The organism is Bacillus sp. FJAT-27245 (genome assembly GCF_001273955.1).
In the GTDB taxonomy this organism is placed as follows: domain Bacteria; phylum Bacillota; class Bacilli; order Bacillales; family Cytobacillaceae; genus Bacillus_D.
Genome location: NZ_LIGI01000001.1, coordinates 4,196,982 through 4,427,667, shown reverse-complemented (window position 1 = coordinate 4,427,667; position 230,686 = coordinate 4,196,982). Strand labels below are relative to the sequence as shown.

Below are 230,686 nucleotides of genomic sequence, written 5' to 3'. Positions count from 1 at the left end.
TGAGCTTATTAAGACAATGCATTGAATGGAATAATCAAAGTTGAGATTAAGATTCAATTGAAAAGCTCTATTGGACCATAGTTAAGACATAGTACGCTGTTTTCACCCCCATTTTGCCGAATTCCTCGACATTATTCGGGGAATGGAAGGCTTAGGGTGCCCCCGGAAGGACACCCCATTTCTATGCTAAAAGCTGTTGAATGACGAGATTAGTAAGATTCGGCACCACTTCAAGAGAATAGGTCATTTCCATTCTTTCGAGTTTTTTATGGGCATCCACCCCATAAGGGCCGATATTTATTACCGGTACATTTAGATCACGGATGTCTTGATACTCGACGTAATGCTTCGTTCCCCAGCCGGGATTATTGTTTGAAACAGCTTGGATTCCTTCTTCATCGTCGCTTAAGGCCACAAAGCTCATGTCCGATATATACGGGAAGAAATTCCGCGTCACAATCGGGTATGGATATGATGGCTGAATGGTTTCCACAGCCTGATTTAACGCATCAATTAACGATTGTTCCTGGACGGTCTTGCCGGATAGCTCAATTCGCGGGGAATAGAGGGATGAGTAAAACACGATAATTGCAGGGTTTTTATCCTTCATCCATTTCCATGCTTCCTCAACGACTTTCGCTGCAAACATTCTTGTGTCCAGTTCCTTATCGAGCATCAGCACTTCTTTAAATTGATCCATATGCGCCCCGAACGCATCACCATGCTCCTGCACCAACAAATCTTCCATTTCCTCGTAAGTGAGCACTCTAGGTTCCCATAGATGTTTTACATAAGGTTCCCCGCTTAGGCTGCTGTACTGTTTGTATCGTTCATCAAAGGAATTCAATGCCTTCTCAAAAGCAATTTGGGCCTGTTCTTTCAACTTTATCAGCACATCTTTTGGAGACCAGGAATGGATGAAAAAGTTGTAGTAAACATAGGAAGCCAAGGCAGTCTGGACCGTATAGGACGGTTTTAGGTCCATCTGCTTTAAAGACACTGGCGGGACCGTCATTTCCCCAAGGGCCTCGTTACAAAGCTCAGGATTATAATCGATTTGTTTTGTCAGCTCGGCCGCAATAAAATTGGGATCTAGCCCTTCAAAGCAGGAGCCTACATGTGTTTCCGCCCCGGTAATAAAAAACGACGGAAGCAGCTTTCCGACAGTTCCCATATAAATATAGCGATTTTCATCGCCCTGATGGCGCGGAGACACAAAATCGGCATTAATCGCCGCCACATAGTCAAAACCATGCTCCTGTTTCCAATTTTTCAATACCTTTAATGCAGATAGAACCCCATGGGAGCTGTCCTCTTCATCACATTCAGCCAAAAAGACAATGTTTCCATCCAACTCTTCCGGATGCTCAGAATAGTGTTTTAGTAGATAAATATTACTGGCGACCCCGCTTTTCATATCAAGGACGCCTCTGCCAAACAGCCAGTCGCCGGAATCTAAATGTTCCTTAGCCGAAGCAGGCAGTTCCTCGCTTTTTAATGCTTCCATCAGTTGATCCGGAAAACATGCATATTCCTGAAGCTGAGTAAAATCATCGGTACCAACCGTGTCCATATGTCCCATCAGGATTACCGTACGGTTGCTGCTTCCTTTTGTACCTTTGACAAAAGCCATCACATTGTATCTTTCATGTTCATCCTGTATGGTTTGCGGCAGCAAAATGTGTGAAGGATTTTTCGAAAAATAGGGAAATGAAGAAATAAGTGTGTATAAGGAATGGGCAAGTGCCTTTTCACCCTTTGTATTTACTATACTCTCAATATTCACGAGTTGGTTCGTGAATGCCAATACATCCTCGCGGCATTGCAGCATGGTTCTAGCTCCTTTTTTAAAAGATTGATATTGTAGAAAAATGTATACCAATTGATAAATATTAGTCAAGCTTTTTATAATGGTTAAAAAACCAAGTAATTTTATACTTGCAAGTGTATAAATATTAATCTATACTGAATGCTATCACAATAAACTGAATAATAAAACCTCATCTTTTCGGGCATTTGAGATGAGGTAGAGGTCGCGATTTAAAGGAGTATCCTATTGGAGATTCAGTGAAATCTATGAAAATAGGAAAAAGGATAAATCGCCGAAGCTTCTGATATCACTGTTTTCAGAGAGCTGGGGCTGCACTCGAAAGGGGCAGAACTGTCACAATTTCAACGAATTGTGGAGAACTATCTTTTCCAAAGCTTTGAATGAGGGTGTCAGGCACCGTCACATACAAATGGGACGGTGTTTTTTATTTTCAAAAAGGAGGAAAGCACCATGAGAAAACTTATGATTATCGCGGTTTCCGCACTATTGGTGATTTTATCAGCATGCGGAACGAAGGAAAGCAGTAAAGCAGGGCAAGCCAAGGGTGAAAATTTGCATTTAATAAAAGAAGGTACGCTTTCATTTGCGATGAGCGGACAATACCCTCCATTAAACTTCAAAAAGGATGGGAAACTAACCGGCTTTGATGTCGAAATTGGTACGGAAATAGCAAAAAGAATTGGAGTAAAAGCAAATCCAGTCACTAATCAATGGGAAACAATCATTCAAGGGTTAAAAGCCAAAAAATACGATGCCATTATCGGGAGTATGACCGCAACACCGGAGCGTGATAAGCAGGTTGACTTCACGGAACCATATTATTTATCGGGTGCGCAAATTTTTGTCGCTGACGGCAATAATAAGATTCTTTCAAAAGAAGATTTAAAAGGAAAATCCATTGGTGTCATCCAAGCAAGCACCTGGAAGGACATGGCCCTTGAATTATCCGACAAGGTAAAAGGATATCCATCTGATGTCAATGCCCTTCAAGATTTAGAACTAGGCCGTTTGGACGCCGTAATTACCGATAAAATCGTCGGCGTAAGTGCTAAAAATGATAAAGGTTTAAAAATCAAGGCTATAGGCGACCTATTGAACGAGGATCGCGTTAGTGTAGCCGTTTCAGAAGGAAACAAAGAGCTTGCTGAAAAAATCAACAAAGCCCTTGCTGATATGCAAGAAGATGGCACATATGAAAAGATCAGCAAAAAGTGGTTCAACGAAAACATTATGGAAAAGTAACATTCAACCAATAATCGAGTGACGTAAGCTTTAACGAGGTTACGTCCTTCTTTAAAGGAGGCAGCGCTAAATTCATGGCTTTTTTGCAAAATACTATCGGAATCCTAAGTGAACATGGCCTAGCATTCTTGCAAGCCTCTTGGATGACGATTTCCATCACATTTATTTCCCTTCTAATTGCAATGATGATTGGAATCATCGTTGCAGGGTTTAAAATTTCATCCATCAAATTCCTTAATCGGATAGCAGATCTCTATATAGGCCTTATCCGGGGAACTCCGTTAATTGTTCAAATCATGTTTCTGTATTATGGTATCGCGAATATTATTACTCTGAACAGCTTTACAGCCGGGGCCTTGGCCTTAAGCATTCATACAGGGGCCTATATCGCCGAAATATTCAGGGGGGCTGTCCAATCGATTGACCGCGGCCAAATGGAAGCTGCAAGGTCTTTAGGGATGAGCTATCCCCTTGCGATGCGCCAGGTTATTTTTCCGCAGGCATTAAAACGGGCGATTCCTCCACTTGGGAATCAGTTCATCATTAGCTTAAAGGATTCTTCCCTTGTGGCCTATATTGCGGTGACAGATTTATTTAATACAGCCCTTACAGTCCAAGGGGAAAACTATATGCCGTTTGAAACGTATTTTGTCGTGGGGCTATATTATTTAATCATCGTGCTAATTTTTACTTGGTGTTTCAACCGATTGGAGAAAAGATACGATGTTAGTAAACCGAAGGAGGCGGCACTCGCATGATTGACATTCAAAACCTTTCCAAATCCTTCGGTTCACTTCAAGTTTTGAAAAATATCGATTTAACCGTAAAAGAAAAAGAGGTTGTTGTCCTGATTGGTGCGAGCGGTTCGGGGAAAAGTACGCTGCTGCGCTGTTTGAATTTTTTGGAAACGACCGATTCCGGCGACATTATGATTGGAAATGAAAAAATCGAACCGGCAAAAACAAATCTCAACAAGATAAGAGAACAAGTAGGGATGGTGTTTCAGCACTTTCATTTATTCCCCCATATGACGGTGTTGGAAAATATTATCGCGGCACCCGTTCATGTAAAAAATGTAGCGAAAGACGAGGCTATCGCAAACGCGATGAACCTTCTTAAAAAAGTAGGCTTACAGGATAAGGCTCACTTTTACCCTGACCAATTATCAGGCGGACAAAAACAGCGTGTCGCCATCGCCAGAGCATTGGCGATGGAGCCAAAAGTCATGCTGTTTGATGAACCTACATCGGCTTTAGACCCGGAGCTTGTCGGCGAAGTGCTCCAAGTCATGAAGGATTTAGCCCGTGAAGGAATGACGATGGTGATTGTGACGCATGAAATGGGCTTTGCCAAGGAAGTCGCCAGCCGCATCGTTATGCTGGCGGATGGCCATATTATTGAAGAAGGGCATCCGGATGAATTCTTTGCAAATCCCAAGCATGAACGAACCCAGAGGTTCTTAAACCAGATTTTATAGGATAAATATAAATAGGAAGAAAACGAATACGGCCCTAGTGTGGCCACGTGACAAAGAAGGAATACGAATGTGAAACGGGGGCTTTCAAAGGTCTGTTAGCGGACTATTTGATAGCCCCCCTTAAATCATCACGATGTACCGCATCGTAAGAAAATAAGGATTTTCCTGAGAAAACTGGAACCAACATTATATGTTTCCTGAAAGCAAGGCCCAACTAGGGAGAATTATTAGTTGGTTTTTTTTTCTTTAAAGCTCGCCTTTTGTGAGTTAGTTGAGAGAAGTACTCGAATGAAAGTAGAGTTGCATTGGCCTATGTGTATTTAATAAATTGTGTATAAAAAGAAGTGAAACAGGAAATGTTTTATAAATGATTTACTGAATTTTCCGTTGATTCCCTCGTTTTATCCTGCTAAAATCTAATTATTATTTTTTTAAAATAGTGGTATTAAAACGAAAATATTTTCATAATAATTCAATTTATTTTAAAAATATTAATAATAGGAGCAGAGACATATGACCAAGTATACAGATTTAAATGTCCCACTTAGAACAATTATGACACCTGGGCCGGTCGAAGTCGATCCAAGAGTATTGAGGGCCATGGCTACCCCAATTTTAGGACAATTTGATCCTGCATTTACGAATATCATGAATGAAACGATGGAAATGCTCCGGGTCGTATTTCAAACAGAGAATCGCTGGGCATTCCCGGTTGATGGAACTTCCCGATCAGGTATTGAAGCTGTCCTGTGCAGCATTATTGAACCCGGAGATAAGGTCTTGGTTCCCATTTTCGGTCGATTCGGCTATCTTTTAACAGAAATCTGCCAGCGTTATGGAGCAGAGGTTACGACCATGGAGGCTCCTTGGGGAGAGGTTTTTGACCCGGAAATAGTTATCAATAAAATTCAGGAGGTTTCTCCTAAAATTGTTGCCATCGTTCATGCCGAAACATCAACTAGCTGCATGCAGCCGTTAAAGGAAATTGGGGAAGCATGCCGGAATGCAGATGTTCTGCTGGTTGTCGATGCTGTAGCATCATTGGGCGGAGTCGACCTCAAGGTGGATGAACTAAAGCTTGATGCAGTCATTGGCGGTACGCAAAAATGTTTATCTGTTCCATCCGGATTAGCTCCAATCACGTTTAACAAACGGGTTGAAGAAGTTATTAATAAAAGAAAAAGTATTGAGTTGGGCTTAAGAGCATTTAACAGCGAGCCTTCCAACAATCGTATTGTAAGCAATTATTTTGATTTAGGACAGCTTATGGATTATTGGAGCCCTGTCCGCCTTAATCATCATACTGAAGCGACAAGTATGCAATACGCTTTAAGGGAAGGACTTCGTATCATTCTTGAAGAAGGACTTGAAAACCGCTTTGCCCGCCATAAGTTAAATGAAGAAGCATTGGTGGCAGGAATTAAAGCGATGGGCTTAAAGATATTTGGAGACGAAAAGCACAAGCTTCCTGTTGTTACGGCAATTGAAATCCCTGAAGGAATAAACGGCGATGAGGTCCGTTCCATGATGCTGGAGGATTTCGAAGTTGAAATTGCCAGTTCTTTCGGGCCGCTCCACGGTAAGATTTGGAGAATCGGAACGATGGGATATAGTTCACGTAAAAAGAATATTCTCCATGTTTTAGCTGCATTAGAAGCAACGCTTATTCGGAAAGGCTTTAATCTGCATAGAGGCGAAAGTTTACAGGCGGCATTAAACGTATATGATGAATATAAAAAGCGGAATCTTGAAGTAGTCGAAGCAAACTAATATTTGCGATTGGAACAGGATAAAATAATTGTGCCTCTTGAACAACATAAATCGTTCATGAGCTTTATAAAACAAATAACACGTCGTGCGAATGATATGGGAACCGCACGGCGTTTTTCCTTTAAAATAGAAATTTCAGTCACCCAGCCTACTTTTTAATATCAATCAGGCCTCTTTTTGATTTGTTCCGGAATATTTTATAAATTCCTCCCCTCATGAGAAACCGGCCTCAACTCGTCTATAAATTTTTTAAAAGAAAGGTGATAGCTCTTTATGCACTCAATTAACAAAATAGGTAAGAGTTTTTGGTATATCACCCCAATATCGGTGACCGACCGGCCCATTCTAGGAATGGTGGTAGGGAATAAAAAGACTTTAATGATTGATGCTGGCAACTCTGAAGACCATGCCAATTATTTTGTAAATGAACTTTCAAAAATGGAGGTTCCAAATCCTGATATAGTCGTACTTACACATTGGCATTGGGACCATATCTTTGGTCTTTCAGCGTTACCTAATACGGTTTCGATTGCTTCAAAAGAAACAAAGATAGCAATGGAGAAACTGATCCCATTTTCTTGGTCGGACGAGGCGTTGGATGACAGAGTGAAAGAAGGAATCGAAATTGAATTTTGCGCGAAGGCAATTAAAGAGGAATTCAAGACTCACCGGGACATCAAGATTGCTTTGCCTGATGTAACTTTTGAAAAAAGAGTGGAAATAGACCTTGGCGGGGTAACTTGCATCGTGCAATACGTTGGAGGCGATCACGCTGCTGATTCGGCCATCGTGTATATTGTTGAAGAAAAGATTCTCTTTCTTGCTGACTGTATTTATCCGAATATGTATGCCGTAAAAGATAACTATACAATCCAGGAAACACTGCGGCTATTGGATGAATTGGAAACATTTGATGCAGAGACATATATACCTTCGCATCAACAGCCAATTTCAAAAGAAGAATTCAATCAGGAAGCAGCAAAGCTGAGAACGATTGCAAAATATACAGAAAGATTTGGCGGAGATAAACAGGAAATCATGAAGGAATACGAAAGTTATGTAAAAAGGGAACTTACAGAAGATGAAAGAGAAACAATTGTTTGCTTTGTAAATGGGTATCGTAGAAATTAGTTGAGTACCAATCTTGCCAAATAAAAAGTCCAATTTCCAAATAGCTCATATTGGAAATTGGACTTTTCTTTAATAAGTGCAATCTGCATTCTTGTTTACATGTATCAGGAAACTATATTTTATTAGTGAAGTTGTTTCTCAAATGTGGAATACCCACACAACAACAGGGCCTAAAAAGGTACCAATGATTGCACATAATGTCATCGTAACCGAACTCATCGAAAAAGTAGGTTCGCTGTATTCGGCAGCTTTTGAAGTTCCTAAAGTATGAGCGGTACCTAAATGAGCATCCCAGCAACCGCAGCACTTAATAGATTTGCTAATGTTGCCGCAATTATTGCTCGAAAACCCATCTCTGCAATATCTTGTCTTCTTGAGGGAGCAATTCCTCCCAATCCGCCGATAACCATTGCCATCGCAGCAAGATTAGCAAATCCGCAAAGTGCAAAGCTAATGATAATAACACTTTTTTCAGAAAGATTTGCTATTTCCGGAGCAAAAGCAGTATAAGCTACAAATTCGTTTAAAACAAATTTCTGGCCGATGAAAGAACCGGCTTTTAATGCTTCATCCCAAGGGACACCGATAAGAAAGGCAATTGGTGCAAACAGATAACCTAAAAGCTGCTCCAGTGTTAATGTACCAAAGCCAAAAATTCCACCAAGCCAGCCAATTATTACATTAAGCAAAAATATTAAGGAAGTAAATGCTAGTAAAAGTGCTCCAACCCCTACAGCAATTTTTAAACCTTCCATCGCTCCACGAGAGGCTGCATCAACGATATTTCTGGACTCCGTATCTTTTATCATCTGAACACGGTCACCCTTATTTTGCTTCTCAGTTTCTGGCATCATAAGTTTAGCTAATAATAATCCTGCTGGAGCACCCATGAATGCTGCTGCAAGCAAATAATCCAAAGGAACTCCAAGCATTGCATATCCCCCCAGAACTGCACCAGAGACACAAGCCAATCCCCCGACCATAACAGCAAACAACTCAGACTTGGTCATATTCTCAATATAAGGTTTAATGACTAGCGGAGCTTCCGTTGGGCCTAGAAAAATGTTCGCAGACGCAGACATTGATTCAGTTTCACTCGTTTTTAGCACTTTTGCTAAAAATCCACCAATGAGCTTAGTTGCCCACTGCATGATCCCTAGATAATAGAGAACTGAAATTAATGAAGAAAAGAAGATGATAATGGGTAACACTTGTAAAGCAAAAGTAAAACCTGCATTTTCAGCCCCTAATACCCCCCCGAACAAGAATTGGATTCCAGCATTTGAAGAATCAATTATTTTTTGTACTCCCATTGAAGCATATTGAAGAATCTGTTTTCCGAATTCCCATTTTAATACGATTAAAGCAAAAATAAACTGAATGGCAAAAGCACCAATTACGGTTCTGGGATTAATTGCTTTACGATGTTTAGAAAAAATGAATGCTATTAATAAAATTCCTGTAATTCCAATTACTCCCCAAACGTATTGCATAAACCTTTTCCTTCTTTCCTCGTCAAAGACATAGAATTAAAATTGAGAAGGCTCGAAACTGCCCTCTCAATTTTTACAATAGATTGTTAATGTATACTCAATTAACTGGCAGTAAGCCCCATCTCAAAGCTTGAAAAAACTGACTGCCATTAATAGCCCTATTCATCGCCGGTTGTATCCGTATTAACAGCTTGTTTTTTTTATTAGTGTGAATTCTCTCCGGGAACTAGTTTAGCTAATTGCGTCATGTAATCGAAGAAAGCATCGCGATTCACGTCATAAACTACATTCACCGGCCGCCCATCAGGTGTTTCAACTGTACGTCCCTGACTTGGCCCATCTGAGATGACAACACTATTAACCGTTTCTACCTTCACGAGATCACTCTTGCCAATAAATGCAGTCGTTAACACATCCCATAAATAGTAGGTAGAGTTTGTTGAAAAGTGAACAAGCGGTGGCACCATAGCATAACATTGGCCGAGGAAATCAACCCCAATATATTTACGCTCTTTTGCCCAACGTTCACGAACATCCAAAGTTAAAGGTACTTGATTTGTGCTCTCAAGCGCGACTAAATCAATTTCAATGTTCGTTTCCCATACTCGGGCAGCGGCTTCCGGATCCCAGAATACATTCCATTCAGCCGTTCCATCATGTTCAGGCTCGTGAACATTTCCGGCCTCTCGGAAAGTGCCGCCCATCCAAACGAGTCTTTCAATTTTTTCTTCAATATCTGGAGCTTCATCTAAAGCACGGGCAAGGTCAGTAAGAGGGCCTGTAAATAATAACGTTGTTTTTTCAGAGGTCTTTCGAATAGCATCAATCATATGTAGATGAGCCGGCTTTTCTGCTACTGGGGCAATAATTTTTCCGGATTCATTTAAAATTGGCAGTGCATCTACATAAAAAGCATGCATTCGCCAATCTTTTGGAAAAGGATTTTTTCCGCGTGAGTTTGACTTTGCTACCTCAAGGTTGCCATTTCCAAAGCGATCGATAATTTTTCGGCTGGCAAATACCGCTGGCTCTAAATAACAATCAGCCGGAATAACCGATACACCTGTCAATTCGACATTATCCATTTTAAGTAATAAAAATAATGAAACAAGATCATCGACTCCGCCGTCATGATTAAAATAAATATGTTTTTTTGCCATTCCAAATTCGCATCCTTTTCATAAAAAATTGTTTAAGATTGTATGAGGGCCTGTATTTCCGCTTCCTTCGGTTGTAGTAAAATGCAAAAAACCTGGGTATATTTACCTACCCAGGTTACAGATTTACATTTAGAAATAGTGGAATATATTTATTTGAGAAATAATACATTGCCAGTCATTCTTTAATGTAGTCCGGTAGTTTACGGTCACCAGGTAGAAACGCTTAAGCCATATTCCTAAGCATATACATTCAATAAACTTCTATTTGGATTTTTTGACTTTATTATTAATAGCATGAAAGTCTTGAGATGGTCAATGGAAAGTATTTATTCTTTGCTAATTTAACGTTCGGATAGTAGAACAACTATGCCTCTTGTTATGCATGGAAGGCTCGCAAATTGTTTTTAATAGAACAGGTTGCGTTGGTTAAAAGTAGAAGCGGCTTTACCAATTGCCGGCCTATGGAATAAAAAAAACAGTGCAATTTCTGTTACGAAAATCCACTGCTTTTTATTATTGTTATGATATGACTATTTTAATTTTAATCCGCGGCCTTCAAGGTATGCCCTTACTGCATTTTCATAATTGACAACATCAGATTTAGAAACATAACGATCAATCGTTTTATCAGCTTTTAAAACGGGGAAAGTAGCTTCCTGTCCCATTAGTTGGGCAACATCGGAAATATAGTTGCCATTCTTGCCGTACTTTGCCTGAATTGAAGCTTCTTTTAATAACTTTGCGGCTATTGCTGGGGCGGCTGGGTAATCTGCAGTTACTTGTGCGGAAATCAGGACGGTTTCAGTGTCTTCAGCATAGTGATCTCTGTTAGGGTTCTTTTTGATTAATGTAACCTTGACTTTATATGTTCCTGGTTCAGTAATTGTCCAAGGAATTGAAAAAGGAACATTATTTTTCTGTGCTGGCACAGTTACAGAATCACCATAAGGATTTTCATTAATGTAAAGTTGTATTTCGGCGGCTGCTTCATCAGGATTAGATGCTTTCCCGGTAATATTCATCGTTTGAGGGAAACTTGTAAAACTATATTCTTCAGCAAGTGGGTTTAGTTTGATTTCGAAATCAGCAAATGCCATAGTTGCCATACTAAGAATTAAAAGGATGGTAGAAAATATAACAATACTTTTTTTTTTCATTTTCAAATTTCTCCTTCTTGGATAATTTTTAATAAAGGAAAATATAGGACCAGGACCAAGGAACAGACCAAGTAATGTTATCTGGTGGATTAACGCCTCCCATCATATTGAGGAAATCCCGTTCTATATAAAGGATAATTCATTCGTAAATTTAAACACAAGTTGATTCTCTCTTCTTTTTAATACATAAAGCAACAAATAATGTGAACGATATTAAGGGGAAGTAAAAAGAGCGCTTATTGGTGTCATAATTAAAGGATATCCGTTTTTATTAATTAAGCAGCAGTCAACCCTGCGCCGCTGTAGTTATCATTTCTCCCCATTTTCATATTCCTATAGCTTCATGTAAGAAAAAGGATACTATGTCCCTGCTATGGACGAAGTATCCTTTTAAAATTGGTTCAGTTTAGCAATCGCTCCGAATTAATGTGGAATATCGCCTGGAATAGCATCCCGTTCTTCCGGTGTTATGAAATAATGGTGGATGTCATAGTGAGGGACCTCATATCCTTCATGGCCGTGTTCTTGAAATTCGATATTTGTATGATCAATTGAAGGTGAAGGCAGCCCTTTCATACCATCTATATCGACTACACTTTGCCCTTTAGTAAACAATTCCTGTGCAGGCATTTCCTCGATAAACACCAGCTTTCCTTTTTCAACCCCGTAAATTGGCCCCATTGGCATGGTGGATGGAATAGCCCAGTGTTCGCCCATTTTCGGCACACTTGGAGTAAGCTGAATGACCCCTTTCGGCAAGACCAATAAATAAACGGATCCATTATCATTTTTGGTTGCCTTTGTTGTATAACCGGCATCCTTGACTGCTTTAGCTAAATCATCAAATGAGGCAACATAGCCTTCTTTAAAGTTGTTAATCTTGACTGTTTGATTTTCAAATGTAACTGTTTTTTTGCTGTGGTTGATTGTATAGTCCTGGTTTAATGTTCCGAAAAATGCTTCAACATCTACAAAAACATCAGCTTTTTTCTGATAGTTATAAGGCGAATACACTTTCACCCCGTTGATTTCAACTTTAGGTGGAGGTGAGGAGGCACTAACAGAAAAAACAACGATCAGGGACAAAACGAGAAACAAACCGGCAAAAATTTTCTTCATTTTTACAATTCCCCTCCAAATAAATATTCCGAACACGTTCTTAATAAAGATATAATATTTAAGCTTAAACGAACAAGGAGAAGTTCTCGACAATTTACTAAGTTGAGTGCACAAAAATGGAAGTTTTGTATAAGAGGCAAATGAATCAATCTAATTGAGTCGAATTATCTTGACAGTTATGATTATGGAAGATTATATTGAGTGTAACCGCTAACATTTAACCTAACTTGTCTACTCGAGTAGATAAGTTGAAGGAGGTAAAGGTGTCCACGTATAAGAATCCATTCGCACCAATTTATCTGCAGATCAGTGAAGAAATCAAGTCCCAAATTTTATCGGGTGAATATAGAGAGGGTGACAGGCTGCCGTCTGAATCTGAGTTCATCAGCAAGTATAAGGTTACACGCACCACAATCCAGCGCGCCTTGGCTGTATTAGTTAATGAAGGGCTCATAGAGCGTATTCATGGAAAAGGCTCGTTTGTCCGCTTGCGCTCTGTACGCCAAAATATATGGAATTTCAGCGGTTTTTCCGATTATGCAAAGAAAATGGGCCAGATTCCAATTACAAAAGTAATCCGCCACGAAACCTATATCCATCAAAAGGTGAAGTATTTGAAACTGATTCGTCTAAGAGGCTTTGAGAAGAATGAGAAAATTCAGTGGTTAACGCTGGATACATCCGTCCTGTCATTAGCCGACTTCCCAGGCTTGGACCGTTATGACTTTTCCAAACAGTCAATGTATGAAACGCTCAAGAGCCAATACAATATTCATCCTAGCAATGCCCATTTAAGTGTTTCGGCTATCGTTGCCAACGACCAATTAATGGACTTGTTTGAAGTGGAAGCGGGGAGCCCGTTGCTAAATGTGAAAGGTGAGACCTTTGATAAAAATGGCAAAGAGGTGGAAAAGGTGAATGTCGTGTACAGCCCAAAAGCAGATTTTAACTTTGTCATCAACATTTGACTCTGAGGCTACAACATTGTTCAAACAGGAGGGGCTTAAGTGAAAGACCAGGTATTGGGAACGCTGTATGGCATGGCGATTGGAGACGCAATGGGCATGCCTTCAGAACTATGGAGCAGAAGGAAGGTTAAAGAGTACTTTGGTAAAATAGAGAAATTTTTGGACGGGCCGGAATCCAATATTGTGGCCTGCAATTTTACAAAAGGACAGTTCACCGATGATACGACACAGGCATTGCTAATCCTGGATGCTTTAATCGAAAATCAATTTATTCCCGATGATGAGCGGATTGCAAACGCGATTATTCAATGGGCCGAGCGGATTCAGGCATTTGATAATAACATTCTTGGCCCGAGTTCGAAGGCAGCTTTAACGGCAATTAAAAATGGAGAAGACCAATCGGACATTACTGCTTTGGCAGAAACAAATGGAGCCGCGATGAGGATTGCGCCGATTGGCTGTCTATTTAGCCCGAATCAAATGGATGCTCTCATTGATTATGTTTGGAAGGTCAGCAAAGTCACCCACGCTTCCGATGTGGCAATTGCCGGTGCGTCGATGATTGCCGGTGCGGTGAGCGCGGCCATGAACGGGAACAGTTGGGACGAAATCATGTCTTATTCCATGAGCGTGTTTGATAAGGCTATCCAGTATGGAGGCGAAACGTACAGCGCATCATTAAAGGCACGGCTGGAAGTAGGATTATCCTTTGCGGAAAAATATAAGGATGATGAAGAAGCGTTTTCCAACCATATTTATCATGTGATTGGCTGTGGGGTGTTAACAAGCGAGTCGGTCCCTGCTGCCTTGAGTATTGCTTATTATGCCAAGTCGGTTGAGCGCTGCGCCTTGTTATGCGCGAATATTGGCGGAGATACAGACACAATTGGCGCAATGGCAACGGCCATTTGCGGGGCAAAACAAGGCTTTTCGAAAATTGACGAATCAATGATTCAACAAATCGATTCGGAAAATCCGGTTAATTTACATGGCTATGCGGAACAGATAGTATCCTATCGGGATACGTTAAATGGAATTTTTTCAAGATAAGGTTGTGGGTCAGTTTCATTACTTTTCCTATTTTAAAAAACATAAGAATGAGGTCGTAGCAGATGGAAAAGACATTAGTGCCCAATAGTAATGTTCTCGTAATAGGGGCAGCTGTCGTAGATGTAGTCATTCATACCGATACTCTCCCCAAAACCGGTGAAGATGTGATGGGGAAGCTTGAGAAGACAATTGTTGGGGGATGCGCCTATAATGTCAGGCAGGTCATTCACCGCTTTGACGTACCTAATACGCTATTCGCGCCAATTGGAAAAGGCCCTTATGCCCAACTCATCCGCGAGGAATTTATGAAACAGGGAATTCCGCTTGTTCTTGATGATGATTCCAAAGACAATGGCTGGAATATTTCATTTGTGGAAAAGGATGGGGAGAGGACGTTCTTAACGATCCCAGGCCTTGAAACCTGCTGGAAGACCGAGTGGTTCGAGGAAATCGATTTATCAGACTATTTGTATATCTATTTGTCCGGCTATGAACTGGAAGGGCCGTCAGGGGAGGTACTGGTTCAAGAGGTGATGGCTAAAAAAGCCGCACATACCAAGATAATCTTTGATCCGGGCCCAAGAGCCGCATTCCTCACCCCAGCGGTATTGGAAGCGCTCCTGCAGCCGGGAACGATTGTTCATTGCAACCAAAGCGAATTAAGCATGCTTTACCCAGCCGGTGACAGGCGGAATCCAGGGTTTGTCGAAAAAGCTGTTGCTGCCTTGCACGCCCAGACGCTAGAAGCCGTGGTTGTGACCTTGGGCAAGGATGGGTGTTATTACCGAGACCAACATGGGTCTGGGTATGTATCCGCTAAAAAAGTAACAGTGGTGGATACAATCGGGGCAGGTGATTCACACACAGGAGCATTTATAAGTGGTTTGGCCTATGGGATGTCAACAGAGGAAGCCTGCCGACTTGGGAATGATGTGTCTGCGGAGGTAGTCCAACAAAGCGGAGGGGCTTGGCTGGCTGGAAGCAGTATTTTATCAAAGTAAATTTATGCAGTTGCTGTGAGAAACCGTTTATTAGCATAATTTTTTGTAGAGTTCCTGAGTGAAAGGGTACTGAAGAATACGCTACCACTGCGAAAAAATGGCTGCTTGACAGTTATTTTAGGAGAGATTATATTGAAAGAAAGCGGTATCATATTTCTCGCAACTTGTCTACTCAAGTATACAAGTTGAGGTTCATCTTTTAGATGTGCTGTAAAGGTACGAGGTCATTATTCGTTCAGCTGGCCTAGTTTTCAGCAAGCACGTCTGGCATCAGATGTTCCGCTCAGATGGGAAAGTAGGTTATCCTCATGCCTCGCGTGAAGTATGATTCGCTAAAAGATTTTCCGAGTTTTAGTAAATAAACTTCTAAAGAGAAAGAGGGCTAGGGGAATGAGTCAAAATTACCCTGATTTGATTCCGGAAAATGAAAGAGTTGGGCAACCTAGGCAATTATTTTGGATTTGGTTTTCATTGAATATTGGTATTATGGGTTTGGTTTACGGAGGGATTATCGTAAGCTATGGCCTCAATTTCATTCAATCAGTCATTGCCGCATTATTAGGGGCTGCCTCGTTCGCACTGATTGGATACCTTAGCTTGCCAGGCAAGCTCGGAAAGGCACCAACTTTTGTGTTATCCCGGGCGCCTTTTGGATCAAAGGGAAACCTGATTCCAGCTGTATTGGCATGGATTTGTTTGATTGGCTGGCTGAGTGTCGGAAATGTTCCAACAGGTATTTTTTCCATTAATGCAATCGTCACTGCACTTGGATTTAAAGTAACAACCACAACCCAACTCATTGGGTTAATCGGCCTTGCAATTGCCGTGATGGCATTGTCTCTTGTAAAACAAGAAACGCTTGTAAAAGCCCAAACAATATTTACGTATATTTTTGGCGCGTTAACAGTGGTAGTTTTAGTTATTTTAGTTCCGCAAACAGATTGGTCGGCACTTATGGAAATGCCGAATGGGGACTGGGTTGGAGGCGTATTGCCCGCTATTTCCATTATTATTGCTGGTTCCGCGCTTAGCTGGGCTATATGCGCGAGCGATTATTCCTGTTATCAAAGCCCCCAATCTTCGAATAGGTCAATTTTTTTGACAACAACGTTTGCATCAGCCATACCACTATTTGTCATTATGTTCCTGGGGATTTTAATGAATGCAACGAATCCCGGTCTAATTAGTTCAGCCGACCCAATTGCGGCCCTAGCCCTGCAAATGCCTAAGTGGATGGTGATTCCATATTTTATTACTGCACTCGGCGGCATTATTCCACCGTCAGTTATTTCACTTCGGTCCGGACGTTATGCATTAGAAGCTACGAATATAAAAATTTCAGATCGAACATCGATCATTTTCCATGGTGCAATCATGGTATTGCTCCCGGTTTATGTATTATTCATAAATGGTAACTTCCTGGGTTCATTCCAAATGTTTTTAGGGGTAGTCGGTATTGGTTTGGCGGCTTGGACGGCAATATTCGGAGTAGATTATGTCATCCTTCGCAAAAAGCAGGGATATGACCCTGATATCATCTCAGGAGATAAAAACATTTCCGTTGATAAGGGGAATGTAATGATCTGGTTTGCAGGGGTGATTGTTGGGCTTCTTTTTACTACCAATCCACTATTCCCGGCTCCATTTGCGAAAGGAATCTTTGAAGGCAACAGCCTGGGAGTATTGCTGACATTTGCAGTTAGTTTAGTTTTAAGCTGGATCTATTCATCCATGCAACTGAAGAAGCAAACAGCAGTTAGAGAAGGAAATGCAGCATAATAGATTATTTTTTGGAGGCAAGACATTTTATGAGTATCCATTTGAATGCAAAAGAAAGCCAAATTGCTGAAAAAGTATTGATGCCGGGAGATCCGCTCCGCGCTAAATTTATTGCAGATACTTTTTTGGAGGATGTTGAATGCCATAATACTGTTCGCGGAATGTATGGATATACCGGGACATATAAAGGCCATAGGATTTCTATTCAATCTTCCGGAATGGGCGCCCCTTCGATGAGTATTTATGCCACTGAACTCATTAAAGACTATGGCGTGAAAAATATCATTCGCGTTGGTACAATCGGGGCAATGAAGCGCGAAGTAAAGATCCGTGACATTATCATGGCAATGGCCGCTACAAATGATTCGAAAATGCAAAACATCATTTTTCCGCAAATAAATTATGCACCAAACGCCAGCTTTGCGCTGTTGGAGAGAGCCTATCGCTTATCGAAACAGAATGGCGGTTTAACAGTTCATGTAGGCAATGTGTTTACTGGCGATTCGTTCTATGAAGACGAAGATTCCATGATCCGCAAGCTGGCTGATTACGGGGTTTTAGGCGTGGATATGGAGACAGCGGCTCTTTATACACTTGGAGCAAAATACAACATCGACGTGTTAAGTATTATGACAGTGAGCGACCATGTGATTACAGGGGAAGAAACAACAGCGGAAGAACGCCAAACAACGTTTAATGACATGATTATAGTTGCTTTAGAAACACTCATAAATGAATAGCCAAATCATAGCGTTAGAAAACTGCCTTACTTTTATTTAAGAGTAAGGCTTTTCTAATTAACCCTCCTTCTTTGAAAATAGTCCTATAGAGCTAATCTGACTTAACGTACTATAAAAATTGATGTTCTCTATTTTATTATTTCAAAATAAACTGAAGGAACATTGAAACAGTTAGTTCCAGGCTTTTAATTGCCCTAGCGGTGGGAGTTGTCCGTAATAAATGGTATGATAGATGGCAATATGCCTTTAGGAGACTATCAATCTATGAAAATATCAATATTATTTGAGGATAATCATCTGCTATTGGTAGAAAAGCCAGTCAACGTCCCTGTTCAGAAAGATAGTAGCGGATGCCTTGATTTGTTGACCATGTTAAAAGTTGACTTAAAAATACGTTACCAAAAGCCAGGTGATGTATATTTGGGGCTTGTACATCGACTGGACCGTCCAGTGGGTGGTGCGATGGTGTTTGCTAAAACTTCCAAGGCCGCTTCTAGATTATCGGATATGATTCGCAGACATGTGATTGAACGACATTATATAGTGGTTGTCCATGGAACCCCGGACAAGAAAAAGGGACAATTAGTCCATTACCTTTATAAGGACCATAGGAAGAATAAAGTGTCGGTTGTTTCTCCTTCTCACCCAAACGGCAAAAAGGCTGTGCTGGATTATAAGGTAATGGAATCGAAAAGAGGATTAAGTTTACTTTCCGTAAAACTTCACACGGGGAGGCCCCACCAAATTCGAGTTCAACTGTCAGCAATGGGCAACCCGATTTTCGGTGATCAAAAATATGGGGAACATCTTAATAAACCTGGACAACAAATTGCACTTTGGGCTCATTCGATTCATTTCGAGCATCCTGTTAGGAAGGAACCAATAGAAGTTTATTCAATACCAACTAGTCATTATCCTTGGGATATATGGGAACTGAGAATGAACCAAAAGAAGATTCCTACTGCATCCCTAACGCCAAATTATGGTTAAGGCAGTAGCCATATCTACCCGTATATTGTTGAGTTGTAAGTGAAAACAATGCATCCCCCGTAAAATAAATGATGATACCTTAAGTTTGTTGAAGTAGCTTTAGCTGGCATTCCACATAAGGATACTAGCCAAGCTAATCAAGTTTTTATCGTGGGAAATGGTTTCTTTTCGAAGAAGGTTCATTAATTCTTGTAAAAGCATTCCCAGTAACATGCAATTTTTAAAATGAACCGCCAATGTGAGCAATAAAGGAAAATTATTTTTTAAAAACCAACTTGGTCTAAAAGGAGTGCCAGGCACCACCCGATTTATTCGACATAATTCGGGTGGTGCTTGGCACTGTTCGTGTAAAAAAAATTTGGAATTGACTGAACAATATAATTATAATATTATTCTACTATTACATTATTTTCGTAAGGCGAATGATTACTAACCTCTTAGAGAAAGCGGAGTGAGTTTATGTCACAAATGCTGGCACTTGTTATTATTGTAGGCATTCTATTGATAGGGGATTTAGTTGCTGTACGGACAAAAGCCTGGGTACCATCCATGTTTGTCTGTGCCGTCCTATTCCTCGCTGGTTATTGGACGTTTTTTCCGAAAGACATCGTATCAATTGCGGGTGTACCGCCAGTTGTTGCGACCATGATGATGTATTTACTCATTACTAACATGGGTACATTGTTATCCTTGAAAGAATTGAAAAACCAATGGAAAACCATTGTAATCGCCCTATTTGGGATCCTTGGCATTATCGCCATTTTATTTACGATTGGCAGCGTTATTTTTGGATTTAAGACAGTCGTTGTAGCGATACCTCCATTAGTAGGCGGTATAGTATCCGCTTTGATTATGTCGGAAGGTGCAAAGGAAGCAGGCCTTATCTCCCTTTCCGTCTTTGCCATTGTCATCTATGTGGTGCAAGGCTTTGCCGGTTATCCAATCACCTCCATCGTGTTAAAAAAAGAGGGGAAAAGGCTGTTAAACCTATATCGCAGCGGACAAATTACGGCCAACACGGAACAGGAAGCCGGACAGCATGAGGTGGCAGCATCTTCGGCTGATGCAGAGCCTAAGCTTAAACTTTTTAAAAACTTGCCGGAAAAATACAACACTGATTTCTTTAAGCTTTTTAGGCTGGCATTCGTTGCATATCTCGCCTATTTGGTTTCTGCTCTAGCAGCACCGGTTGTCTCCATCAGCCCCTTCGTTTTGTGTTTACTCTTTGGGGTTATCGCCTCAAGTGCGGGATTTTTGGAAAAACAGGTATTACAAAGAGCAAATGGCTTTGGGCTAGCCCTAATGGTACTGATGCTGTTTATTTTTGACGGCCTAAAACAAGCGACGCCAAGCATGATGCTTGAGATTCTTTTCCCGCTGATTGGCTCCATCCTCCTGGCTGTTGTCGGGATGTATATTTTTTCCTTTATCGTCGGAAAATTTCTAAAAGTGAGCAAACATATGGCATTCGCTGTTTCGCTAACAGCCTTATATGGATTCCCGGCTGACTATATTATTACCAATGAAGTGATCAAGTCGTTAACGGATGATGAAAAAGAAAGGGAAATGCTGACAAGCCATATGCTGCCGCCGATGCTGGTAGGTGGTTTTATAACCGTGACGATTGTCTCGGTTATCCTGGCAGGCATCTTTGTTGGATTCTTGAAATAAGGGGAGGGAGAAACATTGAATGGCTTACAGGAAAGAATTGAAAAGCATATTGACGCTTTAAGTCAATTCACCGCCACGCCGGGCAAAGGGACAACACGGCTGACATATAGCAAAGAGGATTTGCAGGCGCGTAATTATATTAAAAAAATAATGAAAGAATATGGTCTCGAAGTGAGGGAGGATGGCCTTGGGAATATTTTTGGCAGGCTGGGAGGCTCGTTAAAAAATGCGCCCAGCATTCTAATCGGTTCTCATTTTGATTCAGTACCGAACGGCGGATCATACGATGGTCCCGCAGGAGTGGTTGCCGCACTCGAAGTCGCCGGCCTATTCATGAAAAATAACCTGACACCTACCTATCCGTTGGAAGTGGTTGCCATGGTAGAAGAGGAGGGTACCAGATTTGGCGGCGGCCTGATGGGCTCAAGAGGTATCGTTGGCCTTTTGGCCGAAGAAGATTTTTATACCCTTAAAGATAAAGATGGGGTAACAACGGTGGAAGCGATGAAGAGTATTGGCCTCGATCCATCCCTTCCGAAAAAAAGAGACCCTAAAACAATAAAGGCCTTCCTGGAACTGCATATTGAACAAGGGCCAATCCTTGAAGAAAAGGGCATCCCTATCGGCATGGTAGAGGCGATTGTCGGACTAACCCAATTGGAAGTAACCGTTGAGGGGCGGGCGGGACATGCGGGCACCACCCCAATGGAGCGCCGTGCTGATGCGTTAGTTACGGCAGCCACTATGATTGCCCGGTTCCCGGAAATCGCCTCCGATGCAGGAGAAGGAACCGTTATTACCACCGGACGCCTTAATGTGTGGCCGAACGGAGCGAATGTGATTCCTGATAAGGTTGTATTCACGGTCGATATTCGGTCAGGATTAGAAGAGCGCGTCCTGGAAACGGTCGAGAAAGTTATTGGGTGGATAGAATCCCATAATGGAAACGGAATTAAGACGTCTGTCCTGCAGCAATTATACATGCCGCCAAAGGCGATGAGTCAAGAAATCATATCTCTTTTTAAAACGAAATGCCGTGAATTGAACCTTCCATACTGTTCAGTAAACAGCGGCGCAGGACATGATGCGATGGTAATGTCAGAGGTTACCGATGTAGCGATGTTGTTTATTCCTAGTAAGGATGGCCTCAGCCATTGTCCGGAAGAATGGTCGGACGCCGGGGATATTGCAAAGGCTACAGAGATTTTATATGAGGCAACCAAGACATTAACGGAGGCAGAATAAATGATTCATGCAAAAATAAAAGATGCGATTCGAACATACAATGATGAATTAATCGAATTGCGCAGAAAGCTTCACAGTGAGCCCGAATTATCGTTTGAGGAATATAAGACAACAGCCTTTGTTTGTGAGTACCTCGAGAATCTGGGAGTTTCCTACCGCAAGACGGAACCAACAGGAGTTATAGCGACCATTGAAGGTGGGAAGCAAGGAAAAACTGTTGCATTGCGCGCGGATATGGATGCCCTGACCGTTGAAGAATTGAATAAGGATTTGCCCTATGCGTCAAAGGAAGAGGGGAAAATGCACGCATGTGGCCATGATGCCCATACGGCAATGCTCCTAATTGCCGCTAAAGCACTAAATGATATAAAAGATGAATTGCCGGGCAGGATCCGTTTGATTTTTCAACCAGCCGAGGAGGTAGGGGCCGGGGCAAAAGTTATGGTGGAACAGGGGGCAATGGACGAAGTGGATAATGTTTTCGGCATCCATATTTGGTCACAGCTGCCGACAGGAACTGTTTCCTGTACACCAGGGCCATCCTTTGCATCTGCGGATATATTCACGGTAACCTTCAAAGGAAGGGGCGGCCACGGGGCCATGCCGGAGGACTGCATTGATGCCGCGATTGTGGCTTCATCCTTTGTGATGAATGTTCAATCAGTTGTATCGAGGACGATTGACCCGCAACAGCCAGCTGTGTTAACGGTTGGAAAAATGGCCGTCGGGACCAGATTCAATGTCATTGCTGAAAATGCTGTTATTGAAGGAACTGTACGCTGTTTTGACCCAGAGGTGAGGGACCATATCGAGCAGCAGCTTCGGAACTATGCGGAACATGTGGCGGCAATTTATGGCGCAACAGCGAAGGTTGACTACACCCGCGGTACACAGGCGGTCATCAATGATGTAGAAAGTGCAAAACTCGTTCAAAAAACCGCAGCCCAGGCATTTGGCACGGGAGTTATCTATCATGAAAAGCCAACCATGGGAGCCGAGGACTTCAGTGAATATATGATGAAATCCCCAGGCAGTTTCGCCCTTGTAGGCAGCGGCAACCTCGAAAAAGATACACAATGGGCCCACCACCACGGCAAATTCAACATCGACGAAGACGCCCTCGCAACCGGCGCCGAACTTTATGCTCAATATGCGTGGGTATACCTGAACGAACAAACCTCAAACGGGAAATCGTAGTAATCTGGAAAGATACTAAACCTGGCTTAAAAGTTCCATAAATGAAACTCTTGTTGATTTAGTATTAGCAAAAGAAAAAAGTTGTTTATAGTAGTTGTACTGAGTGCCTGTCACCACCTTAATCTTGTTGGATTTTTGTCAACAGAATTGGGGGAGTGGCAGGCACTATTCTTTTTTAATCAATTATTAATCTTTCTCTCAAAATATATTAGCTTTTGACAGTTACATTACAGTTATCAATGATTTCAAGGAGGAATTTACATGAAGATTGTAATAGTGCCGTCGGGGTTTAAGGAATGTCTGGATGCAGAAGAGGTTGCGGTTGCGATGGCCCGCGGGGTAAGGCGGTTTGATGAGGAGATAGAAGTGGATGTTGTCCCGATGATTGATGGAGGGGAAGGGTTTGCAAAAACAATTGTAAGCTTAAAGGGCGGCGAGTTAATACATAAAGAAGTTACAGGACCTGTTGGAGAGAAAATCACAAGCCATTTTGGGGTTTTTACTGAAAACAATAAACGGACAGCTGTAATTGAAATGGCAGCGGTTGCAGGATTAAAACTTGTTCCACGAGATGAAAGAAACCCTTTGAAAACCACTACATATGGAGTGGGCGAATTGATTCTCGCAGCTCTCGACCTTGGTGTCGACAATATTCTTATTGGCTGTGGGGACTCAGGCACATCTGATGGGGGATCAGGGATGGCCCAGGCAATTGGCGTAAAGTTTCTTGATCAAAATCATGAGCAGGTTTTCATTCAGGGTGGGGAAGATTTGTTAAAAGTCGCCCATGTAGATACTGCCAATTTAGATAAACGATTGGCGGAGGTTCCAATAGATGTTGCTTGCAATTGGAAAAATGTGCTCTGTGGGGAGAATGGGGTTGCGCGGATCTTTGGGCCGCAAAAAGGCGCAACTCCACAACAAGTAGAAAGATTATCGGCGGCACTGGAGCACTATGCCGCACTAATCCATGAAGAGTGTTCGCTTGATGTCAGATTTATGCCAGGAAGCGGTGCATCCGGCGGGCTTGGGGCAGGGTTGGCTGCTTTTGCAGGTGCAACCCTTCATTCAAGGTTCCGAATCATAAAAAATTACATTAATATTGAAGAAAAAATTACAGGCGCTGATATAGTACTCACAGCAGAAGGCAGTATCGATTTCCAAACTCCGAACGGAAAAATCCCGGCTGAAGTAGCAAGAATTGCAAAAAAGCACCACATTCCAGTCATTGCGATAACAGGGACGATTGGCCGGGGCGCGGACTTAAATTACAAGGCAGGCATCGATGCATATTTAAGTATCATTCAAAAGCCGACAACATTGGAAAAGGCGATCAGCAAAGCTCCACAATGGATTGAAGATAGTATTGAAGCAGTTCTGCGCCAAGTTAGTATAGGGCTGCAAATTGCCAGAAGAAAAACGGTATAAAAGAGGTGGTTGAACCGATGATTTCGAGATTGGAAAACCAGAGGCCCAAATACGGCTTTGTAGCTGCTCTAGTCAACAGATTTTCAACAGCTGCCTTGGGAATCATTAGTGCACATGTCTTCTACTTAATGGTTATATCCTCAGCTTCCCAGCTTGATTACCCCGCAAAGGTTTCTCTTTATGCTTTCTTATCTGCTATGACTTTATGGATTGCGACAAAAATAGCCGCGGGTTGGGTGGCGGTCTCACTACTTGTATTTATTGTATTGTTTAGAGCGGGGGAACCGGAGCTTCTCTACCAATCTCTTTCGGAAGAAATTGTCTGGCTGATGGTTGGCTCTTTTATAATCGGTGAAGCGGTCAGACAATCCGGGCTTGCAACGCGTTTTAGCGATTCCATATTAAAATATTCCAGCAGCAAGAATAGAGTACTTTTTGGTATTACAACGGCTTTATTTACCTCCGCTTTTTTTATCCCGTCCACTTCCGGAAGGGCCGCTCTTTCCATGCCTATGTTAAAACAGTTAGGAGCCAAATTTACTGCTAAGGAACAAAGTGTGCTGGCAATTATAGCACCAGTCGTAATTCTAATGAGTACATCCGCAACATTAATAGGAGCTGGATCCCATCTAATTGGAATCGGCTTGTTGGAAAAAACAGTCGGACAGTCCATTTCCTTTGTTCAATGGCTTATTTGGGGAGTTCCATTTTCGCTAGTTGTTACATTTATTTCGGTGGTTATTATAAAATTAATGCTATGGCCGAAAGAAGCATCGCAGGAATTTGAATCAAGGCAGTCCATCAACGCTGCTTTAAAGAAAAAACCCTTGGGGAAAAATGAAAAAAAGACATTGGCCATCATATTCTTTTTGATGGCCGGCTGGGTGTCTGAAAGTCTACATGGTTATGATATTGCTTTTATTACGGTATTTGGCTCAGTGCTTGTAATGTTGCCGAATTATGGAGTGATTTCCTGGAAACAAGGAATCAAGGCAGTATCGTGGAATCTGATTTTATTTGTAGCCGCGGCAACAGCACTGGGCCAGGTTTTGGTCGATAATGGAGTTGTTTCCTGGATTGAAAAAGGAATGTTTGGCTTCCTCCACCTGTTTGGCGAAGCACCTGATTGGTTGGTTATAACGATTATTCTGCTCGTAACCGTCACAAGCCATTTATATATTACGTCCCATACGACCAGGGCAATTGTCTTTATCCCGAGTTTCATATTGTTCAGCCAAAGCATGGGAATGAATGCAGTTACGGCGGTTTTTTTATGTTTAATTGGAATGAATTACTGTATAACGGTACCTGTCAGCTCGAAAGCATTGTTGCTTTTTTATGAAGAGGGAGAGATTTCCTACAATCCGAAGCAGCTAGCCAAAGTCAGCTTTGTTTTAGCGCCGATTTACATCCTTGTCATGCTGCTATTTTATTTTACTTACTGGCATTGGACGGGAATGCAATTATAGGTGAGGTGAAATAAATGTCCGAACACATATTAATTATTGAAGATGATGATAAAATCGCCCGGATTATTCAACTGGAATTGGAGTATGAGGGCTATAAAGTCAGTATTGCCCATACAGGCCGCGAAGGTTTGCGCATCATAGAGAATAAACATATTGATTTGGTCATTTTGGATGTTATGATTCCAGAATTAAATGGAATGGAAGTATTAAGGCGTATCCGCCAAGAAAATAACAAAATTATCATCATTATGCTAACAGCCCGAAGCTCAGTTTATGACAAAGTAAACGGCCTTGATTTGGGTGCTAATGATTATATGACGAAACCGTTTGAAATTGAAGAATTGCTCGCCCGAATTCGTACCAACCTTCGTTTTAAGCCAAAGGGTGAATCCTCAATAGAACACGCCATACAAAAGATTGGCGCGATTGAAATTGATACGAATACGAGAGAAGTATCCAAGGGCGGGACTCTAGTAGAATTAACGCCGAGGGAGTATGACTTGCTGCTTTATTTGGTGACGAATAAAAACAGGGCGCTGGAACGCGAACAAATTTTAGCAGAAGTTTGGGGCTATGATTATTATGGTGACACGAACATTGTAGATGTATATATCCGCTATTTAAGAAAAAAATTAACTGACTCGAAGGAAGAGTCATTTATTCAGACTATCCGCTCAGTCGGTTATATGATTAAGGATTAATCAATGAGCTTGCAAACAAGAATACAGTTATTTACAACCGTAGTATTAATCGTGCTATTGCTTGCTGCCAATACAAGCATTTATTTTATTTTCAGGAATACAAGTATTTCATCAGAATTGAACCGATTATCGAATAAATCCACTCATATCCTTATAGAAATGAACGAGAGGCCGGACGTTTCAATGGAAGCGATGCTCCAAGCCTATTTACTAAGTGACGGACTTATTCGAACGGTTGATAAAAATGAATCAAACCCGTCCATTCAGGTTTTTACCGACAATGCCTACCGTAAAATTCCTTCCAGCTATCATGATAAATATTTTGAGGGAGTCCTAAACTATGATGATTCACTGTTCGCGATTGTCTCCGTTCCGGCAGTTAATGAAAATGGTGAAATTATCAGCCTGCAGTTAATAGAAAATATCGACCTGCTATATGAAAAAATACAGGATTTAAAATGGGTGTTATTGATTACGACCATTGTGGTGATCATTATTTTATATGCGACAAGCGGTTTTGTAGGAAGGCTAATATTATTGCCGATCCAAAGGTTGACGACTACGATGAACACAATTGAAAAGAGAGGGTCATTCGAAAAAATCCATGTTGCATCTGAATCAAAGGATGAAATGACCAAAATGGCAATGACGTTTAACCGGATGATGACAAAGCTTGAAAATAGCTATTTGAAGCAGGAACAATTTGTTTCCGATGCTTCCCATGAACTGAAAACGCCTTTAACGGTGATCGATAGCTACATAAAAATGTTAAAGCGATGGGGGAAGGAAAGGCCGGATATGCTTGAAGAAGCTATTCATGCAATTGAATCAGAGTCACGGAGGATGAAATATTTAACGGAGCAGCTTCTGCAATTGGCAAAAGAGGAAGAAACACTTGAATATGAAAAAGAAGTGATTGATGTAGCTGCAATTGTTGAACGCACGATCAAGCGGCTTGAGGCGACCTTTACACACGCGATTCACTTTATCAATCACACCGGCTACAGTTATGTAAAAGTGCATGAAGAGAGCTTTGTGCAAGTGCTTGTCATTTTGCTGGATAATGCGAATAAATATAGCGATGATGATATAACAGTGGAAATAATAGAAAGTAACGGCCATGTGAGGATTGCGGTGAAGGACAAAGGGGTCGGAATCCCGGAAAGTGCACAAGCTTATGTGTTTGATAGAATGTTCCGGATCGATAAAACGCGAAGCCGCAAAACGGGCGGGACAGGGCTTGGCTTATCGATTGCAAAGAAGATTGTAGAGCAGCACGATGGCCGAATTATTCTGGAAAGTGTTGAAGGGATGGGATCGAATTTTATAGTCGTCCTTCCAAAGTTGGAGGTATAGAAAGATGAAAGTTAAGCTTTTTTTGCTAGGTTTTATCCTATTCGGCCTCTCTTTTTCAGTATTTCAACTCTTTATTAATAACGAATCAACCGAACTCTCTGAGAGGTCAGCCCTCGATATAGCTGTCAATCTTTACGGGGGAAAGGTTATTGAAGCTAAAGAGAAAAATGGAAATTATGAAATGACACTTGAAAATGATAAGGGAATATATTATTTGATTGTTGATGGGAAAACGATGAAGGTGAAAAAAATAAAGCTAGTTGAATTAAAACAATCCTTGTTGTCCATTGAAGAGGCAAAAATAAAGATAGAGGCCGAGATGAAAGGGAAAGTAAAGCAAATAGAGAGAGTTGCCAAAAACGGGCAAATGCTGGCGAGGGCCATCGTAGAAAAAGAGGAAAGGCAATTCAGAGTAGACTTTGATTTGTCTGGCAAAAAGGCTGTAGCCATAAGCCCAATACCGGATAGTAATGGGGACGGCGGGAAATATTTAAATGAAAAAAGCCCGGAAGAGATTTATGAAAAAAGGGCAAAAGAAATAGCTTTACAGCAAGCTCCTGGCATCGTAACAAATATTGCAAAGATCATGACGAAAAATGGAGGCCATTACAAAGTAACCATTGATAGACTGAACGAAGTTGCTCATATATATGTTCATTCAGGCACAGGTAAAGTATCCTCCGTATCATCCATTCCGAAGAAACAGAAATTGGATGAAGAAGATGATAGCGACGACGAAACCGGTGATAATGATGATGATTAAAATGCTGCCGCCAACTAGGCAGCCATAACCAATTGAATTAGCTTATTGAAAAAAGGCGAAGCCCAATTAGCACTATTAAAGCTAATTTAGGCTTCTTCAATTTTCTCAGAGACTTCTTCGTCCAACCCAACAAATTCAATCATGCCCAGCCATATATTCGATGCACCGCCCTACTCTAACCCATAATAGGCACATACTACGTAGCCGACTGATTTTGCTGCGACAATGAGGGCGTCCTCGTCGATATCGAACTTAGGATGGTGGTTGAAATAAGGTTTTTCGACCCCTTTTGGAGTAGCGCCAATGTAAAAAAAGCAACCTGGAATCTTCTCCAAATAGTAGGCGAAATCTTCGGATGGTGACATCATTGGATACTCTTTGACCTGCTTTATATCGGGGTCATTCGCAGCTTCTAGGCTGTCCTTAACCACCGATGTTACTTCCGGATCATTATACAATGGTGGGTAATCAGGCGTATACGTTAAGTCGCATTTCACATCAAACTCCGCCCCAATCCCACTGACAATACGGCGGACTTCCCTCTCAATAATCTCCTTTGCTTCCAGTGACATATAGCGGATGTCGCCTTCAAGCTCGACACGGTCCTTAATGACATTAAAGGTTCCTTTACCGTCAAACGAACCAATCGTGATAACGCCCATATCAAACGGATTTAACCGGCGGCTGATGACAGTCTGTATTGCTGTGACAAAGTAGGAGCCGGCAACAATTGCATCATTCGCCATATGTGGGGATGAGCCGTGGCCGCCGACCCCTTGGATGCCCAATTTGAAATACGACCTGCCGGCCATCGAAAATCCACTATGGTAACCAACAACACCTGCCTGGTCCATTGGGAGTAAATGAATCCCAAAAATATTGTCCAGGCCATCGAGCGCTCCCGAATCGACAATACTTTTTGCTCCTCCTGGCGGTACTTCCTCCGCGTGCTGGTGAATGATTTTTATTGTCCCAGGAATTTCATTCTTTAATTGGATCAGGCAATCAGCGAGAACCATTAAGTAAGCCGTGTGTCCATCGTGGCCGCATGCATGCATAACGCCTTCATTTTTTGATATAAAAGGAAGCCCGGTTTCTTCCGTAATCGGAAGCGCATCAAAGTCGGCACGAAGGCCAATTGTCTTTCCAGGCTTTCCGCCTTTAATCGTCACGATAATCCCATAACCATTTCCAACATTGGTTTGGACTTCAACATCTTTCCCTTTATAAAAATCCACTATATATTGGGCTGTGTTATCTTCTTTAAAAGATAACTCCGGATTTTCATGCAGGTAACGGCGGATTTGAATCATTTCCTCTTTGCGTGCTTTAAGCATCTCCATTAATTGTTTTTTCAAAATTTATGCCTTCCTTTCCCAAAACACTCCTATTCAAGACCGTAATAGCTACAAACAACATGGCCAACAGATTTGGCGGCTACAATTAGGCAATCTTCATCGATATCGAATTTTGGATGATGATTGAAATAAGCTTTTTCGACCCCTTTTGGCTTACAGCCGATGAAAAAGAAGCAGCCGGGAATTTTTTCGAGATAGTAGGCAAAGTCTTCAGACCCCGAGAGCATTGGGTATTCGCCAACTTCCTTAATATCCGGGTCATTCGCGCTTTCAAGGGCGGCAACAACATCGGCGGTCACTTTCGGGTCATTGTATAGCGGCGGATAATCAAACGTATAGTCAAGTGTACATTGAACGTCAAATTCAACTTCAATCCCCTTGACAATCCGCTCCACTTCTTTTGCGATTAACTGCTGATTTTCTACCGTCATGTAACGGACATCACCTTCAAGTTCAACACTGTCCTTAATCACGTTGAAGGTTCCTTTGCCGTCGAACGAGCCAATCGTAATAACTCCGTGATCGAACGGATTTAAGCGACGGCTAATCACGGTTTGTACGGCCGTAACAAAATGGGCGGAAGCAACAATGGCATCATTGGCCATGTGCGGGGAAGAACCATGCCCGCCAACGCCTTGAATGACCAGTTTAAAAAAGGACCTTCCAGCAAGCGAATACCCGCTGTGGTAGCCAACAAAACCAGCAGGATGGGTTGGGAAAATATGAATGCCATAAATATTGTCAACATCGTCCAACACACCGGATTCAACGATGCTCTTTGCACCGCCTGGAGGTGCTTCTTCCGCGTGTTGGTGAATGATTTTAATTGTGCCGGCAAGTTTGTCCTTTAATTGAATCAAACAATCCGCCAGAACAAGCAGGTAGGCAGTATGGGCATCATGGCCGCATGCATGCATGACGCCTTCATTTTTCGATTTAAACGGGACATCTGTTTCCTCCAGAATGGGAAGGGCATCAAAATCGGCACGAAGAGCAATTGTTTTTCCTGGTTGCCCGCCCTTGATTGTTACAATCATCCCATTACCATTTCCCACATTCCGTTGAATTTCAACATCCTTGCCGTTGTAAAAATCAGCAATATATTGCGCTGTTTTTTCCTCTTTAAAGGACAACTCAGGATGTTCATGCAAATAACGGCGGATTTGAATCATTTCGTCTTTACGCGCTTCCAACATTTCCATCAATTCTTGTTTCATTTTTTTAGACTCCTTAATTTTTTGAAAGGTTCTGCTGCGAGTTGCGGCAGGCCGGAACAATTGATCCTGCACTATATCTGGTGTAGTACCCCCCACCTCAAGCTTCAGCGGTTTCAAAGAATTTGGGTGGGGCAACTTTCTGAACAGGGCTAACCATCAGCGGAAAACCATGCTGATGGGAGTTTCAATTTACTCCGTAACTGGGTTTGGTTGTACTCTCGGATTGGTAGGCTTTTTCCCGCCTTGATCCCTGGGAATAAACGCCAGGATGGAAAGCAAGGAAAGAATTGCAAAGACCACGTTCGTAATAATCCCCGCCGAAGCAGCGGCTTCCAGGCTTCCTACTGATTGGATTGCGCTATAGACAGCTGTTGAAAGGGCGACACCAAAAGATCCTCCGAGAGAACTGGCCATTTTGTACAGCCCGGAAGCTTCACCAATTTTATTGGATGGTGCACTGGAAACAGCTGTATCTGTAGATGGGGTAGCGTAAATGCCTAGCCCAATTCCGAAAACTGCGAATCCGATGAAAACGACAACCGTATAGATAAAGCCAGGTAGGAATGTTAAGCCCATGACTGCTACGCCAATTGTCGTTAAGATTGCACCCCAAACCATTGGTTTCTTTGCCCCTGCCCGCTGCAGGATTTTTTCACCCACACGAATCATCGCCAATACTGCGACAAGGTAGCCCAGTGACAACATTCCTGATTGAAAAGCCGTAAATCCGCGGCCGACCTGGACATACGTATTGGCAATGACAAGCGTACCGGCTACGGCATTTAATAAGAAATTTGAGTATGTTGCCCCGGCGTATGGTTTATTTTTAAATAACGAGAAGTCAATAAGTGGATGATCCTTCTTTCTCTCCACCCTTATGAAAACAAATAAGCCAATTAGAAAAATAACGACTAGGCCTAATGTTAACGCACTTGTCCAGCCGAAATCCTTACCACGGGTTATGACAAGGTTCAAAGCTAGCATCGTGACAATAAAAATGCCCAATCCGCCAAAATCAAACTTGAATTCACCAGACTCTTCGCCCTTACTTTCTGGAGTGTCTTTAATTAGCCACATAGCAAGAAGGGCAAAAACGATGGAGAAAATAAAAATCCATTTCCAGCCCAAGTAGGTCGCGATCGCGCCGCCGGCAAAAGAACAGACCCCGGAACCGCCCCAGGAACCAATGGACCAGTAGCTCAATGCACGCTGGCGATCAGCCCCCTCAAAATACTCTTTCACCAACGCAATTGTGGAAGGCATGATACACGCGGCTGAAACCCCTTGAATGACCCTTCCGATGATCAACAGTACCGCTCCATTTGCAAGGATCAAACAGAGGGAACCTATGATGCTTAATATTAAACCTAAATACGTAATTTTTTTCCGGCCAACCTTATCGGCAATCCCGCCGGCCGCTACGATAAACATCCCCGAGAATAGAGCGGTCAAGCTAATTCCTACATTGAGCATCCCCAATGAAATGCCCAAATCCTTTTGGACCGCTGGAACGACGTTAACCATTGCCTGGGCAAACAGCCAAAATGTAATTACCCCAAACACAATTCCCGTAATCAGTTTGTTGGTCCCTTTATAACCTGTTTCCATTGTAAGCCTCCTATGTTGTTTAGTTGTAAACAGTAATTTTTGAAGGAATCCTATGGGATAGTATTTGATTTAGGAATCTTTTTCATGCAATCTTAGTATCCATAATCGTTAACTCCTAATGGTTCAATCATTTTCGTCGTGAATTTTTTATCAATGTAAAAAAGCCATTAATCCGTTTAAAAACAGATCAATGGCTAAATGTACTATATAAATTAAACTTATGTTTTTCACGTTGCTCGACCTGCGCTCCAGGCACTTCGCTTTCCGTGGGGCGTCAGTGGAGCCTCCTCGTCGCTCTTGCTCCTGTGGGGTCTCCACCTTGCCGCTGCATCCCACAGGAGTCTACGCGCCTTCCTCTTCGGTCTTATATGGTAATTCTTTAGTTAAATTTATATAGAATGAAAACACAGGTGGTTTATTCAGGGATGATGGGGATGGTGGGGAACGACTGAGATATTCAAGGAAATTGACGGTGCAGCCTGTCCGGATATAGACGGAATAATGTCCACATTAATTCTTGAGAGGGACAGGTCGACCCCCTCGATACTCTGTGCCAACACTTGTACAGACTTTATCCCCTCCACCATGGCAGAGCTGGCTTTTAGCCATGGATTATTTAATAGCTAAAATTCATTTAATTGAATGCCTATAGAAATTGATAAAAATTAAGCACATTATTTCAGGTTTTCACCTGAAATAATGTGCAAACTAAAAAATAAAATTTTAATTAAGGATTTATAGACACAGCTTTTATTTCTAATATTTCTGCTGGATCTCCGTTAACAAAGAGTTTACCTTCCTTAATTTCAAATAGGATATCTAATTGTAAACCTTCTTTGCCATTCCAGACGTGATATATTCTATACATCCCATCAACCAGTCGATTGCTAAAATACCCTTCAGCATCCGTTGTGGTGCTATAGCCTCTACTATTTGCCTCAATATATATAGAAGCGTTTGAAACTGGTATTCCTGCTTCATCAACTAAGTACCCTTTTAAGGTAACCGGTGGTAATTTGATATCTAATTGATTGCTTAATATTCCATTAACGTATATCTTGCCATTCTCAATTTCAAAATGGAAATTTACCGGTATAGCTTCTTTACCTGTCCATACATGATATATCCTATATGCTCCGTCAGTAATTCGAGCTGTAAAAGCACCTTGGGCATCTGTTCTAGTACTAAACCATGTATTGTCGCCTTCAATTTCAACGCTTACATTGGCAACTGGTATCCCATTGTCCTCCACTAAAGTCCCTTTTAAGGTAACAGGCGGCAAATTGAGTTCCAACTTTTCTATTTGCTCTCCTAGGACATATAATTTACCTTCCTTAATTTCAAACGGAATATTTTGTTGTATCCCTTCATTCCCGTTCCAAATATATGAAATTCTATATATCCCATCGATCAGTCGGTAGCTAAAGTTTCCCTGTGCATCTGTACGGGAAGGAACTCCAATTCCATTAACTTCAACAAACACAGTTGCATCCTTAACTGATTGGCCATTTTCCAACAAAATACCTTTAAAGCTAATTGGTGGCAGTTTTAATTCTAGTTGCTCTTTAAATTCTCCATCAACGTATAGTTTTCCATCTCTTATTTCAAAAATAATGCTAATCGGGGCACAACTATTTTCTGTTGAAACATAATTTAATCTATACTCCCCATCGGCTAAACGATAAGAAAAACTACCATGGTCATCAGTATTGGTACCATACCATTGATTATTGCCGGTACTATTTCCTGAAATTTGAACATTTGCTTTTACGACAGGTAGTCCCTTTTCATCAACTAAATTACCTTTAACCGTAACGGGCTGTAACCTTACTTCTAATTGAGCCTTAGGTTCTCCGTTGATGTAAAGTTTACCTTCTTTCATTTCAAAATAGACATTTAATTGTGTCCCTTCTTTGCCATTCCAGACTTGGGTTATTCTATACATTCCATCAACCAGTCGTTTAGTAAAATTCCCTTTCGCATCGGTTTGGGTACTATAGCCTCTACCATTTTCCTCAATATATATAGAAGCATTGGGAACTGGTATTCCATCCTCATCTACTAACGAACCTTTTAGGGTAACCGGTGGTAATGTAATTTCTATTTGATTCTTTAATTCCCCATTAACGTATATCTTTCCATTTCTAATTTCAAATTGGATATCTTGAGCTATAGTTTCTTTACTAGTCCATACATGAGATGCTCTATATACTCCATCAGCTAGCCGAGCTGTAAAAGCACCCTGGGCATCTGTCCATGTACCAAACCATCCGCTATCGCCGTCGAACTCAATGCTTGCATCGGCAAAGGGTATCCCGTTCTCATCCAATAACCTTCCCTTTAAAGTAACGGGTGGTAATTTTACCTCTAGTTGCTCCTTTAATTCCCCATTAACGTAGAGCTTTCCATTCTTTATTTGGAAAATGATGCTCAGAGGGGCCTTACTGTTTCCTATGGAAACATAATTTAATCTATACTCTCCATCGATTAAAGGATAAGAAAAATGGCCTTGGGTATCAGTATTAGTACCATACCACTGATGATTGCCTTCACTAATACTTGAAATTTGCACATTGGCATTAACTACAGGGGTTCCATTTTCATCTTGTAAAGTTCCTCTAAAACTAGTTGGTGGTAATTTAATTTCTATGTGCTCTTTAAGCTTTCCGTCCACCAAAAGTTTTCCGTCTTTAATTTCAATTGGAATATTAAATGGAGTAGCCGTATTTCCTATAAAAATATTTTGCATTCTATACGTTCCGTCAGCCAATCGTAAAGTAAAATGACCCTTTGCATCTGTATTGGCACTGTACCTAGTGTTATCAATGCCTACTAATTCAACAGTTGCATTGGCTAACGGTACCCCATTTTCATCTAGTAATATCCCTTTTAAACTTGCCTGAGGTATTTTAATCTCTAACTGATCCCTTAACTCGCCGTCGACGAAAAGCTTCCCATTTTTAATTTCAAATGGAATATTAAGAGCAATATGTTCGTTCCCAATGGAAACTCTAGATATTTTATAAGGTCCGTCACTTAAACGATATATAAAATTTCCTGCTCCATCCGTTATAGTGTCAAAGGTTCTAATATTACTTTCGCTCTTAATTTGTACAGTTGCATTTGATACTGAATTACCATTTTCGTCCAATACTTTTCCGCTCAAAGTAAAAGGTGTAACTGTAACATCCAAACTTTCTTTTAACTCACCATTTACGTAGAGTTTTCCATCCTTTATTACAAATGGCTGAAAAATACGAATGGTTTCCAGATTAGAGGGCTCATTTTTAATAACAATCTCTGTTACAGCATAAGTTCCTTCGCCTAATTTAACACTTATCTTTCCCACATTGCTCCAAGGAGTCTTATAAGATCTACCGTTGCCTTGTATCATAATATATGAATATAGATCTAGAATTTCGTTCTCATCAACTATAGAGCCCTTTAAAACTGTATCCGGGGTTTCATTAAATTCAACAGATACCCCTCGTTCTTGTAAGGTCGAAATAATTTTTCTTGCTGGTGAACCTGGGCTTGCGTCGAATAAATTATTTTTAATATCTAAATAACGCAAGTTCGTTAATTGTAAAAGAGGTGTTAAATCTTTTATATTATTATTTCTTAAATGTAATTCACTTAATTGATTCATGTTCGCTAATGAAGAAAGATCTGAAATTAAATTATCATCTAAGAATAACTTCTTCACACTTGTTGCATTTTCAATTCCGTCTATACGGATAATAGCTCTATCTTGTCCAGTTAAATTTAGGGATTCTACTTGATTAAGATCACCTTTCAATATCCGATTCGGGATATTTAAATATTCTCCAAGAAGATATTCTAATATTGGATCATGTATATCTATCGGAGTTGAATCGAAATGTTCGTCATATTCAACCGTAATCCCCTTATTTTCTAACTCTTTAATGGTGCCCAGGGCTTCTTGTGCTAATGGATTCCGTTTAATACTTACTTCCTTTAGATGATTTAAATCCATTAATTCATCTATTTTTGTAATTGAGTTGCCATCAATATATAATCCGATTAAATTAGTAGCATGTTCTAAACCTTTTAATTTTTTGATTCCATTACTTAAAAATAAATACTCAATCTTTTGCAGATCACCTTTGGTTAATGGTGTGGGTATACTATAATACTCGCTGATGGCGTCTTCTAAATTTTGATCCTCGAATTGTACCAATTCCGAATTATAATTCGCATCAAAGTCTACATAAACATCGTTTCCTTGTAAAAATTGAATGGTCTCCATTGAATTAGAATTTAGAGTAACTCTATTAATCTCAACCCAGTTAAGTTGGTTTAAGTTTTTTAATGCATCTATATTGGTAAGAGGATTAAAGTTTAGATGGATTACTTGAAGAGCAGTAGCATCTTCTAAACCTTTTAAATTTGCAATTCCTTTATTTGTTAAGTCTAAAAACTCTATATGTCGAATATCTCCTTTTTTAATAGGAGTTGGTAAATTTAAAAACTGACTAATCGCTTGTTCTAATTTCGGATCTGCAAACTTAATTGGATTATTATCATAGGAGTTAAAATCAATATATACCCCTCTTGTGTCCAACTCTTCTAGAATATTAATATTCTGTTTTTTTGTGTTCAAGGGATTTCCTGTAATATCTATCCATTTTACCCTTTTTAAATGTTTAAATACTTGAACATCAGTTATCTCATTTCGGCTTAATTGTACAGTTTCTAGTGAAGTTAACTGAGTTAAAGGGGGAATCGTGCTAATTTCATTTACGTTTAAATTTAATTCCAATAGGTTATTTAATTGATGGATATCTTTTATATCGTTAAGTTTATTGTTGTGTGCATCTAATATTAATAAGCTTTTTAGTTTTTCTAAGCCTTTTAAAGATTTCAATTTATTCTCCCATACATAGAGTTCAGTTAACTGATTAAGATTACTTAATGGTTGAAGATCAGATATTTGATTGTATCCTATCCATAATTTTTTAAGATTAATAGAGCGGCTCAAGGATTTTAAGTCACTAATATCATTTCCTTCTAAGTTTAATTCTTCTAGATTTGTTGCAAATTCCAATCCTGTTAAGTTATTAATATTTTGATAACTAGCATCAATACTCGTTATAGTCTTCATTTCATCTTCAGAAATAGTGCCAACGGGCTTATTTAACGCCTCGCGAATTATACCTTCTAGATTAGCATCGTCGATTATTACTTTAGATTTCGATAGTTCTCCATATGTTGGATTACTTAATAGTTGTAAAACGTAAGACCCATTAACATAATCCCATATAGACTGAATTTTTATTATGGCTTGTTTATTTTGGTAAGTTACAATGACATCAACTATAGAATCGTTATTCCCAATCAAAGTCCCATTCGACTTAACTAAAAGGCCAATATCTGTATATGTAAATAACGAATCATTTGTCACATTGTCCGTTGTTCCGTCTGTATAAGTTGCTATTACATTTAAAGTCATATTTTTATAGTATTCAAATTCATAACTTTTATCTCCGAAGGCGTGGTTTACCATTTCACCATTAATATCCAATTTAATAGAAGAAATTAGTTTTTCTGCCGATACAACCGGGACGGTCGCATTCCCTAATAAAAATAAAATTAGAAGAATTTTAAACGTTCTTTTGAAGTTTTTAATACCATTTTTCATATCCATCGACTCTCCTTTATTTTTCCAAAACTTTTGTGCTATGTACTATTAACAAACCCTCTCTACCGACGACATAATGGATAATTATACCTTCTGTTATTTGAAAAAAATGTAAAAAAATGATGGATAGAAAAACTTTAGATTTAGTCCATTAATTTTAGATTTAAGTTAAACTGACGGCTTATGTTAAGATAGGTTAAATTTAGGAACACAGTGTAAGGTATTCAAATTTTTAAATGAATTAGTTGTTAACAAAAGTATTTCGTCTACTAGGATATAAAGAGTTACATTTGAGCGGTATTAAGAAAGAATTTTATTTTGAAAAAATACTTTAATAGTTAAACCATATCTGGGGATGATTGTAATAAATAAAAAGAGATTGGAAGGTTCCAATCTCTTTAAAATATATGAAGAATTTATGGAGTAATTAAGAATTTCGGCTATCCTATCGGCCCCGGAATTGTTTCTATCCTGTTTACGTTGTCTGTTTTGCCTTTGGCCTTCCCGCCACCCAGACAGGATAATTCATAAAAAGCAGACTTAAGATCATGAAAAAGAGTCCTATTACAAGTCCGTAATGCATGGGCTCCTTAAGAACCGCAACCCCGAGGGCGATAGAAACAAAAGGGGTAAGAAAAGTGACCATCATTGCCAACAGTGGACCTCCCACAGAAATAAGCCAATAATAGATGACATATCCTAATCCAGAGCCCAGGCAGCCAAGTATTACGAGTGATATACCCACCTTAAGATTTGCCAAGTGTAAAAAGGCGGCTGGTTCAATTGTTAAGCTGATGATTCCGTTGATGAATGCCGACACGAACAGTGTCCAGGCTCCGAGTTTTAATGGAGGGATGCTTGAGAAATCTTTTTTAATAAAAATAGTATTCAATGCATAGGAAATCGTGATGATAAACATGAGAAGTGCATGAGCCATTGAAAAATGGCTGCCACTGGCTTGGCCGGATGTAGAAAACAGCAAAAGGACGGAAATAAATCCTAGTGTTAAGCTGGCTAATTGAAACCATTGTGGTTTGATTTTTAATAAAAAAATTGAAAAAGCAACTGTAAACATTGGGGTTGTTGCGTTTAAAATCCCACTCAAACCGATATCGATTCCTTGTAACGCAAAACCCAATATTGTCCATGGGATTGCTGCTCCAAGAGCTACGACCAACAAAAAGTACGGGCTGATTTGTTGTCTTTTGGAAGGCTGCTTCTTCCGTAGCAAAAGGAAAGGAGCGAGTGCTGCTAAGCCGAATAGTGACCGGAAAAAGACGATGGTTGGTGGTTCCAATAATGGAAGGAGCTCTTTCGTCCAAAGGAACGAAGAGCCCCATAATACGCTTAAAATGAGTAAAACAATAAGCGGCTTCATCAATTATTCCTGATAAAATCTGGGAGTTGTTGTTGAGCCCCCATTTTCGTTACAACATAGGCAGCTACCTTGGCTGCTGTCCGTATTGCTCCAGATAACGATTTCCCTTCGCCAATGGATACTGCGAGGGCGCCATTAAAGGCATCCCCTGCTCCAGTCGTATCGACTGCATCTACTTTAACCGCTTCTACCCATCCTTGCTCATCCTTATTTTTGTAAAAGGCGCCCTTTGAACCGAGCGTAACAACGACCGTCCCAATTCCTTTATCCAAGAGGACCTGGCAAGCGGCCGCCAGTTTTTCTTCGGTCTTCGGCTCAATCCCGGTAAGCAGGGAAAGCTCTGTTTCGTTAGGCGTAAGGATTGAGACTCTCTTTAATAAGGAATCCGGCAATGGCTTCGCCGGAGCCGGATTCAAAATGATGATTTTCCCAAGGCCGGCGGCAATGTGAATCGCTCTTTCAATTGAATCAAGAGGTATTTCTAGCTGGAGCAGAAGAGCATCGCTGTTACGGATAACCTCGGTTTCCTGTTCAATCTGCTCAGGTGTGACCTGGAAGTTGGCTCCAGGGTATAAGACGATCGAATTCTCCCCCGAATCGGCAACCTGGATGATCGCTTGTCCAGTCGAACCTTCTTCTTTCACCGACGCTATATTGACCCCGTTGTTTGCCAAATTTTCTTTTGCCTGTTTTCCGAATGCATCGTTTCCAACACTTCCGATAAAAGAAACGTTTGCTCCAAGCTGGCTGGCGGTTACAGCCTGATTCGCCCCTTTTCCACCGAAATGGACGGAATGGGTAGAGCTATGCAATGTTTCGCCTTCCTTCACAATATGGGGAACCCGATAAACAAGATCCATATTAATGCTGCCGATAACTGAAATGTTCATATGCGCGCACCCCCGATCATGAACCAAGCTGTCCCTTAATCGTAGTCAGTAATTGCTGTTTTGTTAAAATCCCTTTTTGCAAATCCAATAGTTTAGCCATATTTGTAACAGCGGGCGGCTTCAGCATGCTTTTAGCCAATACTTCCTGATTATAAAAAATTTGTGCCGCTGCCTGGTCAGCCACGAGTCGGCGATTCGCCATTACGATAATCCTTGAGAAGTGTTCCGTAACAAATTCCATATCATGGGTAATGGTTATGACTGTTTTCCCTTTTTCTTGTAAGTCGTCCAGAATCCCTTTTATTCTTTGCAAGCCAATCTTATCCTGCCCGGCTGTCGGCTCGTCCAAAATAATAACGTCCGAATCCATTGCCAATACCGAAGCTACCGTAACGAATTTCCTTGTTGAGTAAGGAAGGTTATAAGGATTTTCTTCTTTTAATTCGTAAATACCGCACAGTTTTAAAGCCCATTCTGTCAATTGTTCGACTCGTTCATCGGCAAATCCCATGTTTTTTGGACCGAACCGGACTTCCGATTCAACATCATTGTGAAATATCTGATCGTCAGGATTTTGAAACACATATCCCACTTTGCGTGATACTTGGGCTGTCGTATAGTCCTTCGTATTCCAGTCACCGACATGGACGGTTCCTTCAGTCGGCTTCAAAAGTCCATTCATGAGCTTTACCGCCGTTGTTTTCCCTGCCCCATTTTGCCCGACTATGGCTACCCTTTGGCCTGCATGGACGGCCAACGTCAGATTTTCCAAAGCCTTCGTTCCGTCCGGATAAGAGAAGCTCACATTTTCCAATCTCACGTCAGTCATGGTGTAACCTCCTTCACTGGCTTCCAGCCTATGCTATCCGCCAGTTCCTGGTCGCGAATCGGCACAAATTTTAACGGTATACCCTCTTTTTGCAATTGCAGGGCAACTTCGGTTACATGAGGGTATTGGATGTTGTATTTAGGGAAATCAGGATGCGCGAAAACTTCCCGTGCAGGGCCTTGCAAGACAATTTCCCCATCATGCAAAACGATAATAGCATCAGCATACTCTGCGATCAGGTCCATTTTATGCTCGACAAGCAGAATGGTTTTTCCTTTTTCCTTCATCAACCGGATGATGTCAAAGACATGCTCTGTTCCAATCGGGTCAAGCTGGGAAGTCGGCTCATCAATGACCAAAATGTCGGGATCCATTACGATAATCGAGGCGAGTGCCACACGCTGGCGCTGCCCCCCCGATAGTTCAAAAGGTTTTTTATCCCGGAGATGTTCTATTTTCACCAATTTCAGGATTTCTTCCACACGGCTGCGAATTTCATTTTCCTCTACCCCCAGGTTTTCAAGGCCGTATGCAACTTCATCAAAAACGGTATCCTTTACACCGGAGATTTGAATAAATGGATTTTGGAATACGTAGCCAATTTTTTCCCCAAGCTGGCCTAACTGGTAGTCGGCCATGTTTTTTCCATCAACGACAACGTCACCTTGAATATCCCCTTTGTAAAAATGGGGGATGAAGCCCCTTATCGTATTGCATAGCGTTGTTTTGCCCGACCCATTGTTTCCGATAATTGCTGTAAACTGGCCTTTTTCAACTGTAAAGGAGATATTTTTTAAAACATGGTGATCTCCAACCGGATAACGGTATGATACGTTTTTCAATTCAATAATGGGATTCATGATACCACTCTCCAGATGATTAATCCAACCAAGATGAGGAGAAATGCAAAAGGGAGCATCCGGTCTGCCGGCCCTTTCGAAAGCTTATACAAGCTTGTTTTTTTCACAGGGGCAGAAAATGCCCGTGATTCCAGCGTTATTGCTCTTTCTTCCGTGCTGGCAATGGACGAGAGGATGAGTGGGGTTAAGGTTGGTATGAATGCTTTTGCCCTTACCAGCATTGAACCTTCCGTCTCCACCCCACGCGTCTTCTGTGCATCCATAATTGTATTTGCCTGGCGTTTCATTTCCGGAATAATTTGCAAGGTTGACATAACAATATATGCTCCCATCGGCGGCAATCCTATATCTTCAAGAGCCTTCACGAAATCCTTCACTTCAGTGATTCTAAAAAACAGAATAAAGGCGGAGCCAATTGCCAGTATTTTTGAAGTCAAAACCAGGCCATAGTCGAAACCTTCTTTTGTCCATTGAAAAATTCCCCATTCCCCGATTACTGTTTCGCCGGGGTAAAAGAAGAGCTGCATTAGAAAAACGAGTATGAGCAGGATAACAAGCGCTTTAAGGATAATTCCAATAAACTCCTTTAAGATATGTGGCCCGGAAATAGCGGCGACAATCAACAATCCTGGAAATACTGCGAATGCGAACACATAACTAGGGAATATGAGGACTGCGGCAATGACAAAGAGTGTAAAGTAAAGCTTTGTCATTGGATGGAGGTTCAAAATAAAGTTCTTGTTCATCACAACCACCTCGTATAAAAAAATACCCCTTCCATTCCTGGAAAAAAGAGGGGAAGGGGAGGAACAGATGATATCTTATTCTCGCAAGTGATTAGCGGGTTTGATAAGGACCCATTTGAGAAGTATTGCTGGATTACAAATATAAGTCCCCGTAATTCATTTTTGATAAATAACGTTTAGACATCTTCTTTACAATGAAATAAACAATTAGAACAGAGATAATTTTATCGGCAATTTCCGTAATAATCGAGGACGAGAATACAGCTGTCCATAACTGCTGTCCTGTAGCAAGGAATGCCGCCGTGATTAGGGAGGATGAGCTTCCCGTTACGCCGCCAAAGACCAATACCGTAATCGGCGCGGAAACAATTGTTGCAATTAACGTAACAATGATACCGGAAGCAATCGTTTTTGGAATCGTTTTAAACATACCGCTTTTCGATAAATAGCCAACCCCAACCCCAATAGCCATTGATGTCAATGCATATGGTAAGAAAGTTGGATTAAAGATTGCATTAATCAGGTTTGTGACAAGTCCGGCTACAAGAGCAACCCATGGCCCGGCGATGACGCCGATAAGGATTGTTCCAATCGTATCTAGGAAGATCGGGAGCCTCAATACATTGGTTAATTGGAACCCGACAATATTGATGGCAACGCCGATTGGAATCAATAACATGGCCATCATGTTAAAATCATTCTTAATACTGCGTTTCATTTGTTTTCTCCCCCTTTGTTTTTTATTGACCGATGAGACGGTCCATTTTCTTTATTGCTTCAAAAAAATGCTGCACGAATTCTTCCCGCCTGACAGTATGAAGCACTTTCACGTTCTTTGGCAGTCCTGTCCTCTGGGTGTAATCAACAACGGTTGTACCAGCTGTCAAGCGGCTTTCCAACTCCACTTCTACATGGCAATCATCTCCTTCAAATAGTTCCGGGGTGATGACGTAAGAGACAGCACATAAATCGTGCAGGCGAAATAATCGCTCAAAATGCTCTTCGTGGAAGGCAGTCCGTTTTGCTTTATGAGTATAAAACGTAAGCATCGCAACTATTTTTTTCGCCAAGTCGGAATCTAGAGCTTCTATTTGCTGGACGTCTTCCAAGGTCAGATAGGCTTTATGCGTAACATCAAGCCCGCTCATTACAATTGGAACACCGGAGCGGAAGACGATTTCCGCGGCATGCGGATCAACGTATACATTGAATTCTGAAGTCGGTGTCATGTTCCCGCCGACAGCCGCCCCTCCCATATAGGAAATGTATTTGATTTTTTGTTTCACTTCAGGATGCGCCAGGAAAAGCGCCCCGATATTTGTCAGTGGCCCTGTCGCAATCAGGACAATGGGCTCATCGCTGCTTAACAGTGTTTCTTTTATGGCATCAATCGCTGTACGAGGACTCTCGGGAAGGTTCGGTTCAGGGAGGGCGATATTGCCAATCCCGCTTTCCCCATGTACTTCGTCCGCAACTTCCAGGACTCGAAAAAAGGGCGCATCCAGTCCTCTGGAAATTTCAATGTCCTGTTTCATATAACTCGTGAAGGCACGTGCGTTATATATTGTTTTATCCTGTGTTTGGTTGCCGGGTTCGGTTGTAATTAATTTGATGTCAAGATTTTCAGCCGAAAAAGCTAGCAGAAGGGCCATCACATCATCGATACCAGGATCGCAATCGATGATAACGGGTATTTTGGTCAAATGTATTCACTCCTTGTAAGATAAGCGGCTTGTACTGTCCCTTATTATGAGTTCTGGTTGAAATTGGACCGACTCTGTCTTTCCTAACTCAATTTGATTGATTAAAAGTTCCACCGCTTTTCGTCCCATTTCATACGTATCCTGCCGGATGGTCGTTAATTTCGGCAGCAGGGAAGAGGCGAATGGAATATCATCGAATCCGATGACCGAAAGTTCCTCTGGTACTTTAATGTTCAACTCATAAGCCGCTTGATAGGCTCCAAATGCCATTAGGTCATTGCAGGCGAATAAAGCGGTAATCTTGTTATTCATCAGCAAATCTTTCGCATGTTCATATCCTGATTGTGTCGTAAAATTACCTTCTGCTTCGGGAATAGTGCTGTAATCTATTCCTCCTTCTCGCAGTGCCCGGCGAAAACCCTTTACACGTTCAAAAGCACTCCAAATGGAAATTGGCCCCGAGATGCAGGCAATATTTCGGTGGCCCAGGTCGGTAAGATGTTTGCCGGCCAAATAACCGCCCAATTCATTGTTTAAAAAAACAGCAGCATACTTATTTCCTTCTATAACTCTATCAAGAAGCGCACATGGGATATTCCCATCTATTAAAAGCTTTTCACTTTCGGGTGAAAGGTGATCTTTACTTGATAGAATAATGCCATCTACCTGCTGCTCTTTCAGGACACGCAAATAATGCTCTTCTTTTTCCAATTTATCGTCGGAATTACAAATAACCAGGCTGTAAGCTCGTTTATTTGCTTCATCTTCAGCCCCTCTGCAAAGCTCAGGGAAAAAGGGGTTTAAAATTGTTGGAACGATAAGGCCGAGCAACTTCGATTGCTTAGTAACCAATCCTCTTGCAAACTGATTAGGCTGGTATTGGGCTTCCTTAATAATGTTTAACACCTTTTCCCGGGTTTTTTCCGACATCCCCTCCTCTTTTTGATTCAATACCCTGGAGACGGTCGTTATGGAAACCCCCGCTCTCTTGGCAATGTCCTTAATTGTCCACTTAGACATGGAAAATCAACCTCAATATATAGTGTTTGGAGATTAGTAAAGAAAACGTTTTACGAAAACGCTTTCTTAATTTCTTTCAGAATAATGTATGCGTTTTTAGTTGTCAATATATTTTGATAATTACTCATATTTAGATTACCTCAGAGCATCCCTGAACCAATGAGATGAAAAAAATACTGCAGCCAGCTGGCGCAGTATTTTTTATTGTTCACTTCTATTTAAATATTGTTGAAACAACCTGGTCGTACGTCATTGAACTGTCTACGACAAAAACCCCAGGGCGCAACTTGTTCATTAGACCTTTCTTCTCGATATCTTTGGAGAATGCAAAGGCATCCTTGACAATTCCGGCTTCAACCAGCATTCTTCCGACATTGATACTTGTCATGCCATCCGTAACATTAATGATTACTTTGGTAACAGGTTTGGCATCTGGCGTTTTTTCTACAGGCTTCGTTTGTTTCGGGACTGTAGCGTTTGCATCCGCTAAAATCTTGTCGTAATCCGCCTTCGTTTGCACCACATAACCTTTTGTTTCAAGCTTGCTTTTCATCTCGGCCTCGGATGTTTCAACTTTTACCGTTTTACTGGAAGCCTTTGGTGTATCGGCCGTAAAGTAAACAGCTGAACAAATTGTTGTTGTTAGTAGCATTCCGGCAGCAAAGCTGCTCAATAAGTTAATTCTCATTGGCAATTTTTCTCCCTTCAACCTTCGCCTTCTGATAAGGTGCAAGCATATTTTGAATTGTACCTGAATCGACGTTTTTCATTTCTGCAATGCTATCAATTGAATATTTACGTTCATATAAGTCAAGCACTTCACGCATGAAAATCCTTTCTTCAGAAGACAGCCGTATACCAGCTTCTTTCATGAATACTTCCTGGTCAAGCTCAATGTTTCGAATGGATGATTGAAGGGCATTGATTTCTTCCATTATAGAAATATGAATCTGATCGATTTGGTTGTGTTGAGCCTTTGCTGCGTGAGTTGATCTCAGGATAGAAACAATTAGTAGTAAAGCGGATAGTACAAATAATCCGGCAAGTGTCCATTCCATCAATCATACCTCCTTCTCAAGTTGTATGTAGATTCACAAGTTTTTATTATACAGGGAAATACGGTGATTTTCATTAGTAAGACCAAAAGTCGCCGATGTTTGTTTATTCCAATCCAGTGTGCTGCCATAAAAGTTTATTAGACATGCAAACTACAATCCTTCGTTTTTTATAAAAGGGTCATTCAAGAAAATGCTATAATATGGTAAAATAAGGCAATCGGCATGAACTGAATTGAAAACCTGAAAGGAAGTGACTTAGTGAGGTACCCGGTTTTGGAAACGGAAAGATTGCATTTAAGAGAGTTGACCCTGGAAGACACGGAGGCAGTATTTCGCCATTTTTCCGATCCGCTTGTAGTTGAGTTTATGGATATTGGGGTGTGTAAAAACAGGGAAGAGGCTGCCGAAATTATCTCGTTCCACATCCGGGATAGCGGATGCCGGTATGGAATGTTTCTTAAAGAAACAGGGGAATTGGTTGGAACATGCGGGTTTCATTGTTGGGGCCAGTCCCAGGGGAAATCGAAAGCAGAGGTTGGCTTTGATGTAGCATCGTCCCATTGGAGAAAAGGGTATATGCTGGAAGCTGCCATGCCAATTATTCAATTGGGGTTTGAACAAATGAAATTGGATTATATAGAAGCAACAACGGAACCGGGCAATCGACCTTCACAGCAATTATTGAACAAGCTTGGCTTTATCCAGTCCGAAGAGCTGGTTGATCAACTGGTGTATTTTACGCTAACCAAAGAAGGAGTTTCAAATTTTAAATATATAGAATAAATGTTTAGTTGCACGCTTGAATCAAATTTCGGGCGTTTTTTTGTCTGTTAGCTAATTTTAACCATATTCAGGAAACGCATTTCAATTTTGGCCATATATCAATCATACTAAAAGGAGGGATTTCATTGTTTTCAGAAATAAATGCAAAGCTGGTTGAAATTAAAGGAGAATTGCGTAAAGACATTAAATATCGGGTGCAGCTGGCGGATTATGAGCAGGAACTTGCAATGATTGAAGAAAGGATTGCTGAACTGAAAAGCCAGTTTGAATCTGAGGAACAGGATGTTAAGAAGCTCGAGAACTTCAGTATATCCTATTTGCTTTCTACTCTTGCAGGCACAAAGGAGGACAAACTATCAAAAGAAAGACAGGAGATGATTGCTGCACAGCTTAAGCTAGTGGAAGCCCGGAAAATAAAAGAAGTCCTTGATAAAGAAATACACTTGCTCCTTGAAAAACTGCAAAAGCTTAATTCCTCAAAGCACGAATATCAGCAACTTCTTGAGCAGAAGGAAATGATGATCAAAGAGAGCACATCGCCTTTTGCAACCAAACTTTTTGAATTGATTGAAGCGGAGGGGGACCTTACAACCAGCCTAACGGAATTAAAAGAGGCAATTGATGCTGGAAGAAATGTCAAAGGCGCCCTTGCTGATGCATTGGAATCCCTTGATCGTGCCGGAGCCTGGGGACACTTCGATTTGTTTGGCGGGGGGACCATTTCAGCAATCAAAAAACATCAGCATATTGATGATGCCCAAGAAAACCTATACCGGGCGCAGAATAGTATGCGCCGTTTTCAAAAGGAATTAATGGATGTAAAAGAAGAGGCATTCATTAATATCAACGTTTCAGGGACGTTAAAGTTTGCGGACTTTTTCTTCGATGGTTTCATAATCGATTATATCGTCCAGAACAAAATCAGCGAGATGGTATACGAAACAAGAAGTCAAAATCAAAAGGTGTCCGAAGTTTTAACAAAGCTAGATAAAAAGTACATGGAAGTTCTGAAACAGCTTGAAACTGTCATACAGGAAAAGCGGGAGATCGTAGAGAATTTATAAATAGGGATTCACACTCCAAATAGAATGGGTGAAACGATGAAACCATTTTTCTACATTGTATTATTAATAGTTGCAGTATTCATATTCTATTATGTTAAAAACAAACCAAATTCAAATAGAGTAAATGGGGATGACAAACCAGTCAATTCATTTAGGAAAACGGCAGAGGCACGTGTGTTTGATGCAAAACCGGATATGCCAGTGGGGTTTGGTTATAAGTCGCAATGGTTTGTTATTAAGGCTGAAAATACGGATGAAGTTGCTAAAGATTTGAATTTAACAAATATCCAGCCCGCTAATTGGTCAACAGGGATAGAAGGTGCGTATGATGGATACTATTTTGTTGCTCCACCGGTGAGGGGGTGGACCATTGTGGCTAATTCGCTTATGCCGGACATGACAGATCCAACTGATGAAAATCCGCTAAAAACCATTCAGCATCTCAGCAAGAAATATGGTGAAGCCTATTATTTCGGAACACATCGGGTTGTTGATTACCATGCCTGGGGAAGGGCAAAGAACGGTGAGATCATCAGGGCATATGGTTATTTGGGGGAGAGCGACGAGGTCTTGATTAACAAGGGCGAATTTACCTCCGAAGAGTTGAAGCATAACCTTAATTACACTGATTTGGACAATGGCGAGGCAAATTTTCCAGATGAAGAGCATGTAATAATCCTTTCAAAAGAATGGGCAATTGATCCTCGTTTGGATTATGCAGACCTGGGTGCTGGGGTGGGTTTGGCCGGAATGAAAGTAGTGCCGAAAAGGTGAGCATAAAGAAGGTATGGGCTTTGCATAGTTTCTCAAGAGTATTAACCGGAAATTGAAAATAGGCAGGTGCCGGTTCATGACTTCTCAAGAAGGAAATATTATGTTCATTTTGTACGTTAGCGATCAGGATAGGGCAAAATCTTTTTATGGAAGTCTTTTAGAAAAAGAGGCAATTTTGGATGTCCCGGGGATGACTGAATTTGAAATAGCTCCTAAAGTAATTCTGGGGATCATGCCAGAAAAAGGGATTTTTAACGTGCTTGAAGGGAAAATCCCGCATCCTGAAACAGCGAGTGGAGTTCCGCGCAGTGAAATCTATATATATGTGGATAGCCCGGAAGAATATTATACTAAATTGGTTCAAGCGGGAGGGCGCGGGATAAGCAAAGCATCTGCAAGATCATGGGGAGACGTTGTTTCGTATGGTATGGACCTTGATGGCCATATCCTGGCATTTGCAAAAAGACAATAATAAATCCGCTTTAAGCAAACCTAACAGACTTACTACTTGATGACTACTCTAATAGAGGAAAGCCTTTAGGAGAGCCGAAGATGAAGACGATGATATTACTGGCGATTTTTCAATCGAGGAACAGAAAAGCAGCCATTTTCTTTCAATTGAAGAGCGTATAAATAAGAAAATAATTATCGCGAAAATTCCAACGGCCAAACCTTGGGAGGTAGCTGCTTGGGTTCCGATGGGGGGATTTAATGAGTGCCCTATGCCAGAGGAGCAAGTAGCATTATTCAAATACTGGTACGAGCAATATGGGGCTACTCCTGCTTTAGTTGATGTGGATGTATGGGAATTATTTGTCGAGAACCCACCTAAGACACAAAAAAGAATCTGTAGAACTCGCTTGGGAACAATTTGGATTTTGTAGTGATATCGTTTGGCAAGGGGTTGGAACAGTTAATGCTCTAGCAGGAACGCTTATAAATTCGTCAACTTGGTATTTTTGGTGGGATTAACACAAGGATACGCTAAGGCAGGAAAATTCCCCGCGACACCACCTTGGCTGCGGGGAATTTTTTATACATTTATCAAATCCGAGCAATATTTACGGATCAGGCTTGCTGCTTTCGTTTGGCTAATACCGAGGTTGTTTGCGACTTTTCTCGACGATTTGTGTGTTTGATAGGATTTTCTCACAATGATCCGCTTCGTATCATCAAGAGCTTTTTCCAAAGAGGCTGGAATCGGAATAACCTCTCCGACAGATTGATTGATAATTTCTGGCAAATCGGCTGGTTGAATCAGTGAACCGCTTACAATTACTAACCGTTCCATTAAATTTTCCAACTGACGGATATTTCCCGGCCAGGAATACTGGACAAAAATATTTAGGCATTCTTCCGATATCCCTTTATTTTGATTGTATTTTTTATTAAATTTATTCAAAAAGTTGTAAGCAAGCGGGATAATATCTTCCTTTCTTTCAGATAGCGGAGGCAAATGTATATCAATGACATTCAAACGGTAATATAAATCTTCACGGAAGGCTTTGTCTTTGACCATATCAGCCAGGTTTTTATTTGTTGCCGCCATAACCCGTATATCAACTTTTTTCATTTTATTGCTTCCTACAGGGATAAACTGTTTTTCCTGAATGACCTGCAGAAGCTTGGCCTGCACGGATAGAGGCATTTCTCCAATCTCATCCAAAAATAACGTCCCGCCATTAGCGGCCTCCAGCAGTCCTTGTTTCCCTAGATTACTGGCTCCGGTAAAGGCCCCTTTTGCATAGCCAAAAAGCTCGGACTCCAATAACTCTTCCGGAATTGCGGCGCAGTTGATTGCTAGAAACGGTCCGTTATTCCGCTTGCTAATTTTATGTATATAGTGGGCAAATACGTTTTTGCCTGTTCCTGATTCCCCGAGAATCATAATAGTTGAATCGGTCGGGGCTACTTTTTTGCAAAACGCCAGCAGTACCTTAATTTTATCGCTATTGGTCACGATAAGAGTTTCTTCATTAAACGCTTGAGCGGATTTTGACTCATCAAGTCCTTCTTTCGCCTTTATCATTTTAATTGCCTGAACCTCAGTTGAGGTAATAACGACTAACTCAATTTCCCCTTTTTCATTCAATATAGGCACCGCCGAGGTCATTAGCTCGGCGCCAATATTCGTTACCTGCCTCATATAGCAAGGTTCTTTCCTCTTATACACCTCTGGTACGATTGAAGGCTTCCAATAACCCTTTTCAAACAGTTCGACATTGAATTTTCCAATTACATCCGCTGGTTTAAGCCCGTAATGCTTTTCGCAAACCCGATTGACATAAAGAACCCGCTTTTCACCATCAAGGACAAATATTTCATCAGAGGAATGATCAAGAATTTTTAATAGAGTCTGTACAGTCATTTCTAGATTGCCTTTGTGCTCCATTCTTTTCATATAAAAAGTCCTCTCCTTAAAAAGTGAGTTTTTTCTGCTTCAGTAAAAGCAATATGGAGTCAATTCTAACTCATTTTATTTTAATATTCAGCATATTTGCATTAGTTTTTACGTTTAGTTAGTGGTTTAACAACATTGGCACGTTACTTGCATTAGTAAGAGTGTAAGTTATTTTAAGTTTAGTAAGCGGTACATGTTTTTCATCAAAGTATAGGGAGGGAAGCAATGAGAGAGCGGGAAGAACCATTTGATATTATCATTATCGGAGGGGGGCCGGTGGGTTTATTTACTGCATTTTATGCCGGAATGCGCCAAATTTCCGTAAAAATAATTGAAAGTCTCCCCCAATTGGGCGGGCAATTGTCCGCGTTGTATCCTGAGAAATACATTTATGATATTCCTGGATTTCCAAAGGTTAGGGCAGGCGAGCTTATTGATAATTTATTGATGCAAATGAATCAGTTTAAGCCTGCAGTATGTTTGGAGGAATCTGTAGAGAGTATCGTCCGCCTTGAGGATGAATCATTTGCCATCATGACGAACAAAGGAACTCACTATACGAAAGCGATCATTATTACTGCCGGCAATGGTGCCTTCCAACCGCGTAAGCTGAAATTACTGGGCGAAGAAAATTTTGAAAGCGCTAATATACATTATTTCGTCAAGGGTTTGAATCAATTTTCCGGAAGTAAGGTTGCTGTATTCGGCGGCGGTGATTCAGCAGTTGACTGGGCGTTAATGCTTGAGCCAATAGCAGAAAAAGTGACGCTCATACACAGGCGAGATAAGTTCCGGGCACATGAACATAGTGTTGAATTACTGAGAAAATCAAAGGTAGAGGTTTTAACCCCGTATATTCCGGTCGAACTCATAGGAAAAAACAAGGTTGAGAAAGTCGTTTTAACAGAAGTGAGTAGTGGAGTGTCAAAGGAAATTGAAGTCGATGAGGTCCTTGTCAATTACGGCTTTGTCTCTTCGCTTGGCCCGATAAAAAACTGGGACTTGAACATCGAAGGGAATTCTATTGCTGTCAATTCCAAAATGGAAACATCTATAAAAGGGATTTATGCCGCCGGGGATATTTGCACGTATCCAGGAAAAGTGAAGCTGATTGCAAGCGGTTTTGGAGAAGCCCCAACAGCCGTAAGCAACGCCAAGGTCTACATAGATCCCAAATCAAAAGTACAGCCGCTTCACAGTACAAGCATCATGGACAAAAAAGACAAAAGTAATGAATCAGTATATTCAAGCTAAAAATCTGTTTTTATGTGAAATGCAAAAAAAATGACTATAGTATGGAGGAAAAAATAATGGCCTATAATCCAGTACAAAACGCAACGAACCGCACATTTGAAAGAACGCTGCCCTATGACAAATACACAGATCCGCAAGTCTTGAAAAAGGAAATGGATGTTGTATTTTCGAAATCATGGCAGCTCGTCGGCCATGTTAGCCAGGTAGAAAAAGCCGGGGATTTTTTCACAGTTGAAGTAGCCGAAGAACCGATTATTGTCACCCGGGGAAAAGATGAAGTAGTACGCGCTTTCTACAATGTATGCCCACACCGCGCGACAAAGCTTGAAAGAACAGAGGCAGGAAACAGGAAAATATTTCAGTGCGGCTATCATGGATGGACTTTTAAGCTTGATGGCCAGTTGAATAAGGCCCCCAACTTCCGGGGAGATGAAGAGGCCTGCGTAAAAGATGCTTGCTTACGTTCTGTCCGCATTGGCATTGTGGAATCACTCATTTTTGTGAATCTTGATGATCATGCAAAGCCGTTAAGCGAGTCATACGGCGATTTCTTTGAAAAATTGGCCAAGTTTCCATTTTTAAGCGAGCTAAAAAGAACTCACCAACGAACTCGTGTGGTAAAAGCGAACTGGAAAGCGTATATAGACAATTTTTTGGAGTGCGACCATTGCCATGTTGCCCATCCAAGTTTCGTTGCGGCGCTGGATATGAATGACTACCAAATCATTACCTGTGACAACTATTCAATCCAAGGTACAATTGTGAAACCGGATAAGAAATATGGGACTGTTAATCTAGATGAAGCGGAAATGCAAGGCGGTTCCTTTTACTGGCTGTGGCCGAATTTGATGGTCACTATTTACCCGGGACCTGGCAATATGGCGACGATTCAAATGATTCCAATTGATCACGAAACATCATTGGCTGTATACACCTATTATTTCCGGGATGAAAACCTATCGCAGGAAGAAAAGGATTTGATGACATTTGCGGAGCAGGTTCGCGAGGAAGATATTGAACTTGTGGAACTAGAGCAAATTGGTTTCCGATCCCGTGCATTTAAACAAGGCAGGTATTCGTCATCCGAAAAGGCAATCCTTCAATTTCATGAAATGATCCTGGAGGCTCTCAATGAATAGACATGTAAGCGAATTAACTTCTGTGAAACAGTTCCTGCTAATCAATGGACAAAAAGTAGAAACAGATCAATACGCATCACTGCGCTCCCCCTATTCCGGGGAAGAAATAGCTCAAATTGCTATGGCGAATAAGGAGCTCACAAAAAAAGCAATCGAAGCTGCATACAGCAGCCGCAGGGTCATGGCAAAAATGCCAGCCTTTAAGCGTGCGGAGATTTTGGAAAAGGTGGCTGCGCTTTTAAAAGAAAGGTTAGATGAAGCAGCTGCCGTCATTACAAGTGAATCGGCCAAACCAATCAGGTTCTCCAAAGCAGAGGTTGCTAGAACAATTGAGACGTATAAGTTCGCGGCTGAAGAAGCAAAACGGATTCATGGCGAAACAATTCCTTTCGATGCGGCATCAGGCGGAGTTGGCCGAATTGGATATACAGTAAGAGAGCCTATTGGCGTAATTGGGGCGATTACACCCTTTAATTTTCCGATGAATCTTGTTGCTCATAAAGTAGGGCCGGCGATAGCAGCCGGAAACACGATTGTGTTAAAACCTGCTTCTCAGACACCGCTTTCCGCGCTTTTCATTGCTGAGCTCTTTGAGGAGGCAGGCCTACCGGCGGGCGCGTTAAATGTTGTAACCGGCCCAGGCGGGACAGTAGGGGATGCGATTGTTGAAGATGAGCGAGTGAACATGGTTACATTTACGGGAAGCCCAGGAGTTGGGATTGGCATCCGAAGCAAAGCTGGATTAAAAAAGACGACACTTGAACTTGGTTCCAATTCGGCATTGATTATTGATAAAGATATTGATATTGATCAAATTATTGATCGCTGCATCCTGGGCGCATTCTCTAATCAGGGACAGGTATGTATTTCCCTGCAGCGTATTTATGCACATGAAGAGATGTATGAAGAGTTTGTAACGAAATTCACGGAGGCGGCGAAGCAGCTGAAAATCGGTGACCCATTTGATCCTGAAACTTATATATCAGCATTAATTTCTAAAGGAGAAGCAGACCGTGTGCTGGGCTGGATTGGCGAAACAGAAGGAAGTACTGCGAGGATTGCAACTGGAGGAAAGCTGAGAGACGGTATTCTGGAGCCAACGATTATTATGGATGCGTCCCACGACTTGAATGTTTGCTGCCAGGAAGCATTCGCACCTGTCGTCGTTGTTAACAAAGTAAAGTCGGTAGAGGAAGCAGTTAAAGAGGTAAACCATTCCCGCTTTGGGCTTCAGGCGGGCATTTACACAAATAGTATAAAAAATGCCCTTTATGCATCACAGGAGCTGTATGTGGGTGGTGTTATTATTAATGACATCCCAACCTTCCGGGTTGATCAAATGCCCTACGGGGGGGTAAAAGAAAGTGGTACAGGCCGTGAAGGGATTAAGTATGCGGTGGAAGAGATGACAGAAATGAAATTGATTGTCTGGAACCATAGTTGATAAAAAAGGGAGTCAGCTAGAATGAAAAAACTAAAAATTGCAGTAATTCCCGGAGACGGCATTGGGCCTGAAGTGATTACCGAAGGAATCAAAGTATTAAATAAATTGGCTGGCATCGATTCAAATTTCCAATTCGATTTCACTTATTTTCCATGGGGCTGTGAATTTTACTCGAAGCATGGAAAAATGATGGATGATGATGGGGTGGAGAAGCTAAAGGCGTTTGATGCCATTTACTTGGGGGCGGTTGGTTTTCCCGGCGTCCCCGACCATATTTCGTTGTGGGATTTATTGCTGAAAATTAGAAAAAACTTCGATCAATATGTGAATATACGTCCCGTAACTTTATTAAAGGGCGCAAAACCCGCTTTAATGGATGTGAAACGGGAAGATATTAATATGTTGTTCATCCGGGAAAACAGTGAAGGCGAATATTCCGGTGCTGGAGATTGGCTGTTTAAAGGGCAAGAAAACGAATTGGTTTTGCAAAACGGTGTTTTTTCCAGAAAGGGAACAGAGCGAATTATCCGTTATGCGTTTGAAACCGCCAAAAGAGAGGGAAGGTCTCTGACTAGTATCTCGAAGGGAAATGCATTGAACTATTCGATGGTTTTTTGGGATCAGGTTTTTGAAGAAGTGAGTGCTGAGTATCCTGAAGTGGAAACGGCATCCTATCTAGTGGATGCAGCGGCAATGCTCATGATTAAAGACCCGAAGCGTTTTGAAGTTGTAGTAACATCAAACTTGTTTGGTGATATTTTGACCGATTTAGGTGCAGCCATTGCCGGTGGCATTGGGCTGGCCGCCGGCGCCAATATTAACCCGGAACGAAAATACCCATCCATGTTCGAACCCATTCATGGCTCCGCGCCCGATATTGCGGGACAAGGCATCGCGAATCCTTTAGCAGCGATTTGGTCAGCAAGCCAACTTCTCGACTTTTTTGGCTATGAAGCGTATGGAAAGTTGGTGCTCGATGCCATTGAACAGCTTTTGACAGAGGGTAAAGTACTAACACCAGATATGAATGGAACGGCATCCACTAGTGAGGTAGCTGACAGGATTATTGAGATTATTGGATCAACAATTCCGACAAAGGTGTAAAAAAAGGAAATCATATGGAGGGGCATCCTTCATATGATTTCAGCCTGATTATGGCACCGCATTCTATATACCCCCAGCTGAAATGCTGAAAAAAGCATATAAAACAGTTCTTTTACCATTTTAGGAAATCGCTACATTCAAATTCCCATCTAAATGATTACAAAAGGAGTGTTTATATGAAGGGTAATAAAACAGTATTCTTTTCCTCATTGGCTTTTAGCATTGCCTTGATAAGCGCGGGCATCATTGCGCCAAAGCAACTAGAGAAGTTCTCCAGTTCCTCTTTGAGCTTGATTTATGATAATTTAGGCTGGTTCATTTTAGGCAGTGTTTTTTTCTTCTTTGCATTTTGTATGCATATTGGTTTATCAAAGTTTGGGCATATTCGATTAGGTGATGATGCCGATCGCCCTGAGTTTAAAACGAGTACGTGGGTTGGCATGCTTTTCAGCGCATCTATCGGAATTAGCCTCGTTTTCTGGGGAGTTGCGGAGCCTGTATCTTACTATATTGATCCTCCGTTCGGAAAGGAATCTTCCGAACAATCGGCGAAGCTGGCCATGCAATTTGTCTATCTGCATTGGGGGGTTTCCGCCTGGGCGTGTTATGCCGTTGTAGGAGTTTCTTTAGCATTTTTCCAATTTAGAAAAAAACTGCCCTCTTCCTTAAGCTCCACCTTTTACCCATTAGTAGGAAACAAAATATATGGATCCTTTGGCAAGTTTATCGATATCGTCGTCATTCTTTCAATCGTAATTGGAATTGCGACCTCCCTTGGCTTTGGAACTTTGCAGGTAAATAGCGGAATGAATTATCTTTGGGGCATTCCGGTAGGGTTTCTTGCCCAAGTTATCATCATTGCAGCTGTAACGATTATCTATCTTGGGTCAACTGTTTCAGGCTTGCAAAACGGCATGAAACACCTTTCTAATTTAAATATGGTTCTAGCCTTTCTTTTATTAGCTTTTATGCTGGTGCTTGGACCAACACAATCCATTTTTAAAATTCTCTTTCAGGGCATTGGCGATTATGTGCAAAACTTTATCGGTATGTCATTCAGAACGGAACCGTACAGTGATGGGGGATGGATCGGCAACTGGACACTTTTCTATTTTGGCTGGTGGATTGCCTGGGCACCGCTTGTAGGAAGTTTTGTTGCGAGGATTTCGAAGGGACGTACAATTAGGGAATTTATGATGGGGGCGATTTTTTTACCCGTTCTAGGTTCCTTTATGTGGTTTGCTGTTATGGGAGGTTCAGCGATTGATTTAATCGAAAATCAGGGCAAAACGGCGATCGCAAAGGCAGTCTCTGCTGATGTGACCTCTGCTTTGTTTGAGTTTTTTGATTACTTCCCAATGAGTGCATTTTTAAGTATTTTGGCCATGGTACTCGTGCTCATTTTCTTCATTACATCTGCCAATTCAGCCATTTTTGTACTCGGTATGATTAGTGAGAATGGCAATCCCAATCCTTCTCATATGACGAAAATCATTTGGGGTGTCGTCATCGCGGCTGTATCCGGCATTTTAATTATGACAGGTGGTTTGTCAGGGCTCCAATCAGCCCTCGTGGCGACGTCTATACCTCTAGCACTTTTAATGCTGTTCATGTGTTATTCAACGTATAAAGGGCTGATGGATGAACTGAAACTCATGTTGGCGAAAAATGAACAGGAGGAAGCAGCAGAAACCGATGTACAAGAAGAAGTAATTTCATTCAAAGATAACATTCTCTCAAAGGAAGCTTAGGGAGCCACTGCTAGCTTTTTTTGAAGTGGTGTTGTCACTATTTGAATTTTGCTAAGCCCAACGTGTTGGATAAAATCCAATAACTATGGACTCTCAGGATCAAGGGTTTATATCCAAGGCTTGGGACTATCGATTGTGAAAAGCCTGATTGAAATCCAAAATGGGAAATGTATGATTCAGATCGATGGAGACTTATTTAAGTCGATGATTTCAATACCGAAAGTACGATAGGAAGATAATCAATTTTAAAAAAGCACCCTATAGTCAGACTTTAATGTCTAATGCTATAGGGTACTTTTTTGAGAGAAGGTACTCTTTAAATCATTCGGTCAGCTAGTTAACGACTTTAATATAGAAATAGATATCCTGACCGACTTTTTTCGGTTCAGCCATGAGCTTATAGCCGTGTTTGACAGCTTCTTCTGGGACACTTCGAAAGGATTGCGGGCAATCTGCAATAACCTGCAGTACTTCCCCGATTTTCATAGTTTTTAGCGCATCCAGCGCATAAATGACAGGGTATGGTCAAGGTTCCCCGCGAATGTCGAGGGTGTAATTGACATCAATTACTTGTGACATGGATTAAGCCTCCTTTGTAACGTGGGAAATCCGTTTTTCTGATTGTGGATGTTTGATTCCCGATCCATAACGGAACCGCTTTTCCCACCAATTTGATAGTAAGAACCAAGCAGCAAGCATGGCAAGCGTTCCAAACAGAGCTCCCAGAGGGCCCCATTGCTCGATTAAATTCACTTTTGGCCAATTTTCTACAAGCGCATGGTAGATGCCAAGATGATCCCAACCATAAGCAAGCAGCGTAGCCCCCACGATATTTCCCGCACCTACTACCCAGTATAGCACTTGGCCTTCCATAGCCCGGTACATCATGCCGGTCTCGCAGCCGCCTGCAAGCACGATGCCAAACCCGAATAGCAGCCCGCCAATCGCTGTGCTTGGTGCAACGACTTTAATGAGGGCAACAGACCCGCTTTGAATATAGAAATACGTGACGACAACACTGATCATCATCCCAACCGCAATCGCCTTTGACATTACCGCGCGGCCGCTGATCCATAAATCGCGAAAAGCCGAGGTGAAACAAATTTGTCCACGTTCAATCAAAATCCCAAACAAAGCCCCGGCAATACAGGCGACGGCGAGCATGGTTTTGCCTGCTGCGAAGAAGTAGATAACAAGGCCTGTATAAAGACATGCAAAAAGTAAACCCAGGACCGGCTGGATATTCCTTTTTTGGACGTGCTCGGTGACAACCGGGTTCGGCGTTCCCTTCATCAAGGCTGGTTTACCCCGCCACCATTTCGTATTTACGACCTTCACGCCAAAAAAGGTTCCAATGGCCGTGGCCACCATGAAGATCCAGGAATGAAACGAGAACTGTGGCACCCCTGTAAAAAATGCTGCCAAATTACAGCCGAGGGCAAGGCGCGCGCCAAATCCCGCAATAATCCCGCCGGCAAATCCTTGTGTCAGACGGCGCTTTTGTTTCGGAATGCGGATTTTAAAACTGTTGCTTAATAAGATCGTAATCAGTCCGCCAACCAGCATCCCGATGACAATCCAGCCATCCGTCCGGGTGATGGGGGTCCCTTGCATACCGACGAGATTAAAATACGCCCAGTCCGATACATTCATTCCAAACCACTCAAGGATGTGTCCGCCTAACCGGGTGAATTCGCCGGTAACCGCCCAAACCGTACCGGTAATTCCGAAATACAAGGCGCTTACCAAACCCGCAATGCCAATCGCCACGTACGGATTCCAATATTCTTTGAATATCTTTGAATAAAGATTCATGAGACCTGCCTCTCCTTTTTTAAAAAACTCCAAGGGGATAGCCTTGCTAAAAGGTCTCCCGATGGAATATTAAGAATTGAGCCATGCAAAAATGCCTAGGGAGTTCTAGGCATGTTAAAGATTTAATTTACTCCTTACTATAACGGTATTTTTATATCAAGAGCAATTTGAATTATCGATAGGTTGAATGATTAAGTATCGAAAGGATGAATAGCGAGATAGAAGGCAATTCAAATGCTGTTAACAGGCTTGGCCAGCCTCCACTTGTCAAAGAAAGCGCGGATGAGTGACAAGCGGAGTCTGGAATCGGGTCAGTGCTGATGTGATAAAATGGAAGGAACCTAAATAACGTTAAAGGATGGTCTTTTTAAAAAACATATAGATATTTGTACATTAAAAGGAGGGACACTTTCTGAAAAAATCGCTCGGATTGGGTGTGGCGGCAATCATTCTGCTGATTGGCATAGCGGCCTGGTGGGCAGTATCGGCGGCTGGAGACAGAAAGAACCCTCTGAACAAGGCTGAGGCATTTTCGTACAGGGAAGATGGCCTTCTCTACTGGTTCGAAGCGAAGAGCCGAAGCGGAAAAGTAAAAGGGAATCTACATCAAATGAAGGTAATAGAGGAAATTGGGAAACCGCCATTTTTGGAGGAAAAACATTACCGTCTAAGTGGAAAAGAGACCAATATGGGATATGAATTCAAGGTGAACGAGGATGGAAAAACGAGAACGTACACCGCAGCATTTACCGGGTCAAATCTTATGGTGCATAAGAAGGGGGAAGAAGCCGCCAAAGCATACAGGGCTGTTGGCCAGAAGGAAATCGAACACGAGGTTAAAGAAATTCAGCAAGAGTATGAATATGCCGTGTACCATTCTGAGGAAAAAGAGAAAGCCCGGTTAAGGAAATTCTTCTCGGACCTTAATCAAACGTATGGGTTTCTGCATTCGGCGGATAATGGCTCATATTGGCTGTTTCTTAAAATTGATGAAGCCCTTCTCCAAGGCGAACTTTCTGGCTCCCTTCTCATGTTGGCTGACACGGGGAATCCTAATAGCCCTTATGAAGAAACCAATTATCCTTTAAACGGAATTACAGACGGACAAATGCTGAGGCTTTACACGAAAATAGACGGAAAGCAAACGATGTTGGAAGGGAATTTTAAAGGTGATGCAACTACTTTTGACCTGTCGTTTTGGCTGGCCGAAAGCAAACTCCCATTCAAGGCTGTAACGGAAAAAGAGTATAAGCAGGCTTACTCGGAATTTAAAACCAATGCCCAAAAAAGGCAATGATTATTTGGTAGTAAAGTAGCCCTCAGGACAAAAGTTCCTGGGGGTTATTTTTGCTCAAAAACTATTAAAGAAAATTTTCAATATTACCATCTTTTAAACAGTAGAAATGTTAATCTCCAAATAACAGTGATATACTAGTTAAGTAGTGTTTTATTATCGGAATATTGAATGCAGAAAAGATGTTTTTTTGTTTGCGCCTTGGCTTTCTGTACGCATTGGATGGAGTGTTTACATCCTTTCTGCAAAGCTTATGAGATAAGGATGGTTAGAATGAGTAACAGACATACTGAAACAGACGTTATCTTAATTGGTGCCGGGATCATGAGCGCGACTCTGGGGACACTGCTGAAAGAATTGGTGCCTGATTGGAAAATCACGGTGTTTGAGAAGCTCGAAACTGCGGGGGAAGAGAGCTCCAATGAGTGGAATAATGCGGGTACAGGGCATTCGGCGCTATGCGAACTTAACTATACCGTCGTAAAGCCGGACGGGTCTTTGGATATTGGTAAAGCGATAAAAGTAAATGAGCAGTTCCAGATTTCAAGGCAATTCTGGTCTTATTTAGTGAACAGAAATATTATCCGCAACCCAAAAGACTTTATTATGCCATTGCCGCATATTAGTTTTGTACAGGGCGAGAGGAACGTTGATTTTTTGAAAAAACGTTTTGAAGCGCTTTCAATAAATCCACTTTTCCATGGGATGGAATTTTCCGAGGACCATGGTAAACTTGCTGAATGGATGCCGCTTGTCATGGAAGGTCGGACATCTGATGAACCGATAGCGGCAACCAAGATCGACTCTGGTACAGACGTTAATTTTGGCGCATTGACGCGCATCTTGTTTGATCACTTAGCGAATCAAAATGTGGATATTAAATACAAACACCAGGTTGATGATATAAAACGTACGGACGACGGCTTATGGGAATTGAAAGTATGGAATATGAAAACCGGAGCCATTGAACGGCACGCCGCAAAATTCGTCTTTATTGGCGGCGGGGGAGGGAGCCTTCCATTGCTGCAGAAAACGGGGATTCCCGAAAGCAAGCATATCGGAGGATTCCCTGTAAGCGGGCTGTTCCTTGTATGCAACAATCCGGACGTAGTCGAGCAGCATCATGCAAAGGTATACGGCAAAGCCAAGGTTGGCGCCCCGCCAATGTCGGTGCCGCATCTGGATACACGGTATATCGACAACAAAAAATCCTTGCTCTTCGGGCCGTTTGCCGGCTTCACGCCGAAGTTCTTGAAAATGGGTTCAAATATGGATCTCATAAGTTCCGTTAAACCTAATAATCTCGTAACAATGCTAGCCGCAGGCGCAAAAAACATTCCGTTGACAAAATACTTGATTGAGCAGCTTATGTTATCAAAAGAACAACGGATTGAAGAATTGCGGGAGTTTATTCCGAACGCGAGGAGCGAGGATTGGGACATCATCGTAGCTGGCCAACGTGTACAAGTTATTAAGGATACGGTTGCTGGCGGGAAAGGGACGCTCCTTTTTGGAACGGAAGTTGTTACTGCAGCTGATGGAACTGTCGCTGCATTGCTTGGGGCATCCCCTGGTGCTTCAACCGCAGTGTACGTCATGCTGGAGGTAATAAAGAATTGCTTCCCGCAGCATGCGAAGGAATGGGAACCAAAAGTCATGGAGATGATTCCTTCTTATGGGCTGAACCTCGCCGAAAACCCGGAACTTTTTAACGAGCTTCACGCTTTCTCAGACTGGTCGCTTGGCCTGGGTGATGCTCACTCCCACGAGAGCCATGTGGAGGATAGAGAAGCTGTATCCAATTAATAATGTTTTTAAAAGCATCTTTTTAAAAAGGTGCTTTTTTCGCTTCAATTTTCAATAAACCAAAAAAAAACCGCTATACTGCGATAACGGCAGGATAGCGGCTTTGGTATAAAATGCTTAGTTTCGAATAAGATAGTCGAATGCACCCAGTGCGGCGGTTGCACCCGAGCCCATCGAAATGATGATTTGCTTATATGGGCTGTTTGTACAGTCGCCAGCGGCAAATACGCCAGGCAAACTTGTCGCACCGCGGTTGTCGACCACGATTTCACCCATTCGGTTGCGTTCGAGCGAGTCACCAAGCCAATCGGTATTCGGAACAAGGCCGATTTGAACAAACACGCCAGCGAGTTCGAAATGATGTTCTTCGCCTGTTTCACGGTCAATGTAGGTAATTCCGTTTACTTTATCAGTACCGGTAATTTCCTTTGTTTGGACGTTCTTGATGACTGTTACATTCGGAAGGCTGTATAGACGGTCTTGCAGGACTGAATCAGCTTTAAGTTCCGGCATGTATTCCAGCACGGTTACATGCTTAACAATCCCTGCAAGGTCAATGGCCGCTTCGATTCCGGAGTTTCCGCCGCCGATAACGGCAACGTCTTTCCCTTCGAATAACGGTCCGTCACAGTGTGGGCAGTAAGCGACACCCTTGCCTGTAAACTCTGTTTCACCTGGAACATTGACCTTCCGCCAGCGTGCGCCGGTCGAAAGGATAACAGTTTTGCTTTTTAGAACAGCCCCGTTTTCCAATTCGAGTTCAATGTAATCCTTCTTTTCCAGGCGTTTTGCCCGCTGAAGGTTCATGACATCAATGTCATACTCTTTTACATGCTCCTCGAGGGTTGCAGCGAGTTTAGGGCCTTCCGTATATTTCGTGCCAATGAAGTTTTCGATTCCGACGGTATCCATGACTTGGCCGCCAAAGCGTTCAGCTACAATGCCTGTACGGATACCCTTGCGTGCTGTATAAATGGCCGCGCTTGCACCTGCAGGGCCGCCACCGACAACGAGGACATCGAATGGCTCCTTATTGGAAAGCTCGGATGGATCTTGCGTGCTTCCGAGTTTCGCAAGAATTTCCTCGAGGGACATTCTGCCACCGCCGAACTCTTCCCCGTTAAGGAAAACAGTTGGCACAGCCATAACGTTCTTGCTTTCCACTTCTTGCTTGAAAGCCGCGCCGTCAATCATCGTATGGGTGACTCCAGGGTTGAGCACGCTCATCACGTTCAATGCCTGGACGACGTCAGGGCAATTATGGCAGCTTAAGGACACATACGTTTCAAAATGGTATTCGCCCTTCAAGCCTTTTATTTGATCAATCACGCTTTGATCAACCTTTGGGGCACGCCCGCTTACTTGCAGCAGTGCTAATACAAAGGATGTGAATTCGTGTCCAAGAGGAATACCGGCGAACGTTACGCCGGTATCCTCACCGATGCGATTGACACTAAAGCTTGGTGTTCTTTCCAAAGTCGCAGTTTCGACTTTTATCCTTGGCGACATATCTTTTAACTCATCAACAAGAGCGAGCATGTCTTTCGATACATCATCGGAACCCGCACTGACTTTGAGTAGAACATCGTTTTCCAACAGTTGAAGATATTGATTTAATTGGGCCTTAATATCTGCATCTAGTATCATTCATAGCACTCCTTAGATTTTTCCAACAAGATCGAGGCTAGGCTTAAGGGTTTTAGCGCCTTCTTCCCATTTCGCCGGGCAAACTTCACCTGGATTGTTGCGTACATATTGTGCTGCTTTGATTTTGTTAATTAGTGTGCTTGCGTCGCGGCCAATGCCTCCAGCGTTGATTTCAACCGCCTGGATGACGCCATCCGGGTCAATGATGAAAGTACCGCGGTCAGCCTGTCCCAGTTCTTCAATAAGTACATCGAATTGGCGGGAAAGGACATGCGCAGGGTCGCCGATCATCGCATACGTGATTTTGCCAATTGTTTCGGATGTATCGTGCCATGCTTTATGTGTAAAATGAGAATCCCTTGATGCTGAGAATACTTCTACGCCAAGTTCTTGTAGAGCTGGATATTGATTTTGAAGGTCTTCCAATTCAGTTGGGCAAACGAATGTAAAATCGGCTGGATAGAAGCAAAGGACAGTCCATTGGCCTTTAAAATCCTGCTCAGTTACTTCGATAAACTCTCCGTTTTTGTAAGCCTGTAATTTGAATGGTTGTACTTCTTTTCCGATAAGTGACATAATGAAATTCCTCCTATAAAAAAATGATTGGTAGTTTGGTGAAAATATAAATAACTAAAAATAATTTCTTTTAATTATCATTAGTTATTTATAATAATTCTAATACACTAACCATTATTATATAACTGTCACAGTATGTCAAGGGAAAGGATTTATTTTGGTGAATGGGGTAAAAATTTGTTTTGTAAAAGGCGGTTTAAGACGAAAGAGGAGTATTTTTATTTTCAATTGGTGCATTTATTCTCAACTATATAGGACTCGTGCTCATGATGGAGTCCATGGAAAGCTATTCATATAGAAGCAAAAAGGGTGATTGCATTGAAAAACCAAAGCAATCACCCATTTTAAATTAAATTACGCCTTGAACAATCATCGCGTCGGCTACTCTTAAAAATCCAGCAATATTGGCGCCTACAACGAGATTGCCTGAATGGCCGTATTCATCGGCCGCTGTAACACAGTTTCGGTAGATGTTTTCCATGATTTGATGCAATTTTGTATCCACTTCTTCAAATGTCCACGACAACCTCATGCTGTTTTGCGACATTTCCAGGGCAGACACTGCGACACCGCCTGCATTGGCGGCTTTCCCCGGACCGAAAAGGACATCGTTTTTCAAAAATACGTCAATCGCTTCCAGCGTGGATGGCATGTTCGCTCCTTCGCCGACCGCTTTAACGCCATTGGCTACCAATACTTTTGCTGCAGCATCATCAATCTCATTTTGCGTCGCGCATGGCAGGGCGATGTCACAAGGAATGGACCAAATTCCGGAACAGCCTTCGAAATAGAGTGCATGGGGATGTTCCTCGACATATTCCCTGATTCTTTTTCGTTCAACTTCTTTCAGGCGTTTTACGGTATCCAGATTGATGCCGTTTTGGTCAAATACATAGCCGTTTGAATCGCTGCAGGCTACAACTCTCGCCCCGAGCTGCATCGCTTTTTCCATGGCATAAATCGAAACATTGCCGGAGCCTGAGACAATGACAGTGCTGCCTTTAAAGCTGAGACCTTTGTCTTTGAGCATTTCTTCTACAAAATAAACAGTCCCATAGCCAGTAGCTTCGGTCCGCCCAAGGCTTCCGCCATATCCAATCCCTTTTCCGGTCAGGACACCTGCTTCAAAACCGCCGCGGATTCTTTTATATTGGCCGTACATAAAGCCGACTTCCCTGGCGCCCACACCAATGTCTCCTGCAGGCACGTCAATATCCGGTCCGATATGCCTGTAAAGTTCCGTCATTAAGCTCTGGGTGAATCTCATGATTTCCCCATCTGATTTTCCTTTCGGATCAAAATCGGCTCCGCCTTTGCCCCCGCCAATTGGCAGGCCGGTGAGTGAGTTCTTGAAAATCTGTTCAAAGCCAAGGAACTTGACGATACTGGCATTAACGGAAGGGTGGAAACGCAAGCCGCCTTTGTATGGCCCGATCGCACTGTTGAATTGAACCCGGTATCCGCGGTTTACCTGTACTTTGCCGTTGTCGTCAACCCATGGGACTCTGAAGCTGACTACTCTCTCCGGTTCCACGATGCGTTCCAGGATGCTTTGATCCATATACTTTGGATGCTTGGCAAAGACAGGGACAAGCGAATCAAAAATTTCCCTCACAGCCTGATGAAATTCACATTCAAAAGGATTACGGGCAACCACTGTTTCAAAAACTTCATCTACATATTCTCTCGCAATTTTTGAATTTGCTTCTTTAAGCTCATGAATTGTCGTCATAGCGCTCAAGCACCCCTTTACAAGTGTTCAGGTGTATATAAATAGATATCTTTTATTGTTTATACAGTTGATTTTTTATTTCCTTATTTTATTATTGAAAAACAATCTAAACAATATGAAAATTAGATAATAATGATGCCAAAATGAGATGAGTGGGAAGAGGAGGGGAAGTATGGAGCTAAGACAGATTCAATATTTTATTGAAGTTGCCAAGCGGGAGCATGTAACAGAAGCAGCGTTGGCTCTGCATGTGGCGCAATCCGCCGTGAGCCGGCAAATCTTTAATTTGGAAGAGGAATTGGGTGTTAATCTTTTTATCCGGGAAGGAAGGAATGTAAGATTAACGCCTATTGGGAAAATTTTTCTCGAGCATATGGAAGAAGCGATAAAGGTAATTGAGAATGCGCGGCAGGAGGTTCAGGAATATTTGGATCCGGAACATGGGAAAATTCGGATTGGTTTCCCAAGCAGTCTCGCTGCCTATACGCTGCCTACAATTATTTCCGCATTCCGGGAACAGTATCCCAATGTGAAATTCGAGCTGAAACAGAGTTCCTACCATGATTTGATTAGTGGAGTGATAAGAGGGGATATCGATATGGCGCTGCTTGGGCCGCTTCCTATTCAGGAAAAGAAGGTAAGAGGGGATATTCTTTTTACTGAAAGGCTTGTTGCCTTGTTGCCAATACATCATCCACTTGCAAATAAACGTACTTTGAATCTGAACGAATTAAGGGAAGATTCCTTTATTTTGTTTCCAAAGGGGTTTGTATTGCGTGAAATAGTGGACAATGCCTGCAAGCAATTTAGCTTTGAACCCAAAGTTTCATTTGAAGGAGAAGACATTGATGCGATTAAAGGATTGGTTTCCGCTGGACTGGGAGTGACCCTTATTCCAGAGGTGACATTGGTCGATAGCCTGCCGCGTTCAACTGTTAAGCTTACAGTCCTTGAACCGCAGGTAACGCGCACAGTTGGTGTCATCATTCCTGCTGAACGCAAGCTTCTGCCTGCGGAAAAGCTTTTCTACGACTTTGTTCGTGAATTTTTTGCTTTATTGGGCCAATTTCAAAAGTAAGATTGTTCTTATAAGCTGATGCCTGGCGTGCCTGGAAGGGGACCGTTCGTTGATTGGTTTAAGGATACGGAAATTGCATCTGGTAAATGACGAAATAGTAGATGGTAAATACTGAAATTTGGATAAGAAGTTTGAAAAAGAAGGATCTCCCAAATTGAATCGTTAAGATTAGAATCTGAATAATGATGTAAACGAAAAACATTGAGTTAACGAGGAACTTTGGGCCTGGGGTTCCATCAAGTGCAAACATAAACAAATAGATGATGAAAGTGGAAAAAATAGCACTAGAGGCTAGGACAAAAATATTCAATCCTTTTTTTAACATAAAACAATCCCTGCCTCTACAGATTTGAATTTTCTGGCTAAACCAATGCAGTTTCTTCCATCATACATTTTGTTTGAAAAAAAAGCTTGCCGAATCGACAAGCTTTTTTTACATTCGGAATCAACTCTACTCTGTTTAACCCGCTGAGTGAGCTTTGGACTGTTTGCATTTGGTGCTTCTATAAAAAGGAGGGAAGGTCGCAGATTTTAAATTCTTCCGGAAAACTTCTCTTGTGGAGAGGAGTGTGATTTATATCACAATGTCTCCCGGGCGGATTTAATATAATAAACACTGTTAATATAGTGCAAAAAGGAGTGTTTCGTTTGTTGGACCAGAAGAAAATCGACATCGTGAAATCAACCGTTCCAGTATTGGAGCAATATGGAGAGAAAATAACGACCCGTTTCTATGAATTAATGTTCGGGGCGCATCCCGAACTGCTGAATATATTCAACCATGCAAACCAAAAGCAGGGCAGGCAGCAAAGGGCGCTTGCAGATGCCGTCTATGCTGCTGCCATGTACATTGACAACCTGGAAGCGATTCTCCCGGTTGTAAAAAATATTGCCCAAAAACACCGCAGCCTTGGGGTTAAACCGGAACACTACCCGATTGTAGGAAAGTATCTTATTCTCGCAATCAAGGATGTTCTAGGCGATCAAGCAACAGATGAGATTATCGGCGCCTGGACGGAGGCGTATGGAGTCATCGCGGACGCATTCATAAGCATTGAAGCGGAGATGTACAATGAGGCAGCCGGCCAAAAAGGCGGCTGGGACGGATTCAGGCGTTTTGTTATTGACCGTAAAGTAAAAGAAAGCAATGTTATTACATCTTTTTACTTGAAACCTGAGGACAATAAAGAAATCGCCGATTTCCAGCCTGGGCAGTACATTAGCGTCAAGCTCGAAATTCCGGGAGAGGAATTTACGCATATCCGACAATACAGCCTATCTGATGCTCCAGGTAAAAACTATTACAGAATCAGCGTAAAGCGTGAAGCGGGAAATGAAAATCCGGATGGGAAGGTGTCAAACTATCTCCATACCCAGGTGGAGGAAGGGGATATCTTCCAGGTCAGTGCGCCAGCCGGTGACTTTGTCCTGGATGTTCAAAAGGAAACGCCTGTTGTCCTGTTGAGCGGCGGAGTCGGACTTACGCCGATGATCAGCATGCTGAAAACCGTGGCCGAGGTGCAGCCTGAACGGGGAGTAACCTTTATCCATGCGGCCCAAAATAGCTCTGTGCATGCTTTAAGGAATGAAGTGGAGCTTGTTGCAGAAAAGGAAACCATTAAATCGTTTGTGTTTTATGATTCACCAACAGATGAGGACCGCGAAAACCAAGCTTTTGACGTTGAAGGGTATGTCACTAAAGAATGGTTGAATGAGAATGTCGACACTCAGAAAGCGGACTTTTACTTTTGCGGCCCTGTTCCATTCATGAGGGCAATTTACCGTGCACTTAAGGAATTAGGGGTAAACGAAGAGAGAATCCATTTTGAATTCTTCGGCCCAAAGGGCAATTTGGAAGCATAATGAACGAAAAGCCAATTTCCGCGGCGGCGGAGATTGGCTTTTTTCTTTTGAAAAATAGCCTTACGCAGGCAGAAAAATCCCGTCTATTTTCCTTGCTGGGTGGCGTCTTTCCCTGCTTCGTCAGCAAGCTGCTCGAATGATTTCACTTTTCCGTGGGGGTTTTGTGCTTCTTTTCTGGCCGCCCATTGCCTTTCCTTTTGGCGTTTCGATTGGGTCATGTATAAAAGCTCCTTCAGTTTTAGATGGTTTTTGACAGGGAGCAGATTGGTTAACTTCTGTTTTCGTAAGCCCTTTGTTCCTTTTCCTTCTCCTTTTTAGCCCGGTTTGCATTGGCGCTGCCAAATTCCTTGCCGAATTCCGAATCGGTTTGGCTTGAATTAAAGCCTTGTTTATTCTTTTGTTGTGGGTCGTTTTTCTTTGTTCGCTTTGCCATGTTGAATCGCCTCCTTTTGTTTTTTAGTATGGAAAAGGCCCTTTAAAATATTCGCTTTCACTTGCGGCCGGAGAAGCCAAGGAGTTTAATGGACATAAGACGGTAGAAACCATAGTGAAAAAGGGGAAATATTCATGTTCAAGCAAAAGAGAATAAGGGACTACGGAGTCAAAATCGGCAGGCTGGAGCAGGGGTATTATAATGCGATTACGGATGTTGAAGGGGTGGCTGTTGGCCATGTGACCCTGAGCGACAAACAGATGCAGACCGGAGTAACAGCCATTTTGCCGCACCAGGGGAATACATTTAAAGAGAAGCTGATCGCTTCAAGCCACGTCATCAATGGATTTGGAAAAACGATGGGGACCATCCAGATGGCGGAGCTTGGCACGCTTGAAACACCAATCATTCTTACAAATACATTGGCAATTGGGACGGCCGCTGACACGTTAATTGACTATATGCTGGAACGAAACCCGGAAATCGGCCGGACTACCGGGACCGTCAATCCAATTGTCGGGGAATGCAATGATATGTTTTTGAATGATATACGGGGAAAGTTTGTGAAGAGGGAGCATGTTCTCCAGGCAATCGAAAATGCCTCGCCTGAATTCATGGAAGGGGCGGTTGGCGCAGGAACCGGGATGCTCTGTTACTCTTTAAAAGGGGGAATCGGGTCTGCTTCCCGCAAGATGGACTTGCAGCATGGGACGTATACAATCGGCGTTTTAGTCTTATCGAATTTCGGGATATTAAGTGATTTACGAGTGAACGGCAAGACGGTCGGCCAGGAATTAAAGGAATCCATAACTCAAACGCACAAGGAAGAGGATAAAGGATCGATTATGATTATCGTGGCCACGGACCTTCCCGTATCGGAAAGGCAGCTGAACAGGATTATTAAACGGTCTGTCACTGGGCTTTCGAGGACGGGTTCAATCATTACAACCGGTAGCGGCGAGGTGATTATCGGTTTTTCGACAGCCACGCAAATTCCGCATGACAAACCAGAACATCTTTTATCAATCCCTACGATTCATGAAGAAGATATCGACCTGGCTTTCCGGGCGGTAGGCGAAGCGACCGAAGAGGCTGTTTTAAACTCCCTAGTGACGGCCGAGGCTGTAGTAGGACGCGACGGGAATACACGGCCGGCGTTTAAAGATTTAATTGAAGAGTTCGGTATCTCATTGATCTGATGAAATCCGTATAAAAGGTTCGGATTTGAAAATATAGAACTAAAAAGGGAAAGCGGCCGCTTTCCCTTTTTGCCTATTCAAAAATATAGCTTAAAACATCCATTGCCTGGTCGATGGTTTCCACTGTCACATTTGCCCGATTGGATAGTTCCTTTAGCGGATGGATAAGCGACTCTGGCCTAACAATGATGATAGGTTTATTCATTGCAATCGCAATGCTGGCGTCCATCGCTGTGTTCCACTGCTTGTATTTTTCACCGAAAAGGGCGATGACAATATCCGATTTTTCCATTAAAACCTGCGTCCGGAAATTGTTGATATCCGATGCGGCATCATCCTTATAGACACTCCCGGGCTGCTTTCCTAAAATATTCTCGCCAATGTCATCCGATCTGTCATGGTTCGTTTGCGGCCCTACAAAGTACAAGGGAAGGTTCTTTTCCTTCGCCTTTTCCTTCACTTCCTCCCGCCAATTATCATGGATTTGCCCAGCCAAATATACGGTCAGTTCCATTTATATCCCTCCTGAAAATGTTGTTTATCCTCATACTAGTAGAACGTGGGTTTAATTTCAAAAGAACGGCCTCTTTTGGACAACATTAGTGCTAAGATTAGCTCTTCACTATAAGGTGTGGTGTATTCCTCTTTTTATTCCCCGAAGGACCGGCTACCCCCGCTGTTCGGGCGTTAAATCTTCGTTTATTGCTGAAGGGGGTGCTGTCCACCACTGTTCAGGCAATAAGCTATCCGTTAGTGCCCGAAAAATAGCGGTAGGTGCCTTATGGTATAATGGGTATTTGGTTGATTAGTCACAAAAATGCCAATGGGAGGAAATGAGAAAATGAGTAACTTACCGAATTGCCCAAAATGTAATTCAGAATATACATACGAGGACGGTATCCAGTTTGTTTGCCCGGAGTGCGGGCATGAATGGACAGCGGATAGTGTCGAAAATATCGCAGATGAAAAAGTCATAAAAGATGCGAACGGGAATGTCCTGAATGACGGTGACAGTGTTACAGTGATCAAGGATCTCAAAGTAAAAGGCAGTTCTTCGGTCCTGAAACAGGGCACGAAAGTAAAAAATATCCGCCTTGTTGAAGGCGACCACGATATTGATTGCAAAATCGACGGCTTCGGGCCAATGAAACTAAAATCTGAGTTTGTGAAAAAACTATAATTAAAAAAGCAGGGGGCCGCATTTATACGGCCTCCTGCTTTTCACCTAAACCTCAAACTCGCTCATCAATGCATGGGTATTGCCTTCCGTATCCTTGAAGAAAGCCATCCACGTTTCCGTTTGCCCCATTTTGGCTATCAGGTGTGGTTCGTCAATAAATTCAACGCCCTTGCTTCTTAATCCTTCATAGGATTCATTGATATTTTCAACGGTAAAATAGACAACTGAGCTTGAATGCGCGAACTCATCATTCTCAGGAGGGCTAAGGAAGAGCCGCAGGCCCCCGCAATCAAAGAATGCCAGATTGCCTGCTGTGAAAAGAAGTGTCAGGCCAAGCTTATCCTTATAAAACTCGACAGCCCGTTCCATATCTTTGATTGGTACCCCGATTTGCCCTACTTTTTGAATTTTAGGTGTTTCCACTATGATTTCCCCCTTCAAATACTGATTCTATTTTGAGGATAAGCGATTAATAGATAATATTCTTATCCAAAATCACTTTTTTGCGGAATTGATTGGGTGATAACCCCTCATGCTGCTTGAACATTTTGCTGAAGGAAACAGGATTGGTGAATCCCAATTCAAACGTAATCTCCGTCATGGTCAAGTCACTGTTCTTCAAAAGCCGCTTTGCTTTTTCCACCCTTAGTTCGGAAATGTGCTGAAAGGGGCTTTTGCCGTAGAGCTGTGTGTATGTTCTTAAAAGATGGTTGGCGGACATGCAGGAGATCCGGGCGATATCATCCAGCTTTATTGCCGTATCATAAAACGATCGTATGTAGTCATGGGCGATGCTGATTCTCCGGTATAATTCCTCGCGGGTCGAGCTGCGTACTGCATTAAGTGATTCAATTTCCTTGAGAGTTTCCATTTGGCTATAAAGAAGAGATTGCATTAACCCGTGGAATTGTTCCTCTTGACCCAGGGGATCTTCCTTCAGAATGGCCAGATTTACTTTAAAGGCAGATAACTGCGTAGATAGGCTGCTTGTCGCGGTATATGTTTTCTCAAAAAAGCCGACCGAATCCGACTCCTTAAAAGGATCGGATAAAAGCGCATATGAAGAGGCGGACATTCCTCGCAATACCTCCCCCGCAAAGCCGTCCTTGAAGAAAATACAGAAGGATTCCACTTCTTCCTGTTGGTCAATCGAAATGGTGTATTCACCTTCATTCAGGAGCAAATACCTGTTTTCTTCAACGGCAAAGAAGCCCTTATTCGTCTTATAAAGCGCTTTTCCATTTGAAAAAGTTTTAATGGAAAGCTGCCCGGAGCCTTCCCAATGGTACTGGTTGCTTTTTGCATGCAAAACAAAGTTTGCTGATGGTTCTTTCGCCATTCCACCGACTCCTGAAGGGTGAATTTTCAGATGAATATAGTATACACAAAATTTGGTGGAAGTTCTTTAAATAAAAATGTAGTCGGGTTTTTTATAGGAAGGTTAGGTGGCAGTCGATAAAGACAGTTTCAGTAGGGAAAAGCCATGCGAAGTGTCTTCAAATCAAGTGAATACATTCTCAACGGAAAGTCCAATAAAAAAAGGTTCGCACACTGTGCAAACCTTTTATCTTTCACCATTCCTGAGGCTCGTAATTTAAATCGGAAAACAAACGCGTTTTTTCTTTCTTTGTCAGGTCCCGCCATTGCCCGACAGGAAGATTCCCTAATTCGATATTCATGATTCTAATCCGCTGAAGCCGGTACACTTCGTAGCCCAACGCCTCGCACATGCGGCGGATTTGGCGGTTCAGCCCCTGGGTCAAAATAATGTTAAAATCATATTTTGATAGCTGCTCCACTTTGCAGGGGAGGGTTTTGGTGCCAAGAATTTTTACCCCCTCGGACATCCGCTTTAAAAATTCAGGCGTTATCGGCTTGTCGACTGAAACAATGTACTCCTTCTCATGCTTGTTTTCCGCACGTAATATTTCATTGACGATATCGCCGTCGTTGGTGAGGAGAATCAGCCCTTCTGAATCCTTATCAAGCCGGCCAATGTTGAAAATTCGCAACGGGTGGTTCACCAGATCGACGATATTTCCTTTCACGCTCTTTTCTGTTGTGCTCGTAATGCCTACTGGCTTATTTAAGGCGATATATACATTATCCCTGGCAACACGGATTTGCTCCCCGTTCACCCGTACATCGTCGCCCGGACTTACCTGGCTGCCTATTTTTGCAACCTTTCCATTAATGGTCACTCTGCCATCAGCAATTAGTTTGTCAGCGCCGCGCCTCGACGTTTTTCCCGAGTCGCTAATGAATTTATTAAGCCGCAAGGTGATACCAACCTTCTGTGTATAATTTTTCCCTTCTTTAAAAATACAATAACTAATACACTAAACGCAAAATTTGTATGAACGTTTTCAAACACGAAAAGAAGGAGAAATCCGGATGGACCTCTCCTTTTTCTATAACCTGCATCCTTAATTGTAAACCTGATTAGAAAGGACTGTGCTGCTGCCAGCCGATTTGGAGCGTTTTAAGATGAAAAGTGAATAGACCAAGAAGGCGAGCATCAACAACAGGAAAATGGTTAGCCATTTAAATAAAAAAAGCAGGATTGAATAAACAGGATATCGTCTGGCCGATTAGTGGATAAGTAAATCATATTACAAATAGGCTGCATTCGAATGAAGGTGGTTTTTTTATTTACGGGAGGTTATTTTCTACCCTTCTCACAGGGTTTAATAATTTTTGGACCATGCATAACCAAAAGGAAAAAATAATACTATTCTACCAAGCGCCGTAGTTGATTTATATCCCATATATTGAAGAGGTGATCCTGCCAATGAAATCACTGCAATCCAAAGCTTGGATTTTATTGCTGTTGATCCAGTTTTTAATGTTAATAATCTGTATATCGGGTGAAAATGGACCGTTTGGGGAAGGGTCCGTCATACATGCCTTTTTGTCCAATGACCAAACCGATACGGGAATTGAACTAAAGCTGCGTGGCTCATTGATACTAGGCATGTTTGTATTCGGTTTCGCTATTCTGGTAAATGCCTTCCGAAAGGGGCTTCGATGGTCCTGGTATGTTTGCTGGGTGTATCCCTTATTCTTTGTCCTCCATATAATCGGTTTTGGAACATTCATGCCTGACATTATCTTTTTACTCATTTCCTTAGCGGGGCTGTTGTTGCCATATAAACTATTTTTTAAGTAGGGGTGTGAGTTTTAATTTTTTCATATGGTCCCTGTAACCCCATCCAAAAGGCTGGGGTTACATACTTTCTCATAGTAAACCCTTATTACTCAACGCTTCGAATTGGGTTTCCGCGCATTCCGATGCATAGCAGGAACATAAGGATGCTGCAGCAGACAAACAGGCTCGGTACATTCCAGACCTCCGCCCATAATCCGGATATCATCAGTCCCAATGGCAAAGCGAGTTTCATTAGCATGGAAGAGGTGCCTGCAACCCTCCCGAGAAGATGGTTCGGGGTAAATTCCTGGCGGAAGCTCAAGTAGTTGACATTGATGACGATGACCGCGAATGTCCTTATGAACTGCGATACGCCGACAAGCCACCATGTAGTGGCAAAATTAAGGAGCAGCATCCCAGCTAGAACGATATACATTGAATATAGAAACAGTTGGCCCCTCCGAAACCGTTTTTTCAAATGGGGCATTACAAGGGCTCCCAAAAGGCCGCCGACTGCCCCAATACTCAGCATAAAGCCTACCTGTTGTTCCGTCGCATGCAAAAGATCGACAGCATAGAACAGGACAATGTTTCCAAGGCCATTAATGAAGTTAAGCAGCAGGATGATAATAGTTGGCGCAAGCAAAAGCTTGTTTTGGATAAGCTCGTCCCAGCCTTCCTTCATTTCTCCTCGAATCGAAGCCTTTCCTTTCTGTTTTAGCGGAATGGCGGTTTTCGGAATAGCTGTAAGCTGGACGAGAATGAGTGAAATTAATAATAAAACCAAATAGACGATGAAATTGGCTTCATAGGACAGCCAGGCGATCATCATACCGGCGATACCAGGTCCAATCATATTCATAAGCGTGTTGGCGAAAGAGAAGTGGGAATTGGCTTCTGTTAGCTGCTCTCTTCCGAAAATTTGCGGAAATGCGGAATGTTGCGCATTCCCAAAAGCATATCCCGCTGTTGAGACAATAAATCCAATCAAATACATATGCCAAATTTGTAATTGGCCCGCAAGAAGCAGCAGTACAAGGGCAAGCATACAGCAAACCTGGACGAGGGTCGTCGAGAACATGACCCCCTTCCGGCTGTACCGGTCAACGAGCACGCCAATAATCATCCCGAAGACAATGTTTGGGATGAACTCGATTGCCCGCATTGTCGACATCGCGCTCGCGGATTGGGTCAGCTTGTAAATCAGCAAAGGAAGGGCAACATAGTAAAATTGGAATCCAAACGACCAGATAAGGCCGCTTGTCCACAGAAGCAAAAAGTTCCGCTGCTTCCAAAGCGAAGGCCTTGGTTGTGGTTGTGGTTCGATTTCCGATTGATAGGCAACTTCCATGTAAAATAAATCCCCCTATGTTTTCTGTATATTCATAGTGTTATATTCTAGGAAAATGGAAATTTCCCTCTTTTGGAAAAAATGAAAATACAGCCGGCTTGGACAGAAAGCAAAAAAAAGCCCATTCTTGTTAGGCGTGAGGCAGGCCGCACCGCCGTAAAGGGGCTTGAAGAATTATTTACTTACTGTATTGGCCCTATTTTTCAAAGGGTATTCGGAATCGGTTCGTAACCGCTCCCAAGGCAAAAGGAGTATGCCTTATTAACTGCTTAACAATTTGGAAAGGAGCTGGGGGTATGAGGTGGGGGAAAATTCTTATCCATTGTATTGGCTTAGTATCGATATTCCTGGCCGCTGCGATTTTTGTAAACCCGCTAACGGACGGAATAGCCAATGGGACAATCAGAATTATTGTAAAAGAAAGTTTGCGGCTGCTGATGACGGTTTGCCTGTTTTCGCTGTATACGAAGAAGGTGCTGAAGAAAACGAATGCCAGCTTTGGTATCCGAAGGCCATTTAAGGCGGACAAAGCATGGATATTGCTTGGGGTTGGAATGCCTCTGACGGTAATCGTATTTTATCTTCTCTCTCATTATGCTGAATTTGTTATTCAGGCGGAGCTTTCTATTAAAACTGTTTTGGCGTTGCTAGTTGGTTCGTTTATTGTCTCTTGCTCCGCAGGCATTATAGAAGAAATCCTGTTCAGGGGATATTTGTTCAAACTGATAGAAGGGAAATGGGGCGCGGCGGCAGCCATAACGGCCACCTCTGTTTTGTTCGGGGCCCTTCATCTCCTTACGGCTGGGAGTCTACAGTTGCTCGATGCATTGCTAATTTTGGCTGCAGGCACTCTTGCAGGGATTCTGTTTTCACTCATCATGCAAAAGACGGGAAATCTCTGGAATGCAGCCGCGGTGCATATCCTGTGGAATTTCATTCTGAACCCAAGAGTTGTCGGCTTTACCAACGGAGCGAATGAAACTGGGGTGTCACTTATCAATGCCCGTTTTGAAACGGATCATATATTTGTCACTGGCGGCGCATTTGGGATTGAAGCGGGCCTCCCGTCAATGATTCTTTATAGTATCGTCATCTTGTGTCTCATTGTTAGACACAAGAATGGTAAGAATCACCTGAGTACGAAAATAAAAATTGGTGAGAAGGGGAGTCCCCATTAAACTTTGGTTAGCACCTGTATAAATGCTTCGACGCTCCGCTTATTCCTCATAATAGGGGAATAGATATAGGAGAGGGTACGGGTAAAGGTTTTGTTTTTTAGCTGGATAATCGACAAATCCCCGTGTTTTACTTCCCGGTCTATCACACTGTGGGACAGAAGTGAAAGACCGAGGCCTTTGATAATGCTTTCTTTTACCCCCTGGTTGCTGCTGATARTTAGGAGGGATTTCACTTTTATGCCATTTGATCGGAAAAAGTGGTTTAAATACTCCCTTGTTCCCGAGCCTTCTTCCCTAGTTACCCAAGCCTGGCCTTGAAGATCTATAATCGCAACTCCATCCTTTCCGGCAAGCGGATGGCTGTTAGGGGAGACGATGAACAATTCGTCCTCCATCAGGGGGTGGACCATAACCTCCTTTTCGTTTGTCTGGCCTTCGATGAGCCCAATATCGACCTTGAAAAGCTGGACATAGCTGACAATTTCATCCGTATTGCCAATGACAATCTGGAACTCTAATTCAGGAAAGTCCTTTTGCACTCTCAGGAGCAGTTCCGGCAATATGTATTCCCCGATGGTAAAACTGGCCCCGATGATTAATTTTCCCCGTACGGAGTTATGGTGCTCCAGTATTTCTTCCTTTGCCTGCTCGTAAATGGCCATTAGCTGCTTTGCACGGCTGTACAAAATCTCCCCTGTTGGCGTTATCTGGACTCCTTTAGGAGAACGGCGGAACAATTCGGTCTGGAATTCTTTTTCAAGATTTTTAATATGCAGACTTACACTTGGCTGGGAAATGTGGAGCATTTCGGAGGTTTTAGTAAAATTCCCGATTTCCGCAAGGGTGATAAACGTCTTTAATGTGTCATAGTACATCCTACACGCCTCCTAATTATTAAAAATACTAATTGCCGTTATCATTAATATGTATTTTACTAATAGAAGGTATTTCTATAAAGTGTAAGTGTACAAATTTACACTACGGGAAGTGACAGAGATGGGGAAGGCATACGGGAAACAAATGAAGAAAAATAAGGCTGCTGCTTTTGGAAAGGGGCTCGGAATTACACTTCTGATTGCGCTGGCCGCAAAGTTTTTATCAGGATTTCCGTTCCTGTCAATTATGGGGCAGCTCGTGATTGCGATTCTACTTGGAATGGCATGGAGGGCCGCATTTGGATTCAAGGAAGACTTAAAGCCCGGAATAACATTCACGAATAAGAAATTACTCAGATTGGGGATTATTTTGCTCGGGATGAGATTAAACCTTGCGGATATTTATAATGCGGGGGGAAAAGTATTTATTCTTGCATCGTTAACGATTGTCTTTGCACTGTTGGTTGTATATGGTTTATGCCGTTGGTTCGGGGTTGAAAAAAGGTTAGGTATCCTTACTGCCTGTGGAACGGCGATTTGCGGAGCGGCTGCTATCGTCGCCATATCACCACAAGTGAAGGCAAAAGAAGAGGAAACTGCTGTCGCAGCTGCTACTATAGCCATTTTGGGTACTTTATTTACACTTGCGTATACATTTTTATATACGGTTCTGAATCTGACACCGACAGGATATGGGGTATTTTCCGGCGGGACATTGCATGAAGTCGCCCATGTCGTGGCTGCTGCTGCGGCTGGCGGCAATGAAGCGGTTGATCTTGCGGTAATCGTTAAATTAACGCGCGTCGCCCTGCTCGTTCCGGTAGCGCTGGCGATTGGTTTTTTCATGCAGCGAGGCGAAAAGGAAGGCGGAAAGAAAGCAATTTCAATGTCGATCATTCCGTGGTTTATCTTGGGATTCCTGGCCATGAGCGGCTTTAATACACTAGGAATCGTATCCGAAACCACTGCCGGAAACATCGTAACCGCTGCTTACCTGCTCATTGCGATGGCAATGGCTGCATTGGGGATGAACGTAGAGATAAAGACTTTCAGGAAACTGGGAATGAAGGCATTTGCCGCAGGGCTCATTGGATCGGTACTTTTAGCGGTTTTCGGTTATATCATGGTTCATTTGCTTCATTTGAATTAAAATGGGACAAGCCAGGGATTCTGGCTTGTTTTTTTGCTGGTCGTTTGTTCTTTTAGAAGAACAAAAAGTGATATTTCCGTTTAAAGGAGACCAGTTTCCGGTCTAGCAAGCATCGAGCCGTCCAGCTCCGACTATCAACCAGTTTTCTCTTTCGGAAAGGCTTAAGGGAATCCAGCAAGGCAGACCTGGTAATCTGCCAATAACAACCGAAAGGGCTTTGGCATATAGTATTCCAAACGAGATAGCCAATTAGGATGTGAGCCATTGAAAAATATAGCGATTGTCCATCGGATGAAAACGAATATTATAGCACAGAACGGCAACATCAACATTGGTTCTACCGTACAAAATAGCCATACGTCTAATTTTAAGATAGCTGGAGCTTCCTTGTCTTTTGGGGATTTTTCAAAGGTTATTGAGTGCGGGAACCAGACAAAAGCAATTGATATCAATACGGGGCAAACAGGCGGGGAAGACGGATAAACCTTCTTTTAACCAATTGGAGGACCTGGGCATATATATAACCAACGCCATGTTGGGAGGAGAGAGTATGCCCACGAATATCAACATATACAGCATAAAAATAAACAACATATCCAACAATGGCTCCCTGAACATCGGAGACGCCCTCCATAACTCCCCTACCGCCAATACAAAATCACAAGGGGTCAACTCCACTTATGGCGATACTTCCCCGGCAAATTCCGGAATGGAAAATGTTTTCATTGATCCGGATGTAAACGATCAAGGGGATGTTGCAAATCCGGCAAATGTGAATGCCAATCAGTATTGATGCCGCTTTATTGAAAGGAGTACAAGATGCCTTATTTCATAAATATATTCAGCATGAAAACGAACGGAATTACAACCAACGGAAACCTGGATGTGGGAGCAGTTATTCACAATAGCCATACTGCGAACGCGAAGTATGTAGGTGCAAACATTTCCTTGGGTGACTTGTCGCCGACTACATCATTTATGGGGGCTAACAACATTGATCCTGATATAAGTGACCAAGATCAAATCGCCAATCCATCGCTCCCGATGAGCAATCAATTTTAAAGGAGGGCTGTTATGCTGCCTTTTCCATTTTTTAAAGGCGGGCTTCCGAAGTGGCTGAATCAATCATTCCTGAATAACGATATTACGAAATACGTCGAGGAGATGGTAGAAAAATCGATTGCCTCCTCAATGAAGCATGTTGAAATGGCGGATATCCTGCATGCCGAGCAGGGAGAGGCGATGCATACAAATCCAATCGATTCAATTCAGGTCACCACCTTTGAAAGCCACGACCATGTCTATGCGAGGATGTATATCAAAAATGCAGAGCAGCTGTCACATTTAAAAATCTACCATAATACCAATCAATTGATCATTGAAGGTCTGCCTACTCCGGAATCAAGGCATGTCCTTACATTGCCATCGATGGTAAAGATGAAGGATTCGGTTTCGGACTACCGCGATAATTATTTGCAGATCAAAATGAGGAAGAAGATGGACCCGCAATTTACCGAAGTCGCTGTCCCGCCCACGGAGTAATCCCTTTCCGGCAATGATTTTTTGAAAATGGAGGGGGAAATCGGATGGATATGGACAAAATCAAGCAATGGATTGAAATGACGCAGCAGTATCAAAACGGGCGGTTTTGGGAAATGGTTTTTGAAGATAATCCGCCGGGCGATGCCTTGGAAGACCAGCCTGTCCGACAAAAGAAGGTGAAGGAAAAAACAGGCACCTACCCCAAAACCGATATTTATATGACTGATAGGGATGTCATTCTTTTGCTTGAAATTCCCGGGGCAATAAGGGAAGACATTGCTCTATCGGTTTCTGGCAGCAGGCTCACCATTAAAGGGATCCTCCAGGCACCAATGATAAATGGGGCCACTGTGCAAACCGAACGGAAATACGGAGAATTCCAAAGGGTTATTGACCTTCCAGAGCCCGCCGAGAGCAAGGACATCCATGCAAGGTTCGAAAACGGGCTCCTGATTATTACGTATCCAAGAAGGTATACAAGGGAAGAAACAATCATGATCCGCTGATTTTTAAAAGTTGGGTGTGAACCAGGTTATGCCTTTAAATAAATTGGAACAGGGAAGAAAGACGGAAGGTACCGACCATTTTGAAAAAAAGCTTTTTCTTTACATTCAAAAAACAGTCAATGCGCAACTGGCGCCAATCTATCAACTATTGAACCAATATACGCGGCATATCTCGAAACTTGAGAACCGCGTTTCGGATTTGGAAAAACTGCATCGCGATAGTGTTGCGGTCCGGGCTCGGCATTCGGAGGAATCCTCCTCCACCGGCAACGAAAATTCAGGGAGCGTGCCCCCAGTCATCTTTCAGGAAATAAAGGTTGATAAACTGTTCATTGAGAAATTTGACCAGGCCAATAACCTGGGGACCATAGGAATAAAAGAGCTTAGCGGGCATTTGAACATCGGAACCACATACGAAAAGGCAGCACTGAAAGAAGCAGGAGCAGAAACGAAGGGTGAGTTTGAGGAACTAAAGGAGAAGTATAATCAAAAAATGGCTGAAATGAAGGATAAGGGGAACAAAGAAGGTTCCTAATGAATGCTGATGGTAGGTGCATCAGCATTTTATTTTTTAGCGGCAGCATCCCTCATATATCCATCCCCGGCTGAAAAGAGCCGGGCTGTTTTTTGCGTACATATTCAATTTGGGAAGCATGGAGCAGCCGTAAAGAGGCTTAGTAACGTGATTTGCTCTTCCATCCTTTTGAAAAAATTGTTTAAATTGGCGGCCGTTGTGATATTGATTCATAAGTAACCAAAATAGGGGGGAAACCAATGTCGGAAAATCGCAGAATTGCGGTAGCGTTGATTGAAGCAGTCGGTGGCAGGGACAATATCCATTCGGTTGCCCATTGTGCAACCCGGCTGCGCATTATGGTGAACGACAAGGAAAAAATTGACCAGGAAAGAGTTGAGGAAATCGATAAGGTCAAGGGAGCCTTTTTCAATTCAGGCCAGTACCAGGTTATTTTTGGGACAGGGACAGTCAACCGGATCTATGAAGAGGTTTCCCAGCTTGGGCTGGAAACAAAATCAGCCTCCGAGCAAAAGAACGAAGCAATCAAATCCGGATCCAGGTTCCAGCGGGCAATCCGGACGTTCGGTGATGTGTTTGTACCGATTATCCCTGTCCTCGTTGCGACCGGATTGTTCATGGGGGTCCGGGGCCTTGTCATGCAGGAAGAAATTCTTGCGCTCTTTGGGGTAACGCCCGACCATGTACCGCAAAATTTCCTGCTGTTTACGCAAATTTTGACTGATACGGCCTTTATTTTCCTTCCGGCGCTTGTGGCGTGGTCGACATTCAGGGTGTTTGGCGGAACGCCGATCATTGGGCTTGTGTTAGGTTTAATGCTTGTCAGCCCATCTTTGCCGAACGCATGGGGGGTAGCGGGCGGTGACGTTGAGCCGCTTCGCTTCCTTGGTTTCATTCCAGTTGTCGGATATCAGGGTTCGGTTTTGCCTGCTTTTATCGCGGGAATTATCGGGGCAAAGCTTGAGAGGGCGGTAAGGAAGCGTGTGCCTGAAGCGCTAGACCTTATTCTTACGCCATTTATTACCCTTCTTGTTATGATTTCGCTATCATTGCTAGTAATCGGTCCGATTTTCCACATCGTTGAACAGGGTATTTTGTCAGTAGCAACGGATGTTCTTTCATGGCCGTTCGGAATCAGTGGCCTGTTGATAGGCGGCCTAAACCAGATTATTGTTATTACAGGGGTTCATCATATTTTCAATATGCTTGAAATCCAGTTGCTGTCAAAATATCATTATAATCCATACAACGCGATTGTTACTTGTGCGGTTGCCGCGCAGGGTGGTGCTGCCCTTGCGGTTGGCCTCAAGACCAGATCGGCAAAATTGAAAGCGCTGGCGTACCCATCCTCGGTATCGGCGCTATTAGGAATCACCGAACCGGCAATCTTCGGGGTAAACCTCCGTTATGGCAAGCCTTTCATCATGGGCCTCATTGGCGGTGCGGCCGGTGGATTTTTGGCGTCTATCCTTGGCCTGAAAGCAACTGGAATGGCGGTTACCGTTATCCCGGGTACGCTTCTCTATTTAAACGGGCAAATCCTGCCGTACATACTCGTCAACCTTGTGGCGATTGCGGTCGCCTTCGCGCTGACCTGGATGTTTGGATACTCTGATAAAGTGAAAAACGAAATCGAACAGCAGTAAGATTTACAGGAGGCAGGGCGGCACTTGCCTTCTTTTGTGAAGAAAGATATTTTGCCCGTCATTTGCCTGGATGGCGGGTTGAATCATGTTGAGGCATAAAAAACGGCAACTTGGCATTAATATCTGCTAGTTTGGCAGAACTATAATCTCGTTTGGAAAAAAACAGAGATGTAAACGTCGCAAGGAGGTTCGCTCATGACTGAAAAGGAAGACTTCCTGGTCCAGAAAGCATATGAGGAAATTGAGAAATACAAAGTACAGGTGGAAAAGGATCCGTACCGGCTGAATTACCATCTTATGCCCCCGGTCGGATTGCTGAATGACCCGAACGGGCTTGTGCAGTATAAGGGTACCTACCATGTGTTTTACCAGTGGAATCCTTTTGATACGGCACATGGAGCGAAATTTTGGGGACATTATTCAACCAGGAATATGGTCCACTGGCGTGAAGAGCCGATTGCGCTTGCCCCGAGTGAGTGGTATGAACGGAATGGCTGTTATTCGGGGAGCGCGGTTGAATGGGAAGGGAAGCTGTATCTATTTTATACCGGGAACGTTAAGCTGGATGATGGGACGCGTGAGACGTATCAATGCGTGGCGGTTTCCCGGGACGGCGTCCATTTTGAAAAAAAGGGGCCGTTTCTCAAGCTGCCGGAGGGGTATACAGCCCATTTTCGGGATCCGAAGGTTTGGTGGAAAAACGGCTGCTGGTATATGGTCATCGGTGCCCAGACCGTGGATGGGAAAGGGGCCGCGGTCCTTTTTTCATCGGAGGACATGTTAAGCTGGAGGGAATTGGGGAGGATTGCCGGTGAAGGGATGAATGGCCTGTCGGAATTCGGCTATATGTGGGAATGCCCTGACCTGATCTGCCTGGATGGGAAGGATGTTTTGCTCGTGTCGCCTCAGGGATTGGATCCAAGCGGCCACTTTTACCATAACCTGTTCCAGTCAGGTTACTTTGTTGGGGCTCTTGATTATGAATCGGCCCATTTCAGGCATGGCCCTTTTACGGAGATTGACCGGGGGTTTGATTTCTATGCGCCTCAAACATTTGTCGACGATAAGGGGAGAACCATCCTGTATGGCTGGATGGGCATTACTGATGAGAATGAATCGTACCAGCCGACTTTAGCCCATCGCTGGGTACATGCGCTGACCCTCCCCAGGGAGTTGAGCCTTCACGGCGATAAGGTTTATCAACGGCCGCTTGACGAGCTCTGTTCACTGAGAAAAGACAGGGTTGATTACAAGAATGTAGAATTGACTGGAACCGGAACGCAATTTAATGGTGTCGAAGGAAGCTCGGTGGAATTGCGTTTGGACGACATAAAAGTGGAGAGCGGCGGGTTCAGGATTCGTTTTCGCAGAGAAGCGGAGTTGTTTTATGATTGTGATAAACGGGAGATGAGCCTAATAAGGAAAAATTTTAAAACGGGCGAACCGGAGAGAAGAACGTGTGCGCTTTCCTCCCTATCCCAGCTAACAATTTTCATGGACAATTCTTCGCTGGAAATCTTCGTGAACGAGGGGGAAGAAGTATTTACGGCGCGTTATTTTCCGAGCTTGAGGGATGAAACAATTACATTCTATGGCAGGGCTTTTTTCAATCTTGCCAAGTGGGATTTGGACAAGCTGAAGATTGAACGAAACAATGCTCAAAGGGGCGTGTTATGAATGGGCTTCCGGGGCTGGATGAAATATGCGGGCGTTTAAAAGCATTCGGTTAAAGGTTATCCTATTTTCCAGAAGAATCCTCGATTGGAATCAGGATATAGGCTTTTAGACGGAAATTAGGTTGACAGATTTGTCAGAATGTTATAGGCTAATTTGTATATAATTTAATAGAACCACCTCACTTTAGACAGTGGGGTAGAGGCGCGGTATTTAACAGTCTTTAGTGGAGCGTGAGAAGCATCGAGACTAGGGAGAAGGAAATATCGCCGAAGTGGGCCATATACTCAGTATCGCCTGCTGGGCTTGCAGTGAACAACTGCAGGACTGTCTCAATAAGCGTCCCGGCTTATTGAGTTGTGCTATCTCATTGGGGTAAAGAGAGGATTTGGGTGCAAACTGTACATGTTGCGGCCTGAGTTTATCTCAGGCCGCTTTTTGGTGTATTAAAAAAATGAAAGGGGAAGATTAGGGTGAAAAAAAGGGGAACGTTATTTCTTGTCTTATTGTTTACGGCTATTCTAGCATTGGCCGGTTGCGGAGGTACCGACAGTTCAAAATCAGGTTCGAATGGCAAGGAAGAAAAGGATACCTTTAAAGTAGGGCTTGAAGCGGGCTACGCGCCTTTTAACTGGTCGCAAAAAGATGATTCAAATGGAGCTGTCAAAATTTCCGGGACATCCGAATACGCAGGCGGCTATGATGTGGAAATCGCCAAGAAAATCGCCGATGGCCTCGGAAAAGAGCTTGTTATTGTAAAAACAGAGTGGGATGGCCTTGTACCTTCCTTGACTTCCGGCAAAATCGATGCGATTATCGCCGGGATGTCGCCAACAGCGGAACGTAAAAGAACAATCGACTTTTCGGATAACTACTATAAATCGAATCTCGTCATGGTCGTGAAAAAAGGCGGCAAGTATGAAGGAGCGAAATCAATCCAGGATTTCAAAGGCGCGAAGGTAACCGCCCAGCTGAATACATTCCATTACTCTGTCATTGATCAGATCAAGGGCGTAAAGAAAGCGACAGCGATGGACAACTTCCCGGCAATGAGGGTTGCGCTTGAATCGGGCATCATTGATGGATACGTTTCCGAACGCCCTGAAGCGGTGAGCGCTTCAGCAGCAAATGAAAACTTCGCGATGGTCGAATTCGAGGATGGCTTCAAAACATCCGAGGATGACACGGCGATTGCTGTTGGACTTAAAAAGGGAAGCGGCCTGAAGGACAAAATCAATGAAATCCTTAGCGGCATTTCCGAAGAAGAACAAACAAACATCATGGACGAAGCAATCAAGAACCAGCCAGCAGCAGAATAAAGATAGATTTTAGTGGAAACCGGCTGTGTCTTGCATACAGCCGGTTTCATGATGATATGGAGGAGGAGAAGCATGAGCATCGATTGGATTGTGAAAATCGTATCGGAAAACTGGGAGATGTTCCTGCGCGGAGCCGGCACAACACTCTGGATTGCGCTCGTTGGGACAATTGCCGGAGCCATTATCGGCTTGATTGCGGGCATTATCCGGACGATTCCAGTTCCTGAACGGGGATTTAAAAAAATTGTATTGGCAGTCGTCAATTTTCTTTTATCGGCATATATTGAATTTTTCCGAGGGACGCCAATGATTGTTCAGGCAATGGTTATCTATTACGGATCGGCATTGGCTTTCGACATTAATATGAATGTCATGATGGCGGCACTTATTGTTGTCTCAATCAATACAGGGGCCTATATGGCGGAAATTGTCCGCGGCGGAATCATTTCAGTCGATAAGGGACAGTTCGAGGCTGCCCAGGCAATCGGAATGAACCATATCCAGACAATGATCAACGTCGTATTGCCGCAGGTTGTGCGCAACATTTTGCCGGCAACGGGGAATCAATTTGTCATCAATATAAAGGACACATCCGTCCTGAACGTTATCTCGGTATCTGAATTGTACTTCCTGACAAAATCGGTAGCGGGGAATAATTTCCGTTACTTCGAGTCATTCTTTGTGGCGTGTGTCCTTTATTTCGTCATGACCTTTGCCGTCACGAAAATCCTTCGTTATTTTGAAAAGAAAATAGAAGGCCCTGACAGCTACACGGTTGTCGGGGAGGATATCCAGCCTGCGAGATAACAGCGGCAGAAAGGAGGAGAACGTATGGAAAAAGTAATTGATATCCAGCATTTAAATAAGTCCTTTGGAAACCATGAAGTGTTAAAGGACATCAATTTTTCAGTCAATAAAGGCGAAGTTGTCAGCATCATCGGTTCATCCGGCTCCGGAAAGTCGACGCTTCTCCGCTGTGTAAACCTACTGGAAATGCCAAGCGGCGGCCAAATCATTTACAAAGGCGAAAATATTCTTGATGACAAGCATGACCTGTTCCTTTACAGAAGGAAGCTTGGCATGGTGTTCCAGCAGTTCAACCTGTTCAACAACCACAATGTCCTCGGCAACTGTGTGGTCGGCCAGGTAAAGGTGCTGAAGCGTTCAAAGGAAGAAGCAGAAGAAGTAGCCATGAACTATTTGAAAGTGGTTGGCATGGACAAATACATCAATGCCAAGCCGCATCAATTATCTGGCGGGCAAAAGCAGAGAGTGGCGATTGCGAGGGCCCTGTCGATGGAACCGGATGTCATGCTGTTCGACGAACCAACATCCGCGCTAGACCCTGAAATGGTCGGCGAAGTCCTCAAGGTTATGAAAGACCTTGCCGAATCAGGGTTGACAATGCTGATCGTTACGCACGAAATGGAATTCGCCCGTGAAGTATCCGACCGGGTCGTCTTTATGGATAAAGGGGTTATTGCGGAGGAAGGCAGCCCTGAGCAAATCTTCAGCAATCCGACCCAGGAACGGACGAGGGAATTCTTGAAGAGAACCTTGAAACAGTACTAAATCGACATCCTTGCTCCTTTTCATCTATTATTCTCGGAAAAAATTCAAAAAATTTGGATAATAGTTGCAAACAGTGTAAAAGTCCTTGTATAATTATGGTAGATAATAAAATAGACCCAGGGGCAACTTATCTGAAAAGATAAGAACGCAAAGCTAAAGGGGCTAAAGCAGGATTTCTGCCATGCCAGCCAGCTGCACGTGAAAAGTCCCTCTTGTATAAGTGGGTCTTTTTTGTTGGACTTTTTGAACATGTGGAGGGGGTAGGGATGTTGAAAAAAGTATTGTCAATCTTATTCACAGCTATTCTCGTTTTGGGTTTGGGGTCGCCAGCTTTTGCAAATGAAGATAAAGATGTGGCCAAGGCCCTTAGTTTGATTGAAAAGACCAACCAGGAAATTAGCGAAAAAGTAGATAAAGCAGTAATAAAGGCAGACAAGCTGCAGGCTGAATATCTTGAGGAAATGAGAAAAATCGGCGAAAGCAATAATGAGTTGCGTGAAAAATTAGCGAATAAATACAATGAACAATTGGACAAAATCATTGCGGACGTTTATGAGGAAACGCTGAAAATGTCGGGAAAAACGATTGCGAAGGCCGCGGAATATGGAGTTATTGCTGAATGCGACTGGGTGGAGGTTCGTTTTGCTGACAGGTATGTGTTGATTGATCCTCTGCGGATTGTAAAACTTTAGTTTAAAGTGGGAAAAATAAATTGATGAAATAGTTTGAATACTATATGATGGAATTAAGTGAACGGGTCTAACGTTAATAGACTCGTTTTTTTTGGGTGAAGAGCGGGGTGGAATGAGTGGCATTTACGATAGGCAAAAAGGATACTTTTATAGAAGAAGTTTCAAGCGACTCATTCAATATTCGTTTACTTGCCCGGGGTGATGGGGCTGAGGTAATGGCCACGACAATTTCAAAAGGGAATATTTTTTATATTTACCCAAGCGAACTACCAAATTTACTCGAATTTTATTTTATCCAGAAGGGCGAAATGGTCTGTGAATTGGACGGCGAAAAGATAAAATTGGGCCCAGGCGATTATTATACAGCAGTTAATCTGGAAAAGCCTGTCCATTTTACTGCGCTGACAGATGTAACGTGTTTGTGGATGATTACCGAGCCAACATTTTACCAAATGAGTAAAAACATCAGGGAATTAAAATCCATTGTCGAAGAAGTAGAAAAGAAGGATCGGCATACGTATAAACATAGTGAAAGAGTTTCGGAATATGCAATTAAAATTGCAAGGAAGCTCATGCTTCCAAAAGACAAGCTCGAGAATTTATACATTGCCTCCATCCTTCATGATATAGGAAAAATAAATATACCGGCGAAAATTTTGAATAAGCCGGATAAGCTGTCCGATGAGGAGTTTGCCATCGTCAAGCACCACCCGGGCGATGGAGCAGAAATGGTGAAAGACCTTTATTATGAAGATATCTCGGTGATTATAGAACAGCATCACGAACGGCTGAATGGCAGCGGCTATCCAAATGGCTTAAAAGGTGATGAAATCCTTTTAGAAGCCCGTATTATTGCCGTTAGTGACACATTCGATGCTATGACAGAAGACAGGGCCTACCGGAAGGCTTATGATGTACAGTATGCTGTAGATGAACTAATCAGAATGGCCGATACCCATTATGACAGGAAAGTCGTCGAAGTGTTTGTGGAGATTTTAAAAGAAGAAGGGCGTCTGCAAAGTGAAATGCTAGAGGTAAAATGAAAGGAATCAATCAATGGGGATTGATTCCTTTTTTATTTTACCGCAAACAGTCAAAGTTTACAGATTGGAGGCTGTATTTTAGTGCCTCCCTAATTTAAAGGCAGTTTTACTGGAGGAGTTCACCGTTTACATACAAGCCGCCTGTTGTGGAAACTTCCTTGATATCTGTAACAATATGTCCAGATTTTCCAGGGAATTCATCACCGACTTTTGGAATGTCACCCGTAGTTACTGTATTAGTGATTTCAAGGATAAATCCTGTAACCTGCTTTTTGGTCCTAGATTCATAAGCTACACTTGCATTGACCGAAGAATCTCTTTTGTGCTCAACATAATGGGTGTTTTCTCCCTTGGTTCCTTCTCCCGTAATCCATGAAACTGTAACGGCATAAGTAGTTGTTGTTGAATAAGTAAAGTTCAGTTCTTCGGCTTTTTTCTGCAGTTCAGCATTATTCCATCCCAGGGCGGTTTGGACATCGCCTTTACCTACAAATCCCGTTCCTGCTACTGGATCGATTGTTACTGCCGCGAAGGCGGATCCTGCGAGTACTCCCATTGCCAAAGCTCCTGCTGCCAGACTTGATAAAATTTTCTTCATTCTCTTCATCTCCCCTGAGAGTATGGTTTGTTTCTAAAGGGCCGGTTACACTATTGGCTCCATAGGGCCCAAGTGTCCATGTACAGGCCATACTTCATCGCTTCCCTCAAGCCCAGTCCGTTACTATGTACGGAACAAGCCACGAACAGATAGTCGCTGTACAGAGAGATCGATTCTATATACAGAACATCTGGTATACGGTAATTATAAATTAAACAATGGTTTAAAAGGTATACTTTCCGGTCGACATGGAGGCTGGAAATCTCGACATTTTTTGAGGATCGTTAGGTAATTTAAGCGTGTTTTTCAAGGGGAAAACAAAAAAAGAGCACTAACATTGTTAGTGCTGGCAATGGATCGTGTATACCTTAGGAGGAAGAAAGTGAACAAGGGCAATACCGCCCTTGTTCATTCAAAGTATATAGTAAACAATAGTTGAAACCTACCTTTTTTAATAGACAAATTACGTCAAAAACTGTGAATTTGTAGAAAAATAATGATTAAAAAATGCTCTTTTTTCAAGTAAGATGGAAGGAAGTAGAAAACTATTACTAGGAAAACAGGTGAACCACCATGAGACGCATTATCCGAAAAAATGTCAGTCTTGTTTTTCTTATTCCCGCGCTCCTTTTAACGAACGCTTTCATAACGGTCCCAACGGAGCTTAATTGGGAAATTCTTTTATTCCTCTGTATTATGGTTGTGTTTGATCAGGTCAATTTAAAGGTTTTTTCCGGTTTTGGGTACTCCTTTTTTAATGTCATTTTGTCGCTGATCATATTTGACCAATACTCGGTCGTATATGGATTTATTTATCTTCTGGTTGATAGCCTGATATCGATCCTTCTCCAGAAAAGGGGCCGACTGCAGTCAATCATCTCATTGTTGTCCATCTATACGATTATTATCATCGTCTGTAACGAACTGTATAACGGGTACTCCGATATGGATTACCAGGCCCGTTATTTAACGTCCTTATTCATGTTATTCCTGAGCGTGTTGCTGAAATATGTGTATATCTACCTTGAAACCGGGGCGGCCACGACAAAGCTATTCCTGGATCGATTTGGTCCGATGTTATTTGAGGCAGCGATTGTTTTTCCGATTCTTGCATTCTACGACCATCTTGAAATTAATCTTGTACTCATTCTTTTCTTATCCTATTACACATTCATTGGCTTCCTGCATAAGAAATTTATTGGAGTCAACCAGGCGCACATAGATATCATTACAGAAAAATTAGCTAAAAAGTATAGAGTTGAGCTCATTTTTATGAATTTAGGGGAAATAAAAGGTGTATGCTATTACGAGAAAAATATAATCGCCATCGATGAGAAGCTGGATTACCCGGAGCAGCTGCAAACGATTATCCATGAAATGCTCCATTTCCATATGAGGAAATTCAAGTTCCCGATAAAGACGGAGGAAATGATCATTACCATTTTCGAGGCGGCTATTAGCTGGTATTGTATATTAACGCTTAAACATAGACTCGAAATCGATTAGGGGAGAGGGAAACAAATATGCAAACGCCGTTAGGACAGGAACTAAGGAGATTACGACGTGAAAAAAACCTGAGGCTTGAAGATGTCGCCAATGGGACGGGGATTACACTTCAGTATTTAAGTATGCTGGAGAAAGGCGACCGGAAATCTGTTTCCTTTGAAATCATGGCGGATATTTCGAGATTCTATGGTGTTCCTCTTGATTATTTCGCGGCCTTTATAAAAGAGGAACAGACTCAGCCGCTATCCGATGTTGAAATTATGCTCTGGCAGTCGATTAACGAGAAGGTGCGCGATGAGATTTACTACAAAAAAGGGAAATCGCTTAAGGCTATCTTTTCCAAGCTGTTTAATTAATCGGCAAATTCCTGAAACCAATATTGAAACGCCAGCCCTGAATTTAGTGGGCTGGCGTTTTTTGCTAAGGGGGAAGATTCCTTTTTAAAAAAACTACCCGTGAATCGTTTCAAGCGCGACTTCAATCATGTCGTTGAACGTTGTCTGGCGCTCCTGGGCAGAGGTTTGTTCACCGGTGAGAATATGGTCGCTGACGGTCAGGAGGCAAAGTGCTTTCACTCCGAATTTCGCGCCAAGATAGTAGAGGCCCGCGGCTTCCATTTCAACTGCCAATACCCCGTGTTTGCCAAGGCGGATGAATTCATCCTGGCGGTCGGTATAGAACAGGTCGGATGATACTACATTCCCTACGCGAAGTTTTAAGCCCTTTTCTGTACCGGTATCATAGGCTTTTTTCAACAAATCGAAATTTCCGATTTGCGGGAAATCAAAGCCTGGAAAGCTGCTGCGGATGATATTCGAGTTTGTGGCCGCGGCCTGGGCGATGATGACATCGCGGATTTTCACTTCTTCCTGGATGGCGCCGCATGTCCCAACCCTAATCAGGTTTTTAGCGCCATAGCCCTCAATGAGCTCCTGGATGTAAATCATTGCGGAAGGCATGCCCATCCCTGTCCCCTGGACGGAAATGCGCTTGCCTTTATAGGTGCCTGTATAACCGAGCATCCCGCGGACATTATTATAGCAGACCGCGTTCTCGAGGAATGTTTCGGAGATATACTTTGCACGCAGCGGATCGCCAGGCAGCAAGATGGACTCGGCTATTTCTCCTTCTTTTGCTTCAATGTGTAGACTCATTCTAGTCCCTCCTCATGATTAAGTGGAAAAAGGTATCGTTCAGTGGAAATTTTCCTGCAGCGCTGATTAATTGGTAAGTTTCTGGTTTAAAAATCGGTAAACAAGTTAACAAAATAACCAGTAGAGCGCTTACTGAAAACAAACACTTTCACTCGTATAGTATCTTCAAAGCAGGCTAAAGATTATACCGTTTCAGGAGAGTTTGAATCGCCAGGAGTTGCAATTACTTTGGACGCGATTTTTGGTGGAATTTAGCAAGCCCCTATTGGTTACATTAAGGTTAAAGGGGAGACAAGAACGCTACTTCATCGGTTATGTTCATTATCGTTTCCCCAGTTTTCGCATTAAGGTAGGCTGTTATTTTTAAAGGATAAGGAAAATTACACATTTCGATCCGGATTGATATGACCAAATTCTACTTTGTGTTGAGTTTTATTCCATTATTTGGAGTTCCGCTATTTACCGTTTATTCTTCAACATTTCTTGCAATTCGCCTTGTACTTGTGTTTTACTATGTAAGGTTCTAGCCCCCGGTTGGGCTAAGGCTCTGTGCAGTCGGAGAAACTGAATTAATCTATATGCTTCCGTGTGTTCGGATACTGCTCGTTCCGATTGTAACGGTAGGGTGTCCACGTTCGCTAAGGCGCTTGGCGATCTTATGATGTTGGAAAGAGATAAGAGATTTTCTTGAGCTGGCGTCTGGAATGACTCCGGCTCTTTTATGCTATAAGAGGTGAAGGTATTGTGAATAAGCTATTTTCTATACAATCTGAACAAACAAATATACGGACGGAAATGCTCGCCGGGCTTACGTCGTTCATGACGGTTGCCTATATTATTGTCGTGAATGGAGCGATATTAAGCATGGCAGGGATGCCGTACGAGGCTGTCACCCTGGCAACTGTTATCGTATGCTTTGTTGGCTGCATGCTGATGGCGCTTTGGGCGAACTCGCCGCTCCTTATTGTACCGGGGATGGGAGACAATGCCTTTTTCGTGTTCACACTTGTCCTGTCATTTGGCCTGACGTGGCAGCAGTCGCTTGCAGCTGTCCTATTTGCCGGGATTGCATTTGTTCTGGCAGCCTTTACGAAAGGAGCGGCTGCTTTATCGCGTTCCATCCCGCAATCGATGATCCATGCCATGACAGCCGGGATTGGCCTGTTCATCGCTTTCCTTGGGTTAAAAAATGGTGGGCTGATTGTTGCAAGTGAAGGTACTTTTGTAAAATTGGGCAATTTTGCAGACCCGCATGTCCTGACAACAGTACTTACCCTGCTAGTTGTGCTGCCGCTTTTCCTGAGGAATGTTAGAGGGAATTTCCTTATTGGCATTTTCGCCGGGACTGCTATTGGCGCCTGGCTGGGGATTGTCGATTTTTCTTCCCTAAGGGATTTCAGCATCTCGTTTAAAGGGTATGATTCGATATTCGCAGCTTATGATTTTAGCCAGATTGGTACGGTGAATTTTTGGACAGCCGTCTTTTCGCTGTCAATGGTAATTATTTTTCAAAACATGGGTACTCAGCTTGGGATGTTGCCCGATAAATCGAAGTTCCAGCGGTCGTTTCAGGCCAATTCAGTTTCCGTCGTGGCCGCATCGTTATTTGGCTGCAGCCCTGCGACAACTGCTGCGGAGTCCGCGACCGGTATTGCAGCAGGGGGAAGGACAGGGCTCACTTCGTTTACTGCGGGGCTTTTGTTCATCCCGGCCTTGTTCCTTATCCCGCTTTTTAAGGTCATTCCGAATGAGGCCATCGCCCCTGTCCTCATCATAGTCGGCTGCCTGATGGTGCAAAGCCTGAAGCACGTTGCGTTTGATGACTTTACGGAAGCATTCCCCGCTTATTTGATGCTTGCGATTATGCCGCTGACATTCAGCATCGCGAACGGGATTGCTTTTGGGTTTATCGCCTATCCGATTGTAAAGCTCGTGACGGGGAAAAGGGCGGAGGTATCCGCAACCATGTACGTCATCGCGTTTTTCTTCCTCTTATATTTCCTGCTTGGCTCCCTATAGAAAAGCGGAAGCGCCCGTTTAACGCCGTTTGGGACTTGAGCGAAGTCCTTTTGGAGGACTTTATGTTAAAAATAGACAGCCGAGTTTGCACGGCTGTTTTTTTATTTTTGTCACCAATAATAAAATAAGCTTTTGTTTTTCATATGAAAGGAACCAAAAAGGACGCGAAAACACGAACATTGGGTATTGACTTGAATTTAATATCTGTGTATTATTGCATGTGGTTCTAAAAAACAAATTTTTCCTTCCTTTGTGGAGTGGAATTTTACAGGAGGCAATCATGGAACGCCTTTTTAAACTAAAGGAATTAAATACAAACGCTAAGACTGAAGTCGTGGCGGGCATGACGACATTTATGGCCATGGCGTATATTATTGTTGTAAACCCCGCCATCCTATCCTCCGCGGGTGTTCCGTTCAACCAGGTATTCATGGCAACGATTATTGCCGCGGTAATCGGGACGGTGATTATGGCCCTGTTTGCCAATTATCCGATTGCGATTGCGCCGGGCATGGGGCTGAATGCTTATTTTGCCAGCGTTGTCGCAACACAGGGCGTCAGCTACCAAATCGTATTCGGGACAGTTTTTTTGGCAGGAGTGCTGTTCCTGCTGCTGTCGTTAACGAAACTGCGGGAAATGTTGATTGAATCAATTCCGGAGTCGCTTAAGCACGCAATTACTTCGGGGATTGGCTTGTTCATTGCCTTTCTCGGGCTGAAGATGGCGGGCATTGTGGCCGGAAATAAGGAAACGTTGGTATCAATAGGCAATCTTCATAACGCGGGTACGATTTTATCGATTGTTGGCCTTTTTGTAACCTTGATTTTGCTTGCGCGCAAGGTGAAGGGCGCGCTGTTTATCGGGATGCTTGTGACAGCGGTCATCGGGTATTTCATGGGTATGCTTAAACTGGACGGTGTTGTGTCGGCACCGCCATCGCTTGTTTTCTTCGATATGGATCTGTCCGGCGTCTTTTCGCATGGCTTGTTTACGGTTGTGTTTGCGTTCCTGTTGGTAACACTCTTTGATACAACGGGAACACTGATAGGAGTGACCGAGCAGGCAGGTTTTATGAAAAATGGAAAGCTGCCGAGGGCACGAGCGGCCCTAAGCGCAGATGCCGTTGCCACTACGGTCGGTGCGGCACTTGGGACGAGCCCATCTACCGCATATATCGAGTCGACAACCGGTGTTGCGGCAGGCGGACGTTCCGGGCTAACAGCTTTGACTGCCGGCGCGCTTATGCTTGCTGCAATGTTCTTCTCGCCGCTCGTATCGGCGATTGCGTCCTTGCCGGCAATTACGGCGCCTGCCCTGATTATCGTAGGCTGCTACATGATGGAGGGGCTTGCGAAAATCAATTGGCGTGAACTCGATGAAGCTTTCCCTGCTTTCATCACCATTCTTGCCATGCCGCTGACTTCAAGCATCGCAACAGGGATTGCCCTAGGATTTATCACGTATCCGATTATCAAGCTCGTAAGCGGAAAGGGCAGGAACGTCCACGCGCTTATTTATGTATTTGGAATCCTGTTTGCGGTTCAGTTGTACTTCTTTTCCTAAGCCTGTTACCCGGCTGCTTTCGAGCATGCCGGGGCGGGCTTTTTTGATTTTCGGGGCAGTTTCGCCTTCGGGCACAAATCCCTTTGACACTCTTTGTGTCCAAACTACTCCGGGATCCGAACAAAGACTTGCTTTTTGGTCCTCTTTTTCCGTTTTGTCACTGATTTGGGGACACCCGCCTCTTTATAATTCATTTTGCTATCCAAACATAAGGCATCTTTGGACATGGGCGTCTTGGGAATTTACCTTACTGTCCAAACATCGGTTAAATCACCATAGTACCCCAAGGGATTCGGAAAACAAATGCAGTTATCAGAACCAAACCTCTATGTCCGAATTGGCCCCAGATTTGGAGAGCGGCTCCACTATTTCTTCGTTTTGAGTCTGAGTCTACCCTCTGTAACTTATCCCGCAATCATTTTTCTTCCTCTCTACTGTTCTTTTCTGCTTCCCTATATTCTTGCAACATTCGACAAATTCAATAAGAAAAACTTATGCTTTACTATAAAAACAATAAAATTTATTTAAGTGAATTTCTGCACTACACTAAAGGAAAGGGGTGGTTGAATTGGAATATATTATAATTTTCCTTACCGGTATATGTGCGACGACAATTGGTACTTTGGCAGGGGGAGGCGGATTGATTAGCCTTCCGATGATGCTTCTGCTTGGCATGCCTGCACACTCGGCAATTGGGGCGAATAAAGTATCCAATACAGTCAGTTCGTTCTCAAGCTTTTTCCATCTCTACCGAACGAAACGGGTTACATGGAAGGAAGCGTATTGGATTATTCCGGTTAGCATTTTGGGAGGGATGAGCGGTGGATTTCTAGCTACAAGGATACCCGCTGATAAGATGATGCTCCTTGCCCTTATTCTATTAACCTTTGCCTTTATAACATCTTTTATTGGAAAAGGAAGTTTCATGGGGAACGCAAAGTTGAAGATAAACAAAGTCAGCCTGCCAGGACTGTACGGAATTGGCATATATGATGGCCTTTTTGGCCCGGGCCAAGGCACGTTGATGCTATATCTGTTCGGATATTTGAACATTTCCTATCTTCGCGCAGTCGGGTTTGTGCGGCTGGCCACTTTTTCAAGCTGCATCGGGGCGGCGGCGATGTACATCGCTTCGGGAAAAATCATTTGGCCGATGACGCTCGCGCTTATGCTCGGATCGGTAACTGGCGCGCAGCTGGGCGTCCGGATTGCCGAAAAACTGAAACCGCAATTTGTAAAACCAATCCTGCGTGTCGCCACAGTCGCTCTCATAATTCAGGTGTTTGTAAGGGCAGTGCAGTAACGGCTGTATATCCACCTTGCTAAAATGATGAAAAACGGTCGATTTCCAAATAATTTATTGACAATTTTCAAACCTGTATGATAAATATTTAGTGAGATTAGCACTCTTGAAACAAGAGTGCTAAAATAGTTGTGGACATGCACTGGAAAGGGGATATTCTTATGGAAAAGAAGCAGTTCCAGGCCGAGTCGAAAAGGCTTTTGGAAATGATGATCAACTCCATTTATACAAAGCGGGAAGTGTTTTTGCGCGAACTGATTTCCAATTCGAGCGATGCAATCGACAAGATTTACTACAAAGCGCTGACAGATGATTCGCTTGTTTTTGATAAAGAGAATTACTACATAAAGATTGTTGCGGACAAAGAAAACCGGACTTTGAAGATTATCGATACCGGGATCGGGATGACGAAGGAAGAGTTGGAAACGAATCTCGGGACGATTGCGAAAAGCGGCTCGCTTGCGTTTAAAAAAGAAACCGACCTTAAGGATGGCTATGACATTATCGGCCAATTCGGGGTCGGATTCTATGCGGCCTTTATGGTTGCCGATGTCGTGACCGTGATCAGCAAAGCGCTTGGCAGCGATGAGGCGTACAAGTGGGAGTCCACCGGTGCGGACGGATACACGATTGAGCCGGCCGAAAAGGATGGCGTGGGCACGGAAGTACTTTTAAAAATAAAAGAAAATACCGAAGACGAGCAATACGACGAGTTCCTTGAGGAATACAGCCTGAAGTCAATTGTCAAGAAATACTCCGACTTCATCCGCTATCCGATTAAAATGGACGTCAGCACAAGCAGGAAAAAAGAAGGCAGCGATGACGAGTGGGAGACTGTCCAGGAAGAGCAGACTGTCAACAGCATGGTGCCGATTTGGAGAAAGAACAAGAGCGAGCTGACGGACGATGATTATACGAATTTTTACAACGAAAAGCATTATGGTTTCGACAAGCCGCTGAAACATATCCATATAAGCGTCGATGGGGCTGTCCGCTATAATGCGATCCTGTTCATCCCAGAAAACATCCCGTTCGATTACTACTCGAAGGAATTCGAAAAGGGTCTGGAGCTGTATTCCAACGGCGTCCTGATTATGAACAAGTGCGCGGATTTGCTTCCTGACCATTTCAGCTTTGTAAAAGGGATGGTTGACTCCGAGGATTTGTCGTTGAACATTTCGAGGGAAATGCTGCAGCATGATCGCCAGCTGAAGCTGATTGCCAAGAATATCAGCAAGAAGATTAAGAGCGAGCTGCTTGCCCTCCTGAAGGACGACCGCGAGAAGTATGAAAAATTCTATGAATCATTCGGACGCCAGCTGAAGTATGGCGTGTACAGCGATTTTGGCGCACATAAGGAAACCCTTCAGGACCTGTTAATGTTTTATTCGTCAAAAGAGAAGAAGCTAGTTACGCTCGACGAGTATGTGTCGCGGATGCCGGAGGAGCAGAAGTATATTTACTATGCGGCCGGTGAATCGGTTGAACGCCTCGAAAAGCTTCCTCAGGCCGAGCTTGTTTCGGATAAGGGATATGAAATCCTTTACTTCACTGAGGATATCGATGAGTTCGCAATCCGTATGCTGATGAATTACAAGGAAAAGGAATTCAAGTCGATTGCAAGCGGCGACCTCGGGATTGAATCGGAAGAGGAAAAGAAGGAAGCCGAGACCGAAGCAGAGGAAAACAAAGAGCTGTTTGATGCGATGAAGGACGTTCTTTCCGGAAAAGTAAAGGATGTGAGGGTTTCCAAGCGCCTCAAGTCCCATCCGGTCTGCCTGGCAAGCGAAGGCGACCTGACAATCGAAATGGAAAAAATCCTCCGCCAGATGCCGAACAGCCAGGACGTAAAGGCGGAGAAAATCCTTGAGATCAACCCGAACCATGAAGTGTTCCAGTCGTTGAAGGATGCGCTCGGGAAGGACAAGGAGAAGCTGGCCCTTTATACGAACCTGCTTTACAACCAGGCGCTCCTGATTGAGGGGCTGCCGGTCCAGGATCCGGTCGAATTTACGAATGATATTTGCAAGATTATGGTGTAACGTTCTGCCGGAAAAATATGTTTGACGTATGCGCGCCTTTTCTGTAACATATGAAAAGGAATTGAATGCCCGTGCCTTAACGGGAGAGGTTCATAGCTGATACCCTCTATAAAAAACTATGGATACATGACCATCAGCCATGTCCATAATCGGACATGGCTTTTTTACTGGTTATTTCCGTTGTTTTTAGCAGGTTCATTGGCGGAGGCTCTCTTGTAAAAGGGCGGGATACTTTTACAAGGGGGTTTTTTTATGTCTGGACGAAGCCATGAGGAAGGTTTGAAGGATTTAACCCTATTGGGCAACCAGGGGACAAAATATGCGTTTCAATATGCACCGGAAGTTTTGGAGGCAGTCGACAATCTCCATTCAAACAGGGACTATTTCGTTAAATTCAATTGCCCTGAATTTACAAGCTTGTGCCCGCTGACCAATCAGCCCGATTTTGCCACGATGTATATTTCGTATATTCCGGATAAAAAAATTGTGGAGAGCAAATCGCTCAAGCTTTACCTTTTCAGTTTCCGGAACCACGGCGATTTCCATGAGGATTGCGTCAATATTATCATGAATGATCTGATTAAGCTGCTCGATCCTCGCTATATCGAGGTTTGGGGCAAGTTTACGCCAAGGGGAGGCATTTCCATCGACCCGTGGTGCAATTATGGGAAACCAGGGACGAAGTATGAGGAAATGGCCAATTTCCGCTTGATGAACCACGACCTTTACCCTGAAAAAATCGACAACAGGTAAAAGGGGACAAACTAGATGATTTTATACTTGAATGGAGCGTTCGTCGGGCTATTGATCCTTGCGAACGTTGTAGCTGTTAAGCTATTCAGCATCGGCAATTATGCTATCCTGCCCGCGGCTGTCATCGTGTATGTTTTCACTTATCCAATCATCGATGTAATTGTCGAGGTTTACGGGAAAAAGCAGGCACAGAGGACTGTCAAGGCTGGTTTGATGACGCAAATCCTCGCCCTGGTTTTCATAGCGGCTACAATCGCGTTGCCGTCCGCACCGGTGTTTTCAGAGCAGCAATCGTTTGAAACCATTTTGGGAGGAAGCTTCCGGGTGATTGCCGCGAGCCTGATTTCCTATGCTATCAGCCAGAATCTCGATGTTCTTGTTTTCAACAAATTGAAAAACCGCCATGGGCAAAAAAAGCTCTGGCTCCGCAACAATGCTTCAACCATGCTAAGCCAGCTCGTTGATACGGCCATTTTCATCGGGATTGCCTTTTACGGGGTCGTGCCGACAGCTGTGCTTGGGGCGTTGATCATTACCCAATACATTTTTAAGTTTTTTGCTTCGATTGCCGTAACCCCGCTTGTGTATCTTCTTGTAGGAATCATTAGGAAAAAAGAGGGGACAGATGGAGAAAAAAACGGGGCGGTTGCCCTTGATTAACAAAAAAAGAACTCCGCCTTGCTACATAAGCAGGCGGGGTTCTTTTTCATTTTACTGTACAGAAGAAGCTTTTTTCACAGCTTCATAGGCGTTTACATAGCCCGCGCCAACTTCGTGGTATTGGTAAGCAGGCATCGGCTCCGCGGTTTGAACCATAAACTCCAGCGCCTCTTCCGGAGTAAGATCCGGCTTTGCTTCCTTCATAAGGGCAACGACCCCGGAAATATGCGGAGCCGCCATGCTTGTGCCGCTTGATGTTGTATAGAAGAGCAAATGCTCAGGGTCAATATACGAAATGTCCGTTGTCGTTCCGAGCACATTCATGACGAGGCCTGTAGAAGACCTGGCGGCAACGATGTCCACTCCGGGAGCAGTAATGTCAGGATGAAGGAACGCATCACCTTCCACACCGCGGGATGAGAAATCAGCCAGCCGCTTATCCTTTGTGCCGGCAGCAACACTAATTACCCATGGCGGTGCCGAATAAGGGTTCAACGTATTATCGCCTGGGCCTTCATTGCCCGCTGCGAAAACAACTGTCATCCCTGCATCGTGGGCGGTTTTCGAAGCTACGTTGATTGGGTCGTTCGGTGAGTAGTTACCAGTTGTGCCCCAGCTGTTGCTGATAACATCAATTCCATACTTGTCTTTATTCTTGATAGCATAATCAAACGCTTCAAGCGACCACAAGATGTTGATTCCTTCACCTACCCCCAGGCCGACGAGCTTTGCATCTGGCGCCACGCCTTTATACAGGCCGGTGCTCGCCTTACCGCTGCCAGCAATCGTTCCGGCTACATGTGTCCCATGTCCCGAAGAGGTATCTGTATTAACAACGTTCTCAAGGTAAAGCGGTGAATTGCCAAATAGATTACCGACAACAAATTTAACGTTCTGAACAACTTTTTCACCGAATTGCAAATCTTGGTGAGTTGCATCAATGCCGCTGTCAATAACGGCGATGGTGACCCCCTTCCCGGTATAGCCAAGGTCGTTCCAAACCGATTCAGCGCCAATCAGCTGGCGGCTGTCGCGAAGGAAGTACTGAAGCTCCTTGTTTTCATAGACTGAGAGAATGTTCGTGGATGAGAGAAGGAGGCCTGACAGGGCTGCTATTTTCCCTTTTACGGCGACCATTGGCAGGTTTTCGAATGTTTTTGTTTCAAAGCCCAGAGACTTTAAAAGCTGGATGTCCGAGAGGGCTGGAGCCTTTTTGTAGGTAATGATTGCTTCCGCATCATTGTCCGATAAAGTAGAGTTTAGCAGTTTTGCAATGGCAGGACTTACTTCGGCAGTAAGGCCAAGTGCTTTAGGCTGGGATAAAAAGGTTGGGCTCAACAGGGTGAAAAGCAAAACTAGCAGGACAAGGAATTTGAACTTTTTCATAAGGACCCCCTAAATGATTTGAAATTCTTACCTTCTCTGTTTATCCAGCAAGTTAGTTAGCAAACATAATTGAGGTTGGGAAAATTTTTTTTGGCGAAAAGGTTTGGTGCTTGAATTTCCAAGTCTTTGAGGAAGAAAGTAATCTTGGGTAGAATAAAACCGTGAATACATATGAAAAGAGTGTATCTTGATGAAAAAAATCATTGTAATTGGAGCCGGCGTCCTGGGAGCGTCGACTGCCTACCATCTCGCAAAGGCTGGCGCCGATGTAACAGTCATTGACCGGCATGATCCCGGCCAGGCAACCGATGCGGCGGCTGGGATTATCTGTCCATGGCTGTCCCAGCGACGGAACAAAGCATGGTATGCGCTTGCGAAGGGTGGAGCGGCCTATTATTCCTCTCTCATACGGCAGCTTGAAGAGGATGGCGAAACAGAAACCGGTTATGCGCGGGTTGGCGCTTTGAGCCTGCATACTGACACGGATAAGCTTGCGAAAATGGAAGAGCGGGCGCTTGCCAGGAGGGAGGATGCGCCTGAGATAGGTGAAATCCGCCAGCTTGAATCGGGGCAGGCCGCACGGCTGTTTCCGCCTGTTTCGGATGAATTTGCTTCGGTTCATGTTGGCGGTGCGGCCCGCGTTGACGGGCGAGCGTTAAGAAATGCACTGATCCATGCTGCCGTAAAGCATGGCGCTAAGGTTATCGAAGGTTCGGCAAGGCTTGAGTTTTCCGGGAATTCAGTCACGGGTGTGACGGCAGATGAAATGTACTATAAAGCTGATACCGTCATTGTGGCAGCCGGTGCGTGGGCGGGAGAACTATTGGAACCATTGGGAATCAATTTGAAGCTTTCAGCCCAAAAAGGCCAGATTGTCCATTTGCGTATTGACGGAAAGGAGACAGGTGAATGGCCTGTCGTAATGCCTCCGAGCGATCAATATATCCTTGCATTCGATGGCGGCAAAATTGTCATCGGGACAACACACGAAGAAGACAAGAATTTTGACATGAGGGTGACCGCGGGCGGGCTGCATGAAGTGCTCAATAAGGCCTTGGCTACCGCGCCGAGGCTAATGGACGCTGAGTTTGTGGAAGCCCGGGTCGGATACAGGCCATACACACCGGGCTTCCTTCCAGTTATCGGTGAAATTCCTGGATATGGGAATCTGCTTTTTGCAAACGGGCTCGGGGCATCGGGGCTGACTGTCGGGCCGTTTCTAGGAGGGCAGCTTGCTAAGATGGCACTTGGGCTGGAAGTTGATATTGATTTGAACCTTTATGATATTGGCGGGATAATTGGATATTAAAGGAAGCATGGGCCGGAGATGGCCCATGCTTTTTTAAATCCAATTTATAAGTATTATGTGGTTGAATTGTTACTTATGTATAATAAAAACTTATGTATATCTCAATGAGAGATTTGGGGTCGTTTTTTTATAACGAACAACAGGGGGTGATTTGAGAAAATAATCCCAAATGAAATTGATTTTAAAAAAATCATATCGGGGTAAAAGGGTAGAAATGACTGTTGCTCACTTTAAATACTCCGAGGAGGAACAACCTATGCAATGGAAAGGTAGACAGGGAAGTTCAAATGTTGAAGATAGAAGAGGCATGGGCGGAGGCGGTATGCTCATGGGCGGGGGAATTGGCGGGATTATCCTTGTTTTGATTATGACGTTTCTTGGCGGCGGCAATATAGGAGACGTGCTCAATAACCTAGGTGGAAGCGGGACGGGGCTTGAATCCCCGCCGCCATACCAGGAAACCGCAGAAGAAAAAGAGCTCGCACAGTTCGTTTCCGTCGTTTTGGCTGACACGGAACAGGTCTGGACGGAAATTTTCAAAGAGGAAGGCATGGAATACAGGGAGCCGACGCTTGTTTTGTATTCGGGAACTGTCCAGTCTGCCTGTGGCGTGGCGGGATCGGCAGTCGGGCCATTCTATTGTCCAGGTGATGAAAAGCTGTATATTGACCTAAGTTTTTACAAGGAACTCCAGGACAAGTTCCAGGCGCCGGGCGATTTTGCGATGGCGTATGTGATTGCCCACGAGGTTGGGCACCATGTCCAGACATTATTGGGGACATCGGAAAAAATGGCGTCGCTCCGGCAGAGGCTTAGCGAGACGGAATACAATAAATATCAGGTCCGTATGGAATTACAGGCGGATTACTTCGCCGGCGTCTGGGCAAACAGGGCCCAGAACATGAATCTTCTTGAGGAGGGGGACCTGGAGGAAGCACTCAATGCGGCTACTGCTGTTGGTGATGACACGATCCAGAAAAGGGCTCGGGGTTATGTCGTACCTGAAAGCTTTACACACGGAACATCCGAGCAGAGGAAGCGCTGGTTTTACAAAGGCTTCAAGACGGGTACGATTGAAGGAGGGGACACCTTCAACGCCAAGAATCTGTAAGGGTCTTAGGGAATCATTTTAGAGAAAGGGGAGTTTCATTTTGGCAACAACAAATGAACAATCTTTTTTCCTGAAAGACGATGGACAAATCCCAAACAATCCTGACTTGCCAGTAATTGTTTATCAAGGTGTCTTTAACGACAATCCAAATGGAATAGAGGAAACATTCAACCGTCATAAATGGACTGGCAGCTGGTCAGGCGGCATCTTCGACTATCATCATTACCATAGCAACACGCATGAGGTGCTTGGAGTTAAATCCGGACAGGCAACCGTCCTCCTGGGCGGCGATGCGGGTGAACGGGTCGATCTGAAGGCCGGAGATGTTATCCTCCTGCCAGCGGGAACCGGCCATAAGCTGATTGAAGGCAGCGAAGACTTTGAGGTAGTTGGAGCTTATCCAGAAGGGGCGAGCCCGAATATGAAGGAGAAGGATCCGGCTGGCCGCGCCCAGGCACTCCAGGAAATCCGGAATGTCCCGGTTCCTGAAAAAGATCCGGTTTACGGTGATACAGGGCCGCTTCTCCGGAAATGGGTAAAATGAGGGAAGGACTAATTGAAAAAGCTCTTTTTAGAAGTGGTTTATCCTTCTTTAGTGCCCGAATGAGGTGGTGCCCCCAGCTGTTCGATCACTAATATATCTACTAGTTCCCCAAAGGAATGCCCATAGGTCCCGCATCAGCACATTTGTTAAACCCATTCTTTGTCGTGAAGGACCATTGAGAAACACGACATACGAAAAAACACGATGAGCCTTGATTCGCTCATCGTGTTTTTTCGTTAATTCAAACCCTCTATTCTAACCTGCACGACGGGGAGGAAACCTTCCCCTGTATCCTGGTAGGTTAGCTGTACCTTGTCGCCTTCCTTCAGGTAAATCGCCAATGGTTCGCGTTCCGAAGAGATAATATAGCTCTGCTTATTGTCGAGCAGGAAGGAAACGGCTGTATAATCGCCGGACTTTTCCTTATATACGCGAAGGACGGTTCCGCTTACCTGTTTCTCCTCGGCTTCCGACCTGCCGTCAAGCCCTCCACCTCCTCGCTGAAGGGCAAGCTTATATTGCCGGAGGGCATCGTTCGGAGTCGTTCCGTATACCGATGTTTCAGGATTTGCCGCCGAGACGATAAAGTAATTTTGCAAAAAGCCGTTAGAATCAAGGACTGGCGTCAGCCAGCTTGCTTCCCCATAGAAGTTGTAGAGGACCGGCATTTTGCCTTTCCATTTCTTTTCAATGAATTTCTTCTCGATGATTTGCAATGCGCCTTCGGAATCCATATACGATTCTTCGAGGTTGCCGGTGTAATAGGTTGCTTTACCCGTCCTTGAGTCCGTTAGGGAATAGCCGAGCATCGAGTCGACGCCTTCCTTAGGGCTTGTGAAGTCGGTAAAATAGTACATCGTGCCTTTTTCATCGAAAATTGGCGTAACGTTCGCCTCTGTCCCTTCATCCGAAGGCAGCTTCACATCCTTTTTCCCGAATACGCTGTTCCAGAAGCCGTGGATATAATTACCGAAATAACTGTTCTGCAGGCTCACGACCTCTGGAGAAACCGCTCCGTCTATGAAATTGGGGATTTCATTCAGGGCATATTCCTCCGTCTGCCCGCTTAACGGGTCGACCATTACAATCCCTTTAACATCAAAGCCGTTCCTTGCTGAAATGAAGTTTCCGTAAGAACGGATATAGAATGGCTTTCCGCTTTCATCCACTTCCAACTGGACGTCGCCGTAAAAAATCGATTTCGGATACTGCATCCGGATACGGCGCTCAATGTTTTTTCCGAAGTAGGAGGACGGGGTGTAAGCCATTTCTGATTTCACAAACTTCGGATTTGCTGTCGAGTCGGTGGCGCTCAGCGTAAAATAGCCAGGCGTCGTCTTGCCGTTCCACCATTTGAAGATTCCGGAAAATTCGACGGGCGCAATATACACATATTCGCCCTTCACCTTTTGGATTTGCAGTCTGCCCAACTCGTAATAGCTTGTGTTCGGAACCTGCCCGAATGCCTTTCTCATCTTATTGCGGGCAAATTGGGGTGGAACGCTCGCCGGCGTTTTCGTCTCATCAAATGTTTTGATTTCCGTCCGCTGGTCCATTTTTGCCGTTTCAAACTTTTCATTTGCGTTAAAGAGGAACGCCGTCAACAGGTAGAGACAGAATACAAGGCTCCCCAAAAAAAGCAATGCTTTAACTATTTGTTCCTTTCCCGTCGAGAACAAGGCTCCGACAGCGGAAGAAACAAGAATGAGAAACCATAGGGAAGTAAGGTTCCTGTCGATATTTAATAGATAATACAATGTAAAAACCAATACAATGAGCAGGACTGCCAGTACAATGTGCGGGGCAAGGCCTGATTTTTCACTTTTCCTTTTCGGGCCTGGTTGCCCGTAAAAGGGAACGATTAAAAGAGCCATCAGCAACCCTGCAATCAATGAAAATAGATAAATATTTCCCATAAAACTTCTCCTTCCCGGCCGCGAAACTAGGGCGCCCGTATTTAAGAAATACGTTGGCAGCGGCAAAAAGATTCACCGCTGCCAACAAAAAACAGGCCTTCCTAACCGGAAAGCCTGTATAAAGGAATGGATTGCCTATTCTCCCAAATCAACATTATGATACACCTGCCGGACGTCCTCCAGGTCGTCAAGCGCATCAATCATTTTTTCAAATTTCGCTTGCGCATCGGCAGGGAGGGTTACATCGTTTTGCGCCAGCATTGTCAATTCCGCTACTGTAAACTCGGTAATTCCCGCATTTTTGAACGCTTCCTGAACGGCATGGAATTGATCCGGTTCCGCATAGACGATGACCGCATCATCTTCTTCAAGGATGTCCCGGACGTCAAGGTCTGCTTCCATCAATAGTTCGAGAACTTCATCGGCCGTTTTTCCTTCGACCCCGAAAACGGCTGTCGCATCGAACATATAGGCAACAGATCCGCTGACCCCCATATTTCCGCCGTTTTTGCCAAACGCCGCGCGGACTTCCGAAGCGGTCCGGTTCACATTGTTTGTAAGGGCATCGACAATGACCATTGACCCGTTTGGCCCAAAGCCTTCGTAGCGCAGTTCACTATAGTTCTCATCGGAACCGCCTTTTGCCTTCTCGATTGCACGATCAACAATGGCCTTGGGCACATTGTATGTTTTTGCCCGCTCGAGGACGACCTTGAGTGCCTGGTTCGATTCGGGATCCGGCTCGCCCTGCTTGGCAGCTACATAAATCTCGCGGCCAAACTTTGCGTAAATCCTGCTTGTATTCGCATCCTTGGATGCCTTTTTCTCCTTGATGTTATTCCATTTGCGGCCCATTATGAACACACTCTCTTTCCTATAAATCTCCTTGGGATAATGGATGCATTACCAAAATTACTACCCTTGTTGCTATATTTTCAACCCAGAACAGAAACTGAAAAAATCACCACGAATTATTATACAACAATTTTAGGAAAAAAATAAAATGCAAAATTAGTGAACAATGCCAAGGATATAAGACTGTTGCCCATGGGAAAAAGGTTGGAAAACGCTGATTCGGATTCCAATCAGCGTTTAACGTCACCCTTCAATTGTTAACGAGGACAAGCTTGCCGGCATTGGCGCAGCCATTTTCCGCTGTTATCCTGTTTCGGCCATCCTGCTTGGATTCAAGCAGCAGCTGGTCGGCAAGAATATACCCTTTTTCGAGGGGGACCTGTGCTGAAATTTTATAAAAATAGAGCCCGAAAGACGATGTATAGGAGATAGGAACCGTCTTTGAATGGAATTCGACTTCAACAATGCTGTTTTCTACCCCTCGCAGTATCCTTTCGACCAAATCGACACATTGAGAGTAATTCCTGTTTCTAAGGAACAGTGTGAATTCTTCGCCGCCGCTCCGGAATAGGCTGTCGTTAACATTCAGATAGCTTTTCAGCTGTTTGGCAAAATGCCGGATGACCTGGTCGCCGACGGAGTGGTTGTAATTATCGTTGATACTCTTGAACTTGTCGATATCGGCGACGACAATGCCGATAAACTCCTCAGTCTGGCTCAGTTCCGTCATCTTCTTGTCCATATAGGCCCTGTTATTGATGCCTGTCAGATAGTCTGTATACGCCATCTGCTCAAATTTGTCCCGCTCATATTTATCCTGTATGCTTTGGGATTTTGAGTAGAAGGATAGGCTGACAAGGTAATTCAATAAGAACAGGGCAAGGAGCGTTGCCCATTCAGCGTCATGGATGAAAAGAAGCAATAGCCCATTCGTTAACGCTGTCTTCCCCATATCGGTCAGGCTCCTGCTTTTATAAAAATCATAAGCATCCCCGAAGGTTTTTACATCACCGAGCATAAAGAATATGGTAATCAGAAAGGTATCTATCAAAAATGAAGTAACAAATACGAGTAAAAACAACAATATCCAAAAGCCAAATGGCAGTGGCTCAAAAATTGGAATCAACAGATAATACAAATAGTAGGCAGCGGAATAGGCAAGCGAAAATGATCCTATGTTATAGAACGTATCCCAAAATTCTTCCGGATCTGCTGTCTTTGTCCGTTTCCGATTCACATAAACTGTAAACCGGTATATTGTTTCAAAGATGAACAGCCCAAGCGGCCCGGCAAAAATTCCAAATGACAGGCTGTAGCTGATTCCATAGTCAACTGTCGTATTGCCGGTTTTTTTGACAACACGCAAACGATGGTAAAGGGTCGAAAAAGCCCAAAACAAAAACAATGCTTTCATATACAGATCTACTTGAACATCCAGGCTCCGCGTATGCACGGCTATCGCCAGTGCGGAAAAAAACAATAGAAAATCAAATATTCTTGTTCTCCACATTGAAATTGCTGCCCCTTCCCAATCCTATACCAATAATAATACTTTAAAGTTGTTATCGTTTGCAGGTTTATTTTTAGAGTAATCAGAAATATTTTCACTATATGGTAATATTTTCAATGCCGTTGATGAATATGTCAATGAGAAGATTAGAAGAAGGCAGACTATCCATTAAAAATGATAAAGTTCAATATATAACAATAATACTAGCCAAAAGAAAGCGGGCAAAGAAATGAAACCATTCACTGAAAGAACGATTGAGATAATCCGTGCCATTCCACCTGGAAAAGTAATGACTTATGGACAAATCGCCAGGCTTGCGGGGAGTCCAAGGGCTGCGAGGCAGGTTGTCCGGATTCTCCATTCGATGAGCGGAAAATACAGCCTTCCATGGCATCGGGTTGTAAACGCTCGGGGCGAGATTGCCATCCAGGATGAAGAGACGCGTTTTCAGCAAATTATTCTGCTTGAATCGGAAGGGATCGAAGTAGCCGGAAACAAGGTCAATCTGGAATCTAACGGCCATCAGCCCGAACCAATCGATGGCTTTTGGGAACCGTGACAAAGGCATTTGTTAAATTTTGAAAATAAAAAGATTGCCACGTGTATGGCAGACGTGATACGATGAATGGGCAAATATGTGCAAACGCTTTCTCGAAATAGAAAAGGGAGGGATAGTGCAGCTAAACATTGGTATTTCGCTTGACAGCGCTTTTTTTTTAACGCTTTAGTGCAAACGATTTCACAAAAGGTGCACTGGTACCTGCCGTTTCGGCTTTTGGGGCGGCCATTTTGAAATGTTGTGTAAAAAATCTATTTTCGCGTGCTTAACACTTAATTAACGGGGGTTCGTTATGAAACAGAAAAAGCTTTTTTCAAGCCTATTGGCAATTTTCCTTTTGTTCAGCCTTGTCCTCGCGGGATGTTCCTCTTCATCTAGCAGTTCCAAGGATAGTGATTCGAAAAAGAAAGACGTTTCAATTGATATTTTCCAGTTTAAAGTAGAGTTTAAAGACCAGTTTGAAGCGGTTGCGAAAAAATATGAAAAAGAAAACAAAGGCGTAAAAATTAATATCACGACAGTCGGCGGCGGTGAAGACTATGGTGCCGCGCTTAGGTCCAAGTTCGCATCAGGCAAGGAGCCTGCGATTTACAATGTCGGCGGCCCTCAGGATGTTGAAGACTGGAAATCCAAGCTTGCCGACCTATCAGACACAAAAGCCGCCGAAGCAGCACTTGAGGGAACCCTTGATGGCGTAACAGTGGACGGCAAAGTAATGGGTCTTCCATACAACCAGGAAGGCTATGGATTAATCTATAACAAAGCCATCTTCGAAAAGGCCGGCATCAATCCTGATGATATCAAGAGCTTTGCCGCACTTGAAGAAGCCGTGAAAACGCTTGACAGCAAAAAGAAAGAGCTTGGGCTTCAGGCAGTATTCGCCCTTCCTGCAAAGGAAACATGGGTTACAGGCCTTCATTTGTCCAATGCATTCCTGGCAGGTGAGTTTGACGGCAACGTATTGAAGGCTTTTGAAGCAAAGAATGTTGATTTTACGTATGGCGACAGCTTTAAAAAGGTCCTTGACCTTCAAAATGAGTATTCTGCCCAACCAGTCGTTAGCCTTGACTATTCCAAACAGGTTGAAGAATTGTTCTCGCTCCAAAAGGTTGCGTTGATCCAGCAGGGTAACTGGGTATACGGCTCAATTGCAGGCATCGACCAGGAATTCGCCGATAACGGCATCGGCCTCCTGCCAATCCCGGTTGAAGGCTACAAGGAAGACTCCATTCCAGTCGGCATTCCGATGTACTGGGGCGTAAATAGCAACAAGGATGAAGCGACCATTAAAGAAGCGAAGAAATTCCTTGACTGGCTCTACACTTCCGATGAAGGAAAAGAAACAGTCCTGAACGATTTTAAATTCATTCCTGCCTATAGCGGCTATGATTCTTCTAAAATCTCAGATCCGCTTGCCAAGGATATCTATAAGTATGCAGAGGAAGGCAAGACGATTGGCTGGACCTTCATGGGCTACCCAACAGGCTGGGGACAGGATACACTTGGTATCGAAATCCAGAAATATGTCAGTGGCAAGGCCAACTGGGACGATGTTGTGAAAACGTCCAAAGAAGCATGGGAAAAAGCACGGAATAAATAAGGTTCGCAATCCGGCGAATAAAACAATATACGTACCACGGCCATGAGACAAAGGGTCTGATTCAATAAGGCAAACACCTTATGGGTCAGCCCCTTTGTTGCTGGTGGCCATTCGTTTCCATGATTTATGAATTTGAAAACAATGCGGCTGGTCCATTCGGCGCCGTTTTTAAATAAAGTGAAGCTTCCATTGCTATTATTTGGCGAAAATATACTATGAACGAAGCGAATGATGTGGAGGGTTATGCATGCTGCGCACGAAGGATTTATCATACTGGCTTTTTCTTGCTCCAGTCCTATTGGCGTTGTCGATGGTCGTTATTTTGCCTCTTGGCCTTGGAATCTATTATTCTTTCACAAATTGGAACGGTATTGAAACAGGCGGTTTCATTGGTTTTGAAAATTATATCAATGTATTCAGTGATAAAAAGTTCATGGCCGCCCTCTGGTTTACTGTCAAGTTTTCGGTCGTGTCGATTATCCTGATTAACCTGATCGGTTTGTCGCTTGCCCTTATCGTTACCTCCAGGATCAAGTCCAGCAATTTTCTCAGAACTATCTTCTTTATGCCAAACCTGATTGGCGGACTTATTCTTGGTTTCATATGGCAGTTTATTTTCATGAAAGTGTTTGATGGGATTGGCAGCCTGATGGGGGTTGAGAGCCTGCAAGGGTGGCTGTCTACTACCGAAACGGGTTTCTGGGGGCTCGTTATCCTGATGAGCTGGCAGATGTCAGGCTATATTATGGTCATCTACATTGCCTATTTGGAAGGCGTGCCGCATGAACTTCTTGAAGCCGCAGAGATTGATGGCGCGAGCCCGTTCCAGCGACTTCGCTATATCGTTTTCCCGCTTGTTGCGCCGGCCTTCACGGTTAGTGTGTTCCTAACCCTATCCAACACGTTCAAACTATATGACCAGAATCTTTCACTTACCGCGGGCGGACCGTACAATTCAACCCAGATGGTTGCGATGGAAATTTTTAAAACGGCGTTTGTTGAATTGAATATGTCCTATGCGCAAGCCAAGGCGGTTATCTTTTTCATGATCGTGGCAATAATCTCGTTGACACAGGTTTACATTAATAAGAAAAGGGAGGTTGAGTTGTAATGAAGCGCACAAAAAAGCTGCCAATTGAAATCCTTGGGCTCTTTCTTGGGCTACTATGGCTATCACCCTTTTACCTGATGATTGTCAATTCTTTTAAAACAAAGAGGGAAATCTTCTCCGATACTTTGAAGCTCCCTGAACTATTCAGTTTTGAAAACTACAGTGTTGCCTTTACACAGCTCGACTTCCTGAAGACATTCATGAACTCTCTTATTATTACGGTTGCGAGTGTTGCCATCATCATTGTGTTTTCATCTATGGCGGCATACGCCCTTTCGCGGAATAAAAGCAAGATCAGCACCGCGATTTTCTTTATATTTGTGGCAGCTATGCTCATTCCGTTTCAATCCGTTATGATTCCGCTCGTTACAATTTTCGGGAAGATGGATATGCTGAACCGGAGCGGCCTTGTGTTTATGTATCTCGGTTTCGGTGCGAGCCTGTCGATTTTCCTTTACCATGGAACATTGAATTCAATTCCGAAATCACTCGATGAAGCGGCCACGATTGACGGGGCGAATAAGTTCCAGATTTTCTGGTACATTATTTTCCCGATGCTGAAGCCGATTACGGTAACAGTCGGCATCCTGAATACGATTTGGATTTGGAATGATTATCTCCTTCCGTCGCTTGTCATTAACCAGGAAGGCATGGAAACGATCCCGCTGAAAATGTTCTTCTTTTTCGGCGAATACACGAAGCAGTGGCATCTTGCCCTTGCCGGCCTGACGATTGGGATCATTCCGGTCATCATTGCGTATTTCTTTGCGCAAAAGCAAATCATAAAAGGGATTTCGGAAGGTGCCGTCAAGTAAAAGCAGCCAGGACACTAACGGAATAGAGAAAAGATAATAGTTGCATTTGTATACCGGGAGGAAGCAGGATGGTTACGATAAAAGAGGTTGCAAAAGAAGCAAATGTGGCGCCTTCCACCGTATCAAGGGTCATTGCCAACAGTCCCCGGATCAGTGAAAAGACGAAGCAGCGTGTGAAGGAAGTAATGGAGCGGCTTGGCTATTACCCAAATCTCCAGGCAAGGAGCCTTGCTGCCAAAAGCACGAGGACCATCGGGGTGATTATGCCCGCCTCTGCGGAAAAAGCCTTTCAAAACCCCTTCTTCCCGGAGGTGTTAAGAGGCATCAGCAAGCATGCCCATGCCGCAAAGTATGGAATTTACCTGTCCACAGGATCCACGCAGGCTGAAATCCACGAAGAGGTTGTTTCAATGGTAATGGGCCGGCGGGTAGATGGGATTATCCTGCTTTATTCCAGGATAAAGGATCGGACGATGGAATATCTTCGTGAAAGCGGATTTCCTTTTACAGTCGTGGGGAGGCCATACAAAAACAATCATGCGATTACGTATGTCGACAACGACAATGTCGGGATAACGAAACAGATGACCGAATACTTGATCAGCCTCGGCCATACAAAAATCGCCTTTGTGGGAGGGAACCCCGACTTCGTAGTGACAATCGACCGGCAAAAAGGGTACCGGGAAGCTTTGGCGGAGGCTGGGATTCCTTATATGGAGCACTATACATTCACAAATGAAATGGTAGCCGGGAACGGGAAGGACGCGGTGAAGGCCCTGTTGGAACTTGAAAGCCGCCCGACCGCGGTCGTCACTCTCGATGACCTGCTTGCACATGAAATGATCGGCAGCCTTGAATCATACAATATCAGGGTGCCGGCCGACATTTCGATCGCAAGCTTCAATAATCTTTCCCTTTCAGAGCATTCAAGCCCACCGTTGACGTCAATTGATATTGGCACGATTCGCCTGGGCTATCAGGCTACGCAATATTTAATAGAAAAGATTGAAAACCCCGAAATGGAGCCGAAGGGGGTTATCATTCCGGCCAAACTCATTGAACGGAAATCGTGCGCACCGGTGATTTGAAAAAGATAAACAGCTACGAAACGAAACCCGTAATGATGACGGGTTTCGTTTTTTATGTGGTAAAAAAACACTTGAAAGTAAATAAATAGATTATTATAGTAATGAGAGCTTTGTTAACCATCTAAAAGATTAACTGCTTAAATTTTGGAGGAGGGGAAAGAATGGGCTTGGAAATTCGTAATCTAACGAAATGCTACGGCGAGAATGTGGCTGTAAACAATATTTCCGTCAAGCTACCCAAAGGCCAGGTTCTTGGCCTGCTTGGCAGAAATGGGGCTGGAAAGACAACCACGATTAAAATGATGCTTGGGCTGGTTCGTCCTGACAGGGGCGAAATTCTCTGGGAAGGGCGTCCGTTTCGCAGAGAGGAGCTGTCAATCGGCTATCTTCCAGAGGAGAGGGGGCTCTACCCGAAGACAAAAATTGCTGAACAGCTCCGCTACTTTGGCCAGCTCGAGGGAATGAGCCGGAAGCTTGCAAATGAGCGAATCGATTATTGGCTGGAAAAGTTCGAAATTACCGAGTATAAGAACAAACTCGCAAGTGAGCTGTCAAAAGGGAACCAGCAAAAAATCCAGGTTATCGCAACGCTGCTTCATGATCCGGAAATTATCATCCTCGATGAGCCGTTCAGCGGCCTCGACCCTGTCAACGCCACTATGCTTGGCAATGTCATAGAAGAGCTTGTCGAACATGAGAAAACGATTATCCTTTCAAGCCACCGGATGGAATCAATCGAAATGTTCTGCGAAAACGTCTGCATGATGAAAAAAGGAAACATTGTCGTTTCCGGAAAGCTTCAAACGGTGAAGGATGAGTACGGATACAAGAATTTACGGATTACGTCCCCAGGCCCGCTTGAGCCGGTTTTCAGGCAATTACATATGCCGTTTGAACAAAATGGCCATGTTTATAATGCGAAGGTACATAACGAAAAGGAAGGGATGGAAATACTGAAAGCGGCCGAGGCTGTAGGCGTCCCTCTCCAGAACTTTTCCCTGCTTGAACCGACGCTCCATCAAATTTTCGTCGAAAGGGTGGGCTAAATGGAAAAATTTCTGGCAGTGTTGCGATTTCATTTAAAAGAAGGCTTATCCGGGAAGGGTTTTATCATTACCGCCACTGTATTATTCGCCGCCATCTTTGGCTATTTCGGTTTCACGCATTACTTTGGAAAAGATGAAAAAATGACCGTTTACGTCAGCAACCAGTCCAACGGTTATTCTTTTGACACCAGCGGGGCTAAGGCGGATTTTGCCGATGTGAAAGAAATCGGGATTGATAAGGTTGAAGGGTACAAGAAGAAGGTGAAGGATGGAAATGCCGATGCTTTAATCATTATTTCGGGAGGCGGCGATGCCCCTAAAGTGGACTATTATTTCCGCCGCATGGCCGATTACCAGGTCCTTGGGCTAATTAATTCCATCGTGCAGCCGCAGTACCTTAACACAGTCATTTCGGAGAATAAGCTCGACCCCGCAGTTGCAGGCGCGTTGCTGACGCCCGTGAAGGTTGATGAAATCGCTCTGAAGAAAACAGAGTCGCTCGGCCTCGTTTATTTCTTCCTGTTTCTCATGTATATGTTCATCATCATGTTCGGCAATACGGTTTCGTTGAGCATTGCCGGTGAGAAGACATCAAGGGTCATGGAAATCATGATAACGAAGGTAACCCCCATCACAATGATGTACGCGAAAATCATTGCAGCGATGGTGTCGGGCCTGCTTCAAATCGGCATGGTTGCTCTTGCTTACGGGACTGCGAAGCTGCTTGGGTGGACATCGGGTGAACTGGAGATTTTCGGAATGCCCCTTGATCTGTCCGTACTGAATCCAAAAATCTTTTTATTCCTGAGCCTGTTCTTTGTTCTTGGCTATTTCGTGTATGCCCTGCTGTTTGCCTCAATAACATCGGTTATCAGCAGAATGGAGGACATCGGCTCAATCATTTTTCCAGTCTCAATTTTGCTTATGGGAGCCTTCCTGCTTGGAATGAAAACCATGCTCGATCCAAACGCTACAATTGTCCTGGTTAGTTCCTACATCCCGTTTTTCTCGCCAATGGTTGTTTTCTCACGGATAGTCCTCGGGGAAGCTGGCGTGATGGAGATTTGCCTTTCAATTGCAGTATTGCTTGCAGCGATTGTCCTGTTAAGCTATGTGGCAAATCGGATTTATGCAAAAGGAGTCATGCGGTACAGCGGAAAAACAAATCTTGCCGATATTGTTAAAATGGCCAAAAACGCCGAGATGTAAGAAGTGTGTTGGAGATGCATGCTATGGTAAAAATACGTGAGGCAGGGGATGCGTCCCCTGCCTCATTATGCCCTATTGAACTTATGCCTTTTCCTCGAACAGCCTGGCAATACCAACAATGACTTCTACTGCCTTCAGCATATTGTCGACAGAAATAAACTCGTATTTTCCATGGAAGTTTTCGCCGCCGGTAAAAATATTCGGCGTCGGGAGTCCCATATAGGATAGCTGCGAGCCGTCCGTTCCGCCCCTGATCGGTTTGATGATCGGCGTAATCCCGAGGCTTGTCATCGCTTCATGGGCAATATCGACAATTTCCATCACCGGTTCGATTTTTTCACGCATATTGTAGTACTGGTCATTCAGGTCAAGCTGAATGGCATCTTCCCCGTGGACTTTCCTCAGCCTATCGGCAATTTCCAGCATCTTTGCTTTCCTTGCCTCGAAGCTGGTACGGTCAAAATCCCTGATAATATAGTAAACCTTTGTTTCTTCGACATCCCCGTTAAACGAAATCAGATGGTAAAAGCCTTCATAGCCTTCCGTAAATTCCGGTGCTTCTTCAGCAGGCAGCATACTGTGGAATTCCATTGCAATCTTAGCGGAGTTGACCATCTTTCCCTTTGCGGTTCCAGGGTGGATGTTCGATCCCTTAAAGGTCAATTTTGCGGAAGCGGCATTAAAGCTTTCATATTCAAGCTCGCCAATAGGGCCGCCGTCAACTGTATAGGCGTATTTTGCCTGGAATGCGCCAACGTCAAATTTATGCGGGCCTCTACCGATTTCTTCATCCGGAGTAAAAGCAACCCTGATTTTTCCGTGTTTGATGTCCGGATTCTTAATAAGGAAGTCCATAGCGGTCATGATTTCCGCGATACCAGCTTTATTGTCGGCTCCGAGCAGTGTTGTCCCGTCCGTTGTAATCAACGTGTGCCCATTGTAATTGGAAAGCTGCGGAAAATCGCTTGTTTTCATGACAACATTCAAGCTTTCGTTCAAGACAATGTCTTTCCCATCATAGTTCTCGACGATTTGCGGGTTAACGCCCTTTCCGGTAAAATCGGTCGCGGTATCAAGATGGGCGAGATAACCGATAGTCGGAACTTCCTTGTCCGTATTGGCCGGCAGGGTTGCCATGACATACCCGTTTTCATCCATCGTTACTTCTTCCATCCCAATCTTATTCAGTTCGTTGACGAGCATCCGGGCGAGATCCAGCTGGCCGGTGGTGGACGGGCAGGATGTGCTTGATTCATCCGATTGGGTATTTACCCGGGCATAGGAAATAAAACGTTCGATAATTTCAGATTTCAAAATGGATCAACTCCTAATTATGTAATGAAAAACATTTCCATTGTAATGCCATTATAATACAAAACACGGAAATGAAAGGTATACGAGGATAAATTAATGGACGTTTGTCGAAAAAAGAGGATAAGTAAAACCTAAAAAGCTATGGCAAAAAACTTTTAAAGTACTAGACGGAAGTAGTGGAATCATGTACAATGTTTTCAGAATATTGCTTTTATTATGAATTAGTAGTATTTTCAGATTCCGAAGTAGTTAAGGTTAAAAAAGAGAAGGGGGAACTAAAATGAGGAAAAGGAAGTTGGCAGGCATTTTTCTATCGCTTTCTTTGGTTGCCGGGGCTTTGGCAGGCTGCGGCGGCACAAAGGAAAGCAGCGGATCGAGCAGTAAGGGGAAGGACGGCGAAACAATTAAGATCGGGGTAAACCTGGAGCTTTCGGGCGGCGTGGCTTCCTATGGGCAATCGATTGCAGAAGGGCTTGAGCTGGCAGTTAAAGAAATCAACAAAGAAGGCATTGATGGCAAGAAAATCAAGCTTGTAAAATTCGATAATAAGTCAGATGCCTCAGAAGCGACGGGAGGAGCGGTTAAACTAATCAGCCAGGACAAGGTTGCCGCAATTGTCGGCGCGGCGACAAGCGGAAATACACTTGCGCAAGTCCAATTGGCAGAGGATAACAAAGTTCCGATTATTACACCTACCGGAACCAATCCGGATGTAACAAGCAAAGGCGGCAAGCTGAACGCCTATGCATTCAGGACATGCTTTATCGACCCGTTCCAGGGAACTGTTGCGGCAAATTTTGCTGCTGATAAGCTTCAATCCAAAAAAGCTGTTGTCTATATCGATACCGCGAGCGACTATTCGAAAGGCCTGGCTGCCGCCTTTAAGGATGCCTTTAAAGCGAAAGGCGGAGAAGTGCTTGAAGACGCTGCCTACCTGGCCAAGGATACCGATTTCAGGGCAACATTGACACGTATTAAATCACAAAACCCTGACTTCATTTTCCTGCCTGGCTACTATGAGGAGGTTGGCCTGATCGTCAAGCAGGCTCGTGAAATAGGCCTGAATGTGCCAATTATGGGCGGGGACGGCTGGGATTCGCCAAAGCTGGTTGAGTTGGCCGGTGCGGATGCCTTAAATAACACGTTCATTACAAACCATTACTCATCAGCGGATCCCGATGCAAAGATCCAGGAATTTGTGGATGCTTTCAAGGGCGCAAACAAAGGAAAATCACCGGATGCCTTCGCGGCTCTGGGCTATGACACAGGCTATTTCCTGGCAGATGCAATTAAGCGCGCCGGCAGCGCCGACTCGGAAAAAATCCAAAAGGCGCTTGAAGAAACAAAAGACCTTCAGCTTGTATCGGGTACACTTACCCTGGACGAAAACCATAATCCTGTAAAATCTGCAGCCATCCTGAAATATGAGAATGGCCAGCAGGCTTTCGAAACGAAGGTTAATCCATAAACGAATTTAAAAGCTGAATAGGGGGCATTGTCCCCCTATTTTGGGTTAAGGGGCTTTTTTCATAAAAGAAGGCCGGAAAATGGTAAAGGGAGGAAACCCGATAAGGAACACCAAAAACAGTACCTTTCAAGGGGAGTATAATTATGGAATTTGTACAGCAGTTGATAAACGGAATATCACTCGGGAGCATATATGCCCTGATTGCCCTTGGCTATACAATGGTATATGGAATTGTAAAACTGATTAATTTTGCCCATGGCGATGTGTTTATGGTCGGGGCTTTTGTCGGCTTTTACTCGATTACAGTACTTGAACTATCTTTTTTTCCGGCACTCATTCTTACAATGGCCGTTTGTTCCTTATTCGGCGTATTGATTGAGAGGATTGCCTACAAGCCTCTCCGGAACGCGACAAGGATTGCGGCATTGATTACGGCGATTGGCGTATCCCTCCTTATTGAATACAGTGTCATTTATGTACGGGGAGCACAGCCGGAAGCCTATCCGTCAGATGTTCTTCCTAAAGAAACGATTAATCTTTTTGGGGCGAACGTCAGCAGCCAATCTCTCTTTATCCTCGGGATTTCGGTTGCCCTGATGATCATCCTTCAGTTCATTGTCCATAAAACAAAAATCGGCAAAGCGATGCGAGCCGTATCCCATGATGCCGATGCAGCAAGGCTGATGGGCATTAATGTAAACAATACGATTTCAGCAACGTTTGCGATTGGCTCGGCCCTGGCTGGTGCGGCAGGGGKAATTTTCGGGATTTATTATACAAAAATCGAGCCGCTGATGGGCATTATTCCAGGCCTTAAAGCGTTCGTCGCGGCGGTTCTGGGAGGAATTGGCATTATCCCGGGAGCAATGGTGGGAGGGCTTCTGCTCGGGGTGATAGAGGCATTGGTCAGTGCCCTTGGCTACTCCCTCTGGCGTGATGGGGTGGCGTTCATCGTCCTTATCCTGATTCTCATTTTCCTCCCATCCGGACTGTTCGGAAAAAATGTGAGAGAGAAAGTATAGGAGGGAGCAAGATGAAATACGTTAAGCGCGGAAAAGGCTTCTGGCTCTCAATTGTACTGGCATTAGTCGCTTTTTCAGTAATCCAGGCGATGATTACCGGAGGAATTTTAAATATATTCCATATTAATACTTTAATAACAATCGGTATCAACATCATGCTTGCAGCAAGCCTTCACCTGATCATCGGGATTACCGGCCAATTCTCAATCGGCCATGCTGGTTTTCTGGCGGTCGGTGCCTATTCATCGGCAGTCATGACAATGATGTTCGAGTTGCCGTTCGCCGTTGCAATTATTGTGGGCGGGCTTGCGGCAGCCGTTGCCGGGCTGATCATTGGAATCCCGAGCCTTCGCCTAAAAGGGGACTATCTCGCGATTGCGACACTCGGATTCGGTGAGATTGTCAGAATCGCCCTCTTAAACTTCGACTATGTTGGCGGGGCGAGGGGCATGCAGGTTACGCATATAAGTACATGGGGATGGACATTCGCCTGCGTTCTCATTACGCTAATTGTCATTGTCAATTTCACGAAATCCACCCATGGCAGGGCATGCATTTCAATCCGGGAAGATGAAACGGCTGCAGATGCAATGGGCATTAATACAACATACTACAAGGTTGTCGCCTTCGCGATTGGCGCGTTTTTCGCGGGAGTTGCAGGCGCGATTTTTGCCCATAACTTTTACATCATCCAGCCGTCCAACTTCGGTTTCCTGAAATCGTTCGATATTTTAATCATCGTTGTTCTTGGAGGCCTGGGCAGCTTATCGGGAGCGGTTATCGCCGCAATCCTGCTGACGATTATTTCGACATTCCTGCAGGCCTATCCGGAAACGAGGATGATTTTTTACAGTATCATTCTCATTTTAACGATGCTTTACCGTCCGCAAGGGCTATTGGGCACAAGGGAAATTACTTCATTCTTTAAAAAATCAAAAAAGGCGGGAGGGGACCATGATGGCACAGGGCACTCCGTTGCTTAAGGTGGAAAATGCCGGAATCCGCTTTGGCGGCCTAAAAGCGGTATGGGATGTCAATCTGGAACTGTTCCAAGGAGAACTGGTAGGCCTGATTGGTCCAAACGGTGCAGGGAAGACAACCTTTTTCAATTTGCTGACCGGCGTTTACGTTCCTACTGAAGGTGAGATAAGGCTCGATGGCGACAGCCTGAAAAAGCTTCCTCCTTATCGAATAACAAGAAAAGGCGTCAGCCGGACGTTCCAGAATATCCGCCTTTTTGGTGAGCTATCTGTTATCGACAACGTAAAAGTCGCTTACCATTCATTGGCGAAGCATGGGATACCAAGCTCGATTTTCCGCCTCCCCAAATTTTTTGAAGGCGAGCGGGAAATGGATGAAAAGGCAATTGAGTTCCTTAAAATTTTCGGGCTGGATCGATTCAGGGATGAAAAAGCGAAAAACCTGCCTTATGGCCAGCAGCGGAGGCTTGAAATTGCCCGAGCTCTCGCGGCTAACCCGAAACTGCTGCTACTCGATGAACCGGCAGCTGGGATGAATCCACAGGAAACGAAGGAGCTTATGAGCCTGATTTCGTTCATTAGGGAACGTTTCCACCTGACAGTACTTCTAATTGAGCACGACATGGGACTTGTGATGGGGGTCTGTGAACGGATATACGTCCTTGACCATGGACAGCTGATTGCGCAAGGAACACCTGAAGAAATCAGGAATAATCCAAAGGTAATCGAGGCGTATTTGGGCGAGGAGGTTTCGTAATGCTGAGAGTGGATGGAATTAATGTATACTACGGAAATATTCACGCATTGAAGGATGTATCCCTTGAAATAAATGAAGGAGAGATTGTTACGCTAATTGGGGCGAACGGTGCCGGAAAAAGCACCTTGTTGAAAACTATCTCGGGGCTCTTGAAGCCAAAGCAGGGCAAAATCGATTTTAAAGGAGGAAATATTGCGGGTAAGGCTGCCCAGACAATTGTAAAACAGGGTATTTCCCATGTCCCCGAGGGGCGCCGTGTTTTTTCCAATATGACCGTGGAAGAAAACCTGGAGCTTGGCGCGTTTCTCCGCAAGGACAAAGCGGGCATCAAGGAGGATTTCGGAAAAGTATACGATCTCTTCCCGCGGCTGTTGGAGCGGAAAAAACAGCAGGCAGGGACATTGTCCGGGGGCGAACAACAAATGCTCGCCATGGGGCGTGCCCTAATGGCGAGGCCGCGGCTCCTTCTTCTGGATGAGCCGTCGATGGGCCTTGCACCGCTTCTTGTAAAAACAATCTTTAGAATTATTACCGAGATTAACGAAGCTGGCACAACCATTCTCCTTGTCGAACAAAATGCCCATATGGCGCTGTCAATCGCCAACCGGGCCTATGTGATCGAAACCGGCCGGGTTGTCCTTTCGGGAACCGCCGCGGAGCTAAATGAAAGCGAACAAATAAAAATGGCGTATCTTGGAGGGCATTAATATCTCAATTAAAGTTCTTAAGGGTTAATAAAACTGCAATCATCTATAGATTTGCGTGCGCCAATTGTAATTGTTCGTCAATTGAAGTCGCAGTCCAAAACCATCCGTCCTAATTTGGGCGGGTGGTTTTTTGGCGTTTTTAGGCGAACTTTGTTTCCTGGGAAATATTTTTTAAAAAAGATGGTGATAAGTGTCTTGACACCTRTTAAAATAAAAACCAGGCCAACTGAAAAGTGTGGAAGATGGGTAATATAAAAATTGATGTCAAATGCAGGGGGAAATAATGAAAAAACTAAAAACAATTTCAGAGAAAAAGCTGTTGGGAATCGCGGGGCTTGGCTGGATGTTTGACGCGATGGATGTTGGGATGCTTTCGTTCATCATCGCCGCGCTTAAAATTGATTGGGGCCTGACGCCAAAAGAGATGGGCTGGATTGGCAGCATCAACTCAATTGGGATGGCTGTAGGGGCATTATTATTCGGCCTTATGGCTGACAAGGTTGGCCGGAAAAACGTCTTTATTATTACACTCTTATTATTTTCAGTCGGCAGTGGGCTATCAGCCTTGACGACTTCACTGGCCATTTTTCTTATCCTGCGTTTTCTGATTGGGATGGGCCTTGGCGGTGAACTACCGGTAGCATCAACTCTTGTTGCCGAGAGTGTTCCGGCGGAGAAGCGTGGACGGGTTGTTGTATTGCTTGAAAGCTTTTGGGCATTTGGCTGGCTGATTGCAGCGCTCATTTCATATTTTATCATTCCGAAATTCGGATGGCAGACAGCACTTATCCTCGGAGCCCTCCCGGCGCTTTATGCCATTTACCTAAGGATAAACCTACCGGATTCGCCCCGTTACGTGTCTCTTCAGGAAAAGAAGAAACCATCGGTGCTTGAAGGGGTGAAAACGCTGTGGTCGGGAAAATACCTCCGCCCGACTGTCATGCTTTGGATTCTATGGTTCTGTGTCGTTTTTTCGTATTACGGAATGTTTTTATGGCTTCCATCTGTCATGATCATGAAGGGCTTCAGCATGATCAAAAGCTTCCAGTATGTATTGATTATGACCTTGGCACAGCTTCCGGGTTATTTCACAGCCGCTTATTTTATCGAAAAAATTGGCCGGAAATTCGTCCTTGTCGTCTATCTGGCGGGAACAGCGGCAAGTGCGTATTTCTTTGGCACAACCGACACACTCTGGGTTCTCCTTACAGCTGGCGCATTCCTATCGTTCTTCAACCTCGGAGCATGGGGAGCGCTCTACGCGTACTCACCTGAACAATATCCAACAACGGTCAGGGGTACAGGTACAGGAATGGCCGCTTCGTTTGGCAGGGTAGGGGGTATTCTGGGACCGCTATTGGTTCCGTATCTTTCCGCGCAAGGGTACTCAATTCATGCGATATTCACAATTTTCACCGTGTCCATTTTAATAGGTGCGGCAGCCGTATTCTTCCTCGGACGCGAAACGAAGAACCTCGAACTTAATTAAATGTGCTCTACTTGGAGAAAGGCGCCTCGAATGTGGGCGCCATTTTCGTTGTCTGGGCATTAGGGAAAACTGGTTAAAACTCGGGTTGTCACAGAAAACCTGGATGAGTGACAACCAAAGACCAAAATCCAGTTAAGTTCCCACGCAAAGCCCAGGCGAACCTCCCATCCCAATAAAAACCCCATTGGACGAGCGGCATGCCGCTCCAATGGGGGTTGTTTCTGCTGAAAATTAATACACAATTAAACCAATTACCAAACAGATCAGACTCTTATTTCAACCCCGTCGTACTGAGGAATTCGCGGGTTCTTTCTTCTTGCGGGTTGCTGAAAAATTCATCGGGGTGGCCTTTTTCAATGATGACACCGGCGTCCATATAGACCATCCAATCGGCGACTTCACGTGCAAAGCCCATCTCGTGGGTAACGACAACCATCGTCATGCCATCCTCCGCAAGCTCCTTCATCGTTTGGAGCACCTCACCGACTAGTTCCGGGTCAAGGGCCGATGTCGGTTCATCGAACAGCATGATTTCCGGTTTCATGGCAAGGGCGCGGGCGATGGCGACGCGCTGTTTTTGCCCGCCTGAAAGCTTGCTCGGATACACATCTGCCTTGTCTTCGAGCCCGACCTTGCGGAGAAGTTCGAGCGCATCGTTTGCCGCTTCCTCCTTCGAAATTTTTTTCACATGGACTGGGGCTTCGATTATATTTTCAAGCACAGTCATATGCGGGAAAAGATTGAAGTGCTGGAACACCATGCCGACATGCTGGCGGACTTCATTGATATCATGGGTTTCGGGCAGAACTTCCCGGCCATTCAGGATGATTTTTCCGTTGTCCTTTTTTTCAAGGAAATTAAGGCAGCGGAGCAGGGTGCTTTTCCCGGAACCGCTCGCGCCGACAAGGCAAACAACTTCATTTTCATAGACGGATAGATTAACATCTTTTAACACATGCAAATCCCCGAACGATTTATTTAAATTTTCAACTCTTATCATTTCACGTGTTTCCATTCGTAATTCCTCCTATCGGTCGCTGACGGCCAGCCTCTTTTCAAAACGGTTGACGATAAATGTGAGCAGGGCTACGAGGATCAGGTAGTAGACTGCAACAATGAGTAAGTACGTCATTTCGTCGAAGTTGTTTGATCCGAGTGTAGTTGCCACGTTGAACAGCTCGTTCATTGAAATGAAGGCGGCGAGTGATGAGTCCTTAAGACCGATAATAAATTGGTTGCCAAGTGGCGGAAGGGCCCGGCGGAATGCCTGAGGCAAAATAATTCGCCGCATTGTAAGCCATTTGCCCATCCCTAGTGAACGGCCCGCTTCCATTTGGCCGTTGTCGACAGCCTGGATTGAACCGCGGAATATTTCAGCAATGTACGCGCCATTGTGAAAGGCAAGCGCCAAGGAGGCAGCCCAGAAATCCGGCAATAGGAAGATGCCGCTAATGCCGAAATACAAAATGAAAATCTGGACAATGAGCGGTGTTCCGCGGACAAGATATACATAGGCGTCGGAAATAAAGCCGAGTACTTTTACCCTGGAAATTTTTAAAAGGGCAAAAAACAGGCCAATGACAATCCCAACCAAAACCGATACAACGGTAAGCTTTAAGGTTAAAAACATCGCGTCCATGAACAGGCCGCTGCTATTAATCAATGTTTTGAAAAAGTGCGAAAAACTAGGCAAAGTGGAATCTTCCTTTCTTACTGGTTTCTATTCGATGGGGTAAAAGGCAAAGCCATAAACGGCTGGCTATTCCGGTTTTTTAGTAATGTCTTCACCAAAAAACTTTATCGAGATTTTGCTTAGAGTCCCGTCTTTCCTGAGCGCTTCAAGTGCGTCGTTGACCCTTTTCAAAAGGGCGGGATTGTCCTGGGGGAGGACGATTGCCTGCTCACTGCGCTCGATAAGCTGGCGGCCCTCTATGTCGAATCCTTCCTTTTTAGCGCTTTTCCCGGTAACAAAGTCAGTGATGACCGCATCGTGCCTTCCTATGCTCAAGGCCTTCAGGGCGGTAATGTCGCTATCGTACATTTTGAGATTGGATGTATATTTGCTGGCTGTATCGGCATATGTAGACCCTTTTGCCACCGCAACTTCCTTCCCTTTCAAATCCTCGGCCGTTTTAATGCCGCTATCGGGGCGGACAAAGATTTGTGGTCCCGAATAATAATAGGGAGTGGAAAAGGAGACATGTTTACTTCTCTGGGGGTTGATGGTGTGTGAAGCGACAGCGGCGTCTGCCCGGCCGGTTTTAACACCTTCAACAATTCCTTTGAATTTCATCCTTTTTGGGACAGGCTTAAGTCCCATTTCCTTAGCGACAGCTTTTCCAACCTCCACATCAAACCCGGTCATTTCCAGGTCATCTGTCATATAACTGAAAGGCTTGAATTCACCTGAAGCGGCAAAAGCAAACTCCCCTTTGCGGATAAGTTCGCTTCCATCGTCAAGTTTGTGCTTCTGGGCACAGCCTGATAAAAGCAAGATAGTAATCAAGCAAAAGGCAAATATTTTCCATTTATTCATGCTAACGGTAAAACCCCTTTCTCCAAAAGTGTTAGGGATATTTACCCCTATGCCAGTATAGTAATCCTGTTTTCTGAAAAAAGAGTTTCCCCAAATATTGGCGAACAGGGGGGAATAGGGCAAATTCGCGCATAAAAAAAGAGCCCATTTTCGGGCTCGATAAGCTATGAATCTAGTTTTACCTGATGGCGTACTTTAGGATAAAATTGCTTGCGCAGCTTGATTGCATACTCCTCATAAAGCTGTTCAAGGCCTACTGTGGCCAGGGAGAAGAAATTTGCATAATTCTTTTGGACTTCCCATTTCAGTTCATTGCTGCCGCAAATGCTGTGCTTGTTCAATTCTTCGATTTCCTTTTTGATATGTGCAAGTTCTTGTTCGTACTCTTTTTCCGGAAGAGTCAGCAAATGGTCGATCCTTTCAATGTAGTGGACCGATTTCTCTATTTTATTTTCAATATCATGATAGCCTTCTTGGTCAATCAGATTGTATTTCAGCTTGAATTCATTCAGTAGCCTTGCGGATTCATAGGTTGCATTCACAATATTATCACGGGTCATATCTGATGTTTCATAGCTTAGCATATGTTTCCACGAAGGCTGGGTAATCGCCTTGCGGTGGTCCTCAAGCGTATGGCAGAGCTTTTTGTAGCCATAGCGTTCCGGATTTTCAAAAGCGGCGCTCGCCGGGTCAAGGAACGGTGCCAGCGGGGCCACGAAATAGAAAAGGCGCGGATCCTTGCCGCATGCAAGATGGATCGTTTCGGCAAAATCAATGTTTTCAAGAGCGCTCTGGGTGGTCTGGCCGGGAATTCCGACCATAAAGAAGAGGTCAATCTTCTTGCAGCCGTGCTTCAAGGCAAATTGAAGCGTGTTAATCACCTTTTCGTTGGAACAATTGAATTTACCGTTAAGAAGCCGCAGCTTTTCATCATGCGTTTCAAGTGTCAATTCAATGCTGTATTTGGGAACAGCTTCATTTATTTTTTTAAAAAAGCTTTCATCCCCATATTGGAACAATTCAAATACAAGTTCGTTTTTCAAATTTATGCCTTTCAGGAGGCGGAAAAATTCGTCCATATACTTCTTGCCGCCCTGGCGGATATCGTGAAGGATGAAAATAGGAGCCCTGCTGAAGCGCTGGATGAACTGGATATCCTCAATCAATTTTGCCGGCGACCTTAAGGCGAGTGACTTCCGGTTGCAGTTTTGCTCATAGCCTTCCTTTGAACCGCCGCAAATGAGGCAATTCTGGGTACAGCCCCTTGCTGTCAGAATGGCTGTATTGGGATATTGAAGCCAGCCGTTATAGGGAAGGGGATCCAAGAAATTTTTATATTTGAAAACAGACCGGATTGTGTAGCGGTAGCCAGGGACATCGAATTCATCAAGATCCTTCGGCACATAGGAGAGCGGATTGAAACCGGTTTCCTTTCCCTTTTTCCACGTCAGGTTCGGAATGTCCTCGTAGTGGGTATTTCCAAACTCAAGCTTGTTCATAAGCATGAGCATCAATTTCTCGGTCGAATCGCCGCGCATGACAAAATCGATAAACGGATAGTCTATTAATTCCTTATGATAATAAGTGGAAGACAGGCCGCCGAATATGATTGACGTGTCTGGATGCAGCCTTTTAACGATTTTTGCGAGTTCAATGCTGCCGTGGGCATGGGGTAACCAATGAAGGTCGATTCCAAAGGCGCGAGCCTCAATTTTCACCAGTTTTTTCTCGACATCGAAGTCCGGATCCATCAGCATCCTGTTGGCAATATTGATAATCCTTACCTTTAGGCCGTACCTTTCAAGATAATCAGCAATGCTCGTAAGGCCAATCGGATACATCTCAAAAACCGGCGAGGACGGGACAACGTCGCTGATTGGACCGGCAAGAAGGGAATTCTTCCGGAAATCATAAACGCTCGGGGCATGCAGGAGAACTAAATCATATTTCATTTCGTCACCCTCTGTAAAAGTAGTTAGCTCCCACTGTTGTTATATGATGGATAGGCATGGCCAACCACCAATGGAAGTGAGAGATTTATCTATTATTTAAGTTGGACATTGAAGATAAGGTAATGTGAATTTATTCACAAATAGTTATTGCGGGAAAAATATGAATTGTACACCTTAAGTGTAGTATAAAAAGAATACACAAACTTTCCCATAGATTGACAAAAACGTGACAAAGCAGGGTTTAAATCCATTAAATTTTTGACAAATGACAGCCGTTATTAATTTTACTACTAAAGTAGTACATGAAATATTGCTTTTGCTGAATAGGAAGCTTGAGGAGAATTTGCGATAATGGCAGTAAACAAACCCGAATCGGTTTGTCCCAGCATCGGCCAGTGGCATGCCATTTGGCCGGTTTGGGTTTTACGGCCTTTTTCATTATGAAAGAGGCTTTTTTATTGTACATATATAACAAATCACATAAAGTATAATTAACAGAAAATTTAGAACGGGAAGGAAGGGGAACAGGGCGCATGGGAGCAAAGGAGTATCTCAAAAGAAAAGAAAAGATATCCCGTTATTCCATGATGGGGATATCCGGAGTTGGGGGACTAGTTCTCCTTAATGCCCTGTTGGGAATAGAGGAACCGAATGAGCCGCTGATTTTCTTCCTTCTCGTTGTGTTCCTGGCCATCATTGAGTTATACCCGATGCCGGTATGGCGGGGGTTTACAACGATTGCATTCCCAATCGTATATGCCATTTATGTCATGCAGGGAATCGACTATGCCATTTTAGCCTATGCATTTGCCGTCTTCATGACCAATCTGTGGAAAAGAAGGCCGCTTAGAATCGTCTGTTTTAACCCGGCACAGCTGGTCATCAGTCTGTATGGGGCATATAGGTTTGCCGAATGGGCGGAAGCAGCCGCGGGGCTGGACGCAAAGCCGGCTGTTATTGGCGGTCTCCTCTATATCACTTTTTTCATTGTCCCCTTTTACCTGATTAATAATTTTTTGGTTGACTTCATCCTCGTTGTCAGGCCGCAGCCTTATACACGGAAAATGTGGAAGCAAAAAACGCTCCAGGAACTGAACAGCCTTGCCATATCCTATATATACCTTGTTCTTTTTATCGTACTGGGCAATCAGAACAGGGGCGAAATCGATGTAATTACCTTTTTCTTCTTTTTCGCTCCGCTTGTCGGGCTTGCGCTGCTTAGCTCAATCATCGTGAGGTTAAGGAAGGAAAAGTCGAAACTGAAGGCGCTCTTCAGCATTTCATCGGAATTGAACAAAAAGATTGCGTCAAACGACTGGCTTGGTTTCCTCGGTGAAAATCTTCCCGCCTTCATTGATGTGGACGCGTGCATTCTTTGGACAAAAGAAGATGGGCAATGGGTCCAGAAGTTCCACTCCGGGCTTATAAACGACGATGCCGAATTTGGGAACGACCAGCTTTCCGGATTGGATACCGTCAGGCAACTTGTCATCTACCACAATTCCCGGCGCCAGTCCGGCCCGGCGGCAGCCTTTTTCCATGAAGAAATCCGTTCCAAAATGTATGCGCCTTTGATGCTTGATGAAGAGCTTGTCGGTTTGTTCATTTTTGGGAGGAGCAGGACAAAAAGCTTTACCGAAGATGACATTCAATCGGCCGTCACTCTGGCCAATCAACTCGCAGTCCTCATTAAAACAAAATGGCTTTTCGCCGAGGATGAAAAGAGGCTCATCCTCGAGGAGCGGAACCGGATTGCCCGGGATATCCACGATGGTGTGGCGCAGACGCTCGCCGGCGCGGTCCTCAATCTTGAAACGGCCGAGCGGAAATTTTTGAAGGCACCGGAGGACTCGTTAAAACTGGTACAAGAAAGCACTGACAAACTCCGTAAGAGCCTGCGTGAAGTCAGGGAGTCGATTTACGCACTCCGCCCATATCCGACTGAAAGGGTCGGGTTGATGACAGCTATCCAATCCAGGATCCATGCTGTAAGGAAGGAACATAGTGTCGAGATTGACCTTACAAAGAGAGGGACTGAATTCGAACTAAGTTCAATGACGGAAAAGGTCATATTCGATATTTTCCAGGAAAGCGTCCAAAACGCGCTTAAGCATGCACAAGCGACCAGGATCGAAGTGATGCTGAGCTATCAGCGCGAGAATGTTTTTTTGAAAATAAAAGACAATGGTATCGGATTTTCGTTGTTCCAGGCGATGATCAAAGCAAGGAATGAACCCCACTTCGGCATTTTGCATATGAATGAGGCGGCGGAAAAGATTCAGGCCTCCCTCCAGGTGGACAGCAAGGAAGGAGCCGGGACGGAAATTACGCTGACAGTGCCAAGGATGGGAATAGAAGGGGGAGTAATGGATGATCAAGCTTATGCTCGTCGATGACCATGCGGTGCTTCGCGACGGCCTGAAGAATATTCTTGACCTCGAGCCCGACATCAAGGTAGTCGGCGAGGCGGTTTCGGGCAAGGATGCACTGGCGAAGGTGCCGGAAATTATGCCGGACGTTATTTTAATGGATATCAATATACCTGATAAAAATGGAATTGAAGTGACCGGCTTGATTAAGAAGGACTATCCTTCAATCAAAATCCTGATTCTGACGATGTTTGACCACGATGAATATTTTATGTCGGCGATCCGTGAAGGGGCTGATGGCTACCTGCTGAAGGATGCGCCTTCCCAGCATGTCGTGGAAGCAATAAGATCCGTAGCCCGCGGGCAATCCGTCATCGCGCCATCGATGACGAAGAAGTTTCTGAGTTTTACCCAGCAGCCGCCGGAACAGCCGAAGGAAAAGAAGGACGATATGCTGACCGAGCGGGAAAAGGAAGTCCTTCTCTGCCTTGTCCAGGGAATGAACAACAAGGAGATCGCCCAGGCGCTGTTCATCAGCGACAAAACAGTCAAGATTCATGTAAGCAAAATCTTTAAAAAGCTGGACGTGAAAAGCCGTTCGCAGGTCGTTATCTACGCGGTGCAAAACCAGCTCGTACCACTGCCTTAAAACCGAGAGCCGGGCTTCGATCTGAAGCTTCGGCTTGTTTTTTTGGAAAAGCAAGCTCGGTAATACTTTTGGCTTATGAAAAATTAGTACCTTTGCGTCCGCTAAATACAGCCTGTGGAGAATAGGACCCTAACATAAACAATGTAATAATAGAATTAAGTTGGAATATTCAAAACAGGGAGGGTATGAAATGAAAAAAGCGTCTTTATTCCTGTCCATTTTCATGATACTAGGATTATTTTTAAATTCATTCCATTTCGGAGGTTCCGAAAGGGTGAGCGCGGCCGGCACGGCTGTCATTGAGCCGAGCTTGCTAAAGAAGCTTGCATCCACGGTTGAACCGCAGCAGGTTATTGTTACATTCAAGGATGGAGCAGGCGGAAAGCAAGGCATCCTTTCTCTTTTAAAAAACTTAGGACTGACAAAGGGCGTCGTGTTTAACGAGCTTCCAATCGCGGGCGTCCTCGCTACAAAGGATCAGGTTGACAACCTGGCACAGAATGAAAATGTCCTGTCTATTTATCCGAATAAAAAACTTCAATACGAAAACAAGGAAGCGACTGAACTGACTGGAGTCGACCGCTTGAGGACCGAGGCGGCTTTTACAAAAGCGAATGGCGGCATTCCGGTAAACGGGAACGGAATCGGCGTTGTTATCAATGACAGCGGCGTGGACGGCACGCACAAGGACATTGAGTTTGGCGGCCACCTTGTCCAGAACGTCCTCGGAGCAACGAACTTGAACGCCCTGAGCGAATTGCTTCCGGTTACCTACATTGAAAATGTTCCTAATACGGACTCGAGTTCCGGACATGGTACGCATGTCGCTGGGATTGTTGGCGGCAATGGAGCGATGTCAAAGGGTGAATATGAAGGAGTGGCACCTGGCGCGAAGCTGATCGGGTATGGTTCCGGGGCGGCGGTCGCCATGCTTGATACGCTTGGAGGTTTCGATTACGCACTTACGCATCAGGCTGAATACAATATCCGCGTCATCACAAATTCATGGGGCAGTACAAGCGACGCGGGAACGGATTTTGACCCGTTCGACCCAATCAACGTAGCGACAAAGGCGCTTTACGACCGAGGCATTGTCACTGTATTCTCGGCAGGGAACTCTGGACCTGGGGATTCGACTATCTCTGGAAACTATAAAAAAGCGCCATGGGTAATCACGGTTGCCGCTGGTACGAAGCAAGGCCAGCTTGCTGAATTCTCCTCCCGCGGCGTGAAGGGGAAAGGCGGTACGGTCGCCGTAGGGTCTGAAACATGGACGTGGGAGGACCGCCCGACCGTTACTTCGCCGGGGCAAACAATCATCTCGACCCGGGTCCTAGCACCAGTGGCGGCACTCGGAGCGACGGATGACATCAACCTGATTCCACCAGCTTATCTGCCATACTACACAACAATGAGCGGTACCTCGATGGCGGCACCGCATGTGGCGGGAATCGTTGCTTTAATCCTTGATGCAAACCCTGCGCTCTCACCGCTTGAGGTAAAGAGAATCATTGAGCAAACGGCAACGAACATGCCTGGCTATGAATCATGGGAAGTAGGGTCCGGCTATGTCAATGCCTACGCAGCAGTCGACGCGGCGCTTAACCAGCGCACTTACGGCTCGATCCTGAACATGAACAACAGCTTTAATTCTAATGCACAAATGACTACGTCGTCGCAAAATGTAACGATAGATTACAGCCCGCTGAACCTGCAAAATGAAGCAGCGTTTACCGTATCGGAGGGCCAAACAGAACTTGTCGCCCGCTTGAACGCCAAAGGCCTACTTGGAGAGACAGGGAATACAATCAACCTTGTCCTGACCGCACCGGATGGAACAAGGTATACTTCAGGAATTTATTTGCTCTTCCCGCTGTATGTTGACCGCACGGTCCAGGTAGTCAACCCGCAGCCCGGCACTTGGAAGGTAAGTGTAGAAGGGCTCCAAGGGTCGCTTGCCCTTCCGGAAACATTGAATGTTGAACTTGTTACAAAAACAGCTGGCGGCTTTAGCGGTTTGGATGACATTGGCGGGCACCCTGCGGAGTCGGCAATCAAGCTTGCTGTAAGCAAACGGCTCGTTGACGGAAAGAGCACGAAGAAATTTGAGCCGGATGCCGCATTGAAGCGCTCCGAGCTTGCCAAATACCTCGTCATGGGTGCGGGAGTCAGGCAGTTCCTTCCGCTTACAGGCTCCCCAAGTGTTTCCGATGTTAAAGCCGCGGACCTACCGTACGTTGAAGCGGTACTTGCCAAAGGCGCCGCGCTAAAAGACGGTAACCAGAACAACGGCGGAGTCATGCTGTCTGTTGGAACAGGGAAATTCTCGCCGGATGAAAAAGTAAACCGCGCGCAGCTGGCCTACTCGCTTGTTCAGGCTCTAGGGCTTGAGGAACAGGCAAATGAGCTGAAAGGGAAAGCACTTACCGTCCAATACAATGGAACGAGGGTGGCGATCCAGGATGCGGCGAACGTCCCAGCAGAACTTCGCGGCCATGTCCAGCTCGCCCTTGACCTGAATATCCTGAACGCTTATTTCTCTGTCACACAGGGCCCGTTCGACCTGATGCCGAAGATTACAGCAAAATTTGACCCAGGCAAAACAGTAACGCGCGCCGACTATGCAGTAGCAATTACCCGCTACTTCGCAAGTTATCATCCGGCCGCGCTATAAAGGAAGGCCTCCGCTCTTGTTGGGCGGAGGTTTTTATATTGCATATTAAACAAGTGTGAAAACAGTCTCAAGACGGCTAATGTGAACTTTTAAGATAGAAACGGTCTTGACGGCGTCTCTAAAGACCGTTTGGGAGAGGTTTGTGAGGTGAAACCGTCTTTATCACCTCTCCTAATCATCCCCGCCTCTAGCCCAGCCTACTACCCCGGCATACACGTCACTCCTTTTCTATAACTTTCGTATGATTGAAAAATAGTACCTTTACCAACGGCAATTACTCCATTTGCTGAATAGTTAGAAGGCTTGGATTTTACGATAATGATAGTAGGAAGAGAATTAACAATTGGAAGGGGATTGCGAAATGAAAAAGTGGTTTTCGGGTCTTGTTAGCCTGCTGTTGTTGCTTTCATTGCTGGCACCAGCCATGGCAAATACAAAAGCGGCGGGGCTTACGGCGGCAATTGACGGCAAGCTGGCCAAAGCGCTTGAAACGGCAACGGGCAGCCTGCAGGTCATTGTTACATTCGACGGGGAAGGGGCACCTTCCGATACGCAGCTTAACGTATTAAAACAGCTCGGCATTACGACTGGGGTCACGATGAAGTCACTGCCGATCGCGGGGGTCGTCGCAACAAAGGACCAGATTAAGCAGCTTGCAGCAAAAGAAGGAGTAAAATCGCTTTATTTGAACCGTAAGCTCACATACTACAACTTTGACGCAACTGCAATGACAGGCGTGGATAAAGCACGCACGGATGCCGCGATGCAAAAAGCGAATGGCGGCCTGCCTGTGACCGGCAAAGGGGTAGGGGTTGTCGTCAATGACAGCGGCGTCGATGGCACGCACCGCGACCATGAACTCGGCAAAAACCTCGTCCAGAACGTCCTCGGCAGCATTAACCTGGCAGCCCTGGCACCGGGATTGCTTCCTGTAACCTATCTGGAAAATGTCCCGAATACTGACACAAACTCCGGGCATGGCACCCATGTAGCGGGTACGGTTGGCGGTACGGGCGCAAGCTCTAGCGGAAAATATGAAGGAGTGGCCCCGGGAGCGAATATGATTGGCTACGGCTCAGGTGCTGCATTATTCGTCCTCGATGGCCTTGGCGGTTTTGACTATGCCATCACGAACCAGACAAGGTACAATATTCGCGTTATCACAAATTCCTGGGGAAGTTCAGGTGATTTTGATCCAAATGATCCGATCAATATCGCAAGCAAGGCCGCGCATGACCGCGGAATCACGGTTCTTTTTGCGGCAGGAAATGAAGGGCCAGGAGAAAATACGCACAACCCTTATGCAAAAGCGCCTTGGGTGATTTCCGTTGCAGCCGGTGAAAAAGACGGCTCCCTGGCTGACTTCTCTTCCAGAGGTACAAAAGGGGTTGGCGGAACGTTTGAAATGGACGGCGAAACCTATACGTGGGAAGACAGGCCGACATTGACAGCGCCGGGGGTGGACATTATCTCGACCCGTGTCATCGGTCCGGTATCGTCGCTTGGGGCTGATGCAGACGCGGCAACGATTGAGCCTGCGTATCTTCCATTCTATACAACAATGAGCGGGACCTCGATGGCAACGCCGCATGTGGCCGGGATTGTAGCGCTTCTCCTTGAGGCGAAACCTTCCTTGTCACCGGATGAAATCAAAAAAGTGCTTCAGGATACGGCGACAAATATGCCGGGTTATGAAACGTGGGAAGTGGGTTCGGGCTATGTCAACGCCCATGCTGCCCTTGAAGCGGTAATGTTCGGCAAACAGTATGGAAAGACCGTAAATGAATACCAGAAGTTCAACGCCAATGTCCAGGTGGAAACAGAGCGTGTTCCGTTTGAGGTAGCTTATAACCCGCTGCTTCCAAGCCAGTACTCGTTCACCGTTCCGGAGGGGATTTCCCAGCTGACAGCGCGAATTGATGCATACGGCTTATTGGGTGAGACGGGGAACCCAGTCAACCTGGTGCTGATTTCGCCGGATGGAACAGAGTATAGCTCCGGAGTCAATCTCTTATTCGCTCTTTACCCTGACAGGACGGCTTCCGTCACGTCGCCAAAAGCGGGGACATGGAAAGCTGAGGTACGGGGCTTGAGAGGCAATGAGCTGAATCCAATTGGAATCGCACTTCCGGAAACAATCTCGGGAACCCTAGCTTTTACCAAGGTAAGTGGCTTTACAGGGTTGAACGATATTAATGGCCATGCGGCATCTTCGGCAATCCAGATGGCAGTCAATGAGCGGCTCATGGATGGCTATGCTGATGGTACCTTCAAGCCTGACCAATATTTGCAGAGAAAAGAATTGGCACGTTATCTAGTTGCCGGCGCAGGCATTCGCCAAAATCTCTCTGGTTCAGCTAAGGAAACAGCTGCCGCGGATCTACCATTCGCACTTGCTGTCCTAGCCAAGGGTGCCGCAATAAAGGATGGCAAAATTACGCAAAACGGCGTCATGCGCCTCGATTCGGCTGGGAACTTCAATCCGAACGGAACCGTGACCAAGGCGGAACTCGCCTACACGCTTGTTCAGGCGCTCGGACTGCAGCAAATGGCGCTCGACCATACCGGCGATGTTACGGTCCTATACAATAGCAATCGGATCAAGCTTAAGGACAATGCTTCCATTCCGGCTGAACTAAAGGGATATGTACAGGTGGCGCTTGATCTGAATATCCTCAACGCGGCATTCAGTGTAAAACAGGGGCCTTATGACCTGTTCCCGACTGTCGAAGCTGTTTTCGAACCTGGCAAAAAGGTAACCCGCGCTGACTACGCAGTGGCATCATCCCGCTGGTTCAAGGCATGGTTCCAATAACGACATACAAAACAAATAACTATAGAAAAGGAGGAGCAACCCGCTCCTCTTTTTGCTGTATATGCTTTTTGGGATGAAAATGAAACAAGGGACGGATCTATTGCTTCATTCGAAAAGATTGTGCAGGATACATTCCCTTTGCCCCACTGCAAGGAAGCGAGATAGGAGGCACTTAAGGGCTATGCCGAGCGCTTTTTGGAAAAATAGGTAAAAAGGAGGATTTTCTTCTCCATGTCCATAGGAGTATACTGATTTCCATTATGTGAAAAGGGGCGGAAATGTTGCTGAAAAATTATAAAGAGATACTGACTCCGCTTCTCCTCAAGTCCGGGAGCAAAGCAAAAATCAAGCTGGAAGGGCATCATCCCGAATCCAGGCTCGCAGGCGGAAAATACTCATTATCCACTCATACAATCACCTTATATATTGAAGAAATCAAGGAGCAGTGCATCCAGTTGTTTGGATCGCTTGCTAACCTGGATATTTATATCGCAGTTGTATTCGCCCATGAACTTGGGCATGCGGAAGATAGGGCACTTGGGATATTGGCGGAACGGCTTGAAATGTCCACAACTAATACCGAGCGGGCACGGTTGTCTTTTTTAATCGAAAAAAGGGCCTGGAAATACGCGGAGAAGCTTCTCCAGGGGACAGATCGGCAGTTTACGAAAAAAATTATCTTCCAGTCACTCCGCCATTATTATGAAGAAATCGAGCTGCAGCACGGCGCTTGAATTTTCCGGGCGGAAGGCATAGGCTATTCCTATCTGGTTTAACGATTGAAAGGACGGATGGGGATGGCTGTTTCAAAAACAAATGCAATGCGGCTGCTCGATTCGAAAAAAGCCGAGTATGCCATGTTGTCCTATGAAGTAAGCGATGGCAAGGTGGATGGCGTTTCGGTTGCGGAGAAAATAGGGAAGCCGAAGGAAATGGTCTTTAAAACGCTTGTCACCCAGGGCGCATCAAAGAATATTTATGTTTTCGTCATTCCTGTCGAGGCAGAACTGGATTTGAAAAAAGCCGCCAAAGCCGCTGGGGAAAAGAAGGTCGACATGATCGCTGTAAAGGATATTCAAAAACTGACGGGGTATATACGCGGGGGCTGTTCGCCAATCGGGATGAAAAAGCTGTACAGGACCTTTATTGACAGCAACGCGGAACAGCTGGACCGAATGATTGTCAGCGGGGGGAAGATCGGGGTCCAAATTGAACTCTCGCCGGAAATTTTAAAAAAAGTCATACATGCCGAGATAGCGGATCTATCTGGGCAAGGGTAAAAAGGCGCATGACAAAATGCGTCTTTTTTCTATGGAAATCCCATTTTTTACTCAAAGCAGAGTATAAGAGAGCGAGGTTTGTTTTTTGTTCACAATAATGTCAAATTTGTCTCCCCTGATTTTTGTTACTTCGACATTTTCCATTTAATTCCCTCAAATTCTCCTCCTATCCGTCCCGATATTTGACTAACGAATTGTGTTTAATTTGGGTGGTTTGACGATTTATAATCTAGCTATCTGTTGGAAAAGCCATGGAAATCATTCGAAGGGAAGCGATGAAGGACCGCCTGTATGTGGACACTTTGGCGATCCGGAGCTAGTAGTGTAACCGGCCCTCTAAAAAAATTATTTTTTGGGGGAAAAACATGAAGAAGAAAAATAAGTTTCTATTAAACACGGCTGCAGCATTCATGCTGTCAGGTATTTTGCCGACAGCCGCGGTAATGGCAGAGGAACTCGTATCTACGGAGTTTGTAGTTGGGGTACCTAACAAGATAATTGAGGTGAATCAGGGACAACAATTAGAATTGCCAATAACTATTCAGTTAGCAAGAAAAAATAATGAAACTGTCAATGCAGACATAGAAATTGATACCAAATACACCTTGTCTGGAAGTAATATTACTTCAGGAGAACCAGCAAAAACTAAGATGAACCCAGGGAACCCTAGTCCTTCTGTGAGCGCAAAAATTATCGTAAATTCAAACGCCGTGCCCGGAAAATATAATATAATAATTAAAACAAAAATTACAAATAATGGTAATAGCAATTTGGTAGATAAAGAGGATGACATCATTGAAGTAGTTGTCAAACCCGCCGATACAATAGCGCCAGTCGTGACAATTACAAACCCGGTAAACGGCGGGGTTTACAAGACATCGGCTTTGCCTGCTAATCCGGAGTTTACAATTGAAGAAAAGAGCAGTCATACGGAAAAAATTTCTGGCTATGATCAAAACTCCATTGATGGGCCGCACACAGTAACAGTAACTTCGACAGACGCTTATGGCAATACCGGCACCGCTTCTGTCAGTTATGTGGTTGATAACACGGCGCCAGTTATCTCTTCGAAGCTTGTTGACGGAGGTCATTATACCTCGCAGGCATTAGAGTCTCTCGGAAATTATTATACAATCCAGGATGCCAATCCCGATACAGTCGAGGCCAGTAACTTGATTTTAAAGGAAGGCAATCACAAGGCAACTATAACTGCAGTTGATAAAGCAGGGAACGAAGCTATAAGAACTATCAATTATACTGTAGACAATACGAGTCCATCGATTTCATTTAATTTCGATGATGGGGGATATTACCAATCAGCCAAATTCCCGCAAAATTACTACACGGTTACAGATGATAATATTAATCCTAATGCGACTGTCGCATCAGTTTTGGATCTTTCTGAAGACAGCCATACTGTTTCCGTCAGGGCAGCGGATCTTGCCGGTAATACGAACAGCGCTTCCGCCTCATTTACAATTGACGATACAAAACCTGAAGTCACAATAGCTCTTCAGGAGAAATTTTACAATAAACAGTCTCTTTCTGAATTGGGAAAATACTTTACTGTATATGAAGAGAATCTGCTGAATATTGAGGCATCAGAACTCGATTTTTCAGATGGGCCGCATACGGCAAAAGTTACAGCAACCGACTTAGCTGGAAATGAAACACAAAAAGAGGTCACCTATTTTGTTGATAATATTGCTCCAGTTATTCATTTTGATGAAAAGTTAACAAACGGTGGAGTTTATCAAGCCTCAGCTCTTGAGTCCATCAAAAGTTCCTATAGCTTTATTGAGGAAACGTATTTGAAAACATCAAACATACCTGTACTCGATTTGTCTGAAGGTACCCATACAGTTACAGTTACTGCGGAAGATAAGGCAGGAAACCCTGCGGAGAGGAGCCTAACCTATACAATCGACAATGTAGCACCGGAAATTTCATTTGCCATTGTAGAAGATCGATATTACAATGAGACGACTTTAAACGCAATGGAACCATACTTTATTGTAGAGGATGAAAATGGGGTTGTCAGTGTTGTGGCAGATGCTCTGAAAACAACTGAAGGTAAACAAAACCTTAAAGTTGAAGCCAGGGATGCTGCCGGCAATACCTCTACTGCAACAATCACCTACTTTGTAGACAACACAGCACCGGTGATTTCAATAAATTCATTGCTTAGAGACGGAGGGTTCTATAAAACCTCAGCACTAGAGTCTATTAAAAACAATTATTACAGTGTAAAAGAAAAGAATCTTGCCGAGGATGGGATTGCTGCTACCGTCCTGGGGTTGTCAGAGGGCAAGCATACAGTAACCGTTAAAGCGGTGGACAAAGCGGGCAATGAGGCGTTCACATCAATCACCTATACCGTTGATAACACAGCGCCTGTTCTCGAGTTTAACTTTAAGGACGGAAAGTTCTTTAATCAAACAGATTTGGAGCAATTGGGGCAGTATTATACTGCAACTGATAACAATGGAACCGTTCAGGTAACAGCTGATCCGTTCAATAATACAGAAGGCGGGCATACTTTAAATGTCACTGTTACAGATATGGCAGGAAACTCTGCATCGGGATCCATATCCTATACCGTTGATACAATTGCACCAGAAGTCAACTTCAACCTCGAGGATAATAGCTTCTTAACTTCGAATGCTCTAAGAGAAATCGGTGACTATTATATCTCTAATGATAAAAACATGGAGAAAGTAGATGCTGATGCTGTTGATTTTTCAGAAGGGGAACATACTTTAACTGTTACAGCGATTGATAAGGCGAAAAATAAAACAACCAGGACAATAACTTATACAATTGATGATACGAACCCAGTCGTAGAAATTACATCGCCAAAAGAGGGCTATTACAAAACTGAAACCCTTCCGGAACTTGATTACACCATTTTGGAAGATAATCCTGACGGAAACGCAGTGGTAACAGGCTGGTCGGAACAGGAAGGCAGACATACTACAACAGTTACTGCGAAAGATAAAGCCGGGAACGAAGGCTCTGATTCAGTCAGCTACGTAGTTGACAACACAGCGCCAACACTAACTTTTAAAATTATTGATGGCGGCTATTACAATGAGGACAGCCTGAAGGCGATTGGCAAATACTATGACGCCCATGATGCGAATCCAGTAACAACGACTGCAAGTGACTTGATTTTCACCGCAGGAAAACATGAAGCCACTGTTACAGCTGTTGACGGGGCAGGCAATGAGACAGCCAGGACAATCAGCTACACAGTTGATAATTCAATGCCTGTTATTGAATTCAAGTTTTCTAATGGCGGTATTTACACTTCTAAAGTGATGGCGGATTTTGGGGAAAAATATTATACAATTGATGATGACAATCTGGATGAAGCAACGGTTAAAGCTGATACGCTGGAATTGGAGGAAGGCGGGCACAGTGTGACGGTAAGTGCGGCTGACCTTGCCGGAAATAGAAATACTGCCTCAGCCGAGTATACAGTCGATGATACTGCTCCTCAAGTAACCATTTTTATAGAGGATGGCAAGCATTATAACTCAGCATCCCTGGGAGCACTTGCGCCATACTACGCTGCTACCGATGCCCATTTCTTTAAGGCCGAAGCTTCACCGGTAGTATTCACGGATGGGGATCATGAGTTTACGGTCAAGGCTATTGATATGGCAGGCAATGAGACTGTTGAATCAATCAACTATTCCGTCGACAATATTGCTCCTGAAATCACATTTGATGAAGTATTGAAGAACGGTGGATTCTACAAATCATCGGCCCTCGAAGCGATCAAGAATAAATACTATAGCATTAATGAAGCAAATCTTGCTTCCAAAACAACTCCAGAACTGAATTTAACTGAAGGTGCCCATACAATTAAGGTAGTTGCTATTGATAAGGCAGGAAACAAAAAAGAAGAATCAATCAGCTACACTATTGACAACACCGCTCCAACAATCGGGTTCAATCTTGAAAATGGCAAATACTATAACGGTGCTGCCATTGATACAATTGAAAATTATTTTACAGTATCTGACCAAAATGGAGTGAAAACAGTAACACCGGATTCCTTTGACAAAACAGAAGGCACCCATACATTGATCGTAACGGCAATTGATGAGGCGGGAAATACTGCTTCGGCAAGCATCACATACCATGTCGACAGAACTGCACCGGTTGTTACATCTGAAAATGATGGTAAAAGATACATTTTGAACCAGGATATAAAAGCCGACTGGACAGCAACAGATGCATTGTCCGGAATTGCTGAAGAGAAAGGTACTGTAGAGAATGGCACTGTAGACAAAGGTTCTGCACTGAATACATCATCCGTTGGAACCCATAGCTATACGGTAACTGCGACTGATAAAGCCGGGAATGAGGTAGCCAAGACTTTCTCGTATAAGGTTGAATTTGCGACAGCGGGTGTGCTTCAGCCAATCAATCAAAATGGATCAAGTGTCTTTAAAAAGGGTAGCACGGTCCCAGTTAAATTCCAGTTGAAGGATTTCAATGGAGCTCCTATTGGAAACCAAAACGCCTACATTTTCTTAGATGAAAACTCTGCTTTAAAATCTGGGAATTCCAATACTCCTGCAGGCGGGAACCAGTTCCGTTATGATCCTACAGACAAACAGTACATCTTTAATCTATCGACAAAGGATTATGCGACAGGAACTTACAGTGTTAAAATTCAAGTGAAAAATGGAGATAGTGTAATCCAGGAAATTACCGCAACCATTTCTCTAAGATAAACCAAAAAAACCCTGTCCAAACCCATTACGGGTTCTGGCCAGGGTTTTCTTTTTCCAACATTTCATCAATCATCCCGTCGAGGCGGATGAGGCTCTTTAGCGCGCGGTCGTATTCGATTTTACGGTAGTGGTGCATGCCGCCTTCTTCTTCGTCCTTTTCGTCGGCGAGTTTGACGATTTCCTGCATGGGCGTGCGGACGATGTCGTTGGTGGGGAGAAAGGAATCGGTATGGAAGAGGATGGCGAGCGCAATGGTTTTTGCCTTGACCGGGTTCTCGCCGAGCCGGATCAGCAGCTTATGTGCGCGCTCTGCTCCCTTGATCGCATGAATATCATTTTTCCGATATAGCTCGTAGTCCCATTTGCCGTTCCGGTACCACGTATAGTGACCCATGTCATGCAAAAAACCAGCCTTCGCTGCTATGTCGACATCCTGGCCCTGTTCACGGGCAAGATTGAACGCATGGTAGGCGACGGCGACGGCATGCGCCATGCCCGAGCGGTTCAGGAATTTTTGGGCAATCCGGTGTTTGAAAATGTCTTCGAGTTTTACATCCCTCATAGTCCACCTCCGCTTTTAGCAATAGTATCAATTTTTCCCCCATATATGAAGAAAAAGACTCCTAAATCGGAGTCCTTTTCCCAGAAGATAAGATAGCATTCTTCCAATTTAAGAATTGTCCAGCTTCAGCGCATAGCCCCCAAGCCATTTCCCTCCGGAGGGTTGGCCAATCATGCGGGCCCATCATAAGCTTGCAGGGGCTACGAGGCGCTTCTGCATTTCTTGCCATCTATATCAACCGCCTTGTGGGCGGAGGAGTAATTTGCTTACTTACTCTTACTATTCCCGCGATGTATCGGTTTAAACGCACTGCGAAATTTGTTGGTACTTGGGCCAAGCCTATTTTTTCACTGGGCATTCACCTATGGGAGGGCGGTGCATATGATAGTGGATGAAACAATCCATTTGTCTGAAAAAGGGGTGTGTTTAAGTGGCGGGCAGGATCCGGAACTACTATGCCGGGGGCAATACCGCAAGGGGGKTTTACAGTTTATATGCATCGAATCTGCAGGGGCTTGACTGGCTGTTCATCCTGAAGGGAGGGCCTGGTACCGGCAAGTCCTCATTGATGAAAACGATTGGCAGGGAGTGGCATGAACGGGGCTATGACATAGAATACTTGCATTGTTCTTCCGATAATAAATCAATTGATGGGGTTATAATCCCTGCCCTGAAAATAGGCATTGTAGACGGCACCCCCCCCCATGTGATCGAACCGACTGCGCCGGGTGCGATAGAGGAATACGTCAATCTTGGGGAGGCCTGGAATTCCGGAGCCCTTCATAGGGAAAAAGAAGCGATACTGAAGCTGAACAAACGGATTGCCGAGGCGTTCAGCCAGGCTTATGACTCGTTCAAGGAAGCGCTCGCTGTCCATGACGAATGGGAATTGATTTACATCCAGAGCATGGATTTTGAAAAAGCGGATGAATTGACAGAAAAGCTAAGTGATCAGTTTTTTGGGAAAATGAAGCTGAACAAAACAAGCGAGGTCCGCCATCGTTTTCTTGGGGCCGCCACGCCAAAGGGAGCGGTCGATTTTGTCCCAAATCTGACAGAGGATGTCCAGAAACGTTATTTCATTAAGGGCCGGCCGGGGAGCGGGAAATCGACAATGTTGAAAAAGCTGGCGAAAACCGGTGAAGAGCGGGGGCTTGATGTCGAAGTTTACCATTGCGGCTTTGACCCGCACAGCCTTGACATGCTCATTTTCCGGGAGCTTGGTATTGCCATTTTCGACAGCACCGCGCCGCACGAATACTTTCCGACCCGTGGCGGGGACGAAATCATCGATATGTACGAATTGCTGTTTCCAAAAGGGACGGATGAGATTTTCGAAGACAGAATCGCGGACATAGCGGGGAGATATAAGGCGAAGATTCGGGAAGCCACCTCTCATCTCGCAAGGGCGAAAAAACTGCACGATGAACTCGAGGAGATTTATATAGCCGCGATGGATTTTAAAAAGGTGGAAACCATCCGCGACAGGCTTGCCAGCCAAATAAGGGAAGTGGCAAGGGAGAAGGTATAGAGGAAATTGAACAAAGGAGGAGCACGAATGGAGGACAACAAGAACGAGTTTTTGTTTGGTTCCATGCCAAATCAGGATGTAGTCGATGATAATGATAGGCAGTTTCAACAATTTCCGGGAGGAGGCCATACAGGAGGCCAGTTTCCGGGAGGAGGGCAAACAGGAGGTCAATTCCCGGGTGGCGGGCATACAGGGGGCCAGTTTCCGGGTGGCGGCCATACCGGGGGACAATTTCCTGGGGGAGGTCCGGGCGGAGGTTTTCCCGGGGGAGAACACGATGGGCCGCCGTCCGGACCGCCGCCTTTTGCGACACCGCATGAATCGTTTGGAGCTACTCCTTTGGCAATCGATCCGGGTGCAATTCGGCGCTGCCGGTTCCGTTACACGTATATATGGCTGAACAACGGGCGCAGCTTCTGGTTCTACCCGAACTTTATCGGAAGGACCTCTATCGCGGGCTGGCGTTACAGAAGAAACGGCTGGACGTATTATGGAACCGACCTGCGAAGAATCCGGTCGTTCAGATGTTTTTAAAAAAGCGTTAAGTGAAAAAATGTCAAAAACGCCTGGAACCCCAGGCGTTTTTTAGGGTTGCATACAAATCTTTGTTGGGTAGTTCGAAACCACGATTTTCTTATCCTCCCATCCGAATTGATTGCAACGATAAAATATGAGAAAATTTAGAAAATGGTTGAATCTTTTTCCAGTTTAACCCGTAGGAATAAGTAAAGTAAATACTAAATCACGAAGGGGCGGGAACAATGAAGGAGTTAAAAGTATTCAAGCAATGGTTCATCTTGTTCGGAATTGCTCTTGTACTTGGTTCCTTGGCGGTCATTGTTGATGTTTTATGGATAAAGAAGATGCTGTGGATTGCTTTGGCGGTGCTTGGAACTGTTTCTATGGGGAAGTTTTATCAGATGTACGAATATGGTTTCGATAAACTAGAAAGTAAGAAAAAGACCTAACATCTTGGCCGGCATAAGTGAGTGCCGGCTTTATTTTGGTTAACATTGTGTATATATACACGTTCCGTGCGGAGAAAGCAAGCTTATTGTACCGATCCTTTTTAAGGGAGGTGATGGTATGGAACTGAAGCGCAGGGTTACATTTCACATTGTCTTCATGCTATCCGTCATAATCGGGCTTGTCTGTACCAGCTTGGACGAACTCTGGGTGAAAAAACTAATTGTGATTTTCTTGACGCTCGCCGTATTCTCCTTTTCCGATACAGCGTGGCAAATTTTCACTCACGTAAAGGAGGAGCTTCATGGATGACGGCAATTGCGCAGCCCGGCTGCAACCACATGACAGCCGGGCATTCCTTTGCTTTCAACCGCAACATTATTTCGTTTTTGTGTTTTGGTTTTTGTTCCGCTTGTTCCCTTTGCTGTTATCCCCGCTGTTTTCCTCGGCGATTTCCATTTGGTAGTGCCCGGACTCGGGAGAATTTTGGTTCCGGCTGCCCCGGTTGTATTTTTTCGTCAATGCCTGACCCCCCTTTCCTGTTTCCTTTGTAGTTTGGCTGAAGAGAGGTCTTACATGCAAAAGGATATCGCTATTCGATAGAGAATAGTAAAATGAGACCAAATGGATGGAGTTGACAGCAATGGACGTATTTTTACAAAAAACAGGCCGAGAAGACGCCGGAATATTGGCCAATATGTATGCATTCTACCTTCACGACCTGACTGCCTATACGGATTCACTGAAGGAAAATGAGGCGGGTATGTATGAGTTCGAATCTTTCTCTCTTTTTTGGAAAAGGGAAGGCGTCAATCCGTATTTTATTATCGTGGACGGGGAGCGTGCGGGATTTGTGCTGCTTCTGGAGCCGCCTTTTACAAAAAAATTGAATTATGTCATTAACGATTTCTTCGTCTATAACCGGTTCCGCGGGAAAGGAATTGCAATTCGGGCCGCCGAAGCCATTTTTGAAGGGAGAAGCGGAAGTTACTTAGTCGCCCAGCTGACCCGGAATGAACGGGCGATTGCATTCTGGCGGAAGGTGTATGACAGGTGTGGAATCGATTATGATGAGTATGAGGACGAGGAAGATGGAGAAGCGATCCTTTGCCAGGAATTTATGATAACCAACTCCAAACTGGAACCGGATAGTAACGAGTGATGTGAAAAGGAAGGCTGACATGGAAAAGTATATTTTACAATTAAAAACACTTTTTGAAGAGCATCGCAGCCCAGAAAATGCTGTTCCGATGGAAAAATACATGAAAAACCACTTCCCGTTTCTTGGCATAAAAAAACCGCTCAGGGCTGAGCTTGAAAAAAGGTTCTACGGAGAGACCGGGCTAGCAAAAGAGCCGTTTAACGAACGGTTTGTACGAATGCTCTGGGAGTTGCCGGAACGGGAATACCAGTATGTTGCTCTTGGATACCTTGCCAAACTCAGACGGAGGCTAGATGCTGAGTCCCTTGAGTTGGCGAGAGAACTAATTACTGATAAGTCTTGGTGGGATACTGTCGACGCACTCTCCCAAATACCTGTCGGCGAACTTGCGGCAAGGTTTCCTGATTCAATACCATTGGAGCTGGACAGTTGGGCCGTTTCCGAAAATATGTGGATCAGGAGGACAGCCATCCTATACCAGTTGAAATACAAGCATGATACGGATGAAAGCCGCCTCTATACATACATAAGGCAAAATGCCGACAGCAGGGAATTTTTTATCCAAAAGGCGATTGGATGGGCGTTAAGGGAATATTCGAAAACGAATCGTGATTCGGTTAGGGAGTTCATTCAGAATACGAAGCTTGCCGCGCTCAGCCGGCGTGAGGGCTCGAAGTATTTAAGCTGAAATGGCTGGCGTGGGCGGTTTTTTTAAAATAAAAAAGCCCTGTAAATAAGGCTGAGATTGCTGAATCATGGATTGGCGGAAATGTCCATAAAGGAGTTGAGACCGATGAGGAATAGAGTTGCGCTGGTAGTTCTAGCGGTATTGCTGCTGGGCGGCTGTATGGACGAGGGGAAGGCGGATCCGGGGAAAAAAGCGCCTGAAGGCAAGCCTGTTGTGTGGCAGGGCAAAGCGGAAGTGATAGACGAACATCTCCAAATTCCGTGGTCTATCGAAAAATCGGGGGAAACCTTCTACATTTCTGAACGGCCTGGTTCCATTGTGAAAATTGAAAACGGGAAAGCAGAGCGGCAAAGAGTGATGCTGAAGGAAAGGCTGTCTGATGCTTCGGAAGCGGGGTTGCTTGGCTTTGTCCTTGCTCCGGATTTTCTATCAAGCCAACTGGCTTATGCCTATTATACGTATAATGATTCTGAAGGGCAGAGAAACCGCGTCATTGTTTTGTCCCACCGAGATGGAGCCTGGGAAGAGGAGAGGACATTGATTGACGGGCTTCCAAGCGGGCCGGTCCACCATGGCGGGAGGCTGAAGATCGGGCCTGACGGAAAGCTGTATATCACATCGGGTGATGCGGCCAACCCGGAGCTTGCCCAGGACAAGAATACGCTTGGCGGAAAAATCCTCAGGATGAACCTTGATGGAAGCATCCCGGACGATAATCCAATTCCCGGCTCATATATCTACAGTTATGGGCACCGCAATCCGCAGGGGCTTGCCTGGACGGCTGATGGGAAACTGTACGCCAGCGAGCACGGGCAATCCGCACACGACGAAATTAACCAGATCAAACCGGGTAAAAACTACGGCTGGCCAGTCATTATGGGAATCCAGAAGATGCAGGGAATGGAAACGCCCCTTTTTCAGTCGGACGATGTGACATGGGCCCCTTCCGGCATGGCGGCGTATGGCAATAAGCTGTATGTGGCAACATTAAGGGGGAATGCGGTCAGGGAATTCGACCTGGCTGGGAAAAAAACGCGCGAGTTCGTCAACGGCTTTGGCCGGATCCGCGATGTGCTCATTGATGGTGACTATTTGTATTTCGTTAGCAACAATACAGACGGACGGGGAACTCCCGATGAAACAGACGACAAGCTTTACCGGGTTCGGTTGAAATGAGTGTCGTTTTCGTTTATACAAACAAAAGAGGCTGCATTTTAAATCGCAGCCTCTTTTCTGTTATTTTATTCCTGTTCCAAGCCCATGCAGGATGAACTGGATTGTGCGCTCTGTTTCAGCTTCGTCATCCCATTCCGATTCCGGGATGATCAAGTATTTGGCGATAAAATAGCCGATGATGGACGAGCCCATCATTCTAAGGGCGCTCATTGGCGGAATGTCGATGATCTGACCCTTTTCCTGATAGTACGTTGCTAGTTTTTCAAATCGCTCAAACAGCTTGGCGGCTACATGTTCCTTGAATTGCTCACGCAGTTCGGGATGGAAGGGAATTTCTTGGACAAGAATGCGGATAATTTGGCTGTTTTTCTCAATGAACTCGCGCCTGTTTTCAACCATAGCCCGAAGGAATTCTTCAAATGTATCGAAGTGCTTGTTCAAGACCTTATCGAAATCCCTGATGACAAAGGGGGCGACCAATTTTGCCATAACAGGTGCCACAATATTAAGGAGCAAATCCTTTTTTGTTTTGTAATGGCGGAAAATGGTTCCTTCGGCAACGCCGGCTTTTTTGGCAATCTCATTGGTAGAAGTTGCCGCATAGCCTTTTTCGGAAAATGACTCGATTGCGGCAACCAGGATTTTCTTTTGTTTATCGGTCAATTCTTCGTCGTTAAAAAGTTCCTCTGTCATTTTTCCCTGGTCAGACATGGCAATCCCCTTTCCGCATCGCTACATCTTTCTGTGCTTTTTTAACGCAGCGATATTCAAAATCATGAAAATAATCGATAACCCGAACAAAAGAAGCAAGTCGGGATAGATTTCTTTAAATCCATATCCTCTCACCATCAGGTCTCGCATCGCGTCGGCCGCATAGTAAAGCGGTGTCAGCGGGCCGATCCAGCTGAGCCATTCGGACATCGTTTCAAGGTTGAACAAGCCTGAGAAGAAAACTTGCGGCACGATAACGAGCGGAATGAATTGAATGATTTGCATTTCGTTATTTGCAAAAGCCGACAATAGAATCCCGAGCGTCAATGCTGTAAAGGAAAGGAGGAGGATGGTCAAAAGGACGAGCAAGAACGACCCTTCCATCAGCATATCAAGAATGTAGATTCCATACCAGGCGATGACCGTTGCCTGGATGGTAGTGAAAATTCCGAAACCGAGTACATATCCTGCGACAATTTCCCAGCGCCGCAGCGGGCTTGCGAGAAGCCTTTCAAGCGTCCCGCTCGTCCGTTCACGCAGGAAGGATACGCCTGCGATTAAAAAGACGAAGAAGAACGCGAAATAAGCTAGAAGAACAGGGCCGAAGTAATCAAATTGGCTCATCGTTTCCGAGCCATGCAAATAATCGACATGGAGTTCTTGTGTGCCCGTATTGGGAAGGACAGGTTTGAATGCCTTCTGGACCCACAGCATGACTGCCCGGTTTGCGGTTGGATCGCTGCCTTCAAGCATAACTTCCGGACTTTTCCCTTTAAGGGACAGGAATCCGTCCAGATTACCTTCTTTCAATGCTTTGAATGCGGATTCGCTGGAACTGTAAGCTTCTATTGTCGCATCATCAAGATTCATTTGTTGCTTTAGCTGCTCGGGAAAATCTACTAGCCCTACTTTCGGGACATAATCCCGGCCGTTAAAGACGAGGTTCAGCATGGTCAAAATCAGGATCGGAGCAAGGATCATCAATGCCATTGTCCGTTTGTCACGCAAAAATTGCCTTAAAATTCGAATGACGAGTGCCTTGATACGCATTATACCGCACCTCCATAAACAAGGAATGCCTGCTCGATTGTATCGGAGGCTGTATTTTTCTTGAGCTCCTCCGGCGTTCCTACGGCAATCAGCTTTCCGTCGCGAATCATGCCGAGCCTGTCGCATTTCTCGGCCTCATCCATAACGTGGGTCGTGACAATGATGGCCGTGCCCTTTTCCTTCAGCTCATAGAACCGTTCCCAGATGCTTTTACGCAACACAGGGTCAATCCCGACTGTAGGCTCATCGAGGATTAGCAGTTCCGGTTCATGGAGCAAGGCTGCTGCCAGGGAAAGGCGCCTTTTCATCCCCCCGGAATAATTCGACACAAGCTTGTTCAGGTCGCCGCTTAATTGGACAATCTCCATGACTTCCTCTATGCGCTGCTTCAGCCTTTTCCCTTTCAATCCATAGAGTGCACCGAAAAATTCAAGATTGTCTTTTGCGGATAGCTCCAGGTAGAGGGCATCTGACTGGGACATGTAGCCTGCCTTTTCAACGAGCATGAGGGATGGCATTTTTTCATTGAATAGCCAGTTTTCACCCTCTGTCGGCAGTTCCAGGCCAATGAGCTGACGGACGATTGTTGTCTTCCCCGCACCGGAGGGACCAAGCAGGCCGAAAATTTCCCCGGGATAAATATCAAGATTAATATTGTTCAAGACCTGCTGTTTTCCAAAAGACTTTGAAACGTTTTTGATTGAGACGATGGAGCTGTTTTCCATAGCGATCCACCTTTCTTATTAGGAGTGAGTAATCACTCATTTATTAATTTTAGTGTATGCTAGGCGAATGAGAATTGGAAGTGAGTAATCACTCACTTTTAAAAAATAATTTTCGACAAGAGTTTTGGAGCTTTTTAGCTGCTGTAGTTACGAATTGGCGGGAAAACGATATATAATGAGAAAAAGACAAATATAGCAGTGAGGTGCAAATAAATGGCGGACTTTCAGTCAAGTGTCATTATACATAAACCGGTCGGCGAGGTATTCCAGTTTGTCAGCAGCATGGACTACATGCCGGAAATCATGCCGAATATTGTTAAAATTGACAAACCAGGAACGGGTCCATTGAAGCCAGGAGATAAAGTAGTCGAAACGCGTCTAATTCGCGGTCGGGAAACAAAAAATGAACTCGAGATTTTGGAATATGAAGAAAATAAATTGTTTTCGTACCGAAGCAATGTGAACGGGCTTCAATCGACTTACAAGTATATCTTCGATGAAATAGAAGAGGGAACGAATGCCCATTTTAAAGCGGAGGTTAAAACAAGCGGTATCGTCATGGCCCTGACAAAGCGGTTCATTGTCAACATGCTAAAAAGAGAAGACGGCAACCAGATGAAGTATTTGAAGGATGCGTTGGAGGGTACTGAGTCGGTTACCGGATAAGGACAGCGAGGGTTGTAGAGACAGTTTGGAGAGGGATTTTAAGTTACTTTTGACTGTCCTATAAAGTGACATCTTTAGGCAGCAAGCAGTAGATAACCGGATTTACTGTCCAAATGAAGCGGGGATTCTGACAGCAACTGGCGTTTTCTCATCTTAGGTGTCCGAATGGGGCCGTGAAGAAGCCATGCCTTCTGACAGGTTAGTGGTAAAAAGCTGAAACGAGTCAGAAGAAGCCATGCCTTCTACTGACAGCGGATGGAGTTTTCTAAACTTCAGTGTCCAAATGAGGCATGAATTCATTCATTTACACTTCCCATGACAGCGGTCCTATTAAACCCGTTTCCACTACAGCCTCCAACCCATAAAAAAGTACCCGGTGGCAAACCGCCAGCCGGGTGCTTTTGGCTATCTGAATAATAGCCGTATCCGCGCCAACCTATTAAAGATTAAAATTTATACGTCCAGAACCGTTCCACGTTGACCCAGACCATCGTTTGCGGATCCTGGTTTTTCAGTTTTTCCTCCATATCCTTCACCATCAGCTGTGTCTGGGAGCGGTGCGCTTTTATTGCCTGAAGCTTTATGTCGGCAACTGGAGTGATATCATGGACAATGTCCGCTTCTCCAAGTTCTTCGATGCAGTTTTTCGCGAACGCGACACAATGAAGCTTCGGCCTCTTTGCCGGAGCAATTTCGCTCACAGCCCGGATAACGGCCCTTCCCGTTGCTTCATGGTCGGGATGGACGGAGTAGCCTGGGTAAAAAGTGATGATTAGCGATGGGCCAACCTCTTCAATAATGGATGATATATTGGCGGCCAGCTTTGCTTCATCCTCGAATTCGACGGTTTTGTCCCGGTAGCCAAGCATGCGCAAGTCGTTGATGCCAAGCACCCTCGCCGCTTCCTGAAGCTCTCCCTTTCGAATCAGCGGCAGTGATTCCCTTGTTGCAAAAGGAGGATTGCCCATGTTCCTGCCCATTTCCCCAAGAGTCAGGCATGCGTAGGTCACCGGCGTCCCGTTTTTCGTATGGGTGGCGATTGTCCCCGACACACCAAATGCCTCATCATCCGGATGTGGAAAAACTACGAGCACATGGCGTTCCTTTTCCATATACAAATCTCCTTTGGATTAGTCTTCATAAACATGGCCTTTATTCAAAAGGCGTCGGGCTTACCTGAAGGGCAACCGCAAGTTTCCCGTTAAAGTCATGCCCCGCCATTAAAAGGCGCCCTTTTTCATCCACCTCGTAATGCGTTATTCCTTCCGCATATACCCAGCCAAGGGGTATTTTCAACCCGATGCGATACGGGCCGGTGCCTGTGACCTTGCCAAGTTCATAAGTGACTTTGGCGTTCCGGATAAAGGCTCCCGACGAAAAGAAAGACTGGTCGAAATGGGAAGCATACGCGCCATTTGTCGTTTCCAAATGAATGTAAACCTCTTTTCCGCAAAATTTGTCTATTGCGGATTGGACATCTTCCTTGTTGACTGGTTCCAACTAAATCCCCCTTCCCCGCAGATCGGCTCTGCTTTTTGTTAAAGTTCTTTAATCCTTTTATCATACTAAAAACTGGAGTGGAATGCGAAATCCTTGCACTTGGTTCACTGCTCCGTTAAACAGCAACGGGCCGGAAGCAATCCCGGCCCGTTGTTTGAATGCCGCGGAAGCCAGCCATCAGGCAGGGCGCGGCTAGAAGGAACGAATGTAAAAAAATTTGTCCTACATCGTACACAATGATATTTTTATGCGTTTTTATGAATATTTCTGAACTCACCCTGCCAGGTAGGGCCAACGTATTCATTAAGTTTGAAACCGTGTTTAATGGCTTCAGTAATGAACGCTTTTGCTGTATCGATTGCCTGCTCGACTTCCAGCCCTTTTGCAAGGCCGGCGGCAATCGCGGCGGAGTACGTGCATCCTGCCCCGTGGGTATAGGTTGTTTCAACTTTTTCAGTTTCGTACAGCTTATAGTTGTTGCCGTCAAATAGCAAGTCCACGGCTTTGCCTTCATGCTGGAATTTGCTTCCGCCCTTGATGACGACATATTTGGCACCCTGTTCATGAATAATGGCTGCCGCTTGCTTCATCTGGTCCAAATTGCGGATTGGGCCTGTCTTTGCAAGCTGTCCTGCTTCGAAGAGATTCGGAGTTACAACTGTGGCACGGGGAACAAGCAGCTCGCGCATGGCATCGGTTGTTTCGGGATTGAGGACTTCATCTTCACCCTTGCAGACCATAACCGGGTCAATAACAACCCTGTCAAGCTTGTTTTCATCGATTACTTTTGCCGCGAGCTCGATGATTTCAACTGTTCCGAGCATTCCCGTTTTCATGGCGTCGATTCCAGTCGAAAGAATTGTTTCCAGTTGGGTTTTCAGCGTTTCGACCGGCAGCGGATGAACTTGATGGTTCCAGCCCTCCGGTTTCATCGTGACAATCGTTGTCAGCGCAGTCATTCCATAGACGCCAAGCTCCTGGAACGTTTTAAGGTCGGCCTGGATGCCAGCGCCGCCGCTTGTATCTGAACCGGCAATCGTCATTACTTTTTTAATCGACATGCTGTTGCCTCCTTGTATTTGGATGTAGGACGGATTGTCCATTTACAATCCAGCCTATCTTCCTCCGGTTACTATAATTCCCTCCTCATTTTACTCACGATGATGCGTTTTTGTAAAGAATTCTAGAGCTTTCTTTTCGGGTTGCGAAAGATGTTACGGTTTTTTGACTTTGCATGGCAGCGTGATAATTATTACTGCATTACCCCCCTTTTCGCATTACTCTGATTAAAAGAGGAAGGTTTGCAGAGTAGCAATGTTTGAAACCCCCGCGATAAAAAGGAACCGGTTCTCCACATTCCCATGATGAATATCTTTATGATTCACAAATTGTACAAACAAAAGTCACACATCTGAAAAAGAATTGTCAAAACTTTGCCGCTAAATTTCCCATTGTCCCTTTGAATTTTAATAAGTAATCGTATCACAATCCTTTTATATCAAGGGATTGACTGAGTAAGGCGTCCCAAAGTCCCAGTAGTGACACACATCACTGCTTCTATGGGTTTCCATTTTTACAATAAAAGTTGGCGAGAAATAGTTTGCCAGAACATGCAAGGGAGGAAGGGCAATGAACAGAAAAAGCTGTCCCGATGAGTACCCTATCAATCTTTCGGTCAATGGGTATGAAATTGCCGTTTTCCAGCTGACGAAGTCCGATTTGGAGGATTGGGCTTATGGTTATCTCTTTTCCGAGGGAATGATTGAATCCGCCGATGATATAGAGGAAGTCGTATTCCAGGAAAGAACCGGTACACTTCAAGTCACGCTTACCAATCCTTTTGACGGCGAGAAAATGTTCTCGAAGAAAAAGCATTATACCGCCGGTTGCGGGCGGGGGGTCACGTTTTTTTCAATGACCGATGTCAAGCAATTTGAAAAGGTCCGTTCCAATCAGCGCTATCCGTTAAGCTATTTGCTAAAGAAACGGGCTGAATTCGCCCAGTGTTCGACTCTTTATTTGGAAACAGGGGGCATGCATGGCGCCTGCATCATCAATAATGACGGCACCATGGCGATCCGGGAAGACATTGGCCGCCACAATGCGGTGGACAAGATTATCGGTCATGCAATCAGGAACCGCCTCGATCCGGAGAAGCTTATTCTTCTGACGACGGGCAGGGTTTCCTATGAAATGTTATCAAAGGCAGCAAAATTTGGCTTTGCCGTCATCGGATCAAGGACCGCCGCTACAAAGCAGGCCGTCCAATTAGCCAAATATTTAAATATAGAGGTTGTAGGCTATTTAAGGGGGAAAATGGCCGTCATTTATACCTCGGCAGGAAGGGTCCACAGTGACATAAGGGAGCCTGCAGCTGCAGAAATCAACTGAAAAGGAGGCTTAGTGAAGGGCCATTCAACAATGGGTCCTGGATTAGGAAAAAAAGGGATGCTCTAGGTTAATTAAGGGAAGGAGACACAGAGATGGTTGAAATCAACCTGAATCGCCGGCAATTTTTAAAATTGTCAGGCGCCACCGCGGCCACATTGGCCATCGTCGAGCTAGGCTTTGATGAAAAATCGGCCTATGCGAAATCGAAAGAGCTCAAAATTGCCCAAGCAAAAGTCACACCAACCATTTGCTGCTATTGTGGCGTAGGATGCGGAATCCTCGTCCATACAAAAGACAACACGGTCGTGTACACGGAGGGGGATCCCGACAACCCGATCAATGAAGGAAAGCTTTGCTCGAAAGGAACAACTTTACGGCAGCTTTATACTTCTGAAAAGCGTATGACAAAACCGTTATACCGCGCACCGGGCAGCGAGACATGGGAAGAGAAAGACTGGGAATGGATGTACGACACCATTACCAAACGCATCAAGGAAACACGCGATGCTTCATTTGTGGAACAAGAGAACGGAATGATCGTTAATAAAACAGAACGCATTGCCAGCATGGGCGGAGCAGCTCTTGATAATGAAGAGTGCTATTTGCTCTCAAAAATGATGAGAGGGCTTGGCGTCGTTTATCTCGAACACCAGGCGCGAATATGACATAGTTCTACGGTTGCCGGTCTGGCACCTACATTTGGTCGTGGAGCAATGACTAACCACTGGAATGATTTGCAAAATACCGATTGTGCCCTGATTATGGGAGCGAATCCTGCCGAGAACCATCCGATTTCATTCAGGTGGCTGACAAAAGCGAGGGAAAAGGGAGCGAAAATCGTTTCCGTCGATCCTCGTTTTACAAGGTCTTCGGCGCTTGCTGATATTTATGCGCCTCTTCGTTCTGGGACCGATATTGCGTTCCTCGCGGGCATGATTAATTATGCGATGGAAAAGGGCTATATCCACAAAGAGTATGTTGCTAAATATACAAATGCTTCGTTTATTTTAAAAGACAGCTATGACTTCCATGATGGCCTGTTTAGCGGATATGATGAAGCAAAACGCATGTATGACAAGACAAAATGGGCGTTTGAGACGGATGAAGAAGGAAAGCCGGTCAAAGACACGACCCTTGAACATCCGCGCTCAGTCTTCCAACTGATGAAGAAACATTATGCCCGCTACGATTACGACACTGTTGCCGAAGTGACAGGGACTCCTAAGGAAGATTTCCTGAAAGTCGCGGAAGCATTCTGTTCAACCGGGAAGGTCGGCAAGTCGGGCGTCATTATGTATGCAATGGGAATCACCCAGCATACTGTTGGTTCACAAAACGTTCGGGCGATGGCCATGCTTCAGCTGCTTTTGGGCAACGTCGGGCTTCCGGGCAGCGGCCTTGCAGCAATGCGCGGGGAGTCGAATGTCCAGGGCTCAACAGACTTCGCGCTCCTTTACGGCGACCTGCCTGGCTATGTCGGGGTACCAAAAGCGACAGTGCCTGAACATGCGACTCTTGCTGGATACAACGAAAAGGAAACACCAAAGACAGGCTATTGGAGCAACAAGCCAAAATTCCTCGTCAGCATGCTGAAGGCGTGGTACGGGCCGAATGCAACGAAAGACAATGAATTCTGCTATCAGTACTTGCCAAAAGGAAATAAAAACTATTCCCATATCAACCTGTTCAATGCGATGTATAAAGGCGAGCTTGACGGCGCGTTCTTCTTTGGCACAAACCCTGTAGTCGGAGGGCCAAACGCAGGAAAAGAGAAAGAAGCGCTCAGCAATCTGAAATGGCTCGTTGCAGTTGATCTATGGGAAACCGAATCGTCCGCATTCTGGAAGAAGGAAGCCGGTTCGGATCCGAACAAAATCGCGACCGAGGTATTCTTGCTGCCGGCATCCGCTTCTTTTGAAAAAGAAGGTTCGGTATCAAACAGCTCGCGCTGGATGCAATATCGCTGGAAGGCGATTGATTCAAGAGGAGAAGCAAAATCCGACCTTGAAATTATCAACACGTTGGCAGTAAAGCTGAAGGATATGTATAAAAACGAGTCGTCGCCTGCAGCGAAAACAATCAACGCGCTGTACTGGAACTACGGCGGAGACCATCACCCGGACATTGACCTTGTCTGCAAGGAAATGAATGGCTACGATACTGTTACCGGAAGGCAAATTGCAACGTTCGGCGACTTGAAGGACGATGGCTCGACGTGCAGCGGAAACTGGATTTACTGCGGATTTTATCCGGAAGAAGGGAAGAACAGGTCGAAAAACCGTAATGCAAAAGACGGCGGGCCGAACTTCCTGAACTGGTCCTATGCATGGCCGGCAAACAGGCGCATCCTGTACAACCGCGCATCCGCCGATCCAAGCGGCAAGCCGTGGAGCAAGGAGAAGGAAGTCATCCATTGGGATGCCCTCCAGGCAAAATGGGTCGGGAATGATGTGCCGGACTTCAAGCCAATTGTGTCCCCGGCCGAACCGGGAGGCCAAAATCCATTTATCATGATGAAGGATGGAGTGGCTGGAATATTCGCGCCTACTTTGAACGACGGGCCGTTCCCTGAACATTACGAGCCATTTGAAAGCCCGGCAGCCAACGTATTCTCAAGCCAGGAAATCAATCCGGCGATCCAGATTTTTGAAGGTGATTTCAACCTGAAAGGCACGAGGAAGGATTACCCAATTATTGCGACAACCTACCGGGTGAGCGAGCATTGGCAATCCGGTTCGATGACACGCAACCAGGAATGGCTGTCCGAACTTGTCGGCCATATGTTCATTGAAATCAGTGAAGAATTGGCGAGGGAAAGAGGCATCAAGAATAAGGATAAAGTTATCGTCAGCTCCGCCCGTGGTGAAATCGAGGCATACGCGATGGTTACAAAGCGCTTTAAGCCTCACACAATTAAAGGCAAGAAGGTCCACCAGATCGGCATGCCTTGGCATTTTGGTTTCAAGGGATTCGCTACAGGGGATTCGGCAAACCGCCTGACACCGCATATAGGCGACGCCAACACAACTATCCCAGAGTATAAAGCATTCCTTTGCGACGTAAGGAGGAAGGGCTAATGCCGGAATATGTAAAATACGTTGACGTCACCAAATGTGATGGCTGCCGCGCCTGCATGGTAGCGTGCAAAAACTGGAATGATCTTCCCGCCGAGCCGCAGGATTTCCTAGGAAGCATCCAGTCGCACAGTAAAGTAACGGCAGATACATGGAACGTCCTGCAGTTTGTCGAACACGAAAACGCAAAAGGCAATCTTGAATATCTTTTCCGGCATTCCGCGTGCTTCCACTGCAAGGATGCAGCGTGCGAAAAGGTTTGCCCTGAGGATGCCATTTCGTACACGGAATTCGGGACGGTTGTCATCAACCACGAAAAATGCGTTGGATGCGGCTATTGCGTCCAAAACTGCCCGTTCGATGTCATTTCCTTAAAGGAATACAAGGACAAGAATGGCAAGGAATACAGGAAGGCGAATAAATGCACGATGTGTACCGACCGCCTCGAGGAAGGCATGCAGCCTGCCTGTGTAACAACCTGCCACACAGGGGCGATGGAGTTTGGCGAAAAGGATGATATGATCCGCAAAGCCGAAAAGCGCGTCCAGGAAATCAAAGGCAGATTCCCGAACGCGATGGTTTACAACCCACAGGGGGTAGGCGGCACCCATACCGTTTATGTTCTTGCCGAAAAGCCATCCGTTTACGGGCTGCCGGAAAACCCTAAAGTACCGACATCCGCTGTATTATGGAAGGACTATGCCCAACCAATCGGCAAAATGATGATTGGCGCGACAACGATGGCCGTTTTGGGCGCCTTTGTCACAAATAAGCTGTTCAACAAAGAAGGCAAAGAGCATGACGAAGATGGAGGTGGAAGCAATGAGTAAGCCAATCAGGCCGGACATTAAGGTAAGGCGTTTTTCAAAAGCATTCGTTTGGGCTCATGCTGTGAATGCCATTTCCTTCTTCGCACTGTATATTACGGCCCTTCCAATGTATACAGAGTTTTTCGACTGGCTTTACCCGATTATGGGAGGCCCCGCCAATGCGCGCCTGCTGCACAGGATTTTTGCGGTTGCGTTCGTGACGCCGACGTTCATCTGGCTGATTTTCGACCCAAAGGGCTTTGCACGGTGGATGAAAGAACTTGTCACTTGGAAAAAAAGGGACCTTCAATTCTTTACGGAATTCGTCAAAGAACTGTTCGGTTTCAAGTTCAAGCATGTAAGGCAAACATTCTTTAACGCTGGTGAAAAAATCAATTCAATTATCCAGATCGTAACAGCCATTCTGATCATTGGGTCCGGTGTCCCGATGTGGTTCCCCCATCTGTTCCCGAAAGCGATTGTCCAATGGGGGTATTTTTTCCACAATGTCGGCTTTGGGCTTGCCATCGCGGTAGTTGTCGGCCACGTCTATCTAAGTGTCGTGCATAAGAATTCCCGGCCTGGCTATACAGGCGTCATTAACGGTGAAGTCCCGGCCTGGTGGGCAAAGGACCACTACACCGAATGGTATGAGGAAGAAGTTAAAAAAGGCAATTTCCCTGATCTTGATAAACTCGCTAAAAGCAAAAACAAAGGCAAAAGCAAAGGCGCGTAAAGGCTGCCGGCGGCCCGAAAGCCCCGAGCACACGAAACCGCGCATGATTAAAATGAGAACGGGAATGGCTGTCTACATGGACAGCCATTCCTGCTAAAACGATCGGTCCAAAATAAAGGCAATTTTAAGGCATTGCAGTATCATTATACGAAAAGAGGTGCAACTGGGTTGAAAACATCCGTCGTCTCGAAAGATTATCAAAATTTGCACAAGGAAATCATCGGCCTGCAGGAAAAATGGAAAAAGAGCCTTGGCAGCGGGGCAGTCACAATAAAAACAGACAAAACGGCAATGAGCTCGGGGGTGCCGGTGGCGGCGCTTTCAATTTTTGATTTTGATATTCCACTATTTTTACAGTGGATAGAGGAAATTAAAGGGTTATTGGTGAAGAATAATGATAAGATGGAAGAGAAGCTTGTTTTTTTATCGACAATAATGGACGAAAATACCGCGCAGCGCTGGATCGACGAAGCGCTTGCGTTTAACGATATTTATTTTCATGGATTCGCAAAAGAGCAAGGTGTGGAAGGATGGATTCCATACTTCCTGGCTGAAACGGCGCTCCGTCCATACTTGCAGCTGGCAGCCGAAAAAGCCCAGCCGGCGATCCATGCCGTAATCCATGGGGCCGGGTGCCCGGTATGCGGTGAACCGGCAAGGCTCGCCCAGCTTGAAGGGGAAGGGAAAAAGGAACTGTATTGCCCGCGCTGCCTCGCCCACTGGAATGATAAGCGGGTCACCTGCTCCCATTGCGGAAATGAGGACCATGAGACAATCAAATTTATCACCGTGGAAGGCGATGCCGCATCCCAAATCCAGGTTTGCGAAAAGTGCCATGGTTATATAAAAATTGTCGATACAAGGCAGTTTATCAACAAGCCTTCCGCGGCCATGCTTGATTTGACAACACTTCATCTTGATTTTGTCGCCCAGGAAAACGGGTACCATACCGGCGGAAGCGGGGAAACCGAAAACTGACTGCCCGGAAGAAACCGGACGGGGAGAAGGTGATTCAATGAAAGCAGCGGCGATCCTATTATCTGGCGGAAAGTCGAGCAGAATGGGCACCAATAAGGCCCTTTTGAAAATTAACGAAAAAACGAATATTGAGAGAATACGAGATGAGCTCCTTAAAGTATTTGATGAGGTCATCCTTGTGACGAATGAACCAGAGGAGTATCGGTTCCTTCAACTTAAAACGGTAACGGACGAATATCCGGGAAAAGGGCCTTTGGCCGGCATCCATGCCGGGCTTAAGGCATCCAGCTTTGATGCCAATCTCGTCGTTGCCTGCGACATGCCGTTTGTTTCTTCGGAACTCGGGGAAATCATGGTTAAGAATCTTGGCCATCATGATGCTGTCGTTCCTGTCATCGAGGGGAGGCAGCATCCCCTTTTTGCCGTTTATCAAAAAGGCATCGCCGAAGCGGCCGAGACGTGCATAAACGAGGGGAGCCTTCGCCTGAAACATTTGTTTGAACAGCTCGATGTCCTTTTTTTAACAGAGCGGGACCTGGAAACGTATTCGAATGGCTCCCTGGAACGGATATTTTTTAATATGAATAAACCGGAGGAATACGAGCTGGCCGTTCAACAAGCCAAGGAAGAAGAATCCGGATAAGAGTTTCGATTGAAAGAGAGGGTTAGGGATATGCAATTTTTCAAAGTCAAAACAGTTGAGGAAACCTTTGCACTCATCGATCAGCAGGTAAGGAAAATCAGCGCGATTGAAAAAAAAGCGATAGAAGACGCGCTTGGCTGCATCCTTGCCGAAGACGTCACCGCCAGGGAAGATGTTCCGGGCTTTGACCGCTCGACCGTTGACGGCTATGCTGTCAGGGCCGAAGATACATTTGGTTCATCGGAATCGATGCCGGGTTTTCTGACTGTTGCCGGAGAGGTAAGGATGGGTGAAGCTGCCAGTGTCCCGGTTGGCTTTGGAGAAGCTGTTTACGTCCCTACCGGGGGAATGATGCCCCAGGGGAGCAATAGCGTCATCATGATCGAGCATTGTGAAGAGATTGCCGGCCTTCTCAATACATACAGGCAAGTAGCGCCCGGGGAGAATGTCATCCGGGCGGGGGAAGATATCCGCAACGGCGAACTTCTGCTCAGTGAAGGGACACGGTTAAGGCCACAGGAAATCGGCGCTCTCGCCTCACTGGGGATTACCCACGTCCACGTTTACCGAAGCATAAAGGCCGGATACTTATCCTCGGGAGACGAAATTGTCCCGTTTGATACCCCTGAATTAAAAATTGGCCAAATTCGTGATATAAATTATTTAACAATCGCTGGCCTTGCGAGGGATTGGGGAGTTGACGTCATTTACGGGGGAATCGTCCCCGATGATTATGAAACATTCAGGTTAAAGGCATCCGAGTTATTCAATCAAGTGGATTGCCTGATCCTTTCCGGCGGAAGTTCTGTTGGGGCGAAGGATTATACAACCGAAGTCATCCAATCGCTAGGCGGGCCGGGGGTATTTGTACATGGCATTTCCGTAAAGCCGGGCAAGCCGACGATCCTCGCGATGGCGGGTGATAAACCGGTGATTGGGCTCCCGGGGCATCCGGCATCGGCGATGATTATTTTCCGCCTTTTCGGCGAACGCCTGCTGAAAAAGCTTCAGGGGGAACAGGCCGAACAGCGGCCAGACCGGATCTTTGCCAGGATTACAAAAAACATTCCATCGGCGCCAGGGCGGTCTGATTATATACGCGTAAGGCTGTTTGAACAGGATGGCGAGTGGTGGGCCGATCCGATTATAGGGAAATCCGGTTTGATTACGACACTAGTGAAGAGCGGCGGGATTGTAGAGATTGTTTCCGAAAAAGAGGGCATCGCCCAAGGCGAGTACGTCCCGGTCATTGTAACAAGGTAGGGGGAATGGCATATGGACCAAAAACGGTATAAGCGAAAAATTTATCTCGAGGACAAGCCAAGAGCCGTGGCGCGTGAGGAATTGCTTGCAGCTTTTGACCTGCCGCCGCAGAAGGAATGGGTCAAGGTGGAGGACGGACTTGGCAGGGTTACAGCTGAACCGGTTTTCGCGATTGCATCCATGCCCCATTATCATGCTTCAGCAATGGACGGAATCGCCGTCAATGCGGCGGATACATATAGCGCGCATGAGCAGAACCCGCTAAGGCTCTCGCATGGTGAACAATTTGTTTATGTCGATACAGGAAATGCGATTCCCGCCCAGCATAACGCGGTCATTATGATTGAAAATGTCAACGTGATCGATGACCAGACGCTTGAAATCATCGAACCGGCAACACCTTGGCAGCATATCCGGCCGATTGGCGAGGACATTGTCCAGGAAGAGATGATTTTTCCGCAAGGCCACAAGCTGCGCCCGGCAGATCTAGGCTCCCTGCTTGCCGCGAGAATCACAGAAGTTGAAGTCGTAAAGAAACCGGTTGTCGCTATCATCCCGACAGGCAATGAGCTTATCGAAGCAAAAGACGAGCCTGTTTCAGGAAAGATTATTGAGTTCAACGGCACTGTCTTTGCCAATTTCGTCAAAGAATGGGGTGGTGAACCCCGTTTGTCGGGAATTGTAAAAGATGAGCCAGAAAAAATAAAGGAAGCGCTTCTCAAGGCTGCTGAAACATCCGATATTATCGTCATCAATGCGGGTTCCTCAGCCGGGTCGAAGGATTTTACCGTCCATATTGTCGCGGAAATTGGGACTGTCTTTACCCACGGAGTCGCGGCGAGGCCGGGTAAGCCTGTCATTTTAGGCAAAATAAATGGAAAACCGGTTGTCGGAGTACCTGGTTATCCGGTTTCGGCCTATCTGGCACTGGAATGGTTTGTATGCCCGCTGGTCTGCAAGTATTTGCAAATCACTGAGCCAAAGCGGCAGACAATTGAGGTGAAGCTTGGGAGGCGAATAGTCTCTACAATGGGCCAGGAGGACTTTATCAGGGTGAATATCGGCTATGTGAACGGGCAATATGTCGCCAATCCGCTCACAAGGGCGGCGGGGGTGACGATGTCCTACGTCCGCGCCGATGGCCTTCTCGTAGTACCCGCTGATGTGCTCGGGTATGAACAAGGGGAAACAGCTGAAGCCGAGCTTTTAAAGCCGCTGGAAGAAGTAACAAACAGCATCGTATTCAGCGGCAGCCATGATTTGACAATCGATCTGCTGTCCTCGCAAATCAAACGGCAGCGCAGTGATATGAAAATTATCTCGTCCCATGTCGGCAGTATGGCCGGGCTGATGGCGATCCGAAAAGGGGAGGCCCATGTTGCGGGAATCCACTTACTGGACCCTGAGACGGGGGAATACAATCTTTCGTATGTGAAAAGGCTGCTGGATGGCATGGACATTGTTCTGTTCCCATTCCTTAAGAGAAAACAGGGCTGGTTCGTCCCGGAAGGCAATCCTCTTGGCATCGAATCGGTTGAAGATATAGCCTCGAGGAGTGCCCACTTCGTCAATCGCCAAAGGGGAGCCGGAACAAGAATCCTTTTTGATTTGCTTTTGAAAGAAGCGGGGCTTACCCCCGAAAGCATCACCGGCTACAGCCGGGAAATGTTCTCGCATCTCAGTGTCGCCGCGGAGGTAAAAGGAAATTCCGATTCGGTCGGCCTTGGTATTTTCCCGGCTGCAAGAGCGATGGGGCTTTCATTTGTCCCGGTTGCGGATGAAGAATATGATTTGGTTATGACAAAGGAATTTTTCGAGAGTGATAAAGGCAGGATGCTTGTATCCGTCATTCAGTCGGAAGAATTCAGGCAGAGTGTTGGCCATATTGGCGGCTATGAAGTTATCGCCGGCGCGCCCTTAAGATAGGCTGAAGGGCTGTTTTAAAAAAACCATGGGGGGCGCTTTGGAGCGCTTCCGTATGTCAATGGAGGCAGGAAGCATGTATGAAATCTCAAAGGAACCAATTGATATCCAGACTGTGATCGACAAGGTTGTCCAGCGTGAAGCCGGGGCGATTACTACATTTATTGGAACGGTCCGGGAGCTGACCCATGGCAAAAAAACGCTTTACCTTATTTATGAAGCATATGAAGCGATGGCCGTGAAAAAGCTTGAGCAAATCGGCCTGGAAATCGAGGAACGCTGGCGTGGTGCCAAAGTGGCCATTAGCCATCGTGTCGGTAAGCTTGATATAACGGATATCGCGGTTGTTATTGCTGTTTCAACCCCGCACCGCGCTGATGCTTATGAAGCGAATCGTTATGCGATTGAGCGAATCAAGGAAATTGTCCCAATCTGGAAAAAGGAGCATTGGGAAGACGGAGAAGAGTGGGTCGGCAACCAGCTTGAAACGGTCGCTTACCCAACAGGCAAGCCCGAGGAAGGTGATTTGAATGAATAAAGTGATGTTCTTTGCCCATTTGCGAGATGCCGCCGGTGTTGAGTCAATAACAGTCGATGCCGCTGGCAAGACAGTAGCGGAATTAAAGTCGGAGCTTGCCGAAAAATACGATTTACCTAAAATGGATACCGTTATGGCAGCGATTAACGAGGAGTTTTCATCAAATGAAGAAAAAATAAATGAGGGTGACGTTATCGCCTTCATCCCTCCAGTTAGCGGAGGCTGATTAGCCGGATTGGATTATTGGGAAAGGGCTTCCGCTGCGGAAAGCCCTGTCTTTTTTATCCGATGGTCAACAATAGTAAGACCCTGTCTGAGCCTTCACATAGAAGGGGGAATACAGTCGGGAAAGGAAAGGGGACAGAGCAAGTATGGCGGAGCGATATTCAAGGCAAATCCTTTTTCCGGGAATTGGAAGGGCGGGCCAGGAGAAAATCCGGTCCAAGCACGTATTGCTTATAGGGGCGGGCGCGCTCGGTTCGGGAAATGCCGAAATTCTGACCAGGGCTGGTATCGGAAAACTAACGATCATCGACAGGGATTATGTGGAGGAAAGCAATCTCCAGCGCCAACAGCTGTATACCGAGGAAGACGTGGCACAAAAGCTTCCGAAGGCCGCCGCCGCTGAAAAAAGGCTCCGGGCCATAAACCGCGACGTTCATATAGAAGCAATTATCGGTGACGCCACTCCTGAAGTACTGGAAGAACTGGCAAACGGAATTGATTTGATCATTGATGCGACCGATAATTTTGAAACAAGGATGGCCATCAATGATGTTTCCCAAAAGTACCGGATACCCTGGATTTACGGGGCCTGTGTAGGCAGCCACGGAATGAGCTTTACAATCCTGCCGGGGGCGACTCCATGCCTGAATTGTTTGCTACGGACAATCCCGCTTCAGGGTCTTACGTGCGATACTGGAGGAATCATTGGGCCAGCCGTCCAGATGGCCATTTCCCACCAATCGGCGGAAGCGCTGAAAATTCTTGTCGAGGATTGGGATGCAGTCCGGGCTACGTTTGTCAGCTTTGATTTATGGCGGAATGAGTATACTGCCATGAAAATGTCAAAGGCCAAATTTTCCGGATGCCTCTCGTGCGGGGAACAACCTACCTACCCGTATCTGGATAAGGAAAACATGACCAAAACGACCGTGCTGTGCGGGCGGGACACAGTTCAAATACGGCCCTCCGCCCAAGGGGACCTGTCGCTTGAAAAGCTCGCTTCCCAGCTTGGCTCCCTCGGTTACGAGGTCAAGGGGAATCCCTACCTCATTTCGGTCGAACTTGGAGAGGAGCGGATGGTCATTTTCAGGGATGGCCGCGCACTCATCCACGGAACGAAAGACCTTACCCACGCAAAATCCATATACCAACGGATTATGGGATAAGAACAATTTTCGATTTTGAATTCCATTAGCTACGAAAAATCCCCGGGATATGTATTCCGGGGATTTTTAAAAATATGAAAGTAAAAGGCACTAAACAAGTGCTGCCGTTTTTTACTTTTTGCAGGCTACCAGTACAAGGCGCCCTTTATCCAATTCCTTTTCATAGCGGTCTGCCTCATCTGCAGTCAATCCCAATGATTCGAACTGGGAGCGCAATTCATCGCCACGTTTTTTAAAAACATTGGCAACTGAATCAATCAATCCCTGTTCCTTCAAGCCGACATCTCCCGCCCCAAGTGCATCCGCCAAATCTTCTTCTCGTTCCTTGTCATGGGCAAACAAATATACTTCATCCTTTGAAAAGCCTTCCGTAGCAAGCAAAGATAGCTTTTCTTTTGCCTGGACACCGTTCTCGACAACTTCAACTTTATACATAAAAACATTCCTCCTTCGCAATTGTTCACACAGTTTTTATATAACCTTTACCATGGCAACTAAACATGAAAGTTCAGGAAATCATTAGCGGGATTTCTGATTCGTGTTGAAAGGATGATAGAATGATAGAAAAAAGGGAATAAGAGGGCAAAGGAGGGTTATTATGCTAGAAAATACATTGCCGCCGAGCTGGTCGGATTTGCTTGGCGATGAGTTTCAAAAAGATTACTTTCAAAAGCTGCGAGAGTTTTTAATAGAGGAGTACCGCACGAATACAGTCTATCCGGAATACAAGGATATTTTCAACGCCTTGATGCTGACTGGATATGAGGATGTAAAGGCGGTCATCCTCGGACAGGATCCGTACCATGGCCCTGGGCAGGCGCATGGACTGAGTTTTTCAGTTAAACCGGGCATCAATCCACCACCATCGCTTAAAAATATTTTTAGGGAATTGTGTGATGACCTTGGGATTGAATCGCCTGACCATGGCTACTTGCTGAAATGGGCCGAACAGGGCGTACTTTTATTAAACACTGTGCTGACAGTGCGAAAAGGAGAGGCGAACTCGCACCGTGGGAAAGGCTGGGAACAATTTACCGATAAGGTCATCACCCTCTTGAACGAGCGTGACAAGCCAGTCGTTTTCATTCTGTGGGGAAAACCAGCCCAGGAGAAGCTAAGCCTCATTGATACTGCCAGGCACCCAATCATCATGTCACCGCATCCGAGTCCTTTTTCGGCAAGAAAAGGCTTTTTTGGCAGCAAGCCTTTCTCGAAAACAAATGAATTATTGCGTTCGATTGGCCAGGAGGAAATTGATTGGCGGCTGCCTCCCCTATAAAGACCTTCATTCGCACATTTCTTTAGTAACCGGGACAAGCGTTTATACAAGGAATCCCCTCCCTTCATAGTCTGTAGCGAATAGGAAGGGAGGGAATAGAGATGAGAGTAACTTGCCAGGAACTCGCCAATATTATTGGCGGCCAAGTCGTGACAACCCAGGGGGCGTGCGTCGTACAGCGCAATAGGAATATCAATGCAACAATCCTTGGCCGTAGAACACGATCCCCGCTCGCACTGCCTTTTGCCTTATCTTTTGAAGGAAATGGCCTGAATCTGGGCGAAACCGTCATCCTGCAGAGGGAAATCAATCCAATGCTTACCGCATTGAGAAAGCGGGGGCTGATTGTTACGGCTGTACACAACCACTGGTTGTTTGATGAGCCTCGATTGATGTATATGCACTGGGAGTCCGCTGGAAATCCAGCTGAATTTGCCCAGTTAAGCTTTGAAGCAGCCCTTGAAGCGGGGTTATTTTAACCGGTCGATAGGCGGGGCGGGAAGGCTAGGGCCGTTATGGAACTCGGCCTTCTTTTTGTTCTTGTCCAGGAAATTATACAATTGAACCATGAGCAGGGACACAAAGGAAGGCTCCTCGGAATTAGCATCACAGGGACACAAAGGAAAGCTCCTCAGAATTAGCATCGCAGGGACACAAAGGAAAGCTCCTCAGAATTAGCATCGCAGGGACAGACGTCCTTTGTCTGTCACGAGGTTTCCTTTGTCTGTCACAAGGTTTCCTTTGTCTGTCACAAAGGCACTTGCGCATTTTGTTCTGCCCAATTGCCGCCAGGGCAGGGAGAGGGTATGTGCGAATTTGCGCGGAATAATGTAAAATGGAGGAGATTGCGGTAAGCGCTGTTCGAAGGAGTGGATTTTTTTGAACATACATATTGAAACGCTCTTGGCCAAAATAGGGGAAGAACTCACGCTGGCCAAAGCTGCCATGAAAGAAGAGGAACTGCGCGAGAAACTTTATTCGATCAAAACCCTTTGTGAAGTCGCACTGGCAAAAGGCTCTAGATCTGCCGAAAGGGAACCCGGGCGGCTATTAACGACCCATCCAGTTCCTCAGGCGGGATTCCAGGCTGTTCCGGGACAGGGGAAAAAGCTTGAGGATGATGAGGCAAACGGGGATTCGATTTTCGACTTTTAGAAAGAGAGGTAATCTGATGAAAACCTTTATTATGATTGGCGCCATTAATGCGTTTCTCGCCGTTGCGCTAGGGGCGTTCGGCGCCCATGGATTGGAAGGGCGGATTGCTCCTAAATACCTTGAGATATGGAAAACCGGAGTGAATTACCAAATGTTCCATGCGGCCGGACTGCTCATAATCGGCCTTCTCGCGGGCAAAGTTCCTGCAGGGTCGCTTTTTACAACAGCCGGCTGGCTTATGCTTGCGGGCATCGTCCTGTTTAGCGGAAGCCTGTACGTGCTTAGCCTCACGAAAATCGGTGTGCTAGGGGCGATTACGCCTCTTGGCGGGGKGGCATTTCTGGCTGCCTGGGTATTGATTATTGTTGGCGCGGCAAAGCATTTATAGAATCAAAAAAGGAGGACCGCAGATGTATCAGGCGGTCCTCCTTTTATGCCTATCAGATCTTTTGTTAGCGGGGAGAAAAGGAGCTCAAACCTGGCCCGCCGCCAGGGAAGGGATAGGAATATTCAATTTCTTCATCAAATGTGATGTAATCGAGGTAAACCATTAACAGTAAATAGCGAATGCCCGATTGCGGGTCGCTGAGGATGATGTGGTCACGGCCGGCTGCTTCTATAATCCCCTTGAATACTTGCTGCCTTTTCTGTCCGTCCCTTGTCCCTTCGAATGTCATGTAGACTGTGGCTAGCTTTCCTTTGTTGAGGCGGAGGATATTTTCGATGTATGACTCTTCAATTGGCAGCATTCCAGGCACTTGGGGCCCGGTCGTTGGCGCGCTATGCGGAATGGGCACGCTGAAGCCGCCTGTCCCGGGCATAATGGGGTAACCTCCCATTTGGCCGCCCCCCATAGGCTGCTGTTGCTGTTGTCCCGTAGCAGGGTTGACAGGCGCGCCCCCTGTTCCGGTATAAGGCTGGTAACCTTGCTGTCCGGTTCCATAAGTACCGTATGGATTCATTGCATTCCCTCCTCTAAAAATAAGCTTGGGGACTCCGCCGAAAGGAATGGCTCATCCCGCCGCAAATTGCCGACTATCCACAAACCATGCCATGGCTTGTATAGGCTTGGATGTGAAGACTCGCTAATTGAAACATATGAAGGTTGGAAGCGGAATATGACTCAAGGAACAGGGAAAAGCCCCGGCCAAAGAGCGGCCGGGGCTTTGAAATTCTTTACTTATACTTGCAGGAATGAGTTGATTCCTTCTTCTGTTAGCAAGTTGCCGACAAAGAAGGAGCCGAATTCCCCGTAACGGGCGCTTACTTCATCAAATCGCATTTCATAAACAAGCTTTTTAAACTGGAGGACGTCGTCAGAGAACAGGGTGACGCCCCACTCGTAATCGTCGAAGCCGACCGATCCGGTAATGACTTGTTTTACCTTGCCCGCGTACTGGCGGCCAATCATACCGTGGCTGTACATAAGCTTTTTGCGCTCCTCCATCGGAAGCATGTACCAGTTGTCGTTGCCCTGGCGGCGCTTGTCCATCGGATAGAAGCACACATGCTTCGCCTTTGGCAGCATTGGGTAGAGCCGGGCACGGACATGCGGGTTTTCATAAGGGTTTTCACTTTCATGCAAATAATTGCTCAGCTCAACTACGGAAACATAGGAATGAGCCGGCACTGTATATTCAGCCAGCTTCGTTTTGTTGAATTCTGTTTCGATTTCGTTCAGTTCTTCCATTGTCGGACGCAGGATCATCATCATGAAGTCGGCTTTCTGCCCAACGATTGTGTAGAGTGCGTGGCTGCCTTCTTCCATTTTCATTGTCGCGTTCCACTTTTCGACCAGGCCGAGGAATTCATCTATAGCGGCCTGCCGCTCGTCCGCAGGCGTCATTTTCCATGTAGTCCAATCGATACTCCTGAAATCATGCAAACAGTACCAGCCATCTAGCGTCTGTGCTGCTTCATTCATCAAAATCACTCCCCATTCATACTATCCATACACCAACCTACTATACCACAGTTTCACCCAATTGCCCCAAAACAAACCCCAACACCGCCTGCCGTTTAAACTTCCCCCAAATAGGATAATTTAAAAAGTGTGTCAATTTGGCAGTGGTACTTCAGTTGGTACTTCAAATAGTGTTTCAATGGATGCCTGGCACCCTTCGTGGACAGTTACCCCAACTGTACGTGTGAGGTGGACAGTTTGTTTGTACTATATAGAGTTGAAAAAAGTTCTACGGAAATCAACCATCTCGTTCACATTTGGAACCCAATTTTTATTTCAACCTATATAGAAGGTTTTTTTGCTTTAATGCAGTAAAGATTTCTGAATAGAACAACTTTGTGGATGGCGGCCTGTTTCCCTTGAATTTTGCCTGTGGTAAAGTATCCTAAATATGAGAGTGAATAGAAGGAGGATGGCTATTGTGAGCGATTTATTTGAAGGTATTAAGCAGAAAATCTCCGGCCACAATTTGAGGATTGTGTTCCCTGAAGGGTTTGACGAAAGAATATTAAAGGCTGCCGGGCGCCTGGCTGCAGAAGGAATCCTCACCCCTGTCCTGATCGGCAATATTGAAGAACTCCAAGCAAGGGCCAAACAACTCGATGTTTCCCTCGAATCGGCTGAGATTTATGATCCAGCCAACTACTTAATGATGGACGAGCTAGTCGCCTCGTTTGTCGAGAGGAGAAAGGGGAAGGCAACCGAGGAAGATGCCCGGAACATTCTCCTGGATGTGAATTATTTCGGTACGATGCTAGTCTATCTTAATAAAGCGGACGGCCTTGTCAGCGGCGCTGCCCATTCAACAGCGGCTACAGTCAGGCCGGCGCTGCAAATTATCAAAACAAAAGAAGGCGCTAACAAAACATCTGGTGTTTTCCTCATGGTTCGCGGGGATGAACAATATGTCTTTGCCGATTGTGCAATCAATATTTCCCCGGATAGCCAGGATCTTGCTGAAATCGCAATCGAAAGCGCCAATACCGCAAGGATGTTCGACATTGAACCGCGTGTGGCCATGCTAAGCTTCTCGACAAAAGGCTCGGCCAAATCGCAGGAAACCGAGAAGGTGATGGCTGCGGTTGAAGAGGCAAAGCGCCGTGACCCGCTTCTCATCATCGACGGTGAGTTCCAATTCGACGCAGCATTTGTCCCTGAAGTAGCGATCGCCAAAGCTCCCGATTCCGTCCTGCAGGGCAATGCGAATGTTTTTGTGTTCCCAAGCCTTGAAGCGGGGAATATCGGTTATAAAATTGCCCAGCGCCTTGGCGGCTTTGAAGCGGTCGGGCCATTACTGCAAGGGCTGAACCGCCCTGTTAACGACCTGTCCCGCGGCTGCAGCACGGATGACGTCTACAMCCTCGCCCTTTTAACAGCTGCCCAAGCCATAAGCAAGTAGAACACCCGGCGTTCAGTCGGAGTTTGCGTTCCCTTATGGTGCCTAGCACCCTTCACGAGATCGTGGTTAAAGCTAAAATAGTACGTTATGAAAATTCCCGGCTCCTTTATGGAGGCCGGGATTTGATTTTAAATAAACAAAAGCAAACTAATCGCCATGACGGCCATCCCGGCGACCAGGCCGTAGATTGGCAGGTGGGTTTCATCGTACTTCTTCGCGGCGGGCAGCAGTTCATCAAGCGAAATGAAGACCATGATGCCGGCAACAGCCGCGAAAATGACCCCGAACATAATATCATTCAGGAAGGGCATTAGGAATAGGTAGGCCGCCAAAGCCCCAATCGGCTCCGACAATCCGGAAAGGAAGGAAAGCTTGAACGCCTTTTTCTTGTCGCCCGTTGCAAAATAAACAGGGACGGAGACGGCAATCCCTTCAGGAATGTTGTGAATGGCGATGGCAATAGCAATCGCAACGCCAAGGGCCGGATCCTGAAGCGCCGAGGTAAAGGTTGCGATTCCTTCGGGAAAGTTATGGATTCCGATTGCCAGGGCTGTAAAGGTCCCCATTTTTAATAAAGCGGCGTCATGGGCGGCATTGCCCGGCTGCATTTCCTCAACCGTTTTTAACTCGTGCGGGTTCCCTTGCTTGGGAATGAACCTGTCGATTAAGGCAATCAGCAGTATACCCCCGAAAAAACCGCCCGCGGTCGCCCAATTCCCTGCCTGGAGCCCCATCGCGGAGACAAGGGCTGTTTTTGCTTTTACAAAAATTTCAATCATCGACACATAAATCATAACCCCGGCTGAGAAACCAAGTGTGACGGAAAGGAACTTCGTGTTCGTTCTCGATGTAAAGAAGGCCAGGAAACTTCCGATTCCGGTTGCAAGGCCAGCGAATAATGTTAACCCTAATGCAAAGAGTACTTCTTGAGACATAATAACTTTCCCCTCTCAAAATACGTATATATGGATGTGGCCCTGGTGTTGAAGGGCGTGCCTTGTTAAACTACTATATGCACACAATTTAAAATGTTTCCTATGGTGAAGATTCTATCTGATAGTTAACTTAACTTGCAACTACTATTTTTCCCAGGCCTAAAACATTCTTATGCATTCTGGAAGTTTCAGCGGCATATTTTCCTAGGCAGGCCCTGTGTTATAATAGTCAGCAGACTAGTTGCAATGGAGGCATGCTTAGATGGACGGCTCGTTGCTCCGCCAGGATCAGTGGCGGCTTATCGACCAATCGACTACAGGCATCCTAATGCCTGCCATACAATCCTTTGCCATTGACGACACGCTTTGCGCAGCAGTCGGAGCGCATCTCTCCCCGGCTACGGCACGGACATGGGTCCACCGCGACACAGTCGTCCTTGGCATACAGGATACGAAACTGCCCTATCTAGGGGAAGGACTTGAGTTTTTGCGCGCCCGTGGGTATACTCCCATCGTCCGGAATTCAGGAGGGCTGGCGGTTTTGCTCGATGAGGGCGTTTTAAACATATCGCTTATTTTTCCGGAAAAGGAACGGGGCATTGATATAAATCGCGGCTACGATTCGATGTGGCTTTTGATTAGGGAAATGTTCGCAGACTTTGGCAAGGATATTGAAGCGAGGGAGATTGTTGGCTCCTATTGCCCCGGCAGCTACGACTTGAGCATTGGCGGAAAGAAATTTGCCGGTATTTCGCAGCGCAGGCTCAGAAGGGGCGTCGCCGTCCAAATCTATCTCAGTGTGGAAAACAGCGGCGGCAAGCGGGCGGAACTCGTTCGGGATTTTTATTCCTGCGCATTGAAAGGGGAACAAACGAAACATGTTTACCCGGAAATTCAGCCGGGAGTGATGGCAAGCCTGTCTGAACTGCTGGAAACCCCGCTGGCTGTGCAGGATGTCATGCTCAGATTGATGCTCTGTTTAAAAAAGAACGGCGGCCTTCTTTATTCCGGGCAGCTGACGCCTTATGAACAGGAGCTGCTGCCCGGCTACCTGTCAAGGATTGCCGAACGGAATGAGCCATTAACAAAGCCGTAAACCCCAATGGGTCTACGGCTTTTAAGAATGTATTGCCACACTCGCTCTCCTGTAAAGCGCCTCTATTGTTTTTCTGTCAATACCCTTTGTTCTTCAGGCAGTCATTCAGCGATTTTTTCAAGATTACCATTCCGGTCCATTTTGAACTTCGTCGCGGGACGCTCTTCTTCTTCAAAAAGGACAAGATTGCGCGCTTTGTTCATAATTTTGAGGAGTGTTTCGTAATCCTCCTGGATGACGCCGGTGTTTTGCTCCAGGTCACGTATTTTCTCTTCCATTTCCTCGTTTTGTTTGCGAAGGTTCGCAACTTCCCGCTTCAATCTTTCATTCTCGCTTTTCAGTGCCTCAACATGTACGCTTGAACTATCATAGTTTTGCAAGAAAGCAATAACGGCTTGCATTGTAAGCCCTTGCGGTGCGGCCTCCATGCCAAAACCAGATACGGCGGATGCCGATGCGGAAAATCTCGAAGATTGAGATTGTAACACCGCCGGTTTGCCATTCAATTCTTCAACCATCTTTTCAAGATCAAAAGATGTCCGATTCTCGTCTTCGGGACGATTCAATTCGCTTGAGATTTCCATCTCCAAGCCCTGGCCTAGGCCGGACAAATCAGGCTGGACTTCAATCGGAGGGGTATAAAGAAGCTTTTTCTTTCCTCCCTGGTCTTTTCCAAGCATCCTCTGCCGCTGTTTGCGCTGCTTTTTGGCAAGCTGAAGTGCCTTTTCATACGTGTGGCGGACAACAGCGTTCCAACGGAATCCGCAAGCCGCCGATGTACGGTTCAGCTTGTCCCCGACTTCCTCGAATGCATTAAGCTGCGTGCTTCCTTCCCTTACATGGCGGAGGACTGTTTCCGCTAACAGCAAATCATCCTCGGCCGTCCAGGCATCCTGGCGAACTTTCATGTCAAAACACTCCTTCTCACTATTTGTTTCTGGGTTCATTTTTCTGGCCTCCTTGTGCAAAGAGTTCTAATTGCTGCACTTAGTTGTATGTTTTTAATATTCCTAGCAATATCATGGACACTTTTTTGAAGTTTTATACAGGAGGATAAAAGGATAGTAGAGTACGAATGCAGCAGGAAAGTTCCGCCGGCCTGCTTGCATTGGAAAGAAAGAAGCTGTAAAATACGTTAGGACCTTCTATTGGCCAATGATCCATTTACATAGATCGATTACCGGAAAGGATTTGAACGGAATGCCGAATGAATTCCGCGTGTGCGATGATTGCCAGGCAGTCAATCTGAAAACACTCATTCCGCGCCTGAAGCAGCTTGACCCGGACGCAAAAATAGAAATCGGCTGCCAGTCCTATTGCGGGCCTGGACGGAAAAAAACGTTTACGTTCGTCAATAACCGTCCGCTGGCTGCACTGAGCGAAGACGAACTGATTGAAAAAGTTTCCAAGAAACTCAAATAATTGAACTTTACTCATCTTTGCCGAACTGGGCAAGGGTGATTTTTTTATGAAAATTCCTTTTTAGCCTTCCAGATATGGAGCTACGCTTCATCCAATAAGCAAAATTTTAAAAAAATGCAAGAAGGAAACGTCGAAAATTGCTGTAGGAATTTGCTGAAAGAGGGGTGATTCCTACCAATAATGGGGATATAATAGAGACAAGTTTAGAGGGGCAGGGGTGCGAGATGGGAGTATTATCGGAAAAATTGAATGAAGAAAAAGTATTCAAGGATCCCGTCCATCGCTACGTCCATGTCCGCGACAAGATTATTTGGGATTTAATCGGGACGAAGGAATTCCAGCGGCTTAGAAGGATTAAACAGCTTGGGACGACTTTCCTGACGTTCCACGGCGCCGAACACAGCCGCTTCAACCATTCGCTTGGCGTGTATGAAATTGTCAGGCGGATAGTTGATGATGTATTTGATGGCAGGCCTGAATGGGACGAAAGCGACCGGCTGCTTACGCTTTGTGCAGCGCTTCTCCACGACCTCGGGCATGGGCCGTTTTCCCATGCGTTCGAGAAGGTTTTCCAGCTTGACCACGAAGAGTTTACCCGCGCCATCATCCTCGGCAATACGGAAGTGAACGGGATTCTCTCGAGGGCGGGCAGTGATTTTCCAAAGGACGTTGCGGAGATTATTGCGAAAACATCGGATAAAAAGCAGGTCATCAGCCTAATTTCGAGCCAAATTGATGCCGACAGGATGGACTATCTTCAACGTGACGCCTATTTTACCGGCGTCAGTTACGGCTTTTTCGACATGGAACGGATTCTTCGCGTCATGCGGCCGCGAGAAGACCAGGTCGTATTCAAACATAGCGGCATGCATGCTATTGAGGATTACATAATGAGCCGCTACCAGATGTACTGGCAGGTGTATTTTCACCCTGTATCAAGGGGGGCGGAGGTTGTATTGACGAAAATCCTCCACCGTGCCAAGGAACTCCACAGCCAGGGCCACGCCTTTAAAAACGAGCCGCTTCATTTTTATTCGATTTTTGAAGGAAACGTTACACTTGAAGACTATTTAAAGCTCGACGAATCGATTATCCTTTACTATTTTCAAATGTGGCAGGAGGAAGAGGATGCCATCCTTAGCGACCTGTGCAGGCGGTTTGTGAACCGGAATTTGTTTAAGTTCGTAGAATTCGACCCGGCCAGGGAATACAAAAAGCTGGGAGAGCTGACCGGTTTGTTCCGAAAAGCGGGAATTGACCCGGATTATTACCTCGTTGTCGATTCATCTTCCGATTTGCCGTACGATTTTTACCGTCCGGGCGAGGAAGAGGAACGGCTGCCAATCAACCTGTTAATGAAAAACGGCGATCTTCGGGAGCTTTCCCGGGAATCGGCGATTGTCGAGGCCATTTCCGGTAAAAGAAGAACCGACCACAAACTGTATTTTCCGGGGGACTTCCTGTTGGACGAATCCTCCAAGAAAAGTATTAAAAAGCAGATTCGCAGCATTCTTGACTATTAGAGATGTCTTTGGAAACTTCACCCCAGGGTTGAAGGCGCGATTTTTTAAATAGATGCCCTTCTTTTAGGCGATGTTAAAAAAGTTGATTTTTAACTGTGTTGATTGGAGCGATGATTACTCATGGGAGATTTCCCCGCGAAGTGGAAATCAGCGGCTAAATTCAACGCAGCCTTTTAAAAAGGGAGCAGGAGATGAAGAGGTTTGTTAAATGATCATGCTAGGCTGATGCATGCAGTAATGGTTTCCGGAGAGATTATCGGAAGAAAGAAACTGCAGAAAATGATATTCATTGCCAAAAAATTGGCTTTCCCTTTCCAGGAGCGGTTCCAGTTCCATTTTTACGGCCCTTATTCGGAGGAGTTGACACTCCGGGTGGAAGAACTCTGCAACATGGGCTTCCTGGAGGAATGCAAGGAAAATAAGGGCGGCTACAGCCAGTACCGCTACTGCCTGACCGAGACGGGCAAGGAATTCCTCGGCATGAGCCAAGTCGAAATGCCGAATCTGTCCGATTGCTTAACCGACATGAACAGCCAGAATGCAAGATTCCTTGAACTCGTTTCAACTGTCCTTTATTTTGATAATCTGGAGCGCCCGGAGGTTGCTGAAAAGGTATTTACCCTTAAAAGCAGCCAGCGGTATACAGAAGAAGAAATCGATGATGCGTACAAATACATCCGTCTATTAAAAGAAAAAGCTAAGCTCCAGTGAAGGGCTTAGCTTTTTGTCTTCTAGGGTAATGCGTGGCTGAAACGATCCCAAAAGCAAAATATCTTGGCGTTTAGTGCTTACTGATCGCTTGCCCTGACGCCTGCCTTGGCATAATGATTCTTCGCCATTTCTTCAATGATGACGGTAATGTTTTCCTTCGGTGCACCGGCTGTTTCAACGACGGCTTCGGTTACTTTTTCAACAAGCGCCTTTTTCTGTTCATCGGTGCGCCCTTCAAGCATTTTGACTGTTACGATTGGCATATGAAATTCCTCCTCTTAAGTACCTACTCCCAGTTTTCCATAAACAGAAAAAAACCGCAAGCAGGCGGCAGGCTGTTTTCAATTTCCGGCTTTCATCGTGTATACTTGAGGGAAGACGCCGGAATAAAGTGGGCCTTCCATTCGCGGTGGTTTTTCGCCACGATAATAGGAGGATAAATTACTTGTTCCGAATATAGATAGAACAATATAGTACAGGGGGAAAACATTTGAGTCTTTTTCCATATAATACGCTAGAAAAGTTCGTGTTCGCGGCATTGACCCTGGTAATTGCATTTTCGGTGCATGAATTTGCCCACGCCTATACGGCCTGGAAATTCGGCGACAACACTGCGAAGAACCAGGGAAGGCTGACGCTCAACCCTATTAAGCATATCGACCCGATTGGCGCCATCATGATTTTTGTCGTCGGGTTCGGCTGGGCGCGGCCTGTCCCGGTCAACCGCTTCTTTTTTAAAAATCCCCGCCTGGCGGGTATCCTTGTTTCCGTTGCGGGGCCTCTAAGCAATTTCATTCTTGCTTCAATCGGCTTCCTCGTTTTTTTCAGCATAGGGCGCTTCGGGGCTGACGGTGCTTACATCGAAACGATGGTTGAGTTTTTGAACACGTTCATTTGGCTTAATCTTGTTCTGTTTGTCTTTAACCTGATGCCGCTGCCGCCGCTTGACGGTTACAGGATTGTTGAGGATTTGGCGCCGGGCGGCCTCCGGGCAAAAATGACCCAGTATGAGCAGTACGGTACGTTCATCTTTCTAATTCTGGTTATAACGCCGCTTGGTGATTACACAATCTGGCCAGTGTTTCGGGTCATTCTTCCCGCCCTTGCGGATGGGATGTACCAATTTTTCTTATCGTTCTTTATATAAAGGAATTTTACAAATTGCTGGTCGCAGGGAGGTTGTTTCGGAATGGAAGAAAAAAAGAAAAAGGTCGCCTTTAATATTATCAAGACCGATCCGCTCGATAACCATAAAGGCTTTGGAAAAGGCGTGCTTTCCCTTGATAATGTCTCACCGGTCATCATCGATGTTGAAGAAGGGGAGGCGGCCATCGATGTTGGGGCAATGCATGCGCGCAGTGTAGTTGAAAAGGGAATTAAGTTTCTGCCTAATAGGGAAGACGTTCCGAATGCAAAGCTGTACTGGCTCATTTGGGTGACGATTGACCGGAATGAGAACGGTCCTTATTATGCAGGGGTTACGGCCTGCGAGATGACTGTTAACCGTGAAATCCGCCGAGGGTATAAATCGCTTCCTGAGCATGTGAACAGAATGGACAAATCGCTGAAGCGCCAGATTATCGTCAGCCACATGGACGACAAGTCGAAAAAAATACTCACTGATTTCCTGAAGGCACATAACGAAGCCTTTTGGGAAAACTCGTCCGAGGAACTGAAAAATGGCCTTGCCATAAAATAAAATGAACCTTTCAATAATGGGAGGTTAATAAATCCCCACTTCCGCTGAAGATTAGCGGGGATTGCCGGGACCAAGGAATTGGAAAGAGCCGACAGCTTTTGCTGTACGGCTCTTTTTTCGCATTGGCATCGCTGGCCGGAGAGGATGACTCTTGCTAGTCTCCCCAATCCCAAAGCCGCCTGTACCACGACTTACCGCCCTTATCTGTTTGTGTATCCTTTCCATCCGTTGAGCGGGTGTGTTCGAGATGTTCGGTGCAGTATTCCACCGGCTCTGTCCCGGAGACAAAGTAGGTAAAGCGGCGGATTGGGCATTCGTTCACCGCAAGTTTTCCGTTTGCGGGATCGACATAAACGCCTGTAACCCCGTCCCGGGGCGGCTTGAACGCTTTGACCGGCTTACCATACAGCGCATTCTCCATGAATCGGGCCCAAATTTGCTTCGCGTAGGATTTTTCCGGGACGCTGTCAATCTCCCTGGCATCATCATATCCTGTCCAGACTGCGGAAACGAGCTGCGGCGTAAAGCCAATCATCCAGCTGTCGGTCGGGGTCGACCCGGATTTACCAGCATATGGCCTGGTCATTCCTTTGGCGATTGTGCTACCTGTGACTGACGTATAACCGTTCAGCTTTGTGTCAAATACCCCTGTCATCATCTGTGTCATCACATAGGCCCTCGCTGGATCAAGCACCAGTTCATCGCGTTCGCTGTTCTCGTAAAGGAGTTTCCCGTCAGCGGTTTCCACCCGGGTAATCAGCGTCGGTTCAACCTTTTTGCCGCCATTGGCGAACAGGCTGTAGGCATTCGCCATTTCAATGACCCGTACGCCCGATGTCCCAAGCGCGAGTGAAGGGACTTTTGCCATCCTGGTTGTGATTCCGAAATCTTTCGCGGTTTCAACAAGCGTGTCCTCGCCAAGGAACAAATGGGTTTTGACGGCATACACATTGTCAGAGACGGCAAGTGCCTGGGCAAGCGTAATTTCACCGTCCGCATATTTATTATTGTAATTGTGCGGTGTATAATCAGGGCTGCCATTTTCAAACCGGAATGTTGTCTTCTCGCTTCGTATCAGCGTTGAAGGTGTGTAGCCTTGCCCGAGCGCCGCGTAATAGAGGAGCGGCTTGATTGTTGATCCTGGTGCCCGAATTGCCTGGACCGCCCGGTTGAACGGGCTTTTTTCATAATCCCGTCCACCGGCCAACGCCTTTACATGCCCATTCTTCGGGTCAATCGCTACAAGGGCAGCCTGAATTTCGGAGTCGGGGGAGATGACCGACTGAATTTGTTTCTCGGCGGCTTCCTGCTGTTTTGGGTCAAGGGTCGTATATACCCTTAAGCCCCCAAGCGCAATAGCCCGCTCATTCAGGCCAAGCTGGTTCCGTAATGCATTCGCGACTGCGTCCTGGAAATAGGGTGCCATCTTCAACTCCCGATGAGGGTCCCTTCCCGTCAGCCCCAATTGTGAGGCGAAAGCTTTTTCCGCATCCCCGCTTTTGATGTAGCCGTTTCTTACCATTGCTTTTAAAATAATGCCCTGCCGCTGCTTGGCCCTTTCCATGGAGGCGAATGGTGAAAAAGCACCAGGCCCTTTTGGAATGCCGGCAAGCATTGAGGCTTCGGCGAGGGATAATTCAGATGCGTTTTTCCCAAAATAATACTGGCTCGCGGCTTGGATGCCATATGCCCGATTGCCGTAATAGATTGTATTTAAATAACCCTCAAGGATTTGTTCCTTGGAATAATTCATTTCAAGCCGAATTGCGTAAAGCGCTTCCCGGAGTTTTCTGGCCCATGTTTTATCATGTTCCAGGAATAGGTTCCTGGCATATTGCATCGTTACGGTACTAGCGCCCTGGACTTTGCCGAACGCCTTGATATCGGCTATGGCCGCCCCGGCAATCCGTTTCAGGTCAAAGCCGCTGTGGTCGTAAAATTTCCTGTCTTCTATTGAAATGGTCGCATCAACCAAATAAGGCGATATTTCTTTAAGCGGTACCCAGTATCGCTTTTGCCCATAGTTGGTTTCCCCGACAATCGTTCCATCCTCCGCAAAATAGAGGGTCGACTGGGGCACTGCCAGAGGAGGAGCGCCAAGCACCTTGACGTACATGAGCAAAATCAGGGCTGCCAACGCCAAAAGCGCGGAACTAAACAAACCAAGAAAAGCGGCCGCCCGCAAGTACTTCACAACTCGTCTTAACCCATGCCCAGTAATGGTTTCCATGCCTTCACCCCATTTGCATTTCCCTTGGGAAAAATTCGCCCAACCCGGGCCGTATCAACAGTATGAAAGGAATGGGGGGATTTTAAACATTATGGGCTCTAAAGCTTCAAAATATTTCTTGCATTTTTGCCGGATTCCTCTATACTTTTTCTCATGTTTGCATTTATAAAGTTGGGGAAGTATAGCAGTAGAAACGGCGGCTTTTTTTGTCGGCTAATCACTGCTCCCGGGCAAAAACTATTTTGAAAGGAAGATGGAAATGGGTGGACTTTGGTTTACTGAAAAACAGACTGAAAACTTTGGAATCACGATGAAAGTAAAACGCACATTACATACAGAACAGACAGATTTTCAAATGCTTGAAATGGTTGAAACGGAAGAATGGGGCAATATGCTTCTTCTAGACGGGATGGTTATGACATCCATTAAAGACGAATTCGTCTACCATGAAATGGTTGCTCACGTTCCGTTGTTCACCCATCCTAATCCGGAAAATGTCCTCGTTGTCGGCGGCGGCGATGGAGGGGTTATCCGCGAGGTGCTCAAGCATCCACAGGTGAAAAAAGCGACCCTCGTTGACATAGATGGCAAGGTTATTGAGTACTCCAAGAAATTTTTGCCGGAAATCGCTGGAAAGCTTGATGACCCGCGCGTTGAAGTGAAGGTAGGCGACGGCTTCATGCATATCGCCGAAAGCGAAAATGCCTACGATGTTATTATGGTTGACTCGACCGAACCGGTTGGACCGGCCGTGAATCTGTTCACAAAAGGCTTCTATGCCGGCATTTCGAAGGCATTGAAGGAAGATGGCATCTTTGTTGCCCAGTCCGACAATCCTTGGTTCAAAGCCGACCTAATTCGTGATGTTCAGCGTGATGTGAAGGAAATCTTCCCGATTACCCGCCTGTACATTGCCAACATCCCGACATATCCAAGCGGCATGTGGGCTTTCACAATCGGATCCAAGAAATACGATCCGCTAGAAGTATCGGAAGACCGTTTCCATGATATCGAAACAAAGTACTATACAAAGGAACTCCACAAAGCTGCATTCGTTTTGCCTAAGTTTGTAGGGGATCTTGTGAAGTAGAATCCTTCAGGGCTGGGGTAAAGCCGGCCTTGGGTAAAATAGAATGAAGCACTACGGAGGGAGGCATAGTCTCCCTCTCGTTGTGCAGGAAAGGACGTTGCACAATGCGATTTGACGAAGCTTATTCAGGAAATGTATTTATTAAGAGCCATCCAAACTTTGAAGAAAGCAAAGCTGTCCTGTACGGAATGCCGATGGACTGGACGGTCAGCTACCGCCCGGGTTCACGTTTCGGCCCCGCGAGGATTCGCGAGGTTTCGATCGGCCTGGAAGAATACAGCCCGTACCTTGACCGTGAGCTTGATGATGTAAAGTATTTCGATGCCGGAGACATTCCGCTTCCGTTCGGAAACCCGCAGCGAAGCCTTGATATCATTGAGGACTTTGTTGATAAGGTTCTTGCGGAAGGAAAGTTCCCGCTTGGCATGGGCGGCGAGCATCTTGTATCCTGGCCTGTCATGAAGGCTGTTTACAAAAAATATCCGGACCTTGCCATCATCCATATGGATGCGCACACCGACCTTCGTGAAGAGTATGAAGGCGAGCCGCTGTCCCACTCGACGCCAATCCGTAAAATTGCCGAGCTGATTGGGCCATCGAATGTTTATTCTTTTGGCATCCGCTCCGGCATGAAGGAAGAATTCGATTGGGCTAAGAACTCAGGCATGCATATTTCCAAATTCGAGGTACTGGAGCCTTTGAAAGGAATTTTGCCGAAGCTTGCCGGCCGTCCGGTTTATGTTACGATCGACATTGACGTCCTCGACCCGGCCCATGCACCAGGCACAGGCACAGTTGATGCTGGCGGCATTACATCGCGTGAACTGCTCGCTTCCATCCACGAGATCGCTCGCTCCGAAGTGAAGGTGGTTGGCGCGGACCTTGTTGAAGTGGCGCCGATTTACGACAACTCCGAACAAACCGCCAACACCGCAAGCAAGCTCCTCCGCGAAATGTTGCTCGGCTGGGTGAAATAGGTTTGGCTTGCTTATTCGGATTTGAATGACATCATTTCGTTATTTCGGTCGGACAATGTCCCTTATTTTGTTTTGAGTGACGCCTTTTCGGGATTTAGCCGAATCTTTGTCACTCATCCGGGTTGGATAACACTTCCGGTTTTTGAGCAATTCGTTGTCAGACCACTAAACAACTAGTGCCTGTTTCTTCCATGAAACAGGCACTTTTTGAATTGTCGGCTGCTGAAAGCTATAATAAAGTGATACTGCTTCGAGCAGGTAGAGCTGTGTAAACATTCATGATATAATTTTTTATTTATAAGGGATGAAAAAGGAGTGGAGCCGGATGGACCCGAAACCTGTTAGAGTGACCATCAGCACCTCGATTGTCCAATCCGGTGTGAAGGATGAATACACAACCGGCGGTACCGGTTTTTTTTACAAAAAGGGAAGTGGCGTCTACCTTCAATATGAGGAAATAGTGGAAGAGGGCAGCATCCGCACTATTTTAAAAATGGAAAGCGGGGAAGCATTGCTACTAAGAAGCGGTGTCGTGAAAATGAGGATGCCATTAAGGCTCGGTGAAGAAACCAGGGGCAGCTATAATACCCAATATGGTACGCTTCCTGTTGCCGCTGTCACGGACAGGCTTGCCCAGGGGATTAGGGAAAACGGCCGCGGCGGCATGTTCATTCTGAAATACGACTTGCAGATTGCTGGCTCACCCGCCGGTACATATAGCCTGACGATAACGTTTGAGGAGGAAAACGAATGAATTTAGTTGAACAGGTCCAACAAAACCTAAAAGAGGAAATCAAAGCGGCCGTCCTGAAAGCCGGCCTAGCTTCTGAAGAACAGCTTCCCGAAGTAATTCTTGAAGTCCCGAAGGAAAAAGCACATGGCGACTATTCGACCAATATGGCGATGCAGCTGGCGCGAGTGGCTAAAAAGGCGCCGCGTGCCATTGCTGAAGCACTTGTCGAACATTTCGACCGCACGAAGGCTTCAATTGAAAAAATTGAACTGGCGGGGCCGGGGTTCATTAATTTTTACATGGACAATAGCTACCTGACCGGGCTAATTCCGGCGATTCTGGACGCCGGCGACAAATACGGAGAATCGAATGTCGGAAAAGGGCAAAAGATTCAGGTCGAATTTGTTTCCGCCAACCCAACTGGAGACCTGCATCTTGGGCATGCCCGGGGCGCGGCTGTCGGGGATTCGCTCTCTAACATCCTTGCCAAGGCCGGCTACGATGTTTCGCGCGAATACTACATCAATGATGCTGGCAACCAAATCAACAATCTGGCCTTATCCGTTGAAGCGCGTTATTTCCAGGCGCTCGGCCTTGATAAGGAAATGCCGGAGGACGGCTACCATGGTGAGGACATTATTGGAATCGGAAAGCAGCTTGCCGAGGAATACGGCGATAAATTTGTCCATGCACCGGAAGATGAGCGCTTCAGCTTTTTCCGCGACTATGGCCTGAAATACGAAATGGCCAAGCTCAAGAAGGATTTGAAGGATTTCCGCGTTGAATTTGACGTTTGGTATTCCGAGACTTCTTTGTACCATAATGGGAAAATCGACGCCGCTTTAAAAACGCTCCGCGATAACGGCCATATTTACGAGGAGGAAGGAGCGACCTGGCTGCGCTCGACTCCATTCGGCGACGATAAGGACCGCGTATTGATCAAACAGGACGGGTCATACACGTACCTGACTCCGGATCTGGCCTATCATAAGGACAAGCTTGACCGTGGCTTTGAAAAGCTGATCAACGTGTGGGGTGCGGACCACCATGGCTATATTCCGCGGATGAGGGCGGCCATCCAGGCGCTCGGCTATGACAAGGACGTTCTTGAAGTTGAAATTATCCAGCTTGTCCATTTGTATAAAAACGGCGAGAAAATGAAGATGAGCAAGCGTACCGGCAAAGCGGTCACCATGCGTGAACTTGTCGAGGAAGTCGGCCTTGATGCGACGCGCTATTTCTTCGCTATGCGCAGTGCCGATACACATATGGATTTCGACCTTGACCTTGCCGTATCCCAGTCGAACGACAACCCGGTTTACTATGCCCAATATGCGCATGCCCGCATTTCGAGCATCCTGCGCCAAGCAGCGGAACAGGGATTTGAAGTGAGCAAGGATGTCAATTTAGATCTAGTCAGCTCTGAAAAGGAAATCGACCTGCTGAAAAAGCTTGGCGAATTCCCGCAGGCTGTCGGCGAAGCGGCGCTGAAACGTACTCCACACCGGATTGCGAACTATGTCTTTGATTTGGCATCCACTTTCCATAGCTTCTACAATGCCGAAAAGGTTGTCGACAAAGAGCACGGGGACCGCACTAAGGCGCGCCTTGCACTCGTAAAGACTGTCCAGATGACCATGAAAAATGCATTGTCCCTTATCGGCGTTTCCGCACCTGATAAGATGTAACAGCAATATACCAAGCCCCCTGGCTCTTTCTGGGGGCTTTTTGCATGTATTTTTGCTGCCTCCCATTGGGATAGAAAAAGCCCAGTCGGCAAATAGTAAATAAGAGAATTTCGAGTGAGGAGTGGTAGCATGAATGTGGGCCGCGCAAAGGAAATCATGGAATCGGCGGATAATATAACTGTTACATACGAAGGAAGCCGGGTCATCATCCAGAACATTGACGAAAAACAAAAAACGGCCCGGATCTACTGGCGGGACAGCCCCGAACAGGAGCGCACCGTTCCTGTCCTGAATTTAATTGAAGAAATGGATTAGGCCCGTTTGGAACGCGGGCTTTAAAAAAGAAGCCTAACCTGGAGGCTTCTTTTTTAAGTACAGTATTTAAAAAATGAATACTACTCCCCCAAAAACCCTTTCACTTCCACTCAATGGCTGCCCCGCCGATCCGTTTCACTCCGCGGATGGCGGCTACTTCGGGTACAAGCTTCAATAACGCCTGGTCCTTTGTTTTAGCCTCAATCATGAAATCGACATCGTGGCCAATTTCCCGAAGCAGCTTCAATAATGGCATAATAAATTCCAAATCGACATGGTCCGCGTGCGAGCGGAAGGCGTTCTCTGATTTTGGCGAAGAAACATGGATTTTTGGAACATGCTCCATATGCACCCATGTCGAAAAAACTTCCGGCAAAAGCTCCTCAAGCGGGCGGGTGGATGGATTCGCCATATGATGGTGGTAATCGAAGGCGAGCGGTATCCGTTCTTTCAAGCAAGCGGCCAATGTTTCTTCGGTTGTATAGGTCTTGTCATCATTTTCAAGCGTCATCGCCGCCTTGATAGGGGAAGGGAGCTTCCGTAAATTTTCGTGGAATCGGCCGATTGCAGAATCCTTGTCCCCGTATGCACCGCCAATATGGATATTGAGTGTTCCCCATTCCTGAAGCCCCATGCATTCAAGCATCCCGTAATGGTACTCCATATCCCGGATGGCATTCTCCGTTACCTCTGTGCGAGGCGAAGTAAACAGTGTGTATTGGTTCGGGTGGAAGCTGGCCCGAAGCCTGTATTTCTTCACTAGCTCCCCTATTTCAAGCCATTCATTCCGAAAAGGGGACGAGTAGTCCCAAGAAGCTTCGGGATGTGTCGCAAGCGGTACAATTGAGCTGGAAAACCGGTACACATCTATGCCGTGCGCGATATTGTAGTAAAGAATCCTCCTCGTATTCCAGAGATTTTCGGCAGTAATGGAAAGCAGTTTCTCCCGCCGTTCGTCCTTCCCAAGAAGCTTGTAGCGGGCAAAGGTCATCGTCCTGGACGGGGAAGCTTCCCAGAGGGAAGGAGCCGTCGACACATAGCCAAACCGTATTTTCAAAAAAACACCCTCTTAGCCATTAAATGTATCCCATCTTTTCGGGCCTTCATTGCCATCGCTCATAATAACACGGATAGCACCCTGGCAATAAGCTCCTTAACAGTGCGCCCAAAATTGGGCTTTTCAAGGAAGGAGAGTTTTAATTCCCTCGATGCCTTGATATCATTCTCAAGGATGGCCGCGGCTTCGCTTATTTGCTCGGGCCCGAACATATAGCAATTGATTTCACTGTTTAGAAAAAGGCTTCTTTTATCAAAATTCGCAGTTCCGATATCACAGACAGCATTGTCGATCAGCAATGTCTTTGCGTGGTAAAAGCCGTTCAAGTATTGGTATACCCTTGCGCCTTTTTTAATTAGCCGGCGAAGGTATGTGTAGGAGCCTTCCTGCACAAGAGGATGGTCGGCAATTCCCGGAACAATGATGGCGAGTGAAACCCCCCGTTCGAGGCAAGCCATAAGCTCGGAAAACAGCTTTTTGCTTGGGATGAAATAGGGGCTGCCGATGATGACTCGTTCCTTTGCTGTTTTTAAAAGTTCCAGGCTTGTCTCCTCAAGCAGGTATCCCGCGGTTGGAACAAGCTGATGGTCGGCTTGCCCTTTCCCTTTATCACAAATATAAATTGGGTGTTGCCGCAAATCCTCCCCGGCTGCCTCTTTCCAATCCATCAGGAACACATCCTGCAGGTCCTGAATAGAACCACCGGATAGCTTCAGATGGTAATCCCGCCAAGGCGAAAGCTTCGGATGGCCGCCGATGTACTCATTCCCCACGTTATACCCTCCAAGGTAGCCAATTCTACCATCTACAATCGTTATTTTCCGATGGTTCCTTGCCTGCAGGGTATAAAAAAGAAATGGGAATCTGGGTTTGTGTGAAAATGCGAAATGGATCCCATCCTCTTTAAAGGAGGTGATGGTTTCTTTTTTTATGGCCATGCTGCCAACCCAGTCAACGAGCAGCCGGACTTCAACGCCAGAACGCGCTTTTTCACGAAGGAGGCTGAAAAATTCCTGGCTCAGGGCATCTTCTTTGACAATGTAGAATAAAACATGAATATAGCGGTCTGCCTGTCTTAGCTCCGAAAAATAATCCTTGAACAATTCACTGCCCCTGGTAAAAAAACGGATTGTCCCCTTTCGCCGCGGCAGGGGGGAGAAACCAGTTTCCCTAATCCGCTTTGCCCTCCCAAAATGGAGGTCAGCGGGAAGCCAGGCCAGGAACAGCGCCAAACAAGCAATGACAAGGATGAAAAACATACTGCCTGCCTCCGTTCCTGTTTTTGTATGGCCAACCGGAAATGGCGCTTGAGCTTTTCTTTGTCCAGCTCGAGCACCTAGCCCCTCGAGGTCGCTTCGGTCCTTCAGGTGAAGCCAAAGGGCGGCTTCCCTTCAGGCCCACCAGCGCTTGTCGGGGCTGAACAAGGCGCTTGAGCTTTTCTTATTCCAATAGCTTTTACCGGAAAGAGGGGTTGTATGAATTGAAAGCGATTGACAAAATTGTTGACTGAATGCTCATTCATCTTATAATGAAAGTATACATAGTTCTGAAAATTAATTAGGTTTTAAATTTTCTCCAAATGGGCTAAAGGATTTGAAAATATGAAAGGGAAGGGGAGTTTCGAGTGAATGAGCTATTATGGATCAACTTGATTGCGTTCCTTATTGTAACCGCTTACGCAGTAAGTTTGTTCGTTTATGTTGTCAAAACAAGGATTGCCTACATCAAGCTTGGCAAAAGAGCGGAATTTGATGCCGCCGCCAAGGAACGCTGGCAGAATATATGGTCCAATGTGTTTGGGCAAAAGAAGCTGCTGAAAGATAAAAAAAGCGGAATTATTCACGTTATGTTTTTCTACGGGTTTATTCTCGTCCAATTTGGGGCGATTGATTTTATCTGGAAGGGAATCAAGCCCGGATCCCATTTTCCGCTTGGCCCTCTGTACAGAGGCTTTACCTTCTTCCAGGAACTTGTGACGCTGATGATCCTTGTCGCTGTCGTATGGGCGTTTTACCGCCGCTATGTTGAAAAGCTTGTCCGCCTGAAACGGAATTTTAAAGCAGGCCTTGTGTTAATTTTCATCGGAGGATTGATGCTTTCCGTTCTGTTTGGAAATGCGATGGGAATGATCTGGCATGGAGCGGAAGGTAGCTGGTCCGAGCCGGTTGCCTCATTGATTGCCGCAGTATTTGGCTGGATGGGCAAAACCGCGGCCATTTCGTCATTTTATATTGCATGGTGGATTCACTTGCTCCTGTTGCTTGCCTTCCTAGTGTATGTGCCGCAGTCGAAGCACGCCCACCTGATCGCCGGGCCGGTCAATACGTATTTCAGCCGCACGGGCCCTGTCGGGAAGCTGAAGAAAATCGACTTTGAAGATGAGTCGCAGGAAAGCTTCGGCGTTGGGAAAATCGAGGACTTCAACCAGCTGCAGATGATCGATTTTTACGCATGCGTCGAGTGTGGGCGTTGCACGAATATGTGCCCGGCAACAGGCACGGGAAAAATGCTTTCTCCGATGGATATCATCTTGAAGCTCCGCGACCACCTTACCAACTACGGAGCGGCGGTTACGCAAAAGCAGCCATGGGTTCCGGCGTTCGCGTTCGCCAATACGAAAGGGAACCAGCTTGCGCTAGCCGCAAAGGGTTCTGCCATGGATGAAGCGGCCGCGGCTTCGGCCTATAATCCGAGCCTCATCGGCGAAGTCATTACCGAGGAAGAGCTTTGGGCGTGCACGACATGCAGGAACTGTGAGGACCAGTGCCCGGTCATGAATGAGCATGTTGATAAAATTATTGACCTCCGCCGGTATCTTGTGTTGACAGAAGGTAAAATGAATCCGGATGCGCAGCGTGCCATGACCAATATCGAGCGCCAGGGCAACCCATGGGGATTGAACCGCAAAGAGCGTGAGGATTGGCGTGAAGCCCGTGAGGATGTCCATGTGCCAACAGTCAAAGAAGTAAAAAAGGCTGGCGAGGAGTTCGAGTACCTGTTCTGGGTCGGGTCTATGGGATCGTATGATAACCGGAGCCAGAAAATCGCCCTTTCATTTGCGAGGCTGCTAAATGAAGCGGGCGTCAAATTTGCCATTCTCGGAAACAAGGAGAAAAATTCCGGCGATACGCCGCGGCGCCTCGGGAACGAATTTTTGTTCCAGGAACTTGCGGTGAAAAATATCGAGGAATTTGAAAAGAACGAAATCAAAAAAATCGTCACAATCGACCCGCACGCCTACAATATTTTCAAAAACGAGTATCCCGATTTCGGGCTTGAGGCTGAAGTTTTCCACCATACGGAACTTCTGTTTGACCTGCTCCGGGAAGGAAGGCTCGTGCCCAGGTATGAAGTGAACGAAACAATCACATTCCATGACTCCTGTTACCTTGGCCGGTACAACGAAGTATACGACGCTCCGCGGGAAATCCTGAAGGCAATCCCTGGCGTCAAGCTAGTCGAAATGGACCGAAACCGTGAGAATGGGATGTGCTGCGGCGCGGGAGGCGGTTTGATGTGGATGGAAGAAGAAACCGGGCACAGGATTAATGTCGCCCGGACAGAGCAGGCGCTCGCAGTCAATCCGTCAGTCATCTCCTCTGGATGCCCTTACTGCTTGACAATGCTATCTGACGGGACGAAGGCGAAGGAAGTGGAAGAAAGCGTCGGGACATACGATGTTGCCGAATTGCTTGAGCGCTCTGTCGTCGGTGAACCAGCCCCTCTCGTATCATAAGATTTTTTAAAAACAGATAGCAGGACTGATTGGCGCATATTCCTTGAAAATTATGAATTTTGTGTCTGAAGTTTCAGTTCCTGCTTTTTTTGCGGTAAAATTATTATCAAGGAATGAAGCGCTTACATTTTTTCGCCGGTTGGCTGAGCGAGCGTTCAGTCGCCCCTGCCTCCCGGTCCAGAAAGGAAACGGGGTTTTGACGAAAGCGGCAAAGGTTGTTTTTGATTGTTTGCTAAAAAAACTGCAAAGGAGTAGATGGAATGGCCAGGACAGTTATTTTAAGCGGAGTACGGACACCATTTGGAAAATTTGGAGGGGCGCTCAGCAGCCTTACCTCATCGGAACTCGGGGGAATTGCAGTGAAGGAGGCCCTTGCGCGTGCGGGGGTCAATCCAGAAGATGTAGGTGAAGTCATCCTCGGTTCTGTCCTTCAGGGTGGGCAGGGGCAGCTTCCGTCAAGGCAGGCTGCCCGCCATGCCGGGATTCCATGGGATGTCCGGACGGAAACAATCAACAAGGTATGCGCTTCCGGGATGAGGAGCGTCACAATCGCTGACCAGATTATCCGCGCCGGAGACGAGGAAGTCATTGTCGCGGGCGGAATGGAGTCGATGAGCAACGCCCCGTATATTTTGCCGAAAGCCCGCTGGGGTTTCAGGATGGGGGATGCCCAAATGCAGGACCTTCTGCTTGTGGACGGCCTTAGCTGTAGCTTTTCCGGCGTCCATATGGGAACATACGGGAATTCAACAGCTTCCGAAATGGGCATTACCCGCGATGAACAGGACCTTTGGGCAATAAGGAGCCATCATCTTGCCAATCAAGCGATTGAAAAAGGCGTCCTGGCGGAAGAGATTGTCCCGGTATCCGTACCGCAACGGAAGGGCGAGCCAGTTGTGGTGGAACACGACGAATCGCCGCGGAAGGACACAACGATTGAAAAATTAGGGTCATTGAAACCGGCTTTTGATAAGGATGGGACAATTACAGCCGGGAACGCGCCCGGCATTAACGACGGTGCCGCCGCGCTTGTCCTGATGAGTGAGGAACGCGCGAACCGGGAGGGCCGGAACATTGGCGCCGCAATCCTTGGACATACGTCAATCGCTGTCGAGGCGAAGGATTTTCCGCAAACGCCGGGCCTTGTTATTAATGCCCTTTTGGAAAAAACAGGACGCGCGCTCGAGGAAGTTGACCTATTTGAAATTAACGAAGCTTTCTCGGCTGTTGCGCTCGCAAGCAATAAAATTGCCGGCCTTGACCCTGAAAAAGTGAATGTCAATGGCGGTGCTGTCGCACTTGGGCATCCAATCGGCGCAAGCGGGGCAAGGATCATCGTGACACTGATGCACGAATTGAAGAGGCGCGGCGGAGGAATCGGGATCGCCGCGATTTGCAGCGGCGGCGGACAGGGCGACGCCATCATGATTGAAGTGCCAAAACAATAGAATAAAAGATTCAGAGGCGGGCGGCGTGCTCCCCGCCTTATTTGGAGGGGAAAACATGGCGATTAAAAACGTAATGGTTATCGGTGCCGGGCAGATGGGTTCCGGGATAGCGCAAGTATGCGCCCAATCCGGATATTCAGTCATCCTGAACGATGTGAACAACACGCAAGTCGAAAAAGGCCTGAATGGCATTAAAAAGAACCTTGACCGCGCGGTAGAAAAAGGAAAGCTCGAAGCGACTTCCAGGGAAGAAACCTTGTCCCGCATTACGGCATCAACGTCTCTAGAAGATGCAGGTGAAGTGGATCTGGTCATTGAGGCTGCTGTTGAGAATATGGGCGTGAAGGCCGATATTTTCCGAAAACTTGACCAAATCGCGCCCGCGCATGCAATTCTCGCCACCAATACATCCTCGCTGCCGATTACGGAAATCGCTGCGGAGACAAAAAGGCCGGAAAAAGTAATTGGCATGCATTTCATGAATCCTGTGCCGGTCATGAAACTGGTTGAAATCATCCGCGGGCTTGCAACGGCGGATGAGATTTACCAGGAAATCGAGGAGATGACAAGGGKGCTTAATAAAGTACCGGTCGAAGTGAACGACTTCCCGGGCTTTGTCTCCAACCGAATTCTCATGCCGATGATCAATGAAGCCATTTATACACTGTATGAAGGCGTGGCCACAAAAGAAGCGATTGACGATGTCATGAAGCTTGGCATGAACCACCCGATGGGGCCATTGACGCTCGCTGATTTCATCGGCCTCGATACATGCCTGTACATTATGGAAACACTTTACGAGGGCTTTGGCGACAGCAAATACCGTCCGTGCCCGCTTTTGAGAAAGTATGTGAAAGCCGGCTGGCTTGGCAAAAAGGCAGGCCGCGGTTTTTATGATTACGAGCAGAAATAGGCAGCTATGCTGGCCCCGGGTGAAATTGTGGCCGGCCGGGGAATGCCGGGTACATGGCTTTGGATTCGGCCCAGGCGGTGCCTGAACGTGGGAGCTTCTAGAGGAAAACAGCTCAGGAGGGGGATAGCTGATGGATATCCGGTTTACAGATGAGCAGGAAATGATGAGAAAAATGGTCCGTGACTTTGCGGAAAAGGAAATCGCTCCTTTTGTCGAGAAAATGGAGAAAGGGGAGTTCCCGAGGGAAGTCCTGAAAAAAATGGGCCAACTTGGCCTGATGGGCATTCCTGTTCCTGAAGAACATGGCGGTGCGGGGATGGATTTTATGTCCTACATAATCGCCATCAACGAAATTTCGAGGGTTAGCGCAGCGGTTGGCGTTATCTTGTCCGTCCATACCTCTGTCGGCACTAACCCAATCCTTTATTTCGGCTCTGAGGAACAGAAACGGAAATATGTTCCGAAAATGGCGGCAGGCGAATGGCTTGGGGCCTTTTGCCTGACAGAGCCGGGCGCAGGGTCGGATGCGGGGAACTTGAAATCAAAAGCAGTCCTTGACGGCGATTCCTACGTCCTGAATGGGGCGAAAGTATTTATTACAAATGGCGGCGAGGCCGATATTTATATTGTTTTTGCCAGGACCGCAGAAGATGCCATCTCCGCGTTCATTGTTGAAAAGGGTACAAAAGGCCTCATTATTGGTAAGGACGAAAAGAAGATGGGCCTCCACGGCTCCCGCACCGTCCAGCTGACATTTGAAGACATGAGGGTTCCGCGCGAAAACCTCCTTGGCGGGGAAGGTGAGGGCTTCAAGATTGCCATGTCCAACCTTGACGCCGGCCGAATCGGCATAGGGGCGCAGGCGCTTGGCATAGCCGAAGCCGCCTTAAACGCGGCAACCGAATATGCGAAGGAACGGCACCAGTTCGGCAAACCAATCGCCGCGCAGCAAGGGATTGCCTTCAAGCTTGCGGATATGGCAACTGCGGTCGAAGCGGCGAGGCTCCTTGTTTACAGGGCGGCATCACTCCGTTCGAATGGGCAGAAATGCGGTATGGAAGCTTCAATGGCTAAGCTCTTCGCCTCCAAAACAGCCGTCGAAACCGCCACAGACGCCATCCAGGTATTTGGCGGCTACGGCTACACCGAGGACTATCCGGTTGAACGGTATTTCCGTGACGCCAAGGTCACTGAAATCTACGAAGGCACAAGCGAAATCCAGCGGCACGTCATCGCCAGGCAGCTCTAATTTTTTGTCGGAGATAAAGGCTTCAGCTGGTTTCAAAAGAGTGGATGAAGTGAAGGGCATCGACTCCGGCCGTGATGGTGTCAGAGGAAGGCTAGTGATTTAGTGCTATAAAAGTTTCGAAAAAGTAGTAGGGGTCAGACCCTCACTAGTGAATTGCTCGAATGACTAGTGAAATTGACGTGATGCTGGCAGATAGCTTCATAGTCCCGAAAAGTAAACGTACGAGGGTGAACACAAATCTTAATGTCAATTTTGCGAACGTGTGAGGATAAACATAAATTTTAAATTCGAAATCTACCAGGGGGAAGCGACAATGAATTTTAAACTCACTGAAGAACACGAAATGATTCGAAAGATGGTCCGGGACTTTGCCCGTAACGAAGTCGCGCCGACCGCTGCCGAGCGTGATGAAGAGGAACGCTTTGACACGGAGATTTTTGATAAAATGGCCGAGCTTGGCCTGACCGGGATTCCATGGCCGGAAGAGTATGGCGGCATCGGAAGCGATTACCTTGCGTATTGCATCGCGGTTGAAGAGCTTTCCCGCGTCTGCGCTTCGACGGGAGTTACCTTGTCCGCCCACACATCGCTCGCCGGCTGGCCGATTTTTAAATTCGGCTCCGAGGAACAAAAGCAGAAGTACCTCCGTCCGATGGCGGAAGGGTCGAAAATTGGCGCGTACGGCCTGACTGAGCCGGGAAGCGGTTCGGATGCGGGTGCCATGAAAACGACCGCCCGCCTTGATGGCGGCCATTATGTACTGAACGGCTCGAAAATTTTTATCACAAACGGCGGCATCGCCGATATTTACGTCGTTTTTGCCTTGACCGACCCTTCAAGCAAGCAGAAAGGTACAACCGCGTTCATCATTGAAAAAGACTTCCCGGGATTCTCGGTTGGAAAGAAAGAAAAAAAACTCGGCATCCGCTCTTCGCCGACAACGGAAATCATTTTTGAAGACTGCCGTGTGCCGGTTGAAAACAGGCTTGGTGAAGAAGGGGACGGCTTTAAGATTGCGATGATGACGCTGGATGGGGGACGAAACGGCATTGCCGCCCAGGCAGTCGGAATTGCCCAAGGCGCGCTTGACGCCGCAGTCGAGTATGCGAAAGAGCGCCACCAGTTCGGCAAGCCGATTGCGGCGAACCAGGGGATTTCCTTCAAGCTGGCCGACATGGCTACCGCTGTGGAAGCTTCAAGGCTATTAACCTACCAGGCTGCATGGCTGGAGTCGGAAGGCCTTCCGTACAGCAAAGCCTCCGCAATGGCGAAGCTGTTTGCAGGCGACACTGCCATGAAAGTCACGACGGAAGCTGTTCAAGTATTCGGCGGATACGGCTATACAAAGGACTATCCGGTCGAGCGGTTTATGCGTGATGCAAAGATCACGCAAATCTACGAGGGCACCCAGGAAATTCAGCGCCTTGTTATTTCAAGGATGCTTACGAAGTAAACAATTTTAATAGGTTTTTTTCCGTGCCCTTTGGCTTGGAGAGGAAGTTAACACTCTTTGCCGAAACGAATAATTGGCGATCAAAAAGGCGGTGGTTTTGTGAAAAAACGGGAAGTCCATGCCTCCGTCAAGGATGAACTTCTTGTCAGGAGAAGGCGCAGCCAGATGGTCAGGGGAGCTGTCGCTCTGTTTAAACAAAAGGGTTTCCACCGCACTACAACGAGGGAGATCGCAAAGGCGTCTGGCTTCAGCATCGGAACCCTCTATGAATATATCCGGACGAAGGAAGATGTCCTTTATCTCGTATGCGACAGCATTTATGACCAGGTTTCCAGCAAACTGATGAAGGACCTGAATGGAAAAGGCGGGACACTGGATAGCCTGAAACAGGGCATCGCGGATTACTTCCGGATAATTGACGAGATGCAGGATGAGGTGCTCGTCATGTACCAGGAGGCGAAGTCGCTGTCCAAGGATGCGCTTCCTTACGTTTTGCGGAAGGAAAATGAGATGGCGGCGATGTTTGGCAAGCTGCTCTCCCGTTGTGCGGAAAATGGGGAATTACTGTTATCGGAAAAAGAAATTGAGCTGATTGCCCATGACATTATAGTCCTTGGCCAAATGTGGGGATTTCGCCGCTGGGCGCTGAAGAAACGCTTCTCGCTTGAGGAGTACATCCATCATCAGACGGAACTTTTGTTATCAGGAATTTCAAAGGGCAAACCAAGCGGGCAACTGGACGGACCCGCAACATTGAGAGGAGGAGAACGATGAGCACGCAAGAAATCTACAAGCCGGTCCACCATGTCCGGTTCGTGACTGCCTCAAGCCTGTTCGATGGGCATGATGCTTCGATTAATATTATGAGAAGAATCCTCCAATCGACAGGGGTTGAGGTGATCCATCTGGGACACAACCGATCCGTGGAAGAAGTTGTAAACGCGGCCATCCAGGAAGATGTTCAGGGCATTGCGATATCTTCCTATCAGGGAGGGCATGTTGAATATTTTAAATACATGTACGACCTGCTGAAGGAAAAGGGCGCGGGGCATATCCGCATCTATGGAGGCGGGGGCGGGGKCATTATCCCTCGTGAAATAAAAGAGCTGCATGAATACGGCATTGCCAGAATTTTTTCACCGGAAGACGGCCGAAAGCATGGCCTACAGGGCATGATTAATACGATTGTAGAGGAATGCGATTTTCCGACTTTGCCGAAGGAACCGGCCGCTGAAATTGAAGCGCTTCAAAAAGGTGATACGAAAGCGATTGCCAAAATGATTACGCTTGCCGAGTACCAGGTTGGCTCCGGGAAAGAAACGGCCGCTGCCGCGGAAATTATTGACAAGGTGAAAGCGGTAGCCGCGCCTGTACCGGTTGTCGGGATTACCGGCACTGGGGGGGCGGGTAAAAGCTCGCTTACCGACGAGTTAATCCGCCGGTTTATCAATGAAATTCCCGAAAAGAAGGTCGCCATCCTTTCAGTTGACCCGACAAAGCAAAAAACAGGCGGGGCGCTGCTCGGGGACCGGATTCGCATGAATTCCATTTTCAATCCGCGCGTCTATATGCGGAGCCTTGCGACAAGGGAGTCAAGAAGCGAACTTTCCTTGGCGATCAAGGATGCGGTGGCGGTTGTAAAGGCTGCCGGCTTTGACCTCGTTGTTGTCGAAACAAGCGGAATTGGCCAGGGCGATGCCGCGATTACCGAAATTTGCGATGTGTCGATGTATGTCATGACGAGCGAGTTCGGCGCGCCAACACAGCTAGAGAAAATTGATATGATTGATTTTGCCGACCTTATCGTGATTAACAAATTTGAGCGTAAGGGCTCGGAGGATGCAAAGCGCCAGGTACAAAAGCAATACCAGCGCAGCCATATGCTTTTTGAAAAAGAACCGGAAAAACTTCCGGTATACGGCACAATCGCCAGCCAGTTCAACGACCCGGGCACGAATGCGGTATTTGCCGCGCTTATTGAAAAAATCAATGAAAAAGCCGGCACGGATTGGAAGACCACTTTTACAAAAAATGTGAAAGTCGAAAAGCAGAATGTCATCATTCCAACCGACCGCCGCTATTATTTAAGGGAAATCTCCGAGACGGTCAGGCAGTATCATAAAAAAGGCGAGGAGCAGGCAAATCTTGCCCGGAAGCTGTTCCAAATCGAAGGTGTCCTTGAAGCGCTCCGTGAAGGCGGAAGTGAAGAGACGATTGCGGAGTTGAATCGCATCAAGGAAGCAACCGAAGCAGCACTGACACCTGAAACGCGAAAAATTCTTGTTGGCTGGGAAAATCTGAAGGCGGATTACAAGGCGGACGAATATGTAGTCAGAATCCGCGACAAGGAAATCAGGACCGCCCTGAAATCAAAGAGCTTGTCAGGGCTTGATATCCCGAAAGTTGCCTTGCCAAAATACAAGGACTACGGCGAAATCCTGCGCTGGGTTTACCGGGAAAATGTGCCTGGTGCCTTCCCTTACACAGCTGGGGTTTTCCCGTTCAAGCGCGAAGGGGAAGACCCGAAACGCCAATTCGCAGGGGAAGGGACGCCGGAGCGGACGAATCGCCGTTTCCATTATTTGTCGAAGGATGATGCAGCGAAGCGGTTGAGCACAGCGTTTGACTCTGTTACCCTGTATGGGGAAGACCCGGATTACCGTCCGGATATTTACGGGAAAGTCGGCGAGAGCGGAGTCAGCATTTGTACGCTCGAAGATATGAAGAAGTTGTATGCCGGCTTTGACCTTTGCCACCCGTCAACGTCCGTTTCAATGACGATTAACGGGCCGGCGCCAATCATCCTTGCAATGTTCATGAACACGGCGATTCACCAGCAAATCGAGAAAAAAGAGGCTGAGCTTGGCCGGATGCTAACACCTGAGGAATTTGCCGAAGTCCGCGCCTATACGCTTAAAAATGTCCGCGGGACGGTGCAGGCGGATATCCTGAAGGAAGACCAGGGCCAGAACACCTGCATTTTCTCAACTGAATTCGCACTGCGGATGATGGGCGATATCCAGCAGTATTTTATTGACCATCAGGTACGAAACTATTATTCAGTATCAATTTCCGGCTATCATATCGCTGAAGCCGGGGCGAATCCAATTTCACAGCTGGCCTTTACGCTCGCCAACGGCTTTACGTATGTCGAGTACTATTTGAGCCGCGGCATGGATATTAACGATTTCGCGCCGAACCTGAGCTTCTTCTTCTCGAACGGGCTTGATCCAGAATATACAGTCATCGGCCGGGTAGCCCGCCGTATTTGGGCGACGGTCATGCGCGATAAATACGGTGCCAACGAACGCAGCCAGAAGCTGAAGTACCATATCCAGACATCGGGCCGTTCCCTGCATGCCCAGGAAATCGACTTCAATGACATCAGGACGACCTTGCAGGCATTGATGGCTCTGCAGGATAACTGCAACTCGCTTCATACGAATGCGTATGATGAAGCGATTACGACCCCTACTGAAGAATCGGTTCGAAGGGCAATGGCGATCCAGATGATTATTACGAAGGAGCACGGCTTGTCGAAAAATGAAAACCCTCTCCAGGGGGCATTCATAATTGATGAATTGACAGACCTTGTCGAAGAGGCGGTCCTTCAGGAGTTCGAGCGGATCAATGACCGCGGCGGCGTTTTGGGTGCCATGGAAACGCAGTACCAGCGTGGCAAAATCCAGGACGAATCAATGTACTATGAGATGAAGAAGCATTCGGGCGAGCTGCCGATCATCGGAGTGAATACGTATCTGAATCCAAATCCTCCGTCCGAGGAAGATTTAAACAATATGGAGCTTGCGAGGGCCTCGAAGGAAGAAAAGGAACTTCAGATTGCGAACCTGAGGGAGTTCCAGGAGCGAAACGGTGAAAAAACGGCCGATGCACTAAAAAGGTTAAAGGCTACAGCCGTTTCCGGAGGGAATATTTTCGCCGAGCTGATGGAAACCGTAAAAGTTGCCAGCCTCGGGCAAATCACCAACGCCCTCTACGAAGTCGGTGGCCAGTACAGGCGCAATATGTAGAAAGAAAAGCGGAAGCGCCCGTTTAGCACCGTATGGACTGGAGGGCCCCGATGGAGATAAAGGAAACACGATGAGCGAATGCGAATCGATGTTGACTTATCGTAGCGAGGGGACCGAAGTACACTAGGCGCTGGGCGCTGGAGCTGGACAAAGAAAAGCGGAAGCGCCCGTTTAGCGCCGTATGGACTGGAGGGCCCCGATGTTGACTTATCGTAGCGAGAGGACCGAAGTCGCCATGCCGCTGGGCTCTTCTCGAAAAAGAAGAACGCTTTTCCTTCGTGCGATGTAATACTGCCGAAGCGTTCCTTGTAGAGCTAGCCGAATTTTAAACATTCATTTTTAGAAAATCCGGGGATGGCCTGCCAGCCATCCCTCGCTGATTTTATTACAAGTGCCTGCTGGACCGGGATGGGAATAATTTTTTCCAAAAAATGTCCCGAAGTGATTAAATTTCTCTGTCTTTCATATATAATATTGGCATACAACCCGAGAATGGCTGGTGATTAAAAGTGAAAATAAAATATGTCGTCTTGCTTCTTATCCTCCTGGCTTGGCCGCTCAATTATTTGTATCAGCGCCAGCTCGGGGCTATTTCCTTCTTGTTGCTGGCCATTCTCTTCCTTTACCTCACCATCAAGGAAGTCTCAAAAGAAAAGGAACGGAAATCCGGGGGGAAAGGGAAAGGAAACGGGACCGGTCCGGCAAATTAAACTCTGGCTTATTTAGAGCTGGCTAAAACGGGAAGAATTTGTTTATAATGAAGAATATGCAATTTGGAAGAATCTCTTCCTGGACCTGGTGGTTCAAATGAGAAAGGAAGTGCCAATGTTGGGTTTAGAACAATACTCAAAAGAGCAGTTAAAAGAATTGTCTTTGATTGAAATGGCCTATGAGTTGCTGAAGAGCAAAAAACAGCAAGTATCCTTCAATGAGCTGCTGGATGAAATCGCAGCCGCTGGGGATATTTCAGCAAATGAAATCAAGGCGAGGATGGCGCAATTTTATACCGATTTGAATATAGATGGGCGTTTTATCAGCCTTGGCGAAAACAAATGGGGCCTTCGTGTCTGGTATCCGGTTGATACGGTCGAAGAAGAGCAGGTAGCCGCTGTCAAGCCGAAGAAGAAAAAGGCGAAGAAAGTCGTTGACGATCTCGAAGAATACGAAGAGCTTGACGATGATCTTGATTATGAGGACCTTGAAGAATTCGAGGAAGACGATGTCCTTGATGACGAAGAAGATGCCTTCGATGATCTTGACGAAGCTGAGGACTTCGAAGAAGAGGAGGAAGATTTCGACATTGCGGCAGATGATGCCCTTGACGAGGACCTCGAAGAAGATTTGGATGAGGACCTAGACGAAGAGCTAGATGAAGATTTGGACGAAGACCTTGAGGAAAGTCTTGAGGCATTGGAGGAAGAAGAGCTCAGCGATGACGAAGATGAGGAAGACCTGTAAAGGCTTGACATTCCGTGTCGCTGCCTGTAGAATCATTTTTGGGCTCCTTAAATAAGGACGGACACAATTTATTATCAAGCGCTCCCTTGCTTTTTTGGCAGGTTGGGCGCTTTTTTATTTTTATTTCGACTTTGGGTTCCATTGCAGTGCACTGTTAAAATTCCCCTTAGTATGAATCAGCCGTTTGCCGCCGCACCATTTTTTTTTTTCGCGAAAAAGCAGTAAACAAACCAAGTTTGCACAAACTGTATTAGAGGGGGACTTTATTATGACAAAATATGTTTTCGTAACGGGTGGGGTAGTATCCTCGCTTGGCAAAGGGATCGTTGCAGCCTCCCTTGGCCGCCTACTAAAAAACAGGGGCTTGGATGTGTTCATCCAAAAATTCGACCCGTACATCAACGTTGACCCGGGAACAATGAGCCCGTATCAGCACGGTGAAGTGTATGTTACCGGGGATGGGGCAGAAACTGACCTCGACCTTGGACATTACGAACGTTTCATCGACATTAATTTGACGAAGAACAGCAACGTAACGACAGGGAAAATCTACTCAACCGTACTTAAAAAGGAACGGCGCGGCGATTATCTTGGAGGGACTGTACAGGTAATTCCCCATATAACCAATGAAATTAAGGAACGTGTTTTCCGTGCCGGCCACGAATCCAATGCAGATGTGGTCATCACTGAAATCGGCGGGACGGTCGGCGATATTGAATCCCTTCCATTCCTTGAAGCCATCCGCCAAATCAAGAGCGACATTGGCCATGAAAATGTTATGTACATCCATTGCACCTTGATTCCGTACATCAAAGCGGCTGGCGAGATGAAAACAAAGCCAACCCAGCATAGCGTAAAGGAATTGCGCAGCCTCGGCATCCAGCCGAACGTGATAGTTGTGCGTACCGAAATGCCTGTTTCACAGGATATGAAAGACAAGATTGCCCTTTTCTGTGACATTAATAAAGAAGCCGTGATTGAATGCCGTGACGCAGAAACGCTCTATTCCGTACCGCTCGCGCTTCAGGATCAGCATTTGGATCAAATTGTTTGCGACCATTTAAAGCTCCAATGCACAGAAGCGGATATGACAGAGTGGAAAGCCCTTGTCGAAAAGGTAACCCATCTTTCGGCGAAAACAAGGATTGCGCTTGTGGGAAAATATGTTGAGCTTCAGGATGCGTATATATCCGTTGTTGAAGCGCTCAAGCATGCCGGCTATGCGTATGACGCGGACATAGATATCAAGTGGGTCAATGCTGAAGATGTGACGGATGAGAATGTCGGTGAACAGCTCGGCGACGTGGACGGCATTCTTGTTCCCGGTGGATTTGGGGACAGGGGGGTCGAAGGGAAGATTTCGGCAATTAAATTCGCGCGTGAAAACAAGGTTCCATTCCTTGGAATCTGCCTTGGCATGCAGTTGGCGACTGTCGAATTTGCCCGGAATGTTCTTGGCTTGAACGACGCCCATTCGGCTGAAATCGATCCAGGCACCACCAATCCAATTATCGACCTGCTGCCTGAGCAGAAGGATGTGGAAGACCTCGGCGGGACTCTTCGCCTTGGCCTTTATCCGTGCAAGCTGGTTGAAGGGACAAAGGTTTTTGAAGCATATGGCGAAAAGGTTGTTTACGAGCGCCACCGCCATCGGTATGAATTTAACAACCACTACCGCCAGGATATGGAAAAATCCGGTTTTGTATTTTCCGGTACCAGCCCGGATGGCCGTTTGATTGAGACAGTCGAGGTGAAGGACCATCCTTGGTTCGTGGCATCCCAGTTCCATCCAGAATTCCTGTCCAGGCCGACCCGCCCGCAACCGCTTTTCCGTGAGTTCATCCATGCGACTTTAAATCAATAACAGTCATCCAAAAAGAGCCGGCCCTTATAAAGGGGACCCGGCTCTTTTCGCATTTAGCCTTCATATTCGGCGAGAATTTCATCAATGATGAACTTGATTCCATAATAGGCGAATAACCCCGCAATAGGGGCCGGAAATCCGAAACGGCCGCCCGATTCATCAGGCAGGAGCCCCTTTTTCAGCATAAGCGCGACATGGGCATCGGCAAGATTTTCAAGTGTATCGCCGTTAAGCTCCTCTCGTACAGAAGATATAGCCGCAAAGGGGATTCCTTTCTTTTGTAAAAGCTTTGCGGCCTCGAGGGCCAGGGGATCCTCCGAAAAACGGGCGACAATCAAAGCCCTGTCAGCGGCTGTGAACTCCGCTGAATCTTTCCCACCCCAGTTTACGGCGGAGGCAAGCGGTTCTTCGCCAAGGGTGGCTTCAAGCGCAACTGCTTCCATTTCCTTTGATCCGAAAATGTAAATGCGCCCTTCCCCGGCGGCGGCCTGTGCCAAAAGCCGGGCGGCATCCTCAAAATTTTCTTCCTGTTTATCGCAAATCCTGCCTAGCAGCCCCGTAAGCTGCGTAGAAAACATTTTTAACATAGCGGCCTCCACTCATCGATTTTTCTTTCATTATAGACAAATTTAGGCACGTTGCAAAAAATGTCGTAAAATCAACATACACATTTTGCAGGAAAATACGAAAAAAAGGAGAAATAGTCAAAAGGAATAACCGGCGCGGATTGTGCCTGGGAAAGAAAATAGTGGGGGAATCGGGGCGATTGTTGAAATGAAAGCAAAGATACTGATAGTTGACGACCAATTTGGTATCCGAATTCTGCTGAATGAAGTTTTTCAAAAGGAAGGATATTCGACATTCCAGGCCGCAAATGGCATCCAGGCACTTGATATTGTCAAGAAGCATTCACCGGATCTGGTTTTGCTGGATATGAAAATTCCGGGGATGGACGGTATTGAAATACTAAAAAGGATGAAAATCATTGACCCGGAGATTCGGGTCATCATTATGACAGCCTATGGGGAACTGGATATGATTCAGGAAGCAAAGGACCTTGGGGCGATAACCCATTTTGCAAAGCCATTTGATATTGATGATATCAGGAATGCCGTGAAAATTTATTCGGACAGAAACCAAGGTGTTTAAAAATATGCTTTTGAACGTTTCAGTTTCCAGCAACGTGGTAATAAAGGAAAGTGGCAGCGCTTACGTTATGGAAATTTGGTGAAAACTGCGTGATTGATGGAATTTTCGGGATTGGTCTGATATGATTACTATTGGAATTGGCGGGCGGAAGGATCTTTGGGCCGGCCAAAAACGTTACATAATTGGCCATCGCGAGGGGGACGTTATAATGGGAACCCTGGCTGCAAAACGGCTAACATTGAGGAGGAAATACAATGCCTTTAGTTTCCATGACTGATATGCTGAACAAAGCGAAAGCGGAAGGCTACGCTGTCGGCCAGTTCAACCTGAACAATCTCGAGTTCACTCAAGCAATCCTTTTGGCTGCGGAAGAGGAGAAGTCACCTGTCATCCTCGGAGTATCCGAAGGCGCAGCGCGCTATATGGGCGGATTCAAAACTGTTGTTAAAATGGTTGAAGGCCTTATGGAGGATTACAATATCACAGTTCCTGTCGCGATCCACCTTGACCACGGTTCGAGCTTTGACAAGTGTAAGGCTGCCATTGAAGCTGGCTTTACTTCTGTCATGATTGACGCTTCGCACAACCCATTTGAAGAAAACATTGAAATCACTTCGAAAGTGGTTGAATATGCACATTCAAAAGGAGTTTCTGTTGAAGCTGAGCTTGGAACAGTTGGCGGACAGGAAGATGATGTTATCGCCGATGGCGTCATCTATGCCGACCCGAAGGAATGTGAAGAGCTTGTTAAACGCACAGGAATCGACTGCCTCGCTCCTGCTCTTGGTTCTGTCCACGGACCTTACAAAGGTGAACCGAACCTTGGTTTCAAGGAGATGGAGGAAATCGGCAACATCACCGGCTTGCCGCTTGTCCTGCATGGAGGAACCGGCATCCCAACAAAGGATATCCAAAAGTCGATTTCGCTTGGAACCGCCAAAATCAATGTAAATACCGAAAACCAAATGGCATCCGCCAAGGCAGTCCGGGAAGTTCTTGCAGCCAAGCCAAATGAGTACGACCCGCGCAAATATATGGGTCCTGCCCGCGATGCAATCAAAGAAACCGTAATTGGAAAAATGCGTGAATTCGGTTCTTCGGGCAAAGCCTAATGCCGCCATGGCCGGAGTCTGCCGTTTTATAACGGCGGAGGCCATATAAAATTTGAAGGAACCGCCCCTGGATCAGAGGGCGGTTTCAGTTCATTCAAATCCAATTCTGGAAAAAACAAACACAATTAATCATCAGGAGGTTGTCTATGAAGTTCTTTATCGATACAGCCAATATGGAAGAAATCCGGGAAGCATACGCGCTTGGCGTTTTAGCGGGAGTAACAACAAACCCTACCCTTGTAGCCAAGGAAAAGGGAGTATCATTTGAAGATCGCTTGAAGGAAATTACAGATCTAGTACCCGGCTCTGTCAGTGCAGAAGTCATTGCCCTTGATGCGGAAGGCATGATCAAAGAGGGTAAGGAGCTGGCAAAAATTGCCCCGAATATCACAATTAAAGTACCAATGACCCCTGAGGGACTGAAGGCTGTCCATGCTTTTTCCAAGGAAGGCATTAAAACAAATGTAACGCTCATCTTTAATGCGAACCAGGCGTTGCTTGCGGCCCGCGCCGGCGCTAGTTATGTATCGCCATTCCTCGGCAGGCTTGATGATATCGGCCAGAACGGTCTCGACCTTATTTCCACAATTTCTGACATTTTTGCAGTCCACGGCATTGAAACGGAAATTATCGCAGCGTCAATCAGGCATCCAATGCATGTGACCGAAGCGGCATTACGTGGAGCGCATATCGCCACAATTCCATATAAGGTTTTAATGCAGCTTTTCAACCACCCGTTAACCGATAAAGGAATCGAGGCATTCCTGAAAGACTGGAATTCCCGCTAAGCGGCGGATTCTAGTTGTTTCTAGGGTAAACGCTTACTATTTTTGAACTTTTTTAGTTATCGATACATGAAAAGGGGATTTTCGTGTAAACTAGAAGGTAAGACAAACTGCCGGATTATGCCTAATGATAGTGGAAAATAATACCTCAAGCCTCGGCCGCCAGCAAAGCTATCGGTCGAACAGCTGTGAATCGATGGCTGGAAAGGGAGTCGGAAATGGAAAAGCTTAAAATTGCCGGTGGCTATCCCCTTAAGGGGACTGTCCGGGTAAGTGGGGCCAAAAACAGCGCGGTCGCATTAATCCCAGCCACAATACTTGCGGATTCTCCTGTTACAATCGAGGGGCTGCCCGATATTTCGGATGTTGAAATCCTCAAAGGGCTTCTGGAAGAAATCGGCGGACAGGTAAAGCTGTCTGACAATGAAATGACGGTTGATCCTTCCGGCATGATTTCCATGCCGCTGCCAAATGGGAAGGTGAAAAAGCTGCGGGCTTCCTATTACCTGATGGGAGCCATGCTCGGCCGGTTCAAGAAAGCAGTAATCGGCCTACCGGGCGGATGCCATCTTGGGCCAAGGCCCATCGACCAGCATATTAAAGGGTTTGAGGCGCTTGGGGCGAGCGTTACAAACGAACAGGGTGCCATTTACCTGCGGGCGGATGAATTACGGGGTGCGCGGATTTACCTCGATGTTGTCAGTGTCGGAGCGACCATCAATATTATGCTCGCCGCTGTCCGCGCCAAAGGACGGACTGTAATCGAAAATGCGGCCAAGGAACCAGAAATCATCGATGTGGCCACCTTGCTGACCAATATGGGGGCACGCATAAAGGGTGCCGGAACCGATGTTATTCGCATTGATGGCGTGGAAAGCCTTCATGGCTGCCGTCATACCATCATCCCTGATCGAATTGAGGCGGGGACGTATATCATCCTTGGAGCCGCGATGGGAGATGGGGTCCTTGTCGATAATGTTATTCCCCAGCATCTTGAATCCCTGATTGCAAAGCTTACTGAAATGGGCGTGTATGTCGAAGCCGGCGATGACCAGATATTTGTACGGAGTTCACCTAGGCTGAAGGCGGTCGATATTAAGACGTTGGTGTACCCGGGTTTCCCAACAGACCTTCAGCAGCCATTTACGTCCCTTTTAACAAGGGCGGAAGGTTCAAGCATGGTAACGGATACCATTTACGGAGCCCGTTTCAAGCATATTGATGAATTAAGGCGAATGAATGCGAGTATCAAGGTTGAAGGGCGGTCCGCGATCGTTTCCGGTCCGGTCCAGCTTCAAGGGGCGAAGGTCAAGGCAAGCGACCTCCGCGCTGGCGCCGCGCTTGTCATTGCCGGGTTGATGGCAGAGGGAATTACCGAGGTAACTGGCCTTGAGCATATTGACAGGGGTTACAGCAACCTTGTTGAAAAACTGAATGGACTTGGCGCGACGGCCTGGCGGGAAGCGATGACCGAAGAGGAAGTCGAGCAGCTGAAAAACACGTAACATCGTCCTTGAAGGCGCCAGCCACACACCAGGCAGCGCCTTTTCAAGCTGCTTTTTATCATACCAGAATGAACAAGTTTTAATAGAACTAGACTAGTGATGGGGGAAAAACCGATGGAAAGAAGCTTAACGATGGAACTGGTCCGTGTAACCGAGGGAGCTGCCCTGGCTTCCGCGCGTTGGATGGGCCGCGGAAAAAAAGATGAAGCGGATGATGCGGCCACTTCGGCCATGCGGGATGTATTTGATACAGTACCTATGAAGGGTACGGTTGTTATTGGAGAAGGGGAAATGGACGAAGCGCCCATGCTTTATATCGGCGAAAAGCTTGGCACTGGCTATGGGCCAAGGGTTGATGTCGCTGTCGATCCACTTGAAGGTACGAACATTGTTGCATCCGGGGGCTGGAACGCACTGGCGGTATTGGCGGTTGCCGACCATGGAAATTTGCTCCATGCACCTGATATGTATATGGATAAAATCGCGGTTGGCCCCGAAGCTGTCGGCCAAATTGATTTCAATGCCTCTGTCCTGGACAACCTCAAGGCTGTGGCCCGCGCGAAAAACAAGGATATCGAGGATGTCGTCGCCACTGTTCTGAACCGGGAGCGCCACGCCGGGATTATCGCCCAGCTCCGGGAAGCAGGGGCAAGGATCAAGCTTATCAATGATGGTGATGTGGCAGGCGCAATCAACACCGCGTTCGATTTTACCGGCGTCGATATTTTGTTCGGCTCGGGAGGCGCCCCGGAAGGCGTCCTGGCCGCCGTAGCTTTGAAATGCCTTGGCGGGGAACTGATCGGGAAGCTGGATCCTCAAAGTGATGCGGAAATTGAACGGTGCCGGAAAATGGGCCTTGATGTCAATAAAGTGCTTAGGATGGAAGACCTCGTAAAGGGTGATGACGCCATCTTTGCGGCGACTGGGGTAACGGATGGCGAGCTTTTGAAGGGAGTCCAATTTAAAGGCACCTACGGTTCGACCCACTCCGTCGTCATGAGGGCGAAATCCGGAACTGTCCGGTTTATTGAAGGGCAGCACAGCCTTCATAAAAAACCAAACCTTGTAATGCGTTAAAGTTTTACTGTTTTTGGCGCGGCTATCCCTCGCCTATCTTCTTCAATACCTCTGAATCTTAAGTTGGGACCCGTACTTTCCGTTGAGGGTGGAACAATGAAAGGGTCCGGGTCCCGGCTTGTCATGGGCCCGCTTTTCACGGGAAAAACCCAATTTGCAAAAACTATGGTTATTTTCTTGAATAACGGGTAAAATAGAAATTGTTTTGTAAGCATCTGCTAATCTTCCAATTAAACTTCCAGAACCCTTCATGAGCAATGAAATTCCTCTCTGCATGAAACGTGGCATTCAACCTTGTTATTTAACTGTTATGCCTGTTTTTCAACCGTTTTCATCTGTAAAAAACGAGGGCGTCCCAAAGGATGCAGCAAAGAGAAGAACCAAATAAGTAAAGCGTGGTGTCCAAATGGAATTAACAATTACAAGCCTCGAAAATATGAAGCTTAAGGAACTGTATGAGCTTGCCAGGGAATACAAAGTTTCCTACTACAGCAAATTGACAAAAAAAGAACTCATTTTTTCCATCCTAAAAGCGCGTGCCGAACAGCAGGGCTATTTCTTCATGGAAGGCGTGCTTGAAATTATCCAGTCGGAGGGATTTGGATTCCTGCGCCCAATCAATTATTCTCCAAGCTCCGAGGATATTTATATTTCGGCATCGCAAATCCGCCGGTTTGACCTTAGGAATGGCGATAAGGTTTCGGGCAAGGTAAGGCCTCCAAAGGAAAGCGAGCGTTACTACGGCCTGCTTCATGTTGAGGCTGTCAATGGCGAAAATCCGGAGTCGGCAAAGGAACGCGTTCACTTCCCGGCACTAACCGCCCTTTATCCTGACAGGCAAATCAAACTCGAGACGACTCCGAAGCATCTTTCAACACGAATCATGGATTTAATCGCCCCGGTCGGCTTCGGGCAGCGCGGACTGATTGTCGCTCCGCCAAAAGCCGGTAAGACAATGCTTTTAAAAGAAATAGCCAACAGCATTACGACCAATCATCCGGATGCTGAACTGATTGTCCTTTTAATTGACGAGCGGCCGGAAGAAGTGACCGACATTGAACGTTCCGTCGCGGGTGATGTTGTCAGCTCGACATTCGACGAAGTGCCTGAAAACCATATTAAGGTTGCGGAACTTGTCCTTGAGCGCGCGATGCGCCTTGTTGAACATAAGAAGGATGTCATTATCCTGATGGATAGCATTACAAGGCTTGCGAGGGCTTACAACCTGGTAATCCCGCCAAGCGGACGGACACTGTCCGGGGGGATTGACCCGGCTGCCTTCCACCGCCCGAAACGTTTCTTTGGCGCGGCGCGGAATATTGAAGAAGGCGGGAGCCTGACCATCCTTGCGACAGCCCTTGTTGACACAGGCTCGCGGATGGACGATGTCATTTACGAGGAATTTAAAGGGACAGGAAATATGGAACTCCATCTGGACCGCTCCCTTGCGGAAAGAAGGATTTTCCCTGCTCTCGATATACGGCGGTCAGGAACAAGGAAGGAAGAATTGCTCCTTCCAAAAGACCAGCTTGACAAGCTGTGGGCAATCAGGAAATCAATGTCCGACAGCCCCGACTTTGCCGAACGCTTCCTGAAAAAATTAAGGCAGACAAAGTCGAACGAGGAATTCTTTGCCCAGGTGGGGGAAGAAATGAAATCAAGCACAGCAAGAAAACAACAATAGGTACGCGGTGCATTTCCACCCAATTCCTATCGTTTTCTTGAAAATCCCATCTTGCAAAAGCAGAACAGGCTTGTTATAATAATAACAGTGTTTTTTTACCACTTCGGGGCTGAAATGCACCCGGGTCTATAACTCTGTTTCGAAATGATTCAGGGCGGAAGGAGATGAAAAGAATGAAAGCAGGAATTCATCCAAATTATAAAACAGTAATGGTGACTTGCGCTTGCGGCAACCAGTTTGAAACCGGATCAGTGAAAAACGAAATTCGCGTTGAAACTTGCTCCGAGTGCCACCCATTCTATACAGGACGCCAAAAATTTGCTGAAGCAGGCGGTCGTGTTGACCGTTTCAACAAGAAATACGGCCTTAAGCAACAGCAATAAAAGAGAAACTGTTCAAAAAACAGGCAAGAATCAACATCGCTTGCCTGTTTTTTTTACTTTTTCAAACGGGAAATTTATCGGAATTTGCCAGATGGTGGGTTTTGGGCCATCCTTTTGGGTAAATCAACAGTAAATAGGCCTTATGCCGGTGAATGCGTGAAAATGAAGAACGAGTTACATAATAAATTTTAACAGGGTATGCACGGAAGGAGAGGCAGCAGTATGTACGTTATGAAACAAAGCGGCTGGATCGAGGTTATTTGTGGCAGCATGTTTTCAGGGAAATCGGAGGAATTGATCCGAAGAGTCCGCCGAGCGCAATTCGCCAAGCAAAAAATTGCTGTTTTTAAGCCGAAAATTGATAACAGGTACAGCGAGGAGTCTGTTGTTTCGCACAATGGATCATCCTTTATTGCCATGCCAATCTCACATTCCACTGATATTTTTGATCATGTCGACGTTGAAGTCGATGTCATTGCGATAGATGAAGTCCAGTTTTTTGACAATGAGGTTGTCAATGTCATTCAGCATCTTGCCAACAGCGGCTTTAGGGTCATCGCCGCCGGGCTGGACCAGGATTTTCGCGGCGAGCCATTCGGTAAAATGCCGGAGCTTATGGCAGTTGCGGAGCTTATCACAAAGCTGCAGGCTGTTTGTGCTGTTTGCGGTTCGCCGGCAAGCAGGACGCAGCGCCTGATTGACGGACGCCCGGCATCCTATGATGACCCAATTATTCTTGTCGGAGCATCTGAAGCGTATGAGCCGCGCTGCAGGCACCACCACGAGGTTCCAAACTCTGCAGCCGATGCTGAAACGGCAGCCATGCATAAAACTAGGGCCCTATGAACAAAAGCTTTATAACGTTATAACGAAAAAAGAGGCTGTCCATGTAGCTGGACGAGCCTCTTTTTTACATGAAACGCAGCTTGCTCCCTGTTTTAAATCCAACGGGCCTATTCTTCCGCAGACGGTTTCCAATCGGTAATGCCGTCTGTTTCCAATATCCCGATTGTTACATCGCTAATATCCGGGTCGGCGAGCAGTTTGTCCCTGATCCTGAATTTTATGTCATCCGCCACTGCAAGGCTTAGGCCCCTTTTCAGCTCAATATAGCCTTCCACATGGTATTGGCGGCCTTCCTGGACAATCCGCAATTTATTTATGTCATCCACGTCTGGATCAGAGAAAATTGTTTTGGCAATCCTGTCCTCAATCACCCTTGGCGCTGCCACGCCAATCAGGCCCACGGTATTTTCATAGCCAATTTTTATGGCGATACCGAATAGCATAAATCCAATCAAAAGTGTTCCCACCCCGTCGAGGAAATAGAGTCCTGTAAATTTTGCCAGGACAATAGCGAGCAGGGCAAGTGCCGCCCCAGAGGTCGCGATAATATCCTCATAAAAAACAAGCCTTGTCGGGGGTGAAGCGAGCTTTACATTTTTGAAAGCGGCCGGAATCATCGCTAACCCTTTTGCGTTGCTTCGTGTTTCATGGACAATCTCCTTGATTGCCTTAACGAGTACGGCTCCGTCAAGCCCGATTGCTGCGAGTAGAATTAATACGTTCAGTAAAATTTTTTCAGGTTCCTTGGGATTTTGTATTAGTTCCCAGCCTTTCAGTACCGTTTCATAGGACATGATTGAGATAACAATAACCGCAACCAGCACGAATAAATTGACTACCCGTCCAAATCCGGTCGGGAACCTTCTTGTCGGCGCTTTCTCGGCCAGGGCGCTCCCAATAAATACAAAGGCTTGGTTTGTCGAATCGGCCACCGAGTGCAGGGTCGTTGCAAACATCGTTCCGCTCCCGCTCATAAAAGCAGCAATCCCTTTTATTACAGCAAGGATTGCGTTTGAGAGTGCGGCGATCCCGGAGGATTTGTTCCCTTTTTTCAAAAGTGCCACAAAGGTCACGAGACTCATCCTTTCCAGTTTCTTTGTAAAAAAAATACCCTTATCTTCTGGATTTAACCCTGGATAAGCAAAAAAGAAACGAAAATCCTGTGTCCGGGAACGAATCCTCCCGTTTGATAGAAACGGAAACAAATGTCGATTGTTAGCGGCTTTGACGGAGATTTCCGGCTGTATTATAATAAAGTGATGGTTGAAGGCAGTGGCTTACTGCCATGTGAAAAAGCATTTTTATCATTTTTGGTGAAGCTGCGCACTATGGTTAGCTGCCCGTATAAAGTGGAGAATAAAAGATTTGGACTAAAAACTGAGGTGAATGAGTGTGTTTGATCGTCTTCAGGCTGTTGAGGACCGCTATGAAAAGCTGAATGAGCTTTTGAGCGATCCGGCCATTATAAATGATTCGAAAAAGCTCCGCGAATATTCCAAGGAGCAGTCAGATATACAGGAAACTGTCGCGGTCTACCGTGAGTACAAGGAAGCAAAAAACCAGCTGGAAGATGCCAAGGCTATGCTTGATGAAAAGCTTGATGGGGATATGCGTGAAATGGTGAAAGAGGAAGTGAACGAGCTTTCCGCGCAGATTGAGGAGCTTGAAGAAAAGCTGAAAATCCTGCTTATTCCGAAAGACCCGAACGACGACAAGAACGTTATCTTTGAAATACGCGGGGCAGCCGGCGGCGATGAAGCGGCTCTCTTTGCTGGGGACCTATACCGAATGTACAGCCGCTATGCCGAAGCCCAGGGCTGGAAGACGGAAGTAATGGATGCGAACCCGACCGGCCTTGGTGGTTTTAAAGAGATTATTTTTATGATCAACGGTACCGGCGCATACTCCAGGCTAAAGTACGAAAACGGCGCGCACCGTGTCCAGCGTGTGCCCGAAACTGAATCAGGCGGAAGGATCCATACTTCGACTGCAACCGTCGCATGCCTTCCGGAAGCTGAAGAAGTCGAGGTTGAAATCCATGACAAGGATATCCGGTTCGACACGTTCGCATCAAGCGGCGCCGGCGGGCAATCCGTCAATACGACGATGTCTGCTGTGCGGCTGACACATATTCCGACTGGTATCGTTGTTTCCATGCAGGATGAAAAATCCCAGCATAAAAACAGGGATAAGGCGATGAAGATTCTCCGTGCCCGTGTGTATGACAAGTTCCAGCGCGAAGCACAGGCGGAATACGACCAGGTGCGCAAATCAGCCGTCGGTACGGGAGACCGTTCCGAGCGCATCCGTACGTACAACTTTCCGCAAAACCGCGTAACCGACCACAGAATTGGGCTGACTATCCAAAAGCTGGATCAGATCCTTGAAGGGAAACTCGATGAAGTCATCGACGCCCTAATCCTTGAAGACCAATCCAAAAGGCTGGAAAGTGCTTCAAATGAGTAAGAAAGTATATGAAGCCCTGAACTGGGCTTCTTCTTTTTTAAAGGAAGCGGGCCGGGAGGAATTCGCCGCGGAGGTATTGCTGAGGTACATCCTCGGAATCGACCGGACAACGTTGTTTGCGGCGATGAGGGATGAAATCGCTTCGGACAATCTTAGACGGTTCGAAAAAGCGGTCCGGGAGCATGTTGCCGGAAAGCCGGTCCAGTATATGATTGGCCAGGAAGAATTTTATGGCCGGCCATTTAGGGTAAATGAAGAAGTTCTAATACCACGGCCCGAGACCGAAGAGCTTGTCGAGGGCGCGCTCAAAAGGATCAGGGCCATATTCGGCACTGCTGAAAATATAAAGCTCGCTGACATCGGGACTGGCAGCGGGGCAATTGCAATTTCCATGAAACTTGAAATGCCGGAGCTTACTGTTACAGCGACAGATATCGCGGCGGGTTCCCTTGCGGTGGCGGAGGAAAACGCCCGCCGGCTTGGCGCGGATGTGGCATTTGTCGAGGGTGACCTTTTGAAACCCTTTATTGAGGCGGGGGAGCGTTTCGATGTTATTTTATCAAACCCACCCTATATTCCGGAGGGCGATAAGGCATGGATGTCGGATGTCGTTACGGAACACGAGCCGCACAGGGCATTGTTCGCCGGCAGTGACGGCCTTGATTTTTACAGAAGATTTATGGAGGAATTGCCTGGGGCCCTGAACAGGCGGGCGCTTGTCGGATTCGAAATAGGCGCAGGCCAGGGGGCTGCAGTCGCTTCTTTATGTAAAAAAACATTCCCATCCGCCAATGTGGAAATTATCAATGACCTGCATGGGAAAGACCGGATGGTATTCGTCGGGCGAACTTAAGGTGAGTGGCATGGGCAGGCCGGGGATGGGATGCACCGGCTTGGGCTGACAGTGATGGTCCATAATGGAGCTGCCACTGGCGTCCACAGGAGCTCGGGCTATGAAATTGAGGGAACAAAGCGCTACTCCATATTCATCAATGGTGCTTACACTGACGAATTAGTATATGTATGAACTGTTATAAAGTCACCCACCAGCGGTTGGTTTTCCGCTGGAGGTTAACCCCATTACGGAGTTAACCTTTTCGGGCTTACTGGTAAAAAATTTTGGTAATGTGTTTAACTGTCTCGGAAAGAGGGTAAATAGAGCAGTCGGCACTTTTACTCGCGGGGGGAGACAAAATGGATAATGCCATTGTCGGCATCTTTGATAGTATCCAAAGCCTGGAGTCAGCCATAGAAGAACTTAGAAACAGCGGCTGCAGGTCGGAGGATATGACGCTTGTTATTAAAGAGGAAGCCAGTATTGAGGGAGAGATTGACATTCCGGTTATTCAGGTGACCGATGGCGAGTTGCTCTGGGACGTCATACAGGAGTACGTCCTCCACGAGGAGGCAGACCCTGCCATGATGGCGCAGATGAAATCGACGGTCCTGAATGAAGGAAAGTATGTCCTTTTAAAGGAAAAAAGCCGCGGCCATGCGATGTTGCCGGCATAGTTATAATGATTGTTTAACCCGGCAGTGGCCGGGTTTTTATATTTTTTCAACGCGCTCCTTTTGAAAAAAATTTCTCCTAGTTTATGATTCTCCCATTTTGGCCAGACTGTTGATAGTGAAGGATGGTGGGGGAAATGAATCAAAAACTAATTGTATGGCTGTACTTGGCGGCCTTATCAATCGGAACGATCGTAAATATATATGCGCCGCACACACAGGCAGCCGGAAAAGAGGAGATTATTATTCCGGGTGAAGCCATCCGTTTAAGGATTTTGGCGAATAGCGACAGGGAGGCGGACCAGGAATTAAAGCGGAAAGTACGCGATATGGTCAACGCGAAAATAACGGAGTGGGTTGGCGAATTGACGAGCATGGATGAGGCAAGGGTGGTAATCAAGGGGCATCTCCCGGAAATTGAGGCGATTGCCAGGGAAGTTCTTGATGAAAACGGGTCTAGCCAAAGTGCAAAGGCCGAGTTTGGCATCGTAAACTTTCCGACAAAGCTTTACGGGCAGTTCCTTTATCCGGCAGGTAAGTATGAGGCAATCCTGATTACACTTGGTGAAGGCAAGGGCGCGAATTGGTGGTGCGTTTTGTACCCGCCTCTATGCTTTCTCGATTTTTCAAGCGGGACAGCTGTCAGCTCGCCGGGATTTGAGGATGGGCAGAAGGAAGAAAACAGCCTGGAAAAAAAGGAAATGAACTCTGAGGAAAAACGTATAATGAATAAAGGAACTGGCAAAAAAGAAGCCGGGCAAACAGTAAAAAACAGTGAGGATTATTCGGGCGGAAAAGCTTTGGCTAGAGGAGTTAAGGACAAAATTAACGGTAGCCAGAAGGAGCAGTTAGCCCAAAAGAACGAGCTTCTGGGGACTAATTTCACAAGTGAAGAAACTCTCGAAAATAATTATTCTAAAAAAGTTTTTGTTTCGGAAGATGAACAACCGGTAAAGGTAAAGTTTTTTGTGGTGGAACTATGGAATAAGCTAATGAATTAAAGCCTGCCATGCAGGCTTTTTTGCTATTAAAGAATAGTAATTTCAAAAATTAAACATAAAAAGCAACAAAATTAATTTCCATTTCACCCTTTTTATTCCCAATTTATTTCCTCTCAATTACAAGTAGGTAACAATCGCTTGTATAGTGTTTTTAAAGTGGAGAAGCGGATAAAGAAGGAGTGTGCAACACAAAATCTTCGAAGGAGTGATCTTAACGATGGCTAAAAACAACAACGGAAAGATGTCTCGAGAAGAAGCAGGACGCATGGGTGGAGAAGCGACCAGCAGGAAGCACGATAAGGATTTCTACCAGGAAATCGGCCGTAAAGGCGGGGAAGCAACAGCTGAGTCCCACGACAAGGAATTCTACCAGGAAATTGGCCGTAAAGGCGGGGAAGCAACAGCTGAGTCCCATGACAAGGATTTCTATCAGGAAATCGGCCGTAAAGGCGGCGAAGCGACAGCTGAGTCCCATGGAAAGGAATTCTATCAGGAGATCGGCCGTAAAGGCGGCGAAGCGACCAGCGAAAACCATGATCGCGAATTCTACGAGGAAATCGGCGAAAAAGGTGGAAAAGCCCGCTGGGATAAGAACGACAACAAATAATAGTGTTTTATTGAATAAAGGTGCCCAACCGAATGGGCACCTTTTTCATCGTTTAGAATGGAGTCCGGTGTTTTAAGTTATTACGAATTTTGGGGGAAATGCATTAAACACTTTTAAATCTTATACGGCATATTGCTTTAAAGCTATGTTTTGACATAGAAATGAGTTTTCGGAGGTTGGGAGTCCAACGTTATCGCATGTTTGGACATGGAAGTGAGTTTTCCTGTGTATCCAGGCTTAGGATGCTTTTCAAATGGTTCTATTCTTTTTCACTCCTACATAGTCATAGAGTAGATTAATAGAACAGGAGTGGGAGAGATGGAGTTGTTATTGAAAAGCGGTGCACGGGAGGACCTTGAAAGGATCATTGGATTTTTGCAAAAAGCGGGCTTGGGGACGGCTGGCATTGACGAGGAATCGGCGGAACAATTCCTCATCGCGGAGGATGATGGTGAAATAAAGGCAAGCCTAGGGATCATGCAATTTGGTGATTTCGGGCTTCTTAGGTCGCTTGCACTGTCGGAAGGCCTGGGTGGACAGAAATTGTTCATGCTGTTTGAGCAAATGCTTCTTTTGGCAAAGCAGAAAGGGTTAAAAGCAGTTTATCTGGCTACGAATAAGAGGACTGCAATTCCGTTCTTTGAAATGGCCGGCTTCAGCATGATTGTCAAGAGTGAGCTTCCAGAGGCATTTTTCCAATCGCCACATGTCATGGATATACTAAATGTGGAAAACTCAGTATTTATGAGAATTCAATTCTAAATTGTGGATATATCCACAAAGTTATCCACGATTCCTATAGTGTTATCCACAAATTGTGGATAACACCTTGTGTTTGCCATTCGCTTCTTTTATACTTTCAAGGAAAAAGGATTCGAATAATGCCCGTTTGTCTTGTATATTGGGACGAATGGCGAAAATGGATAAAGGTGAAGAAACGATGGAAACAAAACGTTGGAAAGTGGATAACGCTGTGGAAAACTTGAAAAACAATCCACAGATCAAACAGGCAGCCGAGCTTCTGGCCGAAAATGAAGTAGTCGCCTTCCCTACGGAAACTGTATATGGACTTGGCGGAAATGCGGAGAATGATGAAGCGGTCGCTAAAATATTCCTGGCCAAAGGAAGGCCGTCCGATAATCCACTCATTATTCATATTGCTGAAAAAGAACAGATGGCAAGTTTTGTAGAGGAAATTCCTAGCGTGGCAGACAGGCTGATGGATGCGTTTTGGCCAGGTCCGTTGACGCTTATTTTACAAAAGAAAAAAGGTGCCTTGTCGGAGAAGGCGACTGTGGGGCTTGAGACTGTCGGGGTCAGGATGCCGGACCATCCTGTTGCGCTTGCGATTCTGAAGGAGTGCGGGCTTCCGATTGCCGCGCCGAGTGCGAACAGTTCCGGAAAACCAAGCCCGACAACGGCAGCGCATGTAGCGGAAGATTTGAGCGGGAAAATCGCCGGAATTGTCGATGGCGGACCAACGGGGGTTGGGGTCGAGTCGACCGTGCTTGATTGTACGAGCGCTGTCCCGACCATCCTGCGCCCTGGTGGAATCACTAGGGAGCAGCTTGAAGCGGTGATTGGCAGGGTTGAGGTCGATCCAGCACTTGCCGGCGGGAATGCAAAACCGAAAGCACCGGGCATGAAGTACAGGCATTATGCTCCCGAAGCGCCGCTTTATTTGGTTGCCGGAAGCCGTGAATTCGTGCAGTTGCTCGCAACAAAACAAATGGAAGAGGGTAAGCGGGCCGGCATCCTGACCACCGGGGAAAGTGCCGGCTTCTACAAGGCGGATGTGGTCATTGCCTGCGGGAGGCGCGACAGGCTCGAGACGGTTGCAGCATCGCTTTATGATACACTTCGCATGTTCGATGAATCCGAAGCCGATGTGATTTATAGCGAAATGTTCCCGGAGGAAGGCGTCGGCCATGCGATTATGAACCGCTTGATGAAAGCCGCGGGGAGCAAGGTTATTTCTGAAACCGGTGAATGATAGGCCTTGATACAAATAAATTGCCAAAAAAGCACGCTGCACCTTCTCGGCCGGGCTGTCCGCAAACCGTTAATCAATCCTTCTAAACAAACCTGGACGTGCATATGATGAACTAGCATGTCCGGGGAGCTGGTCACGATGTCGATGATGGTTGGAGAGTTGGCAACACTGTTGCTGATGGCGTTTGCGCTTGGAATGGATGCATTTTCCGTTGGGCTGGGAATGGGGATGTACAGGCTCAGGCTGCGGCAGATTTTTAAAATCGGCATTACCATTGGCGTTTTTCACGTTTGGATGCCGTTGGTCGGGATAATTGCGGGCAGGTTCCTGTCCGAGCAGTTTGGGGCATTCGCATCCCTGATTGGCGGCCTGCTGCTTATCCTGCTTGGAATCCAGATGATTTGGGCTGGGTTGAAAAAGGATCAGGAAAGCGTGATTACGCCGATCGGTTTTGGGCTTTTATTTTTTGCGCTGAGTGTCAGCCTTGATAGTTTTTCTGTTGGTTTGACATTGGGTATTTACGGAGCGAGGACAATGGCGGCGATCCTTTGTTTTGGGATTGCGGCGACGGTATTAACCTGGGCGGGGCTTCTGGCGGGGAGAAAAGTCCAGGGCTGGCTTGGCTCTTACAGTGAATCGCTTGGCGGCGTGATTTTGCTGGCATTCGGCCTGAAACTGCTGCTGCCGATGTGAAGAAGCATGGAACGGCTCCGAAAAGGGGGCCGTTTTTTATATTGGATTGGCACTTTCATGATTCCGGAGCACCCGAATTGGCAGATTGGAAAATGGGGCAAACGGGCTTTATAATGAAAGGAAAGGAGGTCCGAACATGCATCGAGTTTTGTTTGTTTGTACCGGTAATACGTGCAGGAGCCCGATGGCGGAAGCGATTTTAAAAAGCAAGCAGCTCCCTGGGGTAGAAGTGAGGTCTGCCGGGGTTTTCGCTGCCAATGGGGCGGCCGCATCACCTAATTCCATCCTGGTCATGGATGAGAACAGGATTAGCCACTCGCATCAATCCAGGAGCCTTGAAAAGGAAGATGTAGCATGGGCAACTGTCGTCCTTGCCATGACTATTACCCATAAACAAGCGATTACCGGCCGGTTTCCGGAAGCTCATGGCAAAACTTATACGCTAAAGGAATTTGCCGGTGAGGAAGGCTATCCGGATGTCGGCGACCCTTTTGGAGGCAATGCCGATGTGTACCGGGACACCTTCTCGGAGCTTGGGCGGCTCATTGAAAAAGCATCCAAAAAGCTCATGGGACAGGAAAAAGGGGAATAATACAACTATAGTCTTTTTTATTTTAGGAGGAAACAATCATGAAAGTAGCACTTGCATCAGATCACGGCGGCATCAACATCCGCAAGGAAATCGCAGCTCTTCTTGACGAAATGAACATTGAATACGAGGATTTCGGCTGTGAATGCAGCACGTCCGTCGACTATCCTGATTATGCTTTGCCGGTGGCAGAAAAAGTGGCGTCCGGGGAGTTTGACAGGGGCATCCTTATTTGCGGAACGGGAATTGGGATGAGCATTGCCGCAAATAAAGTAAAGGGAATCCGTTGCGCGCTAGTCCACGATACATTTAGCGCCAAGGCGACGCGTGAACATAATGACTCAAACATGCTCGCTATGGGCGAACGTGTCATCGGGCCAGGCCTCGCGCGGGACATTGCGGAAATTTGGCTTTCGACGGAGTTTACGGGCGGACGCCATGCGGGCCGTGTCGGCAAAATAACGGAATACGAGGAAAAAAACCTGTAAAAGCCGAACAAGTAAATTACTCGGCATTTATAATAAGGGTTTATGGGAATAGTGCCCTGCGGACGTTCTTGAGGACGGCGCGGGGCTTCCTTGTTCAATCGCAAACTTTCGGGGAGGGATAACATTGCAAAAGGAAATCGAAGCGTGGGAAAGCGAATTCGGCGAAATCCTCGACGGGTTTTTGGAAAAGGTAGAGCTGAAACCGGGAAGCCTGTTTGTCGTTGGCTGCAGTACGAGCGAGGTGGCCGGAAAACATATTGGTACCGCGGGAACCGTGGAAGTCGCAGAAATGCTTTATCGGCAGTTGGACAAGTTCCGGGAGCGGACGGGGGCCGAGCTTGCGTTCCAATGCTGCGAACATTTGAACAGAGCTGTAGTCATTGAAAGAAATGCCGCGGAAAAGAGGGGGCTTGAGGAAGTTTCCGTTATTCCTGTCAGGACGGCCGGCGGGGCGATGGCATCGTTTGCTTTTGAAAAAATGCACGATGCCGTTGTGGTGGAATCGGTCAAAGCGGATGCGGGAATCGATATTGGCGATACGCTAATTGGTATGCATTTGAAAGCGGTTGCCGTGCCGGTCCGGGTTGGGCGGCGGGCGGTGGGCCACGCGAATGTCGTGCTTGCGAAAACAAGGCCAAGGCTGATTGGCGGTCCGCGGGCCATCTACGAACGGACATCAGGAAATCTTTCCTGTACTTGAGTATCTTTTTCGCCAGGAAACTGCTAAAATAGTATCGAATTTTCGAAATAAATAGAAATGGACTTCTAAGGGGGATTAGTTAATGGAGCACTTGGCAAAGCGGGACCCACGAGTATTTGAATCGATTCAGCAAGAATTGCAGAGGCAACGGACCAAGATTGAGTTAATCGCTTCGGAGAATTTTGTCAGTGAGGCTGTCATGGAAGCGCAAGGGTCGGTCCTGACCAATAAATATGCGGAGGGATACCCGCATAGGCGCTATTACGGCGGCTGTGAATACGTCGATGTTGTTGAGGACCTTGCCCGCGACCGCGCCAAGGAAATATTTGGCGCCGAGCATGCAAATGTGCAGCCCCATTCGGGAGCCCAGGCGAATATGGCCGTTTATTTTACCATTCTTGAGCAAGGTGATACGGTACTGGGGATGAACCTGTCGCACGGCGGCCATTTAACACATGGCAGCCCTGTCAATTTCAGCGGCGTCCAATATAATTTTGTTGAGTACGGCGTGGACGAAGAGTCACATCGAATCAATTACGAAGATGTCCGTGCGAAAGCGCTTGAACACAAGCCGAAATTGATTGTAGCCGGTGCGAGTGCGTACCCGAGGGAAATCGATTTTAAAAAGTTCCGTGAAATAGCGGATGAGGTTGGCGCTTATCTCATGGTTGATATGGCCCATATCGCCGGCCTTGTTGCGGCGGGACTGCATATGAATCCGGTGCCTTACGCTGATTTTGTTACGTCCACCACGCATAAAACGCTTCGCGGCCCGCGCGGCGGATTAATTCTCTGCCGCGAAGAGTTCGCGAAGAAAATTGATAAATCCGTATTCCCTGGCATCCAGGGCGGCCCGCTCATGCATGTGATCGCGGCCAAGGCGGTTGCATTTGGGGAAATTCTCAACAATGGCTTCAAGGAGTATGCAGGAGACGTCATTTCCAATGCCAAGGCGCTTGCCAAAGCGCTTCAAGAAGAAGGGGTTACACTTGTTTCCGGCGGAACGGACAACCATTTGATTTTGGTTGACCTGCGCAACCTTGGATTGACAGGCAAGGTTGGGGAAAAGGTGCTTGATGACATCGGAATCACCGTCAATAAAAACACGATTCCATTCGATCCTGAAAGCCCGTTTGTTACAAGCGGCATCCGGATTGGCACGGCCGCTGTTACAACCCGTGGCTTCGGCGAAGAAGAGATGAAGGAAATCGCATCAATCATGGCGTTTACGCTGAAGAACCATGAGGATGAAGCCAAGCTTGCTGAAGCGCGTGCCCGAGTGGAAGCGCTGACTGCCAAGTTCACCCTTTACCCTGAATATTGATCGTCAGGAAACATGAGGCAGGAGAGCCTGCTGTGTTTCCTTCACCGGCCCGTATTTTACGGGCCGGTTTTTTTCTGGACAGACAAGGGAATAATTGACTTGAAGTTCCAAAAAAGGAAAATAGCCAGATTGCGTATTCATTGTTGCCGGGGAAAAGTTTTTTCTGTAAAATTAGACGAAGTGTGCAAACCTATTCCAGAGGAACTATTAGTAGAGGGGCGATTATTTTGGCAAAAGTATACGTATTTGACCACCCGTTAATCCAGCATAAACTCACCTACATACGTGACAAAAACACCGGGACGAAGGAGTTCCGTGAGCTTGTCGATGAGGTCGCTACGCTTATGGCGTTTGAAATCACCAGGGAATTGCCGCTTGAAGACATTGAAATTGAAACTCCTGTCTGCCCGGCGAAATCGAAGGTCCTTTCCGGTAAAAAAATTGGGATCATCCCTATTCTCCGTGCCGGAATTGGGATGGTTGATGGAATTCTAAAGCTCATTCCTGCAGCAAAGGTTGGCCATATCGGCCTCTACCGTGACCCTGCAACATTGCTGCCGGTTGAATACTACGTGAAGCTGCCAAGCGACGTTGAGGAGCGGGAATTTATTGTTGTCGACCCTATGCTGGCAACTGGCGGATCGGCCATCGAAGCGATCAATTCTCTCAAAAAGCGCGGCGCCAAACATGTGAAATTCATGTGCCTGATTGCTGCCCCTGAAGGTGTGGAAGCATTCAAAAACGCACATCCTGACGTTGACATTTATATCGCTGCCCTTGACGAGAAGCTGAACGACCATGGGTATATCATCCCTGGCCTTGGTGATGCAGGCGACAGGCTTTTTGGAACGAAATAATCTTTTTGAAAAAACCGAACGGATGCCAAACCCGTTCGGTTTTTAATTTTTAGTGAGGAAAATTTCCTGTTCAGAGAGCTCAAGAGCCACATGGCAAATCTAAAGATGCCGCAGAAATCGGTGTGGATTTTCAAGGAAATCCCTGGTCAGCCGAACATGCTCGACATCCCCGAAGTCGGTTTTCATAAATTCCCCCTGATCAAGAGTGTAAATAACGGCTCCCGGTATCGCCATCATGATAGGCGAGTGGGTGGCGATGATGAATTGCCCGTTTTCTTTTACCATTTCAAGAATCAGCGATATAAGCGAAAGCTGCTTAATTGGAGAGAGCGGCGCTTCCGGTTCGTCGAGAATATACAGTCCGTCGGGGCGGAACCGCGCCTGGAACAAATCGAGGAAACTCTCCCCATGCGACCGCACATCAAGCCCCTCTCCATACAATTGTTGAAGTTCATAAAGTGTGCGCGCGTATGGCAATACTTCAAGGCTGTAAGGATCGCGCTCCTTAATCTCATGATAGGCCCTCCTTGATTCTGCCTTGATTTCAGCCAGCTTTCTTGAATACGTTATGAAGTCATTGGCCCTAAAGAAAAACCCGTTTTTTGTCCGGACGCTCCACGCCAGTTTCAGCTTTTTCCCAAGTTCCCGGGCCGGCGCGAGTGCAGGGTCGGTATCAATTGGCTCGCCTCCAATCAGGATACTGCCGCAATTTGCCGCGACTGCTTCAAGGAATGTCGATTTTCCAGTCCCATTTTCCCCAACTAGAATCGTAACCGGGTTTTCAAATGCCAATTCCCTGAAGTTTTTAATAAGCGGCAGGTTGAATGGGTAATGATTTTCCTCTATTTCCTCTGTTAAGGCCACTTTTCGTAAAAGAACCATGCATTTCCGCCTCCAAGCATTGTTACTGTTTACAATAACAAAAGGGGCGAGGGATGGCGAGGGACAATCCATTCCTTATGAATCGGTTCAGGTTTCGAATAGATTTTATTTTTTATCAAACCCTATCAGCAAAAAGGATTAAGGGCATATGAAAAAAATAATCTGCGCATTTTGTATTGTGTTTCTCCTTCAATCAAGCACAGGATTGGCAATAGGCGCTAAAGTCCCGCCATTGCCTGGCGTCAATCCACTTGAAGTGAAAAGAGGCATTGTTATCCTGAAGGAGCCAGTTTCACTGGAGGCGGCAAACCGGACTTTGCGAAAATTTCCGGCGGTTAAGATAAGGCGGACCTACAAGGAAGCGTTCAATGGTTTTTCAGTCGAGGGTACGGTTGGCGACATTCGCCAGCTTGAGAGAGAATCGGTCGTCCAATCCATTTCTGAACTGCAAACTTATAGTATCGACGAGGGAGCCCCTGTTCACATCAGGGCAATTCCTTCAAAAAAAATAACTGTCAATCTCAATCAATCACAGCAAGGACTCGATGAGGAAGCCGATAACGCCAATGGTGCAGCAATGATTGGTGCGCAGAGGCTCCGCGGTTTTTTTGACAGTAATGGAAAAAGGCTGACCGGGGAAGGGGTGACTGTAGGCGTCATTGATACGGGAATGGATTACACACATCCGGACTTGAGGAGAAATTATGGCGGCGGCAAGGATTTGGTCGATGGGGATACCGACCCTATGGAAGCAAGCGGTCCACGGGGAACAGCGACAATCCATGGCACCCATGTCGCGGGCATTATTGCAGGCAACGGAAAAATCCAAGGAGTGGCGCCCCGTGCAACGGTCAAGGCATACCGGGCATTGGGGCCTGGCGGTAGAGGGACGACCGAGCTCGTGCTGTCTGCCATTGAAGAGGCAATAAAAGACCGGGTAGATATTTTGAATTTATCTCTTGGGAACACGGTCAATGGGCCCGACCTCCCTGTCTCAACCGCACTTAACCGGGCCGCGGAAAAAGGGATTATCCCTGTCGTTTCATCGGGGAATTCCGGTCCGGGCCAATGGACAG

General features: G+C 45.8%; 214 protein-coding genes, 1 pseudogene and 7 riboswitches (2 of these 222 only partly in view). Of the genes and pseudogenes, 150 read left to right on the top strand and 65 right to left on the bottom strand.

Annotated features, from left to right (window positions below):
- Positions 1 to 25, top strand: the final stretch of a protein-coding gene (locus ADU24_RS21585) for a LysR family transcriptional regulator (RefSeq protein ID WP_053368585.1). 854 nt of this gene lie to the left of the window's left edge; only the last 25 of its 879 coding nucleotides appear in the window; its start codon lies off the left edge, out of view; it ends in the stop codon at positions 23 to 25.
- Between the two features lie 156 nt (positions 26 to 181).
- On the opposite strand, the gene ADU24_RS21580 is transcribed toward ADU24_RS21585, so the two are convergent.
- Entirely contained in the window at positions 182 to 1,831 is a 1,650-nt protein-coding gene (locus tag ADU24_RS21580; protein WP_053368584.1) for a M20/M25/M40 family metallo-hydrolase, read from the bottom strand.
- A 188-nt stretch (positions 1,832 to 2,019) separates the two neighbouring features.
- Positions 2,020 to 2,201: riboswitch (Lysine riboswitch) on the top strand.
- Between the two features lie 80 nt (positions 2,202 to 2,281).
- Here ADU24_RS21580 and ADU24_RS21575 point away from each other — a divergent pair.
- From ADU24_RS21575 to ADU24_RS21555, 5 genes are all read left to right on the top strand, one after another.
- Positions 2,282 to 3,073 carry an ABC transporter substrate-binding protein gene (locus ADU24_RS21575; protein WP_053368583.1) on the top strand — a complete coding sequence of 264 codons (792 nt, stop codon included), beginning with the start codon at positions 2,282 to 2,284 and terminating at the stop codon, positions 3,071 to 3,073.
- A gap of 74 nt (positions 3,074 to 3,147) precedes the next feature.
- Positions 3,148 to 3,831: an amino acid ABC transporter permease gene (locus ADU24_RS21570; protein ID WP_053368582.1), complete on the top strand. Its 684-nt coding sequence runs from the start codon at positions 3,148 to 3,150 to the stop codon at positions 3,829 to 3,831.
- Positions 3,828 to 4,550, top strand: a complete 723-nt coding sequence (locus ADU24_RS21565) for an amino acid ABC transporter ATP-binding protein (RefSeq protein WP_053368581.1) — start codon at positions 3,828 to 3,830, stop codon at positions 4,548 to 4,550. The genes ADU24_RS21570 and ADU24_RS21565 overlap by 4 nt, the downstream gene beginning before the upstream one ends.
- Positions 4,551 to 5,063: 513 nt before the next feature.
- Complete coding sequence (locus tag ADU24_RS21560) at positions 5,064 to 6,320, top strand: pyridoxal-phosphate-dependent aminotransferase family protein (RefSeq protein ID WP_053368580.1); 1,257 nt, start codon at positions 5,064 to 5,066, stop codon at positions 6,318 to 6,320.
- 273 nt (positions 6,321 to 6,593) lie between these two features.
- Positions 6,594 to 7,451 (top strand): MBL fold metallo-hydrolase, encoded by an 858-nt coding sequence (locus ADU24_RS21555; protein WP_053368579.1) that lies wholly within the window; start codon positions 6,594 to 6,596, stop codon positions 7,449 to 7,451.
- Between the two features lie 138 nt (positions 7,452 to 7,589).
- Here the strand turns inward: ADU24_RS21555 and ADU24_RS23600 are convergent.
- The 5 genes and pseudogenes from ADU24_RS23600 to ADU24_RS23455 all read right to left on the bottom strand — a co-directional run.
- Positions 7,590 to 7,733 (bottom strand): annotated as a pseudogene (locus ADU24_RS23600) (LrgB family protein); the annotation flags it as partial.
- A complete protein-coding gene (locus tag ADU24_RS21550; RefSeq protein ID WP_053368578.1) occupies positions 7,730 to 8,944 on the bottom strand; it encodes a NupC/NupG family nucleoside CNT transporter in 1,215 nt (404 codons plus the stop codon). The pseudogene ADU24_RS23600 and the gene ADU24_RS21550, both read right to left, overlap by 4 nt.
- Positions 8,945 to 9,147: 203 nt before the next feature.
- A complete protein-coding gene (locus ADU24_RS21545) occupies positions 9,148 to 10,104 on the bottom strand; it encodes a nucleoside hydrolase (protein WP_053368577.1) in 957 nt (318 codons plus the stop codon).
- 168 nt (positions 10,105 to 10,272) lie between these two features.
- Positions 10,273 to 10,374: riboswitch (purine riboswitch) on the bottom strand.
- 260 nt (positions 10,375 to 10,634) lie between these two features.
- On the bottom strand, positions 10,635 to 11,261 hold the full coding sequence (locus ADU24_RS21540) for a hypothetical protein (protein WP_053368576.1): 627 nt from the start codon (positions 11,259 to 11,261) through the stop codon (positions 10,635 to 10,637).
- A 423-nt stretch (positions 11,262 to 11,684) separates the two neighbouring features.
- Positions 11,685 to 12,380, bottom strand: a complete 696-nt coding sequence (locus ADU24_RS23455) for a hypothetical protein (RefSeq protein WP_197277548.1) — start codon at positions 12,378 to 12,380, stop codon at positions 11,685 to 11,687.
- Between the two features lie 263 nt (positions 12,381 to 12,643).
- Here ADU24_RS23455 and ADU24_RS21530 point away from each other — a divergent pair, with 263 nt between their 5' ends.
- From ADU24_RS21530 to ADU24_RS21465, 14 genes are all read left to right on the top strand, one after another.
- A complete protein-coding gene (locus ADU24_RS21530) occupies positions 12,644 to 13,348 on the top strand; it encodes a GntR family transcriptional regulator (RefSeq protein WP_053368575.1) in 705 nt (234 codons plus the stop codon).
- A gap of 39 nt (positions 13,349 to 13,387) precedes the next feature.
- A complete protein-coding gene (locus tag ADU24_RS21525; RefSeq protein ID WP_053368574.1) occupies positions 13,388 to 14,398 on the top strand; it encodes an ADP-ribosylglycohydrolase family protein in 1,011 nt (336 codons plus the stop codon).
- Between the two features lie 62 nt (positions 14,399 to 14,460).
- Positions 14,461 to 15,399: a PfkB family carbohydrate kinase gene (locus ADU24_RS21520; protein ID WP_053368573.1), complete on the top strand. Its 939-nt coding sequence runs from the start codon at positions 14,461 to 14,463 to the stop codon at positions 15,397 to 15,399.
- 390 nt (positions 15,400 to 15,789) lie between these two features.
- Positions 15,790 to 17,178, top strand: coding sequence for a purine-cytosine permease family protein (locus ADU24_RS21515; RefSeq protein WP_053368572.1), 1,389 nt, complete (start codon positions 15,790 to 15,792; stop codon positions 17,176 to 17,178).
- 29 nt (positions 17,179 to 17,207) lie between these two features.
- Positions 17,208 to 17,918 carry a purine-nucleoside phosphorylase gene (gene deoD, locus ADU24_RS21510; RefSeq protein WP_053368571.1) on the top strand — a complete coding sequence of 237 codons (711 nt, stop codon included), beginning with the start codon at positions 17,208 to 17,210 and terminating at the stop codon, positions 17,916 to 17,918.
- Positions 17,919 to 18,182: 264 nt separating this feature from the next.
- Positions 18,183 to 18,908, top strand: coding sequence for an RluA family pseudouridine synthase (locus ADU24_RS21505; RefSeq protein ID WP_053368570.1), 726 nt, complete (start codon positions 18,183 to 18,185; stop codon positions 18,906 to 18,908).
- 459 nt (positions 18,909 to 19,367) lie between these two features.
- Complete coding sequence (locus tag ADU24_RS21500) at positions 19,368 to 20,579, top strand: hypothetical protein (protein ID WP_053368569.1); 1,212 nt, start codon at positions 19,368 to 19,370, stop codon at positions 20,577 to 20,579.
- Between the two features lie 15 nt (positions 20,580 to 20,594).
- Complete coding sequence (locus ADU24_RS21495) at positions 20,595 to 21,824, top strand: Zn-dependent hydrolase (protein WP_053368568.1); 1,230 nt, start codon at positions 20,595 to 20,597, stop codon at positions 21,822 to 21,824.
- A complete protein-coding gene (locus ADU24_RS21490) occupies positions 21,825 to 23,021 on the top strand; it encodes a M20 family metallopeptidase (protein WP_053368567.1) in 1,197 nt (398 codons plus the stop codon).
- 261 nt (positions 23,022 to 23,282) lie between these two features.
- Complete coding sequence (locus ADU24_RS21485; protein ID WP_053368566.1) at positions 23,283 to 24,449, top strand: glycerate kinase family protein; 1,167 nt, start codon at positions 23,283 to 23,285, stop codon at positions 24,447 to 24,449.
- 17 nt (positions 24,450 to 24,466) lie between these two features.
- Positions 24,467 to 25,918 (top strand): SLC13 family permease, encoded by a 1,452-nt coding sequence (locus ADU24_RS21480; RefSeq protein ID WP_053368565.1) that lies wholly within the window; start codon positions 24,467 to 24,469, stop codon positions 25,916 to 25,918.
- A 14-nt stretch (positions 25,919 to 25,932) separates the two neighbouring features.
- Positions 25,933 to 26,619: a response regulator transcription factor gene (locus ADU24_RS21475; protein ID WP_053368564.1), complete on the top strand. Its 687-nt coding sequence runs from the start codon at positions 25,933 to 25,935 to the stop codon at positions 26,617 to 26,619.
- A gap of 3 nt (positions 26,620 to 26,622) precedes the next feature.
- Positions 26,623 to 27,975, top strand: coding sequence for a sensor histidine kinase (locus ADU24_RS21470; protein ID WP_053368563.1), 1,353 nt, complete (start codon positions 26,623 to 26,625; stop codon positions 27,973 to 27,975).
- Positions 27,976 to 27,979: 4 nt separating this feature from the next.
- The gene (locus ADU24_RS21465; protein ID WP_053368562.1) at positions 27,980 to 28,738 is read left to right on the top strand and encodes a PepSY domain-containing protein; all 759 of its coding nucleotides are present in this window, start codon (positions 27,980 to 27,982) and stop codon (positions 28,736 to 28,738) included.
- A gap of 170 nt (positions 28,739 to 28,908) precedes the next feature.
- Here ADU24_RS21465 and ADU24_RS21460 read toward each other — a convergent pair whose 3' ends face one another.
- The 14 genes from ADU24_RS21460 to ADU24_RS21395 form a co-directional block, all read right to left on the bottom strand.
- Positions 28,909 to 30,096 carry a M20 family metallopeptidase gene (locus ADU24_RS21460; RefSeq protein WP_053368561.1) on the bottom strand — a complete coding sequence of 396 codons (1,188 nt, stop codon included), beginning with the start codon at positions 30,094 to 30,096 and terminating at the stop codon, positions 28,909 to 28,911.
- 29 nt (positions 30,097 to 30,125) lie between these two features.
- On the bottom strand, positions 30,126 to 31,313 hold the full coding sequence (locus ADU24_RS21455; protein ID WP_053368560.1) for a M20 family metallopeptidase: 1,188 nt from the start codon (positions 31,311 to 31,313) through the stop codon (positions 30,126 to 30,128).
- A gap of 189 nt (positions 31,314 to 31,502) precedes the next feature.
- Positions 31,503 to 32,921: an MFS transporter gene (locus tag ADU24_RS21450; RefSeq protein WP_053368559.1), complete on the bottom strand. Its 1,419-nt coding sequence runs from the start codon at positions 32,919 to 32,921 to the stop codon at positions 31,503 to 31,505.
- A 727-nt stretch (positions 32,922 to 33,648) separates the two neighbouring features.
- Positions 33,649 to 38,583, bottom strand: coding sequence for a carboxypeptidase regulatory-like domain-containing protein (locus ADU24_RS21445; RefSeq protein ID WP_197277547.1), 4,935 nt, complete (start codon positions 38,581 to 38,583; stop codon positions 33,649 to 33,651).
- Positions 38,584 to 39,058: 475 nt separating this feature from the next.
- On the bottom strand, positions 39,059 to 39,961 hold the full coding sequence (locus tag ADU24_RS21440; protein ID WP_053368557.1) for a DMT family transporter: 903 nt from the start codon (positions 39,959 to 39,961) through the stop codon (positions 39,059 to 39,061).
- Positions 39,961 to 40,851, bottom strand: a complete 891-nt coding sequence (rbsK, locus tag ADU24_RS21435; RefSeq protein ID WP_053368556.1) for a ribokinase — start codon at positions 40,849 to 40,851, stop codon at positions 39,961 to 39,963. Before rbsK ends, ADU24_RS21440 begins: the two co-directional genes overlap by 1 nt.
- 16 nt (positions 40,852 to 40,867) lie before the next feature.
- Positions 40,868 to 41,680: an energy-coupling factor ABC transporter ATP-binding protein gene (locus ADU24_RS21430; protein ID WP_053368555.1), complete on the bottom strand. Its 813-nt coding sequence runs from the start codon at positions 41,678 to 41,680 to the stop codon at positions 40,868 to 40,870.
- Positions 41,677 to 42,540, bottom strand: coding sequence for an energy-coupling factor ABC transporter ATP-binding protein (locus ADU24_RS21425; RefSeq protein ID WP_053368554.1), 864 nt, complete (start codon positions 42,538 to 42,540; stop codon positions 41,677 to 41,679). Before ADU24_RS21425 ends, ADU24_RS21430 begins: the two co-directional genes overlap by 4 nt.
- Positions 42,537 to 43,286, bottom strand: coding sequence for an energy-coupling factor transporter transmembrane component T family protein (locus ADU24_RS21420; protein ID WP_053368553.1), 750 nt, complete (start codon positions 43,284 to 43,286; stop codon positions 42,537 to 42,539). Before ADU24_RS21420 ends, ADU24_RS21425 begins: the two co-directional genes overlap by 4 nt.
- A 133-nt stretch (positions 43,287 to 43,419) precedes the next feature.
- Entirely contained in the window at positions 43,420 to 44,004 is a 585-nt protein-coding gene (locus tag ADU24_RS21415) for an ECF transporter S component (RefSeq protein ID WP_053368552.1), read from the bottom strand.
- A gap of 22 nt (positions 44,005 to 44,026) precedes the next feature.
- Positions 44,027 to 44,989: a nucleoside hydrolase gene (locus ADU24_RS21410; protein WP_053368551.1), complete on the bottom strand. Its 963-nt coding sequence runs from the start codon at positions 44,987 to 44,989 to the stop codon at positions 44,027 to 44,029.
- Between the two features lie 6 nt (positions 44,990 to 44,995).
- On the bottom strand, positions 44,996 to 46,009 hold the full coding sequence (locus tag ADU24_RS21405; RefSeq protein WP_053368550.1) for a LacI family DNA-binding transcriptional regulator: 1,014 nt from the start codon (positions 46,007 to 46,009) through the stop codon (positions 44,996 to 44,998).
- 214 nt (positions 46,010 to 46,223) lie between these two features.
- Positions 46,224 to 46,697, bottom strand: a complete 474-nt coding sequence (locus tag ADU24_RS21400; RefSeq protein ID WP_197277546.1) for an aminodeoxychorismate lyase — start codon at positions 46,695 to 46,697, stop codon at positions 46,224 to 46,226.
- On the bottom strand, positions 46,687 to 47,067 hold the full coding sequence (locus tag ADU24_RS21395) for a hypothetical protein (protein ID WP_053368549.1): 381 nt from the start codon (positions 47,065 to 47,067) through the stop codon (positions 46,687 to 46,689). The genes ADU24_RS21400 and ADU24_RS21395 overlap by 11 nt, the downstream gene beginning before the upstream one ends.
- Positions 47,068 to 47,325: 258 nt before the next feature.
- Here ADU24_RS21395 and ADU24_RS21390 point away from each other — a divergent pair, with 258 nt between their 5' ends.
- The 6 genes from ADU24_RS21390 (at position 47,326) to ADU24_RS23770 (ending at position 50,660) form a co-directional block, all read left to right on the top strand.
- Positions 47,326 to 47,850, top strand: a complete 525-nt coding sequence (locus ADU24_RS21390; protein WP_053368548.1) for a GNAT family N-acetyltransferase — start codon at positions 47,326 to 47,328, stop codon at positions 47,848 to 47,850.
- Between the two features lie 125 nt (positions 47,851 to 47,975).
- The gene (locus ADU24_RS21385) at positions 47,976 to 48,914 is read left to right on the top strand and encodes a hypothetical protein (protein WP_053368547.1); all 939 of its coding nucleotides are present in this window, start codon (positions 47,976 to 47,978) and stop codon (positions 48,912 to 48,914) included.
- A 36-nt stretch (positions 48,915 to 48,950) separates the two neighbouring features.
- Positions 48,951 to 49,688, top strand: a complete 738-nt coding sequence (locus ADU24_RS21380; RefSeq protein WP_053368546.1) for a hypothetical protein — start codon at positions 48,951 to 48,953, stop codon at positions 49,686 to 49,688.
- Positions 49,689 to 49,764: 76 nt separating this feature from the next.
- The gene (locus ADU24_RS21375) at positions 49,765 to 50,160 is read left to right on the top strand and encodes a VOC family protein (RefSeq protein WP_053368545.1); all 396 of its coding nucleotides are present in this window, start codon (positions 49,765 to 49,767) and stop codon (positions 50,158 to 50,160) included.
- Between the two features lie 94 nt (positions 50,161 to 50,254).
- Positions 50,255 to 50,572, top strand: coding sequence for a DUF4253 domain-containing protein (locus ADU24_RS23775; protein ID WP_082307002.1), 318 nt, complete (start codon positions 50,255 to 50,257; stop codon positions 50,570 to 50,572).
- Complete coding sequence (locus ADU24_RS23770; protein ID WP_197277545.1) at positions 50,502 to 50,660, top strand: DUF4253 domain-containing protein; 159 nt, start codon at positions 50,502 to 50,504, stop codon at positions 50,658 to 50,660. The genes ADU24_RS23775 and ADU24_RS23770 overlap by 71 nt, the downstream gene beginning before the upstream one ends.
- A 61-nt stretch (positions 50,661 to 50,721) precedes the next feature.
- Here the strand turns inward: ADU24_RS23770 and ADU24_RS21365 are convergent, their stop codons facing one another.
- On the bottom strand, positions 50,722 to 52,089 hold the full coding sequence (locus ADU24_RS21365; protein WP_053368543.1) for a sigma-54 interaction domain-containing protein: 1,368 nt from the start codon (positions 52,087 to 52,089) through the stop codon (positions 50,722 to 50,724).
- A 225-nt stretch (positions 52,090 to 52,314) separates the two neighbouring features.
- Between ADU24_RS21365 and ADU24_RS21360 the strand changes: the two genes are divergently transcribed.
- The 5 genes from ADU24_RS21360 (at position 52,315) to ADU24_RS21340 (ending at position 58,781) form a co-directional block, all read left to right on the top strand.
- The gene (locus ADU24_RS21360; RefSeq protein ID WP_053368542.1) at positions 52,315 to 53,343 is read left to right on the top strand and encodes an NAD(P)/FAD-dependent oxidoreductase; all 1,029 of its coding nucleotides are present in this window, start codon (positions 52,315 to 52,317) and stop codon (positions 53,341 to 53,343) included.
- Between the two features lie 56 nt (positions 53,344 to 53,399).
- On the top strand, positions 53,400 to 54,482 hold the full coding sequence (locus tag ADU24_RS21355) for an aromatic ring-hydroxylating oxygenase subunit alpha (protein ID WP_053368541.1): 1,083 nt from the start codon (positions 53,400 to 53,402) through the stop codon (positions 54,480 to 54,482).
- On the top strand, positions 54,475 to 55,926 hold the full coding sequence (locus ADU24_RS21350; RefSeq protein ID WP_053368540.1) for an aldehyde dehydrogenase family protein: 1,452 nt from the start codon (positions 54,475 to 54,477) through the stop codon (positions 55,924 to 55,926). The genes ADU24_RS21355 and ADU24_RS21350 overlap by 8 nt, the downstream gene beginning before the upstream one ends.
- Before the next feature lie 21 nt (positions 55,927 to 55,947).
- Positions 55,948 to 57,030 (top strand): tartrate dehydrogenase, encoded by a 1,083-nt coding sequence (locus tag ADU24_RS21345; RefSeq protein WP_053368539.1) that lies wholly within the window; start codon positions 55,948 to 55,950, stop codon positions 57,028 to 57,030.
- Positions 57,031 to 57,206: 176 nt separating this feature from the next.
- Positions 57,207 to 58,781: a BCCT family transporter gene (locus ADU24_RS21340; RefSeq protein ID WP_053368538.1), complete on the top strand. Its 1,575-nt coding sequence runs from the start codon at positions 57,207 to 57,209 to the stop codon at positions 58,779 to 58,781.
- 333 nt (positions 58,782 to 59,114) lie between these two features.
- Here ADU24_RS21340 and ADU24_RS22790 read toward each other — a convergent pair whose 3' ends face one another.
- Positions 59,115 to 59,294 carry a sulfurtransferase TusA family protein gene (locus tag ADU24_RS22790; RefSeq protein ID WP_269432253.1) on the bottom strand — a complete coding sequence of 60 codons (180 nt, stop codon included), beginning with the start codon at positions 59,292 to 59,294 and terminating at the stop codon, positions 59,115 to 59,117.
- Positions 59,295 to 59,363: 69 nt separating this feature from the next.
- The gene (gene yedE, locus ADU24_RS21335; RefSeq protein WP_053368537.1) at positions 59,364 to 60,596 is read right to left on the bottom strand and encodes a selenium metabolism membrane protein YedE/FdhT; all 1,233 of its coding nucleotides are present in this window, start codon (positions 60,594 to 60,596) and stop codon (positions 59,364 to 59,366) included.
- Between the two features lie 436 nt (positions 60,597 to 61,032).
- Between yedE and ADU24_RS21330 the strand changes: the two genes are divergently transcribed.
- Both ADU24_RS21330 and mqo read left to right on the top strand, forming a co-directional pair.
- Positions 61,033 to 61,893 (top strand): hypothetical protein, encoded by an 861-nt coding sequence (locus ADU24_RS21330; protein WP_156324656.1) that lies wholly within the window; start codon positions 61,033 to 61,035, stop codon positions 61,891 to 61,893.
- Positions 61,894 to 62,154: 261 nt separating this feature from the next.
- Positions 62,155 to 63,696, top strand: coding sequence for a malate dehydrogenase (quinone) (gene mqo / locus ADU24_RS21325; RefSeq protein ID WP_156324655.1), 1,542 nt, complete (start codon positions 62,155 to 62,157; stop codon positions 63,694 to 63,696).
- Positions 63,697 to 63,813: 117 nt separating this feature from the next.
- Here the strand turns inward: mqo and ahpF are convergent, their stop codons facing one another.
- From ahpF to gdhA, 3 genes are all read right to left on the bottom strand, one after another.
- Positions 63,814 to 65,343, bottom strand: a complete 1,530-nt coding sequence (gene ahpF, locus ADU24_RS21320) for an alkyl hydroperoxide reductase subunit F (protein ID WP_053368534.1) — start codon at positions 65,341 to 65,343, stop codon at positions 63,814 to 63,816.
- A 12-nt stretch (positions 65,344 to 65,355) separates the two neighbouring features.
- Positions 65,356 to 65,919: an alkyl hydroperoxide reductase subunit C gene (gene ahpC / locus ADU24_RS21315; RefSeq protein WP_053368533.1), complete on the bottom strand. Its 564-nt coding sequence runs from the start codon at positions 65,917 to 65,919 to the stop codon at positions 65,356 to 65,358.
- Positions 65,920 to 66,268: 349 nt separating this feature from the next.
- Positions 66,269 to 67,651 carry an NADP-specific glutamate dehydrogenase gene (gdhA, locus tag ADU24_RS21310; protein ID WP_053368532.1) on the bottom strand — a complete coding sequence of 461 codons (1,383 nt, stop codon included), beginning with the start codon at positions 67,649 to 67,651 and terminating at the stop codon, positions 66,269 to 66,271.
- Between the two features lie 172 nt (positions 67,652 to 67,823).
- Between gdhA and ADU24_RS21305 the strand changes: the two genes are divergently transcribed.
- Both ADU24_RS21305 and hmpA read left to right on the top strand, forming a co-directional pair.
- Complete coding sequence (locus ADU24_RS21305) at positions 67,824 to 68,729, top strand: LysR family transcriptional regulator (RefSeq protein WP_053368531.1); 906 nt, start codon at positions 67,824 to 67,826, stop codon at positions 68,727 to 68,729.
- Between the two features lie 648 nt (positions 68,730 to 69,377).
- Positions 69,378 to 70,592 carry an NO-inducible flavohemoprotein gene (hmpA, locus tag ADU24_RS21295; RefSeq protein ID WP_053368529.1) on the top strand — a complete coding sequence of 405 codons (1,215 nt, stop codon included), beginning with the start codon at positions 69,378 to 69,380 and terminating at the stop codon, positions 70,590 to 70,592.
- An 83-nt stretch (positions 70,593 to 70,675) separates the two neighbouring features.
- Here hmpA and ADU24_RS23595 read toward each other — a convergent pair whose 3' ends face one another.
- Positions 70,676 to 70,810, bottom strand: coding sequence for a DUF6254 family protein (locus ADU24_RS23595; RefSeq protein WP_231689657.1), 135 nt, complete (start codon positions 70,808 to 70,810; stop codon positions 70,676 to 70,678).
- A 50-nt stretch (positions 70,811 to 70,860) separates the two neighbouring features.
- Positions 70,861 to 71,025 carry a hypothetical protein gene (locus ADU24_RS23440; RefSeq protein ID WP_197277543.1) on the bottom strand — a complete coding sequence of 55 codons (165 nt, stop codon included), beginning with the start codon at positions 71,023 to 71,025 and terminating at the stop codon, positions 70,861 to 70,863.
- Between the two features lie 134 nt (positions 71,026 to 71,159).
- On the opposite strand from ADU24_RS23440, the gene ADU24_RS21290 reads away from it, so the two are divergent.
- On the top strand, positions 71,160 to 72,224 hold the full coding sequence (locus ADU24_RS21290; protein WP_053368528.1) for a DmpA family aminopeptidase: 1,065 nt from the start codon (positions 71,160 to 71,162) through the stop codon (positions 72,222 to 72,224).
- Positions 72,225 to 72,297: 73 nt separating this feature from the next.
- Here ADU24_RS21290 and ADU24_RS21285 read toward each other — a convergent pair whose 3' ends face one another.
- Positions 72,298 to 72,738: a YtoQ family protein gene (locus ADU24_RS21285; RefSeq protein ID WP_053368527.1), complete on the bottom strand. Its 441-nt coding sequence runs from the start codon at positions 72,736 to 72,738 to the stop codon at positions 72,298 to 72,300.
- A 327-nt stretch (positions 72,739 to 73,065) separates the two neighbouring features.
- Between ADU24_RS21285 and ADU24_RS21280 the strand changes: the two genes are divergently transcribed.
- The gene (locus tag ADU24_RS21280) at positions 73,066 to 73,404 is read left to right on the top strand and encodes a zinc ribbon domain-containing protein YjdM (protein WP_053368526.1); all 339 of its coding nucleotides are present in this window, start codon (positions 73,066 to 73,068) and stop codon (positions 73,402 to 73,404) included.
- Positions 73,405 to 73,449: 45 nt separating this feature from the next.
- Here ADU24_RS21280 and ADU24_RS21275 read toward each other — a convergent pair whose 3' ends face one another.
- The 4 genes from ADU24_RS21275 to ADU24_RS21255 form a co-directional block, all read right to left on the bottom strand.
- Entirely contained in the window at positions 73,450 to 73,827 is a 378-nt protein-coding gene (locus tag ADU24_RS21275; RefSeq protein WP_053368525.1) for a VOC family protein, read from the bottom strand.
- Between the two features lie 46 nt (positions 73,828 to 73,873).
- Positions 73,874 to 74,743, bottom strand: coding sequence for a helix-turn-helix domain-containing protein (locus ADU24_RS21270; protein ID WP_053368524.1), 870 nt, complete (start codon positions 74,741 to 74,743; stop codon positions 73,874 to 73,876).
- Between the two features lie 232 nt (positions 74,744 to 74,975).
- The gene (gene rluF, locus ADU24_RS21265) at positions 74,976 to 75,683 is read right to left on the bottom strand and encodes a 23S rRNA pseudouridine(2604) synthase RluF (protein ID WP_053368523.1); all 708 of its coding nucleotides are present in this window, start codon (positions 75,681 to 75,683) and stop codon (positions 74,976 to 74,978) included.
- A 975-nt stretch (positions 75,684 to 76,658) separates the two neighbouring features.
- The gene (locus tag ADU24_RS21255; protein ID WP_053368521.1) at positions 76,659 to 77,903 is read right to left on the bottom strand and encodes an MFS transporter; all 1,245 of its coding nucleotides are present in this window, start codon (positions 77,901 to 77,903) and stop codon (positions 76,659 to 76,661) included.
- A gap of 296 nt (positions 77,904 to 78,199) precedes the next feature.
- On the opposite strand from ADU24_RS21255, the gene ADU24_RS21250 reads away from it, so the two are divergent.
- Entirely contained in the window at positions 78,200 to 79,081 is an 882-nt protein-coding gene (locus ADU24_RS21250; RefSeq protein WP_053368520.1) for a CPBP family intramembrane glutamic endopeptidase, read from the top strand.
- Here the strand turns inward: ADU24_RS21250 and ADU24_RS21245 are convergent.
- Positions 79,078 to 79,956 carry a LysR family transcriptional regulator gene (locus tag ADU24_RS21245; protein WP_053368519.1) on the bottom strand — a complete coding sequence of 293 codons (879 nt, stop codon included), beginning with the start codon at positions 79,954 to 79,956 and terminating at the stop codon, positions 79,078 to 79,080. The genes ADU24_RS21250 and ADU24_RS21245 overlap by 4 nt on opposite strands.
- A gap of 121 nt (positions 79,957 to 80,077) precedes the next feature.
- Between ADU24_RS21245 and ADU24_RS21240 the strand changes: the two genes are divergently transcribed.
- The 14 genes from ADU24_RS21240 to ADU24_RS21170 all read left to right on the top strand — a co-directional run bounded on the left by ADU24_RS21240 (position 80,078) and on the right by ADU24_RS21170 (position 91,635).
- Positions 80,078 to 81,106 (top strand): YeiH family protein, encoded by a 1,029-nt coding sequence (locus tag ADU24_RS21240; RefSeq protein ID WP_053368518.1) that lies wholly within the window; start codon positions 80,078 to 80,080, stop codon positions 81,104 to 81,106.
- Between the two features lie 264 nt (positions 81,107 to 81,370).
- Positions 81,371 to 81,589 carry a spore germination protein gene (locus ADU24_RS21235; RefSeq protein ID WP_053368517.1) on the top strand — a complete coding sequence of 73 codons (219 nt, stop codon included), beginning with the start codon at positions 81,371 to 81,373 and terminating at the stop codon, positions 81,587 to 81,589.
- Positions 81,590 to 81,656: 67 nt separating this feature from the next.
- Complete coding sequence (locus ADU24_RS21230; protein ID WP_053368516.1) at positions 81,657 to 81,899, top strand: spore germination protein; 243 nt, start codon at positions 81,657 to 81,659, stop codon at positions 81,897 to 81,899.
- A gap of 26 nt (positions 81,900 to 81,925) precedes the next feature.
- Positions 81,926 to 82,168 carry a spore germination protein gene (locus ADU24_RS21225; protein ID WP_053368515.1) on the top strand — a complete coding sequence of 81 codons (243 nt, stop codon included), beginning with the start codon at positions 81,926 to 81,928 and terminating at the stop codon, positions 82,166 to 82,168.
- A gap of 12 nt (positions 82,169 to 82,180) precedes the next feature.
- Positions 82,181 to 82,648, top strand: a complete 468-nt coding sequence (locus tag ADU24_RS21220; protein WP_053368514.1) for a hypothetical protein — start codon at positions 82,181 to 82,183, stop codon at positions 82,646 to 82,648.
- Between the two features lie 44 nt (positions 82,649 to 82,692).
- Positions 82,693 to 83,154 carry an Hsp20/alpha crystallin family protein gene (locus ADU24_RS21215; protein WP_053368513.1) on the top strand — a complete coding sequence of 154 codons (462 nt, stop codon included), beginning with the start codon at positions 82,693 to 82,695 and terminating at the stop codon, positions 83,152 to 83,154.
- 28 nt (positions 83,155 to 83,182) lie between these two features.
- Positions 83,183 to 83,689 carry a hypothetical protein gene (locus ADU24_RS21210; RefSeq protein WP_053368512.1) on the top strand — a complete coding sequence of 169 codons (507 nt, stop codon included), beginning with the start codon at positions 83,183 to 83,185 and terminating at the stop codon, positions 83,687 to 83,689.
- Positions 83,690 to 83,928: 239 nt separating this feature from the next.
- Positions 83,929 to 85,335: a sucrose-specific PTS transporter subunit IIBC gene (locus tag ADU24_RS21200; RefSeq protein WP_053368510.1), complete on the top strand. Its 1,407-nt coding sequence runs from the start codon at positions 83,929 to 83,931 to the stop codon at positions 85,333 to 85,335.
- 195 nt (positions 85,336 to 85,530) lie between these two features.
- Positions 85,531 to 87,012, top strand: coding sequence for a glycoside hydrolase family 32 protein (locus ADU24_RS21195; protein WP_053368509.1), 1,482 nt, complete (start codon positions 85,531 to 85,533; stop codon positions 87,010 to 87,012).
- Between the two features lie 188 nt (positions 87,013 to 87,200).
- A riboswitch (Lysine riboswitch) is annotated at positions 87,201 to 87,382 on the top strand.
- Between the two features lie 100 nt (positions 87,383 to 87,482).
- Entirely contained in the window at positions 87,483 to 88,328 is an 846-nt protein-coding gene (locus ADU24_RS21190; protein WP_053368508.1) for a transporter substrate-binding domain-containing protein, read from the top strand.
- Between the two features lie 72 nt (positions 88,329 to 88,400).
- On the top strand, positions 88,401 to 89,135 hold the full coding sequence (locus ADU24_RS21185; RefSeq protein ID WP_053368507.1) for an amino acid ABC transporter permease: 735 nt from the start codon (positions 88,401 to 88,403) through the stop codon (positions 89,133 to 89,135).
- A gap of 24 nt (positions 89,136 to 89,159) precedes the next feature.
- Positions 89,160 to 89,900 carry an amino acid ABC transporter ATP-binding protein gene (locus tag ADU24_RS21180; protein WP_053368506.1) on the top strand — a complete coding sequence of 247 codons (741 nt, stop codon included), beginning with the start codon at positions 89,160 to 89,162 and terminating at the stop codon, positions 89,898 to 89,900.
- A gap of 111 nt (positions 89,901 to 90,011) precedes the next feature.
- A riboswitch (cyclic di-GMP riboswitch) is annotated at positions 90,012 to 90,100 on the top strand.
- 66 nt (positions 90,101 to 90,166) lie between these two features.
- Positions 90,167 to 90,592 (top strand): hypothetical protein, encoded by a 426-nt coding sequence (locus tag ADU24_RS21175; protein ID WP_053368505.1) that lies wholly within the window; start codon positions 90,167 to 90,169, stop codon positions 90,590 to 90,592.
- 116 nt (positions 90,593 to 90,708) lie between these two features.
- Positions 90,709 to 91,635 carry an HD domain-containing phosphohydrolase gene (locus ADU24_RS21170; protein WP_053368504.1) on the top strand — a complete coding sequence of 309 codons (927 nt, stop codon included), beginning with the start codon at positions 90,709 to 90,711 and terminating at the stop codon, positions 91,633 to 91,635.
- Between the two features lie 106 nt (positions 91,636 to 91,741).
- Here the strand turns inward: ADU24_RS21170 and ADU24_RS21165 are convergent, their stop codons facing one another.
- Positions 91,742 to 92,233 carry a hypothetical protein gene (locus tag ADU24_RS21165; RefSeq protein WP_053368503.1) on the bottom strand — a complete coding sequence of 164 codons (492 nt, stop codon included), beginning with the start codon at positions 92,231 to 92,233 and terminating at the stop codon, positions 91,742 to 91,744.
- A 30-nt stretch (positions 92,234 to 92,263) separates the two neighbouring features.
- Positions 92,264 to 92,347, bottom strand: a riboswitch (cyclic di-GMP riboswitch).
- Positions 92,348 to 92,806: 459 nt separating this feature from the next.
- Between ADU24_RS21165 and ADU24_RS21160 the strand changes: the two genes are divergently transcribed.
- Both ADU24_RS21160 and ADU24_RS21155 read left to right on the top strand, forming a co-directional pair.
- Positions 92,807 to 93,739 (top strand): hypothetical protein, encoded by a 933-nt coding sequence (locus ADU24_RS21160; protein WP_053368502.1) that lies wholly within the window; start codon positions 92,807 to 92,809, stop codon positions 93,737 to 93,739.
- A 17-nt stretch (positions 93,740 to 93,756) separates the two neighbouring features.
- Positions 93,757 to 94,095 carry a helix-turn-helix domain-containing protein gene (locus tag ADU24_RS21155; RefSeq protein WP_053368501.1) on the top strand — a complete coding sequence of 113 codons (339 nt, stop codon included), beginning with the start codon at positions 93,757 to 93,759 and terminating at the stop codon, positions 94,093 to 94,095.
- A 93-nt stretch (positions 94,096 to 94,188) separates the two neighbouring features.
- Here ADU24_RS21155 and deoD (ADU24_RS21150) read toward each other — a convergent pair whose 3' ends face one another.
- Positions 94,189 to 94,893 (bottom strand): purine-nucleoside phosphorylase, encoded by a 705-nt coding sequence (deoD, locus tag ADU24_RS21150; protein ID WP_053368500.1) that lies wholly within the window; start codon positions 94,891 to 94,893, stop codon positions 94,189 to 94,191.
- Between the two features lie 726 nt (positions 94,894 to 95,619).
- Here deoD (ADU24_RS21150) and ADU24_RS21145 point away from each other — a divergent pair.
- The 6 genes from ADU24_RS21145 to ADU24_RS21120 all read left to right on the top strand — a co-directional run bounded on the left by ADU24_RS21145 (position 95,620) and on the right by ADU24_RS21120 (position 103,234).
- Complete coding sequence (locus tag ADU24_RS21145) at positions 95,620 to 96,912, top strand: NCS2 family permease (RefSeq protein WP_053368499.1); 1,293 nt, start codon at positions 95,620 to 95,622, stop codon at positions 96,910 to 96,912.
- 280 nt (positions 96,913 to 97,192) lie between these two features.
- The gene (locus ADU24_RS21140; protein ID WP_197277542.1) at positions 97,193 to 98,476 is read left to right on the top strand and encodes an NCS2 family permease; all 1,284 of its coding nucleotides are present in this window, start codon (positions 97,193 to 97,195) and stop codon (positions 98,474 to 98,476) included.
- Between the two features lie 568 nt (positions 98,477 to 99,044).
- On the top strand, positions 99,045 to 99,779 hold the full coding sequence (locus tag ADU24_RS21135; RefSeq protein WP_053368498.1) for a sulfite exporter TauE/SafE family protein: 735 nt from the start codon (positions 99,045 to 99,047) through the stop codon (positions 99,777 to 99,779).
- Positions 99,780 to 99,940: 161 nt separating this feature from the next.
- Positions 99,941 to 101,821 carry a molecular chaperone HtpG gene (gene htpG / locus ADU24_RS21130; protein ID WP_053368497.1) on the top strand — a complete coding sequence of 627 codons (1,881 nt, stop codon included), beginning with the start codon at positions 99,941 to 99,943 and terminating at the stop codon, positions 101,819 to 101,821.
- 79 nt (positions 101,822 to 101,900) lie between these two features.
- A riboswitch (PreQ1 riboswitch) is annotated at positions 101,901 to 101,947 on the top strand.
- 126 nt (positions 101,948 to 102,073) lie between these two features.
- On the top strand, positions 102,074 to 102,574 hold the full coding sequence (queF, locus tag ADU24_RS21125; RefSeq protein WP_053368496.1) for a preQ(1) synthase: 501 nt from the start codon (positions 102,074 to 102,076) through the stop codon (positions 102,572 to 102,574).
- Positions 102,575 to 102,589: 15 nt separating this feature from the next.
- Positions 102,590 to 103,234: a queuosine precursor transporter gene (locus ADU24_RS21120; protein WP_053368495.1), complete on the top strand. Its 645-nt coding sequence runs from the start codon at positions 102,590 to 102,592 to the stop codon at positions 103,232 to 103,234.
- Positions 103,235 to 103,285: 51 nt separating this feature from the next.
- On the opposite strand, the gene ADU24_RS21115 is transcribed toward ADU24_RS21120, so the two are convergent.
- Positions 103,286 to 104,620 (bottom strand): S8 family serine peptidase, encoded by a 1,335-nt coding sequence (locus ADU24_RS21115; protein ID WP_053368494.1) that lies wholly within the window; start codon positions 104,618 to 104,620, stop codon positions 103,286 to 103,288.
- Between the two features lie 190 nt (positions 104,621 to 104,810).
- Between ADU24_RS21115 and ADU24_RS21110 the strand changes: the two genes are divergently transcribed.
- The 3 genes from ADU24_RS21110 (at position 104,811) to ADU24_RS21100 (ending at position 107,584) form a co-directional block, all read left to right on the top strand.
- Positions 104,811 to 105,929: an NAD(P)/FAD-dependent oxidoreductase gene (locus tag ADU24_RS21110; protein WP_053368493.1), complete on the top strand. Its 1,119-nt coding sequence runs from the start codon at positions 104,811 to 104,813 to the stop codon at positions 105,927 to 105,929.
- A gap of 256 nt (positions 105,930 to 106,185) precedes the next feature.
- Positions 106,186 to 107,040, top strand: coding sequence for a KPN_02809 family neutral zinc metallopeptidase (gene ypfJ / locus ADU24_RS21105; protein WP_053368492.1), 855 nt, complete (start codon positions 106,186 to 106,188; stop codon positions 107,038 to 107,040).
- Positions 107,041 to 107,080: 40 nt separating this feature from the next.
- On the top strand, positions 107,081 to 107,584 hold the full coding sequence (locus ADU24_RS21100; RefSeq protein ID WP_053368491.1) for a cupin domain-containing protein: 504 nt from the start codon (positions 107,081 to 107,083) through the stop codon (positions 107,582 to 107,584).
- 236 nt (positions 107,585 to 107,820) lie between these two features.
- Here ADU24_RS21100 and ADU24_RS21095 read toward each other — a convergent pair whose 3' ends face one another.
- From ADU24_RS21095 to ADU24_RS21085, 3 genes are all read right to left on the bottom strand, one after another.
- Positions 107,821 to 109,500 carry a hypothetical protein gene (locus ADU24_RS21095; RefSeq protein WP_053368490.1) on the bottom strand — a complete coding sequence of 560 codons (1,680 nt, stop codon included), beginning with the start codon at positions 109,498 to 109,500 and terminating at the stop codon, positions 107,821 to 107,823.
- 135 nt (positions 109,501 to 109,635) lie between these two features.
- Positions 109,636 to 110,355: a YebC/PmpR family DNA-binding transcriptional regulator gene (locus ADU24_RS21090; protein WP_053368489.1), complete on the bottom strand. Its 720-nt coding sequence runs from the start codon at positions 110,353 to 110,355 to the stop codon at positions 109,636 to 109,638.
- A gap of 250 nt (positions 110,356 to 110,605) precedes the next feature.
- Positions 110,606 to 111,865, bottom strand: a complete 1,260-nt coding sequence (locus ADU24_RS21085; RefSeq protein ID WP_053368488.1) for a GGDEF domain-containing protein — start codon at positions 111,863 to 111,865, stop codon at positions 110,606 to 110,608.
- 229 nt (positions 111,866 to 112,094) lie between these two features.
- Between ADU24_RS21085 and ADU24_RS21080 the strand changes: the two genes are divergently transcribed.
- The 7 genes from ADU24_RS21080 to ADU24_RS21050 all read left to right on the top strand — a co-directional run bounded on the left by ADU24_RS21080 (position 112,095) and on the right by ADU24_RS21050 (position 119,293).
- Positions 112,095 to 112,424, top strand: coding sequence for an MGMT family protein (locus ADU24_RS21080; protein ID WP_053368487.1), 330 nt, complete (start codon positions 112,095 to 112,097; stop codon positions 112,422 to 112,424).
- A gap of 292 nt (positions 112,425 to 112,716) precedes the next feature.
- Positions 112,717 to 114,024 (top strand): ABC transporter substrate-binding protein, encoded by a 1,308-nt coding sequence (locus ADU24_RS21075; protein ID WP_053368486.1) that lies wholly within the window; start codon positions 112,717 to 112,719, stop codon positions 114,022 to 114,024.
- A gap of 250 nt (positions 114,025 to 114,274) precedes the next feature.
- A complete protein-coding gene (locus tag ADU24_RS21070) occupies positions 114,275 to 115,135 on the top strand; it encodes a carbohydrate ABC transporter permease (protein ID WP_082307078.1) in 861 nt (286 codons plus the stop codon).
- Complete coding sequence (locus ADU24_RS21065; RefSeq protein WP_053368484.1) at positions 115,135 to 115,950, top strand: carbohydrate ABC transporter permease; 816 nt, start codon at positions 115,135 to 115,137, stop codon at positions 115,948 to 115,950. The genes ADU24_RS21070 and ADU24_RS21065 overlap by 1 nt, the downstream gene beginning before the upstream one ends.
- Before the next feature lie 68 nt (positions 115,951 to 116,018).
- Positions 116,019 to 117,038, top strand: a complete 1,020-nt coding sequence (locus tag ADU24_RS21060; protein ID WP_053368483.1) for a LacI family DNA-binding transcriptional regulator — start codon at positions 116,019 to 116,021, stop codon at positions 117,036 to 117,038.
- Positions 117,039 to 117,199: 161 nt separating this feature from the next.
- The gene (locus ADU24_RS21055) at positions 117,200 to 118,084 is read left to right on the top strand and encodes an ABC transporter ATP-binding protein (protein WP_053368482.1); all 885 of its coding nucleotides are present in this window, start codon (positions 117,200 to 117,202) and stop codon (positions 118,082 to 118,084) included.
- Positions 118,085 to 119,293: an ABC transporter permease gene (locus ADU24_RS21050; protein ID WP_053368481.1), complete on the top strand. Its 1,209-nt coding sequence runs from the start codon at positions 118,085 to 118,087 to the stop codon at positions 119,291 to 119,293.
- A gap of 81 nt (positions 119,294 to 119,374) precedes the next feature.
- Here the strand turns inward: ADU24_RS21050 and pepT are convergent, their stop codons facing one another.
- Positions 119,375 to 120,607, bottom strand: coding sequence for a peptidase T (gene pepT / locus ADU24_RS21045; RefSeq protein WP_053368480.1), 1,233 nt, complete (start codon positions 120,605 to 120,607; stop codon positions 119,375 to 119,377).
- Positions 120,608 to 120,887: 280 nt separating this feature from the next.
- Between pepT and ADU24_RS21040 the strand changes: the two genes are divergently transcribed.
- The 6 genes from ADU24_RS21040 (at position 120,888) to ADU24_RS21015 (ending at position 127,030) form a co-directional block, all read left to right on the top strand.
- Positions 120,888 to 122,075: an ABC transporter substrate-binding protein gene (locus tag ADU24_RS21040; protein WP_053368479.1), complete on the top strand. Its 1,188-nt coding sequence runs from the start codon at positions 120,888 to 120,890 to the stop codon at positions 122,073 to 122,075.
- A 143-nt stretch (positions 122,076 to 122,218) separates the two neighbouring features.
- Positions 122,219 to 123,097, top strand: a complete 879-nt coding sequence (locus ADU24_RS21035) for a branched-chain amino acid ABC transporter permease (RefSeq protein ID WP_053368478.1) — start codon at positions 122,219 to 122,221, stop codon at positions 123,095 to 123,097.
- An 11-nt stretch (positions 123,098 to 123,108) separates the two neighbouring features.
- Positions 123,109 to 124,080 (top strand): branched-chain amino acid ABC transporter permease, encoded by a 972-nt coding sequence (locus tag ADU24_RS21030; protein ID WP_053368477.1) that lies wholly within the window; start codon positions 123,109 to 123,111, stop codon positions 124,078 to 124,080.
- Positions 124,055 to 124,834 (top strand): ABC transporter ATP-binding protein, encoded by a 780-nt coding sequence (locus ADU24_RS21025; protein ID WP_053368476.1) that lies wholly within the window; start codon positions 124,055 to 124,057, stop codon positions 124,832 to 124,834. Before ADU24_RS21030 ends, ADU24_RS21025 begins: the two co-directional genes overlap by 26 nt.
- On the top strand, positions 124,834 to 125,541 hold the full coding sequence (locus tag ADU24_RS21020) for an ABC transporter ATP-binding protein (protein WP_053368475.1): 708 nt from the start codon (positions 124,834 to 124,836) through the stop codon (positions 125,539 to 125,541). The genes ADU24_RS21025 and ADU24_RS21020 overlap by 1 nt, the downstream gene beginning before the upstream one ends.
- A gap of 283 nt (positions 125,542 to 125,824) precedes the next feature.
- Positions 125,825 to 127,030, top strand: a complete 1,206-nt coding sequence (locus ADU24_RS21015; protein ID WP_053368474.1) for an MFS transporter — start codon at positions 125,825 to 125,827, stop codon at positions 127,028 to 127,030.
- A 271-nt stretch (positions 127,031 to 127,301) separates the two neighbouring features.
- Here the strand turns inward: ADU24_RS21015 and ADU24_RS21010 are convergent, their stop codons facing one another.
- From ADU24_RS21010 to ADU24_RS20995, 4 genes are all read right to left on the bottom strand, one after another.
- A complete protein-coding gene (locus tag ADU24_RS21010) occupies positions 127,302 to 128,045 on the bottom strand; it encodes an amino acid ABC transporter ATP-binding protein (protein WP_053368473.1) in 744 nt (247 codons plus the stop codon).
- A gap of 12 nt (positions 128,046 to 128,057) precedes the next feature.
- Positions 128,058 to 128,723, bottom strand: coding sequence for an amino acid ABC transporter permease (locus ADU24_RS21005; protein ID WP_053368472.1), 666 nt, complete (start codon positions 128,721 to 128,723; stop codon positions 128,058 to 128,060).
- 66 nt (positions 128,724 to 128,789) lie between these two features.
- Entirely contained in the window at positions 128,790 to 129,566 is a 777-nt protein-coding gene (locus ADU24_RS21000) for a transporter substrate-binding domain-containing protein (protein WP_053368471.1), read from the bottom strand.
- A 164-nt stretch (positions 129,567 to 129,730) separates the two neighbouring features.
- Positions 129,731 to 131,518, bottom strand: coding sequence for a TIGR04190 family B12-binding domain/radical SAM domain protein (locus tag ADU24_RS20995; protein WP_053368470.1), 1,788 nt, complete (start codon positions 131,516 to 131,518; stop codon positions 129,731 to 129,733).
- A gap of 533 nt (positions 131,519 to 132,051) precedes the next feature.
- Here ADU24_RS20995 and ADU24_RS20990 point away from each other — a divergent pair.
- The 7 genes from ADU24_RS20990 to ADU24_RS23215 all read left to right on the top strand — a co-directional run bounded on the left by ADU24_RS20990 (position 132,052) and on the right by ADU24_RS23215 (position 146,053).
- Positions 132,052 to 133,914, top strand: a complete 1,863-nt coding sequence (locus ADU24_RS20990; RefSeq protein ID WP_053368469.1) for a GAF domain-containing sensor histidine kinase — start codon at positions 132,052 to 132,054, stop codon at positions 133,912 to 133,914.
- Positions 133,889 to 134,536, top strand: a complete 648-nt coding sequence (locus tag ADU24_RS20985; protein ID WP_053368468.1) for a response regulator — start codon at positions 133,889 to 133,891, stop codon at positions 134,534 to 134,536. The genes ADU24_RS20990 and ADU24_RS20985 overlap by 26 nt, the downstream gene beginning before the upstream one ends.
- A gap of 190 nt (positions 134,537 to 134,726) precedes the next feature.
- Entirely contained in the window at positions 134,727 to 137,210 is a 2,484-nt protein-coding gene (locus ADU24_RS20980) for a S8 family serine peptidase (protein WP_082306998.1), read from the top strand.
- 361 nt (positions 137,211 to 137,571) lie between these two features.
- Entirely contained in the window at positions 137,572 to 140,025 is a 2,454-nt protein-coding gene (locus ADU24_RS20975) for a S8 family serine peptidase (protein WP_082306997.1), read from the top strand.
- A gap of 278 nt (positions 140,026 to 140,303) precedes the next feature.
- Positions 140,304 to 140,759 (top strand): hypothetical protein, encoded by a 456-nt coding sequence (locus ADU24_RS20970; RefSeq protein ID WP_053368467.1) that lies wholly within the window; start codon positions 140,304 to 140,306, stop codon positions 140,757 to 140,759.
- A 63-nt stretch (positions 140,760 to 140,822) separates the two neighbouring features.
- A complete protein-coding gene (ybaK, locus tag ADU24_RS20965) occupies positions 140,823 to 141,305 on the top strand; it encodes a Cys-tRNA(Pro) deacylase (RefSeq protein ID WP_053368466.1) in 483 nt (160 codons plus the stop codon).
- Between the two features lie 259 nt (positions 141,306 to 141,564).
- Positions 141,565 to 141,648, top strand: a riboswitch (cyclic di-GMP riboswitch).
- A 22-nt stretch (positions 141,649 to 141,670) separates the two neighbouring features.
- On the top strand, positions 141,671 to 146,053 hold the full coding sequence (locus ADU24_RS23215; protein WP_053368465.1) for an Ig-like domain repeat protein: 4,383 nt from the start codon (positions 141,671 to 141,673) through the stop codon (positions 146,051 to 146,053).
- A 25-nt stretch (positions 146,054 to 146,078) separates the two neighbouring features.
- Here ADU24_RS23215 and ADU24_RS20955 read toward each other — a convergent pair whose 3' ends face one another.
- A complete protein-coding gene (locus ADU24_RS20955) occupies positions 146,079 to 146,615 on the bottom strand; it encodes an HD domain-containing protein (protein ID WP_053368464.1) in 537 nt (178 codons plus the stop codon).
- A 430-nt stretch (positions 146,616 to 147,045) separates the two neighbouring features.
- Here ADU24_RS20955 and ADU24_RS20950 point away from each other — a divergent pair, with 430 nt between their 5' ends.
- The 4 genes from ADU24_RS20950 (at position 147,046) to ADU24_RS20935 (ending at position 149,424) form a co-directional block, all read left to right on the top strand.
- Positions 147,046 to 148,146: a PRK06851 family protein gene (locus tag ADU24_RS20950; RefSeq protein WP_053368463.1), complete on the top strand. Its 1,101-nt coding sequence runs from the start codon at positions 147,046 to 147,048 to the stop codon at positions 148,144 to 148,146.
- Between the two features lie 27 nt (positions 148,147 to 148,173).
- A complete protein-coding gene (locus tag ADU24_RS20945) occupies positions 148,174 to 148,680 on the top strand; it encodes a hypothetical protein (RefSeq protein ID WP_231689655.1) in 507 nt (168 codons plus the stop codon).
- Positions 148,681 to 148,907: 227 nt separating this feature from the next.
- Positions 148,908 to 149,114, top strand: a complete 207-nt coding sequence (locus tag ADU24_RS20940; protein ID WP_053368462.1) for a hypothetical protein — start codon at positions 148,908 to 148,910, stop codon at positions 149,112 to 149,114.
- 118 nt (positions 149,115 to 149,232) lie between these two features.
- Complete coding sequence (locus tag ADU24_RS20935; RefSeq protein WP_053368461.1) at positions 149,233 to 149,424, top strand: hypothetical protein; 192 nt, start codon at positions 149,233 to 149,235, stop codon at positions 149,422 to 149,424.
- A 66-nt stretch (positions 149,425 to 149,490) separates the two neighbouring features.
- On the opposite strand, the gene ADU24_RS23435 is transcribed toward ADU24_RS20935, so the two are convergent.
- Complete coding sequence (locus ADU24_RS23435; protein ID WP_197277541.1) at positions 149,491 to 149,634, bottom strand: hypothetical protein; 144 nt, start codon at positions 149,632 to 149,634, stop codon at positions 149,491 to 149,493.
- 121 nt (positions 149,635 to 149,755) lie between these two features.
- On the opposite strand from ADU24_RS23435, the gene ADU24_RS20930 reads away from it, so the two are divergent.
- The 3 genes from ADU24_RS20930 (at position 149,756) to ADU24_RS20920 (ending at position 152,138) form a co-directional block, all read left to right on the top strand.
- Complete coding sequence (locus ADU24_RS20930; protein ID WP_053368460.1) at positions 149,756 to 150,274, top strand: GNAT family N-acetyltransferase; 519 nt, start codon at positions 149,756 to 149,758, stop codon at positions 150,272 to 150,274.
- A 19-nt stretch (positions 150,275 to 150,293) separates the two neighbouring features.
- Positions 150,294 to 150,962, top strand: a complete 669-nt coding sequence (locus ADU24_RS20925) for a DNA alkylation repair protein (protein WP_053368459.1) — start codon at positions 150,294 to 150,296, stop codon at positions 150,960 to 150,962.
- Positions 150,963 to 151,067: 105 nt separating this feature from the next.
- A complete protein-coding gene (locus ADU24_RS20920; RefSeq protein WP_053368458.1) occupies positions 151,068 to 152,138 on the top strand; it encodes a PQQ-dependent sugar dehydrogenase in 1,071 nt (356 codons plus the stop codon).
- A 60-nt stretch (positions 152,139 to 152,198) separates the two neighbouring features.
- Here ADU24_RS20920 and ADU24_RS20915 read toward each other — a convergent pair whose 3' ends face one another.
- Genes ADU24_RS20915 through ADU24_RS20905 form a run of 3 tightly spaced genes read right to left on the bottom strand, consistent with a single transcriptional unit; the run spans position 152,199 to position 154,624 of the window.
- Entirely contained in the window at positions 152,199 to 152,849 is a 651-nt protein-coding gene (locus ADU24_RS20915; RefSeq protein WP_053368457.1) for a TetR/AcrR family transcriptional regulator, read from the bottom strand.
- A gap of 21 nt (positions 152,850 to 152,870) precedes the next feature.
- Complete coding sequence (locus ADU24_RS20910; RefSeq protein WP_053368456.1) at positions 152,871 to 153,899, bottom strand: ABC transporter permease; 1,029 nt, start codon at positions 153,897 to 153,899, stop codon at positions 152,871 to 152,873.
- On the bottom strand, positions 153,899 to 154,624 hold the full coding sequence (locus ADU24_RS20905) for an ABC transporter ATP-binding protein (protein ID WP_053368455.1): 726 nt from the start codon (positions 154,622 to 154,624) through the stop codon (positions 153,899 to 153,901). Before ADU24_RS20905 ends, ADU24_RS20910 begins: the two co-directional genes overlap by 1 nt.
- A gap of 213 nt (positions 154,625 to 154,837) precedes the next feature.
- On the opposite strand from ADU24_RS20905, the gene ADU24_RS20900 reads away from it, so the two are divergent.
- Positions 154,838 to 155,290, top strand: coding sequence for an SRPBCC family protein (locus tag ADU24_RS20900; protein WP_053368454.1), 453 nt, complete (start codon positions 154,838 to 154,840; stop codon positions 155,288 to 155,290).
- Between the two features lie 446 nt (positions 155,291 to 155,736).
- Here the strand turns inward: ADU24_RS20900 and bshB2 are convergent, their stop codons facing one another.
- From bshB2 to pdxK, 3 genes are all read right to left on the bottom strand, one after another.
- Entirely contained in the window at positions 155,737 to 156,402 is a 666-nt protein-coding gene (gene bshB2, locus ADU24_RS20895; RefSeq protein ID WP_053368453.1) for a bacillithiol biosynthesis deacetylase BshB2, read from the bottom strand.
- 40 nt (positions 156,403 to 156,442) lie between these two features.
- On the bottom strand, positions 156,443 to 156,790 hold the full coding sequence (locus tag ADU24_RS20890; protein ID WP_053368452.1) for a YojF family protein: 348 nt from the start codon (positions 156,788 to 156,790) through the stop codon (positions 156,443 to 156,445).
- 245 nt (positions 156,791 to 157,035) lie between these two features.
- A complete protein-coding gene (gene pdxK, locus ADU24_RS20885; protein ID WP_053368451.1) occupies positions 157,036 to 157,851 on the bottom strand; it encodes a pyridoxine/pyridoxal/pyridoxamine kinase in 816 nt (271 codons plus the stop codon).
- A 568-nt stretch (positions 157,852 to 158,419) separates the two neighbouring features.
- Between pdxK and fdhD the strand changes: the two genes are divergently transcribed.
- From fdhD to ADU24_RS20825, 11 genes are all read left to right on the top strand, one after another.
- Positions 158,420 to 159,181 (top strand): formate dehydrogenase accessory sulfurtransferase FdhD, encoded by a 762-nt coding sequence (fdhD, locus tag ADU24_RS20880; protein WP_053368450.1) that lies wholly within the window; start codon positions 158,420 to 158,422, stop codon positions 159,179 to 159,181.
- Between the two features lie 101 nt (positions 159,182 to 159,282).
- Positions 159,283 to 162,258 (top strand): formate dehydrogenase-N subunit alpha, encoded by a 2,976-nt coding sequence (gene fdnG, locus ADU24_RS20870; RefSeq protein ID WP_156324708.1) that lies wholly within the window; start codon positions 159,283 to 159,285, stop codon positions 162,256 to 162,258.
- A complete protein-coding gene (locus ADU24_RS20865) occupies positions 162,258 to 163,085 on the top strand; it encodes a 4Fe-4S dicluster domain-containing protein (RefSeq protein WP_053368447.1) in 828 nt (275 codons plus the stop codon). Before fdnG ends, ADU24_RS20865 begins: the two co-directional genes overlap by 1 nt.
- Positions 163,078 to 163,800 carry a formate dehydrogenase subunit gamma gene (locus ADU24_RS20860; protein ID WP_053368446.1) on the top strand — a complete coding sequence of 241 codons (723 nt, stop codon included), beginning with the start codon at positions 163,078 to 163,080 and terminating at the stop codon, positions 163,798 to 163,800. The genes ADU24_RS20865 and ADU24_RS20860 overlap by 8 nt, the downstream gene beginning before the upstream one ends.
- 168 nt (positions 163,801 to 163,968) lie before the next feature.
- Complete coding sequence (locus ADU24_RS20855) at positions 163,969 to 164,778, top strand: formate dehydrogenase accessory protein FdhE (protein ID WP_053368445.1); 810 nt, start codon at positions 163,969 to 163,971, stop codon at positions 164,776 to 164,778.
- A 37-nt stretch (positions 164,779 to 164,815) separates the two neighbouring features.
- Entirely contained in the window at positions 164,816 to 165,421 is a 606-nt protein-coding gene (mobA, locus tag ADU24_RS20850) for a molybdenum cofactor guanylyltransferase (protein WP_053368444.1), read from the top strand.
- 30 nt (positions 165,422 to 165,451) lie between these two features.
- Positions 165,452 to 166,684, top strand: a complete 1,233-nt coding sequence (locus ADU24_RS20845) for a molybdopterin molybdotransferase MoeA (RefSeq protein ID WP_053368443.1) — start codon at positions 165,452 to 165,454, stop codon at positions 166,682 to 166,684.
- A 12-nt stretch (positions 166,685 to 166,696) separates the two neighbouring features.
- Complete coding sequence (locus tag ADU24_RS20840; protein ID WP_053368442.1) at positions 166,697 to 168,610, top strand: molybdopterin biosynthesis protein; 1,914 nt, start codon at positions 166,697 to 166,699, stop codon at positions 168,608 to 168,610.
- 58 nt (positions 168,611 to 168,668) lie between these two features.
- On the top strand, positions 168,669 to 169,145 hold the full coding sequence (locus tag ADU24_RS20835) for a molybdenum cofactor biosynthesis protein MoaE (protein ID WP_197277582.1): 477 nt from the start codon (positions 168,669 to 168,671) through the stop codon (positions 169,143 to 169,145).
- Positions 169,138 to 169,371: a molybdopterin converting factor subunit 1 gene (gene moaD, locus ADU24_RS20830; protein WP_053368440.1), complete on the top strand. Its 234-nt coding sequence runs from the start codon at positions 169,138 to 169,140 to the stop codon at positions 169,369 to 169,371. The genes ADU24_RS20835 and moaD overlap by 8 nt, the downstream gene beginning before the upstream one ends.
- A 145-nt stretch (positions 169,372 to 169,516) precedes the next feature.
- Complete coding sequence (locus ADU24_RS20825) at positions 169,517 to 170,536, top strand: thiazole biosynthesis adenylyltransferase ThiF (protein ID WP_053368439.1); 1,020 nt, start codon at positions 169,517 to 169,519, stop codon at positions 170,534 to 170,536.
- A 111-nt stretch (positions 170,537 to 170,647) separates the two neighbouring features.
- On the opposite strand, the gene ADU24_RS20820 is transcribed toward ADU24_RS20825, so the two are convergent.
- Entirely contained in the window at positions 170,648 to 170,971 is a 324-nt protein-coding gene (locus tag ADU24_RS20820; RefSeq protein WP_053368438.1) for a general stress protein, read from the bottom strand.
- A 163-nt stretch (positions 170,972 to 171,134) separates the two neighbouring features.
- Between ADU24_RS20820 and ADU24_RS20815 the strand changes: the two genes are divergently transcribed.
- The 4 genes from ADU24_RS20815 (at position 171,135) to ADU24_RS20800 (ending at position 173,358) form a co-directional block, all read left to right on the top strand.
- Positions 171,135 to 171,815 carry a uracil-DNA glycosylase gene (locus tag ADU24_RS20815; RefSeq protein WP_053368437.1) on the top strand — a complete coding sequence of 227 codons (681 nt, stop codon included), beginning with the start codon at positions 171,135 to 171,137 and terminating at the stop codon, positions 171,813 to 171,815.
- A gap of 101 nt (positions 171,816 to 171,916) precedes the next feature.
- On the top strand, positions 171,917 to 172,294 hold the full coding sequence (locus ADU24_RS20810) for a DUF1259 domain-containing protein (protein WP_053368436.1): 378 nt from the start codon (positions 171,917 to 171,919) through the stop codon (positions 172,292 to 172,294).
- A gap of 400 nt (positions 172,295 to 172,694) precedes the next feature.
- Positions 172,695 to 172,970, top strand: a complete 276-nt coding sequence (locus ADU24_RS20805) for a YwdI family protein (RefSeq protein WP_053368435.1) — start codon at positions 172,695 to 172,697, stop codon at positions 172,968 to 172,970.
- A 16-nt stretch (positions 172,971 to 172,986) separates the two neighbouring features.
- Positions 172,987 to 173,358 carry a DUF423 domain-containing protein gene (locus ADU24_RS20800; RefSeq protein ID WP_053368434.1) on the top strand — a complete coding sequence of 124 codons (372 nt, stop codon included), beginning with the start codon at positions 172,987 to 172,989 and terminating at the stop codon, positions 173,356 to 173,358.
- Between the two features lie 64 nt (positions 173,359 to 173,422).
- On the opposite strand, the gene gerQ is transcribed toward ADU24_RS20800, so the two are convergent.
- Complete coding sequence (gene gerQ, locus ADU24_RS22785) at positions 173,423 to 173,932, bottom strand: spore coat protein GerQ (protein ID WP_082306995.1); 510 nt, start codon at positions 173,930 to 173,932, stop codon at positions 173,423 to 173,425.
- 218 nt (positions 173,933 to 174,150) lie between these two features.
- Positions 174,151 to 174,894 carry a hydrogen peroxide-dependent heme synthase gene (gene hemQ, locus ADU24_RS20790; RefSeq protein ID WP_053368433.1) on the bottom strand — a complete coding sequence of 248 codons (744 nt, stop codon included), beginning with the start codon at positions 174,892 to 174,894 and terminating at the stop codon, positions 174,151 to 174,153.
- A gap of 460 nt (positions 174,895 to 175,354) precedes the next feature.
- On the opposite strand from hemQ, the gene pta reads away from it, so the two are divergent.
- Complete coding sequence (gene pta, locus ADU24_RS20785) at positions 175,355 to 176,332, top strand: phosphate acetyltransferase (protein WP_053368432.1); 978 nt, start codon at positions 175,355 to 175,357, stop codon at positions 176,330 to 176,332.
- A 128-nt stretch (positions 176,333 to 176,460) separates the two neighbouring features.
- On the opposite strand, the gene zupT is transcribed toward pta, so the two are convergent.
- Complete coding sequence (gene zupT, locus ADU24_RS20780; protein ID WP_053368431.1) at positions 176,461 to 177,267, bottom strand: zinc transporter ZupT; 807 nt, start codon at positions 177,265 to 177,267, stop codon at positions 176,461 to 176,463.
- 262 nt (positions 177,268 to 177,529) lie between these two features.
- Here zupT and ADU24_RS20775 point away from each other — a divergent pair, with 262 nt between their 5' ends.
- A complete protein-coding gene (locus ADU24_RS20775) occupies positions 177,530 to 178,363 on the top strand; it encodes a lipoate--protein ligase family protein (RefSeq protein WP_053368430.1) in 834 nt (277 codons plus the stop codon).
- 101 nt (positions 178,364 to 178,464) lie between these two features.
- Here ADU24_RS20775 and ADU24_RS20770 read toward each other — a convergent pair whose 3' ends face one another.
- Entirely contained in the window at positions 178,465 to 179,271 is an 807-nt protein-coding gene (locus tag ADU24_RS20770; RefSeq protein ID WP_053369033.1) for an RsfA family transcriptional regulator, read from the bottom strand.
- 292 nt (positions 179,272 to 179,563) lie between these two features.
- Here ADU24_RS20770 and ADU24_RS20765 point away from each other — a divergent pair, with 292 nt between their 5' ends.
- The 3 genes from ADU24_RS20765 (at position 179,564) to ADU24_RS20755 (ending at position 182,019) form a co-directional block, all read left to right on the top strand.
- Positions 179,564 to 179,785 carry a DUF1450 domain-containing protein gene (locus tag ADU24_RS20765; RefSeq protein WP_053369032.1) on the top strand — a complete coding sequence of 74 codons (222 nt, stop codon included), beginning with the start codon at positions 179,564 to 179,566 and terminating at the stop codon, positions 179,783 to 179,785.
- Positions 179,786 to 180,009: 224 nt separating this feature from the next.
- Positions 180,010 to 181,308 carry an HD domain-containing protein gene (locus tag ADU24_RS20760; RefSeq protein WP_053368429.1) on the top strand — a complete coding sequence of 433 codons (1,299 nt, stop codon included), beginning with the start codon at positions 180,010 to 180,012 and terminating at the stop codon, positions 181,306 to 181,308.
- 201 nt (positions 181,309 to 181,509) lie between these two features.
- The gene (locus tag ADU24_RS20755) at positions 181,510 to 182,019 is read left to right on the top strand and encodes a YwgA family protein (protein ID WP_053368428.1); all 510 of its coding nucleotides are present in this window, start codon (positions 181,510 to 181,512) and stop codon (positions 182,017 to 182,019) included.
- A gap of 77 nt (positions 182,020 to 182,096) precedes the next feature.
- Here ADU24_RS20755 and ADU24_RS20750 read toward each other — a convergent pair whose 3' ends face one another.
- A complete protein-coding gene (locus tag ADU24_RS20750) occupies positions 182,097 to 182,282 on the bottom strand; it encodes a 2-hydroxymuconate tautomerase (RefSeq protein WP_053368427.1) in 186 nt (61 codons plus the stop codon).
- 227 nt (positions 182,283 to 182,509) lie between these two features.
- Here ADU24_RS20750 and ADU24_RS20745 point away from each other — a divergent pair, with 227 nt between their 5' ends.
- Complete coding sequence (locus ADU24_RS20745; protein ID WP_053368426.1) at positions 182,510 to 183,166, top strand: site-2 protease family protein; 657 nt, start codon at positions 182,510 to 182,512, stop codon at positions 183,164 to 183,166.
- A 42-nt stretch (positions 183,167 to 183,208) separates the two neighbouring features.
- Positions 183,209 to 183,718: a YwhD family protein gene (locus tag ADU24_RS20740; RefSeq protein ID WP_053368425.1), complete on the top strand. Its 510-nt coding sequence runs from the start codon at positions 183,209 to 183,211 to the stop codon at positions 183,716 to 183,718.
- Positions 183,719 to 183,872: 154 nt separating this feature from the next.
- Here ADU24_RS20740 and ADU24_RS20735 read toward each other — a convergent pair whose 3' ends face one another.
- Positions 183,873 to 185,948, bottom strand: a complete 2,076-nt coding sequence (locus ADU24_RS20735) for a transglycosylase domain-containing protein (RefSeq protein WP_053368424.1) — start codon at positions 185,946 to 185,948, stop codon at positions 183,873 to 183,875.
- A gap of 259 nt (positions 185,949 to 186,207) precedes the next feature.
- Here ADU24_RS20735 and speE point away from each other — a divergent pair, with 259 nt between their 5' ends.
- The 5 genes from speE (at position 186,208) to ADU24_RS20710 (ending at position 190,751) form a co-directional block, all read left to right on the top strand.
- Entirely contained in the window at positions 186,208 to 187,038 is an 831-nt protein-coding gene (speE, locus tag ADU24_RS20730) for a spermidine synthase (RefSeq protein WP_053368423.1), read from the top strand.
- A gap of 104 nt (positions 187,039 to 187,142) precedes the next feature.
- Entirely contained in the window at positions 187,143 to 188,015 is an 873-nt protein-coding gene (speB, locus tag ADU24_RS20725) for an agmatinase (RefSeq protein WP_053368422.1), read from the top strand.
- A 325-nt stretch (positions 188,016 to 188,340) separates the two neighbouring features.
- The gene (locus ADU24_RS20720; protein ID WP_053368421.1) at positions 188,341 to 188,769 is read left to right on the top strand and encodes a DUF1934 domain-containing protein; all 429 of its coding nucleotides are present in this window, start codon (positions 188,341 to 188,343) and stop codon (positions 188,767 to 188,769) included.
- Complete coding sequence (gene argS, locus ADU24_RS20715; RefSeq protein WP_053368420.1) at positions 188,766 to 190,436, top strand: arginine--tRNA ligase; 1,671 nt, start codon at positions 188,766 to 188,768, stop codon at positions 190,434 to 190,436. The genes ADU24_RS20720 and argS overlap by 4 nt, the downstream gene beginning before the upstream one ends.
- Positions 190,437 to 190,565: 129 nt before the next feature.
- Complete coding sequence (locus ADU24_RS20710) at positions 190,566 to 190,751, top strand: H-type small acid-soluble spore protein (protein ID WP_053368419.1); 186 nt, start codon at positions 190,566 to 190,568, stop codon at positions 190,749 to 190,751.
- Positions 190,752 to 190,851: 100 nt separating this feature from the next.
- On the opposite strand, the gene uvsE is transcribed toward ADU24_RS20710, so the two are convergent.
- A complete protein-coding gene (gene uvsE / locus ADU24_RS20705; protein WP_053368418.1) occupies positions 190,852 to 191,808 on the bottom strand; it encodes a UV DNA damage repair endonuclease UvsE in 957 nt (318 codons plus the stop codon).
- A 59-nt stretch (positions 191,809 to 191,867) separates the two neighbouring features.
- Entirely contained in the window at positions 191,868 to 193,067 is a 1,200-nt protein-coding gene (locus tag ADU24_RS20700) for a phospholipase D-like domain-containing protein (RefSeq protein WP_053368417.1), read from the bottom strand.
- 365 nt (positions 193,068 to 193,432) lie between these two features.
- On the opposite strand from ADU24_RS20700, the gene ADU24_RS20695 reads away from it, so the two are divergent.
- The 10 genes from ADU24_RS20695 to ADU24_RS20650 all read left to right on the top strand — a co-directional run bounded on the left by ADU24_RS20695 (position 193,433) and on the right by ADU24_RS20650 (position 207,960).
- Complete coding sequence (locus tag ADU24_RS20695) at positions 193,433 to 195,544, top strand: heterodisulfide reductase-related iron-sulfur binding cluster (RefSeq protein ID WP_053368416.1); 2,112 nt, start codon at positions 193,433 to 193,435, stop codon at positions 195,542 to 195,544.
- 260 nt (positions 195,545 to 195,804) lie between these two features.
- Positions 195,805 to 196,992 (top strand): acetyl-CoA C-acetyltransferase, encoded by a 1,188-nt coding sequence (locus ADU24_RS20690; protein ID WP_053368415.1) that lies wholly within the window; start codon positions 195,805 to 195,807, stop codon positions 196,990 to 196,992.
- Between the two features lie 55 nt (positions 196,993 to 197,047).
- On the top strand, positions 197,048 to 197,905 hold the full coding sequence (locus ADU24_RS20685) for a 3-hydroxybutyryl-CoA dehydrogenase (RefSeq protein ID WP_053368414.1): 858 nt from the start codon (positions 197,048 to 197,050) through the stop codon (positions 197,903 to 197,905).
- Positions 197,906 to 198,035: 130 nt separating this feature from the next.
- Positions 198,036 to 199,154: an acyl-CoA dehydrogenase gene (locus ADU24_RS20680; protein ID WP_053368413.1), complete on the top strand. Its 1,119-nt coding sequence runs from the start codon at positions 198,036 to 198,038 to the stop codon at positions 199,152 to 199,154.
- Between the two features lie 313 nt (positions 199,155 to 199,467).
- Positions 199,468 to 200,607: an acyl-CoA dehydrogenase gene (locus ADU24_RS20675; RefSeq protein ID WP_053368412.1), complete on the top strand. Its 1,140-nt coding sequence runs from the start codon at positions 199,468 to 199,470 to the stop codon at positions 200,605 to 200,607.
- A 99-nt stretch (positions 200,608 to 200,706) separates the two neighbouring features.
- Positions 200,707 to 201,381 (top strand): TetR/AcrR family transcriptional regulator, encoded by a 675-nt coding sequence (locus ADU24_RS20670; protein WP_053369031.1) that lies wholly within the window; start codon positions 200,707 to 200,709, stop codon positions 201,379 to 201,381.
- Positions 201,378 to 204,638 carry a fused isobutyryl-CoA mutase/GTPase IcmF gene (gene icmF / locus ADU24_RS20665; RefSeq protein WP_053368411.1) on the top strand — a complete coding sequence of 1,087 codons (3,261 nt, stop codon included), beginning with the start codon at positions 201,378 to 201,380 and terminating at the stop codon, positions 204,636 to 204,638. The genes ADU24_RS20670 and icmF overlap by 4 nt, the downstream gene beginning before the upstream one ends.
- A 509-nt stretch (positions 204,639 to 205,147) precedes the next feature.
- Positions 205,148 to 205,348: a hypothetical protein gene (locus ADU24_RS20660; RefSeq protein ID WP_053368410.1), complete on the top strand. Its 201-nt coding sequence runs from the start codon at positions 205,148 to 205,150 to the stop codon at positions 205,346 to 205,348.
- Between the two features lie 115 nt (positions 205,349 to 205,463).
- Positions 205,464 to 206,096, top strand: a complete 633-nt coding sequence (gene rpoE / locus ADU24_RS20655) for a DNA-directed RNA polymerase subunit delta (RefSeq protein ID WP_331457060.1) — start codon at positions 205,464 to 205,466, stop codon at positions 206,094 to 206,096.
- Positions 206,097 to 206,364: 268 nt separating this feature from the next.
- The gene (locus ADU24_RS20650) at positions 206,365 to 207,960 is read left to right on the top strand and encodes a CTP synthase (protein ID WP_053368409.1); all 1,596 of its coding nucleotides are present in this window, start codon (positions 206,365 to 206,367) and stop codon (positions 207,958 to 207,960) included.
- A gap of 53 nt (positions 207,961 to 208,013) precedes the next feature.
- Here the strand turns inward: ADU24_RS20650 and ADU24_RS20645 are convergent, their stop codons facing one another.
- The gene (locus ADU24_RS20645) at positions 208,014 to 208,547 is read right to left on the bottom strand and encodes a DUF2529 family protein (protein ID WP_053368408.1); all 534 of its coding nucleotides are present in this window, start codon (positions 208,545 to 208,547) and stop codon (positions 208,014 to 208,016) included.
- Positions 208,548 to 208,734: 187 nt separating this feature from the next.
- On the opposite strand from ADU24_RS20645, the gene ADU24_RS20640 reads away from it, so the two are divergent.
- The 8 genes from ADU24_RS20640 to ADU24_RS20600 all read left to right on the top strand — a co-directional run bounded on the left by ADU24_RS20640 (position 208,735) and on the right by ADU24_RS20600 (position 216,501).
- Positions 208,735 to 209,109, top strand: coding sequence for a response regulator (locus ADU24_RS20640; RefSeq protein WP_053369029.1), 375 nt, complete (start codon positions 208,735 to 208,737; stop codon positions 209,107 to 209,109).
- Positions 209,110 to 209,363: 254 nt separating this feature from the next.
- Positions 209,364 to 210,221 carry a class II fructose-bisphosphate aldolase gene (locus ADU24_RS20635; protein WP_053368407.1) on the top strand — a complete coding sequence of 286 codons (858 nt, stop codon included), beginning with the start codon at positions 209,364 to 209,366 and terminating at the stop codon, positions 210,219 to 210,221.
- A 146-nt stretch (positions 210,222 to 210,367) separates the two neighbouring features.
- The gene (gene fsa, locus ADU24_RS20630) at positions 210,368 to 211,009 is read left to right on the top strand and encodes a fructose-6-phosphate aldolase (RefSeq protein WP_053368406.1); all 642 of its coding nucleotides are present in this window, start codon (positions 210,368 to 210,370) and stop codon (positions 211,007 to 211,009) included.
- Between the two features lie 215 nt (positions 211,010 to 211,224).
- Positions 211,225 to 212,511: a UDP-N-acetylglucosamine 1-carboxyvinyltransferase gene (locus ADU24_RS20625; protein WP_053368405.1), complete on the top strand. Its 1,287-nt coding sequence runs from the start codon at positions 211,225 to 211,227 to the stop codon at positions 212,509 to 212,511.
- Positions 212,512 to 212,625: 114 nt separating this feature from the next.
- Positions 212,626 to 213,588: a class II fructose-bisphosphatase gene (glpX, locus tag ADU24_RS20620; RefSeq protein ID WP_053368404.1), complete on the top strand. Its 963-nt coding sequence runs from the start codon at positions 212,626 to 212,628 to the stop codon at positions 213,586 to 213,588.
- Between the two features lie 406 nt (positions 213,589 to 213,994).
- A complete protein-coding gene (rho, locus tag ADU24_RS20610; RefSeq protein WP_053368402.1) occupies positions 213,995 to 215,272 on the top strand; it encodes a transcription termination factor Rho in 1,278 nt (425 codons plus the stop codon).
- Between the two features lie 173 nt (positions 215,273 to 215,445).
- On the top strand, positions 215,446 to 215,655 hold the full coding sequence (rpmE, locus tag ADU24_RS20605) for a 50S ribosomal protein L31 (RefSeq protein ID WP_053368401.1): 210 nt from the start codon (positions 215,446 to 215,448) through the stop codon (positions 215,653 to 215,655).
- 222 nt (positions 215,656 to 215,877) lie between these two features.
- On the top strand, positions 215,878 to 216,501 hold the full coding sequence (locus ADU24_RS20600; protein ID WP_053368400.1) for a thymidine kinase: 624 nt from the start codon (positions 215,878 to 215,880) through the stop codon (positions 216,499 to 216,501).
- Between the two features lie 107 nt (positions 216,502 to 216,608).
- Here ADU24_RS20600 and ADU24_RS20595 read toward each other — a convergent pair whose 3' ends face one another.
- Complete coding sequence (locus tag ADU24_RS20595) at positions 216,609 to 217,583, bottom strand: cation diffusion facilitator family transporter (protein WP_197277540.1); 975 nt, start codon at positions 217,581 to 217,583, stop codon at positions 216,609 to 216,611.
- 310 nt (positions 217,584 to 217,893) lie between these two features.
- Here ADU24_RS20595 and prfA point away from each other — a divergent pair, with 310 nt between their 5' ends.
- The 13 genes from prfA (at position 217,894) to upp (ending at position 228,728) form a co-directional block, all read left to right on the top strand.
- Positions 217,894 to 218,967, top strand: a complete 1,074-nt coding sequence (prfA, locus tag ADU24_RS20590; protein WP_053368398.1) for a peptide chain release factor 1 — start codon at positions 217,894 to 217,896, stop codon at positions 218,965 to 218,967.
- Complete coding sequence (prmC, locus tag ADU24_RS20585; RefSeq protein WP_053368397.1) at positions 218,960 to 219,820, top strand: peptide chain release factor N(5)-glutamine methyltransferase; 861 nt, start codon at positions 218,960 to 218,962, stop codon at positions 219,818 to 219,820. The genes prfA and prmC overlap by 8 nt, the downstream gene beginning before the upstream one ends.
- 341 nt (positions 219,821 to 220,161) lie before the next feature.
- Positions 220,162 to 220,479: a general stress protein gene (locus ADU24_RS20580; RefSeq protein ID WP_053368396.1), complete on the top strand. Its 318-nt coding sequence runs from the start codon at positions 220,162 to 220,164 to the stop codon at positions 220,477 to 220,479.
- 134 nt (positions 220,480 to 220,613) lie between these two features.
- A complete protein-coding gene (spoIIR, locus tag ADU24_RS20575; protein WP_053368395.1) occupies positions 220,614 to 221,477 on the top strand; it encodes a stage II sporulation protein R in 864 nt (287 codons plus the stop codon).
- Positions 221,478 to 221,694: 217 nt separating this feature from the next.
- On the top strand, positions 221,695 to 222,084 hold the full coding sequence (locus ADU24_RS20570) for a KGG domain-containing protein (RefSeq protein ID WP_053368394.1): 390 nt from the start codon (positions 221,695 to 221,697) through the stop codon (positions 222,082 to 222,084).
- Positions 222,085 to 222,402: 318 nt separating this feature from the next.
- Positions 222,403 to 222,846 carry a GNAT family N-acetyltransferase gene (locus ADU24_RS20565; protein WP_053368393.1) on the top strand — a complete coding sequence of 148 codons (444 nt, stop codon included), beginning with the start codon at positions 222,403 to 222,405 and terminating at the stop codon, positions 222,844 to 222,846.
- A 178-nt stretch (positions 222,847 to 223,024) separates the two neighbouring features.
- On the top strand, positions 223,025 to 224,077 hold the full coding sequence (locus ADU24_RS20560) for an L-threonylcarbamoyladenylate synthase (protein WP_053368392.1): 1,053 nt from the start codon (positions 223,025 to 223,027) through the stop codon (positions 224,075 to 224,077).
- Between the two features lie 138 nt (positions 224,078 to 224,215).
- Positions 224,216 to 224,770: a manganese efflux pump MntP gene (locus ADU24_RS20555; protein WP_053368391.1), complete on the top strand. Its 555-nt coding sequence runs from the start codon at positions 224,216 to 224,218 to the stop codon at positions 224,768 to 224,770.
- A gap of 136 nt (positions 224,771 to 224,906) precedes the next feature.
- On the top strand, positions 224,907 to 225,362 hold the full coding sequence (locus tag ADU24_RS20550) for a low molecular weight protein arginine phosphatase (RefSeq protein ID WP_053368390.1): 456 nt from the start codon (positions 224,907 to 224,909) through the stop codon (positions 225,360 to 225,362).
- Between the two features lie 38 nt (positions 225,363 to 225,400).
- Entirely contained in the window at positions 225,401 to 225,847 is a 447-nt protein-coding gene (gene rpiB, locus ADU24_RS20545) for a ribose 5-phosphate isomerase B (protein ID WP_053368389.1), read from the top strand.
- 124 nt (positions 225,848 to 225,971) lie between these two features.
- Complete coding sequence (locus ADU24_RS20540) at positions 225,972 to 226,547, top strand: TIGR01440 family protein (protein ID WP_053368388.1); 576 nt, start codon at positions 225,972 to 225,974, stop codon at positions 226,545 to 226,547.
- Positions 226,548 to 226,629: 82 nt separating this feature from the next.
- Positions 226,630 to 227,871: a serine hydroxymethyltransferase gene (gene glyA, locus ADU24_RS20535; protein ID WP_053368387.1), complete on the top strand. Its 1,242-nt coding sequence runs from the start codon at positions 226,630 to 226,632 to the stop codon at positions 227,869 to 227,871.
- Between the two features lie 227 nt (positions 227,872 to 228,098).
- Positions 228,099 to 228,728, top strand: coding sequence for a uracil phosphoribosyltransferase (gene upp, locus ADU24_RS20530; RefSeq protein ID WP_053368386.1), 630 nt, complete (start codon positions 228,099 to 228,101; stop codon positions 228,726 to 228,728).
- A 99-nt stretch (positions 228,729 to 228,827) separates the two neighbouring features.
- Here the strand turns inward: upp and ADU24_RS20525 are convergent, their stop codons facing one another.
- A complete protein-coding gene (locus ADU24_RS20525; RefSeq protein ID WP_053368385.1) occupies positions 228,828 to 229,610 on the bottom strand; it encodes an AAA family ATPase in 783 nt (260 codons plus the stop codon).
- A 148-nt stretch (positions 229,611 to 229,758) separates the two neighbouring features.
- Here ADU24_RS20525 and ADU24_RS20520 point away from each other — a divergent pair, with 148 nt between their 5' ends.
- Positions 229,759 to 230,686, top strand: the 5' end (the start) of a protein-coding gene (locus ADU24_RS20520) for a S8 family serine peptidase (protein WP_053368384.1). The gene runs 1,364 nt beyond the window's last position; 928 of the gene's 2,292 nt are visible here — the first part of the coding sequence; it begins with the start codon at positions 229,759 to 229,761; its stop codon lies off the right edge, out of view.

Excerpts from the sequence above, each read along its gene's own strand:
- ADU24_RS21230 (WP_053368516.1), top strand. The coding sequence starts at position 81,657 with ATGCCCACGAATATCAACATATACAGCATAAAAATAAACAACATATCC.
- ADU24_RS20750 (WP_053368427.1), bottom strand. The coding sequence starts at position 182,282 with ATGCCAATCGTAACAGTCAAAATGCTTGAAGGGCGCACCGATGAACAG.
- ADU24_RS20570 (WP_053368394.1), top strand. The coding sequence starts at position 221,695 with ATGGCTAAAAACAACAACGGAAAGATGTCTCGAGAAGAAGCAGGACGC.
- ADU24_RS21470 (WP_053368563.1), top strand. The coding sequence starts at position 26,623 with ATGAGCTTGCAAACAAGAATACAGTTATTTACAACCGTAGTATTAATC.
- ypfJ (WP_053368492.1), top strand. The coding sequence starts at position 106,186 with ATGCAATGGAAAGGTAGACAGGGAAGTTCAAATGTTGAAGATAGAAGA.
- ADU24_RS20980 (WP_082306998.1), top strand. The coding sequence starts at position 134,727 with ATGAAAAAAGCGTCTTTATTCCTGTCCATTTTCATGATACTAGGATTA.
- speE (WP_053368423.1), top strand. The coding sequence starts at position 186,208 with ATGGGTGGACTTTGGTTTACTGAAAAACAGACTGAAAACTTTGGAATC.
- ADU24_RS21540 (WP_053368576.1), bottom strand. The coding sequence starts at position 11,261 with ATGAAAAAAAAAAGTATTGTTATATTTTCTACCATCCTTTTAATTCTT.
- ADU24_RS23440 (WP_197277543.1), bottom strand. The coding sequence starts at position 71,025 with ATGGCAAAGCGAACAAAGAAAAACGACCCACAACAAAAGAATAAACAA.
- ADU24_RS21395 (WP_053368549.1), bottom strand. The coding sequence starts at position 47,067 with ATGGAATGGACACTTGCCGGATTATTTGTACTATCCGCTTTACTACTA.
- ADU24_RS21090 (WP_053368489.1), bottom strand. The coding sequence starts at position 110,355 with ATGGGCCGCAAATGGAATAACATCAAGGAGAAAAAGGCATCCAAGGAT.
- ADU24_RS21200 (WP_053368510.1), top strand. The coding sequence starts at position 83,929 with ATGTCGGAAAATCGCAGAATTGCGGTAGCGTTGATTGAAGCAGTCGGT.
- ADU24_RS21040 (WP_053368479.1), top strand. The coding sequence starts at position 120,888 with ATGAGGAAAAGGAAGTTGGCAGGCATTTTTCTATCGCTTTCTTTGGTT.
- ADU24_RS20595 (WP_197277540.1), bottom strand. The coding sequence starts at position 217,583 with ATGAGTCTCGTGACCTTTGTGGCACTTTTGAAAAAAGGGAACAAATCC.
- gerQ (WP_082306995.1), bottom strand. The coding sequence starts at position 173,932 with ATGAATCCATACGGTACTTATGGAACCGGACAGCAAGGTTACCAGCCT.
- ADU24_RS21270 (WP_053368524.1), bottom strand. The coding sequence starts at position 74,743 with ATGGCGAAAGAACCATCAGCAAACTTTGTTTTGCATGCAAAAAGCAAC.
- ADU24_RS21570 (WP_053368582.1), top strand. The coding sequence starts at position 3,148 with ATGGCTTTTTTGCAAAATACTATCGGAATCCTAAGTGAACATGGCCTA.
- ADU24_RS21065 (WP_053368484.1), top strand. The coding sequence starts at position 115,135 with ATGAAGCGCACAAAAAAGCTGCCAATTGAAATCCTTGGGCTCTTTCTT.
- ADU24_RS21505 (WP_053368570.1), top strand. The coding sequence starts at position 18,183 with ATGAAAATATCAATATTATTTGAGGATAATCATCTGCTATTGGTAGAA.
- rpoE (WP_331457060.1), top strand. The coding sequence starts at position 205,464 with ATGTTGGGTTTAGAACAATACTCAAAAGAGCAGTTAAAAGAATTGTCT.
- ADU24_RS23595 (WP_231689657.1), bottom strand. The coding sequence starts at position 70,810 with ATGACCCAATCGAAACGCCAAAAGGAAAGGCAATGGGCGGCCAGAAAA.
- ADU24_RS20525 (WP_053368385.1), bottom strand. The coding sequence starts at position 229,610 with ATGGTTCTTTTACGAAAAGTGGCCTTAACAGAGGAAATAGAGGAAAAT.
- ADU24_RS20765 (WP_053369032.1), top strand. The coding sequence starts at position 179,564 with ATGCCGAATGAATTCCGCGTGTGCGATGATTGCCAGGCAGTCAATCTG.
- ADU24_RS21080 (WP_053368487.1), top strand. The coding sequence starts at position 112,095 with ATGAAACCATTCACTGAAAGAACGATTGAGATAATCCGTGCCATTCCA.
- ADU24_RS20945 (WP_231689655.1), top strand. The coding sequence starts at position 148,174 with ATGGAGGACAACAAGAACGAGTTTTTGTTTGGTTCCATGCCAAATCAG.
- ADU24_RS21020 (WP_053368475.1), top strand. The coding sequence starts at position 124,834 with ATGCTGAGAGTGGATGGAATTAATGTATACTACGGAAATATTCACGCA.
- ADU24_RS21060 (WP_053368483.1), top strand. The coding sequence starts at position 116,019 with ATGGTTACGATAAAAGAGGTTGCAAAAGAAGCAAATGTGGCGCCTTCC.
- moaD (WP_053368440.1), top strand. The coding sequence starts at position 169,138 with ATGAATAAAGTGATGTTCTTTGCCCATTTGCGAGATGCCGCCGGTGTT.
- fsa (WP_053368406.1), top strand. The coding sequence starts at position 210,368 with ATGAAGTTCTTTATCGATACAGCCAATATGGAAGAAATCCGGGAAGCA.
- glpX (WP_053368404.1), top strand. The coding sequence starts at position 212,626 with ATGGAAAGAAGCTTAACGATGGAACTGGTCCGTGTAACCGAGGGAGCT.
- ADU24_RS21380 (WP_053368546.1), top strand. The coding sequence starts at position 48,951 with ATGAAACCATTTTTCTACATTGTATTATTAATAGTTGCAGTATTCATA.
- ADU24_RS21345 (WP_053368539.1), top strand. The coding sequence starts at position 55,948 with ATGAAAAAACTAAAAATTGCAGTAATTCCCGGAGACGGCATTGGGCCT.
- ADU24_RS21185 (WP_053368507.1), top strand. The coding sequence starts at position 88,401 with ATGAGCATCGATTGGATTGTGAAAATCGTATCGGAAAACTGGGAGATG.
- ADU24_RS21455 (WP_053368560.1), bottom strand. The coding sequence starts at position 31,313 with ATGAAACAAGAATTGATGGAAATGTTGGAAGCGCGTAAAGACGAAATG.
- ADU24_RS20690 (WP_053368415.1), top strand. The coding sequence starts at position 195,805 with ATGGCCAGGACAGTTATTTTAAGCGGAGTACGGACACCATTTGGAAAA.
- ADU24_RS20675 (WP_053368412.1), top strand. The coding sequence starts at position 199,468 with ATGAATTTTAAACTCACTGAAGAACACGAAATGATTCGAAAGATGGTC.
- rbsK (WP_053368556.1), bottom strand. The coding sequence starts at position 40,851 with ATGAACATTTCAGTTATCGGCAGCATTAATATGGATCTTGTTTATCGG.
- ADU24_RS20735 (WP_053368424.1), bottom strand. The coding sequence starts at position 185,948 with ATGGAAACCATTACTGGGCATGGGTTAAGACGAGTTGTGAAGTACTTG.
- ADU24_RS20990 (WP_053368469.1), top strand. The coding sequence starts at position 132,052 with ATGGGAGCAAAGGAGTATCTCAAAAGAAAAGAAAAGATATCCCGTTAT.
- mqo (WP_156324655.1), top strand. The coding sequence starts at position 62,155 with ATGGTTAGAATGAGTAACAGACATACTGAAACAGACGTTATCTTAATT.
- ADU24_RS20815 (WP_053368437.1), top strand. The coding sequence starts at position 171,135 with ATGCTAGAAAATACATTGCCGCCGAGCTGGTCGGATTTGCTTGGCGAT.
- ADU24_RS21560 (WP_053368580.1), top strand. The coding sequence starts at position 5,064 with ATGACCAAGTATACAGATTTAAATGTCCCACTTAGAACAATTATGACA.
- ADU24_RS20600 (WP_053368400.1), top strand. The coding sequence starts at position 215,878 with ATGTACGTTATGAAACAAAGCGGCTGGATCGAGGTTATTTGTGGCAGC.
- bshB2 (WP_053368453.1), bottom strand. The coding sequence starts at position 156,402 with ATGGAAAAGGAACGCCATGTGCTCGTAGTTTTTCCACATCCGGATGAT.
- ADU24_RS21210 (WP_053368512.1), top strand. The coding sequence starts at position 83,183 with ATGCCTTTAAATAAATTGGAACAGGGAAGAAAGACGGAAGGTACCGAC.
- deoD (WP_053368500.1), bottom strand. The coding sequence starts at position 94,893 with ATGAGTCTACACATTGAAGCAAAAGAAGGAGAAATAGCCGAGTCCATC.
- ADU24_RS21055 (WP_053368482.1), top strand. The coding sequence starts at position 117,200 with ATGGGCTTGGAAATTCGTAATCTAACGAAATGCTACGGCGAGAATGTG.
- ADU24_RS21445 (WP_197277547.1), bottom strand. The coding sequence starts at position 38,583 with ATGAAAAATGGTATTAAAAACTTCAAAAGAACGTTTAAAATTCTTCTA.
- ADU24_RS21485 (WP_053368566.1), top strand. The coding sequence starts at position 23,283 with ATGAAGATTGTAATAGTGCCGTCGGGGTTTAAGGAATGTCTGGATGCA.
- ADU24_RS20650 (WP_053368409.1), top strand. The coding sequence starts at position 206,365 with ATGACAAAATATGTTTTCGTAACGGGTGGGGTAGTATCCTCGCTTGGC.
- ADU24_RS20560 (WP_053368392.1), top strand. The coding sequence starts at position 223,025 with ATGGAAACAAAACGTTGGAAAGTGGATAACGCTGTGGAAAACTTGAAA.
- ADU24_RS20865 (WP_053368447.1), top strand. The coding sequence starts at position 162,258 with ATGCCGGAATATGTAAAATACGTTGACGTCACCAAATGTGATGGCTGC.
- ADU24_RS20985 (WP_053368468.1), top strand. The coding sequence starts at position 133,889 with ATGATCAAGCTTATGCTCGTCGATGACCATGCGGTGCTTCGCGACGGC.
- ADU24_RS21290 (WP_053368528.1), top strand. The coding sequence starts at position 71,160 with ATGTTCAAGCAAAAGAGAATAAGGGACTACGGAGTCAAAATCGGCAGG.
- ADU24_RS21550 (WP_053368578.1), bottom strand. The coding sequence starts at position 8,944 with ATGCAATACGTTTGGGGAGTAATTGGAATTACAGGAATTTTATTAATA.
- ADU24_RS20700 (WP_053368417.1), bottom strand. The coding sequence starts at position 193,067 with ATGTTTTTCATCCTTGTCATTGCTTGTTTGGCGCTGTTCCTGGCCTGG.
- ADU24_RS20925 (WP_053368459.1), top strand. The coding sequence starts at position 150,294 with ATGGAAAAGTATATTTTACAATTAAAAACACTTTTTGAAGAGCATCGC.
- ADU24_RS21160 (WP_053368502.1), top strand. The coding sequence starts at position 92,807 with ATGAGACGCATTATCCGAAAAAATGTCAGTCTTGTTTTTCTTATTCCC.
- ADU24_RS21225 (WP_053368515.1), top strand. The coding sequence starts at position 81,926 with ATGCCTTATTTCATAAATATATTCAGCATGAAAACGAACGGAATTACA.
- ADU24_RS20955 (WP_053368464.1), bottom strand. The coding sequence starts at position 146,615 with ATGAGGGATGTAAAACTCGAAGACATTTTCAAACACCGGATTGCCCAA.
- ADU24_RS21565 (WP_053368581.1), top strand. The coding sequence starts at position 3,828 with ATGATTGACATTCAAAACCTTTCCAAATCCTTCGGTTCACTTCAAGTT.
- ADU24_RS20635 (WP_053368407.1), top strand. The coding sequence starts at position 209,364 with ATGCCTTTAGTTTCCATGACTGATATGCTGAACAAAGCGAAAGCGGAA.
- pdxK (WP_053368451.1), bottom strand. The coding sequence starts at position 157,851 with ATGTCGATTAAAAAAGTAATGACGATTGCCGGTTCAGATACAAGCGGC.
- ADU24_RS21405 (WP_053368550.1), bottom strand. The coding sequence starts at position 46,009 with ATGTCTAAGTGGACAATTAAGGACATTGCCAAGAGAGCGGGGGTTTCC.
- ADU24_RS20645 (WP_053368408.1), bottom strand. The coding sequence starts at position 208,547 with ATGTTAAAAATGTTTTCTACGCAGCTTACGGGGCTGCTAGGCAGGATT.
- ADU24_RS21305 (WP_053368531.1), top strand. The coding sequence starts at position 67,824 with ATGGAGCTAAGACAGATTCAATATTTTATTGAAGTTGCCAAGCGGGAG.
- ADU24_RS20760 (WP_053368429.1), top strand. The coding sequence starts at position 180,010 with ATGGGAGTATTATCGGAAAAATTGAATGAAGAAAAAGTATTCAAGGAT.
- ADU24_RS20720 (WP_053368421.1), top strand. The coding sequence starts at position 188,341 with ATGGACCCGAAACCTGTTAGAGTGACCATCAGCACCTCGATTGTCCAA.
- ADU24_RS21250 (WP_053368520.1), top strand. The coding sequence starts at position 78,200 with ATGAGGTGGGGGAAAATTCTTATCCATTGTATTGGCTTAGTATCGATA.
- ADU24_RS21465 (WP_053368562.1), top strand. The coding sequence starts at position 27,980 with ATGAAAGTTAAGCTTTTTTTGCTAGGTTTTATCCTATTCGGCCTCTCT.
- ADU24_RS21140 (WP_197277542.1), top strand. The coding sequence starts at position 97,193 with ATGGAACGCCTTTTTAAACTAAAGGAATTAAATACAAACGCTAAGACT.
- ADU24_RS21025 (WP_053368476.1), top strand. The coding sequence starts at position 124,055 with ATGGCACAGGGCACTCCGTTGCTTAAGGTGGAAAATGCCGGAATCCGC.
- ahpC (WP_053368533.1), bottom strand. The coding sequence starts at position 65,919 with ATGTCACTTATCGGAAAAGAAGTACAACCATTCAAATTACAGGCTTAC.
- rho (WP_053368402.1), top strand. The coding sequence starts at position 213,995 with ATGGAATTAACAATTACAAGCCTCGAAAATATGAAGCTTAAGGAACTG.
- ADU24_RS20935 (WP_053368461.1), top strand. The coding sequence starts at position 149,233 with ATGGAACTGAAGCGCAGGGTTACATTTCACATTGTCTTCATGCTATCC.
- ADU24_RS21580 (WP_053368584.1), bottom strand. The coding sequence starts at position 1,831 with ATGCTGCAATGCCGCGAGGATGTATTGGCATTCACGAACCAACTCGTG.
- zupT (WP_053368431.1), bottom strand. The coding sequence starts at position 177,267 with ATGTCTCAAGAAGTACTCTTTGCATTAGGGTTAACATTATTCGCTGGC.
- ADU24_RS21480 (WP_053368565.1), top strand. The coding sequence starts at position 24,467 with ATGATTTCGAGATTGGAAAACCAGAGGCCCAAATACGGCTTTGTAGCT.
- ADU24_RS20930 (WP_053368460.1), top strand. The coding sequence starts at position 149,756 with ATGGACGTATTTTTACAAAAAACAGGCCGAGAAGACGCCGGAATATTG.
- ADU24_RS23215 (WP_053368465.1), top strand. The coding sequence starts at position 141,671 with ATGAAGAAGAAAAATAAGTTTCTATTAAACACGGCTGCAGCATTCATG.
- ADU24_RS21110 (WP_053368493.1), top strand. The coding sequence starts at position 104,811 with ATGAAAAAAATCATTGTAATTGGAGCCGGCGTCCTGGGAGCGTCGACT.
- ADU24_RS20810 (WP_053368436.1), top strand. The coding sequence starts at position 171,917 with ATGAGAGTAACTTGCCAGGAACTCGCCAATATTATTGGCGGCCAAGTC.
- ADU24_RS21155 (WP_053368501.1), top strand. The coding sequence starts at position 93,757 with ATGCAAACGCCGTTAGGACAGGAACTAAGGAGATTACGACGTGAAAAA.
- rpmE (WP_053368401.1), top strand. The coding sequence starts at position 215,446 with ATGAAAGCAGGAATTCATCCAAATTATAAAACAGTAATGGTGACTTGC.
- ADU24_RS21360 (WP_053368542.1), top strand. The coding sequence starts at position 52,315 with ATGAGAGAGCGGGAAGAACCATTTGATATTATCATTATCGGAGGGGGG.
- yedE (WP_053368537.1), bottom strand. The coding sequence starts at position 60,596 with ATGAATCTTTATTCAAAGATATTCAAAGAATATTGGAATCCGTACGTG.
- ADU24_RS20920 (WP_053368458.1), top strand. The coding sequence starts at position 151,068 with ATGAGGAATAGAGTTGCGCTGGTAGTTCTAGCGGTATTGCTGCTGGGC.
- ADU24_RS21000 (WP_053368471.1), bottom strand. The coding sequence starts at position 129,566 with ATGAATAAATGGAAAATATTTGCCTTTTGCTTGATTACTATCTTGCTT.
- ADU24_RS20995 (WP_053368470.1), bottom strand. The coding sequence starts at position 131,518 with ATGAAATATGATTTAGTTCTCCTGCATGCCCCGAGCGTTTATGATTTC.
- ADU24_RS21450 (WP_053368559.1), bottom strand. The coding sequence starts at position 32,921 with ATGGAAACAGGTTATAAAGGGACCAACAAACTGATTACGGGAATTGTG.
- ybaK (WP_053368466.1), top strand. The coding sequence starts at position 140,823 with ATGGCTGTTTCAAAAACAAATGCAATGCGGCTGCTCGATTCGAAAAAA.
- ADU24_RS20835 (WP_197277582.1), top strand. The coding sequence starts at position 168,669 with ATGGAGGCAGGAAGCATGTATGAAATCTCAAAGGAACCAATTGATATC.
- ADU24_RS20565 (WP_053368393.1), top strand. The coding sequence starts at position 222,403 with ATGGAGTTGTTATTGAAAAGCGGTGCACGGGAGGACCTTGAAAGGATC.
- ADU24_RS23455 (WP_197277548.1), bottom strand. The coding sequence starts at position 12,380 with ATGAAGAAAATTTTTGCCGGTTTGTTTCTCGTTTTGTCCCTGATCGTT.
- ADU24_RS20640 (WP_053369029.1), top strand. The coding sequence starts at position 208,735 with ATGAAAGCAAAGATACTGATAGTTGACGACCAATTTGGTATCCGAATT.
- ADU24_RS20680 (WP_053368413.1), top strand. The coding sequence starts at position 198,036 with ATGGATATCCGGTTTACAGATGAGCAGGAAATGATGAGAAAAATGGTC.
- ADU24_RS21280 (WP_053368526.1), top strand. The coding sequence starts at position 73,066 with ATGAGTAACTTACCGAATTGCCCAAAATGTAATTCAGAATATACATAC.
- ADU24_RS21165 (WP_053368503.1), bottom strand. The coding sequence starts at position 92,233 with ATGAAGAAAATTTTATCAAGTCTGGCAGCAGGAGCTTTGGCAATGGGA.
- ADU24_RS20970 (WP_053368467.1), top strand. The coding sequence starts at position 140,304 with ATGTTGCTGAAAAATTATAAAGAGATACTGACTCCGCTTCTCCTCAAG.
- ADU24_RS21475 (WP_053368564.1), top strand. The coding sequence starts at position 25,933 with ATGTCCGAACACATATTAATTATTGAAGATGATGATAAAATCGCCCGG.
- ADU24_RS20905 (WP_053368455.1), bottom strand. The coding sequence starts at position 154,624 with ATGGAAAACAGCTCCATCGTCTCAATCAAAAACGTTTCAAAGTCTTTT.
- ADU24_RS20845 (WP_053368443.1), top strand. The coding sequence starts at position 165,452 with ATGCAATTTTTCAAAGTCAAAACAGTTGAGGAAACCTTTGCACTCATC.
- deoD (WP_053368571.1), top strand. The coding sequence starts at position 17,208 with ATGAGTATCCATTTGAATGCAAAAGAAAGCCAAATTGCTGAAAAAGTA.
- ADU24_RS21545 (WP_053368577.1), bottom strand. The coding sequence starts at position 10,104 with ATGGCAAAAAAACATATTTATTTTAATCATGACGGCGGAGTCGATGAT.
- ADU24_RS20740 (WP_053368425.1), top strand. The coding sequence starts at position 183,209 with ATGGAAGAAAAAAAGAAAAAGGTCGCCTTTAATATTATCAAGACCGAT.
- ADU24_RS20555 (WP_053368391.1), top strand. The coding sequence starts at position 224,216 with ATGTCGATGATGGTTGGAGAGTTGGCAACACTGTTGCTGATGGCGTTT.
- ADU24_RS20975 (WP_082306997.1), top strand. The coding sequence starts at position 137,572 with ATGAAAAAGTGGTTTTCGGGTCTTGTTAGCCTGCTGTTGTTGCTTTCA.
- ADU24_RS21285 (WP_053368527.1), bottom strand. The coding sequence starts at position 72,738 with ATGGAACTGACCGTATATTTGGCTGGGCAAATCCATGATAATTGGCGG.
- ADU24_RS21120 (WP_053368495.1), top strand. The coding sequence starts at position 102,590 with ATGATTTTATACTTGAATGGAGCGTTCGTCGGGCTATTGATCCTTGCG.
- ADU24_RS21175 (WP_053368505.1), top strand. The coding sequence starts at position 90,167 with ATGTTGAAAAAAGTATTGTCAATCTTATTCACAGCTATTCTCGTTTTG.
- ADU24_RS20940 (WP_053368462.1), top strand. The coding sequence starts at position 148,908 with ATGAAGGAGTTAAAAGTATTCAAGCAATGGTTCATCTTGTTCGGAATT.
- ADU24_RS21340 (WP_053368538.1), top strand. The coding sequence starts at position 57,207 with ATGAAGGGTAATAAAACAGTATTCTTTTCCTCATTGGCTTTTAGCATT.
- ADU24_RS21050 (WP_053368481.1), top strand. The coding sequence starts at position 118,085 with ATGGAAAAATTTCTGGCAGTGTTGCGATTTCATTTAAAAGAAGGCTTA.
- spoIIR (WP_053368395.1), top strand. The coding sequence starts at position 220,614 with ATGAATCAAAAACTAATTGTATGGCTGTACTTGGCGGCCTTATCAATC.
- ADU24_RS20900 (WP_053368454.1), top strand. The coding sequence starts at position 154,838 with ATGGCGGACTTTCAGTCAAGTGTCATTATACATAAACCGGTCGGCGAG.
- ADU24_RS21220 (WP_053368514.1), top strand. The coding sequence starts at position 82,181 with ATGCTGCCTTTTCCATTTTTTAAAGGCGGGCTTCCGAAGTGGCTGAAT.
- ADU24_RS20860 (WP_053368446.1), top strand. The coding sequence starts at position 163,078 with ATGAGTAAGCCAATCAGGCCGGACATTAAGGTAAGGCGTTTTTCAAAA.
- ADU24_RS21415 (WP_053368552.1), bottom strand. The coding sequence starts at position 44,004 with ATGAAACGCAGTATTAAGAATGATTTTAACATGATGGCCATGTTATTG.
- mobA (WP_053368444.1), top strand. The coding sequence starts at position 164,816 with ATGAAAGCAGCGGCGATCCTATTATCTGGCGGAAAGTCGAGCAGAATG.
- prmC (WP_053368397.1), top strand. The coding sequence starts at position 218,960 with ATGAGTAAGAAAGTATATGAAGCCCTGAACTGGGCTTCTTCTTTTTTA.
- ADU24_RS21500 (WP_053368569.1), top strand. The coding sequence starts at position 19,368 with ATGTCACAAATGCTGGCACTTGTTATTATTGTAGGCATTCTATTGATA.
- gdhA (WP_053368532.1), bottom strand. The coding sequence starts at position 67,651 with ATGACGACAATTCATGAGCTTAAAGAAGCAAATTCAAAAATTGCGAGA.
- ADU24_RS21365 (WP_053368543.1), bottom strand. The coding sequence starts at position 52,089 with ATGAAAAGAATGGAGCACAAAGGCAATCTAGAAATGACTGTACAGACT.
- ADU24_RS20625 (WP_053368405.1), top strand. The coding sequence starts at position 211,225 with ATGGAAAAGCTTAAAATTGCCGGTGGCTATCCCCTTAAGGGGACTGTC.
- ADU24_RS21520 (WP_053368573.1), top strand. The coding sequence starts at position 14,461 with ATGGAAAAGACATTAGTGCCCAATAGTAATGTTCTCGTAATAGGGGCA.
- queF (WP_053368496.1), top strand. The coding sequence starts at position 102,074 with ATGTCTGGACGAAGCCATGAGGAAGGTTTGAAGGATTTAACCCTATTG.
- glyA (WP_053368387.1), top strand. The coding sequence starts at position 226,630 with ATGGAGCACTTGGCAAAGCGGGACCCACGAGTATTTGAATCGATTCAG.
- ADU24_RS20580 (WP_053368396.1), top strand. The coding sequence starts at position 220,162 with ATGGATAATGCCATTGTCGGCATCTTTGATAGTATCCAAAGCCTGGAG.
- ADU24_RS21555 (WP_053368579.1), top strand. The coding sequence starts at position 6,594 with ATGCACTCAATTAACAAAATAGGTAAGAGTTTTTGGTATATCACCCCA.
- ADU24_RS20910 (WP_053368456.1), bottom strand. The coding sequence starts at position 153,899 with ATGCGTATCAAGGCACTCGTCATTCGAATTTTAAGGCAATTTTTGCGT.
- ADU24_RS21490 (WP_053368567.1), top strand. The coding sequence starts at position 21,825 with ATGATTCATGCAAAAATAAAAGATGCGATTCGAACATACAATGATGAA.
- ADU24_RS20840 (WP_053368442.1), top strand. The coding sequence starts at position 166,697 with ATGGACCAAAAACGGTATAAGCGAAAAATTTATCTCGAGGACAAGCCA.
- ADU24_RS21425 (WP_053368554.1), bottom strand. The coding sequence starts at position 42,540 with ATGAATCCCATTATTGAATTGAAAAACGTATCATACCGTTATCCGGTT.
- ADU24_RS20710 (WP_053368419.1), top strand. The coding sequence starts at position 190,566 with ATGAATGTGGGCCGCGCAAAGGAAATCATGGAATCGGCGGATAATATA.
- ADU24_RS21240 (WP_053368518.1), top strand. The coding sequence starts at position 80,078 with ATGGGGAAGGCATACGGGAAACAAATGAAGAAAAATAAGGCTGCTGCT.
- rpiB (WP_053368389.1), top strand. The coding sequence starts at position 225,401 with ATGAAAGTAGCACTTGCATCAGATCACGGCGGCATCAACATCCGCAAG.
- ADU24_RS21010 (WP_053368473.1), bottom strand. The coding sequence starts at position 128,045 with ATGGAAACACGTGAAATGATAAGAGTTGAAAATTTAAATAAATCGTTC.
- ADU24_RS21575 (WP_053368583.1), top strand. The coding sequence starts at position 2,282 with ATGAGAAAACTTATGATTATCGCGGTTTCCGCACTATTGGTGATTTTA.
- ADU24_RS21440 (WP_053368557.1), bottom strand. The coding sequence starts at position 39,961 with ATGAAGCCGCTTATTGTTTTACTCATTTTAAGCGTATTATGGGGCTCT.
- ADU24_RS21375 (WP_053368545.1), top strand. The coding sequence starts at position 49,765 with ATGACTTCTCAAGAAGGAAATATTATGTTCATTTTGTACGTTAGCGAT.
- ADU24_RS20770 (WP_053369033.1), bottom strand. The coding sequence starts at position 179,271 with ATGAAAGTTCGCCAGGATGCCTGGACGGCCGAGGATGATTTGCTGTTA.
- ADU24_RS20775 (WP_053368430.1), top strand. The coding sequence starts at position 177,530 with ATGGACGGCTCGTTGCTCCGCCAGGATCAGTGGCGGCTTATCGACCAA.
- htpG (WP_053368497.1), top strand. The coding sequence starts at position 99,941 with ATGGAAAAGAAGCAGTTCCAGGCCGAGTCGAAAAGGCTTTTGGAAATG.
- ADU24_RS21095 (WP_053368490.1), bottom strand. The coding sequence starts at position 109,500 with ATGGGAAATATTTATCTATTTTCATTGATTGCAGGGTTGCTGATGGCT.
- ADU24_RS21350 (WP_053368540.1), top strand. The coding sequence starts at position 54,475 with ATGAATAGACATGTAAGCGAATTAACTTCTGTGAAACAGTTCCTGCTA.
- ADU24_RS21400 (WP_197277546.1), bottom strand. The coding sequence starts at position 46,697 with ATGAGAATTAACTTATTGAGCAGCTTTGCTGCCGGAATGCTACTAACA.
- ahpF (WP_053368534.1), bottom strand. The coding sequence starts at position 65,343 with ATGATACTAGATGCAGATATTAAGGCCCAATTAAATCAATATCTTCAA.
- ADU24_RS21420 (WP_053368553.1), bottom strand. The coding sequence starts at position 43,286 with ATGAACAAGAACTTTATTTTGAACCTCCATCCAATGACAAAGCTTTAC.
- ADU24_RS21195 (WP_053368509.1), top strand. The coding sequence starts at position 85,531 with ATGACTGAAAAGGAAGACTTCCTGGTCCAGAAAGCATATGAGGAAATT.
- ADU24_RS20915 (WP_053368457.1), bottom strand. The coding sequence starts at position 152,849 with ATGTCTGACCAGGGAAAAATGACAGAGGAACTTTTTAACGACGAAGAA.
- ADU24_RS21180 (WP_053368506.1), top strand. The coding sequence starts at position 89,160 with ATGGAAAAAGTAATTGATATCCAGCATTTAAATAAGTCCTTTGGAAAC.
- ADU24_RS21115 (WP_053368494.1), bottom strand. The coding sequence starts at position 104,620 with ATGAAAAAGTTCAAATTCCTTGTCCTGCTAGTTTTGCTTTTCACCCTG.
- argS (WP_053368420.1), top strand. The coding sequence starts at position 188,766 with ATGAATTTAGTTGAACAGGTCCAACAAAACCTAAAAGAGGAAATCAAA.
- ADU24_RS20550 (WP_053368390.1), top strand. The coding sequence starts at position 224,907 with ATGCATCGAGTTTTGTTTGTTTGTACCGGTAATACGTGCAGGAGCCCG.
- ADU24_RS21215 (WP_053368513.1), top strand. The coding sequence starts at position 82,693 with ATGGATATGGACAAAATCAAGCAATGGATTGAAATGACGCAGCAGTAT.
- ADU24_RS21085 (WP_053368488.1), bottom strand. The coding sequence starts at position 111,865 with ATGTGGAGAACAAGAATATTTGATTTTCTATTGTTTTTTTCCGCACTG.
- ADU24_RS21075 (WP_053368486.1), top strand. The coding sequence starts at position 112,717 with ATGAAACAGAAAAAGCTTTTTTCAAGCCTATTGGCAATTTTCCTTTTG.
- ADU24_RS21515 (WP_053368572.1), top strand. The coding sequence starts at position 15,790 with ATGAGTCAAAATTACCCTGATTTGATTCCGGAAAATGAAAGAGTTGGG.
- ADU24_RS21430 (WP_053368555.1), bottom strand. The coding sequence starts at position 41,680 with ATGACTGACGTGAGATTGGAAAATGTGAGCTTCTCTTATCCGGACGGA.
- fdhD (WP_053368450.1), top strand. The coding sequence starts at position 158,420 with ATGAACAGAAAAAGCTGTCCCGATGAGTACCCTATCAATCTTTCGGTC.
- ADU24_RS21255 (WP_053368521.1), bottom strand. The coding sequence starts at position 77,903 with ATGGAAGTTGCCTATCAATCGGAAATCGAACCACAACCACAACCAAGG.
- ADU24_RS20820 (WP_053368438.1), bottom strand. The coding sequence starts at position 170,971 with ATGTATAAAGTTGAAGTTGTCGAGAACGGTGTCCAGGCAAAAGAAAAG.
- ADU24_RS21015 (WP_053368474.1), top strand. The coding sequence starts at position 125,825 with ATGAAAAAACTAAAAACAATTTCAGAGAAAAAGCTGTTGGGAATCGCG.
- ADU24_RS21030 (WP_053368477.1), top strand. The coding sequence starts at position 123,109 with ATGAAATACGTTAAGCGCGGAAAAGGCTTCTGGCTCTCAATTGTACTG.
- speB (WP_053368422.1), top strand. The coding sequence starts at position 187,143 with ATGCGATTTGACGAAGCTTATTCAGGAAATGTATTTATTAAGAGCCAT.
- ADU24_RS21355 (WP_053368541.1), top strand. The coding sequence starts at position 53,400 with ATGGCCTATAATCCAGTACAAAACGCAACGAACCGCACATTTGAAAGA.
- ADU24_RS20825 (WP_053368439.1), top strand. The coding sequence starts at position 169,517 with ATGGCGGAGCGATATTCAAGGCAAATCCTTTTTCCGGGAATTGGAAGG.
- hemQ (WP_053368433.1), bottom strand. The coding sequence starts at position 174,894 with ATGAATGAAGCAGCACAGACGCTAGATGGCTGGTACTGTTTGCATGAT.